This is a genomic window from Rhodococcus sp. 5A-K4 (assembly GCF_046097995.1).
GTDB lineage: Bacteria > Actinomycetota > Actinomycetes > Mycobacteriales > Mycobacteriaceae > Rhodococcus_F > Rhodococcus_F erythropolis.
Genome location: NZ_JBJURM010000003.1, coordinates 1 through 227,190 on the forward strand (window position 1 = coordinate 1; position 227,190 = coordinate 227,190).

215 protein-coding genes (1 of these 215 only partly in view) are annotated in these 227,190 nt (G+C 62.2%); 121 read left to right on the forward strand and 94 right to left on the reverse strand.

The window, feature by feature from the left end; genetic code table 11:
- From ACKAMS_RS04620 to ACKAMS_RS04630, 3 genes are all read right to left on the reverse strand, one after another.
- The coding region (locus ACKAMS_RS04620; protein WP_408988788.1) for an SDR family NAD(P)-dependent oxidoreductase at positions 1–173 on the reverse strand (173 nt) is incomplete at its 3' end.
- Positions 174–227: 54 nt separating this feature from the next.
- A complete protein-coding gene (locus ACKAMS_RS04625; protein ID WP_408988671.1) occupies positions 228–1,358 on the reverse strand; it encodes a thiolase family protein in 1,131 nt (376 codons plus the stop codon).
- A 134-nt stretch (positions 1,359–1,492) separates the two neighbouring features.
- On the reverse strand, positions 1,493–2,956 hold the full coding sequence (locus ACKAMS_RS04630; protein ID WP_176450530.1) for an MFS transporter: 1,464 nt from the start codon (positions 2,954–2,956) through the stop codon (positions 1,493–1,495).
- A 195-nt stretch (positions 2,957–3,151) separates the two neighbouring features.
- Here ACKAMS_RS04630 and ACKAMS_RS04635 point away from each other — a divergent pair, with 195 nt between their 5' ends.
- Positions 3,152–4,309 carry an acyl-CoA dehydrogenase family protein gene (locus ACKAMS_RS04635; protein ID WP_408988672.1) on the forward strand — a complete coding sequence of 386 codons (1,158 nt, stop codon included), beginning with the start codon at positions 3,152–3,154 and terminating at the stop codon, positions 4,307–4,309.
- A gap of 66 nt (positions 4,310–4,375) precedes the next feature.
- On the opposite strand, the gene ACKAMS_RS04640 is transcribed toward ACKAMS_RS04635, so the two are convergent.
- From ACKAMS_RS04640 to ACKAMS_RS04650, 3 genes are read right to left on the reverse strand one after another with little or no spacing between them, the layout of a single operon-like run.
- Positions 4,376–5,596: a CoA transferase gene (locus tag ACKAMS_RS04640; RefSeq protein ID WP_153211554.1), complete on the reverse strand. Its 1,221-nt coding sequence runs from the start codon at positions 5,594–5,596 to the stop codon at positions 4,376–4,378.
- 31 nt (positions 5,597–5,627) lie between these two features.
- Positions 5,628–6,626, reverse strand: coding sequence for a MaoC family dehydratase (locus ACKAMS_RS04645; RefSeq protein WP_153211555.1), 999 nt, complete (start codon positions 6,624–6,626; stop codon positions 5,628–5,630).
- Complete coding sequence (locus ACKAMS_RS04650; RefSeq protein WP_408988673.1) at positions 6,623–7,498, reverse strand: HpcH/HpaI aldolase/citrate lyase family protein; 876 nt, start codon at positions 7,496–7,498, stop codon at positions 6,623–6,625. The genes ACKAMS_RS04645 and ACKAMS_RS04650 overlap by 4 nt, the downstream gene beginning before the upstream one ends.
- 200 nt (positions 7,499–7,698) lie before the next feature.
- On the opposite strand from ACKAMS_RS04650, the gene ACKAMS_RS04655 reads away from it, so the two are divergent.
- The 5 genes from ACKAMS_RS04655 to ACKAMS_RS04675 are packed head-to-tail and all read left to right on the forward strand — an operon-like array spanning position 7,699 to position 11,812.
- Positions 7,699–8,850: an acyl-CoA dehydrogenase family protein gene (locus ACKAMS_RS04655; RefSeq protein ID WP_019745395.1), complete on the forward strand. Its 1,152-nt coding sequence runs from the start codon at positions 7,699–7,701 to the stop codon at positions 8,848–8,850.
- Positions 8,851–8,881: 31 nt separating this feature from the next.
- Positions 8,882–9,628 (forward strand): GntR family transcriptional regulator, encoded by a 747-nt coding sequence (locus ACKAMS_RS04660; protein WP_003940169.1) that lies wholly within the window; start codon positions 8,882–8,884, stop codon positions 9,626–9,628.
- Positions 9,629–9,672: 44 nt separating this feature from the next.
- Positions 9,673–10,125, forward strand: coding sequence for a MaoC family dehydratase (locus tag ACKAMS_RS04665; protein WP_408988674.1), 453 nt, complete (start codon positions 9,673–9,675; stop codon positions 10,123–10,125).
- 40 nt (positions 10,126–10,165) lie between these two features.
- Positions 10,166–11,362: an acetyl-CoA C-acetyltransferase gene (locus tag ACKAMS_RS04670; protein WP_069145568.1), complete on the forward strand. Its 1,197-nt coding sequence runs from the start codon at positions 10,166–10,168 to the stop codon at positions 11,360–11,362.
- 60 nt (positions 11,363–11,422) lie between these two features.
- Positions 11,423–11,812 (forward strand): metalloregulator ArsR/SmtB family transcription factor, encoded by a 390-nt coding sequence (locus tag ACKAMS_RS04675; protein WP_019745393.1) that lies wholly within the window; start codon positions 11,423–11,425, stop codon positions 11,810–11,812.
- 7 nt (positions 11,813–11,819) lie between these two features.
- Here the strand turns inward: ACKAMS_RS04675 and ACKAMS_RS04680 are convergent, their stop codons facing one another.
- From ACKAMS_RS04680 to ACKAMS_RS04690, 3 genes are all read right to left on the reverse strand, one after another.
- Positions 11,820–12,317 (reverse strand): glycine zipper family protein, encoded by a 498-nt coding sequence (locus tag ACKAMS_RS04680; protein ID WP_019745392.1) that lies wholly within the window; start codon positions 12,315–12,317, stop codon positions 11,820–11,822.
- Positions 12,318–12,428: 111 nt separating this feature from the next.
- On the reverse strand, positions 12,429–13,079 hold the full coding sequence (locus ACKAMS_RS04685) for a pyridoxamine 5'-phosphate oxidase family protein (protein ID WP_019745391.1): 651 nt from the start codon (positions 13,077–13,079) through the stop codon (positions 12,429–12,431).
- Between the two features lie 17 nt (positions 13,080–13,096).
- A complete protein-coding gene (locus ACKAMS_RS04690; RefSeq protein WP_019745390.1) occupies positions 13,097–14,050 on the reverse strand; it encodes a DNA-3-methyladenine glycosylase in 954 nt (317 codons plus the stop codon).
- Positions 14,051–14,095: 45 nt separating this feature from the next.
- Between ACKAMS_RS04690 and ACKAMS_RS04695 the strand changes: the two genes are divergently transcribed.
- Complete coding sequence (locus tag ACKAMS_RS04695; RefSeq protein WP_007729467.1) at positions 14,096–14,647, forward strand: ribonuclease H; 552 nt, start codon at positions 14,096–14,098, stop codon at positions 14,645–14,647.
- Positions 14,648–14,652: 5 nt separating this feature from the next.
- Here the strand turns inward: ACKAMS_RS04695 and ACKAMS_RS04700 are convergent, their stop codons facing one another.
- The 3 genes from ACKAMS_RS04700 to ACKAMS_RS04710 all read right to left on the reverse strand — a co-directional run bounded on the left by ACKAMS_RS04700 (position 14,653) and on the right by ACKAMS_RS04710 (position 17,397).
- Positions 14,653–15,651: an MDR family oxidoreductase gene (locus ACKAMS_RS04700; RefSeq protein WP_019745389.1), complete on the reverse strand. Its 999-nt coding sequence runs from the start codon at positions 15,649–15,651 to the stop codon at positions 14,653–14,655.
- Positions 15,652–15,731: 80 nt separating this feature from the next.
- Positions 15,732–16,865, reverse strand: a complete 1,134-nt coding sequence (locus ACKAMS_RS04705) for a 12-oxophytodienoate reductase (protein ID WP_019745388.1) — start codon at positions 16,863–16,865, stop codon at positions 15,732–15,734.
- A 4-nt stretch (positions 16,866–16,869) separates the two neighbouring features.
- On the reverse strand, positions 16,870–17,397 hold the full coding sequence (locus ACKAMS_RS04710) for a nuclear transport factor 2 family protein (protein ID WP_019745387.1): 528 nt from the start codon (positions 17,395–17,397) through the stop codon (positions 16,870–16,872).
- Between the two features lie 125 nt (positions 17,398–17,522).
- Here ACKAMS_RS04710 and ACKAMS_RS04715 point away from each other — a divergent pair, with 125 nt between their 5' ends.
- Entirely contained in the window at positions 17,523–18,428 is a 906-nt protein-coding gene (locus ACKAMS_RS04715) for an amidohydrolase family protein (protein ID WP_003940342.1), read from the forward strand.
- Positions 18,429–18,449: 21 nt separating this feature from the next.
- Here ACKAMS_RS04715 and ACKAMS_RS04720 read toward each other — a convergent pair whose 3' ends face one another.
- Together ACKAMS_RS04720 and ACKAMS_RS04725 are read right to left on the reverse strand one after the other, a co-directional pair.
- Entirely contained in the window at positions 18,450–19,193 is a 744-nt protein-coding gene (locus ACKAMS_RS04720) for an SDR family NAD(P)-dependent oxidoreductase (protein WP_019745385.1), read from the reverse strand.
- Positions 19,194–19,220: 27 nt separating this feature from the next.
- Complete coding sequence (locus ACKAMS_RS04725) at positions 19,221–20,159, reverse strand: 3-oxoacyl-ACP reductase (RefSeq protein ID WP_007729451.1); 939 nt, start codon at positions 20,157–20,159, stop codon at positions 19,221–19,223.
- A gap of 369 nt (positions 20,160–20,528) precedes the next feature.
- Between ACKAMS_RS04725 and ACKAMS_RS04730 the strand changes: the two genes are divergently transcribed.
- A complete protein-coding gene (locus tag ACKAMS_RS04730) occupies positions 20,529–22,124 on the forward strand; it encodes an acyl-CoA synthetase (protein WP_408988675.1) in 1,596 nt (531 codons plus the stop codon).
- 56 nt (positions 22,125–22,180) lie between these two features.
- Here the strand turns inward: ACKAMS_RS04730 and ACKAMS_RS04735 are convergent, their stop codons facing one another.
- The 3 genes from ACKAMS_RS04735 to ACKAMS_RS04745 form a co-directional block, all read right to left on the reverse strand.
- A complete protein-coding gene (locus ACKAMS_RS04735) occupies positions 22,181–23,428 on the reverse strand; it encodes an Nramp family divalent metal transporter (protein WP_283384132.1) in 1,248 nt (415 codons plus the stop codon).
- Between the two features lie 128 nt (positions 23,429–23,556).
- Positions 23,557–24,048: a nuclear transport factor 2 family protein gene (locus ACKAMS_RS04740; protein ID WP_003939809.1), complete on the reverse strand. Its 492-nt coding sequence runs from the start codon at positions 24,046–24,048 to the stop codon at positions 23,557–23,559.
- A gap of 32 nt (positions 24,049–24,080) precedes the next feature.
- Entirely contained in the window at positions 24,081–24,956 is an 876-nt protein-coding gene (locus ACKAMS_RS04745) for a TIGR03619 family F420-dependent LLM class oxidoreductase (RefSeq protein WP_408988676.1), read from the reverse strand.
- A 138-nt stretch (positions 24,957–25,094) separates the two neighbouring features.
- On the opposite strand from ACKAMS_RS04745, the gene ACKAMS_RS04750 reads away from it, so the two are divergent.
- The 4 genes from ACKAMS_RS04750 (at position 25,095) to bphC (ending at position 29,265) form a co-directional block, all read left to right on the forward strand.
- Positions 25,095–26,003 carry an IclR family transcriptional regulator gene (locus tag ACKAMS_RS04750; protein ID WP_020970849.1) on the forward strand — a complete coding sequence of 303 codons (909 nt, stop codon included), beginning with the start codon at positions 25,095–25,097 and terminating at the stop codon, positions 26,001–26,003.
- A 76-nt stretch (positions 26,004–26,079) separates the two neighbouring features.
- The gene (locus ACKAMS_RS04755; RefSeq protein WP_408988677.1) at positions 26,080–26,949 is read left to right on the forward strand and encodes an alpha/beta fold hydrolase; all 870 of its coding nucleotides are present in this window, start codon (positions 26,080–26,082) and stop codon (positions 26,947–26,949) included.
- Between the two features lie 181 nt (positions 26,950–27,130).
- Positions 27,131–28,309 (forward strand): acyl-CoA dehydrogenase family protein, encoded by a 1,179-nt coding sequence (locus tag ACKAMS_RS04760; protein WP_003940250.1) that lies wholly within the window; start codon positions 27,131–27,133, stop codon positions 28,307–28,309.
- A 35-nt stretch (positions 28,310–28,344) separates the two neighbouring features.
- Positions 28,345–29,265 (forward strand): biphenyl-2,3-diol 1,2-dioxygenase, encoded by a 921-nt coding sequence (bphC, locus tag ACKAMS_RS04765; RefSeq protein ID WP_020909199.1) that lies wholly within the window; start codon positions 28,345–28,347, stop codon positions 29,263–29,265.
- Positions 29,266–29,329: 64 nt separating this feature from the next.
- Here bphC and ACKAMS_RS04770 read toward each other — a convergent pair whose 3' ends face one another.
- The 3 genes from ACKAMS_RS04770 to ACKAMS_RS04780 all read right to left on the reverse strand — a co-directional run bounded on the left by ACKAMS_RS04770 (position 29,330) and on the right by ACKAMS_RS04780 (position 32,199).
- Positions 29,330–30,643 carry a bifunctional o-acetylhomoserine/o-acetylserine sulfhydrylase gene (locus tag ACKAMS_RS04770; RefSeq protein WP_019745377.1) on the reverse strand — a complete coding sequence of 438 codons (1,314 nt, stop codon included), beginning with the start codon at positions 30,641–30,643 and terminating at the stop codon, positions 29,330–29,332.
- 37 nt (positions 30,644–30,680) lie between these two features.
- Positions 30,681–31,196 carry an OsmC family protein gene (locus ACKAMS_RS04775; RefSeq protein WP_019745376.1) on the reverse strand — a complete coding sequence of 172 codons (516 nt, stop codon included), beginning with the start codon at positions 31,194–31,196 and terminating at the stop codon, positions 30,681–30,683.
- Positions 31,197–31,437: 241 nt separating this feature from the next.
- Complete coding sequence (locus tag ACKAMS_RS04780) at positions 31,438–32,199, reverse strand: enoyl-CoA hydratase-related protein (protein WP_029537047.1); 762 nt, start codon at positions 32,197–32,199, stop codon at positions 31,438–31,440.
- 116 nt (positions 32,200–32,315) lie between these two features.
- On the opposite strand from ACKAMS_RS04780, the gene ACKAMS_RS04785 reads away from it, so the two are divergent.
- Positions 32,316–32,909, forward strand: coding sequence for a TetR/AcrR family transcriptional regulator (locus ACKAMS_RS04785; protein WP_003940428.1), 594 nt, complete (start codon positions 32,316–32,318; stop codon positions 32,907–32,909).
- Between the two features lie 24 nt (positions 32,910–32,933).
- Here ACKAMS_RS04785 and ACKAMS_RS04790 read toward each other — a convergent pair whose 3' ends face one another.
- A complete protein-coding gene (locus ACKAMS_RS04790) occupies positions 32,934–33,575 on the reverse strand; it encodes a TetR/AcrR family transcriptional regulator (RefSeq protein WP_408988678.1) in 642 nt (213 codons plus the stop codon).
- Between the two features lie 268 nt (positions 33,576–33,843).
- Here ACKAMS_RS04790 and ACKAMS_RS04795 point away from each other — a divergent pair, with 268 nt between their 5' ends.
- The 3 genes from ACKAMS_RS04795 (at position 33,844) to ACKAMS_RS04805 (ending at position 37,420) form a co-directional block, all read left to right on the forward strand.
- Positions 33,844–34,647: an SDR family NAD(P)-dependent oxidoreductase gene (locus tag ACKAMS_RS04795; protein ID WP_019745372.1), complete on the forward strand. Its 804-nt coding sequence runs from the start codon at positions 33,844–33,846 to the stop codon at positions 34,645–34,647.
- Positions 34,648–34,704: 57 nt separating this feature from the next.
- Complete coding sequence (locus tag ACKAMS_RS04800; protein ID WP_019745371.1) at positions 34,705–35,826, forward strand: DUF5938 domain-containing protein; 1,122 nt, start codon at positions 34,705–34,707, stop codon at positions 35,824–35,826.
- 73 nt (positions 35,827–35,899) lie between these two features.
- Positions 35,900–37,420, forward strand: coding sequence for an AMP-binding protein (locus tag ACKAMS_RS04805; protein ID WP_070386354.1), 1,521 nt, complete (start codon positions 35,900–35,902; stop codon positions 37,418–37,420).
- 2 nt (positions 37,421–37,422) lie between these two features.
- Here ACKAMS_RS04805 and ACKAMS_RS04810 read toward each other — a convergent pair whose 3' ends face one another.
- Both ACKAMS_RS04810 and ACKAMS_RS04815 read right to left on the reverse strand, forming a co-directional pair.
- Complete coding sequence (locus ACKAMS_RS04810) at positions 37,423–38,964, reverse strand: alpha/beta hydrolase (RefSeq protein WP_259116649.1); 1,542 nt, start codon at positions 38,962–38,964, stop codon at positions 37,423–37,425.
- A 99-nt stretch (positions 38,965–39,063) separates the two neighbouring features.
- A complete protein-coding gene (locus ACKAMS_RS04815; protein WP_408988679.1) occupies positions 39,064–39,879 on the reverse strand; it encodes a MerR family transcriptional regulator in 816 nt (271 codons plus the stop codon).
- 128 nt (positions 39,880–40,007) lie between these two features.
- Here ACKAMS_RS04815 and ACKAMS_RS04820 point away from each other — a divergent pair, with 128 nt between their 5' ends.
- The 4 genes from ACKAMS_RS04820 to ACKAMS_RS04835 all read left to right on the forward strand — a co-directional run bounded on the left by ACKAMS_RS04820 (position 40,008) and on the right by ACKAMS_RS04835 (position 43,494).
- Positions 40,008–40,958, forward strand: coding sequence for a TauD/TfdA family dioxygenase (locus ACKAMS_RS04820; protein WP_020970840.1), 951 nt, complete (start codon positions 40,008–40,010; stop codon positions 40,956–40,958).
- A gap of 143 nt (positions 40,959–41,101) precedes the next feature.
- A complete protein-coding gene (locus ACKAMS_RS04825) occupies positions 41,102–42,232 on the forward strand; it encodes an ABC transporter permease (RefSeq protein ID WP_408988789.1) in 1,131 nt (376 codons plus the stop codon).
- Positions 42,229–42,915 carry an ABC transporter ATP-binding protein gene (locus ACKAMS_RS04830; protein WP_172932613.1) on the forward strand — a complete coding sequence of 229 codons (687 nt, stop codon included), beginning with the start codon at positions 42,229–42,231 and terminating at the stop codon, positions 42,913–42,915. The genes ACKAMS_RS04825 and ACKAMS_RS04830 overlap by 4 nt, the downstream gene beginning before the upstream one ends.
- A gap of 27 nt (positions 42,916–42,942) precedes the next feature.
- Positions 42,943–43,494, forward strand: a complete 552-nt coding sequence (locus ACKAMS_RS04835; RefSeq protein WP_021331952.1) for a TetR/AcrR family transcriptional regulator — start codon at positions 42,943–42,945, stop codon at positions 43,492–43,494.
- Positions 43,495–43,503: 9 nt separating this feature from the next.
- Here the strand turns inward: ACKAMS_RS04835 and ACKAMS_RS04840 are convergent, their stop codons facing one another.
- On the reverse strand, positions 43,504–43,878 hold the full coding sequence (locus ACKAMS_RS04840) for a nitroreductase family deazaflavin-dependent oxidoreductase (RefSeq protein WP_408988680.1): 375 nt from the start codon (positions 43,876–43,878) through the stop codon (positions 43,504–43,506).
- Positions 43,879–43,988: 110 nt separating this feature from the next.
- On the opposite strand from ACKAMS_RS04840, the gene ACKAMS_RS04845 reads away from it, so the two are divergent.
- On the forward strand, positions 43,989–44,642 hold the full coding sequence (locus tag ACKAMS_RS04845; protein WP_317830442.1) for a TetR/AcrR family transcriptional regulator: 654 nt from the start codon (positions 43,989–43,991) through the stop codon (positions 44,640–44,642).
- On the opposite strand, the gene hutG is transcribed toward ACKAMS_RS04845, so the two are convergent.
- From hutG to ACKAMS_RS04900, 11 genes are all read right to left on the reverse strand, one after another.
- The gene (hutG, locus tag ACKAMS_RS04850; protein ID WP_113682573.1) at positions 44,639–45,607 is read right to left on the reverse strand and encodes a formimidoylglutamase; all 969 of its coding nucleotides are present in this window, start codon (positions 45,605–45,607) and stop codon (positions 44,639–44,641) included. The two genes, ACKAMS_RS04845 and hutG, sit on opposite strands and share 4 nt — an antisense overlap.
- Positions 45,608–45,630: 23 nt before the next feature.
- Complete coding sequence (hutI, locus tag ACKAMS_RS04855; protein WP_029256288.1) at positions 45,631–46,821, reverse strand: imidazolonepropionase; 1,191 nt, start codon at positions 46,819–46,821, stop codon at positions 45,631–45,633.
- 37 nt (positions 46,822–46,858) lie between these two features.
- Positions 46,859–48,532 carry a urocanate hydratase gene (hutU, locus tag ACKAMS_RS04860; protein WP_019745352.1) on the reverse strand — a complete coding sequence of 558 codons (1,674 nt, stop codon included), beginning with the start codon at positions 48,530–48,532 and terminating at the stop codon, positions 46,859–46,861.
- A gap of 43 nt (positions 48,533–48,575) precedes the next feature.
- The gene (locus ACKAMS_RS04865; RefSeq protein ID WP_020909179.1) at positions 48,576–50,012 is read right to left on the reverse strand and encodes a cytosine permease; all 1,437 of its coding nucleotides are present in this window, start codon (positions 50,010–50,012) and stop codon (positions 48,576–48,578) included.
- A gap of 202 nt (positions 50,013–50,214) precedes the next feature.
- A complete protein-coding gene (locus tag ACKAMS_RS04870) occupies positions 50,215–51,579 on the reverse strand; it encodes an FAD-binding oxidoreductase (RefSeq protein ID WP_070795658.1) in 1,365 nt (454 codons plus the stop codon).
- Positions 51,580–51,595: 16 nt separating this feature from the next.
- Complete coding sequence (locus ACKAMS_RS04875) at positions 51,596–52,669, reverse strand: histidinol-phosphate transaminase (RefSeq protein ID WP_408988681.1); 1,074 nt, start codon at positions 52,667–52,669, stop codon at positions 51,596–51,598.
- On the reverse strand, positions 52,666–54,234 hold the full coding sequence (gene hutH / locus ACKAMS_RS04880) for a histidine ammonia-lyase (RefSeq protein ID WP_046379310.1): 1,569 nt from the start codon (positions 54,232–54,234) through the stop codon (positions 52,666–52,668). Before hutH ends, ACKAMS_RS04875 begins: the two co-directional genes overlap by 4 nt.
- A gap of 109 nt (positions 54,235–54,343) precedes the next feature.
- Positions 54,344–55,135: an IclR family transcriptional regulator gene (locus ACKAMS_RS04885; RefSeq protein ID WP_029256284.1), complete on the reverse strand. Its 792-nt coding sequence runs from the start codon at positions 55,133–55,135 to the stop codon at positions 54,344–54,346.
- A 92-nt stretch (positions 55,136–55,227) separates the two neighbouring features.
- On the reverse strand, positions 55,228–55,890 hold the full coding sequence (locus tag ACKAMS_RS04890; RefSeq protein WP_020909174.1) for an IclR family transcriptional regulator: 663 nt from the start codon (positions 55,888–55,890) through the stop codon (positions 55,228–55,230).
- Positions 55,891–55,927: 37 nt separating this feature from the next.
- Complete coding sequence (locus ACKAMS_RS04895; protein ID WP_408988682.1) at positions 55,928–57,070, reverse strand: CaiB/BaiF CoA transferase family protein; 1,143 nt, start codon at positions 57,068–57,070, stop codon at positions 55,928–55,930.
- 11 nt (positions 57,071–57,081) lie between these two features.
- Positions 57,082–58,251 (reverse strand): acyl-CoA dehydrogenase family protein, encoded by a 1,170-nt coding sequence (locus ACKAMS_RS04900; protein ID WP_019745344.1) that lies wholly within the window; start codon positions 58,249–58,251, stop codon positions 57,082–57,084.
- A 235-nt stretch (positions 58,252–58,486) separates the two neighbouring features.
- Here ACKAMS_RS04900 and ACKAMS_RS04905 point away from each other — a divergent pair, with 235 nt between their 5' ends.
- The 6 genes from ACKAMS_RS04905 (at position 58,487) to ACKAMS_RS04930 (ending at position 68,350) form a co-directional block, all read left to right on the forward strand.
- The gene (locus ACKAMS_RS04905) at positions 58,487–63,133 is read left to right on the forward strand and encodes an NAD-glutamate dehydrogenase (protein WP_408988683.1); all 4,647 of its coding nucleotides are present in this window, start codon (positions 58,487–58,489) and stop codon (positions 63,131–63,133) included.
- A 109-nt stretch (positions 63,134–63,242) separates the two neighbouring features.
- Positions 63,243–63,998, forward strand: coding sequence for a histidine utilization repressor (gene hutC, locus ACKAMS_RS04910; RefSeq protein WP_024487384.1), 756 nt, complete (start codon positions 63,243–63,245; stop codon positions 63,996–63,998).
- A 217-nt stretch (positions 63,999–64,215) separates the two neighbouring features.
- Complete coding sequence (locus tag ACKAMS_RS04915) at positions 64,216–65,610, forward strand: serine hydrolase (RefSeq protein ID WP_021331962.1); 1,395 nt, start codon at positions 64,216–64,218, stop codon at positions 65,608–65,610.
- Positions 65,611–65,708: 98 nt separating this feature from the next.
- Positions 65,709–66,788, forward strand: a complete 1,080-nt coding sequence (locus ACKAMS_RS04920) for a dipeptidase (RefSeq protein WP_019745341.1) — start codon at positions 65,709–65,711, stop codon at positions 66,786–66,788.
- Between the two features lie 32 nt (positions 66,789–66,820).
- The gene (locus ACKAMS_RS04925; protein WP_019745340.1) at positions 66,821–67,756 is read left to right on the forward strand and encodes an alpha/beta fold hydrolase; all 936 of its coding nucleotides are present in this window, start codon (positions 66,821–66,823) and stop codon (positions 67,754–67,756) included.
- An 87-nt stretch (positions 67,757–67,843) separates the two neighbouring features.
- Positions 67,844–68,350 carry a ClbS/DfsB family four-helix bundle protein gene (locus ACKAMS_RS04930; protein ID WP_019745339.1) on the forward strand — a complete coding sequence of 169 codons (507 nt, stop codon included), beginning with the start codon at positions 67,844–67,846 and terminating at the stop codon, positions 68,348–68,350.
- Here the strand turns inward: ACKAMS_RS04930 and ACKAMS_RS04935 are convergent.
- Complete coding sequence (locus ACKAMS_RS04935) at positions 68,341–68,919, reverse strand: GNAT family N-acetyltransferase (RefSeq protein WP_408988684.1); 579 nt, start codon at positions 68,917–68,919, stop codon at positions 68,341–68,343. The genes ACKAMS_RS04930 and ACKAMS_RS04935 overlap by 10 nt on opposite strands.
- Positions 68,920–69,133: 214 nt before the next feature.
- Between ACKAMS_RS04935 and ACKAMS_RS04940 the strand changes: the two genes are divergently transcribed.
- Positions 69,134–69,928, forward strand: coding sequence for an SDR family NAD(P)-dependent oxidoreductase (locus ACKAMS_RS04940; RefSeq protein WP_283384122.1), 795 nt, complete (start codon positions 69,134–69,136; stop codon positions 69,926–69,928).
- A gap of 1 nt (position 69,929) precedes the next feature.
- Here the strand turns inward: ACKAMS_RS04940 and ACKAMS_RS04945 are convergent, their stop codons facing one another.
- From ACKAMS_RS04945 to ACKAMS_RS04960, 4 genes are read right to left on the reverse strand one after another with little or no spacing between them, the layout of a single operon-like run.
- Entirely contained in the window at positions 69,930–70,388 is a 459-nt protein-coding gene (locus ACKAMS_RS04945; protein WP_408988685.1) for a nuclear transport factor 2 family protein, read from the reverse strand.
- Between the two features lie 51 nt (positions 70,389–70,439).
- Positions 70,440–71,228, reverse strand: a complete 789-nt coding sequence (locus ACKAMS_RS04950) for an SDR family oxidoreductase (protein ID WP_020970821.1) — start codon at positions 71,226–71,228, stop codon at positions 70,440–70,442.
- Between the two features lie 30 nt (positions 71,229–71,258).
- Positions 71,259–71,555 (reverse strand): hypothetical protein, encoded by a 297-nt coding sequence (locus ACKAMS_RS04955; RefSeq protein ID WP_019745334.1) that lies wholly within the window; start codon positions 71,553–71,555, stop codon positions 71,259–71,261.
- Positions 71,533–72,696 (reverse strand): Rieske 2Fe-2S domain-containing protein, encoded by a 1,164-nt coding sequence (locus ACKAMS_RS04960; protein WP_019745333.1) that lies wholly within the window; start codon positions 72,694–72,696, stop codon positions 71,533–71,535. The genes ACKAMS_RS04955 and ACKAMS_RS04960 overlap by 23 nt, the downstream gene beginning before the upstream one ends.
- A 237-nt stretch (positions 72,697–72,933) precedes the next feature.
- On the opposite strand from ACKAMS_RS04960, the gene hsaA reads away from it, so the two are divergent.
- The 8 genes from hsaA (at position 72,934) to ACKAMS_RS05000 (ending at position 80,949) form a co-directional block, all read left to right on the forward strand.
- Positions 72,934–74,100 carry a 3-hydroxy-9,10-secoandrosta-1,3,5(10)-triene-9,17-dione monooxygenase oxygenase subunit gene (gene hsaA, locus ACKAMS_RS04965; protein WP_020970820.1) on the forward strand — a complete coding sequence of 389 codons (1,167 nt, stop codon included), beginning with the start codon at positions 72,934–72,936 and terminating at the stop codon, positions 74,098–74,100.
- Between the two features lie 38 nt (positions 74,101–74,138).
- Positions 74,139–75,431 carry a glutamine synthetase family protein gene (locus tag ACKAMS_RS04970; RefSeq protein ID WP_269576872.1) on the forward strand — a complete coding sequence of 431 codons (1,293 nt, stop codon included), beginning with the start codon at positions 74,139–74,141 and terminating at the stop codon, positions 75,429–75,431.
- A gap of 65 nt (positions 75,432–75,496) precedes the next feature.
- Entirely contained in the window at positions 75,497–75,856 is a 360-nt protein-coding gene (locus ACKAMS_RS04975; protein ID WP_003940373.1) for a helix-turn-helix transcriptional regulator, read from the forward strand.
- Positions 75,849–76,310: an SRPBCC domain-containing protein gene (locus ACKAMS_RS04980; RefSeq protein WP_021345567.1), complete on the forward strand. Its 462-nt coding sequence runs from the start codon at positions 75,849–75,851 to the stop codon at positions 76,308–76,310. The genes ACKAMS_RS04975 and ACKAMS_RS04980 overlap by 8 nt, the downstream gene beginning before the upstream one ends.
- Before the next feature lie 82 nt (positions 76,311–76,392).
- Complete coding sequence (locus ACKAMS_RS04985) at positions 76,393–77,274, forward strand: SMP-30/gluconolactonase/LRE family protein (RefSeq protein WP_141488368.1); 882 nt, start codon at positions 76,393–76,395, stop codon at positions 77,272–77,274.
- 1 nt (position 77,275) lies between these two features.
- The gene (locus ACKAMS_RS04990; RefSeq protein ID WP_408988686.1) at positions 77,276–78,292 is read left to right on the forward strand and encodes a TIGR03617 family F420-dependent LLM class oxidoreductase; all 1,017 of its coding nucleotides are present in this window, start codon (positions 77,276–77,278) and stop codon (positions 78,290–78,292) included.
- A gap of 30 nt (positions 78,293–78,322) precedes the next feature.
- Positions 78,323–78,874 (forward strand): pyridoxamine 5'-phosphate oxidase family protein, encoded by a 552-nt coding sequence (locus ACKAMS_RS04995; protein ID WP_408988687.1) that lies wholly within the window; start codon positions 78,323–78,325, stop codon positions 78,872–78,874.
- Positions 78,875–79,038: 164 nt separating this feature from the next.
- Entirely contained in the window at positions 79,039–80,949 is a 1,911-nt protein-coding gene (locus tag ACKAMS_RS05000; RefSeq protein ID WP_408988688.1) for an alkyl/aryl-sulfatase, read from the forward strand.
- 73 nt (positions 80,950–81,022) lie between these two features.
- On the opposite strand, the gene ACKAMS_RS05005 is transcribed toward ACKAMS_RS05000, so the two are convergent.
- On the reverse strand, positions 81,023–82,555 hold the full coding sequence (locus ACKAMS_RS05005) for an FAD-dependent oxidoreductase (protein ID WP_020909157.1): 1,533 nt from the start codon (positions 82,553–82,555) through the stop codon (positions 81,023–81,025).
- 153 nt (positions 82,556–82,708) lie between these two features.
- Here ACKAMS_RS05005 and ACKAMS_RS05010 point away from each other — a divergent pair, with 153 nt between their 5' ends.
- From ACKAMS_RS05010 to ACKAMS_RS05040, 7 genes are all read left to right on the forward strand, one after another.
- Positions 82,709–83,335 (forward strand): TetR family transcriptional regulator, encoded by a 627-nt coding sequence (locus ACKAMS_RS05010; protein WP_019745323.1) that lies wholly within the window; start codon positions 82,709–82,711, stop codon positions 83,333–83,335.
- 193 nt (positions 83,336–83,528) lie between these two features.
- A complete protein-coding gene (locus ACKAMS_RS05015; RefSeq protein ID WP_029256270.1) occupies positions 83,529–84,692 on the forward strand; it encodes a steroid 3-ketoacyl-CoA thiolase in 1,164 nt (387 codons plus the stop codon).
- Between the two features lie 34 nt (positions 84,693–84,726).
- Positions 84,727–86,907 carry an acyl-CoA dehydrogenase gene (locus tag ACKAMS_RS05020; RefSeq protein WP_408988689.1) on the forward strand — a complete coding sequence of 727 codons (2,181 nt, stop codon included), beginning with the start codon at positions 84,727–84,729 and terminating at the stop codon, positions 86,905–86,907.
- A gap of 7 nt (positions 86,908–86,914) precedes the next feature.
- The gene (locus ACKAMS_RS05025) at positions 86,915–88,117 is read left to right on the forward strand and encodes a lipid-transfer protein (RefSeq protein ID WP_019745320.1); all 1,203 of its coding nucleotides are present in this window, start codon (positions 86,915–86,917) and stop codon (positions 88,115–88,117) included.
- Complete coding sequence (locus ACKAMS_RS05030; protein WP_408988690.1) at positions 88,117–88,986, forward strand: MaoC/PaaZ C-terminal domain-containing protein; 870 nt, start codon at positions 88,117–88,119, stop codon at positions 88,984–88,986. Before ACKAMS_RS05025 ends, ACKAMS_RS05030 begins: the two co-directional genes overlap by 1 nt.
- Positions 88,986–89,636, forward strand: coding sequence for a PaaI family thioesterase (locus ACKAMS_RS05035; RefSeq protein ID WP_019745318.1), 651 nt, complete (start codon positions 88,986–88,988; stop codon positions 89,634–89,636). The genes ACKAMS_RS05030 and ACKAMS_RS05035 overlap by 1 nt, the downstream gene beginning before the upstream one ends.
- 22 nt (positions 89,637–89,658) lie before the next feature.
- On the forward strand, positions 89,659–90,447 hold the full coding sequence (locus ACKAMS_RS05040; RefSeq protein WP_020909152.1) for an SDR family NAD(P)-dependent oxidoreductase: 789 nt from the start codon (positions 89,659–89,661) through the stop codon (positions 90,445–90,447).
- Between the two features lie 31 nt (positions 90,448–90,478).
- Here ACKAMS_RS05040 and ACKAMS_RS05045 read toward each other — a convergent pair whose 3' ends face one another.
- On the reverse strand, positions 90,479–91,303 hold the full coding sequence (locus ACKAMS_RS05045; protein ID WP_408988691.1) for a mycofactocin-coupled SDR family oxidoreductase: 825 nt from the start codon (positions 91,301–91,303) through the stop codon (positions 90,479–90,481).
- Between the two features lie 135 nt (positions 91,304–91,438).
- Between ACKAMS_RS05045 and ACKAMS_RS05050 the strand changes: the two genes are divergently transcribed.
- Positions 91,439–91,621 (forward strand): hypothetical protein, encoded by a 183-nt coding sequence (locus ACKAMS_RS05050; RefSeq protein WP_084324943.1) that lies wholly within the window; start codon positions 91,439–91,441, stop codon positions 91,619–91,621.
- Positions 91,622–91,682: 61 nt separating this feature from the next.
- Here the strand turns inward: ACKAMS_RS05050 and ACKAMS_RS05055 are convergent, their stop codons facing one another.
- From ACKAMS_RS05055 to ACKAMS_RS05075, 5 genes are all read right to left on the reverse strand, one after another.
- Complete coding sequence (locus ACKAMS_RS05055; protein ID WP_408988692.1) at positions 91,683–93,179, reverse strand: DUF222 domain-containing protein; 1,497 nt, start codon at positions 93,177–93,179, stop codon at positions 91,683–91,685.
- Positions 93,180–93,257: 78 nt separating this feature from the next.
- Positions 93,258–93,773 (reverse strand): nuclear transport factor 2 family protein, encoded by a 516-nt coding sequence (locus ACKAMS_RS05060; RefSeq protein ID WP_042952939.1) that lies wholly within the window; start codon positions 93,771–93,773, stop codon positions 93,258–93,260.
- A gap of 1 nt (position 93,774) precedes the next feature.
- The gene (locus tag ACKAMS_RS05065; protein ID WP_047889695.1) at positions 93,775–94,671 is read right to left on the reverse strand and encodes a TIGR03619 family F420-dependent LLM class oxidoreductase; all 897 of its coding nucleotides are present in this window, start codon (positions 94,669–94,671) and stop codon (positions 93,775–93,777) included.
- A 10-nt stretch (positions 94,672–94,681) separates the two neighbouring features.
- A complete protein-coding gene (locus ACKAMS_RS05070; RefSeq protein WP_047889694.1) occupies positions 94,682–95,152 on the reverse strand; it encodes a nuclear transport factor 2 family protein in 471 nt (156 codons plus the stop codon).
- Positions 95,149–96,810: a class I adenylate-forming enzyme family protein gene (locus ACKAMS_RS05075; RefSeq protein WP_007732670.1), complete on the reverse strand. Its 1,662-nt coding sequence runs from the start codon at positions 96,808–96,810 to the stop codon at positions 95,149–95,151. Before ACKAMS_RS05075 ends, ACKAMS_RS05070 begins: the two co-directional genes overlap by 4 nt.
- A gap of 254 nt (positions 96,811–97,064) precedes the next feature.
- Here ACKAMS_RS05075 and ACKAMS_RS05080 point away from each other — a divergent pair, with 254 nt between their 5' ends.
- From ACKAMS_RS05080 to ACKAMS_RS05090, 3 genes are read left to right on the forward strand one after another with little or no spacing between them, the layout of a single operon-like run.
- Positions 97,065–98,696 (forward strand): AMP-binding protein, encoded by a 1,632-nt coding sequence (locus tag ACKAMS_RS05080; RefSeq protein ID WP_030245657.1) that lies wholly within the window; start codon positions 97,065–97,067, stop codon positions 98,694–98,696.
- Positions 98,697–98,716: 20 nt separating this feature from the next.
- Positions 98,717–99,547 carry an SDR family NAD(P)-dependent oxidoreductase gene (locus tag ACKAMS_RS05085; protein ID WP_408988693.1) on the forward strand — a complete coding sequence of 277 codons (831 nt, stop codon included), beginning with the start codon at positions 98,717–98,719 and terminating at the stop codon, positions 99,545–99,547.
- A complete protein-coding gene (locus tag ACKAMS_RS05090) occupies positions 99,544–100,425 on the forward strand; it encodes an LLM class F420-dependent oxidoreductase (RefSeq protein WP_046379290.1) in 882 nt (293 codons plus the stop codon). The genes ACKAMS_RS05085 and ACKAMS_RS05090 overlap by 4 nt, the downstream gene beginning before the upstream one ends.
- Before the next feature lie 12 nt (positions 100,426–100,437).
- Here ACKAMS_RS05090 and ACKAMS_RS05095 read toward each other — a convergent pair whose 3' ends face one another.
- A complete protein-coding gene (locus ACKAMS_RS05095; RefSeq protein WP_047889692.1) occupies positions 100,438–101,700 on the reverse strand; it encodes a TetR/AcrR family transcriptional regulator in 1,263 nt (420 codons plus the stop codon).
- A gap of 210 nt (positions 101,701–101,910) precedes the next feature.
- Between ACKAMS_RS05095 and ACKAMS_RS05100 the strand changes: the two genes are divergently transcribed.
- Positions 101,911–102,150, forward strand: coding sequence for a LuxR C-terminal-related transcriptional regulator (locus tag ACKAMS_RS05100; protein ID WP_020909141.1), 240 nt, complete (start codon positions 101,911–101,913; stop codon positions 102,148–102,150).
- Between the two features lie 37 nt (positions 102,151–102,187).
- Here the strand turns inward: ACKAMS_RS05100 and ACKAMS_RS05105 are convergent, their stop codons facing one another.
- Together ACKAMS_RS05105 and ACKAMS_RS05110 are read right to left on the reverse strand one after the other, a co-directional pair.
- Positions 102,188–102,751, reverse strand: coding sequence for a GtrA family protein (locus tag ACKAMS_RS05105; RefSeq protein WP_003939753.1), 564 nt, complete (start codon positions 102,749–102,751; stop codon positions 102,188–102,190).
- 65 nt (positions 102,752–102,816) lie between these two features.
- On the reverse strand, positions 102,817–104,022 hold the full coding sequence (locus ACKAMS_RS05110; RefSeq protein WP_029537021.1) for an enhanced intracellular survival protein Eis: 1,206 nt from the start codon (positions 104,020–104,022) through the stop codon (positions 102,817–102,819).
- Positions 104,023–104,155: 133 nt separating this feature from the next.
- Between ACKAMS_RS05110 and ACKAMS_RS05115 the strand changes: the two genes are divergently transcribed.
- Positions 104,156–105,376 carry a fatty acid desaturase gene (locus ACKAMS_RS05115; RefSeq protein WP_003939858.1) on the forward strand — a complete coding sequence of 407 codons (1,221 nt, stop codon included), beginning with the start codon at positions 104,156–104,158 and terminating at the stop codon, positions 105,374–105,376.
- Between the two features lie 4 nt (positions 105,377–105,380).
- Here ACKAMS_RS05115 and ACKAMS_RS05120 read toward each other — a convergent pair whose 3' ends face one another.
- From ACKAMS_RS05120 to ACKAMS_RS05135, 4 genes are all read right to left on the reverse strand, one after another.
- Positions 105,381–106,049 (reverse strand): methionine ABC transporter permease, encoded by a 669-nt coding sequence (locus tag ACKAMS_RS05120; RefSeq protein ID WP_021345548.1) that lies wholly within the window; start codon positions 106,047–106,049, stop codon positions 105,381–105,383.
- Positions 106,046–107,047, reverse strand: coding sequence for a methionine ABC transporter ATP-binding protein (locus ACKAMS_RS05125; protein WP_060937984.1), 1,002 nt, complete (start codon positions 107,045–107,047; stop codon positions 106,046–106,048). The genes ACKAMS_RS05120 and ACKAMS_RS05125 overlap by 4 nt, the downstream gene beginning before the upstream one ends.
- Before the next feature lie 12 nt (positions 107,048–107,059).
- Positions 107,060–107,917 carry a MetQ/NlpA family ABC transporter substrate-binding protein gene (locus ACKAMS_RS05130; protein WP_408988694.1) on the reverse strand — a complete coding sequence of 286 codons (858 nt, stop codon included), beginning with the start codon at positions 107,915–107,917 and terminating at the stop codon, positions 107,060–107,062.
- A gap of 115 nt (positions 107,918–108,032) precedes the next feature.
- A complete protein-coding gene (locus tag ACKAMS_RS05135) occupies positions 108,033–108,491 on the reverse strand; it encodes a nuclear transport factor 2 family protein (protein WP_019745302.1) in 459 nt (152 codons plus the stop codon).
- Between the two features lie 130 nt (positions 108,492–108,621).
- Between ACKAMS_RS05135 and ACKAMS_RS05140 the strand changes: the two genes are divergently transcribed.
- The 6 genes from ACKAMS_RS05140 to ACKAMS_RS05165 are packed head-to-tail and all read left to right on the forward strand — an operon-like array spanning position 108,622 to position 114,286.
- Positions 108,622–109,788, forward strand: a complete 1,167-nt coding sequence (locus tag ACKAMS_RS05140; RefSeq protein WP_020970792.1) for an acyl-CoA dehydrogenase family protein — start codon at positions 108,622–108,624, stop codon at positions 109,786–109,788.
- Complete coding sequence (locus ACKAMS_RS05145; RefSeq protein WP_408988695.1) at positions 109,785–110,732, forward strand: bifunctional MaoC family dehydratase N-terminal/OB-fold nucleic acid binding domain-containing protein; 948 nt, start codon at positions 109,785–109,787, stop codon at positions 110,730–110,732. The genes ACKAMS_RS05140 and ACKAMS_RS05145 overlap by 4 nt, the downstream gene beginning before the upstream one ends.
- Entirely contained in the window at positions 110,732–111,847 is a 1,116-nt protein-coding gene (locus tag ACKAMS_RS05150; RefSeq protein ID WP_021345543.1) for an acyl-CoA dehydrogenase family protein, read from the forward strand. Before ACKAMS_RS05145 ends, ACKAMS_RS05150 begins: the two co-directional genes overlap by 1 nt.
- Entirely contained in the window at positions 111,844–112,272 is a 429-nt protein-coding gene (locus ACKAMS_RS05155; RefSeq protein ID WP_020909133.1) for a MaoC family dehydratase, read from the forward strand. Before ACKAMS_RS05150 ends, ACKAMS_RS05155 begins: the two co-directional genes overlap by 4 nt.
- The gene (locus ACKAMS_RS05160; protein ID WP_020909132.1) at positions 112,272–113,450 is read left to right on the forward strand and encodes a lipid-transfer protein; all 1,179 of its coding nucleotides are present in this window, start codon (positions 112,272–112,274) and stop codon (positions 113,448–113,450) included. The genes ACKAMS_RS05155 and ACKAMS_RS05160 overlap by 1 nt, the downstream gene beginning before the upstream one ends.
- Before the next feature lie 14 nt (positions 113,451–113,464).
- On the forward strand, positions 113,465–114,286 hold the full coding sequence (locus ACKAMS_RS05165) for a MaoC/PaaZ C-terminal domain-containing protein (protein WP_069145788.1): 822 nt from the start codon (positions 113,465–113,467) through the stop codon (positions 114,284–114,286).
- Between the two features lie 110 nt (positions 114,287–114,396).
- Here the strand turns inward: ACKAMS_RS05165 and ACKAMS_RS05170 are convergent, their stop codons facing one another.
- Positions 114,397–115,173 carry an SDR family oxidoreductase gene (locus ACKAMS_RS05170; RefSeq protein WP_003940546.1) on the reverse strand — a complete coding sequence of 259 codons (777 nt, stop codon included), beginning with the start codon at positions 115,171–115,173 and terminating at the stop codon, positions 114,397–114,399.
- A 198-nt stretch (positions 115,174–115,371) separates the two neighbouring features.
- Between ACKAMS_RS05170 and ACKAMS_RS05175 the strand changes: the two genes are divergently transcribed.
- Positions 115,372–116,133: an SDR family NAD(P)-dependent oxidoreductase gene (locus tag ACKAMS_RS05175; protein ID WP_020909130.1), complete on the forward strand. Its 762-nt coding sequence runs from the start codon at positions 115,372–115,374 to the stop codon at positions 116,131–116,133.
- A gap of 15 nt (positions 116,134–116,148) precedes the next feature.
- Here the strand turns inward: ACKAMS_RS05175 and ACKAMS_RS05180 are convergent, their stop codons facing one another.
- Genes ACKAMS_RS05180 through ACKAMS_RS05190 form a run of 3 tightly spaced genes read right to left on the reverse strand, consistent with a single transcriptional unit; the run spans position 116,149 to position 117,309 of the window.
- Entirely contained in the window at positions 116,149–116,505 is a 357-nt protein-coding gene (locus ACKAMS_RS05180) for an SDR family NAD(P)-dependent oxidoreductase (protein ID WP_408988696.1), read from the reverse strand.
- Positions 116,495–116,674 (reverse strand): SDR family NAD(P)-dependent oxidoreductase, encoded by a 180-nt coding sequence (locus ACKAMS_RS05185; RefSeq protein ID WP_020909129.1) that lies wholly within the window; start codon positions 116,672–116,674, stop codon positions 116,495–116,497. The genes ACKAMS_RS05180 and ACKAMS_RS05185 overlap by 11 nt, the downstream gene beginning before the upstream one ends.
- Positions 116,671–117,309, reverse strand: a complete 639-nt coding sequence (locus tag ACKAMS_RS05190; RefSeq protein ID WP_097386875.1) for a hypothetical protein — start codon at positions 117,307–117,309, stop codon at positions 116,671–116,673. Before ACKAMS_RS05190 ends, ACKAMS_RS05185 begins: the two co-directional genes overlap by 4 nt.
- Positions 117,310–117,497: 188 nt before the next feature.
- Here ACKAMS_RS05190 and ACKAMS_RS05195 point away from each other — a divergent pair, with 188 nt between their 5' ends.
- On the forward strand, positions 117,498–118,406 hold the full coding sequence (locus ACKAMS_RS05195; protein ID WP_408988697.1) for a LysR family transcriptional regulator: 909 nt from the start codon (positions 117,498–117,500) through the stop codon (positions 118,404–118,406).
- A 32-nt stretch (positions 118,407–118,438) separates the two neighbouring features.
- On the opposite strand, the gene ACKAMS_RS05200 is transcribed toward ACKAMS_RS05195, so the two are convergent.
- Both ACKAMS_RS05200 and ACKAMS_RS05205 read right to left on the reverse strand, forming a co-directional pair.
- Complete coding sequence (locus ACKAMS_RS05200) at positions 118,439–119,293, reverse strand: AraC family transcriptional regulator (protein ID WP_158510638.1); 855 nt, start codon at positions 119,291–119,293, stop codon at positions 118,439–118,441.
- Positions 119,294–119,312: 19 nt separating this feature from the next.
- Entirely contained in the window at positions 119,313–120,215 is a 903-nt protein-coding gene (locus ACKAMS_RS05205) for a siderophore-interacting protein (protein ID WP_081051142.1), read from the reverse strand.
- Positions 120,216–120,356: 141 nt separating this feature from the next.
- Between ACKAMS_RS05205 and ACKAMS_RS05210 the strand changes: the two genes are divergently transcribed.
- The 4 genes from ACKAMS_RS05210 to ACKAMS_RS05225 are packed head-to-tail and all read left to right on the forward strand — an operon-like array spanning position 120,357 to position 124,326.
- The gene (locus ACKAMS_RS05210; RefSeq protein WP_134999033.1) at positions 120,357–121,388 is read left to right on the forward strand and encodes a hypothetical protein; all 1,032 of its coding nucleotides are present in this window, start codon (positions 120,357–120,359) and stop codon (positions 121,386–121,388) included.
- Positions 121,389–121,393: 5 nt separating this feature from the next.
- Positions 121,394–122,380 (forward strand): hypothetical protein, encoded by a 987-nt coding sequence (locus ACKAMS_RS05215; protein ID WP_020970783.1) that lies wholly within the window; start codon positions 121,394–121,396, stop codon positions 122,378–122,380.
- A gap of 9 nt (positions 122,381–122,389) precedes the next feature.
- Positions 122,390–123,679 carry an adenylosuccinate synthetase gene (locus tag ACKAMS_RS05220; protein ID WP_408988698.1) on the forward strand — a complete coding sequence of 430 codons (1,290 nt, stop codon included), beginning with the start codon at positions 122,390–122,392 and terminating at the stop codon, positions 123,677–123,679.
- A complete protein-coding gene (locus ACKAMS_RS05225) occupies positions 123,676–124,326 on the forward strand; it encodes an NUDIX domain-containing protein (RefSeq protein ID WP_070795673.1) in 651 nt (216 codons plus the stop codon). Before ACKAMS_RS05220 ends, ACKAMS_RS05225 begins: the two co-directional genes overlap by 4 nt.
- Before the next feature lie 6 nt (positions 124,327–124,332).
- Here the strand turns inward: ACKAMS_RS05225 and hppD are convergent, their stop codons facing one another.
- Positions 124,333–125,538, reverse strand: a complete 1,206-nt coding sequence (gene hppD / locus ACKAMS_RS05230) for a 4-hydroxyphenylpyruvate dioxygenase (protein ID WP_058037677.1) — start codon at positions 125,536–125,538, stop codon at positions 124,333–124,335.
- Positions 125,539–125,733: 195 nt separating this feature from the next.
- On the opposite strand from hppD, the gene ACKAMS_RS05235 reads away from it, so the two are divergent.
- Positions 125,734–126,246, forward strand: a complete 513-nt coding sequence (locus ACKAMS_RS05235; protein ID WP_003939810.1) for an Lrp/AsnC family transcriptional regulator — start codon at positions 125,734–125,736, stop codon at positions 126,244–126,246.
- Here ACKAMS_RS05235 and ACKAMS_RS05240 read toward each other — a convergent pair.
- The gene (locus ACKAMS_RS05240) at positions 126,234–127,778 is read right to left on the reverse strand and encodes an MFS transporter (RefSeq protein ID WP_134999034.1); all 1,545 of its coding nucleotides are present in this window, start codon (positions 127,776–127,778) and stop codon (positions 126,234–126,236) included. The genes ACKAMS_RS05235 and ACKAMS_RS05240 overlap by 13 nt on opposite strands.
- A gap of 56 nt (positions 127,779–127,834) precedes the next feature.
- On the opposite strand from ACKAMS_RS05240, the gene ACKAMS_RS05245 reads away from it, so the two are divergent.
- Entirely contained in the window at positions 127,835–128,485 is a 651-nt protein-coding gene (locus ACKAMS_RS05245) for a TetR/AcrR family transcriptional regulator (protein WP_019745284.1), read from the forward strand.
- A 4-nt stretch (positions 128,486–128,489) separates the two neighbouring features.
- Here ACKAMS_RS05245 and ACKAMS_RS05250 read toward each other — a convergent pair whose 3' ends face one another.
- Entirely contained in the window at positions 128,490–129,590 is a 1,101-nt protein-coding gene (locus ACKAMS_RS05250) for an adenylate/guanylate cyclase domain-containing protein (protein ID WP_021345531.1), read from the reverse strand.
- A gap of 206 nt (positions 129,591–129,796) precedes the next feature.
- Here ACKAMS_RS05250 and ACKAMS_RS05255 point away from each other — a divergent pair, with 206 nt between their 5' ends.
- Together ACKAMS_RS05255 and ACKAMS_RS05260 are read left to right on the forward strand one after the other, a co-directional pair.
- The gene (locus ACKAMS_RS05255; protein WP_003940205.1) at positions 129,797–130,516 is read left to right on the forward strand and encodes a DUF6319 family protein; all 720 of its coding nucleotides are present in this window, start codon (positions 129,797–129,799) and stop codon (positions 130,514–130,516) included.
- Positions 130,517–130,590: 74 nt separating this feature from the next.
- The gene (locus ACKAMS_RS05260; protein ID WP_020970777.1) at positions 130,591–131,247 is read left to right on the forward strand and encodes a hypothetical protein; all 657 of its coding nucleotides are present in this window, start codon (positions 130,591–130,593) and stop codon (positions 131,245–131,247) included.
- A 13-nt stretch (positions 131,248–131,260) separates the two neighbouring features.
- Here the strand turns inward: ACKAMS_RS05260 and ilvD are convergent, their stop codons facing one another.
- Positions 131,261–132,955: a dihydroxy-acid dehydratase gene (gene ilvD, locus ACKAMS_RS05265; protein WP_003940201.1), complete on the reverse strand. Its 1,695-nt coding sequence runs from the start codon at positions 132,953–132,955 to the stop codon at positions 131,261–131,263.
- Between the two features lie 142 nt (positions 132,956–133,097).
- Between ilvD and ACKAMS_RS05270 the strand changes: the two genes are divergently transcribed.
- From ACKAMS_RS05270 to ACKAMS_RS05280, 3 genes are all read left to right on the forward strand, one after another.
- On the forward strand, positions 133,098–133,439 hold the full coding sequence (locus ACKAMS_RS05270; RefSeq protein WP_019745280.1) for a hypothetical protein: 342 nt from the start codon (positions 133,098–133,100) through the stop codon (positions 133,437–133,439).
- Between the two features lie 103 nt (positions 133,440–133,542).
- The gene (locus tag ACKAMS_RS05275) at positions 133,543–135,231 is read left to right on the forward strand and encodes an alkaline phosphatase (protein WP_080909613.1); all 1,689 of its coding nucleotides are present in this window, start codon (positions 133,543–133,545) and stop codon (positions 135,229–135,231) included.
- Positions 135,228–136,502 carry an alkaline phosphatase family protein gene (locus ACKAMS_RS05280; RefSeq protein WP_408988699.1) on the forward strand — a complete coding sequence of 425 codons (1,275 nt, stop codon included), beginning with the start codon at positions 135,228–135,230 and terminating at the stop codon, positions 136,500–136,502. The genes ACKAMS_RS05275 and ACKAMS_RS05280 overlap by 4 nt, the downstream gene beginning before the upstream one ends.
- On the opposite strand, the gene ACKAMS_RS05285 is transcribed toward ACKAMS_RS05280, so the two are convergent.
- Complete coding sequence (locus tag ACKAMS_RS05285) at positions 136,499–137,056, reverse strand: TIGR03086 family metal-binding protein (protein ID WP_020970773.1); 558 nt, start codon at positions 137,054–137,056, stop codon at positions 136,499–136,501. The genes ACKAMS_RS05280 and ACKAMS_RS05285 overlap by 4 nt on opposite strands.
- Positions 137,057–137,157: 101 nt before the next feature.
- Here ACKAMS_RS05285 and ACKAMS_RS05290 point away from each other — a divergent pair, with 101 nt between their 5' ends.
- The 6 genes from ACKAMS_RS05290 to ACKAMS_RS05315 all read left to right on the forward strand — a co-directional run bounded on the left by ACKAMS_RS05290 (position 137,158) and on the right by ACKAMS_RS05315 (position 143,559).
- Entirely contained in the window at positions 137,158–138,153 is a 996-nt protein-coding gene (locus ACKAMS_RS05290; protein WP_408988700.1) for an aldo/keto reductase, read from the forward strand.
- Between the two features lie 45 nt (positions 138,154–138,198).
- The gene (locus ACKAMS_RS05295) at positions 138,199–139,470 is read left to right on the forward strand and encodes a nitrate/nitrite transporter (RefSeq protein ID WP_007732605.1); all 1,272 of its coding nucleotides are present in this window, start codon (positions 138,199–138,201) and stop codon (positions 139,468–139,470) included.
- Positions 139,471–139,540: 70 nt separating this feature from the next.
- Positions 139,541–139,969, forward strand: coding sequence for a DUF6325 family protein (locus ACKAMS_RS05300; RefSeq protein ID WP_408988701.1), 429 nt, complete (start codon positions 139,541–139,543; stop codon positions 139,967–139,969).
- A gap of 24 nt (positions 139,970–139,993) precedes the next feature.
- Positions 139,994–140,302 carry an SHOCT domain-containing protein gene (locus ACKAMS_RS05305; protein WP_408988702.1) on the forward strand — a complete coding sequence of 103 codons (309 nt, stop codon included), beginning with the start codon at positions 139,994–139,996 and terminating at the stop codon, positions 140,300–140,302.
- 68 nt (positions 140,303–140,370) lie between these two features.
- Complete coding sequence (locus tag ACKAMS_RS05310) at positions 140,371–142,278, forward strand: alkyl/aryl-sulfatase (protein ID WP_408988703.1); 1,908 nt, start codon at positions 140,371–140,373, stop codon at positions 142,276–142,278.
- A gap of 114 nt (positions 142,279–142,392) precedes the next feature.
- Positions 142,393–143,559 (forward strand): DUF222 domain-containing protein, encoded by a 1,167-nt coding sequence (locus ACKAMS_RS05315; RefSeq protein ID WP_408988704.1) that lies wholly within the window; start codon positions 142,393–142,395, stop codon positions 143,557–143,559.
- Between the two features lie 70 nt (positions 143,560–143,629).
- Here the strand turns inward: ACKAMS_RS05315 and ACKAMS_RS05320 are convergent, their stop codons facing one another.
- Positions 143,630–144,625 (reverse strand): endonuclease/exonuclease/phosphatase family protein, encoded by a 996-nt coding sequence (locus ACKAMS_RS05320; RefSeq protein ID WP_408988705.1) that lies wholly within the window; start codon positions 144,623–144,625, stop codon positions 143,630–143,632.
- Between the two features lie 67 nt (positions 144,626–144,692).
- Positions 144,693–146,114: a short-chain fatty acyl-CoA regulator family protein gene (locus tag ACKAMS_RS05325; protein WP_019745269.1), complete on the reverse strand. Its 1,422-nt coding sequence runs from the start codon at positions 146,112–146,114 to the stop codon at positions 144,693–144,695.
- Between the two features lie 167 nt (positions 146,115–146,281).
- On the opposite strand from ACKAMS_RS05325, the gene prpD reads away from it, so the two are divergent.
- The 6 genes from prpD (at position 146,282) to ACKAMS_RS05355 (ending at position 152,196) form a co-directional block, all read left to right on the forward strand.
- Entirely contained in the window at positions 146,282–147,784 is a 1,503-nt protein-coding gene (prpD, locus tag ACKAMS_RS05330; protein ID WP_408988706.1) for a 2-methylcitrate dehydratase PrpD, read from the forward strand.
- A complete protein-coding gene (prpB, locus tag ACKAMS_RS05335; protein ID WP_408988707.1) occupies positions 147,784–148,701 on the forward strand; it encodes a methylisocitrate lyase in 918 nt (305 codons plus the stop codon). The genes prpD and prpB overlap by 1 nt, the downstream gene beginning before the upstream one ends.
- Positions 148,698–149,819 (forward strand): bifunctional 2-methylcitrate synthase/citrate synthase, encoded by a 1,122-nt coding sequence (locus tag ACKAMS_RS05340; RefSeq protein ID WP_020909098.1) that lies wholly within the window; start codon positions 148,698–148,700, stop codon positions 149,817–149,819. Before prpB ends, ACKAMS_RS05340 begins: the two co-directional genes overlap by 4 nt.
- A gap of 189 nt (positions 149,820–150,008) precedes the next feature.
- Positions 150,009–150,791: an enoyl-CoA hydratase gene (locus tag ACKAMS_RS05345; protein WP_153211595.1), complete on the forward strand. Its 783-nt coding sequence runs from the start codon at positions 150,009–150,011 to the stop codon at positions 150,789–150,791.
- A gap of 60 nt (positions 150,792–150,851) precedes the next feature.
- Positions 150,852–151,712 carry an SDR family NAD(P)-dependent oxidoreductase gene (locus ACKAMS_RS05350; RefSeq protein ID WP_195790456.1) on the forward strand — a complete coding sequence of 287 codons (861 nt, stop codon included), beginning with the start codon at positions 150,852–150,854 and terminating at the stop codon, positions 151,710–151,712.
- 10 nt (positions 151,713–151,722) lie between these two features.
- On the forward strand, positions 151,723–152,196 hold the full coding sequence (locus ACKAMS_RS05355; protein ID WP_042952907.1) for a MerR family transcriptional regulator: 474 nt from the start codon (positions 151,723–151,725) through the stop codon (positions 152,194–152,196).
- 6 nt (positions 152,197–152,202) lie between these two features.
- On the opposite strand, the gene ACKAMS_RS05360 is transcribed toward ACKAMS_RS05355, so the two are convergent.
- A complete protein-coding gene (locus ACKAMS_RS05360) occupies positions 152,203–152,712 on the reverse strand; it encodes a MarR family winged helix-turn-helix transcriptional regulator (RefSeq protein ID WP_060937999.1) in 510 nt (169 codons plus the stop codon).
- Between the two features lie 94 nt (positions 152,713–152,806).
- On the opposite strand from ACKAMS_RS05360, the gene ACKAMS_RS05365 reads away from it, so the two are divergent.
- Positions 152,807–153,775, forward strand: coding sequence for an NAD(P)/FAD-dependent oxidoreductase (locus ACKAMS_RS05365; RefSeq protein ID WP_408988708.1), 969 nt, complete (start codon positions 152,807–152,809; stop codon positions 153,773–153,775).
- Here the strand turns inward: ACKAMS_RS05365 and ACKAMS_RS05370 are convergent.
- A complete protein-coding gene (locus tag ACKAMS_RS05370) occupies positions 153,733–154,653 on the reverse strand; it encodes a TIGR01777 family oxidoreductase (protein WP_408988709.1) in 921 nt (306 codons plus the stop codon). The two genes, ACKAMS_RS05365 and ACKAMS_RS05370, sit on opposite strands and share 43 nt — an antisense overlap.
- Positions 154,650–155,327 (reverse strand): TetR family transcriptional regulator, encoded by a 678-nt coding sequence (locus ACKAMS_RS05375; RefSeq protein ID WP_408988710.1) that lies wholly within the window; start codon positions 155,325–155,327, stop codon positions 154,650–154,652. The genes ACKAMS_RS05370 and ACKAMS_RS05375 overlap by 4 nt, the downstream gene beginning before the upstream one ends.
- Positions 155,328–155,469: 142 nt before the next feature.
- Between ACKAMS_RS05375 and ACKAMS_RS05380 the strand changes: the two genes are divergently transcribed.
- Both ACKAMS_RS05380 and ACKAMS_RS05385 read left to right on the forward strand, forming a co-directional pair.
- Positions 155,470–155,874 (forward strand): EVE domain-containing protein, encoded by a 405-nt coding sequence (locus ACKAMS_RS05380; RefSeq protein WP_408988711.1) that lies wholly within the window; start codon positions 155,470–155,472, stop codon positions 155,872–155,874.
- Between the two features lie 12 nt (positions 155,875–155,886).
- Positions 155,887–156,333, forward strand: a complete 447-nt coding sequence (locus ACKAMS_RS05385; protein WP_408988712.1) for a MarR family winged helix-turn-helix transcriptional regulator — start codon at positions 155,887–155,889, stop codon at positions 156,331–156,333.
- 21 nt (positions 156,334–156,354) lie between these two features.
- Here the strand turns inward: ACKAMS_RS05385 and ACKAMS_RS05390 are convergent, their stop codons facing one another.
- A complete protein-coding gene (locus tag ACKAMS_RS05390; protein ID WP_408988713.1) occupies positions 156,355–156,993 on the reverse strand; it encodes a TetR/AcrR family transcriptional regulator in 639 nt (212 codons plus the stop codon).
- A 93-nt stretch (positions 156,994–157,086) separates the two neighbouring features.
- Here ACKAMS_RS05390 and ACKAMS_RS05395 point away from each other — a divergent pair, with 93 nt between their 5' ends.
- From ACKAMS_RS05395 to ACKAMS_RS05435, 9 genes are all read left to right on the forward strand, one after another.
- Positions 157,087–157,548: a MaoC family dehydratase gene (locus tag ACKAMS_RS05395; RefSeq protein WP_020909091.1), complete on the forward strand. Its 462-nt coding sequence runs from the start codon at positions 157,087–157,089 to the stop codon at positions 157,546–157,548.
- Between the two features lie 28 nt (positions 157,549–157,576).
- Positions 157,577–158,749 carry an acyl-CoA dehydrogenase family protein gene (locus ACKAMS_RS05400; protein ID WP_060938003.1) on the forward strand — a complete coding sequence of 391 codons (1,173 nt, stop codon included), beginning with the start codon at positions 157,577–157,579 and terminating at the stop codon, positions 158,747–158,749.
- 9 nt (positions 158,750–158,758) lie between these two features.
- Complete coding sequence (locus ACKAMS_RS05405) at positions 158,759–159,892, forward strand: acyl-CoA dehydrogenase family protein (protein ID WP_080909600.1); 1,134 nt, start codon at positions 158,759–158,761, stop codon at positions 159,890–159,892.
- Between the two features lie 131 nt (positions 159,893–160,023).
- Positions 160,024–161,952, forward strand: a complete 1,929-nt coding sequence (gene htpG / locus ACKAMS_RS05410) for a molecular chaperone HtpG (protein WP_408988714.1) — start codon at positions 160,024–160,026, stop codon at positions 161,950–161,952.
- A gap of 158 nt (positions 161,953–162,110) precedes the next feature.
- A complete protein-coding gene (locus tag ACKAMS_RS05415) occupies positions 162,111–162,650 on the forward strand; it encodes a DinB family protein (RefSeq protein ID WP_408988715.1) in 540 nt (179 codons plus the stop codon).
- Positions 162,651–162,709: 59 nt separating this feature from the next.
- Positions 162,710–164,323, forward strand: a complete 1,614-nt coding sequence (locus ACKAMS_RS05420) for an FAD-binding oxidoreductase (protein ID WP_408988716.1) — start codon at positions 162,710–162,712, stop codon at positions 164,321–164,323.
- On the forward strand, positions 164,320–165,237 hold the full coding sequence (locus tag ACKAMS_RS05425; protein ID WP_003940547.1) for a diacylglycerol kinase: 918 nt from the start codon (positions 164,320–164,322) through the stop codon (positions 165,235–165,237). Before ACKAMS_RS05420 ends, ACKAMS_RS05425 begins: the two co-directional genes overlap by 4 nt.
- Positions 165,238–165,283: 46 nt before the next feature.
- Positions 165,284–166,111, forward strand: a complete 828-nt coding sequence (locus ACKAMS_RS05430; RefSeq protein WP_197940965.1) for a potassium channel family protein — start codon at positions 165,284–165,286, stop codon at positions 166,109–166,111.
- 47 nt (positions 166,112–166,158) lie between these two features.
- Positions 166,159–166,845 (forward strand): TetR/AcrR family transcriptional regulator, encoded by a 687-nt coding sequence (locus ACKAMS_RS05435; protein ID WP_408988717.1) that lies wholly within the window; start codon positions 166,159–166,161, stop codon positions 166,843–166,845.
- A gap of 6 nt (positions 166,846–166,851) precedes the next feature.
- Here ACKAMS_RS05435 and ACKAMS_RS05440 read toward each other — a convergent pair whose 3' ends face one another.
- A complete protein-coding gene (locus tag ACKAMS_RS05440; protein ID WP_020970747.1) occupies positions 166,852–168,036 on the reverse strand; it encodes a metallophosphoesterase in 1,185 nt (394 codons plus the stop codon).
- Positions 168,037–168,159: 123 nt separating this feature from the next.
- On the opposite strand from ACKAMS_RS05440, the gene ACKAMS_RS05445 reads away from it, so the two are divergent.
- Positions 168,160–168,792: a GyrI-like domain-containing protein gene (locus ACKAMS_RS05445; RefSeq protein WP_408988718.1), complete on the forward strand. Its 633-nt coding sequence runs from the start codon at positions 168,160–168,162 to the stop codon at positions 168,790–168,792.
- A 17-nt stretch (positions 168,793–168,809) separates the two neighbouring features.
- Here ACKAMS_RS05445 and ACKAMS_RS05450 read toward each other — a convergent pair whose 3' ends face one another.
- The 6 genes from ACKAMS_RS05450 to ACKAMS_RS05475 form a co-directional block, all read right to left on the reverse strand.
- Entirely contained in the window at positions 168,810–169,202 is a 393-nt protein-coding gene (locus tag ACKAMS_RS05450; protein ID WP_029256216.1) for an RNA-binding S4 domain-containing protein, read from the reverse strand.
- A gap of 24 nt (positions 169,203–169,226) precedes the next feature.
- Positions 169,227–170,102 (reverse strand): oxygenase MpaB family protein, encoded by an 876-nt coding sequence (locus ACKAMS_RS05455; RefSeq protein WP_408988719.1) that lies wholly within the window; start codon positions 170,100–170,102, stop codon positions 169,227–169,229.
- 165 nt (positions 170,103–170,267) lie between these two features.
- Positions 170,268–171,116: a 3-hydroxybutyryl-CoA dehydrogenase gene (locus ACKAMS_RS05460; RefSeq protein ID WP_020909078.1), complete on the reverse strand. Its 849-nt coding sequence runs from the start codon at positions 171,114–171,116 to the stop codon at positions 170,268–170,270.
- A gap of 92 nt (positions 171,117–171,208) precedes the next feature.
- Positions 171,209–172,366, reverse strand: a complete 1,158-nt coding sequence (locus tag ACKAMS_RS05465; RefSeq protein WP_003939784.1) for an acyl-CoA dehydrogenase — start codon at positions 172,364–172,366, stop codon at positions 171,209–171,211.
- A gap of 159 nt (positions 172,367–172,525) precedes the next feature.
- Positions 172,526–173,218, reverse strand: a complete 693-nt coding sequence (locus ACKAMS_RS05470; protein WP_024487439.1) for a TetR family transcriptional regulator — start codon at positions 173,216–173,218, stop codon at positions 172,526–172,528.
- A 72-nt stretch (positions 173,219–173,290) separates the two neighbouring features.
- Complete coding sequence (locus ACKAMS_RS05475) at positions 173,291–173,911, reverse strand: TetR/AcrR family transcriptional regulator (RefSeq protein ID WP_021345503.1); 621 nt, start codon at positions 173,909–173,911, stop codon at positions 173,291–173,293.
- Positions 173,912–174,002: 91 nt separating this feature from the next.
- On the opposite strand from ACKAMS_RS05475, the gene ACKAMS_RS05480 reads away from it, so the two are divergent.
- Positions 174,003–175,370 carry a cytochrome P450 gene (locus ACKAMS_RS05480; RefSeq protein WP_113682533.1) on the forward strand — a complete coding sequence of 456 codons (1,368 nt, stop codon included), beginning with the start codon at positions 174,003–174,005 and terminating at the stop codon, positions 175,368–175,370.
- A gap of 15 nt (positions 175,371–175,385) precedes the next feature.
- On the opposite strand, the gene ACKAMS_RS05485 is transcribed toward ACKAMS_RS05480, so the two are convergent.
- A complete protein-coding gene (locus ACKAMS_RS05485; protein ID WP_408988720.1) occupies positions 175,386–176,990 on the reverse strand; it encodes an acyl--CoA ligase family protein in 1,605 nt (534 codons plus the stop codon).
- Between the two features lie 131 nt (positions 176,991–177,121).
- Here ACKAMS_RS05485 and ACKAMS_RS05490 point away from each other — a divergent pair, with 131 nt between their 5' ends.
- From ACKAMS_RS05490 to ACKAMS_RS05505, 4 genes are all read left to right on the forward strand, one after another.
- Positions 177,122–177,988, forward strand: coding sequence for a response regulator transcription factor (locus tag ACKAMS_RS05490; protein WP_408988721.1), 867 nt, complete (start codon positions 177,122–177,124; stop codon positions 177,986–177,988).
- A 114-nt stretch (positions 177,989–178,102) separates the two neighbouring features.
- Positions 178,103–179,530 carry an amidase gene (locus ACKAMS_RS05495; RefSeq protein WP_408988722.1) on the forward strand — a complete coding sequence of 476 codons (1,428 nt, stop codon included), beginning with the start codon at positions 178,103–178,105 and terminating at the stop codon, positions 179,528–179,530.
- A gap of 125 nt (positions 179,531–179,655) precedes the next feature.
- On the forward strand, positions 179,656–180,111 hold the full coding sequence (locus tag ACKAMS_RS05500) for a DUF6069 family protein (protein ID WP_020909071.1): 456 nt from the start codon (positions 179,656–179,658) through the stop codon (positions 180,109–180,111).
- Positions 180,112–180,124: 13 nt separating this feature from the next.
- Positions 180,125–181,093: a TIGR00341 family protein gene (locus ACKAMS_RS05505; protein ID WP_020970736.1), complete on the forward strand. Its 969-nt coding sequence runs from the start codon at positions 180,125–180,127 to the stop codon at positions 181,091–181,093.
- 75 nt (positions 181,094–181,168) lie between these two features.
- On the opposite strand, the gene ACKAMS_RS05510 is transcribed toward ACKAMS_RS05505, so the two are convergent.
- Positions 181,169–182,410 carry a DUF1254 domain-containing protein gene (locus ACKAMS_RS05510; RefSeq protein WP_223257983.1) on the reverse strand — a complete coding sequence of 414 codons (1,242 nt, stop codon included), beginning with the start codon at positions 182,408–182,410 and terminating at the stop codon, positions 181,169–181,171.
- Between the two features lie 351 nt (positions 182,411–182,761).
- Between ACKAMS_RS05510 and ACKAMS_RS05515 the strand changes: the two genes are divergently transcribed.
- Genes ACKAMS_RS05515 through ACKAMS_RS05530 form a run of 4 tightly spaced genes read left to right on the forward strand, consistent with a single transcriptional unit; the run spans position 182,762 to position 189,729 of the window.
- On the forward strand, positions 182,762–183,958 hold the full coding sequence (locus ACKAMS_RS05515) for an NAD-dependent epimerase/dehydratase family protein (protein WP_408988723.1): 1,197 nt from the start codon (positions 182,762–182,764) through the stop codon (positions 183,956–183,958).
- The gene (locus ACKAMS_RS05520) at positions 183,955–185,874 is read left to right on the forward strand and encodes a hypothetical protein (protein WP_408988724.1); all 1,920 of its coding nucleotides are present in this window, start codon (positions 183,955–183,957) and stop codon (positions 185,872–185,874) included. The genes ACKAMS_RS05515 and ACKAMS_RS05520 overlap by 4 nt, the downstream gene beginning before the upstream one ends.
- A 13-nt stretch (positions 185,875–185,887) precedes the next feature.
- Positions 185,888–187,792, forward strand: coding sequence for a glycosyltransferase (locus tag ACKAMS_RS05525; protein ID WP_408988725.1), 1,905 nt, complete (start codon positions 185,888–185,890; stop codon positions 187,790–187,792).
- A gap of 41 nt (positions 187,793–187,833) precedes the next feature.
- Positions 187,834–189,729 carry an alkyl/aryl-sulfatase gene (locus ACKAMS_RS05530; RefSeq protein ID WP_408988726.1) on the forward strand — a complete coding sequence of 632 codons (1,896 nt, stop codon included), beginning with the start codon at positions 187,834–187,836 and terminating at the stop codon, positions 189,727–189,729.
- Positions 189,730–189,750: 21 nt separating this feature from the next.
- Here ACKAMS_RS05530 and ACKAMS_RS05535 read toward each other — a convergent pair whose 3' ends face one another.
- The 12 genes from ACKAMS_RS05535 to ACKAMS_RS05590 all read right to left on the reverse strand — a co-directional run bounded on the left by ACKAMS_RS05535 (position 189,751) and on the right by ACKAMS_RS05590 (position 206,883).
- The gene (locus tag ACKAMS_RS05535; protein WP_019745237.1) at positions 189,751–190,431 is read right to left on the reverse strand and encodes a 3'-5' exonuclease; all 681 of its coding nucleotides are present in this window, start codon (positions 190,429–190,431) and stop codon (positions 189,751–189,753) included.
- A 121-nt stretch (positions 190,432–190,552) separates the two neighbouring features.
- Positions 190,553–191,686, reverse strand: coding sequence for an o-succinylbenzoate synthase (menC, locus tag ACKAMS_RS05540; RefSeq protein WP_019745236.1), 1,134 nt, complete (start codon positions 191,684–191,686; stop codon positions 190,553–190,555).
- On the reverse strand, positions 191,676–192,497 hold the full coding sequence (locus ACKAMS_RS05545; RefSeq protein ID WP_029256203.1) for a GNAT family N-acetyltransferase: 822 nt from the start codon (positions 192,495–192,497) through the stop codon (positions 191,676–191,678). The genes menC and ACKAMS_RS05545 overlap by 11 nt, the downstream gene beginning before the upstream one ends.
- A complete protein-coding gene (locus ACKAMS_RS05550) occupies positions 192,475–193,638 on the reverse strand; it encodes a M20/M25/M40 family metallo-hydrolase (RefSeq protein WP_408988727.1) in 1,164 nt (387 codons plus the stop codon). Before ACKAMS_RS05550 ends, ACKAMS_RS05545 begins: the two co-directional genes overlap by 23 nt.
- Complete coding sequence (locus ACKAMS_RS05555; RefSeq protein WP_408988728.1) at positions 193,635–196,994, reverse strand: serine hydrolase; 3,360 nt, start codon at positions 196,992–196,994, stop codon at positions 193,635–193,637. Before ACKAMS_RS05555 ends, ACKAMS_RS05550 begins: the two co-directional genes overlap by 4 nt.
- Positions 196,991–197,782, reverse strand: a complete 792-nt coding sequence (locus ACKAMS_RS05560) for an ABC transporter ATP-binding protein (RefSeq protein WP_408988729.1) — start codon at positions 197,780–197,782, stop codon at positions 196,991–196,993. The genes ACKAMS_RS05555 and ACKAMS_RS05560 overlap by 4 nt, the downstream gene beginning before the upstream one ends.
- Positions 197,779–199,659: a dipeptide/oligopeptide/nickel ABC transporter permease/ATP-binding protein gene (locus ACKAMS_RS05565; protein WP_020909058.1), complete on the reverse strand. Its 1,881-nt coding sequence runs from the start codon at positions 199,657–199,659 to the stop codon at positions 197,779–197,781. Before ACKAMS_RS05565 ends, ACKAMS_RS05560 begins: the two co-directional genes overlap by 4 nt.
- Position 199,660: 1 nt before the next feature.
- Entirely contained in the window at positions 199,661–200,674 is a 1,014-nt protein-coding gene (locus tag ACKAMS_RS05570) for an ABC transporter permease (protein ID WP_019745232.1), read from the reverse strand.
- Between the two features lie 65 nt (positions 200,675–200,739).
- Positions 200,740–202,341 carry an ABC transporter substrate-binding protein gene (locus ACKAMS_RS05575; protein ID WP_019745231.1) on the reverse strand — a complete coding sequence of 534 codons (1,602 nt, stop codon included), beginning with the start codon at positions 202,339–202,341 and terminating at the stop codon, positions 200,740–200,742.
- Positions 202,342–202,568: 227 nt separating this feature from the next.
- A complete protein-coding gene (locus tag ACKAMS_RS05580) occupies positions 202,569–204,173 on the reverse strand; it encodes an ABC transporter substrate-binding protein (RefSeq protein WP_134999050.1) in 1,605 nt (534 codons plus the stop codon).
- A 144-nt stretch (positions 204,174–204,317) separates the two neighbouring features.
- On the reverse strand, positions 204,318–205,919 hold the full coding sequence (locus tag ACKAMS_RS05585; protein WP_037120543.1) for a CdaR family transcriptional regulator: 1,602 nt from the start codon (positions 205,917–205,919) through the stop codon (positions 204,318–204,320).
- A gap of 49 nt (positions 205,920–205,968) precedes the next feature.
- Positions 205,969–206,883: an SDR family NAD(P)-dependent oxidoreductase gene (locus ACKAMS_RS05590; protein WP_019745228.1), complete on the reverse strand. Its 915-nt coding sequence runs from the start codon at positions 206,881–206,883 to the stop codon at positions 205,969–205,971.
- A 100-nt stretch (positions 206,884–206,983) separates the two neighbouring features.
- Here ACKAMS_RS05590 and ACKAMS_RS05595 point away from each other — a divergent pair, with 100 nt between their 5' ends.
- Together ACKAMS_RS05595 and ACKAMS_RS05600 are read left to right on the forward strand one after the other, a co-directional pair.
- Positions 206,984–207,601, forward strand: coding sequence for a TetR/AcrR family transcriptional regulator (locus tag ACKAMS_RS05595; protein ID WP_020970727.1), 618 nt, complete (start codon positions 206,984–206,986; stop codon positions 207,599–207,601).
- A 302-nt stretch (positions 207,602–207,903) separates the two neighbouring features.
- Positions 207,904–209,055, forward strand: coding sequence for a magnesium and cobalt transport protein CorA (locus tag ACKAMS_RS05600; protein ID WP_007731382.1), 1,152 nt, complete (start codon positions 207,904–207,906; stop codon positions 209,053–209,055).
- 88 nt (positions 209,056–209,143) lie between these two features.
- Here ACKAMS_RS05600 and ACKAMS_RS05605 read toward each other — a convergent pair whose 3' ends face one another.
- A complete protein-coding gene (locus ACKAMS_RS05605) occupies positions 209,144–209,761 on the reverse strand; it encodes a hypothetical protein (RefSeq protein WP_019745226.1) in 618 nt (205 codons plus the stop codon).
- 109 nt (positions 209,762–209,870) lie between these two features.
- On the opposite strand from ACKAMS_RS05605, the gene ACKAMS_RS05610 reads away from it, so the two are divergent.
- From ACKAMS_RS05610 to ACKAMS_RS05670, 13 genes are all read left to right on the forward strand, one after another.
- Positions 209,871–210,917 carry an ATP-dependent DNA ligase gene (locus ACKAMS_RS05610; protein ID WP_019745225.1) on the forward strand — a complete coding sequence of 349 codons (1,047 nt, stop codon included), beginning with the start codon at positions 209,871–209,873 and terminating at the stop codon, positions 210,915–210,917.
- The gene (ligD, locus tag ACKAMS_RS05615) at positions 210,917–211,957 is read left to right on the forward strand and encodes a non-homologous end-joining DNA ligase (protein ID WP_003940248.1); all 1,041 of its coding nucleotides are present in this window, start codon (positions 210,917–210,919) and stop codon (positions 211,955–211,957) included. Before ACKAMS_RS05610 ends, ligD begins: the two co-directional genes overlap by 1 nt.
- Positions 211,958–212,035: 78 nt before the next feature.
- Positions 212,036–212,551 (forward strand): DUF6764 family protein, encoded by a 516-nt coding sequence (locus tag ACKAMS_RS05620; protein WP_020970725.1) that lies wholly within the window; start codon positions 212,036–212,038, stop codon positions 212,549–212,551.
- Positions 212,552–212,660: 109 nt separating this feature from the next.
- Positions 212,661–213,872, forward strand: coding sequence for a serine hydrolase domain-containing protein (locus ACKAMS_RS05625; protein WP_041815251.1), 1,212 nt, complete (start codon positions 212,661–212,663; stop codon positions 213,870–213,872).
- A 15-nt stretch (positions 213,873–213,887) separates the two neighbouring features.
- Positions 213,888–214,106, forward strand: coding sequence for a dodecin (locus ACKAMS_RS05630; protein WP_003939815.1), 219 nt, complete (start codon positions 213,888–213,890; stop codon positions 214,104–214,106).
- Positions 214,107–214,116: 10 nt separating this feature from the next.
- Positions 214,117–214,998 carry a hypothetical protein gene (locus tag ACKAMS_RS05635; RefSeq protein WP_408988730.1) on the forward strand — a complete coding sequence of 294 codons (882 nt, stop codon included), beginning with the start codon at positions 214,117–214,119 and terminating at the stop codon, positions 214,996–214,998.
- An 81-nt stretch (positions 214,999–215,079) separates the two neighbouring features.
- Positions 215,080–216,762 (forward strand): FAD-dependent oxidoreductase, encoded by a 1,683-nt coding sequence (locus tag ACKAMS_RS05640; protein ID WP_308371188.1) that lies wholly within the window; start codon positions 215,080–215,082, stop codon positions 216,760–216,762.
- A gap of 216 nt (positions 216,763–216,978) precedes the next feature.
- Positions 216,979–217,902 carry an Ig-like domain-containing protein gene (locus ACKAMS_RS05645; RefSeq protein ID WP_064113418.1) on the forward strand — a complete coding sequence of 308 codons (924 nt, stop codon included), beginning with the start codon at positions 216,979–216,981 and terminating at the stop codon, positions 217,900–217,902.
- A gap of 74 nt (positions 217,903–217,976) precedes the next feature.
- The gene (locus ACKAMS_RS05650; protein ID WP_172827032.1) at positions 217,977–218,951 is read left to right on the forward strand and encodes a carbohydrate ABC transporter permease; all 975 of its coding nucleotides are present in this window, start codon (positions 217,977–217,979) and stop codon (positions 218,949–218,951) included.
- Positions 218,948–219,850, forward strand: a complete 903-nt coding sequence (locus tag ACKAMS_RS05655) for a carbohydrate ABC transporter permease (RefSeq protein ID WP_003939837.1) — start codon at positions 218,948–218,950, stop codon at positions 219,848–219,850. The genes ACKAMS_RS05650 and ACKAMS_RS05655 overlap by 4 nt, the downstream gene beginning before the upstream one ends.
- Before the next feature lie 38 nt (positions 219,851–219,888).
- Positions 219,889–221,220, forward strand: coding sequence for an ABC transporter substrate-binding protein (locus tag ACKAMS_RS05660; RefSeq protein WP_019745217.1), 1,332 nt, complete (start codon positions 219,889–219,891; stop codon positions 221,218–221,220).
- 15 nt (positions 221,221–221,235) lie between these two features.
- Complete coding sequence (locus ACKAMS_RS05665) at positions 221,236–222,321, forward strand: ABC transporter ATP-binding protein (protein WP_019745216.1); 1,086 nt, start codon at positions 221,236–221,238, stop codon at positions 222,319–222,321.
- Positions 222,322–222,337: 16 nt separating this feature from the next.
- Entirely contained in the window at positions 222,338–222,664 is a 327-nt protein-coding gene (locus ACKAMS_RS05670; protein WP_003940244.1) for a YnfA family protein, read from the forward strand.
- A gap of 68 nt (positions 222,665–222,732) precedes the next feature.
- Here the strand turns inward: ACKAMS_RS05670 and ACKAMS_RS05675 are convergent, their stop codons facing one another.
- Entirely contained in the window at positions 222,733–224,691 is a 1,959-nt protein-coding gene (locus ACKAMS_RS05675) for a M13 family metallopeptidase (RefSeq protein WP_019745215.1), read from the reverse strand.
- Between the two features lie 113 nt (positions 224,692–224,804).
- Between ACKAMS_RS05675 and ACKAMS_RS05680 the strand changes: the two genes are divergently transcribed.
- The 3 genes in view from ACKAMS_RS05680 to ACKAMS_RS05690 are tightly spaced (at most 52 nt apart) and all read left to right on the forward strand, a layout consistent with a single transcriptional unit that may run on beyond the window.
- Entirely contained in the window at positions 224,805–225,254 is a 450-nt protein-coding gene (locus ACKAMS_RS05680; RefSeq protein ID WP_019745214.1) for a helix-turn-helix transcriptional regulator, read from the forward strand.
- Positions 225,255–225,259: 5 nt separating this feature from the next.
- Entirely contained in the window at positions 225,260–225,670 is a 411-nt protein-coding gene (locus ACKAMS_RS05685; protein ID WP_020909044.1) for a VOC family protein, read from the forward strand.
- A gap of 52 nt (positions 225,671–225,722) precedes the next feature.
- Positions 225,723–227,190: the 5' portion of an excinuclease ABC subunit UvrA gene (locus tag ACKAMS_RS05690; protein ID WP_019745212.1), read on the forward strand. The gene runs 893 nt beyond the window's last position; 1,468 of the gene's 2,361 nt are visible here — the first part of the coding sequence; its start codon is at positions 225,723–225,725; its stop codon lies beyond the right edge, outside the window.

Consider the following 227,190-nt stretch of genomic DNA (forward strand, 5'->3'; position numbering starts at 1 on the left):
GCCGGGGCGAATTGCGCGGCAGCTCCGAGATCGGCCGCCACCTGCTTACCGTCGGGCGAAGGCAGATCGATCAACGTGACCTGCGCTCCGGCGTCGAGCAGCCGTCGAGCGGTTGCCAGGCCGAGACCTGAAGCGCCGCCGGTGATCGCGGTGGAAAGTCCCTCGAGTTTCATGGATCAATTCTTCTTTCCTGCTGGATGACGTGTCGGCCCGAAAGCGTTGTCGGGTCAGATCAATTCGAGAATGGTCGCATTGGCCATGCCGCCGGCCTCGCACATCGACTGGAGACCGTATCGAATTCCGTTGTCGCGCATGTGATGTGCCAGGCGAGTCATCAAGATCGCACCTGATCCGCCGAGTGGGTGGCCGACCGCGATAGCGCCGCCGAGCGGATTCACACGATCGATGGCTGCGCCGGTTTCAGCCTGCCAGGCAAGCGGGACGGGGGCGAATGCCTCGTTGATCTCGAAGGCGCCGATGTCGTCGATGGACAACCCGGAGCGGTCCAGTGCCTTTGCGGTGGCGGCAATCGGACCGGTGAGCATGATGACCGGGTCGTCGGCTGCGACCACTGCGGTGTGAATACGAACGAGCGGCTTCCAACCGAGTGCCCGGGCGTACTCGCTGGTCGTGACGAGTGTGGCGCCCGCCCCGTCGGAGATCTGAGAAGAGTTGCCGGCGTGGATGACACCGTCGGCGTCGAAGGCCGGGGGCAACTTCGCGAGCGACTCCAGACTTCCGCCTCGCCGAATGCCTTCGTCCTGGGACAACCCGGCGATCGGAGTGATCTGCCCGGTGAATGCTCCAGCATCGGTGGCGCTGGCCGCGAGTTCGTGTGAGCGGAGGGAATATTCGTCCAGAGCCGTTCGTGTGAGCGCCCATTTCCGGGCCATCATCTCGGCGCCGGTCCCCTGGCTGAAACTGTCCACACCGTAGCGTTCGAGTACCGAAGGCGGGAAATGCTCACCGTTCTTGCTGGCGGTTCCCATCGGAACTCGCGACATCGATTCGACGCCTCCGGCTACGACCACGTCGTTCTGACCGGAGATGACGGTGGCGGCAGCAAAGGAAACTGCCTGCTGGCTCGATCCGCAGGCCCGGGTCAGTGTGACGCCGGGAACGCTGTCGGGCCAGCCGGCGGCGAGTGCCGCTGTGCGGGCGATGCTTCCGGCCTGTTCGCCGACCTGACTGACGCATCCCCAGATCACGTCGTCGACCGTGGCCGCGTCGAGTCCGGTCCGTTCAGCGAGTGCACGCAGTACATGTGCGGACAGTTCGGCCGGATGGATCTCCGAGAGGGCGCGTCCTCGACGGCCGATCGGTGTACGTACTGCGTCGACGATGACGGCATCTCGCATGTATCTCTCCTGCTGTTCGTGCCCGGTGTTGCGATTGTGCGGTCGGGGCGTGCCTCGAGTCGATCACGAGCGGGTCGACCCGGCAATGTCTTTCGGTGAATGGCTTTGTTAGCGAATGGCTATACGTGGAGCATTCAGCCGCGGATGAGCTTGCGATCGCGCTCGGGATTGGCGAAGACGAGGACCAGAACCGCGGCGACGACTCCGATGATGCCGATTGCCTGGAAGGACTGGGCGTAACCGTCGGCCGGGGTTGCTGCGTTGTCCACGATGACTCCCGTTGCGTAGGGAGCAATCAGGCCGCCGATCGACATGATGGCGAGGAAGAATCCCATGGTGCCTGCAGTCTGCTGCGGCGGGCACAGTTCGGAGATCGCAGCGTTGATGAGCGGGAAGGTGATTGCCGAGAATCCGTAGCCGATCGAGACCATGGCGACAGCGACGATGGGAGTGGAGATCTGTGGCAGGAACAGGAGAATCGATCCGCAGATCAGAACGCCGACGCAGGGAACGATGACGCGAACCGTGCGAGAGGTGAAGCCGCGGCCGATCAACTTGTCCGTGACGGAACCGGAGGTGATCATGAGGACGAGGCCGACGATCGAGGGCAGTGCGAACATCGAACCGGCTTGCATCGCACTGTATCCGAGGCCGACCTCGAAGTACGACGGCAACCAGGTGAGAACGACGGTGGTCAGTGCGTAGATGGTGGCGATGAGGAAGCAGCAGCTGACGAAGGTGCGGGAGAGCAGGATCTTGCGCCACGGAACGTTGGGCTCGGTGACTGCCTTCGTTGCCGTCCCGGTCGCCTCGGTTGCTTCTGTATCTGCAGTCTTGGTCGCCTTGACGGCCTTGCTCGTGTACGGGCCTTCGGACCAACCGGCCAGCCAGCAACCCATCCACACGAGTCCGAGGACAGAGAGCGAGAGAACCGCTGCGCGCCAGCCGTAGTGAACGGCGATGAAGGTCAGTACGGGCGCGAGGGCGATCTTCGCGACGGAGGCGGATCCGGCGAGCATTGCACCGGGAAGGCCGCGCTTGGCCGGCGGGTGCCACGAGTACGCGGCGGTGTGCATCAGCGCCGAGCTGGGGCCTTCGGCAAATCCGAGGAGCATGCGCGAGACGATCAACATCGCGAGGCTGGCACCGAGAACGAGGGGGAGCATGACCACGGACCAGATTGCGGCCAGGATCAACAGAGCCCAACGTAGGGTCAGGTACTTGTTGAGCGGTCCGGCGAGAAATCCGCCGATGCAGAACATCAGGAAGAACAGCGAGCCGACCATGCCGATTTGCGAAGACTTCAGTCCGAGCTCGCGAGCGAGGGGCTGAGCGATGATTCCGAGGACTGCTTTGTCCGCGTAGTTGACGATGTAGAGGAAGACGACGAGCCCGGTCATCGTCCACGCACGCTTGCGGGTACCGAAGACGGGGACTGCTGACGAATCTGGCGTTGCTGTTGCTTCGGGCTGGACGTCGTTACGCTGTGGCGCGATGGGGGTCACGTGGCGTCCCTTCGAGACTGGTGGGCGGATGCGATCGTGCTCGAAGCGCGGCCTCGAAGCGATCGGTGGTGTTGTGTTTGCCGGCTGACCCATTCAACGTGTTCTGGATCACTTTGAGCAATGTCGCGTCGATGATCGGAACGATAGCGGTTGCCTATGTATCGCAGGTCAGGCCATATTGGTACGCCCTATCGGACGCATAGCCGATGAGTGTTGGATCGAATACGGAACGTTGAGGCAAGGTGAGATCAGGATCACCCTGTTCCCTTGACCGACTGGAGTTCATACATGCAGCGCACCGTGTTCAACGAGGATCACGAGGCATTCCGGGCTACCGTCCGCGATTTCATCGCGAAGGAAGTAACCCCGGTCCACGAGAAGTGGGAAGAGGACGGTCACCCGCCCCGTGACTTCTACCGACGACTCGGAGAGCTTGGCGTACTCGGAATTCAGGTGCCGGAGGAATACGGCGGAGGCGGCGAGAAGTCGCTCAAGTTCAACGTCGTCGTCGCCGAGGAGGTTGCTGCCGCCGGGGCGTCTTTCGGCTCGCAGTCGGTGCATACGAACCTGATCCTGCCCTACCTGCTCGAGTACGCGAACGACGAGCAGAAGAGCCGCTGGTTGCCGGGCTTCGCCTCCGGCGATCTGATGTTCGCGATTGCGATGACCGAACCGGGAACAGGGTCGGATCTGGCGAACATCGCGACGACGGCCAAGCTGTCGGAGGACGGTACGCACTACGTGGTCAATGGTTCCAAGACGTTCATCACCGGCGGGATACTTGCCGATCGCGTCCTGGTAGTGTGCCGCACCGCGCCGAGCACAGCGGAGAACCGACGCACCGGGTTGTCGATCCTGGTGGTCGACACGTCGTCGCCCGGATACTCGGTGGGGCGCAAGATCAACAAGATCGGTCTCAAGACCTCCGACACTGCGGAGCTTTCGTTTGTCGACGTACAGGTGCCCGTCGAGGACCGGCTCGGAGAAGAGGGCGACGGATTCAGCTATCTGACCCACAACCTGGCTCAGGAGCGGTTGACCATCGCTTTCGGAGCGGCCGCCACTGCCAGTGCAGCGCTTCGCTTTGCCATCGACTACGTCAAAGACCGCAAGGTGTTCGGTAAGCCCGTCGCGGCATTCCAGAACACCAAATTCGTTCTGGCCGAATGTGCTACCGAGGTTGATGCCATCCAGCTGGTGTCCGACAACGCACTCGAATGTCATGACCGCGGCACTCTGACGATTCCCGACGCAGCGAAGGCGAAACTGTTCTGCACCGAGGCAGCAGGTCGAGTGATCGACAAGTGCCTCCAATTGCACGGCGGGTACGGCTACATCACCGAGTATCCCATCGCGCGTCTTTACGCAGACACGCGTGTCACACGAATCTACGGTGGCACAAGTGAAGTCATGAAGACCATCATCGCGAAGGATCTTGGTCTCTGACGCACTCTCGACATGTTTTCGGCCTCGGAACATTTGTTCCGAGGCCGAAAACATGTTCCAGGTGGATCAGTTCGCCGGAATGCCGACGATGCCGTCCGCGATCAGTGCCGAAGCGTGATCAGCAGTGGTTCCGAGGACATCCGCGAGCACCGCAATCGAATCGCCGCCGACCTCGGAGGCCGGTCCGGCGCTCAGGTGGGCGCCGTCGAACGAGGCTGGGTTCGCGGCAGCCAGATAACTTCCGATTCGAGGCTGATCGAGTGCGGAGAACATCGGGTTGTTCTCCAGTTCACCGGAATTCACCACTTCCTCGAAACTGCGGTACCTCTCGAACAGAACCGACGATGTGCCCAGCGCTGCAGCGATCTCGGCGCCGCTGTGTTCCCGGAACCAATGTGAGAACAGAGCAGTGAGTACCTCTCGATGACGGTAGCGATCCGCTTCGGTGGAGAAGTCGGCTCCGAGGGCACCTTCGACGGCGTCGACAGCCGCCGTGGTGCCGGTGACCGACGCAAGGTCACGGAAATGGCGAGTAGTGAGTGCAACGACCATGAACCGTTCGTTGTCGCGGGAGACGAAATCGATTCCGTACGTGCCGTAGACGGCGTTTCCGCCGGACTCGCGACTGCGACCGTTCACTTGTACTTCGGTGAGGTAGCCGAGTGTTCCTGCGGTGGCCAATGCGACGTCTTCGAGTGGCAGCGTGATCTGCGTGCCGTGTCCGGTCGAGTCACGTTGGCGCACTGCGGCAGTGATCGACAGGGCGGCATAGAGCCCGCAGGCGACGTCCCAGGCGGGCAGTGCGTGGTTGACAACTCCGGCGTAGTCGGCGGGGCCGGTGATCTGTGGAAATCCCAACGCGGCATTGACCGTGTAGTCGACCCCGGGGCTGCCGTCGCGGCGTCCGAGAACCTCGAGGGTGATGACGTCGCTACGCAACTGGGCCAGGGAGTCGTGGCTCATCCAGGTGCGACCGCCGGCATTGGTGACCAGGATTCCGCCGCCAGGTCCCGGAGCCGTGACCAGTTGGCGAATCAGTTCTTGGCCGCGCTCGGCGCGCATGTCCACTGACAGTGACCGTTTGCCTTTGTTGAGTCCGGTCCAGTAGATGCTTTCACCCTTGTCAGTGACGGGCCAGCGCTTGTAATCGGAGGCACCTCCGATCGGGTCGATCCGGATCACCTCGGCGCCGAGCTGGGAGAGAGTCAGTCCGCACAGGGGCGCGGCGACAAAGCTCGAGACCTCGACGATGCGAAGCCCGGACAGCGGGCCTGAAGTCTGAGTCATCTGTGGTCCTCCGTGATAGAAGAGTGTGCGATCATGCCATCAACACGGTGAAACGCCAGTCGAGAACCGGAGTCTGTGTTGCAGAAGCATTGTGGGAGAACACGAGTGAACGCAGTTGCACTGCGGTTCCGTGTTCGAGGGGCGACGAACTTTCGACGTGCAGTTCGCTCGTGAGGGTATCGCCCTCGTGAACGGGCCCGGTGTGATCGCACGAGTGCCATCCGAGAACCGTCACCACGTTGGGCAGAGCGCGAGTTGCCTGGGCAAGTGCAATTCCGATGGTGTGGCCGCCGTAGACGAGGCGACCGTGGGTGCCGACGCGATCGTCGTGGTGCGTCGCTGCGATGTTCAAGCTCAGCCGGGCAAGTTCGGGTGCACTGGTGACGACGTCGCCGCTGCTACGGAATACCGAGCCCACCATATCCGACTCGAAGTGCCTGCCGGGTACCCGCTCGCGATATATGTCGAGGTCCCAGCCGTCAGGTGATACGTACGGCGCAGGTTCGGACGGACCGATCACGGAGAGGTCGTCGGCGTGGCGAGTTCTCGTCTCGATCGGGTCGGGGCTCAGGGGGAGCATGGCGCAGCGGTAGAAGTCGAGGACCGTGTTGCCATTCTGATCAGCGGACGTCATCCGTAGCGCGGCAAGTCCGGTGGCGCCGCGTCCCGGCTTGGCCGAGTTCTCGCGTAGACCGACAACCTCGGTGCGCGTGTACAGGGTGTCACCGAGTACCGGGAAACGGTGGAATCGCAGTCCGCGGTAGAAGAGGTTTGCCTTGACGTGGTGTGTGACCACGGTTGACTGGCCGATGGCGACGTCGGTGACCAGTCCTGGATTCGCCACTGGTGCAGCGGAACCTGTGACGCTCGACGACAGGTGTGCGTCGAGAGGCAAGCGCATGCGGTCACCGAGGATCGCCTGATGGGAGGCGGCGAGTCCACTGGTCAACGTCACCGCTGGTGCTTCGTCGAAGATCTGACCGTGGGTGAGTTCGTCGAAGTACGGTCCTCCCACGTAGTGCTCGCTCATACGGTGACTCCTTCGGCTCGGGCAAGCGTACGACGCGCTGCCACGGCCACTGCTTCGTCGAGCATTTGGCCGTCGAGCTGGGCGGCGCCGGAACCCAGGGTTTCGGCTTCGTCGAGTGCGGTCAACACCCGTCTGGCGTCATTGACGGCGTCGTCCGAAGGAGTGAATGCGGTAGTGGCCGAGTCGATCTGCGCCGGGTGGATGACCCATTTACCGTCGAACCCGAGAGCGCTGGTCCAGTGCGCGGCGCGGCGGAAGGCGTCGTCGTCGGTGATGCCGAGAAAGGGTCCGTCGATGGCGGCGACGCCGGCTGCGCGGCAGGCGATCAGGATTCTGTCCTGGACGGCAAGCCAGTGTTCCGGCAGTGCCGAGCGTGAGCGACCCAGCGCTGCACCGAGATCTGCGTATCCGATGATCGCGGCTTGCAGACGAGGAGTCGCGCGGGCGATGGAGTCGGCATTCTGGACGCCGAGCGGAGTTTCGATCAGGGCTTGCAGGGTGGTGTGGTGCCCACCGGCAGTGAAGAGGATGCGCTCGGCCTCGAGGAGTTCGTCGGCGGACTCGACCTTAGGGACGATCACGCTCGTCAGCGATTCTCCGAGGGTGCCGCAGGCGATCAGGTCGTCGCGGGCCCATGGCGTGGTGAGGCCGTTGATTCGGACCGAGATGGTGCGCGCCCTACCGAACTCGTGCACCAAGGAACTCACGAGGGTTCGCGCAAGGTCCTTGTTCGCCGAAGTGACGGCATCTTCGAGGTCGAGAATCACCTCGTCTGCGTTCGAAGAGAGTGCCTTGCGGGCCTTGCGCTCGTCTGAACCCGGAGCGACCAGGGACGCACGGCGTCTGGTCGCGCGGTAGTGGTTCTCGTCCATAGTGTGTCGATTACCTCGATCTGGTGATCAAATGTACGGCCAGTTGCGAAATAGATGTGCTGCCGTGAACGGCGTTGATGTGCAGCGAACTGCCTCGATGCTGGCAGTTGCTGCGTATCGATGTCAAGGCGCGGTATTGACATTGCGCGAACAATATCGAAATATGGCCGTACAAACTTATTTCAAGTCGAGGCGGATTCATGCTCAAGCTCAACGACGAAGAGACATTCCTGATCGAAACCGTGCGCCGGTTCGTCGACCGAGAGGTCAAGCCCACCGTCCAGGAGGTGGAGCACGCGAACGAGTATCCCGAGAAGTGGATCGATCAGATGAAGCAGATCGGGATCTACGGCCTCGCGATTCCCGAGGAGTACGGCGGATCGCCGGTGTCCATGCCCTGTTATGCGCAGGTGACGCAGGAACTGTCGCGCGGATGGATGTCCCTGGCAGGAGCGATGGGCGGACACACAGTGGTCGCCAAGCTCATCTCGCTTTTCGGTACCGAAGAGCAGAAGGTGAAGTACCTGCCGCGAATGGCAACCGGCGAGATTCGGGCAACGATGGCCCTCACCGAGCCCGGCGGTGGTTCCGATCTGCAGGCCATGACAACCAACGCCAAGAGTGACGGCACTGATCTGGTCGTCAACGGCGCCAAGACATGGATCACCAATGCCCGCCGATCCGGCGTGATCGCCTTGCTGTGCAAGACCGATCCCAGCGCAAGCCCTCGTCATGCGGGCATCTCGATCGTTCTCGTCGAGCACGGCGAAGGGCTGACCGTGTCCCGCGACCTCCCGAAGCTCGGATACAAGGGCGTCGAGAGCTGTGAACTGTCCTTCGACAATTACCGCATCGCCGAGTCGGCCATTCTGGGCGGTACTCCCGGAAAGGGTTTCGGGCAGATGATGAAGGGGCTCGAGACCGGCCGTATCCAGGTGGCTTGCCGTGCACTGGGCGTCGCCACGGCCGCACTCGAAGATTCACTTGCGTACGCGCAGCAGCGCGAGAGCTTCGGCCAGCCGATCTGGAAGCACCAGTCGATCGGTAACTACCTCGCCGACATGGCAACGAAGCTGACGGCCGCGCGGCAGCTGACGTGGCACGCGGCGCAGATGTACGACAGCGGCGAGCGGTGCGACATGGAGGCAGGCATGGCCAAGCTGTACGCCTCCGAAGTGGCGATGGAAATCGCGTTGTCCGCCGTCCGCATCCACGGCGGTTACGGCTACTCGACGGAGTACGACGTCGAGCGGTATTTCCGTGATGCGCCACTGATGATCGTCGGGGAGGGAACCAACGAAATTCAGCGCAACGTGATCGTTTCGCAGCTGGTTGCCCGCGGCGGTCTGTGACGGACCGGTGAGCAAGTAGGATCATGTCGCTATGAGCGGTAAGGAAAGAGAGACGGAGCCGGCGTACCAACGCCTCTCTCGTGAGCTTCGTCAGCAGATCTCTGCCGGTACCTACCGCGACGGCATTCAACTGCCCACCGAATCCGAACTGGCGCAGCATCACGGCGTGAGTCGGCAGACGGTCCGGCGAGCCTTTCACGATCTTGTTGCCGAGGGCATCGTGTACCGAGTACCCGGGCGCGGGACTTTCGTGACCGAGAACAGCGGCCGCTATCTCCGTCATCTCGGATCCATCGAAGATCTCATGAACCTTTCGCGGGACACGACGATGGAAGTGGTGTCACCGCTGCAACGGCGCGTGGACATCGAGGCGGCCAGTCGGCTTCGGCTCGACACCGACGTCGTGTACACCGTGGTCTTCCGACGGATACACGAGGGAGTTCCGTTCGTGCAGACGACGGCGCATCTGCCGGAGGCGATCGCGCGGCAGATCATCGACCTGCCCGCCATGGCGGCCGGTGCGGTGAGCGCCAATACGGTGATCGGCCTGCTGGAACCGCTGATCGACAGTCCGATTGTCGAAGCAGCACAATCGATCACGGTGTCCCCGGCAACGGCAGACGTTGCCAGGGACGTCGATTGCGAGATCGGCCACGCCATGTTGCGGGTGGACCGTTTGTACTCCAACGCGCAGGGCGTTGCCAACGAGTTGTCGGTGAGCTATTTCTTGCCGGAGCAGTACACGTATCGGGTCACGCTGCGCCGCGGCGCACATTAGCGCTGCACTTTTCTTTGCTGTTCAACACCTTTCAGGAGAGAACTATGCGAATTTTCAACGGAATCGACGAAGTTGAGACGGCTGTCGGTGAGCACTTGGGCTACAGCGCGTGGTTCCCGGTCACACAGGATCGGATCGACAAGTTCGCCGACGCCACCGAGGATCACCAGTGGATTCACTTGGATCCCGAGCGCGCAGCGCAGGGTCCGTACGGCGGCACCATCGCCCACGGCTATCTGACTCTTTCGTTGTTGCCGGTGCTCGGCGCTCAGGTGATGCGTGTCGACGGAATCTCCATGACCGTGAACTACGGCAGTAACAAGGTGCGATTCCCCGAACCGGTCAAGGTCGGTTCTTCGGTGCGGGCAGGTGCGGAGATTCTTTCCTTCGAGCGCACCGCGAAGGGCGCGACGATTGTCGTGCGGTACACGATCGAAATCGAAGGAGCAGGTAAACCTGCGTTGGTGGCGGATACCGTGCGCCTGTTGGTCTCCTGAATCCTTTTCCATTCTTCCAGAACGAGATTCGAGGTCAGTTGTGAAACGAGCAGCATTGGTCGCGCCGGTCAGAACCGCGGTGGGCCGTTTCGGAGGGGCACTTCGTGACGTGCCTGCGGAAAGTTTGGCTGCCACTGTCGTCAAGGAGACCGTGCGTCGTAGCGGAATCGATCCGTCCCGCATCGACGACGTCGCGATGGGGCAGTCGTATGCCAATTCGGAGGCACCGTGCATCGGAAGGTGGGCGGCGCTCGAGGCCGGGTTGCCGATTTCGGTAGCCGGCTTCCAGACGGATCGCCGATGCGGAACGGGTCTGCAGGCCATCGTTACCGCGGCCATGATGGTCCAGACGGGTGCTGCCGACGTGGTTCTCGCGGGCGGCGTCGAATCGATGAGCGGGATCGAGCACTACACCACCGGAGCGCGGTGGGGCACCAAATCCGGTGGGCTGCAACTGTTCGACCGCCTCGATCGTGGTCGAGAGCGCTCGCAACCCGAGTGGCGTTTCGGCCGGATCAGCGGAATGATCGAAACGGCCGAGAACGTCGCGACACGCTGCGGGATCACGCGGGAAGAGTCGGACGCCTTCGCCGTCGAGAGTCACCGAAAAGCTACTCTGGCAAGAGAATCCGGCCGATTCGATGCCGAAATCGTCGCCGTCGAACTGACGGATCGAAAAGGGAACGTCACACAGTTTCGTGCTGACGAGGGGATCCGTCCGGATACCTCACTCGAAACCCTGGCACGGCTGCGTGCGGTGTCCGAGGGAGGCGTCGTGACCGCCGGTAACGCCAGCCAACAGAATGACGCTGCGGCAGCGATGTTGGTGGTCGCCGAGGATCGCCTGGACGAGCTGGGGCTGGAACCCATCGGGTTCCTCGACAGTTGGGCCGCGGCCGGTTGTGAACCGGCGCTGATGGGCCTCGGACCGGTTGCCGCCGTCTCGAAACTGTTTGCTCGCACAGGGGCAGGCTTTGCCGACTTCGATCTGGTCGAGCTGAACGAGGCGTTTGCGTGCCAGGTTCTCGGCGTAGTGAAGGAATGGGGCTTCGAGGACCTCGATCGACTGAACGTCAACGGTTCCGGCATCTCGCTCGGGCACCCCGTGGGAGCGACGGGTGCGCGTATGGCAACAACCGCGCTTCACGAACTCGGCCGTCGCGGCGGCGGAAAAGCGCTGTTGACCATGTGTATCGGCGGTGGCCAGGGCATGGCAGCCGTGGTGGAGTCTGCCTGACGAGGTTCGCTTCTGGGTACACTTGCGGCGGGGGATCGGAAGTTCTACGGAGGCAGTCGGTTGACGAATGCAGGCGCAGCAGACACCAGTGGCGCGCTGAGCGTCGAGGATGTTCGTCGCGCCAGGGCTGCACTCGAGGGTCTCGATGTCACCAGTTGGTCCGGTCGCTTCGAGCTTCTCTCCGACGCCAACCGTCTGCGTCTGTTGCTCTGCCTTCACCACGCACCGGGTATCTGCGTCACGGATCTGTCCGTGGCGCTGGGGATGAGCGGCACAGCCGTCTCACATGCGCTGCGGCTACTGCGTAGCCAGGGGTGGGTGAGCGCGACGCGCGACGGCCGATCGATGCGATACCAACTGGCAGACGACACCGTTCACCAGCTGTTGCATTCGATCGGCGCCACACATTTTCACGACGAGACACCCACCCCAGGGCACACGCACAGCTGAGCGTCTCTCAAGGAGTCGCGAAGAACTTCTCGACGGCCGGCGCAGCGTTCGGGTTTCCGTTGGTGATTCCCGCGCCGACTCCGGCAACCGTGCCGATGACTCCACCGACGATGCAGCCGGCGATGAAGTTCGGGAAGATCGACAGGCAGCCGATTCCGACGCCGAGGTTGGCTCCGATGAGCGTCGACTGCACGCCGCCGTTGTTCCAGCCGATATTGACCTCGTTGGCCATCGTGTCGAACGCGGCTTGCTTCGGATCGTTACCGGGGAAGAGCATCAACGCCGCCTGGCTGTTCGACTCGGCGGTCGGTGTCAGTAGGGGTTGGGACGGATCGAAGCCCGCATTCGGGGGCGCTGCGACCGCGGTGCCGGCTCCGGCGCCGACAGCGGCGACGACGAGTACGGACATGGTGAGAGTTCGGGACAGTTTCATGGGGACGGCCAATCTGTCTGTGTGGAACCAGTCGTGAATGGTGGCGGTGCAGTTCGTTAACCAGAACTCCACCGTCTGGATCGATCGTGCGGACCTCCTCGGGCACAACGGGACCCGTCGTCTCCGCGCGACGGGCCGTGTTTGGTGGCTACCCGACTCAGGGGGCCCTGAAACCGCCCAGTCTCATTCGTTTTTCGACAACCGCGCGCGCAATTCTTCGACCTCGGCAGTAAGCCGATCGACCTCGGCTTGCAGGGGTTGGCGTGCCAGAGCGAGGGATTCGTCCATGCGCTCCTTGTCGAAGCGAGGTGTGATATTTCGACTGCAGTTCCAGTCGAACGCTTCGACCTCGACGACGATGGAGCGCTGCGCTTTTGCTGTCATGGTGCCGCCGGGGACCTGCAAGAGTTGTTGCAGCAGTTCAGGGTCCTCGTCCGCTTCGATCACGTGTGCACGCCCGTAGATCTTCAATCTCGTTCGCGTCGGGTAATCGATGACGAACAGCGAGATGCGATTGTTCTCTTCCAGATTGCCGAGCGTCACGAACTGCTGATTGCCGGGGAGATCGGCGAATCCGATTCGATTCGGGCCCAACACATGCAGGAATCCGCGCGGGCCGCCGCGATGTTGGACGTACGGCCAACCGTCGGGCGTCACAGTGGACATGAAGAAGGAATCCACGGATTTCACGAATCCCTGAGCGCGGAAATCGAATTCCATCGGACCTTCGTCGGGCTGATCGAGCTTTGAACCGTAGACGGTGAAACTCCCGGTCGACCGCTGACGCTCCACCGCAGCGGGGGAGAAGGCGATGTGTGCGTATCGGGTCGACATTCTTTATCTCCTGGTGCTCAGTGCCAGCGGTGGTCGGCAACGGCAGTTCGCGGACCGAACTTGGGTTTGACGGCTTGACCGCTGACCTGCAGAAGCCGCACCGCGCGGTATCGATGCGGTTGGAGGGGAGCGAGGTACTGCACCATCTGGGCGTCGTCGATCGGTTCGCCCAGGAGCGACCAGCCGACGACCGCAGCGAGGTGGTAGTCGCCGACCGAGAGTGCGTCGGAATCGCCGAACGCGCGCTGAGCCACTTCCGCGGCAGTCCAGATCCCGACGCCGGGCACCGCTCGCAATCGTTTGGTCGCTTCGGCCCTGGGGAACGATGACGCCTGCTCGAGGCGGTCGGCGACCCGAGCGCACTGAACGATCGTCTTGGATCTCGCGGGATCGACATTTGCGCGATGAAACTCCCACGACGGCATTCGTCGCCATTGGTCCGCGGTGAGTGGAACTCGCATTCCGTCGGGCGCGGGGCCGGGTGGGCGCTCTCCGAATTTGGTCAGCAGCCGGCGCCATGCGGCAAACGCGTCGATGCCGTGGACGCGTTGCTCGAGGATCGCGGGAACGAGGGCTTCCATGACGCGTCCGGTGCGGCCGATGCGCAGATGAGGGAAGCGTCGATGAGCTTCGGCGAGCTTGGGATGCTCGGGCGCAAAATCTTCGGCCTCGTCGTCGAGACCGAGCAGAGCTTCGGCGCCGGTCAGAAATTCCGTGGCGCCGGGACCCCAGGCCTGTACCCGGACCGTATGGCGATCCGACTGCGTGATGCGGTAGGTCACAGGACCCGAAAGTTGGCGGGAAACTCGCCAGATCGCTCCGTCGGCTGACCGTCGATGTGCGGGGTCGCCGGGTCCGCGCTGATGCGGGCTGAGCGTCAGCGCGGCATCGAGTGGTCGCTGAGAAGTCACCGTGACTTCGTCGACCGGAGATAGCGGCGTCATCGAGGTCAGCGTATCGCCACCGTCCATCCTCCGTTAAGGCGTGTGTCGGTGGCGCAACGTATTGTCCGAGCCATGATCATCGTGAGCACCGACGGATCCTGTCTGCGAAACCCCGGCGGGGCTATCGGCTGGGCGTGGGTCAATCACGAGGGTCCGAGCATGTCCGGCGGAGAAGCGTCCGGCACCAATCAGATTGCCGAGTTGCGTGCGCTCTTCGAGGCCGTCGTCGCCCATCCCGGTGCTGATCCTCTGCTCATCGAATCCGACTCGCAGTACGCCATCAAGTGCGCGTCGGAATGGCTGCCGAGTTGGAAGCGCAAGGGCTGGAAGACCGCGAGCGGCGGGGCGGTCAAGAACCTGGAACTGGTGCAGAGCATCGACCGAGCCATCACCGATCGAGTCGGTCCGGTGCGCTTTCGTTGGGTGCGCGGGCACGTCGGCAACCACTACAACGAAATGGCAGACAAGCTGGCCGGCGAAGCCGCACGCGCCATCGTCTCGGGGGACATCGCATCGGTCCCGCTTGCTGCCCCGGTGAAGAAGGAACCGACCGCCGTGAACTCCCCTTACAAGGAGAAGTCCACGACGGCCGAAGAACCGGCAGATCTGTTCACACTTTTCTGAGCGGTTCAGAAACCGTCGGCAACCTGAACCAGCGCCCGGCCGGTGTACTTGCCTTCGCGTACCTGATCGATCACCGAGACGACGTCGCGGACGGCAACGAGGTTCGTGATCTCCTTCAGATGACGTGGGGCCAAGTCGGAGCCCAGACGGGCCCACAGCGCGCGACGGGGTTCGATCGGCATCAATACCGAGTCCATGCCCAGCAGTGAGACTCCGCGGAGAATGAACGGCAGCACGGTCGTAGGCAGCGCGGCGCCGCCGGTCAAACCGCTGGCGGCCACAACACCGCCGTAGTTGATCGTGCTCAGAACGTGAGCGAGGGTCTTTCCACCGACGCAGTCGACGGCCGCCGCCCACTGAGATTTTCCGAGCGGGCGAGGCTTGGCGTCGGGATCTTCGGGGAGCCGGCCGATCACCGAAGACGCACCGAGTGACGTCAGAAGGTCTGCCGCGCCTGGCTTACCGCTGGAGGCGACCACGTCGAAGCCTGCGCTTGCCAGAAGGTCGACGCTGACGGTGCCGACTCCGCCGCTCGCGCCCGTCACCAGCACGGGACCGTCGGCGGGCTTCACTCCGCTGGCCAGAATGGCTTGGACGCTCATGGCTGCGGTGAATCCTGCCGTGCCGATCGCAGCAGCGTCGGCGGTGGAAATGCCGTCGAGCTTCACGACCCACTCGGCAGGCAAACGGGCGATCTCGGCGTAGCCGCCGTTGCGGGCGGTCCCGATCTCGTAGCCATGTGCGACGACCTTGTCGCCCGGGGCGAATGCGTCGGACTCGGAGGCAATGACCTCGCCGGCGACGTCGATGCCGGGGACGATCGGGTACTCGCGAACCACCCCGCCTTTCGGGGTGACCGCGAGAGCGTCCTTGTAGTTGACGCTCGAATACTCGACGCGAATGGTGACCTCACCTGCCGGGAGGAAGGATTCGTCGACGGTTTCGGGGGCGAAGTCGATGGTGCCGTCGCTTTCGCGGGCGACCCAGGCGTTGAAAGTAGTCATGGGTCGAACATAAAGGCCTTCGGCCCTGTGCGCCTTTTCGGTAGTGCGAACTACCGGAAAGGCGCACAGGGGCGGAGCCCCTAGATCAAGCTGCCCTCATGCACCGCTCGATCGAAGGCCGGCAGCGGACTACCGTCGCGCAGGGTTGTCGCCAATGCCGGATCGGCGAGGTGGAGACGGCCGATCGCGATCAGATCGAACTCACCGCTGCCGATGCGTTCCTCGAGCTGTGGGATGTTGTCGACGACAGGTGCGACGCCTTCGATGCGGCTGTCCCGCAGCGACTTTCCGATACCGACGCTGCCGACGGCCATCGTGACGGCGCCGGTCAATTTTTTCGCCCAGCCGGCCAGCGAGAGATCGCTGCCTTCGAAGGCGGGGACGTCGAAGCGCCTGATGCTGGCATCGAGAACGTCGACTCCGGCGTCGACCAGCGCGCCCAGGATGACGCCCAACTCCTCGGGGGTCTCCGCGATCTTCGCGGTGAAATCCTGCTGCTTGTGCTGCGAGAAACGGTAGATGATCGGCAGATCCGGTCCGATGGCCGCGCGGATCGCAGCGACGACGGCGGCCGGGAACTTGGTTCGACGCTCCAGGTCGCCGCCCCACGCGTCGTCGCGCTGGTTGGTGCCCTCCCAGAAGAAGGAATCGAGGAGGTAGCCGTGACCGCCGTGGATCGCGATACCGTCGAAGCCGAGTTCGACGGCGTGCTTCGCGCTACGGACATACGCGTCGATGACGTCCTGGATGTCCTGCTCGGTCATCGCTTCGGTGCTCGCCTGCGCGCGTTCGACGTAGGCCGCGGAGTACGAGGTGACGCCGAGCGGACCCCACTCGCCCGAGGGACGCATCGGCTTGAGCGAAGGGTCCATCTGCGTCATCGCGCCCCACAGAGGCCCGACGTGCCAGAGCTGAGGCACGATCTTGCCGCCCGCAGCGTGCACGTCGTCGACTACCTTCCGCCATCCGGCCTGAGCAGCGGGAGTGTGGAGGTTGGGGACGTTGGCGTGGTCGACAGCAGTCTCGTGATCGATCGCGACGCCTTCGGTGACGATCAGTCCGGTACCGCCCTCGGCGCGTCGGCGGTAATAGTCGGCGACGTCGCGGCCAGGCACGCCCTCGATGGAGTACGTGCGCGTCATCGGCGACATGACTATGCGGTTGGACAATTCGAGCGAACGGATGCGGAGCGGTTGAAACAGCGGGTTGGTCACTTCGTCACAGCGCTTTCATGAATCGGAAGAATCCGGGGTCCTGGTCGACACGGAGCCGGGTGAGGGTTCGGTAGCTGATCAGCCACTTGCCGTCTTCTTTGCGGTATTCCTCGTGGTAGTGGCCGTAGCCGTGCAGGTGTAGTTCTTTCTCGCCGTCGTTCCACCACAGCATGTCTTCCATCGCCCAGATACCGGTTGCGGTGGTGGGTGAGGTCAGCACGATTTCGGGAGTGTGTGCGTGGTGCGCCGTGGTGAGGGGGATGTCGCCGTCGAGCATGTTCCGAATTGCCGCGGTGAGTTTGTCGATGCCCACTACCTGGTTCGAGGTGTCACCGGTCTTGGGTTGCTTGTCTGTCGGGAGTCCGCCCCACGTCTCGCTGACGACGTCTGCGGTGTGCAGGGTTGGGTAGACGTGCCACTGCTTGGTGTCCATGCAGCGTAGGCGCGCGGCGAAGACACGTTTGATTTCCTCGATTGCGAGCAGTTCCTCGACGGCACTGATCGATCCCACTTCGGACTCGGCCTGAGACATTCAACCTCCAACGGTGATCGGCAAGATGGGTTCACATTCGGGTGCTCAGCGCGGGCCGTCAACGACCTGTCCCGGTGAGCGCGACGGCACTCGGTATGGTCGAGCGAACGAAAGGGGTGTCAGACGTGTGTACCGAAGAGGTCCCATCGACCGGACCGGAGGAGATCGCCGAGGTTCGGGCTTTCTGGCGCGAGTTGGGTGTTCCTGGCGTGATCGACGTCCATACCCATTTCATGCCGAAGAGCGTCATGGACAAGGTGTGGGGCTACTTCGATTCGGCGGGACCGATGATCGGTCGACCATGGCCGATCGCGTACCGACTTGCCGAGGAGGAGCGGGTACACCGTCTCCGCGAGTTCGGTGTCCGGGCTTTCACGTCGATGATCTACCCGCACAAGCACGCGATGGCCGAGTGGCTCAATCAGTGGGCCGTCGAATTTGCCGCGCAAACACCTGATTGCCTGCACACGGCCACGTTCTATCCCGAGGAGTCGGCGGCGTCGTACGTCGGAAAGGCTCTGGAGTCGGGCGCGCGAATCTTCAAGTCCCACATCCAGGTCGGAAACTACGACCCGAACGACCCTCTGCTCGACAAGGTCTGGGGTCAGCTCGAGGACTCCGAGACGCCCATCGTGATTCACTGTGGATCGGGACCGGCGCCGGGGGAGTACACGGGACCCGATCGCATTGCTTCGCTGCTCGCACGGTACCCGCGCCTGTCGTTGATCGTCGCCCACATGGGGATGCCCGAGTACAGCGAATTCCTCGATCTGGCAGAGGCTTACGGCAACGTCCGCCTGGATACGACCATGGCGTTCACCGATTTCACGGAAGAGCAGTGCGCCTTCCCGAAGGCAGACGTTTCACGGCTCGTCGACATGCAGGACCGGATTCTGTTCGGTAGCGACTTCCCGAACATTCCGTACCCGTATCTCACGGCATTGCAAGCGGTTACGCGCTTCGATCTCGGAGACGAATGGTTGCGAGCCGTCGTGCACGACAACGCTGCGAAACTATTCTCGGTGAGCTGAGCCCACCGAGAAGTATTTCGCTCAGCGCAATTTGATGCTGCCGCCGTCGGCCATCAACGTCTGTCCGGTCATGTACTTGGAATCCTCGCTCGCCAGGAATACCACGACGGGAGCGATGTCGGTTTCGGGATCACCGATGCGTCCGAGAGGTACCTTGGCAACCGATGCGGCTGCGCGCTCGGGGAAGGCTTCCTGCCACTTGACGACGCCTTCGGTGGCGGCGAACGGGCAGACCACGTTGACCCGAATGCCTTCCGGCGCCCACTCGTTGGCGACGACGCGCGTCAGGCCTCGCACAGCTTCCTTGGCCGCAGCGTAGGACGTCTGGGTGGGCATTCCGTCCAAACCTGAACCCGATGCGAAGTTGACGACCGAACCCTTGGTCTTCGCGAGTTCGTCGTGGCACGCCTGCATGAGGTGGACAACGGGGTAGAAACCGGTGTTGAAGGACAGGTCGAACATGTCCTGCGTGGTTTCGAGCAACGGAGCCTGACGGGACGCGTGAGCGTTGTTCACCAGGATGTCGAGCTTGCCGAAAGCTTCGAGCGCGGCGTCACGGATCTGCTCGGCCGAACCGGCGGCAGCAAGGTCGACGTTCAGGAACTTGCCGGAGCCGGCCAGTTCTTGTTCGAGGGCCTGGCCCTGCTCGTCGTTGATGTCGACGAACAGGACCTTCGCGCCTTCACGGGCGAAGACTCGGGTGATGGCACGACCGATTCCACCGGCGCCGCCGGTGACGATCGCTACCTTGCCGTTCAACCTCATGAAAACGCTCCTCTTCGTAAGTGCTGCTTAAACTGTTGCGGTCTCGTCGACTGCAAGTGCGATCTTTTCGAGGCCGGCGATGCTGTAGGCAGCGTAGGTCTCGTACGGCCCACGGCCGGAGAAGTAAGACGAGAGCTGGCCACCGAGTTCTTCGACGGTGAACGCGGATCCGGCTGCGTCGAAACGGTTCTCGACCTTGGGTGCTTCCATCAACGCCACCATCTTGCCGTAGACGACGAAGACCTGTCCGTTGATCTCGTCGGAATCGGGGGATGCGAGGTAGCTGACCAGGGTTGCGACGCGCTCGGGTGCAAGCGGATCGAGGCCGACGACGCCGGTGTTGTTCTCGCCGAAGGCTTCTGCCGTCATGGCGGTGCGGGCACGGGGGCAGATCGCGTTCGTGCGGACGCCGTAGCGGGAGAGACCTGCTGCGCTCGAGAGCGTCAGAGCGGTGATGCCGGCCTTGGCTGCCGAGTAGTTGGGCTGTCCGGCGCTGCCGAAGAGGAAGGCCTCGGAAGAGGTGTTGATGATGCGGCCGTAGACCGGTGCGTCGGCTGCCTTGCTGGCTGCGCGCCAGTGGACTGCGGCTGCGTGCGAGGTGGCGGCGTGGCCCTTGAGGTGCACGCGGATGACGTCGTCCCAATCGGATTCGGTCAGGTTGAAGATCATCTTGTCGCGCAGGATGCCTGCATTGTTGACGAGGATGTCGAAGGATCCGAAGTTCTTGACAGCCTCTTCGATGATGCGCCCGCCGAGTGACCAGTCGGAGACGTCGCCGGTGATGGCGAGCGCCTGTCCACCTGCGGCCTTGATCTCGTCGACCACGTCGTTGGCCGCTGCACCCATGTCGTTGACGATGACGGCTGCACCGGCAGCCGCGAGTCCGAGTGCTTCGGCGCGACCCAGGCCGGCGCCGGCGCCGGTGACGGCGGCAACTTTGCCTTCCAAGCTCAGTGATTGCGTCATGTCGTGCTCCTTCGATCCGGTCTGGCGGGTAGGTACAGCAAAATTAGTATTCATTCTAATTTGAAGTCGAGCGTTCGGCAGTCTTTCCGAGAAAATCATTCGAGAGAAATCAGAATTAGTTCTAGTTTTGAGCAGAAGTTTGACCAACTGAGGAGCAGTCTCACTCAGCGGGAGCGGTGATCTGGGTCACGAGCGCTGCATGCCACCTTGGGTCGACGCGGCGATCCCACCGCGTACGCGTTTGCGTCACCACCGATCCGCTCAGTTCTCGGCCGCATTCGTCGGCTCCAGGGTCGGATAGTTCTCACCGAAAACGCAGTACGGTCGGCCCCGAATTCACCGGGCCGGACATCAAGGAAGGCACCAGCAGTGTCACTGAATTTGGCAGATCTGTACGAGGGCATTTCGGATCTGATTCCGGACCGCACGGCGCTCGTGTGCGATGGCCGTCGTCGCACCTACGTCGAACTGGACGAGGGATCGAACCGCATTGCCCGCCACTTGGCGAGTGTCGGTGTCGGGCCGGGCGATCACGTCGCTCTGCACATGCGCAACAGCGTCGAGTTCGTCGAGAGTTTGCTCGGCTGCCTCAAGATTCGTGCGGTCCCGATCAATGTCAACTATCGCTACGTCGACGCCGAACTGACCTATCTGTACAACGATTCGCAGTCGGTGGCACTGATCGTGGACGAGGAGTTCGTTTCCGTAGTGGAGACGGTTCTCCCGGCCGCGCCCGGCATCAAACACGTCGTTGTCGTCGGCGAGTCGGCCGTCCGCGATATCGAAGGCGTCGAGGTCGTTCGATTTGCCGACGCTGCCGCGGAGCAGCCCGCCACTCGTGACTTCGCGCCCCGCAGCAACGACGACCTCTTTGTCATTTACACCGGCGGCACGACGGGGATGCCCAAGGGTGTCATGTGGCGTCATGAAGACTTCTACTTCGCGGCGCTCACCGGCGGAAATCCGTTCGGTCCGCCGCACACGACCGCACAGGCTCTGTTCGCCGCGGTGCCGAACGTTCCCGCGATGAACATGCTCAGTACCGCACCCCTGATGCACGGTGCGGCGTCGTACTCGCTGTTCACCGGATTCTTCATGGGCGCCAACGCAATTCTCATGGCGCGGTTCGACGCGAAGACGACCCTGCAGCTCGCCGGGAGTGAGAAGGCCGTCTCCATCACCGTCGTCGGAGACGCGATGGCCCGTCCGCTCGCAGACGAATTGGCAGCAAACGCAGCAGATTACGACCTCAGTACGGTCGGCATGGTCTCGTCCGGCGGGGCCTTGTTCTCGCTCTCACTGCGGGAGCAGTTCAAGTCGATACTTCCGAACCTGGTGATCCGCGACGGATTCGGCTCCTCGGAGTCGGGCGTCGACGGCAATCTCGAGATCGGCGAAGACGGCCTGATGCGCATCGCCGCTCGCGACGAGACCCGCGTCGTGGACGAAAGGATGCGGCCGCTGGAGCCGGGATCGCCCGAGACCGGTTACATCGCTCGCAGTGGTCACGTGCCGGTCGGTTACTTCAACGATCCGGTCAAGACCGCGGCTACGTTCCCGGTGATCGACGGGGTGCGGATGTCGGTGCTCGGCGACGTCGGGCGCGTGGAAGCCGACGGCTCGATCGTCCTGCTGGGGCGTGGTTCTCAGTGCATCAACACCGGCGGGGAGAAGGTGTACCCCGAAGAGGTCGAGCAGGCACTCAAGAGTCACCCGGCGGTGCTCGACGCTCTGGTCGCGGGAATTCCGGATGCGAAGTTCGGTGAGCGCGTCGCTGCGGTCATCACGACCCGCGAAGGCTTCGACGTCCCGGACGCTGCCGAGATCGGTGAGCATTGCGCGTCGCAGGTCGCTCGGTACAAAGTGCCGCGCACCGTCATGAATGTTCCGTCGATCAGGCGTTCTCCCAGCGGAAAGGCCGACTATCGCTGGGCCAAGGCCACTCTCGCCGAGCAAGTTTCCTAGTCCGGCCGGAGCCATCCAGCGCGTTTGTGAGGGACGCGTTGGGTGGTTCTGGCGCTCTAGCCTGTCACCGTCAGAACCAGCAGAGCGACGTTGAGTGCAACGATCAAGCCGGCCGCAATCCATGCCGCGACGGTCGTGAGCGGGGCATTGCGCGCGTCGCCCATGAGTTCGGAGTCCGAGGTCATTCGCACCAGCGGGATGATCGCGAAGGGGATGCACAGGCTCAAGACCACTTGGCTGAGCACGAGTGCCAGCGTCGGGTCGACGCCGAGCCCGAGCACGATCAGTGCCGGGATGAGAGTGACGATTCGGCGTGTGATCACCGGAATGCGAATGGCCAGAAGACCATGCATGATCTCGGCGCCGGCCGCGCATCCCACGGAGGTCGACGCGAGTCCGGAGGCGAGGAGTCCGATCGCAAACACCACGGCTACACCCGGACCGAGTGAATTCTCGATCGCGGCATGCGCGCCGTCGATGGTGTCGGTGCCGGGTACTCCGCGCAGCGCCGAAGCGGCCAGAAGCAGCATGCCGATGTTCACGCCGCCGGCGATGATCAACGCGACGACGACATCCCAACGGGTGACTTTGAGTAGTCGCTGCAACCGTGGCCCGGGTTTGATGTGGCCGTGGCGATCACGTGCCAATGCGGAGTGAAGGTAGATCGCGTGCGGCATGACCGTTGCTCCGAGCATGCTGGCGGCGAGCAGTACGGTCTCGGTTCCTTCGAAGCGGGGGACCAACCCGGCGACGGCTTCGGTGCCGGAGACGTCGGTGAAGGCGAGCCCGGTCAGGAAGCCGATGGTGATGATGGCCAGCAATCCCATGACCACGAACTCGAAAGTGCGCTGTCCGCGCCGACTTTGGATCGTCAGGATCACCATCGACACGCATCCGGTGATCAGCCCGCCGAGGAAGAGCGGGATGTTGAAGAGCAGGTTGAGTGCGATGGCGCCGCCGATGACCTCGGCCACGTCGGTCGCGATCGCCATCATCTCGGCCTGGAGCCAGAAGGCGCGGCGGTTGTTCTTGCGTAGGCGCTGACCCAGCATCTCGGGCAAGGATCTGCCGGAGACCAACCCGAGTTTCGCGGACAGGTACTGCACCAGGACGGCCATTGCATTGGCGAGTACCAGCACCCAGATGAGGAGATAGCCGTACTTCGCGCCGGCGGTCAGGTTGGCGGCGACGTTGCCAGGATCGACGTACGCGATTGCCGCGACGAACGCCGGACCGAGCAGGGCGATGGATCTCCCCGTAGGTCGTCGGCGCGGAGTCGTCGGCTCTTGCGTACTGGTGCTCATCGGTCTCCTGGTCACACGTACTCGGACCTGTTGGTTCGAATAAGTGAACTATAGAGTTCGGGGAGCCGAACTTTCAACAGCTGTGCGCGGTCAGCGACCGCAGAGGGTCCCTAACCGCGCGCAGGGGGTTAGGCAGTCACCCCGGCAGCCAGGAGAGCGCGGGCCTCGGGTCGGCCGTCGAGGAGGGCGTTGGTACGCAGTTCGACCTTCCACTCGCCGTCGGTCTTGATCAGTTCCCAGCGGTTCGCGGTGATGCGGAGGACCTTGAACCCCGTCGGGTTCTCGGGGTCCTTGATGACCAACTGCGAATGGCAGGTCGCGACGGCCTTGTTGCCGTCGATGCGGATGTGCGCGGGCGTCATCATGTGAGCCGCGCCGTTCATGATCCAGTTCTGGTGAGAGGCGCTGTGAACCATCGCGCGCAGTTCGCCGCGGCCGTGCATCGCGCCGGTGTCGACGTCGTAGACACCGTCCTCGAGCCACAGGTTCGCGACCTCGTCGGCTGATCCACTGTCGACGGCAGGGCTGTACGTGGTCAGCAGTTCGGTGATCGCGAGTTTGTCCTCGAGCAATTCCACTCGGGCGAGCAGAGATTCGATCAGGGCGGTCGAGTCGGTCATCGGTACGTCCTTTGCATTGGATTGTCGGCAAATCAGGAAGTGGTGAAAGAGAAGCCCTCGGCGAGGGCGATTCGGTGAAGTTCTTCGAGTTGTTCGCAGTAGTGCTCGACGCTTCGAGCGCCGACCGAGCAACTGGCGATGGTCGCCCCGGCGTCACGGACGCGAGTCAAGGTGCGAAGGGCGGATTCGCGATTGCCGAGGGGGTCGAGCGGAGCACCGGCGGGAAGCACTACGTCGAATCCGTCGGGGAGCGTCGTGGCGTCGAGCATTTCCTTCAGTTCGGAGAATCGCAGCCCGAACGGCACCCACCCGTCGCCGTGTGTGGTGGCCCGGCGCAACGATCTCTTGGTCCGGCCGCCGATCCAGAGGGGCACACGTTTCTGGACGGCATGGGGTTCGACGACAAATCCGGAGTAGTCGTAGAACTCGCCGTGATACTCCGGAGTCGGAGTCGACAGTGATACTCGAAGTGCGGCGAGAGCGTCGTCGGCACGTGCTCCTCGGTCGACGAACGGAGCATTTATGAGATCGAATTCTTGTTTCAGAGTCCCCACTCCGAGACCGAGTATCAGGCGTCCGTTGCTGACGCGATCAAGCGTTCCGTAGCGCTTGGCGATCTCGAGGGGGTGGTGATAACCCAGTACCAGCACCTGCGTCGCCAGGAGGATCCGCGACGTGCGGGCGGCCAGGTAACCCAGCGTGGCGAGCGGATCCCAATAGGTTCCGCCGCGTTCGGTGGCAATTTCTTCTGGAACGGCCACGTGTTCACTGCAGGTCAGATGATGGAAACCGAGTCGATCCGCCGTGGCAGCCACTGTGGCGATCTCGCCGATGTCAGCACTCGCCTCCCACTCCGAACGCGTGCTCGGGTGCTGAATCAGGACCGGCGTGACGATTCCCAGGTGCATCGGGCGTTTATAGCGCTCCCACCGACGCGGCGGCGGGTGAATTACCGCTGATCGGGATCGAAACGACCGATTCACTTTCCAGAAACTGTGACCTGGGTTATAGTCGGTAGAATCAATTCCAGTTTTCGGGAGGCGTCCATGACCATCGTTGACATGAACGACACACTGTCCACCGTCCAGAACGCCGCCGGGCAACCCAAGAAGGATCTGCCGCCGTCGATGGTCGAGCGGATGACATTGATTCTCGACGCCTTCGACGGCCGCGCCGCGCGGCTGACGCTGGAAGAAGTCGCGTGCCGCACTCAGTTGCCGCGGTCCACCGTCCACCGCATTCTCGATCAGCTCGTCAAGCTGGACTGGGTCGATCACGCATCGTTCGGCTACTGCCTCGGGCGCCGCGCGCTCGGCCTCGGTGGTGGCGACGGCGGCCACAGCCAGATTCGCGAAGCCGCAGCACCGCTTCTGCACGAACTGCACCTGCAGACCGGCATGGTCGTTCACCTGTCGGTGCTCGACGGACGCGAGAGCGTCTACCTCGACAAGGTCGGCGGACGATTCGCCGCGGCGCTGCCATCCCGCGTCGGCGGCAGAGTGCTCGCTCATTCGACGGCCGGCGGCAAGGCGATGCTGGCATGGATCGACCCCGAGCGCGTCGACGCTCTGTTCGGGTCGGCACTTCCCCGCTGCACCGAGAACACCATCACCGACGTCGCCGTGCTCCATCAGGAACTGAACCGCATCCGTCAGCGTCGGGGACTGGCTTTCGAACGCGGGGAGTCGGCGCGTGGAGTCGCATGTGTGGCTTCGGCAATTCGCGGACACGAGGGTCCCGTCGGCAGCATCGCGTTGTGTGGTGACATGCGGACCGCTCAGCTCGAGCGAGTTGCTCCGCTGGTCGTCGATGCGGCTCGCGAGGTCTCGCGGACGTTGTACCCCGAACTGGGTGCTCCTCGACGCGGCCGCAAGACGCCTCCCGTTCCGACCAATACGTTCTCGGCGGAGACGATGGATCGCCTGCTGGCAGCGTCGTCCGACCACTGGATCTGACGTATTTTGATCGACTTGTCTCGCTGATCGGGACGAGTCATAGCAGCTCAGCGGTACTGATGGCACCGTTCGGACCATGACGACTGAACTGAGCTACGAGGGAACCCTGAAGGAACTGCAGACCGATCTCGGTGTGCTCCGGTACCACGAAGCCGGCGACGGCCCGCCGCTCCTGCTGCTGCACGGTTCGGGCCCCGGTGTCACGGGTTGGCGTAATTACCGCGGCGTTCTCGCGGACTTCGCGGAGCACTTCCACTGCTACGTTCTCGAGTTCCCCGGATTCGGCGTCAGCGATCCCGGCCCCGACCACCCGATGATGATGGCGCAGGCATCGGTGGGGATGTTCCTCGACGGCCTCGGCCTCGGACCTGTCCACATGATCGGCAACTCCATGGGCGGCATCGTCGCCACCAAGGTCGCGATCGACGAACCGCACCGGGTGAGCAAGCTCGTCACCATCGGCGGCATGGGAAAGAACACCTTCTCGCCGGGCCCCGGTGAAGGCATCAAACTCCTCATGGAGTTCACCGACAACCCCACTCGCGAAGCTCTCGTCCGCTGGTTGCATTCGATGGTCTTCGACCGCGCCGTCGTCACCGAGCAGCTCATCGAAGAGCGTTGGGCCCTGGCCACCGAGCCGACGACGCTCGAGATCGCCCGACGGATGTACAGCAGCAAGGCCATGGCCGCCATGGGCGCGGCTGCCGCTGCGTCGACCGCCGTGCCGTACTGGGCGCAGCTGAACAAGATCAAGGCGCCGACGCTGTTGACCTGGGGACGCGACGACCGCGTCAGCCCCGTGGACATGGCGATACTGCCGATGCGTGATATCCCCAACGGCGAAGTTCACATCTTCCCCAACTGCGGACACTGGACGATGATCGAAGCCCGTGACGCCTGGGTCGCGTCCGTTCTGGCATTCCTGACGCCTCCAGAAGGCAAGTAAGGGGCTTCGCCCCCGTGCGCCTTTTTGGTAGCTCCCACTACCAAAAAGGCGCACAGGGGGTGCTCCCACTCACCGGGAAGCGTTTCTGCACTTCGGCGGGCTACCTGCCACCGTTTCACCAACAGATTTTCATTCTGCCTAGGCACTCGCCGGGTAGCGAAACCAGAAAGCCGGAAAAATCATGGGTCAGGTTCTGGACAACATCTCACAGTTCGCCGACGAGATCCGCGCCGACGGAGTCGAGGGCGACAAGCTGATGCGCTTGACGGACGGCAGCGCGAAGCGTTTGCGCGACTCCGGCGTCATCCGGATGTTCCAGCCGAAGGAGTTCGGAGGCCTCGAGGCGCATCCGCGTGAATTCGCCGAGACGGCAATGGCTATCGGTGCGATGGACGGTGCCACGGGCTGGGTCAGCGGCATCGTCGGTGTTCATCCGTGGGAGCTTGCGTTCTTCGACCGCAAGGCTCAGGAAGAGGTGTGGGGGACCGATCCCGATACGTGGATGGCGTCGCCGTATGCGCCGATGGGCGTGGCGAGGCCGGTCGAGGGTGGCTACATCCTCAACGGTCGCTGGTCGTTCTCCTCCGGTACCGATCACTGTGACTGGATCATGATCGGCGCGATGGTCGGTGACGAGTCCGGCAAGCCGCTGATGCCGCCGAAGCACCTGCACGTACTGCTGCCGCGCTCCGATTACGACATCGACCAGGACAGCTGGAATGTCGTGGGCCTGCGCGGAACCGGGTCGAAGGACCTGATCGTCAAGGACGCGTTCCTGCCCACCTACCGCACGATCGACGCCGGAAAGGTGTACGACGGGACGGCGTGGAAGGAAGCGGGCCGTACGGAGACGTTGTACAAGTTCCCGTTCTCCTGCATTTTCCCGTTGGGGATCACTTCGTCGTTGATCGGTATCGCTGAGGGTGCGTTGGCGTGCAACATGGCGGCGCAGCGTGAGCGTGTGACGGTCAGTGGTGTTCCGATCAAGGAAGATCCGTACGTGTTGTTCGCGATCGGTGAGGCTGCGGCCGAGATCGCTGCTTCTCGGGCTGCGATCTTGGAGACGGTGGATCGTTTCTGGGACATGACCGAGAAGGGGCAGGAAGTTTCGTTCGAGCTGCGTGCGATCGGTCGGCGTACGCAGACTGCTGCTGCGTGGCGTGCGGTGCGGGCGGTGGACGAGATCTTTGCTCGTTCCGGTGGTGGCGCGTTGCAGTTGAACACGCCGATGCAGCGGTTCTGGCGTGACGCGCATGCCGGTCTCGCGCACGCGATCCACGTACCCGGTTCCATCTTCCACGCGTCGACGCTCTCGCAGCTCGGTGGCGAACCGCAGGGCATCCACCGCTCGATGATCTAGTCCCACAATCACTCTCGAAGCAAGGACGGTTAGGCATGACTGAAATTCGGGGCCTGGGGTATCTCAGGATCCAAACGCAGGACGTGGCTCGCTGGCGCGAGCTCGTGGTCGACGGACTCGGCCTCGCGGTCGGTAGTGGCCCGGAAGCCGACGGCCTCTACTTGCGCCTGGACGAGCGTCGTGCGCGACTGATTGTCCTGCCCGGTGAGACGGACAAGGCCCTCGCAGTGGGCTGGGAAGTGCGAGATCAGTTCGCGCTCCAGCGTGTTCGTGAAGAGGTCGAGAAGGCCGGAGTCGAGGTCGAGGTTCTTTCCGAGGTCGACGCCAGCTACCGCGATGCCGAGCAGGTCATCGCATTCGACGATCCCAACGGCAACCGTGTCGAGGTCTTCTTCGGACCGGTACTCGACCACAGCCCGTTGGTCACCCCGCACGGCGGCCGCTTTGTCACCGGTGATCAGGGACTCGGCCATGTGGTGCTTCCGGTTACGCGTTTCGACGAGGCGTACACCTTCTACACCGAGGTGCTCGGATTCCTCCCGCGCGGTTCCATCCGTCTCGGCGGAATCGATGCGCCGCCGCCGGCTCGCCGCGTTCGCTTCATGGGTGTCAACCAGCGCCACCACAGCCTGGCGCTGTGCCCGGCGCCGCCGGTTGACGAACCCGGTCTCGTGCATCTGATGATGGAAGCCGAGACTCTCGACGCCGTCGGTCAGGCTCTCGATCGTGTTGCCAAGCTCGGCTTCTCGATCTCCTCGACGTTGGGTCGCCACACGAACGACAAGATGGTCTCGTTCTACGTGCGCGCACCCGGTGGCTGGGATCTCGAGTTCGGTTGTGAAGGCACGCTTGTCGACGAAACCTTCTACACCGCTGAGGAAATCACGGCGGACAGCTACTGGGGCCATGACTGGTCCGACAGTGAACCGCTGGCCGCGTTCACTCCCAAGAGCTAGTTCTGACGCAACGAAAAAGCTCGGTCCCGACGCCTGTCGGGACCGAGCTTTTTCGTGTGCTCGATCAGGAAGCTGCTGCTGCCAAACCGGTTTCGAGGTCGGCGAGGATGTCGTCGATTCCTTCGATACCGACCGCGAGGCGGACGAGCCCCGGGGTGACACCCGAAGCGAGCTGCTCCTCGGGGGTGAGCTGCGAGTGCGTCGTCGACGCGGGGTGGATGACGAGTGAGCGAACGTCACCGATGTTGGCGACGTGGCTGTGCAGCGTCAGTGCGTTGACGAACTTCTTGCCTGCGTCGACTCCGCCGGCGAGCTCGAACGCGACGATGGCGCCGGTTCCCTTGGGAGCCAGCTGCTTTCCACGCTCGTGCCAGGGTGAGGATTCCAGTCCGGCGTACGCGACCGACGTGACTTCGGCGCGGCCCTCGAGGAATTTCGCGACCTTCTGGGCGTTGGACACGTGGCGCTCGATGCGCAGGCTCAGTGTCTCGATGCCCTGCGAGATGAGGAAGGCGTTGAACGGTGCGATGGCCGAGCCGAGGTCGCGCAGAAGCTGAACGCGTGCCTTGAGGGCGTAGGCGGGTGCACCGAGGTCTGCGAAGGTGACGCCGTGGTAGCTGGGGTCGGGGGTCGTGAAGTTGGTGTGGCGTCCCTGGGTCCAGTCGAAGGTGCCGCCGTCGACGATGACGCCGGCGATCGCGGTGCCGTGTCCACCAAGGTATTTGGTGGCGGAGTGGACGACGATGTCGGCGCCGTGCTTCAGCGGCTGAATGAGGTACGGAGTTGCAACCGTGTTGTCCACGATCAGTGGGATGCCGTGTTCATGGGCGACTGCGCTGATGCCGGGGATGTCGAACACGTCGTTCTTGGGGTTGGAGATGGTTTCGCCGTAGAACGCCTTGGTGTTCGGACGGATTGCCTCACGCCAGTGATCGAGGTTGTCCGGGTCCTCGACGAAGTCGACGGTGATGCCGAGCTTGGGCAGCGTGTAGTGGAAGAGGTTGTACGTGCCGCCGTACAGGCGGGGGCTGGAGACGATGTGGTCCCCGGCCTCGGCGAGGTTGAGGATCGCGAAGGACTCGGCGGCCTGACCGGACGCAACCAGCAGAGCCGCGACTCCGCCTTCGAGAGCGGCGATGCGCTGCTCGACGGCGTCCTGCGTCGGGTTCATGATGCGGGTGTAGATGTTGCCCGGCTCGGCGAGGCCGAAGAGCGCCGCCGCATGGTCGGTGTTGTCGAAGACGTAGCTGGTGGTCTGGTAGATCGGAAGCGCTCGAGCGTTGGTAGCGCTGTCCGGGCCCTGTCCGGCGTGGACCTGCTTGGTTTCGAACGACCAATCGGCGGTCGGATCGGTGTCGACGGGGGTGTTCTCGCTCATGAATTCATACTCCGTGGTGAAGGTGGGTTGGTGCGGGTCAGGCGGTTTCGACGACTGTATGCACTGGGACGGGATTTCGGGTGAGATCGAGTACGGGGCAGTGGGCGTCGACCGTCTCCTGCAACTCGAGGTATCGCTCGCGAGTTTCCGGACCGGTCAGGGTCACCACGACGCGAACCTCGGAGAATCCCGGGCGGACGGCATCGTCGAATCCGAAGAATCCACGAACGTCGAGGTCGCCTTCTGCCCTGGCCGAGATGTCGTCGAGCGCGATACCGAGCTTGTCCGCCCACACACGGTAGGTGACCACCTGGCAGGAGAGCAGGGATGCGAGGTAGTACTCGACGGGATTGGCTGCGGTGTTCTCGCCGCCGAGGGCCGGCGGCTCGTCGACCTCGACGGTGTACTTACCGAGAGAAATGGTGCTGGCAACGGCGTCGTGCGCCTGAGCGGATGCCTTGAAGACGACGTGCGCTTTGCTTGCGTCCTTGTCGATGGCGTCGGCATTGGCTGCTACGACGGAACTCAGGTGCGAGATCGAAGCGGTGGTCATGACAGAAATGTCCCCTGATCTGGGTGTACATACGAGTATCGACGTGAGCGGCGCTCACGTCGTAGGTCCGATCAGTAGATCGGACACCCGGATGTACAGACGTGCGCAAAATCGACATGGCGTCGCCGCGTCAGCAGCGTGCCCGTCTCGTATGCGCCAATTCCCGTCACGGAAGAGACTGTAACCGGTTCACACCCTTTCCGACCAGCCCTATAGGAAATCCGTCTCGGATCGTGGTCGCTCATGTGGGCGGCAGTCCGCTCCACTGCGGCGTCCGACGGCTCGCAAAAGCGTCGAGTCCTTCGGCGATGTCCGGCGATCGGAGCACCGCGTCCTTGGCGTCGTCGGTGATGGTCCATCCGGCAGTATCGGCCTCGGCGTAGAGAGCGTCGATTGCCTTCAGGCTCAGGCTTACCGAGGTCGGAGAGGACTCGCAGATCTCGGCCGCCATCACCAGAGCCTCGTCGAGCGCCTTACCCGGGGCAGTCACTGCATTGACGACGCCGAGATCTTTGGCCCGATCGGGATCGAGAGTGCGCCCGGTGATCAGGAGTTCGCGAGCGACATTGATCGGAAGGGCGCGTGGCGCCCGAAAGAGCGCACCGGACGTCGCAACCAGACCGCGTTTGGTTTCGGGTAGACCGAATTGTGCTGTGGCGGAAGCGACGATCAGATCGCAGGCCAATGCGATTTCGAAGCCGCCGCCCAGCGCGTATCCCTCCACTGCGGCGATCAGAGGCTTGTTTCGCTGACGCCGAATGACGCCGTACTCACCGCCGCGAGGCATGCGAAGGTCGGCTCGCTCTCGGATATCGGTTCCGGCGCAAAAGATGTTGGGGGTTCCGGTGATGATGCCGACCCACAGAGAAGGGTCGTCGTCGAGAAGGTTCAGTGCGGCTTCGATTCCCTCGGCAGTTTCACGATTGATCGCATTACGACGTTCTTCGCGTTCGATCCTGACGATGAGAACGCGGTCGTGGCGTTCTGTGGAAACAGTCGACATAATTGGACTGTAGTCCATCTATCGAGGGGGTGGTGCGTCAACTGGCGAGACCGACATTGGACACATTCCGGACTGTGGCGAAGACTGTGTTCTGAGGCGGAGAAAGGCAGGTCGACGTGATTTCCAAACGAGAACAGAACAAGCGCGATACCAACGACAGGTTGCTCTCGGCTGCTCGAATTCTGTTCTCGGCGCAGGGTTTCGCCAGCACGACCGTCGACGACATCGCCGAGCGAGCCGAGGTGTCGCGAGCCACCTTCTTCAATTACTTCCAGGGCAAGGACTCGGTTCTCGAGGCGCTGCACAGTGATCATCTCGATCAGCTTGCGGCACTGGTGGATCAGCTCATGGAATCGCCGATGCCGACCTCTGATCGGATCTCCCGGATTTTTCAGGACTTTGCGCAACAAGCGATCATGCATCCGCGCTATCTGCGCATGGTGACTGCAGAACTCGAGCGCGACTTCGCCTCCTCCGGAGCGGGGGCGGCACACGATCATCGGTTCCATGTGGAACTTCTGCGGATCGTCACTGCCGGTATCGAAGCCGGCGAAGTGAGATCGGACTACCCGCCGCTGTTTCTCGCGCAGATGATCGGCGGTACGTACGGAGCGTTGGTCCGCTTCTGGCGGCAAGACGCCGATTACGACGTGGTCGGCGAATTCGATCGCGGTGCCAGGTACGTCGCGGAAGGCATCGCTGCTCGCTGAGCCGACTCAGGACGTGGTGCCGGCTCAGGGTGTGGGCACTACCAGGGGCAGCATCTGCTGGACGCTCTCCGAAAGATAGTTCGCGGCAGTCTGATCACCGGACAGGTGGCGAAGAAGACTCTGCTGGAACAGGCCGTCGAAGATCGCGTACATCGCCGGCGAGGTGACCGAGGGCTCCACGTCGAGAAGCTCGGCATAGCGAGAGACGATGCGCCAGATCATGTTTTCGAGACTCTCGTCGATCGCGGCCACGTCGGTTCGGAACGACTCCTCGAACATCGACTGCGCGCGCAGGTCGTACCAGAGGCGGTGCATCGTCGGCTCGTCGATCATGGTCTCGGCGAGCAGCGCGCCGAAACCCGTTTTCAGTTCCTCCGGCGTCTGAGCGGTGGCGACGATGCCGTCGTAGCGGGTGACGCAGCGTGCCTTGTAGTGGCGCACGCAGTGGGTGATGAGATCGACCTTGTCGCTGAAGTAGTAGTGCAGGACGCCGTGGGAGAACTCCGAATTCTGGGCGATTTCGCGCAGGCTCGTGCGTGCGTAGCCCAGTTCGGCCAGCGTTTGCAGTGCGGCCTCGGCCAGTTGATCACGTCGCTCGGAGAATTTGTCGACCTGACGACGTGACACCTTGTCTGCGTTGGACCGCTTCTCCGAAGAGACAGGCACCGCCTTTTTTCCTGCCCCACTTGGCTTCTCGACTGTCGTGGTCACGATGGCACGTCCTGTTCCCTGCGATTTCCACAGCGGCACGATCGCCGCGTCCGAATCAGTGTAACCCCTGGTCTTTGACGAGCGTGTAACAAAATCTTGACAGTCGTCAAGATTTCTCTTGACACTCGTCCAAAGTTGAATATTCTGTGACTCACACCACTTGGCAGCGTCGCTGTGAACGGTGGCATCGCGAGAGTCGTTTCAGTCATGGAGGCAGTCGAAAATGAGCGTGTTTGATCTCGAGGGACGAAAAGCACTGGTCACAGGTGGTGCCAAGGGGCTCGGAGCCGGAATGGCTGAGGCGTTGGCGAAGGCGGGGGCGTCGGTGATGATCGGCGATGTTCTCGAAGACGAAGGTCGTGCCACCGCAGAGGCCGTTGGTTCGGGCGGAGTCAAAACCGGGTTCGTAAAGCTGGACGTCACCGACGACGCCAACTGGGAAGAGGCAGTCGCCGCCACCGCGGAGACTCTCGGCGGCTTCGACATCCTCGTCAACAACGCAGGCATCGAGATTTCCTCGCTGGTGGTTGACCTCGATCCGGGCGACATCCGCCGTATGTGTGAGGTCAACATCCTCGGAACAGCGCTCGGAACCAAACACGGACTGCGCAGCATGCGTCCGGGTGGCGTAGCCGGAACCGGCGGCTCCATCATCAACATCTCTTCAGTGGCCGCAACCATTCCGTTTCCCGGGATAAGTGGATACTCCGCGACCAAGTCCGCGGTCGATCGCTTCACCAGAGTTGCCGCCGCCGAGTCGGGCAAGCTCGGCTACGGAGTCCGCGTCAACTGCATCTACCCGGGCCTCGTCGCCACGGAGATGGGTCTCGGACTCGCGGCGGACATGGAGAAGCTCGGCCTGTGGCCCAGTGCCGAAGCGGCAGTCGGCGACGTCATCGGTCTCACCCCGCTCGGCCGCCTCGGTGAAGTGAACGACATGGCTGACGCCGTGGTGTTCTTGTCCTCCGACGCCGCGCGATTCATCACCGGAATCGGCCTACCGGTCGACGGTGGCATGGGCATGTAACTCGCCCTCCCCATTCGCACGTACACCCTCCTCACGTCTTCGAAAGGTTCCACGAACATGTCCGAAAAGAAGCCAGTCATCGTCTACGGCGTCTCCGGGTACACCGGCCGTCTGGTGTGTGAATACCTGCGCGAGTTCAACATCCCGTTCATCGCGGCCGGCCGCGATGCCGCTCGCATCCAAGAGGTCCTCGACAAGATCCCCGGTTTGGACACCGTCGATCACGAGGTCGTCGAGGTCGAGCACACCGTCGAGGCGCTCACTGAACTGTTCACCGGCGCACAGGTTGTCAGCAACATGGTCGGGCCGTTCATCAAGCTTGGCGGCACCGTCGTCGAGGCTGCGTTGAATGCCGGTTGCCACTACATGGACACCACCGGTGAGCAGGACTGGGTACTCGACGTCCAGGAGAAATTCGGCGACAAGTACCAGGAGAAGGGTCTGCTTCTCTCGCCCGGTATCGCGCAGATGTACACCACCGGTGAGATCGCGGCCAACATCGCACTGGAAACGCCGGGTCTCGATACGCTCGACATTCTCGTGCTGTGGAAGGGATTTCCCACCTACGCCTCCACTCAGACGATCTTCACCATCCTCAAGGCGAACTGGTACTACCTCGAGCAGAACAAGTACGTGCAGTGGGCGCCCGGCCAGACTTTCGACGTCGTCGTTCCCGGCCAGCACGAAACTGCGCTTGCATTGCCGTGGGGCGGAACTTGCCACCCCGTGTGGTTCAAGAACGATCCGCGAGTTTCCAACGTCAAGGCTGCGGGCGGGGTGTTCGACCGCACCGTGATGGAAGGTGTTGTCGCGACACAGAAGATCGTGGAGGAGCAGATCAAGACCCTGCCCGCCGACGAGCAGGAAGCCGCCTTGGCCGAGATCGCCGGTTCGGTTCAGGCGGGTATGCCCCCTCGTGAAAATCCGCGCATCAACACCTCACTGGACTCGGTCTACGCGTCGGGTCCGCTGGGTCGCTCGCACGTCGTGATCCACGGAAACTGCAACTACAAGCAGACGGGCCTCCTACACGCCTATGCAGCGCATTCCTTGCTTCAGCAGGCACCCAAGAGGACCGGGCTTGCCTCGGCCTGCCAGGCGTTCGGCCATCGCGAACTACTCGGCGCGCTACGTAGTTTCGGGCTGGCTCTGGAGCCGGAAGTAACGATCAACGCCTAGCTCGTCGCCCTCGTCATCATGTTCACGGCTCCCGGCGTGCATCGCGCCGGGAGCCCCGCCCTGGAGGCTCCCCATGCGTTTGACCGACTATCTCGACAAGGGAGCCTCTCTTGGTTCCACCGCACCGTGCTTGACGATGGGGGAGCGCACTCTCTCCTACGGCGAGGTGCAACAGTTCAGCCGACGTTTCGCAGCTTCGCTCGCGGCTTCGGGCATCGCGGCGGGCGAGAAGGTCGCGATTTTGTCCGGCAATGACCCGATCTCGTTCTCCTGCGTATTCGGTATCAGTAGGGCTGGCGCGGTCTGGTGCCCGATCAACCCTCGCAACGAAGCTGCGGAGAACCGAGACCTGTTGGATCTGTTCGATTGTCGCGCTCTGTTCTTCCAGAAGTCCTATGCGCCGCTCGTCGACCAGATCAAGGACGCGCTTCCACAGTTGGTGACGCTCGTCTGTATCGACGGCGAATGGGATTCGGCACAGTCCCTCGAAAGCTGGCTCGGGGAGGAAGAACTCGACGCCGCGGCGCCCGACGACGTCACCATGCTGGTCGGCACCGGTGGTACGACGGGCCGCCCCAAGGGCGTGATGTTGACCGGGCACAACATCGAGACGATGACCGCAATCACTTTGATGAGTTATCCATTCGAGGGGCGCCCGGTGTATCTGGCGTTGGCGCCGTTGACTCACGCCGCCGGCGTTTTGTGCTTCCCGATCATGGCCCTCGGCGGCGAAGTGGTGATCATGCCGAAGCCCGATCTCGGGTACTTCCTCGCGAACGTTCAGAAACACAAGGTGACTCACACCTTCCTGCCGCCGACGCTCATCTACATGTTGCTCGAGCACGAGGACCTCGCGGTAACGGATCGTAGCTCGCTGCAGTGTTTCTGGTACGGCGCGGCACCGATCTCCCCGACCAGGCTCGAGGAGGCGATCGACAAGATCGGACCGGTCATGGCTCAGCTGTTCGGGCAGAGCGAAGCCCCCATGATGATCTCGACGATGTCACCGAAGGAGCACTTCGGCCCGGACGGCACTGTCGCAACGTCGCGACTCTCGTCGGCGGGTCGACCTTCGCCGCTGGTGACCGTGGGGATCATGGATGACAAAGGCGCGCTGCTCGGACGTGGCGAGCGTGGTGAGGTGGTGATTCGCAGTTCGTTGGTGATGGCGGGTTATTACAAGAACCCCGACGCAACCGCGGAAGCGTCGGCCCACGGCTGGCATCACACCGGCGATATCGGGTACCTGGACGAGGACAATTTTCTGTTCATCGTCGATCGTGCGAAGGACATGATCATCACCGGCGGTTTCAACGTCTATTCGGTCGAGGTGGAGCAGGCACTCATGGCGTATCCGGGGATTCAGGACTGCGGAGTGATCGGGTTGCCGGACGACAAGTGGGGCGAACGTGTTGTGGCAGTGGTGCAGCCACACCTCGGCGCAGACATCGACGGCGCCGAGGTGATGGCTTTCGTGAAGTCTCGCATCGGAAGTGTGAAGACTCCGAAGCAAGTCATCGTCTGGGACGATCTACCTCGCTCCAAGGTCGGCAAAGTTCTCAAGAACGAGATCAAGAGCGAGCTGACTGGCTGAGATCACGACTCGCACACCACGTCTTCGGCGGGCAGTGAGCCGTCGAGCAGGTACGAGTTGACGGCGGCGTTTGCGCAAGTATTCGCGTAGCCCGGGAACACCGCATGAGTGCGGCCTGGAACTGTCACGAGCCGTGAGCCTTTCATCGCTTCATGCATGCCGAGGCCTTCGTCGTACGTCGTGCGGGTGTCACCGGTTGCCTGGATCTGCAATGCCGGAACGTTGTTGTCGATGTCGATCCGCTTCGGGGCCTCACTGCGCCAGAACGCGCAGGGCATGATCGTGTTGTGCGTGCCGGCGAAGATCGGCTGATCACCACGGTGCTCCTCCAACTTGTTGCGATACCACGCGGGATCGCTCGGCATCGACACGTCTCCGCAGACAATGGCGATTGTTCCGGCATAGTCCGGGCCGGTCCCCAATTCGGTCTGGAACCACGCCTGCATCAGTCCCGTCAGCTGGGGATGGATGTCCTCGACGGTCTTGCCTGCGGCGAGTTCGCGCAACTGAACCAATACCTGCGCGAATGCCTCGCTTTCCTTTTCGGTGTCCCCGGTTCCGTTGACGTACATCAGGAATGGAAGGACGTGATCGTCGACGGCGTAGTCACCGATCTGAATCGGAGTGGTGGCGGCGTCCGAGATCAGCTTCTCGATGAGGGCGCGAACTTCGGCGGGCGTCGATCCGAGTGCATAGGTGGAGTTGTGGTCTGCTGCCCACTGTGAGAATCCGTTGATCGCTTTCTCATTGGCCGGGCCCATGTCCTGGAACATCTCGTATCCGTATTTCTTCGGGTCCGGTGCGCTGTCGAGAACCACACGGTCGATCCTGTCTGGGAACATTTGAGCATAGGTCGCACCAAGATATGTGCCGTACGACCACCCGAAGTACGACGCCTTCTCCTGGTCGAGGGCGCCACGAATCACGTCGAGGTCGCGGGCGATGTTCTGAGTATTGATGTGCGGCAGATAGTCCGGGTACTTGTCCCAGCATGTGTCAGCGGCCTCGCGTGCGAGCGCAACACTTTCGTTCCACCCTTCCTCTGTGGTACCCGGTGAACGCATCCATGTCATCTGCTCGACGCCGCAGTCGATCGGCGTGCTCTTGCCGAGCCCTCGGGTGTCCATGCCGATGACGTCGTATGCCGCTGCGACTTCCGGTGTCATCCCGGCATTCAGAATCTCGGGCAATCCCAGTCCTCGGCCACCCGGGCCACCAGGGTTGGTGAGCAGGATCCCGCGTCGCTGTGCAGGGTCGGTGGATGCGACCCGCGAGATCGCCACTTCGATCGTCTTGCCGTCAGGGGCGGAATAGTCCAAAGGTACTGTGACCATGGCACAGTCACTTGCCGTCGATGTTCCGGTGTCTGTGGCGCATGGCCCCCATTCGACATCCTGGTCGTAGAACGCGCTGAGATTCGATTGTGGATCTTCCTGCGGAGCAGCAGGATCCGAGCACGCCGCCAGCGCAGGTACTGCGAGTGCGGCAGCGGCGATTGTGGTAGCCAGCCACTTTCGTGGTCGAGGCGTGCGTGATCTGGGCATGATGGATCCAGTCATTGTCGTGTCGTGTCCTTGTTTCGAGCCCATTTTCGGGCAGCGTTGATCACCCCACTTCCGATGTGGGGATTCAGTGGCGGAGTTTCAGGGTCGAGACTGGCGGGCAGCGAACTCGGCCGCTACAGCCTTCGCGAATCTTTCCTGGGTCGGGGTTCTTCGATCTGCTTGGTGCTCGCGCAGCACCGCTACCAACCGGGTGGGTGAAGGGCGTTCCGGTGCGGCCTGTTCAGGAAGCACTCTCTCGGTGAAATCGCAGAACTGAATGGCAAGGGCCGCAATCGTGTCGGCGTCCGCCGGAGCGTCGGTGAGGGCGTACATGCGAGTAATCAATTCGATTGCCTGCTTGCGGTTCGGCTTCGCCAACGCCCGGCGGTGTGCGCTCAGGAGTGAATCGCAGACTTCGGGATCACCCCCGGAGACGGTGAGCGCGAGGATCAGGAGTTCGCGCTCGTTGTCGATCCACGCTGTCGGTGCACCGGCAACGACATACTGTGCGAGCACTTCCGAAAACGCGTCGGGTAGTTCGGGATCGGCGTTGCGGCGTAGCGACTCGATGTGAGCACGTTGAACCGCGATCTGTTCGGCCTTGGTTGCCAGTTCCTTGTCGAGTGCGTCGAGTGCGGACCGGGTGTCGTGAGCGTCGCCGTCGAGCAGTTCGGCGATCTTGGCAACAGGAATCCCCAGATCGCGCAGGCGGCGGATGCGGCTCAGTCGTGCCAGGTCCACCGCCCGGTACATGCGGTAGCCGTTGGGTTGGCGTTGTGGTTCTTCGAGAAGCCCGTTCGAGTGGTAGTAGCGCACGGATCTGACGGTGGTGCCGGCCAGATTCGCCAGCTCGCCGATGGTCATCATCGCCTCGCCCTCCCGTTTGTCGATTCGGATTTCGTCTGTGGAAACCATTCTCCAACCCTGACGCGGCGTCAGGGTCAAGGTGCGCGCCGGACAACGTGACCGTTGACACTTTAAGGAGATAACCTTAATCTGGATTTTGTCCGTTACGACACCGTCGATTCCGAGGAAGTGCCTTGATGGCTACCCTTTTGCCTGCGGCAACGATCTTTCCGATCCCCACCGATCCGCTTGCTGCCTATGGTCCACTTGTTGCTCGCCGGAATCCCGAGTCCGTAGTTCCGGCGCCGTACGAACACTTTGCGGTCAAGGCGGTCACGCCGACGATCGGAGCGGAAATCTCCGGCATTCGACTCGGCGGGGACCTGTCTGATGCCGTGATTGCGGAACTTCGCCGCGCTCTCCTCGAGTGGAAAGTCCTCTTCTTTCGGGATCAGGACCTCGGCCGAGCAGAACATCGAGCTTTTGCCGAGCGTTGGGGCGATCTCGAACAGCATCCGTTCTTCAAGTACACGCAGCCAGGGCAGACGGACGTCGATGTCACGACGCTGGCCAAGGATGCGATGGTCGGCGGCGTCGAGAACAACTGGCACAACGACGTGACGTGGCACGAGTTTCCTTCATTTGCCGCCGTACTTCGTGCAGTCGAGGTGCCAGAGGTGGGTGGTGACACGTTGTGGGCTGACACCGCTGCTGCCTACGATCTGCTTCCGGAAGACGTCAAGAAGCGTATCGACCCGCTTGTTGCAGAACATGATTGGATCAACTCGTTCGGCAGGTCGATGCCGGCGGATGCGGTCGAGATGTTGCGTCCGAAGTTCCCTGCGGTGCAGCATCCGGTGGTTCGGGTCATTCCGGAAAGCGGCAGGCGGGTGTTGTTCGTCAACATGACCTTCACGCAACGGATCTTGGGCGTATCCGAAGAGGAATCGAACGAACTTCTCACGATGCTGTATCGCCACGTCAATCGTCCGGAATTCCAGGTCCGACTGAAGTGGGAGCCGAATACTGTTGCCTTCTGGGACAATCGGACCTGCCAGCATTACGCGGCCAGTGACTACTTCCCGGCTCGTCGTGTGATGGATCGAATCTCAATTGTCGGCGATCGGCCAGTGGGCGTCGGGGACTGATACGACGCTCAGCGCCTCACGATGTCTACTACGACTAGTAGTAACGCACCTCACATAGTTTTTCGACGCCTTGTCGATATGATTTCGACAAGGCGTCGATAAAAGTCGGCGTGACTCGCACCGACGACTTTGGAGCTTCCCGAATGTTCCTCGCCCTGCGCGAACTGTGGTTTGCGCGAAACCGATTCCTCTTGATGGGCGCCGTGGTTGCCCTCATCTCGATCTTGATGGTGATCCTGTCCGGCCTCTCGTCCGGCCTGGTCAATGATGGTGTGTCCGCTTTGCAACGGACACCGATCCAGGCATTCGCCTTCGCGCCGGACACCAAAGCCGACTCGGCGTTTTCGCGCTCGGTCGTCACCGAGGAGCAGGCCCAGGCATGGCGCATGCAACCCGATGTCCAAGACGCCGAACTGTTCGGAAACATGATCGTCAATGCAAAAACTCGCAGTGGCACGCCTGTCGATCTCACGCTCTTCGGTATCGAACCTGGCTCCTTCCTCGAGCCCGTCACCGCCGACGGGAGGGGGCTGCAAGCCGACACGGACATCATCGTCAGCTCTACCTTCCGTGATGATGGTGTTGCGATCGGTGACACGGTGATACTCGATCGACTCGGTACGGAGCTGACAGTTGTCGGATTCACCGAAGACAAGCGCACTTTCGGGCACGTAGACGTCGCCTACCTGCCCCTGCGTACCTGGCAGGAGGTTCACGCCGGTGCCAAGATCGGCGAAACCGCCAACGCCAGTGCGTATTCCGAAGCGAGTGTTGTCGCGATTCGCGGGCTGGACGATACACTGCCGAACCTCGTATCGGGCGATGCGGCGGCGGGAACGTCCGCAAAGACGCTCGAGGAATCTTTCGACTCCTCACCGGGCTTCTCCGCGGAAATGATGACAATGTCGATGATCAAGGCGTTTCTGTACGCGATCTCCGCACTGGTCGTCGGCGCATTCTTCAGTATCTGGACAGTTCAGCGTGGTCGCGAACTCGCAGTGTTGCGTGCGACGGGAGCCTCCACCGGCTTTCTGCTTCGCGACGGCATGGCACAGGCACTGGTAGTGCTGCTTGGTTCCATCGGCATCGGTGTGTTGCTGGGCTTGGGGCTCGGCTCGGGACTCGAAGGCGGTGGGATGCCGTTCGCTCTGGAGTCCGGCCCTGTCGTCAACGGCGCAGTGCTCTTGGCGGTACTCGGGCTGATCGGCGCAGCCGTTTCCATCGTCCGCGTTACTCGTGTCAACCCGCTCACCGCATTGGGAGAAAACCGATGACCACAGTCGAAAAAACCACTACCGGACTGGTATTGACCGCTGTCAGTCTTCACTTCGGTGACGGTGACTCCACCGTGCTCGCCCTCGACGACGTGGACCTCGAGGTCACGGGCGGCGAACTCGTCGCGATCGTCGGGCCGTCAGGCGCTGGAAAGTCGAGCTTGCTCGCTGTGGCCGGCGGACTCGGTCGGCCGTCGAGTGGAACGATTGTCATCGACGGCGTCGACGTGTCGGCGATGCCGGCCCGTGCATTGGCCAAACTGCGACGAGACAAGGTCGGCTTCGTCTTTCAATCGGGCAATCTGATTCCAGCGCTGACGGCGCGCGATCAGCTTCGGCTGATTCCCAAGCTCACGGGGCGGCCTGGTCGCGATCCCGAGGAATTGCTCGACTCGGTCGGTATGAGCCACCGTGCGGATCGTCGACCTGGTCAACTCTCCGGCGGTGAACGACAGCGCGTCGGTATCGCTCGGGCATTGATGAGCAATCCCTCGCTACTGCTCGTCGACGAGCCGACGGCTGCTCTCGACCGAAAACGTAGCCATGAGGTGGTTGAACTGCTCTCGCGCGAAACTCACGAGGCCGGCGTCGCTACGATCATGGTGACCCACGATCACGACGTGCTCGGGCACTGCGACCGCATCCTCGAAATGGTTGACGGTCGATTGCGTCAGAGCGAGTAAGCCCGCAAGGGGACTGGAGGAGATTCGGTGCCGAGGATCGATGCCCCCACTGTGGTCGAGCATCGTGCTGCTCAGCGCCGTGCCCTCCTCGACGCTGCACACGCTCTTCTGTCCGAGACCCCGGACCGGCCGCCAGGGCTCGGTGAGGTGGCAGCGAAGGCCGGGCTCGCCAGGTCGAGTGCCTACCACTACTTCCGGTCCCGAGAAGATCTCCTCAGTGCCGTCGTCGAAGATATGTTCCCGCGCTGGAACGACAAGATCGTCGAGGCGATGGCAGGCGCAGACGATCCGGTATGGGCGTACGTCGAGGCAAACCTCCAACTGGTTGCCGATGGGGAGCATGCGATAGTCGGAGCGCTGGCGACGCTGACCCCGCAAACGTTTCGAGATTCGCGGATCATGGAAATGCACGACAGTCTTGTGCTTCCGCTTGTCGAGGCCCTTCGCCTCCGTGGCGTGTCGGACCCGAAGCTCACCGCCAAGTTGATCAACTCGCTGGTGCATACGGGTACTGAACTGATCGAATCCGGTTGCAGCATGGACGAAGTCAGGTCCGCCGTGCGTGAGGTCCTCGCGTGACGGGCAGCCTCAGGCCGTAATCAGATCCATCCGAAGGTACTCGGTGATGCGGAGCAGCCTCGGGGGTTGGGAGACGTCTGAGGAAAGTGCTTGAAATGCTTCGTCTTTCGCGACGAGGCGCGGGGCGCCGAGGCTCACGTCCGTCTCGTCGGCCGACAGTCGAGCGCTCCCCGCTTTCAAGACGTTCTGCACCCAGTCCGAGCCTGATCCGTACACCAGAATGAAGACGTAGCCACCCTCGACCGGATAGGCGTCGAGAGGTGTCCGGTAGGTCGTGCCGGATGTGCGTCCGACGTGTGTCAGTATCGGCCATTTCCCGCTCGAGATCGCGCGAGGATTGAACACTCGCTTGTTGACGTGTCCCCACCATCTCGGCATCGGCATTGCGGTCTCCCTTCGCGAGCGCCTTACGAACGTAAGGCTGGCTTACACCTGTAAGGGTGACTTACGGATGTAAGGTTGTCAACGTATTCGTTCCTCGGAGGGGAGTCTGTGTGTCACGGCAGCCGCGACAGTCGCTGAACAGGACTCGCGTAATCGAGGGTGCGATCCGCGTTGCCGACGCGGGTGGTGTCGAGGCCGTCACGATGCGACGGGTGGCCCAGGAGTTGGGCATCGAGGCGATGTCGCTCTACCACCACGTGCCCAACAAAGATGCGATTCTCGACGGCCTCGTCGATGCGGTCTTCGAGGCGATCGACCTACCCGACGGCGAGTGTGCGGATTGGCGAGATGCAATCCGTGGACGCGCCTTTTCCGCTCGCACAGTCCTGTCGCAGCACCGTTGGGCTCTCGGTTTGCTGGATTCGCGACGCAACCCTGGCTCGGCGACCCTGCGTCATCTCGACGCTGTGCTCGGAGTCCTCCGGAAGGCCGGGTTCACGCTGCCGATGGCCGCCCACGGAGCCTCGCTGATCGACAGTTACATCGGCGGATATGTTCTCCAGGAGGCGAATCTGCCGATCAGCGGGCCCGTCGACGTCGAAGAAGTTGCGAGTGACATCCTCGAGCACCTTCCGGCTGGAGAGTTGCCCTTCCTTCACGAGATGATCGTCGATCACGGTCTGAGTCCGGCTTACGACCACACGAGTGAGTTCGCCTACGGTCTCGATCTCATCCTCGATGCGCTGGAGGCGCGCCGATCCTAGCGCCGAACCGGCACGTGCTTGGTGACTATCCGGTGGATCAGGCGAGCAGCGGTCCGGGCAGTGCGATTGTCGATGTCGAGGCTCGGGTTCAGTTCGGCGACATCGAGAACCGCGAGTTTTCCGCTGGATGTGACTCGATCACATACGTATTGGATTGTTTCCAGGCTGACGCCGTAGGCCGCGGGTGCGCTGACGCCCGGCGCCACGGCGGCGGGAAGCACGTCGAGGTCGATGGTCAGGTAGACCAGATCGACGTCGTCGAGGAAGTCTGCGAGGAACTGATCCACGACGCCTCGACCGATCACTCCGCATTCTTCGTCGAGCAGATAGCGAACGCCAAGGCGGTGAGCCGTGTCGAACAGAGCAGTGGTGTTGCTCGGTTGGCTGATTCCGATCACGCTGTACTGATGTGAGGTGCCTGCCGCGGCTTCGTCCTCGGCGATCTGACGAAAAGGCGTGCCGGAACTGGGGATCGGGTCGCCACGTAGATCGAAGTGCGCATCCAAGTTGAGGATTCCGAGTTTGGCTCCGGCTGTTCGCAACTCGGAGCCCGCGACGCCGAGGTATGTACCGTAGGCGATTTCGTGTCCTCCCCCGAGAACCACGGGGAAGTGTCCCGAATCGAGCGCGGCACTGACGGCGTTCCCGAGTGCGGACTGACCGGCCTCGAGTTCTTCACCCGACACGGCAACGGTTCCCGCGTCCTGAATCTGCAGTGGTTCGGCCAGCGCCATGGAAGCCAACCCGGCTCGCAATGCGTCCGGGCCATCCGCGGCGCCGCGGCGGCCCTTGTTGCGGCGGACTCCTTCGTCGCTGGAGAATCCGATCAGAACACAGTCGCCGGGAGCTGTTTCGGCTGAATACGGTTGCACGGCATGATGCCACCGCAGATGCTCGGCAATGGTGCCGTCGGAGCGCCCGGTCCACGGCTTGGGTTCGATGTCGACTGCGATCTGATGTGCCACGACGGCCTCTCGGTGAGTGTATTTCAGTAGCTTGTGGCGAGTGCGCCGTTTTTCCAGACCTCGCGCACCAGTGGCACGCCCGGGCGGTAGGCGAGGTGGAGGTACGACGGTGCATCGAGCGCGATGGCGTCGGCACGTGTTCCGAGAGAAAGGGTTCCGACGTCGGTGCGCTGCAGCGCCCGAGCGCCACCTGCAGTGGCTGCCCAGACTGCCTCAGCGGGCGTCATGTGCATGTCTCGCACCGCAATTGCGATGCAGAACGGAAGGCTCGTGGTGTAACAGGTACCGGGATTGCAGTCGGCGCCCAGAGCTACGGTGACTCCGGCGTCGAGCAGTGCGCGGGCGTCGGGGTACTTGTTGCGGGTGGAGAAGTCGGCGCCGGGCAACAGTGTTGCGACGGTGGAACTCTGAGCCAGGGCGTCGATGTCCTCGGCGGTGACGTACGTGACGTGGTCGACGGACGCTGCTCCCATCTCGACGGCGAGCTGAACTCCTGGCCCTTCGCCGAGCTGATTGCCGTGGACGCGGGGGATCAGTCCGGCGGCTACGCCTGCGCTCAGGACTGCATGAGCCTGTTCGCGGTTGAATGCTCCTCGCTCGCAGAAGACATCGATCCACTTCGCGTGTGGCGCACAGGCAGGGATCATCTCGTCGCACGCCATGGCGACGTAATCATCGGCGCGGCCGGCATATTCGGGTGGTGGAACGTGGGCGGCCAGCAGTGTGACCTCGTCGGTGAACTGCCCGGCGATCAGTGCGCTGCGTAGTTCGCTCTCGGTGTTCTGCCCGTACCCGGTCTTGCATTCGACGGTTGTGCTGCCCGAGCGCAGGGATTCGTCGAGTAGGCGTCGAACATTGGCCTGCAATTGCTCGTCGGTGGCCGAGCGCGTCGCTTCGATGGTGTTGCGAATGCCGCCGGCGGCGTACTTCTCGCCCGCCATGCGAGCTGCGAATTCCTCGGCCCGCTCGCCACCGAACACCAGGTGCGAGTGACTCTCCACGAAACCGGGGAGCAGGGCCCGACCGCCGATATCCTGACCGATATCGGCAGCCGGGGCGTCGGCGGAATCGCCGACCCAAGCAACAACGCCGTCGTCGAAAACGATTGCCGCGTCGTGTCGTACGCCGAGCTTGCCCTCACCCAGAGTCGGGTCATTGGTGACGAGGGTTCCGATGTTGGTCAGAACTGTGGTTCGAGAACCATTCGTGGTCAATGTCATTCCTAACTCAGGGTGAGGTGGTGGAGCTGTTTCAGTTCTCGGTCATCGGGATACGGACGCCGCGCGTGGCCGCCGTGTCGATGGCGTGGTCGTATCCTGCATCCGCATGCCGGATGACGCCCATCCCGGGATCGTTGGTGAGAACCGCTTCGAGCTTCTTGGCTGCGAGTTCGGTGCCGTCGGCGATGCACACCTGTCCCGCGTGGATGGAGCGTCCCATACCGACGCCGCCACCTTGGTGAAGTGAAACCCACGACGCGCCGGACGCGGTGTTGACCAGGGCGTTGAGCAGCGGCCAGTCGGCGATCGCGTCGGACCCGTCGATCATCGATTCGGTTTCGCGGTACGGCGAGGCGACCGATCCCGAGTCGAGGTGATCGCGGCCGATGGCGATCGGCGCGGACAGTTCGCCCGAGGCGACCATCTCGTTGAACTTGAGGCCCGCGAGGTGGCGCTCACCGTATCCGAGCCAGCAGATGCGGGCCGGAAGGCCCTCGAAGGCAACCTTTTCGCCTGCCATGGTGATCCAGCGACGCAGGTGCTCGTTCTCGGGAAAGAGCTCGAGGATGGCCTTGTCGGTGGCCTCGATGTCCTTGGGATCACCGGAGAGAGCTGCCCAGCGGAAGGGGCCGAGGCCTTCTTCGAAGAGCGGGCGGATGTAGGCCGGAACGAATCCTGGGAAGTCGAAGGCGCGGTCGTAGCCGGCCTTGCGGGCCTCGTCACGGATGGAGTTGCCGTAGTCGAACACCTCGGCGCCGGCGTCCATGAATCCGACCATGGCCTTGACGTGCGCGGCCATCGCGTTGCGGGAATCTTCGGTGAACTTCTGCGGATCCTTCTCCGACATGATCTTCATGTCGGGGAAGTCGATCCCGATCGGCAGGTAGGCGAGGGGATCGTGCGCCGAGGTCTGGTCGGTCACGATGTCGATGGGGGCCTTCATCTCCAGCAGCGCCGGGAAGATCTCTGCCGCATTGCCTTCGAGGCCGATGGAGAGCGGCTTCTTTGCGTCGCGTGCCGCTGTCGCCAGTTCGAGCGCGTGCTCGATGCTGTCGGCCTTGGTGTCGAGGTACTTGTGGGCGATACGACGGTCGATGCGGGTGATGTCGCAGTCGACGCAGATCGCGACGCCGTCGTTCATGGTGACGGCGAGAGGCTGGGCGCCGCCCATTCCGCCGAGACCTGCAGTGAGCGTGATCGTTCCGGCGAGCGATCCGTTGTAGCGCTTCTTCGCAATGGCGCCGAAGGTCTCGTAGGTGCCCTGCAGGATTCCCTGGGTGCCGATGTAAATCCAGGAGCCTGCGGTCATCTGGCCGTACATGGTCAGGCCGAGGTCTTCGAGACGGCGGAACTCTTCCCAGTTCGCCCAGTCACCGACGAGGTTGGAGTTGGCGATCAGCACTCGCGGTGCCCACTCGTTGGTGCGGAAGACACCGACCGGCTTGCCGGACTGCACGAGCATGGTCTCGTCGTTCTTCAGCGTCTTCAGCGTGGCGACCATGGCGTCGAATGCCGCCCAACTACGTGCTGCGCGACCGGTTCCGCCGTAGACGACGAGGCTGTCCGGGTGCTCGGCAACATCGGGGTCGAGGTTGTTCATGAGCATGCGCAGGGCGCCCTCCTGCTGCCAACCGAGCGTCGTGAGCTCGGGGCCGCGGGGAGCACGGACGGGGCGCGGCTCGTGGCCGGGGGTGCTGATTTCCATGGTGTTCTCCTTGCTTAACTGAAGTTCGAAAGATGTTGGGGGATCAGACGCGAGAGTCGGTCATCGCGGTGTGATCGGGGTAGATCATCGACGAAGGTGGATTGCTGGTGCGTTTGGCGAGCGGGTAGTAGATCAGCCCGGTGAACACGATGCCGACGATCCAGGAGATGTCGGCGCCGCCGAGCATGTCCGTGACGGGGCCGGTGTACATCTTCTGGGCGAGGAACGGGATCTGGGCGAGAACGCCGGCGGCGTAGCAAGCCAATGCGGTGAAGTTCCATGCTCCGTATCGACCGTTGACGTCGTAGAGCGCCGGAATGTCGATGCGCTCCTTGGAGATCAGGTAGTAGTCGATCAGATTGATCGCACTCCACGGCGTGAACACCATCAGCAACACCAGGACGAAGTTCTTGAAGTTGTCCAGGAAGTCGGCGCTGGCGGCGATGGCGATCAACACCGAGACAGCGGTGAAACCGAGAATGTAGAGGGTACGGGCGGTGCTCGAGATTCGCGACTGGCCGTTGAAGGCTGTGACGGTGGTCAGGATCGACATGAATCCGCCGTACGCGTTGAGCACGTTCACCGTCAGCTTGCCGACCAGGATGACGAAGTAGATCAGGAAGGCGATGGCAGCGGGTCCGGCCAGATCTCCCATGAAGCCGACCTGGTTACCCAGGAACGCGTCGCCGGCGCAGGCCGCGACGAGGGCGCCGAAGGTCATGGACCACTGTGATCCGATGACGCTACCGAGGAACGTCGACCAGAAAGTGGTGCTCTCGGAGGTGCTGCGCGGCAGGTAACGCGAGTAGTCGGCGACGTACGGGCCGAACGTGAGCTGCCAACCGGCGCCCAGCGAGATCGCGAGCAGGAAGGTGACGATGTCGAAGCCCTTGATACCGACGTACGAGGCGACGTCGTACTCGAGGAACAGTCGAACGGCCAGGTAGGAGAATCCGACGATGCCCACGACGGTGGCGATCCTGCCGACGATGTGGATCAGCTTGTAGCCGGTGACCGCGACGAATGCGGTGAGGAGACCGAAGACGACGATGCCGACGGTGGGGCTGTCGATGTGCAGGATCTTGTTGACGGCTTGGCCGGCCAACACGGTGCCGGTGGCAGCGAAGCCGAGGTACATCAGGATGACGAGAACTAGCGGTACGACGGCTCCCTTGACGCCGAACTGGGCGCGACTCGAGATCATCTGGGGGAGGCCCATGCGCGGGCCCTGTGCGGAGTGAAGCGCCATGACAGCGCCACCGAAGATGTTGCCGATCAGAAGTCCGACGATTGCCCAGATGGCGTCCGCGCCGAATACGACGGCGAGAGCACCGTCGACGATTGCCGTGATCTGCATGTTGGCGCCGAACCAGAGAGTGAACTGGCTGCGCGGGGTGCCGTGTCGTTCTGCATCCGGGACGACGTCGATAGTGCGTCGTTCCGGAGTGAGGATGACCTCGGCCGGTCCATCGTGAGTCATAGGCCTGTCTTTCTGCTGCGAGCCCGTCGAGCGACGGAATCGACGTCGGGGTATTGCCCACCTTCTTCGTGCTTGGTGCTTTGCGCCTGGTGCTCTGTGCGCTGGGTCACTGTCACTGCGGATAAATGTATATGCCTGTATATACAGGCGTCAATACCTGAAACCCAATTTCGCGTAAATGCTGTGTAACACCGCTCGAGAATCAGAAACCCTTACCAGGGTTGAGGATTCCGAGTGGATCGAACGCGGCCTTGATCGATCGGTGCAGTTGCATGCTGTCCTCACCGAGCTCGAGAGAGAGCCAGCGACGCTTCAGAACGCCGACGCCGTGCTCTCCGGTCAGAGTTCCGCCGAGTTCGAGAGCACGCCGGAAGACCTCGTCCGCGGCGGTCCACACGGCTTCGGGGGCCGAGCCGTCGGCAGTGCGGTCGAAGACGAAGGTCGGATGGACGTTGCCGTCACCCGCGTGCGCGACGGTCATGATCTTGACCGAGTGCTCGGCGGCCGCCCGGTCGATACTTTCGAGCATGTCGGGCAGTTTCGACCGCGGGACCCCGACGTCTTCCACCAGACATTGCCCGAGTCGTTCGGATGCCGGATAGGCGAGTCGGCGAATCTCGAGTAGCTGTGCGGCTTCTGCTGCGTCCTGTGAGACGGCGACAAAATCGGCGCCAGCCCTCTCGAAGTGTTTCTGCATCGCCGCGGCTGCTGCGTCGGCGTCGACCCCATCGGCCTGTGCGATCAGCATCGCGGCGGTGTTGTCTTCCAACCCGATTCGTTTCCAGTCGTCGACTGCGCGAAGGGTTGCTCGATCGATCAGCTCCAGCAGGCTCGGCCCGATTCCGTCGCGAACGACCGCGGCAACCGCGTCCGCTGCGGAGCGGAGAGAATCGAAACTGCCAACGACGGTGACCGGTGCTCTCTTGGGCTTGGGCTGCAACTTGAGCGTGGCACTCGTGACGACTCCGAGTGTTCCTTCCGAACCGACGAGAAGACTGGTCAAGTCGTATCCCGCAACACCTTTGACGGTCCTTCGGCCTGTCCGCACGATCCGACCGTCGGCGAGCACAACCTCGAGACCCAGGACTGAATCGCGGGTGACGCCGTACTTCACGCAACGCAGTCCACCGGCGTTGGTGGCGATGTTTCCGCCGATCGTGGAGATCTCGAAGCTGCTCGGATCGGGGGCGTACATCAGCCCGTACTCGTCTGCTGCTCGGCTGATGTCAGCGTTGATCACCCCGGCTTCCACGACAGCGAGCTGATCGTCCGGATTGACCTCGAGAATCGAGCGCATGCGAGTGGTCGAGATGACCAGGCAGCCCTCGACGGCTGCCCCGCCACCCGCCAAACCGGTTCCCGCACCGCGGGTTACCACCGGGACACGGTGAGCAGTAGCCCATTTCAGAGCCTCGGAAATGTCGGCCGCAGTTTCAGCGAGCATGACGGCTGCCGGATGGCCGGGTTCGGCGAGATGGGCCTCGTCGCGACGGTACGAGTCCATTACCGCCGGGTCGGTGATCAGGCGACTCGAACCGATCGACCGAGCGAGTTCGTGGACGGACATTCGTTTCTCCCGTCAGTCAAAGGTTGTGTGCGAGAGCGTCCACAGCTGAGATCACGGCGTCTTCTGCGTCCCGCTCGCCGACGGTGACCCGCACCCCCTCGCCAGGGAACATCCGGACCGAGACACCCTGGGCGACGCAAGCCGCTTCGAGTGCAGAAGCTCTCTCGCCGAGAGGGATCCAGACGAAGTTCGCTCCGCTGGGGACGGAATCGACGCCGCGCACAGCGAGTTGCTCACGTAGGTGAGCGCGACCCTGCGTCACCGTTTCGACTATCGAATCGGTGTGCGCCGGATCGGTCAACGCTGCGCAGGCCGCGGCCTCGGCAACGGCGCTGAGCCCGAAGGGCGGTGCCGCGCTGGAAAGGTCCGCTGCGATCGCCGGATTGGTGATGGCATAGCCGGCCCGAAGGCCGGCCAATCCGTAAGCCTTGGAGAAGGTTCGGAATACGACTATGTTGGGAAAGGCTCGAAGCAGGTCGACGCCGTCGACATCGCTGGTCGCGAACTCCCGGTAAGCCTCGTCCAGAAGGATGAGGACGTCACCCGGGATCGAGCGTGCGAACGAGACGAACTCGGCGGTCGAGAACTCGCTTCCGGTCGGATTGTTGGGGTTGCAGACGAGTACCGCGCGGGTCTGCGGAGTCACGGCTGCCGCCATTGCACTCAGATCGTGCCGGTGTTCGGAATCGAGTGCGACGGGTACACCGCTCGCCCCGGCGATTCCGATCAGTATCGGGTACGCCTCGTAGCTGCGCCACGGGTAGACGACTTCGGTGCCCGGGCCCGTGTATGCGGTCAGTACCTGCTGGAGCAGTGCCAACGACCCGGCGCCGACCAATACCTGGTCGTCGCCGACACCCAGGCGGTCGCTCAACCGGGCGATCAGCGTGTCGCCGAACAGCGACGGATACAAGTGCGAGTGTGAGGCCGCGAGATTGACGGCCTCGAGAATTGCCGCCGAGGGTGCAACCGTCGACTCGTTGCTCGACGCCCGCCACCGAACCTGCTCGAGGCCGGCGGCTTTGGAATATCGAGGGAGTGCTTCGATTTCGGGTCGGGGGCGAGGCCGCAGCGCTCCGGGCGCGCTCATGCCAGGGCGCCGATCGCGTTCTCCGCGGCCGCAACGAGTGCACCGGATGCCGCCAAGTCCACCGCCGCCTCGATCTCGGGGGACAGGAAGCGATCGGTGCCCGGCCCCTGCACCTTCTCGCGCAGGGTCCGAAGGACGGCTCCGGTGGCTGGTGAGGGTTCGAGTGGGGAGCGCAAATCGATTCCTCGTGCTGCAGTGAGTATCTCGATCGCGAGAACGCGGGTGAGACCGTCGATGGACCGGCGGAGCTTACGTGCACCCGACCATCCCATGGAGACGTGATCTTCCTGCATGGCCGAGGAGGGAATCGAATCGACGCTGGCGGGGCTTGCGAGTCGCTTGAGTTCGGACACGACGGCAGCCTGTGTGTACTGCGCGATCATCAGTCCGCTGTCGACTCCGGGGTCGTCGGCAAGGAAGGGAGTCAGACCGTGGTTGCGTGCTACGTCGAGGAAGCGGTCGGTGCGGCGTTCGCTGATCCCCGCGACATCCGCGGTCACGATGGCGAGGAAGTCCAAGACGTAGGCCACGGGAGCTCCGTGGAAGTTTCCGTTGGATCGAACCCGTCCGTCGAGGGTGACAACGGGATTGTCGACAGCACTGGCTAATTCGCGCCCGGCGACGAGGCGGGCGTGATCGACGGTGTCGCGTGCGCCGCCGGCGACCTGCGGTGCGCACCGCAGTGAGTACGCGTCTTGAACCCTGGTGCAGTCAGGGCCCGCATGGCTGGCGACGATCGGGGAATCGGCAAGCAGACGCACCATGTTCGACGCGGCCGCGCCCTGGCCGGGGTGGGGGCGAAGCGTTTGGAGGTCCGCGGCGAACACCTGATCTGTGCCGAGCAAGCCCTCGACGCTCATGGAGGCAGCGATGTCGGCCAACTTGAGCAGATGATCGAGATCGGTGATCGCAAGGGCCAGTTGGCCGAGCATCCCGTCGGTACCGTTGATCAGTGCGAGGCCTTCTTTCTCGGCCAGAACCACCGGTTCGAGGCCATGGGCAGCCAATGCCGTTGCCGCATCGGTGAGTTCACCGTCGGCGGTGCGGACGGAACCTTCGCCGATGATTGCCATCGCCACATGAGCCAGTGGTGCCAGATCTCCCGAGCATCCGAGGCTGCCGTATTCGTGCACCACCGGGGTGATGCCTGCGGTGAGTAGGTCGGCGTACGCCTGTGCGACCACGGGGCGCACTCCGGTCCTTCCGGTGGCGAGCGTCGACAGGCGCAGAAGCATCAAGGCCCGGATCACTTCGCGTTCGACTTCCGGTCCCGAACCTGCCGCGTGTGAGCGGATCAGGCTGCGCTGCAACTGCGTCCGCAGATGCGCCGGAATGTGCCGGGTGGCAAGTGCGCCGAATCCGGTGGAAACCCCATAGACCGGCGTGGGATCTGCGGCCAGGGCCTCGATGCGTGCACGACTTTCGGCGATCGCGGTCAGTGATTCCGCGGTCAATGCGACGCCGTAACCGTTGCGCGCGACGTCGACGACGTCGGCGATGGTGACAGCCCCGATTCCGACCTCAATGGTTCGGGTGGCTGTATGGGTGGCAGGGGTGGCGTTCATGGGACTCCAATGATGATGCGGTGGTGATCCAGCAAGTCTTGTATACGAGACTCTAGTCTTGAATATGAGACGAAAACAAGGCCCGCAAAGTACGCAGCGGAGAAATTGGCTACATGTCTGCGGTCGGGGTCTCCACCATTCGATCTCCGAGATCGGCAGAGAACTCGGCGCTGACGGCGCGCACTCGGTCGGCGATCAGGGCACTCTCCTCGGCCGATTTGGAGCCGGAGAGGAAGGTGACGCCGAGAGCTGCGACCGGACGACCGTCCCGCGTGATCACGGGGCTGGCGATGCAATTGATTCCGGATGTCGTCGCATTCTCTTCGACCGCATATCCGCTCTCACGTGCTGCGGCGAGCAGTTCTCGCAGTTCGGCGAGCGTCGACGGTCCCGTTCCGGTCCGCGTCGGCCAGGTGTATCCCTCGTAGAGCGCGCTGATCTGTTCCACGTCCAGACGGCTCAGAATCGCGCGCCCGACTGCGGTGAGATGCGCTGGAAGGCGAGTCCCGATTTCGGTCACCAATCGCACGCCCGGCTTCAGTGGTTCACGTTTGTCGAGGTAGATGACGTCAGAGCCCTGTAGTACCGCCAGATGAGACGTCTCATCCGTCGACTGAGTGAGTGCCAGCATGAATCGTTGGCCCTCACGGTGAAGTGGGCCTGAGCGCATGTACGACGCACCGACTTCGAACGCCGAGACACCCAGGGTCCAGGCGCGCTGATCAGCCCAGTACGAGACGAACCGTCGATCCCGCATGACATTGAGGAGATGATGCGTCGTACTCTTCGGCAGCTCGAGGGCGCTCGAGATTTCGGCCGTCGCCAGCGGCACACCCCGGCGGGCCAGGAGATCGAGCACGTCGAGCACGCGCTCAGCAGATTTCACGCGACTCGTCGTCATGTGGGGTGTGTCCTTACGAGTAGGTAGGAAATCCGGAGCGGGGAACCACATTGTCTCGGATACGAGACTGAATCGCCAAGTGCTCGGGGTGGTCAGGGAGCCTGGCTGCCGAGTTCCGCGGACAACCGGGCGCAGTGCTCCACCAAGACGCGACCGTGGCTGGCGCAGACCTCGTCCGTCAGACGGAATGTCGGGCCGACGACGCTGAGCGCTCCGGCTATCTGACCGACTGCGTTGTAGATCGGCGCGGCAACTCCGGTCGAGTGATCCTCGATGGTGTCGTGCGCAATGGCGTACCCGCTCTCACCTACCTTGCCGCTCAACGCTGCGCCGACGGCGGTGCCGTCCAGGGGAACGCTCTGTCCCACCCACCCCATGTGGCGGATCGCGTGCGTGCCCTCGATCTGATCGAGATACAGCGCAGTGTCTTTCGGTCCCATCGTCGACAGGTAGGTCGATTCCCTCGTGGTTTCGGCGATGGCCTTCATCGCGGGCCGGGCTCTCGGCAACAGTTGATTGTCGCCGAGAGCGCGAGCTCCGATTTGCAGTAGCCGCGGGCCGACGCGATAGACGTTGTCCTCGCCGCGAACGACGAACTCGGTTTGTTCGAGGCTTCTGATCAGGCGAAGGGCGGTACTGGTTGCCAGATCGGTTGCCTTGGCGGCGTCGCCGAGCGTCAATCCGCCGTGCTCGACGATCGCACCGAGAAGTTCGAACGTGCGATTCGCGCTGCGGGTCACGTCGCCGGGGGCCATGTCCTACTCCAAGTGCCGAGGGATGTCTGCGCTGAATCTATCGCGAGCCCGGCAGTACCTCACCGTGGTGCTCGTCCAGCAGGGGGCTGCGGCGGACATCGGGGCGTTGGCTCTCACCGAACACGACGGGTTGTCGTACGTAGGAGATCTTTCCTGCTACCGGGTGCTCGAACGATTCGACGACTCCGCGATACTCGGCCTGTGCGGAGGTGAGTGCCTGCTGGACGTCCCAGATCTCCGAGCCGGCGAGGCCCGCGTCGCCGAGAATGCCGACCACGTCGGCGACGGTCTTTCCGGCAGCCCAGTTTTCGATCTCCTTGCGCAGTGCCGGCTCGTTCTCGGTCCGGGCGGTGTCGTCGGCAAATCGAGGATCTGCGATCAGGTCGATGCGATTCATCGTCTGCGCCAATTTCTCGAAGCCGGATTGGCTGGCAACTGCGAGGACAAAGAGACCGTCGTCGGCCTTGTAGGTGTCGAACGGTGTTGACACCGGATGACGGTTACCGACGCGTGGGGGAGTGAGCCCGGTGGATTGCAGTTGGCTGTGTGCTGTCGGCAGCATGGCGAGCATGCTGTCGAACATCGCGACGTCAAGGTGCTGCCCGAGTCCGGTCGCCCGTGCACTCAGCAGGGCGGTACTGATTCCCCAGGCAGCGAACAGCCCGGCGACCAGGTCTCCGAACGACTCACCCAACCGTGTCGGCCCGGATTCTTCCGAACCGGTGATGCTCATGATTCCCGAAAGAGCCTGGACTACAAGGTCGTAGGCGGCGGCGCCGGACATGGGCCCGTCCTGTCCGAAACCGGAGATGGACGCGTACACGATCCGCGGATTGCGAGCCCGCGCAGCCTCGTAGTCGATTCCCAGGCGCTTGGTGACGCCCGGGCGAAAGTTTTCGACGACGACGTCGGCGGTCTCGATGAGCGTCAGCAGCGCCTCACGGTCCTCGTCGTTCTTGAGGTTGAGTGCCACCGAACGCTTGCCACGATTGAGCACGTTGAAGTAGATGCTCTCGCCGTCGCGGAACGGGCCGAGGTGCCTCGAGTCTTCACCGTGTTCGGATTCGATCTTGACGACGTCCGCGCCGGCGTCGGAAAGCATTGCGGTGCAGTAGGGTCCGGCGAGGACGCGCGAGAGGTCGATGACCCGGATGCCGTCGAGTGGTGGAAGTGCAGACATGTCCGTGCCTTTCAGAAATCGGTGGAACGCGGCGACGGAGCGTTGCCGGCAATGGTGAGCAATTGGATCTGTGAGGTGCCCTCGAAGATGCGGAGAATGCGGCAATCGCGGTACAGGCGTTCGATTTCCGATTCGCGCATGAATCCCGCGCCACCGTGGATCTGCACGGTTTGATCGACGATCGAGAAGCAGGCCTCGGTGGCGACGTACTTCGAAATCGATGCGGCGCGGCGGATGTCCTGACCGGCGTCCTTGACGTCGGCGGCCCAGTCTGCGGTGACACGTGATGCGACCAGTTGCGCGTCGCAGCCACCGAGGAGGAGCTGAATTGCCTGGAAGTCGAAGATAGGCGTGCCGAACTGCTTTCGCTCGGTGGCGTACTCACGTCCCAGTTCCCAAGCGCGCAAAGCGATGCCGTTCGCCATTGCCGCCACGTCGATGCGCGCACGGTTCAGTGCGGTCAAGGCGATGTTGCCGCCGCGACCTTCGGTGCCGATCACCGAGTCGAGCGGCAGCACGACATCGTCGAGGTAGACGGTGTATGTCGGAGCCGAACGAATTCCCATCTTGTCCTGCGGCTCCGAGTAACTGATTCCCGGAGTGCCCTTGGGGACGACGAAGGCGGTGATGCCGCGGAATCCTGCGCTCGGGTCCGTCTTGGCGAAGAGCACGACAAGGTCGGCTTCCTTCGCGTTGGAGATGTACGTCTTGGATCCGGAGAGATGCCAGCCGTCGTCCTCGCGTCGAGCGACGGTACGCATCGAGGCGATGTCGGAGCCGGCGTCGGGTTCGGTGAGTGCAAATCCGGCCAGCAGTTCGCCCGACGCGAGCTGGGGCAACCAGCGGTGCTTCTGCTCTTCGGAACCGCCGACGAGAATCGGCTCGAGGCCCAGGTAGTGCGCGGTGTAAATCGATGCCAGTGCGGCGTCGGTGCGTGCAACTTCTTCGATGGCGACAAGTTGGGTTCGTGTCGACAGGCCCAGACCGCCGAATTCCTCCGGCACGGAAATGCCCATGAGGTCCTGCTGTCCGAGGCGCTTGACCAGCTGCGCCGGGAACTCTTTGGATTCGTCGCGTGCGGCTGCTCCGGGTTGGATCTCGGCGTTGGCGAAGGCTCGGACGGTGCTGCGGAACTCAGCGAGATCAACGCTGTCGATGTCGTGCGCGGTCTGGGTGGTCACGGGGGGCTCCTTCGAAGCGAGGTAGTTCACGAATTTCATCTAATGGAATCTAATTGCCACTAGTTGGCACGACTGACTATGGCTGAGGGTGGCGAATTTGTCCAGGGGTGGAGCTGTTGTGTCGCGGCTCACGTTCTGCAATGATCAACTTGTCTAAACCTGTATAGACAAGTTGATCGCGGATCGAACCCACTACAAGTCGGAAGCAGCGTGGCTTTCGGCGGAAGGTGCTGACATGAGCCTCGTTTCAGTCGACACGACACCGGACTCCGAGAATGTGAGGAGGGTGTGCAGTAGGTATTTCGAGGGCTTGTCGGCTGATCGATACGCGGCGCTCGCCGAAGACCGCAAGCTTGCGATGGTCGCCGCGCACATGGATCTTTCGCGCCGACGGGGACACAACTCGTCGATCTCGAGACTCGCGCCGGCCGGGGAGCTGGGGGACGGGCCGGCAATTCAATACGTCGGCGACGACATGCCGCAGCTCGTCGAAGCGGTTCTGGCGACACTTGCCCGCGCGCGCATGGAGCCGGAATTCGTGGTGCACCCAGTGCTTCGCACAGTCGTGCAACCGGCGCACAGCACTGAAGACACCCGGGTCGGGGAGCGTGCCGAATCATGGATCCACATAGGACTACCCGCACATTGTTCGGACGCGCAGGCGCAGGTGATCGCTGATGACGTCGCCGGAATCCTCGACCGTATCGCGCGTGCCTTCCGCGATACCTCGCCCCTGCGGGATCTCGTCGACGAGGCGCGCGGGCAACTGGCCTCGGGCGGTCACGCCGAAGAAGCTGACTTCCTCCAGTGGTGCAGTGCCGGAAACTTCAGTGTCGTCGGCGGTGCGCGAACAATCGACAGGCACGAGCCGTACACCCTCGGCGTGCTCCCCGATCCAACCGGCTTTTCGGATTCGAAGGCGGTGCCCCTCGCGATCGGAGTGGTGTACCTCGGGCAAGGGTTCGGTGGATCCGCATACGCCACAGAGATCGACGTGTCAGTCGGTGACCGTGAATACCGATTCATCGGGTCCTTCACCTCGACCGGACTTGTCGCAGACGTCAGGCGGACCCCCCTCGTGCGAGGGCGCGTCGCAGACATCTTCGACGCCTCCGGATCCACCGTGGATTCGTTTGTCGGACAATCGATGCTGGCGGTGATTCAGTCGATTCCGATCACAGTCCTCTTTGCCGCCGACCCGGCCCGAATTGCGGACGCACTGGACGAACTCACTTCTGTGGACGGCCGCACGTCGTTCCATCTGTTCCTGCAACCCGTGGGATGCTCTCCGACGACGGGGCAAGACCAGGAGCTGTCGGCTTTGCTGTTCGTTCCGCGCGAGAAATTCAGTACGACGATCAGAACAACGGCCGAGTCGGTACTCGCCGAGGCGCTCGGTGCCCGCACCATAGAGTTCTCCAGTCGAGTATCGGAATCTCCCTTGGCCGTCGTGCATTTCACGGCCACAGTCGGCGGCGGCGCGAACTTCGCATCGGCGCGACAAGCGCGGGAGATTCGGGATCTCGTCGTCGACGCGTGCCTGACGTGGGACGAGCGATTCGTTCTGGATGCTTCGCACTACGATGAGCAGCGCAGGCGTGCTCAGTTCGCCGAGCAAGTTCCGGTGGCATACAAGCAGGATTTCGACGCCGTCCGCGCCGCCGAGGACATGGCGGTATTCGACGGCCTCGAACTCGGAGAGGTGAGCCCACGGTTGGCCCGATCTGTCGACGGACCCGGTACTCACCGACTCGGGCTGTACGTATCGGGTGACCCGCTCTCGCTGGGCGAGGTGCTGCCCGTATTGCAGAGCCTGGGGGTCGACGTGGTCGACGAGCGTCCGTACGAGCTCGTCTCGGCAGGCTCGGAACAGTCCTGGATCTACGAGTTCACGCTCGACTATCCGAGTGCGCCGGTCGAAGGCTTCGACAACTTTGCCGCGCGGTTCGCGGCGACGTTTGCCGCGGTTCGAAACGGCTCCGCCGAGCCGGACTCGTTCAACGAACTTGTCGCGATCGCCGGACTCGGTTGGAAACAAGTAGTGGTGCTGCGGGCATACGCGGAGTTCTTGCAGCAAGCAGGATTTCCGTACAGCACCAGTCGCGTCGCCGAGGTACTTGCCGATCATCCCGAGATCGCCGCCGGTCTGTGCGAATTGTTCGAGAGTCGTTTCGATCCCGACGTCGTAGACGGAGATCGAGGTGCGCGTGCAGCAGCGGAGGTGGAAACAGCCGTGGCACAAGTGCAAGGACTCGACGCCGATCGGATCCTGCGCGCGTTGTCCGAGCTGGTCCGTAACACGTTGCGTACCAACTACTTCGTTTATGGCACCGAATCGCTCGGCGCACTCTCGTTGAAGTTCGATTCGGAGAAGCTGTCCGTACTGCCCTTCCCTCGACCGAAGTTCGAGATATTCGTGTACTCACCCGATGTAGCAGGTGTGCACCTTCGCTTCGGTACGGTTGCCCGCGGCGGCTTGCGCTGGTCGGATCGGAAAGAGGACTTCCGCACCGAGGTCCTGGGATTGGTGAAGGCGCAGGCAGTCAAGAACGCGGTCATCGTGCCTGTCGGTGCGAAGGGCGGATTTGTCGTCAAACGCCCGCCGGTTCCAGGACAGGGTGTAGACGCGGACCGAGAAGCCACGTTGGCGGCCGGGATCGAGTGCTACCGATCCTTCATTCGCGGACTACTCGATCTGACCGACAACGTCGACAAACAGAGCGGCGCCGTTGTCGCGGCGCGAAGGGTCGTTCGCCACGACGGGGACGACACTTATCTTGTTGTCGCCGCGGACAAGGGCACTGCAAAGTTCTCCGACATCGCGAACGACGTTGCCGCGCAGTACGGATTCTGGCTCGGCGACGCCTTCGCATCCGGCGGATCGGTCGGCTACGACCACAAAGCCATGGGTATCACGGCGAAGGGTGCCTGGGAGAGTGTCAAGCGGCACTTCCGGGAATTGGGCGTCGATACCCAGCACGACGACTTCACCGCGGTGGGGATCGGAGACATGAGTGGTGACGTCTTCGGCAACGGTATGTTGTGCAGCAAGCACATTCGTCTCATCGCGGCGTTCGATCATCGGCACGTGTTCGTCGACCCGAACCCGTCACCTGAGCGCTCGTACGACGAGCGATCACGTCTCTTCTCGCTCCCACGATCGTCGTGGGCCGACTACGACCCGACCTTGATCAGTGCGGGTGGCGGAGTGTGGGAACGCTCGGCGAAGCGCGTTCCGATCAGTGACGAGATGCGACAGGCACTGGGTCTCGACGCCGACGTCACCGAACTGACTCCACCGCAACTGGTTCGGGCGATTCTGCGGTCCCCGGCAGATCTCTTGTGGAACGGCGGCATCGGAACGTACGTCAAGGCCTCCGGTGAGTCCGACCTCGAAGTCGGCGACAAGAGTAATGACGCGGTTCGGGTGAGCGGCAACGAAGTGCGTGCACGTGTGATCGGTGAAGGAGGCAACCTCGGCCTCACCCAAGCAGGACGAATCGAATACGCGCGTATCGGCGGACGGATCAATACAGACGCCCTCGACAATTCCGCGGGAGTCGATTGCTCCGATCACGAGGTGAACATCAAGATCCTTCTCGACTCCCTGATCAGCTCAGGCGTCGTCGCGGACTCACATCGCGACGCACTGCTCGAATCGTTGACCGATCAGGTCGCCGAACTCGTTCTTGCAGACAACCGTTCACAGAACGAACTGATGGGCACCACGCGTGCGGATGCGGGGGCAATGATCGGCGTGCACGGCAGAGTGATTTCGAACCTCGAATCTCGCGGAATCGTCGACCGCGTCATCGAAGGGTTTCCGACCAAGAAGCAGTTCGCCGCGGCCGAGAAGACGGGAACGGGGCTGACGTCGCCGGAACTCGCCACACTGATGGCCCACGTCAAACTCGATCTGAAATCCACGCTGTTGGCTGGAAGCTCGATCGACAACCAGATCTACCGCAAGGCGCTGGTGAACTACTTTCCGGAGGGCGTTCGAGATGCAGGGGGCGACGCCCTCGACCGGCACCCACTGCGGCGCGAGATCGTCGCGACCGTGCTGACGAACAACGTCATCGATCGGGGCGGCATCACCTATGCGTATCGGCTCGGTGAAGAGGTCGGCGCTGATCCGGAAGACGCGGTACGTGCCTTCACCGTGGTTTCCGAGGTGTTCGGACTGTGGAAGTTGTGGCACGACATCAGCAAAGCCTCGATCTCGACCGCCGTATCCGACGAGTTGATCCTGCTCACCAGGCGACTGCTCGACCGGGCGTCACGGTGGATGCTGACGCGTCGGCCGCAACCGCTGGCCGTCGGGGCCGAGATCAGCAGATTCGGTGATCGCATCGCGGAGGCGTCGACCGAGCTCGATGACTGGCTGGTAGGCGCAGATCAGCGGAACCTGGCTGCGCGAACGGTCCTCATCACGGACAAGGGCGCGCCGGAGAACCTGGTCAGGCGAGTGGAGATATTGCTCGATCAGTTCGGACTGCTCGATGTGGTGGAGATCGCTGACCTCGCCGATCGCGCAATCTCGGAGACCGGTGAACTCTACTTCCGGCTCGGTGAGCATGTTGGGCTCGTCCCGATGCTCAATCGAGTGTCGGCATTGAGCAAGGACGGAAAATGGAACGCATTGGCGAGGTTGTCGCTGCGGGACGAGTTGTACTCGACGGTGCGGGCCTTGACCCTCGACGTCTTGGCCGACGCGGAAGCGGGTGACTCGACAGCGGAAAAACTCTCCAGGTGGGAAGAAAGGAATGCGTCGAGAATCGAGAGGTCGACTCTCGCGCTCGCCGAGATCGAGGCATCGGGGCAACACGATCTTGCTGCGCTTTCGGTTGCGACGAGCCAATTGCGGCGCATGGTGGGCTAGGCCCGGCGCGGACGCCCGCGGATTGATCGGAAAGGTGCGCGAGCCGGATAGACTTCGAAGGCCGAACGGGAGAACCGACTCGGTGGTTTTCGACGAACGGGTGGTGGCGATGGCGATTGCTGAAGTGGACGCAGAACTCGCCGTGCTGTTCAACGAGGCAGGCGGCGAGTCCGCCCCTGCCTACGAACGGGTGAAGAACCTCGTGGTCTCGCAGATCAATTCGGGTCGGTGGACCGAAGGCGATCAGCTGCCTTCGGAAAATCAACTGGTCAGTGCACTTGGGTTGTCACGTATGACGATCAACCGAGCGCTTCGTGAACTCACCAGCGACGGTCTGATCGTGCGGATGATGGGGGTCGGTACTTTTGTCGCCGCCACGAAGACCGCGTCCCCGCTGTTCGAAGTAAAGAACATCGCCGACGAGATTCAGCGCCGCGGCCACCGTCATCGAACCGAGGTCGTCTTCGTTCGTGAGGAAGAAACCGACCACGGGCAGACGTTCCTTCGTGAATCGGTGGGCAAACGGGTGTTCCATTCGCTGATGGTGCACTTCGAGGACGAAACCCCGATTCAGGTGGAAGACCGGTTCGTGAATCCGAACGAGGCGCCCGACTATCTGCGCCAGGACTTCACCGCGATCACCCCCAACAACTACTTGAGTGACGTTGCGCCTCTGGTTCGCGGCGAGCATGTCGTGGAAGCAGTGTTAGGTAGCCCGGACGAATGCGAGCTGCTCCGCATCGATCGAGGGGAACCGTGTCTGCTGATTCGCCGCCGCACCTGGTCGGCCAACGGGTTGGTCAGTGCGGCGCGCTTGATCCACCCCGGTTCACGCAATCGCTTGGAAGGAACCTTCGAGCGCTGATCGTTTCGAGTGGCGAGTCCTGAACGCAGGCTCGTCCGATCGCACCATTTTCGGGGTCGAGTTCGGTGCAATCGACCAGGACGTGACTGCGAGCACACTGAGATCATGGGTGGACGGTTATTGCTTCCGCAACCTCACTTCCCGACGAGTGAGACCTGAGCGGATCGCAGCAACGCTGTCTACGCCACTGGCTTCCATGATCGAAGGAGTTCGACCTGTGACCGACTTGCCCAAGGACCTACTTGTCGCCCCGAAGTGGCAGGAACGCCTCGACGAACTGGCAGCCAAGCATTCGGTACCTGGCGCGCAGGTCGGTGTGATCGCGCTGGGCGAAGACGGTGCAGCGGATATCCGTGTCATCACCACCGGAGTGACGAGCCTGAACACGCGTGTCGACGTCGACGCCGACACCCTGTTCCAGTACGGATCCGCGAGCAAGATCTGGACGACGACTCTGATCATGCAGCTCGTCGACGAGGGCAAGCTGACGCTGGACACCCTGGTGGTGGAGGTGCTTCCGGAGTTCACGATCGCGGATCCTTCCAACACGAAGGAAATCACGATCCGCCAGTTGCTCACGCACACAAGCGGTATCGACGGAGACCTGTTCAACGACACCGGCGACGGCGACGACTGCGTCGAGAAGTACGTCGACGAACTCGCGACCGCGATCAGCGTCACCGAGCCCGGCGGGCATCTGAGTTACAGCAATGCAGGTTTCGCCGTTGCCGGCCGTATCGTCGAGGTTCTTCGTGAGATGACGTGGGACGAGGCGTTGGTCGAATACCTCTGGAAGCCACTCGGATTGACGCACATCATCACCAAGGCCAAGGATGCCCCGCTGTTCCGCACCGCCGTCGGTCATGTGGCGAACCCGGATCGGACGTCGCCGGACAAGGTGGTTCCGACCAAGCAGTGGCTGCTTCCGCGCGGTATCGGTCCGGCCGGGATCATCACCGGATCCGTCAGCTCGCTTCTGACCTTCGGTGCTGCACACATGCGTGACGGCCTCGCGTTGACGGGTGAACGCATCCTGTCCGAAGAATCCGCGCGTCTGATGCGCACCCCACAGTTCGACCTGACCGCGGTTTCGAGCGTCGATCAGGCCTGGGGGCTCGGCTGGATCCTGTCCGACTGGGGCGGTGTGACGTCCGCGCAGCACGGTGGTGCGACGATCGGCCAGATCACTCGTTTTCACACCTTCCCCGAGCTCGGCCTGGCCATGGCAGTTGTCACCAACTCGCGTGGTGGCGGCGCCCTGGCTCACGACATCGAGAAGGAGATCGCTAAGGAACTCGATCTCGTTCTGCCGGAGCCGAAGTCCGAACCGGATGCAGCAGACATCGATCTGTCTCACATTCTCGGGACCTATGAATCGACAACCGTTCGAATCGAACTCACGCGTGGCGACGACGGCGGATTCCAGGTTCAGAACTTCGCCAAGGTCGAGATCGACGGCGAGCCGCCGGCCCCGCCCACCAAGGTCGTGCCTCTGTCTGCTTCCCGGTTCTCGATCAGTAACGAGAGCGCTTCTGGCGAGATGGCTCACCTCACGATCGATGGCGAGGAATATCTGTACATGACACGGCTTTTCAAGAAGATTTCCGGCTAGCCGCGGCGAGATGATTCTCTCCGCTGAATGAAATCTCGGGCAGGTCGAGGGCGATGAGGGCCCTCGACCTGCCCGCACTACTTTCTCGAGGAAAACTCATGTTGAAACCTCTCGCTCCCTTTCCGGACGTGAATCACCCAGCGGCACTGGATGCTTACGGCCTTGCGCCGGTCATCGACGGTCACAACGATCTGGCATGGACGGCTCGCGAAACTGCCGCATACTCGGTGGAAAATCTGGAGAAGGATTCCATATTCCAAACCGACATCGACAAACTCGGTCGCGGTGGCGTCGGTGCGCAGTTCTGGTCGGTTTACACCCCGTGTGACAGGACGGAGGCCGAGGCTGTTCAGTACACACTCGAGCAGATCGACTACGTGTACCGGATGATCGAGCGGTACCCGGATACTTTCGAATTCGCGCGCACCGGTGACGACGTGCGTCGCATCTGGAGCGAGGGCAAGGTCGCGTCATTGTTGGGTGCGGAGGGCGGTCACAGCATCGGCAGTTCGCTCGGCGTCCTGAGAATGATGGCGCGCCTTGGTCTTCGGTACATGACTCTGACGCACAACGACAACACCGGGTGGGCGGACTCCGCGACGGACACGCGCGTACACGGCGGGCTGACCGACTTCGGTCGCGAGATCGTGCGCGAAATGAACCGGCTCGGCGTGCTCGTCGACCTGTCGCACGTCTCGGTGGAAACGATGAGAGATGCCATCGAGACGTCGTCGGCGCCGGTGATCTTCAGCCATTCGTCCTGCACTCAGCTATGCGGTCACCCCCGCAATGTTCCCGACGAGGTCATGAGGCTGCTCGCGGACAACGGCGGGGTCATCATGATCGCCTTTGTGCCCATGTTCCTTTCTTCCGAGTACAACGAGTGGTTCAAAGGCGGGCGGGTCGGCCCACGGCCGGCGATGACGGTGGACCATCTGGCCGATCACGTCGAGCATGCCCGAGACGTCGCGGGCATCGACCACATCGGTTTGGGAAGTGACTACGATGGGTTCGACGACTTTCCGGACGGTATGCAGGACGTATCCGGTTTCGCGGTGTTGATAGACCGTCTGGCGGAACGCGGTTGGTCCGCGGAGGACTTGGCAAAGCTGATGGGCAACAACGTGTTGCGTGTGCTCGACGAGACCAGTGCGGCCTCGATATCGAGCCTTTCCTAGCCGTATCGACGCCCGAGAAGATGAGGATGAGAATGAAGAAGATTCGTACCGTTGCACTGAAGGTGGTTGCTTCGGTGTCCGTAGTTCTGGTTGTGCTGGTAGCGATAGCGCTCGTAATCAACGTCGGCTCCAGCAAGGCGAACGTTCCGACCGCGGAAACGGGCAACCAGTTCGTGTCCGTCGACGGCAAGAACATGAGCTACTCGATTCGCGGCAGCGGTGATCGGACCATCGTGCTGCTGCCCGGGTTCGGAACGTCCGCACCGATCCTCGACTTCAAATCACTCATCGACGAGCTTGCACCTGACTACCGCGTTGTCACGATCGAGCCCTTCGGCTACGGATACAGCGACGCAACCGACAAGGACCGCACGGCTGAGAACATCGTCGAAGAGATACACGAGGCTGTGCAGGCCTTGGGGATTGACGAATACATCCTCATGGGTCACTCCATCACAGGTGTTTATGCCTTGGACTACACCGCGAAGTACGGCGACGAGGTCACCGCTTTCGTGGGCATCGACAGCAGCGTCCCGGGGCAGCCGAACATGGACACCAAGTTCCCGATCGAAGTCTTCCGCGTTGCAAAGAAATTGGGCTTCTCCGACGTTCTGGCGAAACTCGGTGGCAGTGAGGAAACCGATGCCTACCTCGATGAAGCCGAGAAGGCAGAGATGAGCCGACTGGTCGCGAAGAACAACTTCAGCGACACGTATCTCAACGAAATGGATCACCTTTCCAGCAACTTCGCCGCGGCGATCGGCAAGACGTTCCCTGCCGATCTCCCGATTCTGTTGTTTGCTGTACAGAATTCCAAGGTCCAGGGCTGGACAGAGCTGCACGAAGGACAGGCAGCGTCGGTCGATCATGGTGAACTGGTCTTGCTGGACGGAGACCACTACCTACACCACACCAAGTCGAAGGAGATCGCCGAGAACCTCGAAAGGTTCCTGGGCGAGCTGAACTGAAACTCGTAGGACGTTAATGTTGAATGCGGGGCCATCGAGTCGAGATGGTCCCGCTTCTTCTTTCTCTACTGATCGTTCGGAGGCATTGTGGCGCAGACCTTGTCACGTGAGGAACTGGCGAGTGCGCTGGACTCGGCGTATTCGAAACTCGACGCGTTACTCGACGGCGTCGCCGAGGCCGATGCGTTCGACGCCGTTGCCGTCGATGCGTGGACGGTGCACGACGTACTCGCTGTGCGTGTCTGGTGGGCAGAGGCCGTCGTAGAGTGGATAGGTGCCGGACTGCGAGACGAGACACCGCAGACGCCGGCTGCGGGTTACAAGTGGACGCAAACACCCGCGCTGAACCAGTCGGTGGTCGAGGCGAGTGCAGGTACGTCGGTTCGAGAGCTTCGGGATCGTTTGCGCGCGGCTGTCGCAGCGCTGCGTCGATACGTGGGAACTCTCGAAGACGATCAACTGCTGTCGGTCGGGGTTTTCTCGTGGACCCGGACGTGGCCGGTCTCGAGGTGGATCGCCGTCAACACGATCACCCAATACGCGTCGTTGTCGAAAATGATTCGGCGAGTGCTGAAGTCGAACAATCAGCCCTGAAGTCGATGCATCCGCCATACGTCCGGTCCGTTGGGGAGCGAGGTCTGGCCGACGATCGTGAAACCGAACCGTTGGTACAGCGGGAGATTTCGTTCGGTCGACGTGTCGAGCCAGCAAGCCTGTTCGGTTCGATCCAGTTCCGCCAAAGCATGTTTCAGTAGTGCAGAGCCCAATCCACTGCCCTGCGAATGCGGTGTCGTACCGATCGTTGCCAACGACCACGCGTGCTCGAGGGCGGGAAGCGCAGACAGTTGTTCGTCAGCCTGGAGAACGCGCTCGAACCGATCTCCGTGCAGTTCCACGATCTTCTCGACAGTCGCTTCATCAGGCTCCGGGGCGTCGGGCGGCAGGACTGCGATGACGCCGTTGCCTGAATCATCGATGTATGAACGTCCGAACGGTAGTGCCAGGTGTTCGAGGTAGATTCGTTGTAGAGCGGCGACCCGTTCCATGTGAGAGTCTTCGGCGACGCACCAGTTCGTCCAGGGATAGTCGGCAAAAGCCTCGCCGAGAACCTCGGCGGCACGGTCGAGGTCGTCGATGGACAGCGGTCGAACAGAATTCTGCATAGTGCCACTTCAGCACAATGGAGTCTTCCGTCGCCACTCGATTTCGGCGGTGTAGCAGGTGCGCGGGCCGTGGTCACGTACTTGTGAGTTCATTCAAGAAAGTTGGACGCGGCTGTCGATCCTGCGTTCACTGGTAGTGATCGGGTAATCGCCGAGCTGTCAATTTCGGGCACATGAGATCCGGGTACGGCGATTCCCCGCGAAGGGAATGAATATGAACAGGCTCGATGGCAAAAATGTAGTGATCACCGGCGCCGCCAGCGGAATCGGGCGTGCAGCAGCACAACTCATGGCGGCAGAAGGCGCCAAGGTGCTGGTCGCCGACCTCGATCCAGCTCGAGCGGAGGAAGCAGCGGCGGCGATCCGCGAGACCGGCGGCACTGCGCTGGGTTTCGGCGTCGATGTCATGAACGAGGAGTCCCTGGCAGCGATGATCGAAAGGGCGGTCGCCGAATTCGGTGGCATCAACGTCTTGTGCAATCACGTGGGCGGTAGTAATCCGCGCAAGGATCTCGACCTGCTCCGGATGGACCTGGACGAGTGGGATCGCGTGATGTCGCTCAACGTCCGCAGCACTGTCGTCGCTTCACGACTTGCCATTCCGCACATGAACAGTGCCGGTGGAGGATCGATCGTCAACACGGCCTCGGTAGGTGGATTGATCGGGGATTCCCTGCAGTCTGCCTACGGATCCGCCAAAGCGGCAGTTATTCGTCTGACGCAGTACATCGCAGTCCAGTACGGAGCAAACGGTGTTCGGTGCAACGCCGTAGCGCCGGGCGCGATCATGACACCCGCACTCGTGGACAACATCCCTGCTGATGTCATCGACGGCATGAAGCAGGCAAACGCGCTGCCCTACCTCGGTGAGCCCGAAGACATCGCACACGCCATGCTCTACCTGGCCTCGGACGAATCTCGCTACATGACGGGGCAGACCTTGGTGGTCGACGGTGGACTCACCAGCAAGAGTCCACTCGCGACCGGCCGTTCGTCGATGTTGAGCTGAGTCAGCTCCGCCAACCGCTGGGGCCGGCGCCCAGAACCTCGATGGATCCCTGACTGGCATGTGAATGCTTGGTGCGGTGCGTCATTCGCCACCTTCCGTCGATTCGGGTCCAAGAATCGTGGTAGTCGCCGAGGGTGAAGAAGTTCAGGTGAGCTTTGCTCCCGGTGCCCACATGCATGTCGCTGACATAGGAGCGGCTGGTGGCAATATCACCGACCACCTCGACCAGCACGTTGCCGATCAGATGTTGGGTGGGACCGCACTCGTCGAGGAACGAGCGGATGGAAGCCACTACCTCGGCAGGTCCACGAAGAGTTCCGGTTCCCAGTTCTGCCGTAGCGTCCGGAGTCATGATCCGGTGGAGTTCATCCCAGTCCCGCGCGTCCATGGCTCGGGCGAACTCGAAAATGGAGCGGGTGATCTCGCGTTCGGCAAGAAGAGTGGTGATGTCGACGCCCATGCTGTGCGCCTTTCTTAACGTCGGGGGGTTAATAAAGGCGCACAGCAGAAGTCAGCGGTTGAGCAGCTTGCGCATCGCTTCGGCAGCGCCCTTGACCATCTTGTCTCGGGGGAAGCCGCTGCGCTTCTTGGCGCCTTCGTAGTTTCCTGCAGCAACCCAGATCGGGCCGTCGGCAAGGTGTTCGAGACCTTCGCGTGCAACATCCTCGGGCTCTGCGACGTTCATGCCCGGGATGTCGAAGTTCAATCCCGCGCGAATCATGGCCGGCGTGCGAGTGACACCGAGAATGAACTCGACGACGTGAACGCCGTACGGCTGAAGTTCGAGCCACAGGCTTTCGGCGAAGATGCGACCGAAAGCTTTCGAGGCCGCGTAGATGCTCTGGTGCTCGGAGCCCATGAATCCGGCCAGCGAACCGAGCAGCATGATGCCGCCTCGTCCGCGATCCTTCATCAAACCGCCGAAGTGGTGCGAGAGTTCGAGCTGCTTGTTGATGTTCAGCTCGATGACTCCGGCAAATCCCTTCAGATCACCGGTCACGAACTCGTGGCCGTAGCTGTTGGCGCCGGCGTTGAAGATGAGCAGGCCGACCTCGACGTCGTCGGTGACAGCCTTGATCTGGTCGAGCGCGTCGGGAACCAATAGATCCAGTGCGAGAGTGCGTACTTCGACGCCGTTGGCGCGTGCCTTGGCCGCAGTCTCCTCGAGCGGCCCCGGCTTGCGGGCGATGAGAACGAGGTTGATGCCGATCTTGCTGAGCTCGTCGGCGAACCCTGCGCCGACACCTTCGGAACCGCCGGCGATGACTGCCCACGGGCCGTAGTACTGGGGATCGATCATTACTACCTTCTTCGAAAGATGTTGGCTCGGCTAGTGAAACGGAGCGGGTACTGGTTCGCTGTCGTCGACGATCGGCTGAGGCACCGGCTCGTCGTTGAGAATCTCAAGCTTGCCGGCCGTTGCAGCGTTCACGATGGACGCGATCAAGGCGCCGCACTCCTTGCGAGGAGCACCGGGTCGTCCCTCTCGCTGCCCGAATTCACGGTCGTCGGCGATTTCGAGGCACTGGGCGCGGGCCTGGTCACTCCACTGAACTGTGGTGTGTTCCCAACTGTTCTTCTGGACCAGGACCTGCGCCTTGCACTCAGCGCACTGAAGAGGCTGCATCTTCGTCTGCCTTCTTCGCAGCGAGGTTGTCTTCGACTTCCTTCTGCCAGGCGGCGACGGGTCGCGCGGTGTCGAGTTCGAATTCGAAGCGCTCGGTCATCTCGGGAGCAATGTCCGCGACGTCGACGTAGAACTGTTCGTACCAGCGACGGAGCTGGTAGACCGGGCCATCCTCTTCGCACAGGAGCGGATTCTCGATGCGAGTCTTGTTCTTCCAGATCTCGACGTCCTGCTCGAAGCCCTTGGCGATGAACGTGCCGAAGTTCGCGGCCATCGCGTCGGCGGCTTCACCCTGGAAACGATCCGACTTCTTGACGATGATGCCGTACTGGAGCACGAACTTGTCAGCGCTGACCGGGTAGTGGCAGTTGATGAGCACAGAGTCGACGTTGTAGTCCTCGTACTCGTAGGTCAGGTCGTCGACCATGAAGGAAGGGCCGAAGTACGTCGCAACCGAGTTGCTTCCCACCATCTTCGGGGTGCCTGCCGCGTGGGGACGCATATCGGAGCGAGCGACGCCGCGCATGTACTGCGTTGCGGCGTGGCCTTCGAAGACGTTCTTGAAGTACGTCGGGAAGGAGTAGTGCACGTAGAAGAAGTGCGCCATGTCGACGATGTTGTCGACGATTTCACGACAGTTGGTGTCGACGGTCGTGGTGTACCAGACCCAGTCGCTCCACTCGTCGCTGAGCGCGCCTTCGATACGGGGGATGGCTACGTCGTCGGTCGGCGGGTTGCCCTCGGGGTCGTGCCAGACGAAGAGCATGCCGTCCTGGTCGAGGGTCTGCCATGCGCGCGTCTTGGCCAGCGGGGGAACGCGGCGTGCATAGGGAATCTTCTGGCACTTGCCGTTGCCGCCCCAGCGCCAATCGTGGAACGGACAGGCAATGGCGTCGCCCTTGATGGTGCCCTGGCTCAGGTCGCCACCCATGTGACGGCAGTACGCGTCGAGGATCTTGACGTTGCCTTCACTGTCGGCGAAGACGACGAGCTTGGTGCCGAACGCCTCGATGGAGTGCGGCTGGCCGTCCTTGAAGGACTCCGTGAGCCCAATGCAGTGCCATCCACGTGCAAAGCGAGTAGGCGCGGTTCCAGCTTGGATCTCGCGAACTTCGTCGTTGTCGGACTGATTGATCGTCACGATGAGTCCCGTCCTTTCCAGGGTCAGTGTCGACGCCCGACGCTAGGGGAGCGTGAATTACCGCTGGGGCCTCGTCTCACTGGCCGGGACCAGCGGCGAGCGAGAGGATCCGGCGGCTGATCCCGACCTCCGGGACTTCCGATCATCGGAACGCGTGACCGACATATCGTGACGGGGCAGCCGTTATGTCTATCTGCCGATCCGCTCCCTCACGGTTCGGTGCGAGGAGTGTCTTCCATGGTCAACAAGGTTCTGAGCTCAGTCCGTGATCTGCTTCCGAAGATCGCGGCCCGCGCTCAGAAGGTCGACGATTCGCGCAAGATCTCCGAACGGACCATCCGGGAGCTTTCCGAAGCCGGCGTCTTCTCCATGCTGGCGCCCAAGAGATATGGGGGCGCCGAGAGCGACCCGGTCCACTTCTACGAAGTGGTCAGGGCAATCTCCGCTGCCTGTGGTTCGACCGGTTGGGTCGCGTCGGTGGTGGGAGTGCACCCGTGGCATCTGGCGCTTTTCGACGACCAGGCACAGGCCGACGTGTGGGGAGAGGATCAGACGACGCTCATCTCGTCCGCGTACGCTCCGGTCGGTCGACTGACGGCGGTGGACGGTGGTTACGAACTGTCGGGCCAGTGGGGCTTCTCTTCCGGCTGTGATCACGCGAGTTGGGCATTGCTGGGCGCGATGGTGGTCGGGATGGACGGCCGGCCGGTCGATTTCATGACGGTGTTGGTGCCGCGTACGGATTACGAGATCCGAGATGTCTGGGATGTCGTGGGGATGCGCGGCACCGCGAGCAACGAGATCGTGGTCGACAAGGCCTTTGTGCCCGAGCACCGATTGAAGCGCAACTACGAGACCGCACAACTTCGCGGCCCAGGCCAAGCAGTCAATCCTGGTCCGCTGTACAAGCTTCCGTTCGGGAGTATCTTCACCTCGACGGTCGCGGCTCCGTGTGTGGGCATCGTCGCCGGTTGTTACGAGGGGTACCTGGACGTGATGCGTGAGCGGGTCCGTCTGAGCTTGGGTGGTGGGAGGTTCAGTGAGGACCAGTTCGCTCAGGTTGCCGTCGCGCGTGCGTCGTCGGAGATCGATGCCGCGATTCTGCAGATGGATCGCAATATCCGGGAGATGTACGAACTTGCTGTCGCCGGCAAGGAGCTTCCGCTCTCGATGAGGCTGCGCGCGCGTCGTGATCAGGTTCGCGCGACGGAACGTTCGGTGGAGGCGATCGACATGCTGTTCAAGACGGCAGGCGGGAACTCCCTCTCTCGCGGAAACCCGATCGAGCGTGCGTGGCGAGACGTTCATGCGGGCAGCGTTCACGTTGCCAACGAACCCGAGCGCGCGTTGGCGCTGTACGGCCGGGCGGCGTTCGGACTGCCGGTGGAGGACAACCTGATCTGACCGGTTGGCGCGCCGCCGAGTGGGGTATTTGCCTCTGGATGAGGGAAGTTCCGGCGCTGACTATCGGCTCGATCGTGGACATGGCGGGTGTCGCGCGGGCGAAAGTGATGCCGGCAGGCCGAAGCGGTGTCTTCGAGGAAGTCGGTGCGGGGGTCTCGCCGAGTTGGAATGTTTTCTGCAGCGACGATCGGATTGCCTTCACCGATTCCTTTTCCGTCGTGGGTGATCTCCGGTTGCGTATCGACCGTTCCGACCTCCGTGATCTCGGCGAGGGTGTGTCGTGGGCGCCGGCCACTTTGTACGAGCAAGACGGTTCGACGGCTGCCGTGTGCACCCGGTCCGCACTCACTGCCGTCGTGGCGCGGCTTGCTGCCGACGGACTGGAAGCTCGGGTGGGTCACGAGATCGAGTTCACTCTTTTCGGTGATTCGCGCGACGGAGCGTGGTCGGCGTACGGGTTAGGTGCAGTCCTTCGCCGCGAGGACTTCCTCAAGGACCTTCTGCGCAATGCCGAACGCGCACAACTTCATATCGAGCAGGTTCATGCGGAGTACGGACCGGATCAATTCGAGATCTCCATCGCTCCGAGCGCTCCTGTTCAAGCGGCCGATCTTGTGGTGCTGGCCCGGATCTTGATCAGCCGCACTGCCAGAGCCCATGGATTGGCGGCATCGTTTTCACCGATACCTACGATCGGAGGTGCCGGGAACGGTGCACACCAGCACTTTTCGTTGATCTCAGGTGGGCGGCCCGTCTTCTCCTGTGGTGGTCAGGACTACGGGATGACCGACGAAGGATCATCAGCTTTGGGTGGAATCCTTTCTCACCTCACGGAATTCACGGCCGTCTTTGCTTCCTCGCCGCTCTCCGGCCTCAGGCTGCGTCCGGACAATTGGTCGGGGGCCTACGTCTGTTGGGGGCTCGAGAACCGGGAAGCGGCACTGAGGTTCTGCGCGGAGTCACCGTCGAATCCACACGGCGCCAACGCCGAAGTCAAGATCATCGATCCATCGGCCAATCCGTATCTGGCCACCGCTGCGGTACTCGGTCTTTCGCAGATCGGTATCGACAATGCCGCGCCATTGCCGCCTGAAATCGTGGTGAACCCGTCGACTCTCACAGAGGCGGAACGTGATGAGCGCGGGGTGACCCGAGTCCCCACCGATCTCGGCGAGATCGTGCAGAAGTTCAACTCCTCCTCGGTGGCGAGGGAAATCTTCGGGGAGTCGATCATCGAAGCGATGGTGTCCGTGAAGGGAGCTGAGCAGGAGACGTTCTCCCAGATGGACGAGGCGACAACCGTCGAGAGGCTTCGATACACCTGGAGTTGAAGGGGTTGACGCTTAGGATCGTGAGTTCTATGTTTAAGTTATTCCTTAATTAAGGAGTTTCTTACATGGACGAGCGAAGTGGTCGACTCGATGCAGTGTTCAGCGCACTGGCCGACCCGACGAGGCGTGAAATGCTCTCTCGCCTGACGGATGGTTCGATGACCGTCGGTGAGCTGGCCGAGCCGTTCGAGATGAGTCGGCCCGCCATCTCGCAGCATCTGAAGGTGCTCGAGCGAGCCGGTCTCATCGAACGAACCGCCACCGCGCAATGGCGCACCTGCACCCTTCGCGCGGAGGGTCTCGACGACGCCAGCGCATGGGTCGACGAACACCGGCGCGGTTGGAACGAACGCTTCGACCTCCTCGACGAGCGTCTACGTGAGCTGAAGCAACGTCGACCGAAGAAGGAGAAGGACAATGAGTGACCAGAATGCCGATGCCACCGCAGAATTCACCATCACCCGGATCTTCGATGCGCCGCGTGACCTTGTCTGGCAAGCGTGGACCGATCCCGACGAGGCGGCGCGGTGGTGGCACCCCGAGGGTGTCAGCAGCCCTCGGGAGCACGTCACGATCGACCCCAGAGTTGGCGGAACGTACCGCTACCTGATGATCAACGACGAGAATGGTGCCGAGTTTCCCACCGGTGGAACCTATCTCGAGGTCGATGAGCCGAAGAAGCTAGTCTTCACCTGGGGGGATCCGGGAGATTCGGTGGACACCGCCCCTCGAATCACGGTCACGCTCGCAGATCGGGGAGACAAGACCGAGATGACATTTCATCTGGTCGGGATCCCGGGTTTCAAGGGCGACGGCAACGTCTACGACGGGTGGGAATCCGCGTTCGACGTGCTGGACAAGGTATACCGCGGCGAGTAGTCGGGAATCGGACACCGCCACCGGGGCACCGGTGATTGAATGGAGTGAACACACCATTCAATCACCGACGTGGGAGAGCCTGATGGCACCAGAGGTTGCGGTAGTTCTCGAGGGATATACCTACTTCGAATGCCCGCGCTGGCACGAGGACCGAATTTGGGTGTCGGACTTCTATACCTACCAGGTGATTTCAGCCCGTGAGGACGGGACCGACGTACGCGTCGAGGCGGAGATTCCAGGGCAGCCGTCCGGGTTGGGGTGGCTTCCGGACGGCAGATTACTGGTCGTCTCCATGCGGGACCAGAAGATTCTGCGGCGAGAATCCGATGGCGATTTGGTGGTGCACGCAGACTTGTCCGGGTACGTGAGTGCCAACGTCAACGACATGCTGGTCGACGCGCAGGGACGAGCGTACGTGGGCAACTTCGGGTTCGACCTGATGAACCTGGCCCCCGTCGAGACGGCAGATCTCCTCCGCGTCGACCCGGACGGATCGGTGCACGTCGTGGCGCGAGATCTCCACTTCCCCAACGGGATGGCTCTGGCGTCGACCGGAGATCTGCTCGTGGACGAAACGCTGGGAAATCGAATCAGTGCGTTTGCCGTCCAGCCCGACGGCTCTCTGGGCGAACGCCGTGATTGGGCGTCGTTCGGGCCGGTACCTGGTGGACCCGAGATGGAGACCACCCTCGCTGAGATCGTCGTTGCGCCCGACGGATGTTGCATCGACGGAGACGATTCGATGTGGGTGGCCGACGCACTCGGAAGTCGAATTCTCCACGTCGACCCGTCTGGCAAGATAATCGATGAAATTGCCTTCGACAGCGGCGTCTTCGCTTGCGGGCTCGGCGGTTCCGACGGTCGTACGCTGTTCGTCTGTGCCGCCCCGGACTTCAACGAACACGCTCGCAAGGTGGCAACAGAAGGAAAGCTGCTGTCGATTCGTCTGGAGCCTTTGGGCTGACATGGAATTGGTGACCTCGCTACCTGCCGACACTCCGCTGCGGCAGGTGGCTCAGCACGTCGAACGCATCGAGAACCTCGGTTTCGACACGGTGCACATCTCCGAGACCATTCGCGACCCCTTTGCCGTGGCGGCACTGGCCGTCGAGCACAGCAGTACTCTCACTGTCCGGACGTCGATGGTTGTCGCGTTTGCGCGCAGTCCCATGGTGACGGCTTTGGCTGCCTGGGATCTTGCAGGTTTCTCGGGTGGGCGATTTCAACTGGGGCTCGCAACGCAGGTGCGCGGGAACATCGTCGGGCGGTACTCGATGCCGTGGACCAATCCTGTTGCACAACTGCGCGATTACGTCAGTGCTGTACGGGAGATATTTCAAGCGTTCCAGACGGGCGGCGAACTCGACTATGCCGGCTCGCACTACACCTTCAACCGACTGCAGCCCTACTTCAATCCGGGGCCGCTCGACGTTCCAGCTCCCGCGATCTGGACCGGGGGAGTGAACTCCCGCATGTGCTCACTGGCAGGAGCCGTCGCCGACGGCTTTGTTGCTCACCCCACCAGCTCCCATCCGAAGGTGCTCGCGGAGAGGATCATTCCATCATTGACGGCCGGCGGAAGGAAGCCGCGGCTGATTGCCGTTCCGAAGACGATCACCGGCAAAGATCGTGCCGCGATACTTGCTCAACGAGAAGCGGTGCGCAGTGAACTTGCCTTTCTCTACTCCACACCGGCATATCGAATCGCGCTCGAGGTTCTCGGCTTGGCGGGGATCGGCGAGAAGCTGACTGCGATGGCACGAACGGGTGATTGGGCTCGACTACCAGCTGTGCTCACGGACGATGTTCTCGACATCTTGGTCACGCAATGCACCTACGCCGAACTCCCCGGGGTGCTGAGTTCGAAATACGCGAGTCTCTGCGACGGCATTGCACTGGCAGTGCCGGCGGATCCCGCCGACGACCGCGCCTTCGCAGCGATGTGTGAGGAGATTCGAGCCGCCGCAGCGTCTGCCCCGTGACGTCCAGTCGGCGCGAACTACACTCTCGACATGGGGCGCGTCTACGAAGGCATCGATGAAAAGCTCACCATGTGGTTGCAGGCCCAACCGCTGTTCGTCGTTGCTACCGCACCTTTGTCTCCTGACGGGTTGATCAATTGCTCACCCAAAGGGGGAGTCGGATCGTTCGTGGTGCTGACATCCACCCGCGTGGCGTACCTCGATCTCACTGGCAGCGGTGTGGAAACCATCGCGCACGTGCGCGAGAACTCGCGAATAACCCTGATGTTCATGGCATTTGACGGACCACCGAAGATCGTTCGACTGCACGGTCACGGACAAGTTCTGCCCGCAGGGTCGGAACGGTTCAACGAGCTTGTCGGTAGGTTCCCCGAGCACCCGGGACTGCGGTCGATCGTCGTGGTCGATCTGACGCGCATTTCGGATTCGTGCGGATACGCAGTACCGCTGATGGACTACCAATCCGATCGTGACGTGCTCGACCGCGTAGCGGAGAAGAGGGGTCCGGAGCGGCTCATCGCCTATCGCGCCGAGAAGAACGCGAAGAGTGTGGACGGGTTGCCCGGTCTCGACCCGGAGTGACGCTCTGGTCCTGTCCGTTGTTCAGTCGCCGTCTCACCTGCGATGGGTGATGCGCGAATTCCGCGTGGCCACCAGATTGGTTGCAGAGGGTTCCGCGTGAGGTCACGTCCGATGGCATCGCGTTCTTGCGTGGACGAGGACACAAGGACCGGAGGAGAGTGCTCATGGGTGCTGAGACCAAGCCTGCAACACCGTTCACCGTCGAGGTCAATCGCGCGGCAGTCGACGACTATCCCATGTCTGACCGGGAGGATTTCGGCGACGCGGACCGCGGGTTCATCGCCGGGTGGGAGAACGATCAGGTCTTCAACGACGAGGGCGATCTGATTCACGACGGTCAACCTCTCGAGTACATCACCGATGACAAGCAAGCGCCTGACTCTGTGAACCCCAGTCTGTGGCGGCAGTCGCAGTTGGTGAGGCGCTGCGGGCTCTACAAGGTTGTCGACGGGCTGTACCAAGTCAGGTTCGCGGTTAACCTGACCATTGTCGATGCGCCGGACGGACTGGTCATCATCGACACCACCACCAGCGCTGATCTAGCCAAAGCAGGCCTGGAACTCTTCCGCCGTGAACTCGGCAACAACAAGCCGATCGTCGCGATCATCTATACCCACACGCATTTCGACCACTACGCCGGCGTCAAGGGCCTCGTCGACGAAGCAGACGTGGTGTCCGGCAAGATTCCGATCGTCGCGCCTGGAACCATCGAGTCTTTCAACAAGTTTGCGATCGGCGAGAACGTCATCACCGGCAATGCGATGTCGCGGCGAATGGGGTACACCTTCGGTTTGATTCTGCCCCAATGTGATTGTGGTCTGGTGACCGTCGGTCTGGGATCAGGCGCCGACGGGATGAACATCCACATGACCTACATTCCGCCCACTGACGGCATCACCAAGACCGGTGAGGTACGCAATCTCGGCGGGTGGGACTTCGAGTTCCTCTACGCTCCCGACACCGAAGCGCCGGAGGAGATGCATATCTGGATCCCGGCCATCAAAGCGCTCACCTGTGCCGAGAACGCCAATCACTCGATGCACAACATCCAGACGATCCGAGGCGCACGCACCCGAGATGCGCGCAACTTCGCCAGATACCTGGATGAGACTTTGGTGCGGTGGGGCGACGAGGTCGAAGTTCACCACGGTCCGCACACGTGGCCGGTGTGGGGGAACGCCACGGTGGTGGAATTCCTTGAATCACAACGGGATATGTACAAGTTCATTCACGACCAGGCGCTAAGGTTCGCGAACCAGGGCTACACGCCGCTCGAAGCTGCGGAGGTCGTCCGGCTACCGGAAGCCATCGGACAGAAGTGGTACAACCGCTACTACCACGGCGGACTGCACCACAACGTCCGCGCGGTCTTCCACAAGGAGCTGGGATTCTGGGACGGTGACCCGGCGACGATCTTGCCGTTGCTGCCCGAGGATCATGCCAAGCGGCACGTCGACCTGATCGGGCGAGAGAGGATACTTGCCGAGGGGCGCAGTGCTTTTGAAGCGGGCGACTATCGGTGGGCGGTGCAGCTTCTCCATCACCTGGTCTTCGCCGATCCTGACGACGAGGAAGCAAAGAACCTGCAGGCCGACGCCTACGAGCAACTCGGATACCAGCAGGAAGTCCCGCAGTATCGGTCGATCTTCCTCGCCACCGCAATGGAATTGCGCAACGGCGTCACAGGTGCCGGTCAAGTCAACACCGACAGCACGGACACGATTTTGTCGATGCCGATCGATCTGCTCTTCGACTATGCGGGAGTACATCTCATCGCGGAGAAGGCGGACGACGTCGACATTTCGATCAACTTCAGTTTTGCTGACACGAAACAGGATTGGAACATGTGGATTCGACGGGCAGTTCTCAACGCGCGTTCGGGCCGCGCCCCTGACGCGCAACTGACCCTGACCGGTCCCAAGCCGTTGCTTGCCGGCATCCTTCTCCAACCAGGAAAGGCCTCTGCCATCCTCGACACCGGAAAAGTCACGTCCGACGGTGATGTTTCGGCGCTGACTCGCTTCGCCGACATCATGGACACGTTCGATCCGAATTTCAACCTGGCGACGCCCTGAAAGAGGGCAGCCTGAAAGAGGTCGTGGGGCAGGTGATTCTGACATCGCCTGCCCCACGTCCTCGTTGTGCTGGTTACTTCGCCATGTCCTGGGCTGCTCGGTACGAGAAGACCATGGCCGTGCCGAGTGGAACTCCGGGGCCGGGGTAGAAGCGGCCGCTCAGTGACGCGCTCGTGTTGCCTGCGGCGTAAAGGCCGTCGATGGCGCTGCCGTCAGCACGCAGGACTCGGCCGTTGACGTCGGTGACCAATCCGCCCTTGGTGCCGAGGTCACTGAGGACGATGCGGGCCGCGTAGAACGGTCCGTTCTCGATGGCCGTCAGTGCCGCGTTCGCACCGCCGTTGGGTGGGCAGAAGAACGCGTCGTACGGGTCTTCGCCGCGATGGAACTCTTCGTCGACGCCCAGTTTTGCGGCATCGTTGAACTTTTCGACAGTGCTGCGCAATGCGTCGGCCGGTAGTCCGGTCTTGGCAGCGAGTTCTTCGAGAGTGTCGGCACCGACCCACGTTCCGGCTTCGAGGTGCTTGGCGGGCGCCGTGTTCGGGATGCAGATGGCGGGCAGTCCGCCACCCTCGCGCGAGTCGAAGATCATGAACGACGGCACGGCAGAACCGTTGTCGTCGTGAGCATCCATGGCTCGTCCGAACTGGTCGTACGGAAGCGACTCGTTGAGGTAGCGCTCACCGGCGCTGTCGACGACGAGCCCACCGCGAACGCCGACCATGAAGGCGGCGCTGCCGTCGGGCTGCTCGACGCCGGGGCAGAACCACGCCTGATCGAGCAAGGCTGTTGCGCCGCCGACAGCAATTCCGGCGGAGATCGCGTCGCCGGTGTTGGCGCCGAAGGGACCCATACTCCAGATCGCCTTGCCGGGGGTGCCTGCCTGCTCACGCATCTCGGCGTTGCCTTCGATGCCGCCTGCTGCCATCAGGACACCGCGGTTCGCCTTGATTCGCTGGGTTTCGCCGCCGGATTCGACCTCGGCGCCGACAACCCGGCCGTCTTCCACGATCAGGGAGGTGAGGACGGATTCGGTGCGAAGTTCTGCCTTGCCGGTGCTCTGAACTGCGGCCAGCAGACGGCCGATCAGTGCGCGCCCACCGATCATCGGGCCGGGAGCATGATCCTGACCGGTGCGGTCTTGGTCCAGTTCCGGACGCACCTTGCCGGCGAGGTCACCGATGTCGGCGGGATCGAGATCGAGAGGGTTGATGGAGCGTCCCGTGTCCATCCGGCCTTCGGCTTTGTAGTAGTCGGGGAACGCACGGAACTCGAATTCGATGTTCGGGTTCTGCTCGAGTAGAGCGACGACAGCGGGAGCGGTCTCGACGTAGGCGTCCTGGCGCTCGGACTCGGCGTCACCGAGCAACGCGCGCAGATAGGTGCGGGCATTCTCGGTCGAGTCGGGAAGTCCGGCGCGTTCCTGTACCTGGGTACCTGGGAGCCAGATCGAGGCACCCGAGTAGGCGGAGGTCCCGCCGAAACGATCGGTTTTCTCGAGGACGATCGTCGTCAATCCCTGAGCAGCGGCGGTATATGCGCCGGTCAGCGCTCCGCCGCCGGAGCCGACTACCAACACGTCGCACTCGCTGGTCCAGTCCTGCATCATTGCGTCCTTACTCCAAGAGGGTGGGGTGTCCACGGAATACCGCACGGCACTGGAAGGCCATGCCAGGTCCCACTGAGCGGGCAATATGCCGAGATGGGTGGTCCAGGTGAGAGAATTAGCGCGGTCGTTCGCGGCCGGGACACATAATCGATGATGGGGGCGACGTTGCCGAGAATTGCCGAGGTCAGGGACGCTGCTGAGCCCAGTTCGGACGAGCAGCGGGCGCGCCATGTGCGGATGCTGGAAGCGGCCGCCGAATTGGGGACCGAGAAAGAACTCTCGCGGGTTCAGATGCACGAAGTCGCCAAGCGGGCAGGCGTGGCCATCGGCACTCTCTACCGTTATTTCCCTTCGAAGACGCACCTCTTCGTTGCTGTGATGGTCGAGCAGATCGATCAGATCGGCGACAGTTTTGCCAAGCATCAGGTGCAGTCGGCCAATCCGCAGGACGCCGTGTACGAGGTCCTGGTGCGCGCGACTCGCGGGTTACTGCGTCGGCCGGCCCTTTCGACTGCGATGCTGCAGTCGTCCAGTACCGCCAACGTCGCGACGGTGCCGGACGTGGGCAAGATCGATCGCGGCTTCCGGCAGATCATCCTCGATGCGGCCGGGATCGAGAACCCGACCGAGGAAGACAACACCGGGTTGCGTCTGCTGATGCAGCTGTGGTTCGGGGTCATCCAATCGTGCCTCAACGGTCGAATTTCCATCCCGGATGCGGAGTACGACATCCGCAAGGGGTGCGACCTGCTTTTGGTGAATCTCTCACGACACTGACGTGACCTCGCCCCTTCTCGGGGTGGGTTCGTCGTGTCTTCAAAATTGAAATCAATTCTATTATTTGAGTCAGACTTGGTTCAAAGATGACGTTCATTCCGGCATTGCCCTGACATCAACAATAGAATACATTACAGAAAAGTTGACGGTGAGTCAGCTCACCGACCGAAAACTCCACGAAGGAGCGCACATCATGGGTCATGCAGTCATCGTCGAGGCCGCTCGGACACCGATCGGCCGTCGTCGCGGCGCCCTGGCGGGGCTGCACCCCGCCGAGATTCTGGGAGCAGCGCAACTCGGCGTTCTCGAACGAGCAGGCGTCGCACCGGAAGACATCGGGCAGATCATCGGTGGCTGTGTCACCCAGGCAGGTGAGCAGTCCAACAACGTCACGCGGCAAGCGTGGCTGCACGCCGGATTGCCGTACAGCACAGCGGCAACCACCATCGACTGCGCCTGTGGATCTGCCCAGCAGGCAGTGCATTTGATTTCCGGCCTGATTTCCTCGGGTCAGATCTCAGCCGGTATCGGCTGCGGCGTCGAGGCGATGAGCCGTGTGTTCCTGGGCCAGGCAAACGCGCCCGGTACGGGAAACCCGTACCCGGACGACTGGACCATCGACATGGGCGACCAGTTCACCTCTGCGCAGCGTATCGCCGAGAAGCGTGGCATCACACGCGCCGACGTCGACGCCTTCGGCCTGGAATCGCAGCGCCGCGCAGCCCAGGCTTGGGCAGAAGGACGCTTCGACCGTGAGATCGTGCCCGTCAAGGCTCCTGTCGTCACCAAGGAAGGTGTGCCGACCGGTGAGATCGCCACTGTCACGCGCGACGGTGGCCTGCGCGAGACGACAGCCGAGGCGCTGGCCGGACTCAAGCCGGTCATCGAAGGTCATATCCACACCGCCGGCAACTCGTCGCAGATCAGTGACGGCGCGGCTGCGGTACTGCTGATGAGCGAAGAGCGCGCGCAGGAGTTGGGATTGAAGCCCCGCGCGCGGATCGTCGCGTCCGGCATGGTCGGATCCGATCCCTTCTATCACCTGGACGGACCGATCGAGTCCACCCAGATGGTGCTCGACAAGGCCGGAATGACTCTGAACGACATCGATCTCGTCGAAATCAACGAAGCGTTCGCCTCGGTAGTGCTCTCCTGGGCGCAGGTTCACGACGCAGATCTGTCCAAGGTCAACGTCAACGGCGGTGCGATCGCACTCGGGCATCCCGTCGGTTCGACCGGCGCTCGTCTGATCACGACCGCGCTGCACGAACTCGAGCGCTCGAACAAGTCCACGGGGCTGGTCACGATGTGCGCCGGTGGCGCTCTCTCTACCGCCACCATCATCGAACGCATCTGACCCGTACTCACACTGTCGAATTGACGAGGTAGACATGACCATTGGATTGAGTGAAGAAGATCGTGACCTCCGCGACTCCGTACGGGGCTGGGCGGCACGTCACGCAACACCCACCGCTATCCGTGAAGCGGTCGAGGCGAAGGTCGAAACTCGCCCCCAACTCTGGAGCGGGCTTGCCGAGCAGGGACTTCTCGGACTACACGTGGCCGAGGAATTCGGCGGCGCTGGATACGGATTGGTCGAGCTCGCGATCGTCGTCGAGGAACTCGGGCGCTCCATGGTTCCCGGCACGTTCCTGCCGACAGTCGTGGTCAGCGCCGTTCTCAGCGACGCCGGAGTCACCGCTCCGCTGGCCGGACTGGTCGACGGCAGCACACTCGGAGCCGTTGCACTGCAGCCGGGTTCGCTGAAGATCGCCCGCGACGGCGACACCGCCACCCTCAGCGGAACGTCCAGCCAGATTCTCGGTGGCCATGTCGGCGACGTGTTCCTCCTCGCGACGGACAGCGGATTCGTTCTGCTCGGACGTGACCGCCTCGAGGTCACGGACTTGGCCAGCTACGACGTCGTACGTCGTAACTCCGAGATCACCGTCGACGGACTGGTCCTCGCTGATTCCGAGATCCTCACCATCGATACGCAGCGTGTACTCGACATTGCTGCAACACTGTTCGCCGCCGAGGCATCAGGCTTGGCCGACTGGGCCGTCACGACCTCGGCCGACTACGCGAAGGTGCGTCAGCAGTTCGGTCGCCCGATCGGCCAGTTCCAGGGCGTCAAGCACAAGGCCGCTCGGATGCTCGCTCTTGCCGAGCAGGCGCGCGTCTGCGCGTGGGACGCTGCGCGCGCATTGACGCCCGCCAACGGCGTCGGTGCCGAAGAGGCTTCTCTCGCAGCAGCCGTCGCCGGAGCCACGGCCCTCGAAGCAGGCTTCTCCGTCACGCGTGACTGCATCCAGGTGCTCGGCGGAATCGGCTACACGTGGGAGCACGACGCGCACCTGTACCTGCGCCGCGCGCAGTCCCTGCGAATTCTGCTGGGTTCCACGGCATCCTGGCGTCGTCGCGTTGCCGAGCTGACCATTGCCGGCACCCGTCGCGTGCTCAGCATCGAGTTGCCGCCCGAGGCCGAGGCGATCCGCGCCGACGTCCGCGCCGAGCTCGCTCCGGCTCTCGAACTCGAAGGTGCCGCGCAGAAGACGTACCTCGCGGAAAAGGGCTACACCGCACCGCACTTCACGGCTCCGTGGGGCAAATCCGCCGATGTCGTCAGTCAGCTGGTCATCGCCGAAGAACTGCGCGCTGCGAAGATCAAGCCGCACGACATGATCATCGGCAACTGGGTCATCCCGACGCTCATCGCGCACGGCAACGAAGAGCAGCTCGCCAAGTTCGTCCCGCCGTCGCTGCGCGGCGACATCGTCTGGTGTCAGCTCTTCTCCGAGCCCGGCGCAGGTTCCGACCTCGCCGCGCTGAGTACAAAGGCCACCAAGGTCGACGGTGGCTGGAAGTTGCAGGGCCAGAAGGTGTGGACATCGATGGCACGCGACGCGCACTGGGGAATCTGCCTCGCGCGCACCGACGCCGACGCCCCCAAGCACAAGGGCCTGTCCTACTTCCTGATCGACATCAAGAACAGCGGCCTCGACATTCGCCCGCTTCGCGAGATCACCGGCGAAGCACTGTTCAACGAAGTCTTCTTCGACGACGTCTTCGTCCCCGACGAGTGCCTGGTCGGCGAGCCGGGCGACGGCTGGAAGCTCGCTCGCACCACACTGGCCAACGAGCGTGTCTCGCTGTCCAACGACTCGTCTCTCGGATCGGGCGGTGAGGCTCTTCTGAGCCTGGTCGACGGACTACCCGGTGGCATCGACGACGAGCAGCTGACGGTGCTCGGAAAGGTGCTGTGCGACGCGCAATCCGGCGGTCTGCTCGGTCTGCGCACCACGCTGCGCTCGCTCACCGGCGCGCAGCCGGGGGCCGAATCCTCGGTGGCGAAGTTGATCGGTGTCGAGCACATCCAGCAGGTCTGGGATGTGGCAATGGAGTGGGCCGGGCCGAGTTCACTTCTGGGCGACCAGCATCGGATGTCTGCAACCCAGATGTTCTTGAACTCGCAGTGCATGTCCATCGCGGGTGGTACAACCAATGTTCAGCTCAACATCATCGGTGAGCGAATCCTGGGTCTGCCTCGCGACCCCGAACCGGGAAAGTGACCTGCACATGAGCAATCGCACCTTCGTCATCGGCGTGGGCATGACCAAGTTCGAGAAGATCGAGACCCGCGACTGGGAATACCCGGACATGGTGACCGAAGCCGTCTCGAATGCACTCACCGATGCCGGGATCAGCTACGACCAGATCCAGCGTGCTGCAGTCGGTTACGTGTTCAACGCGTCGACAGCAGGCCAGCGTGCCCTGTACGAAACGGGTCTGTCCGGTATCCCGATCTTCAACGTCAACAACAACTGCGCCACCGGCTCGACGGCACTGATGACGGCGCGCGAGTGGGTACAGGCCGGACAAGCGGACTGCGCACTGGCCGTCGGCTTCGAAAAGATGACCAAAACGGCGCTGACCGGAACCGGTGAGATGCCCAAGGTCACCACTTTGGACTCGCAGCTGAAGATCATGGTCGAGGACTACGGCTTCGCCCGATCGCCCATGACCGCTCAGTTGTTCGGTAATGCCGCCGTCGAGCACATGAAGAAGTACGGCACTACGGTCGAGCAGATTGCAGCCGTGGCGGTCAAGAACCACAAGCACTCGGTCAACAATCCGTATGCGCAGTTCCGTGACGAGTACACCCTCGAACAGGTGCTCGGCGACAAGATGATTCACGAGCCGCTGACGCGCTCGCAGTGTTCACCGACTTCGGACGGTGCCGGTGCTGCCGTCGTCGTGAGTGAGAAGTTCGTCCGTGAGCACGGACTCGAGGACCGTGCGATCGAGATCGTCGCTCAGGCCATGACCACCGATACCTCGGCAGCGTTTGCCGAGAAGTCGATGATCGACGTAGTCGGCGCGCCGATGACGGCTGCGGCCGCCGAGCAGGTCTTTGCCGAAGCCGGCATCAGCATCGACGACGTCGATGTCATCGAACTGCACGACTGCTTCGCGATCAACGAGATCATCACCTACGAAGGTCTCGGAATGTGTGGCGCCGGTGAAGGCGGAAAGCTCGTCGAATCCGGTGCCACTACGTACGGCGGCCAGTGGGTCGTCAACCCGTCTGGCGGTCTGATCTCGAAGGGCCACCCGCTGGGTGCCACCGGGCTGGCACAGTGCGCCGAACTGACGTGGCAGCTTCGCGGGACCGCAGACGCTCGTCAGGTCGAAGGCGCACGAATCGGATTGCAGCACAACCTCGGACTGGGCGGCGCGTGCGTCGTGACCGTCTACCGAGCCGGAACTTTGGAGAACTGATGGCTATCGATCTCGAGGTGGCATTGTCCGCCGAACCGACTGTGCGCGAAGCGTCGTGGACGGACCGCGACGTCATGCTCTACCAGTTGGGGCTCGGCGCCGGCGTGGACGCTCTGGATCCCGCCGAGCTCACCTGGGTGTACGAAAAGGGTCTGAAAGTGCTCCCGACCTTTGCAATGGTTGCAGGCCAGGGAGTTTCGGCGGGTGTACTGCCCGCAGCGTCGATGAGTATGCCGGGAATCGACATCGACCTGCGCAAGATTCTGCACGGTGGGCAGTCGCTGACACTTCACGCGCCGATCCCGTCGACGGGTGCTGCTCGTATTTCCACTCGCATCGCTGACGTGTGGGACAAGGGCAAGGCTGCCGTCATCGTGCTCGAGACGGCGGCCGAGGACCTTGACGGGAATCCGTTGTGGACCACCGGAATGCAGATCTGGGCCCGCGGTGAAGGTGGCTTCGGCGGCAGCGCCGGTCCCGAAGTTGTTGCCGGGGTGCCTGACCGGGCGCCCGACAAGGTACTGACGTCGAGCACGAGTCCCTCACAAGCGCTGGTGTACCGACTCAGTGGCGACATGAACCCGCTGCACGCTGATCCATCCTTCGCGAAGATGGCGGGATTCGACGCTCCGATTCTGCACGGTCTGGCGTCGTACGGCATCGTCTGCAAGGCGGTGGTCGACGGAATTCTCGACGGAGATCCGACGCGGGTGAAGAACTACTCGGTGCGGTTCGCCGGTTCGCTGTTCCCCGGTGAATCCATCAACATTTCGGTATGGCAGGACGGCAACACACTGACCTTGGCGGCGACGTGCCCCGAGCGCGAGAACTCTCCGGTTCTCACACACGCAACAATGGAGATCAACTGATGGACCTCGGCACCCACCCCACGGCAGCCACACACCCGGGCGGCACGATTTTGACGTCGCCGCCGCAGGACGCCCCGGTCGACCGGGCCACGGCAGCAGCGCGTCGCGTTGTCGACGCGATGCTGCGCACCGACCGCGGAAACGCCAATCTGGATCGGGTTGCGGAGGAGCTCAACAGCATCGCCGAGCACCTCGAGCAGCACTCGCCCGAGGTCGCCGAGCGCTTGATCGACATGTGGAACGGCGAGGGCGTGACCCGTCACGATCCGGTGACCGGCCCCGAGAATGCCATTGCGCCGCCGCTGGTTCTGGAAGGGCTCGCTGACGGGTCGGTGCAGGGAGTGGTCACGTTGACGCTGCCGTATCAGGGCCCTCCCGGCCATGTACACGGCGGTGTTTCGGCGCTGCTGCTCGATCACGTTCTTGGCGTCGCGAACGCCTGGGGTGGAACTTCCGGCATGACAGCACAATTGAGCACTCGGTACCATCGCCCGACTCCACTGTTCGAGCCCCTCACGATCAGCGGCAAATTCCTTTCCAAGGACGGCCGCAAGATTCACACCGTCGGTGAGATCAAGACTGCGGACGGCGAATTGTGTGTGTCGGTAGAGGGATTGTTCATCGACAAGACCGTGCCGCGCCCCAGGTAGGGGTCTGACGAAGGAGGGCCCAGTGGGCAAGCTCGACGGACGTGTAGCAGTGGTCACCGGTGCCGGTATGGGCATCGGGCGCGGAGTGGCAGGCGCGTTCGCGCGTGAAGGCGCGTCGGTGTTGGTTGCCGAGATCGACGAGCCAGCGGGCCTTGAAACCGCCCAGTGGTTGCGGGACGAATGGGGCGCGGAGGCGGAATTCGTCCGGACCGACGTCACCGACAAAGCTCAGGTTGTTGCCATGGTCGACAAGTCCGTCGAGCGGTTCGGACGCCTCGACATCCTGGTCAACAATGCTTGGCGGACCTTCGGTTTCGCTCGGCTCGAGAAGATGACCGACGAGCAATTGCGCGGCGGTTTCGACATGGCAGTGATGGCCGCTTTCTGGGCCATGCAGGCTGCGTTGCCGGAACTCGAGCGTCACGGCACCGGCCGCGTGATCAACATGTGCAGCCTCAACGGCGTGAATGCTCACATGTACTCGGTGCAGTACAACGCGGCCAAGGAAGCATTGCGAACACTGACTCGCACTGCTGCCCGCGAGTGGGCTCCCAAGCACGTGAACTGCAACGTCATCTGTCCCGGTGCGCAGAGTGCGGCGTACAAGCGTGTCGCCGAAGCCAATCCGGAAAACGCGGCAGTGATGGCCGCACAGAACCCGATGGGGCGGATCGGCGATCCCCTCGACGACATCGGCCCCGTTGCGGCCTTCCTGGCGAGCGACGACAGCCGTTACGTCACCGGCAACACTCTCTTCGTCGACGGTGGTGGGCACATCAACGGTGTGCAGTGGGCGCCGACCGTCGACTGATCGGCAGTAATTCGGCTCGAGAATCCGGCGTCTATTTGGCCGTGAATCCCGCATCGACCGGCAACGCGATACCTGTGACGTATCGAGCCTGATCCGAGACCAACCAGGCTATCGCGTTGCTGACGTCGGAAGCTTCGATCAGCCCGACGTCCAAGAGATTGCCGACATCGGCTCCACTCGATGCGGGGGAGTCTGCGAACAGTTTCGCGACGGCATCGTTGACGACCATCGGTGTATTCGCTCCCGCCGGATGCACGGAGTTGACACGAATGTTGTGGGGAGCAAGCCAGTGCGCCCACGTGCGCCCCAACCCGACGATGGCGTGTTTACTCGCGCAGTAGCCGTCGGATCCGCCGGTTCCATCACCTCCGCGGCCGACAAGTCCCAGTGTTGATCCGGTCAGGACTATTGCGCCGCCTGTCCCTTGCTCGATCATCGCGGGCGCTGCGGCCTGGACGGTATTCCAGACGCCGAAAAGATTGACCTCCATCTGGTCGCGGAAGGCGCGGGCATCGTCGATGTCCGGGGACATCATGCCGATACCGGCGTTGGCCAGGACGATGTCGAGGCTGCCCAACACTGCGATACCTTCGGCCACTGCAGCTCCCAGCGCGGGTAAATCGCGAACGTCGACTTCTCGCGCGACGGCATTTCGCCCGAGAGCCTCGATCATTGCCGCTGTCTGCCTCAAATCCTCGGCGGTACCCATCGGGTAGGCCACCGATTCGATCTGGCGGCAGATGTCGAGTGCGATGATGTCCGCACCCTCCTGCGCCAATCGCACGGCATGGCTTCGGCCCTGACCTCGGGCGGCTCCGGTGATCAGTGCGGTTTTGCCTTCCAACTGTCTGGGCATGGGTGCTCCGTCCGTCGTGAATCATGGGTACTCGGTCATGAGTACTGACTCGAGGGGACGGCGAAACTCGTCGCCGGCGACGTAGTCTGAGTTCAGATACAGCGGGAACTCGCTTCGGAAGAGAAGAGGCTCGGTATGTCCGATTGGGAGAAGAAGTTCGAAGCTGAAGCCAAGGGCCTCCTGGCCGAGGTTGAAGAAGAGCTGACCGTCCTCGAAGGTGTCGACACCATCGATCCGTTTGGTGGAGACGATCCGGACCCGGTTGCTGGAGACGATCCGTCAGCGGGAGATGACGACACCAAGCCGGCCTCGGACTGACCCTGCGACACGTCGACCTGACCCTGCGACACGTCGACGCGCCTCGACGCCGCTCGGTATCTCAGAACGGTGGCGGGTCGTCCCCGTAGTCGGTGGGTTCTCGGTGGGCTCGCGGTGATTTCCGCCGCTTGCATTGAACGTGCTCCTCAGCTCGTTTCTGTATCCGTCGGCGTTGACGATTGCGTTCGGACTGGATACGGGCGGCCTTGTTCTCCGCCTGGGTCCGCCGATCTCGACCGCACTGCGGCGGCATCGGGCCGTGCGGCCCGGCCATCAACCCTGCGGGGCGTGTTCGGTAACAATGCCCGGTCGGCGATGTCAGCGACATGGTCCGATCCTGGTTCGACGCGAATCGCCACCGGTCGGAATGCTTGAGGCGATGGTGGTTGCGGCAGAACGCACTCATATTCGATTCGACTGTTTTGCCGCCGCGTTCGGGGTCGCCATGATGGAACGGTTCATTGTGGTCCAGATCGGAATTCCAGGCCGGGACATCACAATGCAGCCATTGGCAGCTGCCCGCGATGATCCGCAACCAGGTATCGATAACTGAACCCGGCCGGTAGACGTACGCCGAACCGGGCACCGATTCGGTGGCGGTATCAGCGGGTACTCGGACGTTTCGAATTACGGCGTCTTGGGCGATGTCGCGAGCATGCTCAGCGCTGATCACCCCGTACCCGTCGAGGTGAGCGGGCTCGCCGCCTCCGCGCAGAGTGGAATCAGTCATCACGACGTGAACCACGGGCCGACGAACGACAACACCACCGCTACGATCCTGCGGGCAATCAGCTCGGCCACAGTTGCACGGCAAGAACGGTGATCCGTTGGTCAACTCGAAGAGCGCGTCGGCTCGTCGCTGCTCGTATGTTCGAGAGTCGTTTCGGCATACCGACATTGCCAACTCGCGTAGTCGGCCGTCGAATGCCCGAGCCTGCTCTGCCGGAATGCTGCCCAAGATCTTTGCCATCCCGTCCTCGGCAGCGCTGACCCCGACGAACCGATCGGTGAGAGCGCGGCGTCGACGTTCTCGCATACCTTCCGGGTCCACCATCGCCACGATCCGATCGACCGCCGCTGTCAGTCGCCTTCCCGTCAAGCCCGTTCCGCCGGCTACTGGTGGGGCGAGAACCTGCTCGAGCAGTAGTCGTTCCACTTCGTCGATCAATTCGTCTTTCACGTTCGCGGTCGCGGAATCGATCAAACCAACTCGGTACAGATCCAACTCGCCACGCGCCATCGCCGCTCGAGTGCGATGCAAACGAGTCTTCAACGAGAACCCCAACCCGATCAGCTTGCCTGCAGCCGCGCGGCCCATCGTCAGTGACGCACCGACTTCCGATTCAGCCAACTCGTGTGCGGTCGACGACCACGCACCACTGGCGGCATGCTCTGTGCTTCGCCGCGAAAAGAACTCGGCAATCACAGCGAGCTTGCGTTCGACCAGCATCGCCTCACATGCGTGCAGATCTGTCATGAGATCAACCAGCGCACAATCAGTTTCGGTACCGGTCAGCTGCGCTGAGATACCGAAGAGCTCTGTTGTCGGGTTGAACATGCATCCATTCTATTCGAATGTGTGTTCGATATGAACTGAATTCTCAAATCAGTCGGAATAGTCCGAGTTTTCTGATTCTCAGCGAATTTCCAAGGCCTGTCGTAGTGCGCTCAGAGGATCCGAGGCGTCACGACGCCCACGCGGACCAGGCCCTTCGGGGTTGACGAAGCGGCCCTCGTCCGAGCGAGTCCACTCTCGTACGGCCCATCGCTCCTTGATCGCCCAGCGACCGTTGCGACGCTCCATGTGGTCGATGAATCGCGCACCGCTGGTGAAGTTGATCATCCCGATGCCTTCGGGCCCACCCCAGTGTGTGGACATCGAATACGCCTCGCTGATCGCGTGGTCGCCGTGCAGTTCGACCAGATGGTTGCCGATGTGATGCATCGTGCCGCCGATCGCCGAGAGTTTTGGTGTCACCCAGGCGATGTACTCGTCGATGTTGCCGTCGAATCCGGTGTGATGGTCGATCGCATCCGGGTGGTAGGCGCTGCGGACGAGATCGAAGTCGAGGCGGTCGATGCCACGGCAGTACGTCAGAACCACCTCACGGATTGCCTGCTTGTCGATGAGATCTTGCAGTGCCCGGTCCATGTCACGCCTCCTTGATGCTGGTCATCCAGTCGAGTAGTTCTGGTAGTTCTTCGGCAGCGCAATCGAATACGGCGGGTCGGAGAACGACGACGGACGCGCCGCGGGCGAACCAGTCCCGGGCCTTGTCTGCGGTTGCCGAGAGGTCGACGGACCCGTTGTCGCGTCGAACCGGCGCCGCAGACACTTGCACGCGCGCCGACTCCGGGTCACGTTGGTGGGCTTCGAACGTGTTGCGCAACAGTGCAACACTGTCGGTGAACGTTCCCAGATCGGTCGGGTTCACGGTCCAGCCGTCTGCGACGCGTGCGATGCGGTCGAAGTTCCGCCGGCTTGGTCCGAAACCGAAGAGCACCGGTATTCGGGGTTGGATCGGCAGCGGGAGGCTGTGGTAGTTCTCGAAAGCGAAGTCGCGTCCCTGGAAGGTGGCCGGTGCATTGGTCCACAGTTCGCGGCAGGCTGCGACGGTCTCCTCCATGCGCCCGAATCGCGCGTCGAAAGGCATGTTGGTGGCGGTGTATTCAGCTTCTTGCCATCCAACGCCGAAACCCATGACAGTTCGACCTTCGGACAATGAGTCGAGAGTGGCAACCTGTTTTGCGAGCAGGGCCGCCGGGCGAACAGTGGCGATCAGAACCGATACTCCGAGGCGAGCTCGTTCCGTCACCGCGGCGATCGAAGACAGAAATGAAATCGGTTCGTACCAAGGGTGATCCAACGGGAACAGGAAGTTGTGTTCGACTACCCGCTGGGCGTGAGCGTCGGCATTGAACCCGAGGTGGTCGCCGGTGCAGATCAGATCGATCCCGGCACTGTCAGCACCCGCGGCGAAGTCCAAGACCGGGCGGACCTTGCCGTCGAACAGGGCCTCGAGACCCAAAACGTTGACACCGATTTCCACAGTCGTTCCTCTACAGTGCCCGCTTGGCATGAGCGGACATGTCGCCCATGTTGTCCAAACAGAAGAGCCTCGAGCTGAACTGCCAGGACCCGTCGATGCACGAGAAGCGATCGAAGTAGCGTCCCGACAAAATAGGTTGCAGGGCAAGATCTTCGGTACCTTGTATGACCGTGACGTACGAGAGCGCCGTCGCTGATTCACCGTCGACCGAGATTCGCGTGTTGGTCAGCAGATGTTTGGTGCGTGGAACCGGCGGATCTCCGTACATCCGAATGAAGCCGCTGCAGGCTGCGAACACTGCGTCGGCGTCGGACGAAATGAGAGTGGTGGCAACCCCGTCCGGTCCGCACTGCCCGTAGTCGGACTGGGCGAACAATGCAGCGACTTCACCCAATCTGCCCTGATCGATCAGATGCGTGTACTCACAGAGCAGGTCACGGATCGCAGACTCGGCGACGATCCGTGACAGCTCCGCGGTCATACGGTGATCTCGCGCCGAACCATCTTGCCGGTTGCGTTGCGAGGCAACAGATCACTGGTGATGCGCCACTTCGACGGCACCTTGAAGTAGGAAAGTCGCTCGGCGGCGTAGTCGCGCAGCTCCGCCTCCGTGGTGGCAGCCCCGGGACGCAGTACAACCACGGCGGACACTTCCTGGCCGAGGTCGGGGTGCGGCATGCCGATGACAGCGCACTCGATCACGTCGGGGTGTTCGTCGAGCGTCTGCTCGATCTCGGTGGGGTAGACGTTCTCGCCACCACGCAGGATCAGGTCGGAACGACGACCGGTGAGACGGAGACGTCCGTTCTCGATGACGCCGAAATCGCCGGTGCGGAGCCAGCGTCCCGGTGCAATTGCAGACTCGGTCGCCTCGTCGTTCTCCCAGTATCCGAGCATGACGAACGGGCTGCGCACGCACACTTCACCTTCGATGCCGTCCGGCAGCCACTCGCCGAAGGGATCGCGAATCTCCATCGAGACGGTGATGATCGGACGTCCGAGAGTACCTGGGAACTCTTCGAGTTCGGCGCCGACGGCGACCGCAATTGCGGTGCTGCATTCGGTGAGGCCGTAACTGTCGACCAGAGCGTTGCGTGCGAACGGCACCTGCTCCTTGAGGCGTTCCTTGAACGCGGGCGACGACGGCGCGGACGCCAGCGAGAATGCAGTCAACGAAGAGACGTCGTACTTGGCGATGTTGCCGTGTTCGAGTAGCCGCGATGCCATCGTGGGGACAGCACCCCAGTTGGTGACGCGCTCGCGTTCGACCAACCCGAGCACCTTGTCGACGTCGAAGCCGCCCTCGGTCAGGATGACGGCGCTGCCTGTCGCGAGACGGGGGACCACCAGATTGTGCAGGCTGGCGATGTGGAAGAGCGGGGAGGTGAGTAGATAACGCAATGGGCTCGGCTTGGAAGCGTCGTACTCACGGCCGGTGAATGCAGCGCCGATCGCGTCGCTGTATTTGTGGTAGTCGACGACGGCCATCACGTTGCGGTGCGAGTGGAGTGCGCCCTTGGGGCGGCCACTGGTACCGCTGGTGAACAGGATTACGGCGGGGTCGTCCTCGTCGATGTCGGTGCTCGGCACGTCGGAGCCTGCATATTCCGCGATGAGCGCGGGCAGATCCTCTTCCATGGTGAGGACCGTGATGTCTGCCGGCAGTTCGGGGAGGGCGGCGCCGCGCTTGGCGTCCACGACCAGAACCTTCGGGCGTGAGAGCTCGATCCCGTGGGTGACCTCGCGCGGAACCCACCAACCGTTGAGACCGACAGCGATCGCGCCGAGCGCCTGCGTCGCGAAGAACGTCATGACCCATTCGGGAGTGTTGGCAGCGAGGATGCCCACACGGTCGCCCTTGCGGACTCCGTACTTGTCCCGCAGAGCAGTTGCCAGCGCGGCGACGGAATCGGCGTGCTCGGTGAACGAGATTCGACGATCGCTGGTGACGAGATAGTCGCCGTCGCCCCAGGCGCGAGATGCCGAGATGAGTTCACCGATGGCGTGACCACGGTTCTTCATCACGGGCATGACGGTGCCGAGAACCTCTTCTTCGACGATCTCGAATGGCCCACCTGGACCGGTGAGGCGTGAGACCGCCTGGTCCAGAAGCAACTGCGGATCTGCGGGGGCAGTCATGGAATGGCCTTTCGTATTGTGGCGCTTTTCACGTCACAAAATCTCACGAGAAAATCATATCTGTGGCGGCGGTTACCACTGAGCGAGACTGGGACGGTTCCGGCATTGAGGCGTCGATACGTTCGAGTCGTATCGCAGTTGGAGTAATCGACATTCCGATATCGACTAGGACACAGGACACGATGACGAACACCGCCACCGAAGCATCTTCGAATGCAGCTCTTGCAGCTCCTCAGCGCGAGGACGTCGCGCAGATGTTGATCGACCGTCTCGGTGATCAGCACCTGGGTCTGCGGACGCGGACGCAGGACTGGAGCTGGGACGAGGTGGTGCGCGAGAGCGCGGCGCGCGGCTCGCTTGCGAAGTCGCTTCGCGCGCCTGGACCGTTTCACATCGGAGTACTTCTGGAGAACGATCCCGAGTTCCTGTTCTGGCTCGGCGGCGCGGCCCTGACCGGGGCCACGATCGTCGGCATCAATCCGACCAGGCGTGGAGCTGAACTCGAGGCTGAGGTTCGGTACGTCGACTGCCAGCTGATCGTCACCGACAAAGCGGGCTACGAGAAGTTGTCCGGCCTTGACCTCGGACTGACCGAAGATCGTTTTGTTCTGGTCGACGACGCGTCATACCCGGACAAGATTTCCGCTCACCAGGTCGAGTCGCCTCAGATCGACCTCGGCGTCGACGCGTCGACGCTGTTCTTGCTTCTCTTCACCTCGGGCACCACCGGAATGTCCAAGGCGGTGCGGTGCAGCCAGGGGCGTCTGACGCGGTTGGCCTACGCGAACTGCGCCAAGTACGACATCGACCGCGACGACGTCTGCTACTGCTGCATGCCGCTCTTCCACGGCAACGCGTTGATGGCTCTGTGGGCGCCGGCCCTTTCGCAGGGAGCTACGGTCTGCCTCGTTCGTAAGTTCACCGCCTCGGGATTCATGCCGGACGTTCGGTTCTACGGCGCAACATATTTCACCTACGTCGGTAAGGCCTTGGGGTATCTCATGGCGACGCCGGAACTGCCCGACGACATCGAGAACACCCTCACGCACGGCTTCGGGACCGAGGCGTCGCCGGGGGACAAGGCAGAGTTCATCCGCCGTTTCGGTGCGCAGCTTTTCGAGGGATACGGTTCGAGTGAAGGTGCCGGTTCGGTCGTGCTCGATCCGAACCAACCTGCCGGCGCGCTTGGCCGTCCGGCGAGCGAGAACATCGTCATCGTCGATCCCGATACCCGCGAAGAGCGACCCCGCGCAATTCTCGACGAGCACGGTCACGTGCTGAACCCCGACGAATCCATCGGCGAGATGGTCGACAAGGCCGGATCGAAGAAGTTCGAGGGGTACTACAAGAACGAAGACGCCATTGCCGAGAAGATTCGCCACGGTTGGTACTGGACAGGCGATCTCGGCTACGTCGACGAGGCCGGGTTCATCTACTTCGCCGGACGTAAGGGTGACTGGATCCGCGTCGACGGTGAGAACACCTCGGCTTTGATGATCGAGCACATCCTGCGTCGGCACCCCAAAGTGATTGCCACGGGTGTCTTCGCGGTACCGGATCCGCGTTCGGGCGATCAGGTGATGGCAGCTGTCGAGGTCGCCGACTTTGCCGATTTCGATCCGGCCGAGTTCGCCGCCTACCTTGCCGCGCAGGCGGATTTGGGTACCAAGGCAGCGCCGCGATTTGTTCGTGTTTCGACTGATCTGCCCGTCACGGGCTCCAACAAGGTACTCAAACGTGAACTTCAAGCCGACCGCTGGCGGACCGACGAACCAGTGTTCCACTGGGTGGGCCGCGGTACTCCCGAATACACGTTGATGACCGAAGCTGACGTGGTGGACCTGGAGAAGGAGTTCGAGACGCACGGCCGCACGCGGTTCCTATGACACGGCCGCACGCGGTTCCTATGAGTGGTGTTGCGCTGGTTACCGGCGCTTCCCGGGGGATCGGCCGTGAGTGCGCGCTGGCATTCGCGCGCGCCGGATTCGACGTTGCAATCACTGCTCGCACCGTTCGTGAAGGCGAAGGGCGGGCGGCCCCGCGAACGAGGCAGGGGGAGCAGGTCATTCCGGTACCCGGCAGTCTGGAGACGACGGTTGCCGAGATCGAGTCCTTCGGTGTGCGCGCCTTGGCCGTTCCGATGAACCTGCTCGATCTGGCCTCCGTCCGCGGCGCCGGTGAACGGGTGCTGGCGGAGTGGGGACATGTCGACGTGTTGGTGAACAACGCCTACGCACAGACGGTCGGAAACATGGACCGGGTGCTCGACATCGAGATCGACGACGCCCAGGCGATGGCGATCGGCAACTATCTGCACCAGCTTGCGTTGATTCAGGTGATACTGCCGTCGATGATCAAGAGCGGCAACGGGGTGGTCGTCAACCTCGCATCTGGTTCGGCGACCCTGGATCCGCCTGCGCCTCCCGGCGAGGGTGGTTGGGGTTTGTCGTACGCCGCGTCGAAGGCGTCGTTCGGACGTATCGCCGGAGCGATCAACTCGGAGTACCGAGGCGCCGGAATCAAAGCGTTCAACCTGAGTCCGGGATTTGTCATCACGGAATCAGGGAAAGCCCGTGGTGGCGCGGACGCGATAGTGGAAGCCGGATTTGCGGCCACACCGGCATCCGTGCCCGCCGCTGCTGTGGTGTGGCTTGCAACAGATCCGGATGCGGACCGGTTCCTCGGTCGCGTCGTGGACGGTCCGAAATTGATGGCGACACTGGAGGAAACGGTATGAAGCTCGGCGTAGTTGTTCCGGTCGAATTGGGTCGAAGTGGAGATCCCGACTGGATTCTGCAATTCGCCCGTGCGGCTGAATCGTTGGGTTTCGACGAGATCTCGGCCGTGGAGCACTCGGTGGTCATCGCGGATACGGCGAGCGAATACCCGTACTCTCCGACCGGAAAATCTCACCTACCCGATGACTGTGACATCCCGGATCCACTGGAACTACTGTCATTTGTTGCCGGCGCCACAACGACTTTGGGTCTGTCCACCGGAGTTCTGGTGCTTCCCAACCACAATCCGGTAGTGCTTGCCAAGCGCTTGGCGACGCTGGATCGACTTTCGGGTGGGCGATTGCGCATCTGTCTCGGTCTGGGCTGGATGAAAGAAGAGATCGAAGCGTGCGGCGGTGACTTCGAGCGCCGCGGCAAGGTAGCCGATGAGGCCATCGCGGTGATGCGTTCACTCTGGGAGGGCAAGGAAGCAGTCGATTTCGACGGCGATTACTTCTCGTTCAAGGGTGCGTACAGCTGGCCGAAGCCGCACCGCGAATCCGGAGTTCCGCTCTACATCGGTGGACACAGTCTCGCTGCTGCTCGGCGAGCAGGCCGGTTGGGTGATGGTTTCCAGCCGCTGGGACTGGCCGGTGAAGATCTCGACAAGGCCGTAGCAGCGATGAAAGCGGCTGCGGTGAAGGCAGATCGAGATCCTGCCGACGTATCGCTGGTACTCGGTGCGACACTGCCCAGGCTCGACGAAGCGAAACTCGACTGGGCACGCGGGTTGGGAGCCGATCGAATCGTGTTGTCCGCGAGCCGTCGTGGCACGTCGTTGGAATTGATCATCGACGAAATGGCTGAATGCTCGAAGCGGCTGGGGCTCGGCGCGTAGTCCTTTCTCTGATCAGGGATGCGCCAGCCCGTTCAGGACCATCGCGCCGACGAAGGCAGCGTTGTCGGCTGGGCTGTCCGATCGGCGGGTGAAGCACCTCAGTAGGAGGGTGTTGGTGATGCCTGCGGCGATGTCCATCGGAGCACTGATGGTCGACATCGCTCCGTTGTCCTGGCCGCGCTGCACAATCGGCGCGATGATCGAGGGAATGTTGAGTTTCTCTTTGAGCGAGAGCAGGCTCTCGGGCTCGCCGTAGGTGTCGTGGGCAACGGCAACCAGCAGTGCATCCATGAACTCTGTTTCGTCAGAGGCTAGTTGTGCGCAGCGGAGTAGGAAGTTCTCGATGATCGCGACGTCACCGAGACCGATCAGGATGTCGTCGGCAACGGTCTCTCGCAGTGAGTCCACGCGGCTCTGAAGGGCTGCCACCAAGATGTGGGGCTTGGTGGGAAACAGTTTGTTGGCGGCGGCGCGGGGAACTGCCGCCGTGTCGGCGATGTCGTTGATCTGCGTCATGAAGTATCCGCGCTTGCCGAATTCGCTACGCGCAGCGGCGAGAAACGCCGCTCGCGGATCACGCGGCAGCGGACGCGGCTCAGCGGGCTGGTCGATGGGACCGACAACGTCATCGAGGTGTTGGTGAAGGCCGGACGTGTCGACGACGGCGCCCAGTATCGCGAGCAGTGCGTCGGACATGATGTCGGGTGAGACGGAGCGGGAATCGATGCGGCTACGAATGCGGAAGCCGTCGATCACCGCGTTGACCGTGACAGCGAAGGTCTTGGTGGTGAACGGCCTTCGGAGTGTTGCGTCGGTTTTCTCGAAAAGGGCCTCGTAGGCCGCGGATACGAGCTCGTCGCGTCGACGATATTCGTTTTCCAGAGCGGTGGAGGTTCGCCGGTGTGAGCCCGCAAAAATGTGTGAGAGAAGGCTTCTTGCAGTCGACGCGTCGTTGACGATTGCGTCGAATGCCTCTTTGACGAGAGTGGTGACCGTCGGACGAAGCGCGTCGTCGTTTGCGGCCAGCTGTGCGCGCACGGTCTGCTTCACTTTGTCTGCGCTGTGCAAGGTCGATTCGGTGAGGCTGGTGATCACGGCCTCGATGAATTCGGATTTGGTTCGGAACTTGCGAAAGAACGTGGCCTGCGACGCACCGGCTTGGTTGACGACCTGTTCGCTCCGAAGTCCGCGTTCGAGAACGTCCTGAGGAGCATCGACGAGAGACGTCACGCCGGCATCGACGAATTGCATGGTGGAGGCGTCGCGGTCAGTCATCGCCGGTCCTTCGGTCGTTCGACAGTCTCTCCCGCACATAACGGGCAAACAAGACTCTACCGAGGTCAAGGCCTGCTCGAGTGGTGTTCTGAGAGTGTTCACTCTCGCTCGAGAGTTATCCCAGTCAACAAACGGAGTGACCCTGCGACCATGCTCCGTTTCCATGGGAGTTCGACCGCGCGAAAAGCCTGGAAGTTAGGGACACCACCGATGAAGACTGCTGACTCACCCAGCCTCAGTAGACGTGAAGTACAGGTGCTGTTGACCTGGATTCGCTGCGACTCGAAAGCCGAAGTCTCCCGTGAGTTGTACATCGCGGAGGGGACGGTGAATACGCATCTCGCGCGTATTCGAGGGAAGTACGACGAAGTGGGCCGGACAGCCCCGACGAAGATGGCGCTGCTTGCACGGGCCCTTCAGGACGGGCTGATCGGTATCGACGAACTCTGATCGAAGCGCGAGCGATCGGGTGCGTCGATCCGGGACGTCAGTCGAGGGCGGTGGCGTCGGTTGTCGGCGTCTTGGTGCCGGGAGTCGCTTCGATGTCGAGAACGACCTGGCTGTCGGTGGCTTCTTCGGGGAAGACGTACCGACGCATGGCCCACCAGCGGAAGGCCGTCGCCAGCAGGGTCCCGATGATCGATCCGCTGATGAAGTCCGCGAAGTTCTCCATCAACACCGACACCTCGGGTTGACGCAGGTGGAACACGTACCTGGAGGTCCAGAGAGGTACCTGGTTGATGGCCAAACCGATACCCGCGACGATGAAGAACAGAGCGGCCTCGTGATGGCGCTGTCGACCACCGCGCTGAGCAAACGACCATTCGCGGTTGAGGACGTAGGACAGAACCGTCGCGATCAGGACCGCAAGGATGTTGGCCGTCACCGGGTGCTGAGGCAGAACCGTCCACTTGATGCCGAAGAACAGCACCGTGGTGACGATGAAGGCGATGCCGCCGACCACCAGGAACTTGAGCATTTCTGCGTGCGGCAGGACGCGCACGAGAACCCGCTCAGGAAGCCTATTGACCATCTTTTCGACAAACGCCATTGTTCGAGGCTAACCCTGAATACGACCGACGGCACAAATCGTCGATGCCCGTGTCGGCAAGATCATCAGAATCCGTACCCGAGAATTGCGGGCTTCTCTGCGTTGAAAGCGAAGTCGAAATTCCGGATCTCCCGCGGATCGGACGCGTGGAGTCGGTGCGCCGCCGCGAAGGTCTTGGCCTGGTGCTCGCCCAGGTACAAGCTGCTCAGGACATCAGAGGGCATCGTGATCGCGGGCTCCGCGTCAGTGGCCGTACAGGTGGCCTTGCCACCCTTGACCTGAAGTGCAAAAGTTCCGCCGGCCTTCAGGAACGGATCTTCGACCTTGATGACGGTGTCCAGGTCAGCAGCATATTCACGAGCCTCGAGAGCCGCGGGCACGTCCATGATGCGCAGCCACAGTCGATCGGAGCGCGTCGTCGTTCGGGCAAGGCGGTAGTCCGTCAGCATCAGCCGGAGTGGATCGGCAGGATGTTGGCGTGTCTCGATCCGGGTGACGAGGTCGAGGCCGCAGATCGTGCGCCACAGCGCCGCGTGCGCGTCTTCGGTGATCGTCACGAACTCGTCGATCCGGGCGATGCTGTCGCGGCCCTCGCTCGTGTGCCGGTAAGCGATGTATCCGTCCGCGTGTGTCAGAAAGAACAGTCCGGAGGCGCCGTCACGATCCTCGGACGGGTCGGCGAACATATGGTCCCAGAGCGGTTGCGGACGCAATTGAGCGCCGGGTGTCAGCAGTCGCCAGCGATCGTAGATCTCGGGTAGAAGCGTCGAGGCAGCTTTGACGTCGACGATCGACACGCCACCGTTGTCGGGCACCTCGGGGCGGAACCGCGCGAAGCGGCGATCGAGGGTGATGCCCTCGCTGAAGGTGGCCGGGCCGTATCCGAAGCGGTTGTAGATGCCGGCCTCGCTGGCCGTCAGGGCGGCAAGTGGTGCTCCGGTCGACTCGATGTGGGCGTGAAGTGCAGTGAACATCGAGCGTAGGACGCCACGGCGACGGTGAGTCGGTGCGACGGATACCCAGGTGATCCCGCGCGTGGGGAGCTGGCGTCCGCCGGGCACGGTGAATTCCATGTCGATTTCGATGGCCACGCCGACGGGTAGGTCACCGTCGACGGCGAGGATGATGTCCTCGGGCTTGTAGAGCGCCTTCGTCAGTTCGCTGACCGCGGGAGACGGGTGAAAACCGAACCCCACCGAGTCGAGTAGTTGGAGAGCCGGCCAGTCGCTCTCGGTAGCGGTGCGGATGGTGATCTTGTTTTCGGGGCTCACGTATATCGACTTTGGCATAGATTGCGTGAAGACGCACATGAATATCGGGGCTGACGTTTCCGCACCGGCTCCCAGGGGTACCGCCCGACGGACCAGTCCTGCGGCACGGAGAAAACCGATACGGAGAAACACTGTGGCGATCACCGACATCAAGGAATATGCCCATCTCACCGAGGAAGACGTCGAAGCGCTCGGGCGCGAGTTGGACGCCATTCGGCTCGACATCGAGGAGAAGCGCGGCGCGCACGATGCTCGATACATCCAGCGGACGATCGCGTTTCAACGCTCTCTGATGGTGGCCGGCCGCATCGTCTTGTTCGCCAGCAAGAAGAAGCCTGCCTGGATTCTGGGGACTGCGCTGCTTGGGGTCGGCAAGATCATCGAGAACATGGAACTCGGCCACAACATCATCCACGGTCAGTGGGACTGGATGAACGATCCCGAGATTCACTCGAGCAACTGGGAGTGGGACAACACCTGCCCGTCCTCGGGATGGAAGCACTCGCACAACTTCACTCATCACAAGTTCACCAACATCGTCGGCCTCGACAACGATGTCGGCTACGGCATCATGCGCGTCACGCGCGATCAGAAGTGGCACGCCGACTATCTCTTCCAACCGATCACGAATTTCGTGCTGGCGACCCTCTTCGAGTGGGGCGTCGCACTGCATCACCTCGAGACCGACAAGCTTCGCAAGGGCGAGGTGAAGTGGTCCGAGAAATCGGAGATGGCCAAGGACGTCGGAAAGAAGATCGCGCGTCAGGTGGCGAAGGATTACATCCTGTTCCCCGCCCTGACCGGCCCGGCGTGGAAGACCACGTTGACGGCCAACGCCGTTGCAAATCTCATCCGCAACTATTGGAGTTACGCCGTCATCTTCTGCGGGCACTTCCCCGACGGTGCCGAGAAGTTCACGCTCGAGGAATTCGAGAACGAATCCCGCGCTCAGTGGTACTTACGACAGATGCTGGGGTCCGCCAACTTTCATGCCGGTCCCGTCATGGCCTTCATGAGCGGCAACCTCTGCTACCAGATCGAGCATCACTGCTTCCCTGACCTGCCGAGCAATCGGTACTCGGAAATCGCGGTGCCGCTGCGGGACTTGTGTGACAAGTACGACCTCCCGTACACCACCGGACCGCTGTGGAAGCAGTACGGATTGACGTTGCGGACCATCTGGAAGTTGTCACTGCCCAACAGGTTTCTCTCCGCATCCCAGGACGATGCTCCGGAGACGCACTCGGAGTTGAAGTTCCGCATCCGCGGCGGAATCAAGGAAGTCTTCGGCGTCGATCCGCAGACCGGTAAGCGGCGCGGCCTGCGAACTGCGATCGCGATGGTGTCGAGCTGATCGGTTACCGCTTGTGGGCCATCGAACGAACTACGAGATCGCCGGTCGACTGGATTGCTTGAACCAACACGATCAAGATCACGACAGCGACGAACAACACCGGGGTGTTGAATCGTTGGTAGCCGTACTTGATCGCGAAGTCGCCGAGACCGCCGGCGCCGATGGCGCCTGCCATGGCCGAGAAACCGATCAGCATCACCGCCGTCAGGGTCGCTCCGGCTACCAATCCCGGAACTGATTCGGGCAGTAGCACTTTGACGATGATGTCCTTGTCGGTGGCGCCCATGGATCGTGCTGCTTCGACGCGTCCGGAATCGACCTCACGCAGTGCGTTCTCGACGACGCGAGCGAAGAAGGGCACCGAGCCGATGGTCAGCGGGACGATCGCTGCCGTCGCCCCGAGCGCTGTTCCGACGATCGCCCGCGTCGCCGGGATGAGGAGGACCAACAGAATGACGAACGGCAGCGAACGGCCGATGTTCACCACGGTGCCCAGTACCGAATTGAGAACGCGGTTCGGACGGATTCCGTCGGGCGCGCTCGCGTGCAACAGAACGCCGAGGGCGATACCGATGATCACGGTGAGCACGAACGAGACGCCGACCATGTAGAGCGTGTCGAGTAGGGCTTCCCATGCTTCGCCCAGGGAATCCTGCCAGGACGTCTTGTTCATGAGAACGTCACCTTCACTCCGCGCTGCGAAAGATGTTCTTCGACAGACTTTCTTGTCTCTTCGTCGTTGGCGAGTCCGGTGTGCGAGGCGAACTCCACGCGAAGGCGGCCGACCTGATGGGCTCCGATGTCCTCGATACCGCCGGAGATCACGGTGACGTCGACATCGAGATCACGCGAGAGTTGGGAAATCACGGGCGAGGTCGACAGCGAATCGACAAAGGTGAGGAGTGCCGGAATTCCGGTCGGGGACGTTCGCACCGTTCCGGTCGGCAGTAGCGCCTCGCCGAGGGGTGAGTCCGGGTCCGCAACCAGTTCGGTGAGCGTTCCCTCGTCGACGATGCGTCCCTGGTCGATCAGGGCGGCGCGGTGACAGATCCGTCGAACCACGTTGAGCTCGTGGGTGATCAGAACGATGGTCACACCCAGACGTCGATTGAGGTCGGCGAGCAGGTCGAGGATCGAATCGGTCGTATCCGAGTCGAGGGCGCTCGTGGCTTCGTCGCACAGGAGGACATCGGGAGAAGCCGCCAAGGCCCTCGCGATCCCGACCCGTTGTTTCTGTCCGCCGGACAGTTGCGAAGGGAAGGCGTCACGTCGGTCTTCCAGGCCGACCAACTCGATCAGCTCGTCGACGCGGGCACGGCGATCTGCCCGCGAGTACCCCGCCACTTCGAGAGGAAAGGCGATGTTGGCGGCGACCGAGCGGGAGTGCAGCAGGTTGAAATGCTGGAACACGACACCGATCCGCTTGCGTGCATCGCGCAACTGCGCCGGGCTCAACGCGGTCAGATCGGTGTCACCCAACAGAATCCGGCCACTGGTCGGGCGTTCGAGCAGGTTGAGGCAGCGCAGCAGAGTCGATTTACCGGCGCCGCTCTTGCCGATGATGCCGAAGATTTCGCCGTCTTCGATTTTCAGGGACACGGAATCGAGTGCATGCAGAACCTTTGTGCCGCTGCGGTATTCCTTGGAGACCGATTCGATCGAGAAGACCATGACGGGTCTCGATCAGGTGGCGCTGGCCGGAATGACCGAGCCCTGGTAGGTCTGCTCGATGAACGTCGCGACGTCGGTGGACGTCAATGCCTCGGCCAACTTCTGCACTCGCGCATCGTTTTCGAGGGAGGTGCGAACCGTCAGGACGTTGGCGTACGGGTTGCCCTCGGCCTTCTCGAGCACCAGTGCGTCCTTGGCGGGATTGAGGCCGCCTTCGATTGCGTAGTTGCCGTTGATGATTGCGAGATCGACATTTCCGTCGTCGAGAGTGCGCGGAAGCTGCGGGGGATCGACCTGGGTGAACGTGAGTCCCTTGGGGTTGTCGATGATGTTCTTATCGCTGATCTGCGTGATGTCGGTGCCGGGGGCGCCCAACTGCTGATCGAGCTTGATCAAACCGGCCTGCTGCAGCAGGTACAGCCCACGGGCGAAGTTCGTCACGTTGTTGGACAAAGCGACCGTTGCGCCCTGGCGCAGGTCGGCTACGTTGGTGACCTTCTTGGAATATGCACCGAGGGGCTCGACGTGGACCTTCGCCACGGCGACCAGGTCGTCGACACCCTTTTCCTTCGACCACGATTCCTGGTACGGCACGTGCTGGAAGAAGTTGGCGTCGGTGTCGCCCGCTTCGAGCACCTCGTTGGCGTCGAGGTCGCCGGTGATCTCGCTGACCTCGATCTTGGTGTCGCCGAGCAGGCCCTTTTCTTCGACGAACTTCAAGATCTCGGCGTGCGGAACCGAAGAAGCGACGATGCGAAGGGGCGCGTTCTCATCGGAGGAACTGTCGCTCGAGCACGCTGCGACGGTTCCGACTGCGACGGCGGCCACTGCGAAGGCAGCGAGGAATCTTCTGGTGCGCGAGCGTGACATGTGAATCTCCAAGACATAGCCGAACGTCACGCCGAGATGGCGTGACAGTTGCTGAACGCTAGCCCGGTAAACCTCCCGTGAGGAGATACAGAATCACCGCGATTTTTTCCTGTACCTATTGTCCGAGCAGGATGACCGGAACGTCCTCGGCAAAATCGACTACCAATTCGCGACGCGAGAACAGCCAGGTGCCGTCGACCTTTTCGAAGCTGTCCTGATAACGAATCTCGATCCGGTTGTCCCGGTGGCCCTCGCCCCGCGGATAGATGTGGTGAGCGGAGCAGTAGGCCTCACCGTGCGCGGTGGTGGGGCTGTCGAGGTCGAGGATCTGCTGCTCGACGATGTGCCGGGTCGAGTGCAGATGTGAGACGGCATCGACCACCGAACTGCTGACGACGGTGTTCCCACGTATCTCCGTCGGCGCATCCGTTCCGTTCAATGCCGGCGGCAAGACGAATGCCACGTCGTCAGTGAAGAGAGCCGCAAGCGCGGTGGTGTTTCGGCGGTCGACGGCCTGTGCATACCTGGCGGCCAAGTCGGTGAGAGCGACGCGATCCGAGGAGTCCATGCGCATATCTCACCCTATGTGACGCCGCTCATGTTTCGGCTTCCCGCTCAACGAGACATTCACAGCGCCCACCTGGGCATCTGGTTAGCGTCCAGACCAAGAGTTGCCAGCCATGAATGCCATAGGAGAAACAGCGATGGATCTGAGGGAATCGCCCGAGCAGCAGGAGCTCCGCAAGGAGTTGCGCGCGTACTTCGCGGCGCTGCTGCCGGAAGAGAAGCGTCGCGCGGCCGGCGAGCAAGGTGTGGGCGGCGAGTACTTCCGCGAGATCGTGAAGTTGCTGGGTAAGGACGGCTGGCTCGGCATCGGTTGGCCCAAGGAATTCGGTGGACAGGGCCGCTCCATCGAAGAACAGTTCGTGTTCTTCGACGAGGTTCAGCGCGCGGGACTGCCGTTCCCCTTCGTGACGGTCAATACCGTCGGACCGACGTTGATGAAGTACGGCACCGAAGAGCAGAAGGAACGATTCCTGCCCGGCATTCTTGCCGGCGACATCGTCTTCGCCATCGGCTACACCGAGCCCGAGGCCGGCACCGACCTCGCATCACTCAAGACTCGTGCGGTTCTCGACGGTGACGAGTGGATCGTCGACGGCAACAAGATCTTCACCAGTGGCGCAAACACCGCCGACTACGTGTGGCTGGCCTGCCGCACCGACGCGGACGCCCCCAAGCACAAGGGCATCTCGATCCTGATCGTCCCCACGGAGGACGCAGGCTTCGAGTGGTCACCGATCAACACCGTCGGCGGTTTGATGGTGACGTCCACGTACTACTCCGGCATTCGTGTTCCGTCGAAGGACGTTGTCGGCGAGGTCAACGGCGGCTGGCAGCTCATCACCGCTCAGCTCAATCACGAACGAATCGGCTTGGCGGCCATCGGTGGTCGCACGTACGGTCTGTGGAACCTGGTTCTGGACTGGGCCAAGGAAAACGGCGCCATCAACATCCCGTGGGTGCAGCAGGACTTCGCTCGTACACACGCCAAGCTCGAGGCCATGCGACTGCTGAACTGGAAGATGACGGCAGCCGTCGCACAGGACACGCTCTCCGGAGCCGACGCCGGCGCTACCAAGACGTACGGGACCGAGACTCACGTCGACGTCTACCGCACCCTGCTCGGAATTCTCGGCTCCGCCGGACGCATCCGCCCCGAGTCTCCGGGCGCTTTGCTTGCCGGTCAGATCGAGCAGATCTCCCGTCAGGGTGTTGTCAATACCTTCGGCGGCGGCGTCAACGAGGTTCTGCGTGACATGGTCGGCACCATCGGCTTGGGACTCGTTCGCGAAAAGAGGGTCAAGTGAGCGACATTTCGGCGCAACTCGACGCTTTTGTCGGCCAGACGCTTGTTCCCACCACCTGGGGACCCGACGAGGTCAGCATCCCCATGATCCGGCATTGGGCCGAGACCATGGGCGATACCAACCCCGTCTACCTCGACGACGACGCTGCCCGCGCCACCGGCCGTGACGGCGTCGTCGCTCCCGCTCAGATGCTCCAGGTCTGGATCATGCGGACGTTCACCGACAAGATGGCGGGCAACGACCCGTCGCAGGTGTGGACCGATCTGATCGCCACCCTCGACGCAGCGGGCTACAGCTCCGTCGTGGCCACCGATTCCGATCAGGAGTTCTTCGCCGAACTGCGCCCAGGCGATCGCGTGAACTACACCGAGGTCATCGAGTCGATTTCCCCGGAGAAGAAGACCGGCCTCGGCGTCGGACACTTTGTCACGACGCTCAAGACGTACCGCAACGGCGACGACGAAGTTGTCGGCACCCAACGGTGGCGGACACTGCGGTTCAAGCCTCAGGAAGCTGCTGCACCGGAGGCGCCGCGCGCTCTGCGTCCGCGTCCGGCTCTCAACGCGGACAACGCTTTCTGGTTCGAAGCGGCCAAAGAGCATCGTCTGGTGATCCAGCGCTGCACGTCCTGCAAGACGTTGCGTCATCCCACCGGCCCGATGTGCGGGGAGTGCCAGTCACTCGAGTGGGACACGATCGACGCGTCGGGGCGGGGCACGGTGTTCAGCTTCGTGGTCAATCATCACCCCAAGATCGACGCGTTCGACTACCCGCTCATCGTTGCGGTAATCGAACTCGAAGAGGGAACCCGATTGATCGCCAACATGGTGGGTATCGCGCCCGAAGATGTCGTGGTCGACATGCCCGTGGAACTTGACTGGATCGACGCCGACCCGGATCTGACGCTTCCCGCGTTCCGGCCGGCCGTACGCGAGGAGCACTGATGGACTTCAATTTCAGCGAAGAGCAGGACGCGATTCGCTCACTGGCCGACGAGGTCTTCACCAGCAAGGCAACGATCGAGCGCACCAAGGAGATCGAACTCTCCGCCGAGCGCGTCGACCGTGAACTGTGGCGAGAACTCGCGACCACCGGCCTGCTCGGTATCGCCCTGCCCGAGGAGTTCGGCGGCGGCGGACTCGGCTTGTCCGAGCTGTACGCACTGCTGGAGGAGCAGGGCCGTCACGTTGCGGCCGTGCCGATCTGGGAAACGACCCTTGCGGCATTGGCTGTCAATGAATTCGGTTCCGATTCCCTTCGTGCCGAGCTCCTTCCGAGTGTTGCCGACGGCAGTCGATTCCTGACCGTCGGTCTCGAAGAGTTCGGTCCGTACACGGGCGGCGACCCACTGACCACGGCCGAGCAGGACGCCGACGGCAACTGGACCGTGACGGGTGAGAAGGCAGTAGTGCCGATGACTCACGTCGCAAACCTTGCTCTCGTTTCGGCAACCGCTTCCACCGGTACGGCACTGCTGCTTGTGGATCTGAGCGCCGAAGGAGTGACGCTCGAACAGACGCAGTCCACCAACTGGGAGATCTGTGCCAACGTCACCTTTGCCGGTGCCCCCGCGCAGCTGATCGGTGCGGCCGATGGTACGACGGTTCCGTGGCTGATCGACCGAGTTGAACTGGCGTTGGCAGCAATTCAATGGGGTGTCGGCTCGGGTGCAGTCGCACAGGCTGTCACGTACCTGAACGGCCGCAAGCAGTTCGGCCGTCCGCTGGCGACCTTCCAGGCCGTCAATCATCAACTCGCTGACTGCTACATCGATCTCGAAGCGATGAGGGTGACACTGTGGCAGGCCGCCTGGCGTATCTCCGAGGGATTGGATCTCGGCACCTCGGTACTGGTCGCCAAGTGGTGGGCAACCGACGGCGGACAGCGCGTCGTGCATCGCACCACGCATGTTCACGGCGGTATGGGCGTCGACACCGACTACCCGGTTCACCGTCACCTCTTGTGGGGCAAGCAGATTGCTGCCACCCTCGGCGGTTCCAGCTCCGATCTCGCGCGTCTGGGTGCGCAGCTCGCATCCGGTGTGGAGGTGCTCGCATGACCGTTCTTGCCGGTCGTAGCTACGCAGACGTCGTTGTCGGAGAGGCATTGCCCGAGTTGGCGATCCCGTTGACCCGTACGTTGATCGTCGCCACCGCAATCGCCACTCGCGATTTTCAGGACGTGCACCACGATCCGAGCCTGGCCCAGGAGCGCGGATCCAAGGATGTCTTCATGAACATCCTCACGAGCAACGGTCTTGTCGGTCGATACGTCACGGACTGGGCCGGATCTGCATCGACCTTGCGCCGCATCGCCATTCGTCTCGGGGCGCCCAACTACCCGGGTGACACCATGACGATGACCGGTGAGGTCGTGTCCAAGGAAGATGGAGTGGTCGTGGTCAAGGTGCAGGGTGCAAACAGCCTCGGCAACCATGCATCCGGCACCGTCGCAGTCGCTTTCAAGGAAGAGGAGAGGCTCTGATGGCGATCAGCCCACTCTCGGGAGCCGCCGCCATCGTCGGCATCGGATCCACCGAGTTCTCCAAGAACTCCGGCCGCACCGAACTGCAGTTGGCGTGTGAGGCCATCGTCGCGGCACTCGCTGACGCCGGTATCGACCCGTCCGAGGTCGACGGTCTGTCCACCTACACGTCGGAGACGAACGGCGAAGCCATTGTGGCTCGCAACTGTGGCCTCGGCGAGCTGAAGTTCTTCTCGCGCATTCACTACGGCGGCGGCGCCGCGTGTGCCACCGTGCAGCAGGCGGCCATGGCAGTTGCGACGGGTGTTGCCGACGTCGTGGTTTGTTACCGCGCCTTCAACGAGCGCTCCGGTGTGCGCTACGGCCTTGGGCAGCACGATCGACCCATGGACAGCACCGCGGATCGCGCGGCATATGCGTGGATGACTCCGCAGGGATTGTCGACTCCCGCTCAGTGGGTCGCCATGTTCGCCCGCCGTTACATGCACCAGTACGGTGCGACGAGTGAGGACTTCGGACGAGTTGCAGTGGTGGCGCGCAAGCATGCCGCCAACAACCCGGCTGCCTGGTTCTACGAGCGTCCGATCACACTCGAGGACCATCAGAACTCGCGCTGGATCGCCGAGCCTCTGCACCTGCTCGACTGCTGCCAGGAAACCGACGGCGGCCAGGCATTGGTCATCGTCTCTGCCGAGCGCGCAAAGGATCTGGCCAACAAGCCCGTCATCATCAAGGGCGCCGCTCAGGGCAGTAGCAAGGATCAGCACATGATGACCAGCTACTACCGTCCTGACATCTCGGGTATCCCGGAGATGGGCCTGGTTGCTCGTCAGTTGTACGGCCAGAGCGGCCTGACCCCTGATGACATCAACGCCGCGATTCTGTACGACCACTTCACCCCGTTGGTGCTTCCGCAGCTCGAAGAACTGGGCTTCTGCAAGCCAGGCGAAGCCAAGGACTTCATTCGCGAAGGCAACCTCGAGATCGGTGGACGCTTGCCGTCCAACACTCACGGTGGTCAGGTCGGCGAGGCATACCTGCACGGCGTCAACGGAATTGCCGAAGGTGTGCGACTGGTCCGAGGAACGTCGACCAATCAGCCCGACGGCGTCGAAAACGTCTTGGTCACAGCCGGAACGGCAGTGCCCACCAGCGGTCTCGTTCTGGGCGCTGTTTAAGAGAGGAAATGACAGTGACAACTTCGGAAGCTGCGAAGACCGCCGGCGATTGGCGCGGAGCCGATCTCGGTACCCGCACCGTGGCGTACACCGAGCGCGACGCGATCTTGTACGCACTCGCCGTGGGCGCCAAGGCAACCGAGCTGGACCTCGTCTTCGAGGATCAGCTTCGGGTACTGCCGACTTTTGCTCTCACACTGGCACAGTGGGCTCCCGACGCTCTGGGTTCGGCGGGCGCCTTCGACACCTCGACGGCACTGCACGGCTCGCAAGAGTTGAAAGTGCTTGCTCCGCTTCCGCGTAGCGGTGAGGTGACGTTGAAGGCTTCGGTCGGCGAGGTGTGGGACAAGGGTGCTGCGGCCGTTTTCGAAGTGAAGGTGGAGTGCGAATACTTCGTCGCGACCTGGTCACTTTTTGCTCCCGGTGCCGGCGGATTCGGCGGAGAACGTGGACCCTCACGTCCGGCGGAGCCGACCGGTGAGCCTTCGTTGACCGGTGTGCTGACCACAGCGGAGAACCAGACGGCGATGTACCGGCTCCTGGGCGACAAACACCACATCCACATCGATCCCGAGGCTGCGGCGCGGATCAACCAGCCGCGTCCGATCATGCACGGGCTGTGCACGTTGGCCGCCAGCACACTCGAGCTTGCTCGGGTCGCCGGAGTGCATCCGGCTGATCTTGTCAGTCTCGAAGGTCGATTCGCTGCGGCGATCCATCCGGGTGAGTCGCCGTCCATCATTGCGTGGGGAACTCCCGACGACTTGGCTTTCCAGGTCACCAAGGGTGATCAGGTAGCGATTTCCGGTGCACGAGTGAGCTTCTCCGCTCACTAGTCCCTCCAGACTCAACTGCGGGGTGCTTGACCCCTTGTCGCGCCCCGCAGTTGTTTGCACGAAGAAGCAGCCCCTGAGCGATTCGCTCAGGGGCTGCTCTGTGCTTGTGTTCAGTCCTGATGGGTCGCCATGTAGCGAGCCGGGTACTCACCGCCGCCGTGAACGGCGATGTCGGCGCCGTTGACGTACGAGGAGAGTGGGCTCGCCAGGAACAGGCAGGAGTTTGCGATATCGGCCGGGACGGCCATGCGCTCCATCGGAATGGTCCTGGTGACCGCCGCGCCGCCGTCGGCGCCGTAGACCTCGGCGGCAGCCTCGGTACGGATCAGGCCGGTGGTGATGTGGTTGATCCGGACCTTCGGCGCCCATTCGAGGGCCAATGCCTTGGTCAGAACGAGGAGGCCGGCCTTGGCTGCGCTGTACGCCGCGGTTCCGGGCTGCGGATCGATTGCCGAGACACTGCCGATGTTGATGATGGCACCGCCGTCGTCCTGAGTCTGCATCACTGCGTTGGCGGCCTGGGCAACGTTGAAGGGTGCCAACAGGTTCAGGGCCACGATCTTCTCGACGAAGCGGGGTGACACCGTCGCAGCATCGGCATCGGGGGAGCCGCCGGCGTTGTTGACCAGGACGTCCAGACGGCCGAAGCGCTCGACGGCATCCTGGACGAGGGCTGCGGCGTCGGCGGGATCGCGGACGTCCGTGGCGCGAAAGGCTGCGCTACGGCCGTCGGCGGTGGGTAGGTTTTCGGGCTCGTTACGGCCACAGACCAGCACGTTTGCACCCGCGGCGAGGAAGGTTTCGGCGATGACGTAGCCGATGCCTTTGGTGCCGCCGGTGACGATCACCGAGCGTCCGCTGAAATCGACGGGGTTGGGCAGTGTCACGGTGGAGCCTTCCTGGTGCGGTGCCGAGCTGAATTGCCGCCCAATGTGATTGACGTGACGTGGTCGCACACCTTAGGGTCAAGCAAGTGCTTGGTTGTTTTGTAGGTCGAGTGTAGACGACAAACGGCGGCAGTCACCAGAATCGACCGGTCCTTCCCGCAAAGGGACCTCTGCGTCGACAGACATTGGAGTAGTCACATGGGCAAGCTCGAAGGCAAAGTTGCACTCATCACGGGTGCGGGTCAGGGAATCGGGCAGGGGATTGCCCTGGCCTTGGCCAAAGAGGGCGCCGTGATCGCCGTTGCCGGTCGCACCGAATCCAAGTTGCACACCACCTGCGGACTACTCGCTGACATCGGTGCGCGCGGTGAGGCCGTGGTTTGTGACGTCAGCAAGAAGGACGACATCACGGCGGCCGTGGACCGAACCGTCGAACTGTTCGGCGGAATCGACATCCTGGTCAACAACGCCAACGACTGCAAGCCCGGCCCGCTCTTGAGCGTGCTGGACGAAGACTTCGAGCGTTCTTTCGCGACGGGCCCACTCGCCACCCTGCGCATGATGCAGGCGTCGTACCCGCACATGAACAGTCGTGGCGGTGGCGTCATCATCAACATGGTCACCTCGGCAGCCGTGCGCTGGGATGCGAGTAACTACGGCGCTTACGGTTCCATCAAGGAAGGCATGCGCTCGTTGACCCGCGCTGCCGCCTGCGAATGGGGCAAGGACAACATCCGCGTTCTCAACGTCGCCCCGCACGCCAAGACCCCCGCGTTGCAGTGGTGGATGGACAAGAATCCGGAAGAGGCGGCGGCTTTTGTCGCGGGTATCCCGCTGGGACGCGTCGGAGATCCCGAGACCGACATCGGTCGTGCCGTCGTCTTCCTCGTCAGCGAAGACGCCGGTTACCTGACGGGTGCCACGATCCCGCTCGACGGCGGTCAGTCGCGCTGGGGCTGACCGCCATCGACTCGATCAGGTCATCACGGCGCCGCCGTCGACGGCAATCGTCTGCCCGGTGACGTTGCGAGCCTTGTCGCTGAGCAAAAACGCGACCATCTCGGCGATGTCTCCGGGCGTCTGGGCTCGACCCATCGGAACCATTTGGGCAACAAAAGAATCGAAGACATCAGCATCGGAAACGCCCGCTAGTGCAGCATCGCGCCGACGCAGTTCCTTGATGGTTCGCAGCCACATGTCGGTGAGGATCAGCCCGGGCATGACCGTGTTCGAACGGAGCCCTCGAGTCGCGCCGATCCGGGCGACGCTGTGACTCATCTCGATCACGGCGGCCTTCGACGGCCCGTAGTGCGCGAGCGTGTCACCGCCCAAGCGGGCACCGATCGACGCCAAGGCTTTCCAGGCGTGCTGCGGTGTCGGCGAGTGCAGCCTCTTCGATGTCGAGTAGTAGCAGGGTGCCGAAGTCCTCGGCAAGCCGCTCGGCAATAGCGGCGCCCAACCCGGCCGCTGCGCCCGTGACAATGGCTACGGGCGCGCTCACGGCAGGTGCGTTTCGAGCAGTGGGGCAAGCAGTTCGGCTGCGCGCGCTGCCGTGATGACCTCGCTCGGATCCACCTTGGTGACGACTTTCGAAGCAGAATCTTCGTAGACGTGCTCACCGATGAGTCGACCCTGCTCGTCGTACGGCCAGACGAATGCCAAGGTCCGACGCACGAGATACCAACCGTCGGAGTCGATGCCCGACGACTGTTCGGGGGCTGCGGACGTGGATCCGCCCGATTCGTGCACCGCGCCGAACACCCCGTCTCCGAGGATCGAACCGGGGACGAACTGACTGAAGAGGGTCTCGCCGGAGAACCCACTGTCGGATACGGCGAAGTCGGACTTCCCGGTCCACATGACAAGGGTGTCCGTCTCGGCGAGTGACTGGTAGAAGGTGGTGACGGCGTCCATGCCGTCGAGGACAATCGACTGACCGTCTTCGAACAACCGGTAGACGGGTTCTTCGACGGTCATGTCCGGCGAGAGGATTTCCTTGTAGCGACCGGAGACCTCGAGCAAGGCGTGGCGTCGGTAGTTACGGAGGATCTTCTGGTGCCGCGGATTGTCGATGGTTTCCAATTGCTTTTCGACGCCATCCATCATGTGGACGAATTCGTGCTCGTACTTGCTCATCACATCTCCTGGTTTCGCAGATTCGGCGGGCTGTCCGGATCTGCGACAACTGTGACCTGGCGAGGCATTCGCTGTACATGTAGATCTTCGTTCGAGAATTGCCAGTTTGCTTAACTCCGCTGTTCAGATACCGTGATGGTCGTCACTTTAAGTCGAGCGGCGGGCCTAAAACAACCGAATGGACGGTAATGAAGAAGGCGAGAAGAGGCGAAGATCTGAATCTGCGTTTGGTGTCCTCGTTGCTCGTCGTCGTGGCGGAAGGGCACTTCGGGCGAGCGGCAGACCGGCTGTTCGTCACCGCGCCCGCCCTCAGTCAGCAGATTCGACGACTCGAGGAGCAGGTGGGAGTCGAGTTGGTCGATCGCAGTTCGCATCCGGTGGTGCTCACCGCCGCGGGTGAGGTGTTCGTCGCGGATGCGCGGCCCGCTCTCGAGTTTGCCGTTCGCGCGATGAACGGTCTCGACGCACTCGAGCGTCGGCGGGCCAGGCGGTTGCGGATCGGATTCATCAACGGGGCTGCCGGGAGTTTGGGGCGTGCGGTGATCGATTCGTTGCATGCGGAGGTGGAGCTCGTCCAGTTGGATTGGTCCCAACAGGTTTCGGCGGTGGCGAGTGCGACCGTCGACGCGGCATTCGTGCGACCGCCACTGCCGGTGCTCGACGGTGTGGTGCTCGAACGGATAGGCGTCGAACCGCGGGTGGTGGCTCTGCCTCGAGGGCACCAACTGGCGGGTCGCGCGAGCATCGAGATTTCTGAAATAGATGGGACTGTGCAGGTTTCGAGTGACGGCGCACCACCCGAATGGGTGAAATGGTGGTCGGTGGACCCGCGCCCGAGTGGTGTACCCGTCCGGTACGGTCCCTCGGTCCGCACGATGGACGAAGCACTCGAGGTTGTCGCCAACGGTCGGGCGGTGGTGATAACGGCAGCAACCATTGCCGAGTACTACACCCGCTCGGATATCAGTTTCGTGCGCATTTCCGACATCGAGCAGTGTTCGATCGATCTGTGTACCCGCGAGGGCGACAGCAGTCCGACAGTGATCGAGCTACGCAAAGCTGTTGCGGCCCAGGGTGCCGGGAGGACCACAAGCTGACGGGAAGGCTGGGTGCCGGAAAGGCCGGGTGATCAGCGAAACCGTTCGCGGTACTGGACCGGGCTGCACTGCCACCGGGACCGGAACCTGCGCGCTGCGTGGCCGGGGTCATGCCATCCAACGGCGCGTGCGGCCCCAGCAACGCTGAGTTCCGTTGTGCGCAACAGGGATGCGAGACGCTCGACGCGCAAAGTTTGGAGATAGGACATCGGGCTGGAGCCGGTGTCGGCAACGAACACGCGGCTCAATTGTGAAGGCGAGAGCGCTACCTCGGCGGCCAGCGAACTCAGAGTCCACGGATGATCGAGGGAATTGTTCATCAACTCGACAGCCTGCTCGACCGTCGCACGGTAACCGCGTTGTTCACTGTGGCTTACCGTGGCGGAGACGAGAGGCTCGAGCACGGAGAACGCTGCGAATAGAAGGGCATATTGCTCGAAAACCCCAGTCCCGAGATCTCGGGATCGGCCCGTCCCTGCTGCGAGTTCGTCAAAAAGTTCGGCCAGTTGTGGGGTGCGGTCGTCGACATCGAGGGTCAGAACGGGCCGAGGGGCGCGCGGCTCCGGTGACACCGCGGCGCCCCAGCCCGGGACTCTCGTGATCCATGACAACTCGTCGGCGAACAGAGTCGGATCCAGAAACACATTGGTAGTCAGCAGGCGGTTCGATTCGAGGCTGTGGCGCGAGCCGGGAGCGAGGATCAGTAGGTGACCCGAACGTATGTCCGTCACGTCGTCGGCACTGCGCTGGACCGCTCGGCCATCTCGAACGAGAGCCAATTCCACGGCGTCGTGGCTGTGTACATCCACGTCGTGGTCGAGGCGAAGATGCGCGGCGTGTACTCGCGGACCGGCGCACTCCGCGGCGTTCGTCGATTTGACGCGCACCACTGCCTCCCCTCACGCTTCACGGCTTCGTCGGTAGGTACTCCACATCGTCGACTGTCAGTTCGTCGAGTTCCTGAGGCGTCAGGTTCCGTCCGTCGGCGACCGCCGCATGCATGCGGGCGAACACGTCGTCGGCCACCTCGTCGGCGTCGGCTTTGCGTTTCCAGTACCCAACGATATGCGAGTTCATCGGGGAGTAGCCAATGTCCCGGCGGAGCAGGTGCCGGACTCCACGGAGGGCACCAGCCTCTCCTGCCGCCCAGACGTAGTCGGGCTGATGTGCCGACAACGCTTGACGGAGTTCCTCGATCATCGAGTCCTCGTCAGAGCCGCGGATCCACCGGGCGCGCCCGTCTGCGGCGGACTCCAGTGGAATTTCATCGTCCGCGGTATCGGCAGTCAGAAGCGCGATCGCCTCTTGATCGGCGGTCAGAGATTCCAAGATCGTCATAATTGCGGGGAGAGCGGAAGCGTCGCCGAGCAACACCAGAGAATGCGCCAGCTCTGGGAGTGGTTGGTTCCCTCCGGCATTGGTCAGTCCGACGACGTCGCCGGGAACGGTGTTCGTGACCCACCTGCCGGCCGGCCCGTCGCTGTGGACGACGAAATCGATGTCGACCTCGCACAGCTCCGGGCGATGCGCGCGGATCGTGTACGTCCGCACTATCGGCTTGGGTGCGTCGTCGGCGTACTCGAAACCGCGAGCTCCGACGGTCGGAATCGTTAGTTCTCGGGCGGCTGCGGCCTCGTCGGCGTCATCGGGCAGAAAGATCTTCACCTTCGGAGCAATGCCTTGGCAGTCGTAGTCGCCGAGTTCGCCGAACGTCACTCGGACGAAATGAGGTCCTATCTCTCGTTTCCTTGTGACGACAGCGCGATAGGTGGTGAATCGGGTGCGGATTGCCGTTGCCGTGTCTTGCATGAAGTGCTCCTTGAAAGCAATTGAAGTTAGGTATACCTATCTTCAGGCGAACTGGATCTCGGTGGTGAGGACGTAACGCGCATGTACTCGGATGAAATACGCATTCTTGCCGTCTTCGTTTTAGTCAGTTAGACTAAAACCATGAAAACGATCAGCACGGCACTTGAAATCGTCGAGGCAGCACGAGTTTCGGCCGATGTGTTCGGGGGAGACTCCAGCGATCTCGACACCCGTCGCGCTGCGAAGCGTCGTTTTCATCGGCTCGCCTCCGCCATTCATCCGGACCGGGCGAAGCCCGAAGATCGGGTGCGATACTCGGCCGCAACATCTCGGTTGAACGAGCTATACCGCAGTTGGGCAGCGGAGTTCGAGCCGGCAGATTCTCGACCCGTTTATGTAGGCGAGCGGGGCGAGTACACGTTGGGTGGACTGGTAGCGCGCGGCTCGGTCGCTAACCTGTACCGGTCCGATGCCGGTGTCGTACTGAAGATTCCGCGAAACCCTCGGGCGAACTCGATGATCGAGGCCGAACGGAATGTGTTGACGGACATCGAGAATTCGTGCGAAGCCGGTTGGGCAGTCTCGTACTTCCCGCGATTGATCGATCGAATCACCCATGTGGGCAGCGGCACGAGACGTCAGATCGATGTGTTGGACGATCTGACCGAAGGTTTTGTGAGTCTCGCCGACGTCCGTGAGGCGTATCCAGGTGGCCTCGATCCACGGGACTGGGCGTGGATGCACCGACGGCTACTTCGGGCTCTGGCAGCAGCGCATGCGACTGGTTGGGTGCACACCGCGATTACCGCGGAGAACGTGCTGATCGAGCCTGATCGGCACGGGGTGGTGCTGGCCGGCTGGTCCTTTGCCACCCGTACGGGCAGCCGCCCGGTGGCGACGATCGGTTCCGATCGTGATTCGTACCCACCGGAACTCGGCGAAGGAGCGTCTCCGGCCTGGGACGTCTACATGGCTCATCATTTGATGCTCCGAATGCTGGGCGAGCAGACCCACGAACGGATGAAGGCGTTTGCCGACGGCTGCATGCAGGACAACCCGAGATTGCGTCCCGACGCGGTCGACCTACTTGGCGAGTTCGACGAACTCCTCGATCTTCTCTATGGCCAGCGGACATTTCGTCCGTTCGCCGTTCCATCCACGAAAGGACAGTGATTGTCATGGGCTACGGATACTGGGACGACAACACCTATCTGGCGGGCAAGACTTTTCGTGCCGCACGCGGTGTCGACGATTTCGGTTACACCGATTCGCTTCGGTCGCGTCCGCGAAGCAGTTGGAAAGCGGACCCGACCCTCGACCCCTTCGGCGTCGACAAGCGTGAATGCCGAGACTCGGACGGGCACCCCGATTCTCTCCCGATAGCAGTGCTTTTCGATGTCACCGGCTCGATGGGCGCCGTTCCTCGAATCATGCAGGACAAGCTCGGAAAGCTGCACGGGCTGCTGCAACGCAAGGGATATGCGGATGATCCGCAGATTCTGTTCGGTGGTATCGGCGACGCCGATTCCGATCAGGTGCCACTACAAGTCGGCCAGTTCGAGTCGGGTAACGCGATGGACGAGCAGCTTCGGACGATCTTCCTCGAGGGCAACGGTGGTGGTCAGAAGTCGGAAAGCTATGAATTGGCTGCATATTTCATGGCACGTCACACCAGTACGGATGCCTGGGAGAAGCGCGGAAGGAAAGGCTACCTCTTCATCATCGGCGACGAGCTGAACAAGCCGCGGCTCTCGGCTCGTCACATCCGTTCGGTGATCGGGGACAAGGTACGTCAGGACGTGTCGGTGCCGTCGATCTACCGTGAACTCGAAGAAAGATGGAACGTCTACTTCGTTCTGCCGGATCAGTCGTCGTACTTCAACGATCCGGAAATCGCGGATCACTGGAAGACGTTGCTCGGTGAACGCTTCGTCAAACTCGACGATCCCGCCGCGGTGTGCGAACTGATCGCGCTGACGGTCGGAATCGGCGAGGACCGCATCGACCTGCGTGACGGACTGGCGGATCTCCGCGACATCGGTTCAAGAGCTGAAGCCGAGACTGTCGGCAAGGCTCTCGCCCTGATTCCAGGGCGCAGCACCGCGACGGTGGCCGGGTTGCCCCGCGATCTCGGAACCGGCACGGACGATGTCGATTTCGCCTAGAAGGAGAACATGATGGAGCCGTTCGAAGACCGCGATATCGTCGTGGTAGACCTCGGGTTCGGAGATGCAGGGAAGGGAGCAACCGTCGATTGGCTTTGCTCCGATCGAGCCGATCTGGATGTGGCCGCAGTGGTCCGCTTCAACGGTGGGGCACAGGCAGCGCACAACGTGACGGTCGGCGAGCGCCACCACACGTTTTCGCAGTTCGGCTCGGGAACGCTGTCCGGCGTCCCGACGTTTCTCTCGAGATTCGTGTTGGTCGAACCCATCGCGCTCGCACGGGAAGCGCGTGCACTGGAAGCGCTCGGAGTTCGAAATCCGTTCGATCTGATACGGATCGACGCGCGCGCATTGTTGACGACACCGATCCACGTGGCCGCCAACAGGGCCCGCGAGGATGCTCGCGGCGATAACCGACACGGCTCGTGTGGCAACGGGATCGGTGAGACGGCGGCGTATGCGCTCGAAGTTGCGAGTGCGCCTACGGTGGGAGACTGCCGGCGACCTGATTCCTTGCGTCGTAAGTTGTCGGCGTTGGCCACATTCTACGGACCGTTGATCGCGGAGAGTCGCCACGGGTTTCCGCCGATCGACGACATGGTCGACATGTACGCCGAATTCGGTGCCGTCGTGGACATCTCCGACCCGGACGCGCTGGGCGCGTTGGGTGCCGGTGGTCGTCTGGTGTTCGAGGGGGCACAAGGTGTCCTTCTCGACGAGTGGCGGGGGTTTCACCCACACACCACGTGGTCGACGGTCGAGCCGTCCAACGCGCGAGCGATGATCGACGAGTTGGGCCGGGACAGTTACGTACTCGGCGTCACCCGCACCTACATGACACGACACGGAGCTGGGCCGTTCCCGACGGAGGATCCGGAGCTGGCGAATGTGTTGCCCGAGCTGCACAACGGGACGGGTGAGTATCAAGGCGGATTCCGGACGGGCCACTTCGACGAGTTGTTGTTGCACTACGCAATCGAGGTGAGCGGTGGCGTCGACGGCTTAGCGCTTACTCATCTCGACGCGATGGATCGCGCGCGGGCTGCAGGCATCCCGATCCACGGGGTGCACGCGTACGAAGGATTGCCGTTCGTTCCCGTCGGAGAGTGGAAGGATCTCGATCACCAGCAGGCGCTGACAGATTCCCTGAAAGCCGTAGGGGTCGTGCCGAAGGAACTTCCGGCCGACCCGGAGGATTTCGCCCGGTATCTGAGCGAGGAAATGGGTGCGCCGGTAGTGCTGACCGCGAACGGTGCCGACCGGGTCGATCGTCAGGTGCGATGCCCAGTGCCTGCATGATGGACGGTGTGGACCAGTCACTTGTCTCGATCGATGTCATCGCGCTCCGGTTCGGCAATCCGGAACCCGGGATGTTGCGATTTGCCGTCACTCCGCGGCGAGCGGAGCCGTACACCGGGCAGTTGGCGCTGCCCGGTGTACTGCTGGGCGCCGGTGAGCGGCTGCAGGAGGCCGCCAGGCGAGCCGTGACCACCAAGCTCGGAATTCCCGACGAGAAGATCCTCGTCAGCGGTCAATTGACCGTGTTCGACGAACCCAATCGCGACCCCCGCGGTCCGACGCTCTCGGTGACCATGTGGGCAGTGATCTCGTCGGACGAGGTGCCGGGTTCGGCCGAATGGGTGAGCTGGGACAACCCGGGGGACCTTGCGTTCGACCACAATCGGATAGTCGCCGATACCCGCCCGATCCTTGCTGACACCCTGTTGTGGCGAGATCAGGCTTTCACGCGGGCACTACTGGGTCCGTCGTTTCCGGCGTCGTACGCGCTGGCCGTGGCGGAGGAGCTTTCCGGTGTGCGTCCGGACCCGGGCAACTTGAACCGGACGCTCAAAGCGTTGCCAGGGCTGGAACGTACGGACGAACGAGTCCGGGTCAGTGCCACCGGGCGACCCGCGGTGGTCTGGGCGTGGACCGAAAACAGCTGACCTACCTCAGAAGTTGCCCCGCGCGGCCTGCTCACGCTCGATCGCTTCGAACAGGGCTTTGAAGTTTCCCAGTCCGAATCCCAGTGAGCCGTGGCGTTCGATGATCTCGAAGAACACGGTGGGACGATCTCCGATCGGCTTGGTGAAGATCTGAAGAAGATAGCCGTCCTCGTCGCGGTCGACGAGGATGCCTCGCTTCTGCAATTCCTCGATCGGAACTCGAACCTCTCCGATACGCGCGCGCAATTCGGGATCCTCGTAATACGAAGCCGGAGTAGAGAGAAACTCGATTCCTTCGTCGACCAGAGCATCGACTGCTCCGAGGATGTCGTTGGTCGCAAGCGCGAGATGCTGAGCGCCGGGACCTTGATAGAACTCGAGGTACTCGTCGATCTGTGACCGCTTCTTCGCGATGGCAGGTTCGTTGAGTGGGAACTTGACTCGGTGATTGCCGCTCGAGACGACCTTGCTCATCAGCGCGGAGTAGTCGGTGGCTATGTCGCCGCCCACGAACTCGGCCATGTTGGTGAATCCCATGACCCGGTTGTAGAAGTCGACCCACTGGTCCATCTTGCCGAGTTCGACGTTGCCGACGACGTGGTCGAGGGCCTGGAAGATGCGCTCGGGCGCGCCGTCACGCTTGCGGTACGACGACGTCCGTTCGACGTATCCGGGAAGGTAAGGGCCGGTGTAGCGGGAACGGTCGACGAGGGTGTGCCGAGTCTCGCCGTACGTCGCGATGCTGGCCAGGCGAACGGTGCCGTGCTCGTCGGTGACGTCGTGCGGTTCGCTCAACACCGTCGCACCTTGGGTGATGGCGTGCGCGATGCACTTGTCCACGTCAGGGACGCTGAGCGCGATGTCGCGGATGCCGTCGCCATGACGGCTGTGATGCGCGATCAACTCGCTTGTCGGATCCACAGCACCTTTGACGACAAAGCGCACGGCACCGCTCTTGAGTACAAACGCGTGGTGGTCGCGGTTTCCCGTCGACGGGCCTGAATAGGCCACCAATTCCATGCCGAATGCGGACTGGAAGAAATGTGAAGTCTGCGTGGCGTTTCCGACGATCCATTCGAGGCCGTCCCAACCACTCACCGGGAAGGGATCGTGATCGCTGTCGTACTCGACCAGTCCGACCAGCTGGCGTAATTGCTCCAGATCCAGGCCGGCCAACTGTTCGTCGTCGGTGAGAGTCTGTTCGACGGTCATGGTGAGTCCCCTCTGAGTGCGATGTACACAGCGCGGTGCTCGAGTTATGTTCGGCACTGACAGTACAAACAGATAAGTCCTTCAGAGGTTGGGTAGTCAACGGAGGTAGTTGAAAGTAGACACAGCGCCGGAATGCGAAGATGGTGGCACTGTTTTGTAGGCAATTTGCATAGTTGAACGACGAGTGGAGCAGACGTGAATCTCGACGCAGTGGATCTGGCTCTGTTGGACGCGATGAACAAGCACCCGAGAGCCGGCGCGTTGGAGCTTTCGCGTCAGGTCAAGGTTGCGCGGGCGACAGTGCAGGCGAGATTGAAAAGGATGGAAGATGCGGGCGTCATCGCCGGATACGCGCCGCACATCAATTTGGCTGCAGCGGGTTTCGGAGTACAAGCATTCGTGACTTTGCAGATCGCCCAGGGGGCGCTCGACACCGTCACCGCGGAACTCGAGGCAATCCCCGGTGTGCTCGAAGCCTTTGCCACCACAGGCTCCGGCGACGTGCTGTGCCGGATTGCCGCTGCGTCGCACGAGGATTTGCAAGCGACGCTGCTCGAACTGAATCGGTCGGGGATAGCCACCCGGTCGACCAGCGTCATGGTTCTCTCGGTTGTGGTGCCGCTCCGGTCGATGCCCCTCCTGCAGACTCTGCAATCGGAGCAGACGACCAAGGCCCCGGCATACCGACGAGGCGGTCAGTCTCGCTGACGACCCGGAGCCCAGAATCCCAGAACGATCGCGGATACCCACATGATCGCGGCGAGCGTGAGTGCTCCTTGATCCATGCCTTTGATGAAGGCTTCACGGGCGAATTCGGCCAACTGGGCACCCTGCGGTCCGGCTGCTTCGGCGACATGGAGAGCGGCGGCCAGAGAACCGGATACCGGTTCCTTGGCGGGTTCGGGCAGTAAGTCGACCGCGGGCTGGACGTGATTGCCATAGCCGGCGGCGAGGATACTTCCCGCCAGTGCAACGCCGATGGCAGAGCCGATCTCACGGGTTGCGTCGTTGACTGCTGAGGCAACACCCTGTTTGGAGTCTGGTGCGTTGGAGACGATCGCAGCAGTGGCGGGGGTTGTCGACAAGCCCAATCCGATAGCGGCTACTACCAAGGGGACACAGACCTCGGCGTAGGTCGAACTGGCGTCCAAGCGCGTCAAGAGTGCAATTCCGGTTCCGAGGAAGGCAACACCGGTGGCGGTGAGAGCGCGAAGGCCGATACGCGGAATCAGTAGGGGAGCAACCACGGACAGCGCCATCACCGGCACAGCGATCGGCATGAGGGCGAGCGCCGATTGCAGTGGGGAGTAGTCGAGCACCAGTTGGAGATACTGCACGATCAGGAAGAATAAGCCGAAAGTCGCCAGGAATTGCAGGGTCAGTGACGCTGCGCCGCTGCCGAATGCGCGATTGGCGAACAGTCTCACGTCCAGAAGTGGATGGCGAGTACGTAATTCGACCCAGCTGAATACCGCGGCCATGGCAATTCCGCCGACCAGCAACGCGAGAACTACCGGATCGAGCCAACCGCGGGCCGGCGCCTCGATCATCCCCAGGACGAACAGTCCGATCGAGCCGGCGATCAGCGCTGTACCAGGTAGATCGAGTGGAGTTGCCTCCGTGTCCTTCGACGTCACGATCGTGAACGACACCACGAGGATGAGGACCGAGACGACGGCCAGGCTGACGAAAATCGAATGCCAGGACCATTTTTCGAGGAGTAGCCCGGAGACGACGAGTCCGGCGATTGCACCGGACCCTGCGACGCCGGACCAGACTCCGACGGCACGGGCACGCTGCGCCGACGGGAAACCTGCAGTGAGTAGAGACAGCGTCGCCGGCATGACAAACGCGGCGCCGACGCCGGAGATCACGCGGGAGACGATGATCCACGACGGTTCGTCCGCGAAGACCGGAATCGACGAGCCGGCAGCAAAAACGAGTAGTCCGAACATGAGCAGTTCTCGTCGACCGTATCGATCGCCGAGTGCGCCCGCCGGCAACAAGAGACAAGCCAGCGTGAGCGTGTACCCGTCCACGATCCACGTGAGCTGGCTCTGTGTTGCACCGGTATCACGGGCCAAGTCGGGAAGGGCCGTGTTGAGAGCGGCCATCGCTGCGACGACCAGCGCGACGGCGCAGCACGCGACCGTCAGCATCCAGATCTGTCGGATGGTCCACGTGGACTGTTCGAGCGTCGTATCGCTACTCACGAAACCTCCCGATAGAAACAAGACCATCAGTATCGTTACAAGAACAGAAGTTCCACAACCCCCAAGTGGGTATAACTGAGGTTGTGACGGCGGGAATCGACAAGCAGGAAATCGACAAGCAGGTCAGCGACGAGGATCCGCGTAAACAGCGTTCCAGGTCCAGGTTGCTCGACGCGGCGACCAAGCTGCTGGCAGAAGGCGGCGTGGACGCGGTGACGATCGATGCCGTCACCAAATTGGCCAACGTCGCACGTGCGACGTTGTATCGGCATTTCGACAGCGGCACGGAGTTACTCGCCGCGGCATTTGCTCGCCTCTTACCGCCGGTGCCCGAGATGTCCGGGGAAGGTGACCTCCGCGCGCAATTGCTCGAGTTGTTGACCAGTCAGGCCAAGGCCATCGAAAGCGCACCGATCCAGGTGACGGCCATGTGCTGGCTCGGCTTGGGGCCGGAGCTGAAGGGCTACTCGAGCGTCGACGCGCTGTCGACGGACAAGCCCGAATTGCGATCGCTGCGCCAGACGGTCTTCGAGCAGTACCGTCACGCGTTCGATCGGATCCTGCGCTCACCGGATGCGATCGAAGCGTTGGGGGAGTACGACTACGACGTCGCACTTGCTCAGTTGGTCGGACCTTTGGTGCTCACCAAGCTGGCCACGCTGACGCCTCTCGGGGAGGCCGCGTGTGAGCAGATCGTGGACGATTTTCTGGCTGCACGCGGAGTGTCGAGCTGACAGCTCACGGCTCCAGATTGCGTCGTAGCACGTACTGCTCGAGGCGGTCGATGCCGCGCACTCGTCGCGGACGAAGGTGTCGCAGTTTGAAATTGGCGTCCGAGCCGAGCTGGGTGGCCAGCTCGGAGTCGATCAGCACGGTGCCGGGGCGAGCAGAGCTGGTCAGGCGCGCGGCCTTGTTGACCACCGAACCGTAGAGATCTCCGAAGCGAACCAACGTCGGACCCATGGCCAGACCTACCCGAAGCTGTGGATCGTCGTGATCGGCGAGGACCGCCTGCTGGATCTGCAAGGCGATCTCGGCGGCGTGATGAGGACTCTCGGCGGCAAACATGACCTCGTCACCGACGGTCTTGACCACCCAGCCGTAGTTGCGTCCGATGATTTCGGTGGACGCGGACTCGAACCGCTCGAGCAGATCGTTGAGTTCGGCGGAGTCGAGGCCGCGGGTCAGCGAGGTGTACCCGACGATGTCGGCGAAACCCACCACCAGAACACGACTCGCGACTTCTTCGCCCGGGTTTCCCACGTTGCGGCCCGTCGACGACGCGACGTGACGCTTCCATACGTACGTCTGCAGAGATTCGACAGCGGGAATGATCTCGGCGCCGAGGCTCAGAACGACATTTCTGATGGCGTCGGGTTCGTGATCCACCGAGTCCGCAAGCTGATCGATGATGTGTGTGCTGATCAGCGATACCTGCCACTCCGCCAACCTCGACATCGACTGTCCGAGAGAACGGGCAGCTGCCACCTCACTGTTCTGCGAGATGACGCCTCGATTGACCATGTCGGTGATGGTCTTGAGGGCGTCGGCGTCTTGCTGTGTGAACATGACGGCGTCGGGATCCTCGTCGACGGCAAAGCCCATCGCCACCCACAGACGATCGGCGCGCTCGCGTGTCACCCCGGCGAAATCCGCGATCTGCGACTGTGTGAAGCAGCGCGGTCCGCCGAGGAGGGACTCCTCGATGTCGGCTTGAATCCGGCTGAGCAGATGAGCATCGACGTCGATCGGCTCAGCAGCGTGAGATTCAGCAGCGTGAGATTCAGCAGGGGCGGGTTCGGTGACCTCGTCGATCCACTCTGACTCCGAACTGCTCACCGTGCTCCTTCTTGCCGCAACGAATTTCTGTCCACCATCTTCCACGCGGTGCCCCGAGAACAGTACTGAATTGGCCGAACCGCCTACGGATCCTCGGGCCCAGGCGGGCGGTGAGAGTCAACACGTCGGTGGCTTGTGCAAGAGTTGCCCCGAGAAAAGCACTGTCGATACTGAAATGCACGAGATACTTCTGAAAGGACCTGCGCATGCCACCCCGTAGACGTTCCGGCGCTGCCGCATCAACGCCGGATCACCTCACTGCGGACAATCTGGCAGCGCTCGCCACGGCTGTCGCCGAAGGCAAGCGCGCCACCGTCTATCTGCGCGAGGCGACTCCCAGCCTGGGGATCGAAGCCGGTACCTCGGCGAAAGTCGTGTCGGTGGACGGCAACACCGTGATGATCCGCCCCAAGGGCGTGAACGACGAATTACCTTTCGAGGCAGAGGAATTGCGCATCAACCGCGTCTCCGCGGCACCGGCCAAACCGGCGCCACGGCCCAAACCAGTTGTGGAGTCCGAGCCCCTGATGGAGCCACTCGTAGAGCCTGTTCGACCGAAGCCGCGTGCGCAGCCTGCACCCGCTCCGGTACCGACTACCACTGCTGCCCCTGCCGCGACACCTCGTCCGGCCGTCAAGCGTGCGAAGAAACTGCCGGCCGGAATCAGCGTCACCATCCATGCGGGCGCGGACAACGACTGGAGCGTGACGGTCACACAGGGCGCCAAGCGTCCGGGCAAAGCAGTTCCGGTCGCACCCGATGCAGTCGAGCGAGCTGTCCGCGAGTTGGGTGAGCCCACCGCCATCGAAGCTGTCGAGTCCATCATCGTCGCTGCACGGGACATGGCTGCAGCGCGAGTCGACGAGTTGAGTCGTCAACTCGAGGAGGCACGCAAGATGCTCGAAGCGCTCGGAGCTACCGACTAGAAACGCTGCGTAGGTCCGCACTTTCCGGGGTATGCGTTTTTTGCAGCGGGGAGATTACCGGCGGAGAGATTGTGATGTTGCAGCGAATTGTTTCGGCTCTGGCAGCGTTGGTCTTGGCACTCGGACTCGGGTTCATCGTCAGTAGCAACGCGGTTGCTGCACCCACGCCCATGGGTGGTGGTTCGGGCATCATCGTCGACAATCAGCTGGTCTGCACGTTGACCACTATCGGGCACGACAACGGCGGCAGACTCGTGGGTATCACCGCAGGTCACTGCGGTGGTCCTGGATCGTTCGTGATCCCGGAAAGCAACGAGGACGCAGGCGTGGTCGGCACGTTCGTCGAGTCGAACCCGGACCTGGACTACGGGGTCATCCAGTTCGATCCGGGCAAGGTCACGCCAGTTCGAACGGTGGGCGCGGCAACCATCACCTCGATCGGCGCTCCGGCCAGCTTCCCGGCTACAGCCTGTAAGGAAGGCCGTACGACGGGCACCACCTGCGGCGTCGTCTGGGGAGACCTGAGCGCCGACGCATCCACCTGGACTCAGATCTGCGTCGACCACGGTGATTCGGGAGCCCCGGTCACGGTCGGCACGACGCTGGTCGCGATGGTCAACGCCTACCTCTGGGTGCCGTGCCTGGGGCCGGAACTCGGCACCAACATGACCTCCATCGTGGACACGATCAATGCCCACGGAGGCGTCGGCGCCGGGTACCGGCCCATCTAGCTGCGAGCTGGGATCAGCCGCACACTGCTCCACCCGAGGCTGATCCCACGAGCTTGGAGTACTTGGCCAACACACCACGTGTGTAGCGAGGCGGCAACGGCTCCCAGCCCTTCTTGCGGGCTTCCAATTCGGAGTCGTCGACCAACAACTCGAGTTGTCCGGTACCCACGTCGAGCCGGATCTGGTCGCCGTCGCGAACGAACGCGATGGGACCGCCGTCGACGGCCTCGGGCGCAACGTGTCCGACACACAGGCCGGTGGTGCCGCCCGAGAATCGTCCGTCCGTCAGCAGCAGGACGTCCTTGCCGAGACCCGCACCCTTGATCGCGCCCGTGATGGCCAGCATCTCACGCATTCCGGGACCACCCTTCGGGCCCTCGTAGCGGATGACGACGACGTCGCCACCAGTGATGGTTCCGTCTTCGAGCGCGTCCATTGCGGCGCGTTCACGTTCGAAAACCCGTGCAGTGCCGACGAATACATCAGACTCGAATCCTGCCGACTTGACCACCGCGCCGCCGGGAGCTAGCGAGCCCTTCAGGATCGTGATGCCTCCGGTCGGGTGAATGGGCTTGTTCATCGCCCGCAGGACCTTGCCGTCCGGATCGGGCGGGGTGATGTGCGCCAGGTTCTCCGCAACAGTCTTGCCGGTGACGGTCAGGCAATCTCCGTGCATGAGTCCCGCGTCGAGCAATGCCTTCATGATGACGGGGACGCCGCCGATACGGTCGACGTCCGTCATGACGTGCTTTCCGAAGGGCTTGACGTCGGCGAGGTGCGGGACCTTCGCGCCGACGCGAGCGAAGTCGTCGAGCGTCAGCGGGACGTACGCTTCGTGCGCGATCGCGAGGAGATGGAGCACCGCATTGGTGGATCCGCCGAACGCCATGACTACTGCGATGGCGTTCTCGAACGCTTCCTTGGTGAGGATGTCCCTGGCGGTGATGCCCCGACGAAGGAGTTCGACAACGGCTTTGCCGCTCTCGCGGGCGAATCCGTCGCGGCGACGGTCCGGTGCGGGCGGTGAAGCGCTGCCGGGCAGCGACATTCCCATGGCCTCGGCGGCGCTGGCCATCGTGTTTGCGGTGTACATGCCGCCGCACGCGCCTTCGCCCGGGCAGATCGCCCGTTCGATGGTGTCGACGTCGGCGCGGCTCATCAGTCCGCGCGAGCAGGCGCCCACGGCCTCGAACGCGTCGATGACGGTGACTTCCCGCTCGCTGCCGTCGGACAGTTTGGCGACGCCGGGGAGGGTGGAACCGGCGTAGAGGAACACGCTGGCGAGGTCGAGGCGGGCCGCCGCCATCATCATGCCGGGCAACGACTTGTCGCAGCCGGCGAGAAGAACCGATCCGTCGAGGCGCTCGGCCTGCATGACGGTCTCGACGCTGTCCGCGATCACTTCACGGGAGACGAGGGAGAAGTGCATGCCCTCGTGACCCATCGAAATGCCGTCGGAAACGGAGATGGTGCCGAATTCGAGGGGGAATCCACCGGCCTCCCGGACACCTTCCTTGACGGCCTTGGCCAGGCGATCGAGGGACAGGTTGCACGGTGTGATCTCGTTCCAGGACGAGGCGACGCCGATCTGCGACTTGACCCAGTCGTCGTCACCCATTCCTACTGCACGCAACATGCCGCGCGCTGCGGTCTTTTCGAGTCCGTCGGTGACGTCACGACTTCTGGGCTTGATGTCGGGTTCGGTCATTTTCCAAGCATAGGCGTCAGCGGGATGTCTTTCCGGCAGACGAGCGACTCGAGTTGCCAACAGACGTCGTCCGTCGTGAATAGACTCGTCGCATCGCAGTCGGGGCTGAGTGTGCAGGTGATTGACGTACAGGGGGATTCAGGTGGAGTCGGAACTGATTTCAGCTTTCGGGTTTGCAGTTCTGGCGGCCGTCTTGACCGGTAGTGGTGTCTTCCTGGTTGTTCTGACGGTTCTGCACGAGATTGCCCGGTGGAAGGGCCGCTTCGTATCGGTGTGGGTGACTTTCTTTGCCGCACTGCTGATACTGCCTGTGCTGTTCGGTGCGTTGATCGCCGGCTATTCCGCGTTCTCCGAGATCGACGGGTCCGAGGCTCTGATTCCGCCGGCGTTCTGGATCCTGATCGCGGCCGGGGGTGCACTCGGCGGTTACATCGGAGTCAAGGTCGGTGTGGTTCGAGGCTCGGCCCTCGACTACCGGTTGTGATCGGGATCGACTCGGTCAAACTTTCAGAGAATCGCAGGCGAAGCCTGGGTGAACATCCCGAAGCTCTCTTGAACGGCCGTTCAGGTGCGGGTTCACTCCTAGCGTGCACACGAATGCCTTCGACCGAATATCCAGACGTGGCCTACTGCAGGGATCGGCGGCTCTCGCCGGCGCAGTAGGTCTCGGTGTCGCTTCGGCGAGCCACGCCGGTGCCGAGGTTCCGGGTGGCAGCCCGGGATTCGCGCACGGCGTGGCATCCGGTGACCCGTTGCCGGATGCCGTGATCATCTGGACCCGCATCACCCCAACGGCGGACGCAACGCCAGGTTCGGGCGTCGGGGCGGCGGTGACGCTCAACTGGCAGGTCGCGACCGATGAGGGGTTCGCGAGCGTTGTGGCGTCGGGAAGTGTTGCTGCTTCGGCAGAATCCGATCACACCGCGAAGGTCGACGTCACCGGACTCGATTCGTCGACGACGTACTGGTACCGATTCACTGCGGGTTCGGCTGTTTCTCCGGTGGGACGCACCCGCACGGCTCCGTCGAACTCGGCAGATCTCGATCGTCTCCGCTTCGGCGTCGTGTCCTGCTCCAACTGGGAAGCAGGATATTTCGGTGCTTATCGCCACCTCGCATTCCGCGAAGACCTCGACGCGATCATTCATCTCGGTGACTACATCTACGAGTACGGGCAGGGGGAGTACGGCGCGCGGAACGGATCCGTTCGCCTTCACGAGCCGGCCCACGAGATCATTTCGCTGGCCGACTACCGAATTCGGCACGCGCAGTACAAGACAGACCCGGATCTGGCAGCTCTGCACCTGAAACTCCCGTTCATCACTACGTGGGACGATCACGAATCGGCCGACAACGCGTACCGGGACGGCGCCGAAAATCACACTCCCGGTATCGAAGGCGATTGGGCAGATCGAAAGGCGAACTCGGCCAAGGCATATTTCGAGTGGATGCCTGTCCGCCCGTCGGGTAGTGGTTCGAGCGTTCAGCTGTATCGACGGTTCCGCTTCGGGAATCTGGCCGAGATCTCGATGCTCGACCTGCGTACCTACCGCGACGAGCAGCCGACGATGAAGCAGGTCGACGATCCGTCACGCACCATTACCGGACGCGCACAGATGGATTGGTTGACCAGCGGAATCGTCACCTCCCCGACGCAGTGGAAGATCGTCGGCAATCCGGTCATGATCACGCCCTGCGTGTTCCCGCCGCTGGAACCGGCGACCACCGCGGCGTTGACCGAACTGGTGGGAGTGCCGCAGGCCGGTGTCCCGTACAACACGGATCAGTGGGACGGGTACACCGCCGACCGCACCAGGCTTTTCGATGCGATCACCTCGAACGGTGTGGACAACACCGTCTTCATCACCGGTGACATCCACACGTCGTGGGCTTGCGACCTACCGACCAATGCCGCGAATTACCCAGGCGGGCCGACTGTCGGCGCTGAGTTCGTCGTCCCGTCGGTGACGTCGCCCAACATCGACGACATGCTGAAAGTGCCGCCGCGAACGGTAACCGTTGCGGCAGAAGAAGCATTCAAGGCAGTGAACCGACACGTGCGGTACGTCGAACTGGACTCGCACGGCTACGGCGTATTCGAAATCGCCCGCGAAGGTACTCAGATGGATTGGTACTACGTCGACGATCTCACCAATCCACAGAGCAATGCGCACTACGCCGTGAGCTACCGTCTTCCGGCAGGCGCGGGCAGTAGAGTCTCGCCCACTTCGGCCGCCCTCGATCAGGCCTCGTACCGACCAGGAGTCGACCAGTGAGTATCGAAGTTTCGCGTCGTAGCGTTCTGATCGGTGGAAGTGTTGTCGCCGGAACGGCATTGCTCGGAACGCCCGCTCGCGCGAGCGTTCCCACCAGCGCAGGCATCCCAGACCTGGACGTGCATGTCATCGTCGTCGACGGCATGCGTCCGGACGAGTTGCGATCGGAGCTCACCCCGACGCTGACCGGGCTTGCGGCCGGCGGTATTCACTACCCGGACGCCAGCGCCATCACGATCGCGGAGACGCTGCCGAATCACACGGCGATGATGACGGGAGTGCTGCCGGCGCGTTCGGGAGTGCCTGCAAACTCCGTCTACGATCCGACCATCGACAAGAAGCGTGACCTCGATCGGCCTTCCGACCTGCAGGCATCGACGGTTCTGGATCGGGTGCGCGCCGAACTCGGATTGACCACTGCGAGTGTGCTGTCGAAGCGCTACCTTCACGGGTTGTTCGGTGACCGCGCCTCACTGGTGTGGGATCCCCAGCCGCTCGTTCCCGGCACGGAGCACGCGCCGGACAACTTCACGATCGACGCCTTGATCCGTATCGTCGGCGGGAACTCGCCGCGGCTCTCGTTCACCAACCTCGGTGACGTCGATCGGGTTGGGCACCTGGATCTGTCCGGTCCGTCCATCCGGATCGCTCGCACGGCCGCACTTCAGAACACCGACAACCAGGTTCGCCGCTTCGTCGACTTCCTTCATGACACGGGTCGCTGGAATCGGAGCATTCTGATCGTGTTGGCCGACCACTCCATGGACTGGTCGGAGCCCGCGCGGCTCATCGGACTCGATCGACCGCTGAACGCGGACCCGTTGCTGGCAGGCAAGATTCGAATCGCCCAGAACGGTGGCGCAGACCTGATCTACTTCGTCGGACCCGATGGCGAACGGGCGGAAGCCGTCAGCCGGATTCAGCAGATCGTGGATGGTGTGGACGGCGTCGAATCCAGCCACCTCCCCGCCGAATTCGATCTCGGCACCAATGCCGGTGACGTCGTTGCGTTTTGCGCTCAGGGCTGGCGGTTCAGTGATCCGACTCCACTGTCCAACCCGATTCCCGGCAACCACGGCCATTTCGTGACACTGCCCATCCCGTTCTTCCTCAGCGGCGGGCATCCCGCTCTCGACGGTGGACGGAAGATCGACACGCAGGCTCGCACGATCGACGTCGCGCCGACGGTTGCGGCTCTGCTCGGCCTCGGTGCACCTGCCGGCGGCTGGGACGGCGTCGCCCGCACGACGGGCGTGACGCTGAACGTCTAACGAGGATCGCGGCCGGTCAGGGCAATCAGCTTGTCCTGCAACGACGCATCGTCAGGAAGATCGACGGGAGCGGAGAACAGGCCGCTCTCGGCGAGCATGTCGCGCTGCCCGTCGAGGTCGGACCAGACGGCCTCGACGAGGTCTGGATCGAGTCGCTCGTCTGCTCCGACCGCTCGCGCGAGATCCCAGGTGTGGATCGTGACGTCCGAGGTCTGCTGGCGCAGATAGGGTTCCACCTTCACTGTGCCGTACGAGAGGTGAACGTGGGCACTGAGGTCCGTCGATTTCCACGCTTTGATGGCGGCATCGGAGTACTTCTGCCATTCGGTCCACAGGTCGTCCCCGACGGGAACGATGTCCGGTGTCGCCTCGCCGACCGTCAGTCCGGCCAGGAGCGGCGGTACCCACTGCTGCTCCTCGATGACGTGGCGGACGAGGTGTTCGACGTGCCAGTCGGAGTCGGGCGTGGGTGCGTTCCAGTCCTCGACTGCGGCGAGTCGTGAACCGAATTCGCGATGGGCGGTGAGCACGAGTTCGAGCCAATCGAATGCCATCACTCGAGGGTAACCCGATCAGCGTGACGTTAATCGGTGCGTGAGGCTTCGATTCGGTGAAGACTGTCGAGGTTGTCGCTTAGTCGAATCGAGGAGTTTTCATGACCGTCCCCACCGTCACTCTGGCCGAAGGTCTCACTGTCAGCGCCCAGGGATACGGCGCGATGTCCGTCGCCCCTGTCTACGGCCCGGTGGATCCGGCCGAGGCGCTTGCCACATTGCACCATGCGGTGGACATCGGGATCACGTTCATCGACACCGCCAACGTGTACGGCGAGGGCTCGAGCGAGCGTGCGGTGGGAGAGCTTCTCAAAGACCGCCGGGACGAAGTGCAGTTGGCGACGAAGTTCGGTCTGGTCGGCAACATCGCCAACGGTCAGCGCGGGATCAACGGAGACCCGGCCTACGTACCGCAGGCACTCGACGAGTCTCTGGGACGACTCGGCGTCGATCATGTCGACCTCTACTACTTGCACCGGGTCGACCCGAACGTTCCGATCGAAGACACCGTCGGCGCGATCGCAGAGCAGGTGAAGGCGGGCAAGGTCCGCAACATCGGCCTGTCCGAGGCGACCGGCGATGAACTGCGTCGTGCGTACGGGGTGCATCCGATCGCGGCGATCCAGTCCGAATGGAGCATCTGGAGTCGGGACGTCGAGAACCATGTAGTACCCACCGCCGCGGAACTCGGAGTCGGATTCGTGCCCTTCTCACCTGTGGGCCGAGGCTTCCTGGCGGGATCGTTCGATGCGGAGACGCTCGGTGACAACGACCTACGCCGACGCTTCCCACGCTTCTCGGACTCCGCGCTCCCTGCTAATCAGAAGGTTCTCGACGTGGTCCGCGCCGTCGGTGAGGAGCTCGGCGCGACGCCTGCACAGGTTTCCCTGGCATGGCTCGATGCCAAGGGCCGTCAGTACGGGTTGCCTTCCGTTTCGATTCCCGGCACGCGGTTCGCTGCACGAGTCACGGAAAACGCCGGAGCGTTGGACATCGTTCTGAGCGAAGACCAGATCGCTCGCCTCGACTCCCTCGCCGCGATCACCGAAGGCTTCCGTTCGGCTGATTTGAATTGGGTCTCTCAGGGCCGCGAATAATCATGTCCTGAGCCTTGCGAAAGACAGGAGTAACATACAGACCCGATGAAAAAAGTGTGGTTGGTCTGGGGTGTCGGTGTTTTTGCCTACGTGATCGCCGTGCTTCACCGCACTTCGTTCGGTGTCTCGGGTCTGTCTGCTGCTGATCGGTTCTCGATCTCGCCCAGCGTTCTGTCGAGCTTCGTCGTGCTGCAGATCGTCGTGTACGCCGGTATGCAGATTCCGGCGGGAGTTCTCCTCGACCGCTACGGTTCGCGGATCATGATCGCAGTCGGTGCGTTCATCATGATGTCCGCGCAGTTGGCTCTCGCCTTCACCGAATCGCTGCCCGTCGCGATCGGTGCACGTATTGCCGTCGGTGCCGGGGATGCACTCACCTTCATCTCGGTGTTGCGGTTGGTACCGCAGTGGTTCCCGCCCCGGCAGGTGCCGTTGGTCTCGCAGTTCACGGGCATCCTCGGTCAGCTGGGCCAGGTGATGTCTGCGCTTCCGTTCATGTTGCTGTTGTCCGGACCGGGCTGGACTTTTGCCTACGGCAGCGCTGCCGCTGTCGGACTGTTGGCGTTTGCACTGGCGTTGAGTGTCATCCGCGACGCGCCGCCCGGTGCCGACGTGGTCGCCGTGCCGGCCGGCGCCAAGGAGATCGGGCGACAAATCAAGACGGTGTGGATGCGGCCCGGCACCCGCCTCGGGTTCTTCAGCCATATGGGGACTCAGTTCTCGATCACGACGTTCGCGCTGCTGTGGGGTGTGCCGTATCTGAAATCGGCTCAAGGCCTCGACTCCACGACGGTCGGCTCGCTGCTGACGCTGTCGGTCATCTCGGCAATCGTGGCCGGCCCGATCCTCGGCATTCTCACCGGTCGCTATCCCATGCGTCGATCGTGGTTGGTTCTCACCATCATGGTGGCCAGCGCGCTCATGTGGACGATCGTGCTTTCACGAAGCGAGCCGTCTCCGCTCTGGTTGTTGACGATCCTGGTGGTCGTCATCTCGGTGGGTGGACCGGGTTCGGTGATCGGCTTCGACTACGCGCGCACATCCAATCCGAGTTCGGCGATGGGCACCGCACAGGGCATGGTCAACATCGGTGGATTCCTCGCTTCCCTCATCGTGATTCAAGTGATGGGCGTAATCCTCGGACACATGGGCGGGTACACGTTCGACGGATTCCGCGTCGCCTGGATGGTGCAATATCCGGTCTGGATTCTCGGCATCGTCGGTGTGCTCGTCACCCGAGGCAAAGCCCGGCGAGCCCTCGCGGCAGAAGGCGTACACGTACGGCCGATTCGCGAAGTCATTCGTCGCAACAAATAACTCGATCGCATTGGGTAATTCATCCCCTGCGGGTGAGGTTCCCAAGCGTCCGAGCCACCAGGCTTGATGGATGAACGACGCAATGAACATCGGACCGGTCGAGCTCGTGGTGCTGGCATTCCCAGGTTCCACTGTGGATCCTGAAGCCGTCGCCGCGCTGCAAAACGTGGTGGAACGAGGTTTTGTCACCCTGCTCGACCTCGTGTACATCGCCAAGGACGCCGACGGACAGGTGTCACAGATCGACGTCGACGAAGATCTCGCAGAGATCGGACTGGCGATTCTGTCCATCGAAGCCAAGGCATTGATCAGTGACGAGGATCTGGACGTGGTCCGTGAGTCACTCGAACCAGGAACGTCCGCCGCAGTCATCGTCTACGAGCAGACGTGGGCGCGTGAGCTCGCGTCGACGGTTCGCGGTGGCGGCGGCGATGTAGTCCTTCACGTTCAGATACCGCGCGAGGTAGTCGTCGCAGCGGTCGAAGCAGCATTTCAGTAGCGACAATTACCCAAGGAGTTCGGCATGGTTTTTCGAGGTGGACGCAGAGGGCGGCCGGGGTTGCTCGGCACGGTGGCGCGCACTGCGGTAGTGGCTGGAACCGCAAAAGCGACGTCCAACGCAATGGATCGACGGAGTCAACGGAAGGCCAGCGAGCAGCAGCAGGAGTACCAGCAGCAACAGCCGCCGCCGCAGGTCGCCCCCGTGCAGTCCGTTCCCCCTTCTGGCGCGGACGATCTGGTCTCCAAGCTGCAGGAGCTGGGTCAGCTTCATCAGTCCGGCGTGTTGACCGACGCGGAGTTCGCCGCGGCAAAGTCGCAGTTGCTGAGCTAGTGCCTGCTGGCTCTTGAAGCCTTGAACGGGTTTACCACACTGGACAATTGAGCATGAGAGGCTGATCTATGATCGACCCACGCGCAGCATCGGCCGCAATCGAAGCGGCGAACTCCCGAGTCACCGAGACCCTGCCGTTCTCCGACAAGACCGATTTCACCGATGTCGAGCGCGGGTTCATCGGCGCGCTCGATCCCGGCGTGGTAACCGGACCGGGCGGAAAAGTGCTGTGGGACAACGACTCGTACTCATTCCTGGATGAAGAGTGCCCGCCGACCGTCAATCCGAGCTTGTGGCGTCAATCGAGGTTGGTGGCCAAGCAGGGACTATTTGCGGTGACGGATTCGATCTATCAGATACGCGGCCTCGATCTGTCGAATATGACCCTGATCGAGGGGGAGAGCGGGATCATCGTCATCGATCCACTGATTTCTCGGGAAACCGCGGCCGCTGGTCTCGCGTTGTATCGGGAGCATCGTGGTGATCGACCGGTTGTCGCCGTGATCTACACGCATTCGCATATTGACCATTTCGGTGGGGTCAAAGGGGTGACCACCGAAGACGACGTCGCTGCCGGGCGATGCGTGATCTATGCGCCAACCGGATTCGTGGAGCATGCCGTCGAGGAAAACGTCTATGCGGGAACGGCAATGGCTCGACGCGCGGCATACATGTACGGGGCGGCATTGCCTCGAGGGCCTCGAGGTGGTGTCGGTGCAGGATTGGGCCAGACCACCTCCACCGGTACACCGACGCTCATTTCACCGACGGTGTCGATCTCGAAGACTGGTCATACGGAGACGATCGACGGCGTTCGGATCGAGTTCCAGATGACCCCAGGCACCGAGGCGCCGTCCGAGATGAACTTCTACTTCCCGGACTTTCGCGCACTGTGCATGGCGGAGAACGCAACTCATAATCTGCACAATCTGCTCACACTTCGTGGAGCGTTGGTGCGAGATCCGCATGTGTGGTCGGCGTACCTGACCGAATCGATCAATCGCTACGCCTCACGATCCGATGTCGTGTTTGCATCCCACCATTGGCCGACGTGGGGGACCGAACGGCTCACCGAGTTCCTGTCATTGCAGCGCGACCTCTACGGGTACCTTCACGATCAGACACTTCGTCGAATCAATCAGGGGTGGACCGGTCTCGAGATCGCCGAATCCATCGAACTGCCAGCCGCCTTGGCGCAGGCGTGGCACACACACGGGTACTACGGTTCCGTCAGCCACAACGTCAAAGCCATCTATCAGCGCTACATGGGATGGTTCGACGGCAACCCAGCACACCTGTGGGAGCATCCACCCGTCGAATCGGCCAAGCGTCACGTGGAGTTCATGGGCGGATCGGCAGAGGTGCTCCGAAAAGCTCGGGAATCGTACGAGAGCGGAGACTTTCGGTGGGTCGCGCAGGTGGTGAACTACGTCATCTTTGCTGAACCGGACAACGCCGAGGCCAAGACCCTGCAGGCCGATACCTTCGAGCAACTCGGGTACGGCGCAGAGAACGGCACCTGGCGAAACTTCTACCTCACCGGTGCATACGAACTGCGCAACGGTTCGGTGGGTACGCCCACAGTTGCTGCAGCTCCTGACATCACCGCAGCGTTGTCGGTGAAGCAGGTGTTCGACGCTGTGTCGCTCCGCGTGGACGGAGTGAGTGCAGCGAATTCCCACATCGTCATCGATTGGAACATCACCGACGAAAACATCGTGCACCGAACGGAACTGAGCAACGGAGTGCTGATCCATTTCGACGTGGAAGGTGGGTCTGCAGATGCCGGGTCTGTGGATGCGACGTTCAGTTTGAGTCGTCTCGGCTTACTCGGTGTGCTGCTCGGTGGTGCGGACCTGGGCGCCGAGATTGCGAATGGCAGTATCACGGTGGCCGGCGACCCGGCGAAGCTCGCAGAACTTGCGGGGCACCTTGACGAGCCTGACCCGAACTTTGCGATAGTCACGCCGACGTAGCGGTTTGTGGCAGTCGAATAAGGCTGTATTTCAACGAGTCTCGACTTCTGGGCGCTCCTGAAGTTGTCCGTTTTGCCTCTGGTTATCGAAAGTATGTTCGATTAATCTTTCGGCATGGACAGTCGGGAAGCATGGCAACTGGATGGTGAGGACCTCAAGGGTGAGGTTCTCGATCTGGTGCGTGTCCGGCACGAGTTGCAATCGCGGATGGTGTTGCTGATCGTGGAGATGTTTGCCCGTGAGGTTCTCGGGGGGAAGGGTTTTCGGTCGATCGCGCAGTGGTTGCATGGTTCGACGAATTTGGAGATCGGTGAGTGCAGTCTGCTGGTCGGGTTGGCGCGGTTGTTGATGCTCGAACCCATGGTGGGCGACGCGTTTCATCGTGCCGATGTGGACAAGGCTCGCGGGATTCTGCTTGATCTGGCGTCGAAGAACATTGCGGATTGTGATGCGGTGCGGGCGGCGATCCGCCGAATCGAGAAGCAGTACGGAAAACGCGAGGACGGTGTTCCGGTCGGCGAGGATTCGGAGCGCAACGAGTTCTACGCCTCGAAAGGCTTGTACGGGCGGGTCACTGTGAAGGGTGATCTGGATGCTGTGAACGGGGCGCGTCTGATCACGTTGTTGTCGAGTTTGTCTGCTCCGACGCCGGAGAAGGATGGCGTGAAGGACACGCGTACTCCGGCGCTACGGCGGGCGGACGGGTTTTGCGAGTTGTTGCGTCGGTACGAGCGGGCGGGGTTGGGTCCGATCGAAGGCGGCGTGAAACCACACATCACGGTCACCGCGTCCGCGAAAGACATGACGGATCTGCAAGCTTTGAAAGACCTCTTGCCGTCCACCGAGGAGCTGGGATTCGCGTGGACCGATTGGGTGGGCCCGATCAGTATCGATACTGCTCGGATGTTGGCGTGCGACTGCACCGTGACGCGGATCTTGTTGGATGAAAATGGTGTTCCGCTCGACTGCGGTAAGGAAGCGAGAACAGCGACGGTTCCGCAGCGGCGGGCTCTTGCGGTTCGTGATGGTGGGTGCGCGTTTCCGGGGTGTGGGACGCCGTCGGGGTGGTGCGATGCCCATCATATTGTTCACTGGAACGATGGTGGCCCAACAGATCTCGACAATCTGATCTTGTTGTGCGGTCATCACCACCGGACGATGCACCACACGGAGTGGCGGGTGGAGATCGGTCCGGATCGGAAGTCGGTGTTCTATCCACCGATGTCGGTTGACCCGTATCAGCAGCCGATCGGCGGGAACAGCCCGCCCACCGCGGCGTGAATCGCGACAACTGAAGACGCGAGCACCGGGGCACAACAATGCCGCGGTGCTTGCTCGATCCAGGATTTAGTCAAGACAACGTGATGTCGGCAATCAGGCCGTGGTGATCGGATCCCTCGATCTCGATCCGTTCCAAGGATGTCGCCACGGCGCCTTTGGTGATGATGTGGTCGATACCGACCACCGCCGGATACCACTTGTCGGTCGGGTACGTCGGGATCAGGCCGGAACCCAATTGATCGGCGGCGCTGGTGTATCCGTTGCTGAGGAGATTCCGGAACTGTTTGTTCGAGTACGACGCATTGAAATCGCCGCTGACTATCACATTGTCCATCCCGGCGACTTCGTCCATGTAAGACCCAAGCTTCTGCTGCTCGGCCGCCCACGCCGAAGCCGGCGAGATGTATGCCGGTGCCGGATGCACGGCGAACAATGTGGCTGGCTGCGCCAAGCCGACATTCAGCTCTGCGGACAGCGTTTCGGGTGAGAACCCGTCGAAGCTACGTGGATTGGAGAGAGGAAAGCGACTGTAGATTCCGGCACCGCCACCGCCGTCGGCGTAGGGGATCAGGAACTGGTGGCTCAGAACCTCTTCAAGCCCGGCGGCTTCGAGCGCTTCGGCTTCCTGGTACGTCAACTCCTGGACCGTCACCACGTCGACGTTGCGTTCGCGGACCATCGCCACAAGCGACTCCGGATCCGCTGCACCGACCATCAAGTTGGCCTGCATCAACCGAATCGATGGACCGTTCGCAGACGTCGACTCCCCAGTTCCGCCGATGTACAGCGGGCTCACAGACCATCCGAACAGTGCAAGGACGACAAGGGATGCGGCACATACGATCCACTGACCCCCGATACCCGAGACGACGGCACCGATCAGCGGAGCAATCATCAACAAGGGTGCCACTGACGCCAGAACGATCACGATGTTGTGATCGACGTCCAGCTGAGTTGCGATCAAGGCAACCAAACCCGTCACGATTCCGGCCACACCAACTACGGCCGAAAGGCGGCGAAGAACCAGTCGACGAGGGGCCACGGTATCGGGTTGCATGACATCCATCGAAGCAGAAAGGCGCCGTAGCTCCGGGGAAGCGCAGGTGGAGTCGGTGCGCCCTATTGTTTGCGCCTTATTGTTGCGGATACGGCAGATGGCTGCTGCTGTTCTGACTGACGGAGATCGAGCGGCCGAGTTGGGGGAAGGCGCGTTGAGAGCACGCTGGTCTGTCACAGACTTTGCACCCCGCGCCGATCGGCACGATGGTCGCGGGGTCGTCCGTCTGGATTCCGTGGGAGTAGACCATGCGATCGGCGTAGCCGATGTCGCAACCGAGTCCGACGGCGAAGTTCCGCTCGGGGGCGAGGTACCCGAGCCCGCCGCTGTGGGTAGTGCGCGCCACCCAGAGGTATGTCCGGCCGTCGGGCATCTTCGCGACCTGGGTGAGGATGCGTCCAGGGCTCGCGAATGCCTCGTGGATGACCCACAGCGGGCAACTGCCGCCGACTCTGGAGAAGTGAAAAGCGGTAGCAGACTGACGCTTCGAGATGTTTCCGGCGCGATCGGTTCGGACGAAGAAGAAGGGGATGCCGCGTTGGCCATGACGCTGGAGAGTGGACAGCCGGTGACAAACTGTTTCGAAGCCGACCTCGAATTTGAGGCTGAGCAGATCGATGTCGTACCGCAGAGCCTCGGCCGATTCCAGGAATTGGGTGTACGGGAGTAGCAGTGCGCCGGCGAAGTAGTGCGCGAGTCCGATTCGAGCCAGTGCCGCGGACTCGGCACTCAACGATTCGTCCTCGGCGACAAGGGAATCGATCACGTCGGCCTGCGTGAAGAAGGCCAACTGCATCGCGATCTGGAACGCGCGTTGCCCTGCCGACAGACGACGGGCGAGGGTGAGTACCGACTTGTCCGGATCGTAGAAACGCTTGGGGCCGAGCTTGTCTGGTTCGTCGGTACGGATCGTCACGGTGACGCCGTGCTGATCGCGAAGTAGTCGTGCCAGTTGCAAATCCACTGCGCCAACGGACAATCCGTTGTCCACGAACATCTGCTCGGCAGCGTCGTCCAGAACGGCGATGTGATTCTTTCGGTCGTAGAAGAAGTCCCGAACCTCCTCGTAGGGCATGGGTACGAGCGACACATCAGATGCGGCCTCGCCGGACAATTGCGTCGAGAACTGGTCCAACTGCTCGGTTGCGGCGTGCAAACGACGGTGCAACATCACGAGGGTGCGTCCGACCGCGGGCATTCGGGCCACCAATTCGTCTACCTCTGCCAGCGATACGTCCCCGGATTCCGAGGTTTCGGCCAAGGCGTGATGAACGTCAGCCACGAGGCGTGCGTCGGAATCGGAGGCGAAGAATTGCACGTCGAGATCGAACTCGGCGTTGAGCTTGAGAAGGACGGGGACCGTCAGCGGTCGTTGATCGTTCTCTAGTTGATTGACATAGCTGGGGGAGAGTTCGAGTGCCTTCGCCAGTGCGGACTGTGACAGGTTTCGTTCTTCCCGCAGCCGTCGCAGCCGCGCTCCCGCGTACATCTTCTTCATCGAATCTCCTCGGTGCCGATCGCGTTCACCCTACCGAGGAGCCGTTCGCAACATTCGCAACATTGCAGGATCGTTATTGCACAAATAGGCAGTTGCGAGGGCCTATCCCGAGGTGAATGAGCTGCGTAGCGTGCAAATAGATACCGAAGCACGTGAGAAGAGGATCGATGAAGACGCATCTCGTACGCACCCACCGCTCTGCCGAAGAGTTCCCCAAGGAAGACCACCTCGCGTGGAAGATCGCGGAAGTTGCGACGGATTCCGTCGAGGTCACCGACGCCACGTCCGACATGATCGTCAACCGGATCATCGACAACGCGGCAGTTGCCGCAGCTTCCCTGGCCCGTCGACCCGTGGTGAATGCGCGTGCACAGGCGCAGTCACATCCGTACACGCCCGGGTCCACCGTCTTCGGTATCTCGGGTGCTTTCTCGCCCGAGTGGGCCGCCTGGGCGAACGGCGTCGCGGTTCGTGAACTCGACTTCCACGACACGTTCCTGGCCGCCGAGTACTCGCACCCCGGTGACAACATCCCGCCGATCCTTGCCGTCGCTCAGCACACCGGCCGTGACGGTAAGGACCTGATTCGTGGTCTCGCAACCGGCTACGAGATCCAGATCGACCTGGTTCGGGCTATCTGTCTGCACGAGCACAAGATCGACCACGTCGCACACCTCGGCCCCTCGGCTGCGGCTGGTATCGGAACTTTGCTGGGCCTGGGCACCGAGACGGTCTACCAGGCAATCGGCCAGGCGCTGCACCTCACGACGGCTACACGGCAGTCCCGCAAGGGCGAGATCTCCAGCTGGAAGGCCTACGCGCCTGCGCTGGCCGGCAAGGTTGCCGTCGAGGCAGTCGACCGTGCGATGCGCGGTGAAGGTGCACCTTCACCGATCTGGGAAGGCGAAGACGGCGTGATCGCCTGGCTGCTCGGTGGCCCGGACAAGGAGTACCACGTTCCGCTTCCGGGTTCTGGTGAGGCGAAGCGCGCCATCCTCGACTCGTACACGAAGGAACACTCCGCGGAGTACCAGAGCCAGGCGCCGATCGACCTCGCTCGCCGGATGCGTTCTCGCGTCGGCGATCTCGACCAGATCGCCTCGATCGTCTTGCATACCAGTCACCACACCCACGTCGTCATCGGCACCGGTTCCGGCGATCCGCAGAAGTTCGACCCCACCGCATCACGCGAAACTCTCGATCACTCGGTGATGTACATCTTTGCCGTTGCGCTGCAGGACGGTACGTGGCACCACGAGCATTCCTACGCGCCCGAGCGTGCACAGCGCCCCGACACGATCGAGCTGTGGAACAAGATCTCCACGCGCGAAGATCCCGAATGGACACGCCGTTACCACTCGACGGATCCGGACGAGAAGGCTTTCGGTGCTCGCGCCGAGATCACCTTGAAGAGCGGCGAGGTCATCGTCGACGAGCTTGCGGTGGCCGATGCGCACCCGCTCGGCGCACGTCCGTTCGCTCGCGATCAGTACGTCGCGAAGTTCCGCACCCTCGCCGAGGGCGTCATCGAGCCGAGCGAACAGGATCGCTTCCTCGACGCGGCTCAGCGCACCGCCGAATTGAAGGCAGGCGAACTGGATCAGCTGACCTTCACCGTTTCCGAAGACGTTCTCGCTCGGGCACCCAAGGTCGCCAAGGGACTTTTCTGATGTCGGGCCTCATCGCAGCATCGACGTCCGCGGCCGACAAACGCATCGCTTTCCGTGCCGGGCTGACGTCCGGAAAGATTCAACGACTCCCCGGTGCGATCAATCCGTTGACAGCCAAGCTCATTCAGGAAATCGGGTTCGAAGGCGTTTACGTTTCGGGTGGTGCGTATTCGGCCGGATTGGCGCTTCCCGACATCGGGCTGACCACGTTGACCGAGGTCGCCGCCCACAGCAAGCAGATCGCGCGGGTCACCGACCTCCCGACGCTCATCGACGCCGACACCGGTTTCGGTGAACCCATGAGCGCTGCCCGCACGGTCACGATCTTCGAGGACGACGGTATAGCCGGCCTGCACCTCGAGGATCAGATCAACCCCAAGCGCTGTGGGCACCTCGACGGCAAAGCGATCGTGCCCACCGAAGACATGGTTCGCCGAGTTCGTGCTGCAGTCTCGGCACGTCGCGACCCGAACTTCGTCATCTGCGCGCGCACCGATGCTGCCGGAATCGACGGTATCGACGCAGCGATCGAGCGAGCAAAGGCCTACGCAGATGCCGGTGCCGATCTGATCTTCACCGAAGCTCTTGCCACCGAAGGAGACTTCGAGAAGTTCCGCGCAGCAGTCGACACTCCGTTGCTCGCCAACATGACCGAGTTCGGGAAGTCGAATCTCATTTCGGCGAAGACGTTGGAAGAGATCGGTTTCAACGCCGTCATCTACCCCGTGACCACTCTTCGGTTGGCGATGTTCGCCATCGAAAAGGGCCTGCGCGAGATTTTTGCGGAGGGCACGCAAGAAGGGCTGCTCGGTGAGATGCAGCACCGCAGCAGGTTGTACGAGATTCTCGAGTACGAGCGTTACAACGAATTCGACAGTGGCATTTTCAATTTCAGCTTGGAGGGGAGTAGGACATGACCGAACAGATTCCGACGATCTACAAGGGCTTGGCCGGAGTTGTCGTCGACACGACGGCTATCTCCAAGGTAGTGCCCGAGACGAATTCGTTGACGTATCGCGGTTACGCAGTGCAGGACCTCGCCGCGAATTGTAGCTTCGAAGAAGTTGCGCACCTGCTGTGGTACGGCGAACTGCCGACACCCGAGCAGCTCGAATTGCTCTGTCTGCGTGAGCGTGCGGCTCGCCGTGCCGATCGCTCACTGCTCTCGCTCCTGACCAAGATGCCGGACAACTGCCACCCCATGGATGTGGTCCGTACGGCGATCAGCTACCTCGGCGCCGAGGATCCGGCGGAGGACGACAACTCGGAGAAGGCCAATCTGGCCAAGGCACTGCGGATGACGGCTGTGCTTCCGACCATCGTCGCAGCCGATTTCCGCCGCCGGCGCGGCCAGGATCCCATCGCGCCGCAGTCGGACCTGGGTTTCGCCGAAAACTTCTTGAACATGTGCTTCGGTGCTGTTCCGGAGCCGGCGATCGTAAAGGCCTTCGAGGTCTCGCTGATCCTGTATGCGGAGCACTCCTTCAACGCCTCGACGTTTGCCGCTCGTGTTGTGACGTCCACACTTTCGGACATCTACAGCGCAGTGACGGCTGCGATCGGCACGCTCAAGGGCCCGTTGCACGGCGGCGCAAACGAAGCTGTCATGCACGACATGCTCGAGATCGACGACCCCGACCGCGCAGAAGCCTGGATGTCGGAGAAATTGGCTGCCAAAGAGAAGGTCATGGGCTTCGGGCACCGCGTCTACAAGAACGGTGATTCGCGTGTTCCGACCATGAAGCAGGCGCTCCTCGACGTAGCGGCAGCGACGGACGGCGAGAAGTGGGTGCAGATGTACGAGATCCTCGAGAAGACGATGGTCAGTGCCACCGGAATCAAGCCGAATCTCGATTTCCCCACGGGCCCTGCGTATTTCCTTATGGGCTTCGACGTCGAGATGTTCACGCCGATCTTCGTGATGAGCCGCATCACCGGATGGACGGCGCACATCATCGAGCAGGGGCAGTCGAATGCACTGATCAGGCCGCTGAGTCAGTACTCCGGTGTGCCGCAGCGGACCGTTGTGGCATAACGCTTTCAACAATCGTGGCATGACACCCCACTAATGCTGCGTCGGCGAGGTTCGGTTCTGGCATCACCGTCTCCTGGCCTCGTCGACGCTTCTCCGTTCGCACTATCTGCAACTTCGCACCGAATATTCGCAAAGATACTCGAGTGCAATGTGTTTCGTTTGTTCCTTGCCGGTAATAGCGTCAGTGTCATGACTGAAACGCACGAAGACATCTCGATCATTCGTCATGGCGACACGCTTGACGTCGTGTTCAACCGGCCGGAAAAACACAACGCATTGACTCCTCAGATGTACGACGCCATTGCCGGAGCCTGCCGAAGCGCCGACTTCGACCGCGAGATCCGGTTACTCACTCTCCGAGGTGCTGGGGGAGAGGCGTTCTCGGCGGGTTCCGACATACGCCATTTTCAGACCTTCTCGAGTTTTCATGACGGGCTCGACTACGAAAGTCGGTTCGTCGGCGTGCTGACCGAACTCGAGAAAGTGCGGGTTCCCACGCTGGCGGTCATCGACGGTGTGTGCGCGGGAGCCGGGCTGTTGTTAGCGGCAGCGTGCGATGTGCGGATCGCGACGCACGGGTCCCGCTTCTGCCTCCCGATCGCGCGCACGCTCGGAAACTCGTTGTCGGTCCATTCCGTGGCGTTGCTGGCGGACAGGATCGGCAGTTCGCGTCTGATGTCGTTGGTCGCTCGGGCGGGGGTCATGTCGAGCGACGAGGCTCTGCGGAACGGCTTCCTCAGCGACTGTGCAACAGAGACAGAGTTCGCGAGCCTGACTGCCCAGGTATCGCGGGAACTCCTTGCGGCTGCCCCGATGACCGTGTGGACGATTCGAGAGTCCCTGCGCCGCATCAGGACCCGATCGATCACCGACAACGATGATCTGATGCGCATGATCTACAGCAGTGACGACTTCAAAGCCGGTGTCGACGGTTTCCTTCGCGGCGAGCGACCGGTTTGGGCCGGCGCGTAGCTCGGCTGTAGAACCAAAGGCTTGCGTTGGAGCGCGCTCTAACCCCTAGCGTTGCCCACCATGACAACAAAAACCTGGATCATCACTGGAGTTTCTCAGGGTTTCGGCCGCGAACTTGCAGTGTCCGCACTTCGAACCGGGGACGCGGTAGTCGCGGCAGTTCGTAGGCCCGAGTCCGTTGCAGATATCGCGTCGGAGCATCCGGATCGGTTCTCGGCGGTGACGTTCGACGTCCGCGACACCGCGGCGGCACCCAGCGTCGTCGAACATGCGCTCGAGCATTTCGGTCTTGTCGACGTGCTGGTCAACAATGCCGGTCGCGGGATGGTCGGCGCGGCGGAGATGGTGGACGATTCGACCTTGCGGGATCTCATGGAACTGCACCTGATCGGACCCGCCGCGTTGGTGCGCGCCGTCCTCCCTTCGATGCGAGCGCAGGGCAGCGGAACGATCGTGCAGATGAGCAGTCAAGGCGGCCGCATGTCGTTTCCCGGCGTCGGGGCGTATTCGGCGTCCAAATTCGCGATTGAAGGTTGGTCGGAGGCCCTTGCCGGTGAGGTCGGGCAGTTCGGCATCCGGGTCATGATCGTCGAGCCCAGCCGATTCCGTACAGCATTCAACACACCTGGCGTTCTGAGCTTCGCCGAATCATCCTCGGACTACCGTGATTTGCTCGATCCTGTTCTGCGGGACATGGCGGCGGCAGACGGTGTTCAGGAGGGTGATCCGGAGAAGGCAGCAGAGATCATCACCTCGCTGGTGCACAGCGAGAATGTGCCACTGCGTCTGCCGCTGGGAAAGGAAGCCGTGGAGCGGATATCCGCGTCGTATCGGAAGAATCTCGCCGAGGTATCCGTCTGGGCCGACCTCGCTCGCAGCGCCGATTTCGCGGATGCTGCCGGACCTGTCCGCCCGTTCTAGGCTGGGAGTCATGGCTACCGAAGACTTGATGCGCAAGGCACTCGAGGCACTTGGGGAAGTGGACGGGCCTATGTCGATCGAGGTGATCCATCGACTCGTCGATACAGGGGATGTTCAGGACTCGATGTCGATCGCCGAAGTGTCAGACCTTCTGGATGTTTCGGCGCATACCCTGCGCTACTACGAGAAGATCGGCTTGGTTGCGGTGGATCGTGATTCGAGCGGACATCGTGTGTACGGGCCGGAATCTATTCGCAGGCTGGTGTTTCTGACCCGCATGCGTATCTCGGGCATGGCGATTCGCGACCTGCAGCACTACGTTGAACTGGTCGACGCCGGTGAAGGGACAGTTCCGGAGAGGCTCGACATGCTGCTCGAGCACCGGGACACCGTTCGTCGGCAGATCAAGGAGCTCACATTGTCTTTGGCTGCGACGGAGTACAAGATTGCGACGTACGGCGGGCGGACCGGAGAGCAGAAGTAGCGCGAGCTACTTGTCCTGCGTTCGATCCAGCCCGCCTTCCATGGATAGCGCCAACTGCTCGAGTGCCGCGAGAATTTTTCCGCGGCCCCGTCCGAGTTCGGTGAACAATTCACCGTGAGCGGCGAGTTCGCGAGGAAAGACATCATCGACGACAGCGTTTCCCTGGATCGTCATCGTGATCAGTGCAGATCGCCTGTCTTCGGGATTTCTCGTGCGGGAGACAAGGCCTCGCTTCTCCAATCGTGCGAGTGCCTTGCTGACTCCGGCCCGAGACATACCGAGGCGTTCGGCGAGACGAATCGCGGTGACCGGTTCCTCGGCGTATCGAAGCGGCACAAGCAGTTCGACTTCCGAAACGGTGAGGTCCGCGGATCGGTACACCGGTTCGACGGCGAGTTCGAGAAGCGCCGTGATCCGCTTGAGTTGCGCGACAACTTCCATGGGCGACGTGTCGAGGTCAGGATTGTTTTCGGCCCAAAGGTTGCACGTACGGGAGCGGAGTGTTGGTTCGTTCACGATTCCTCAGTTTTGTTAACTGGTAAACAAATTTGCTAGATTGCCAGAATAGCTCACCGTCTGGGTGGGACGAACTGCGGGACTGGGGGAGTGCATGAGGTTCGATGTGGTGATTGTCGGTGGCGGTGCGGCGGGGTTGAGTGCCGCGCTTGTTCTGGCTCGGGCTCGGCGGCGAGTGATGATCGTCGATGCTGGTAACCCGCGCAATGGTGTCTCCGAGCACCTGCACGGGTACCTGACGCGGGACGGGCAGAGTCCGACGCAATTACTTGCGGCCGGACGCAAGGAGGTTCTCGAGTACGGCGGCGAAATGACGACTGGCACCGCAATCGGAATCGAGCAAACGGAGGACGGTGGATTTCTTGTGCAAACCGACGCGACTGCGTCGCTGGAGGCACGGACTGTTCTGGTGGCGACGGGGTTACGTGACGAGCTGCCGAACATCGCTGGGCTGCAGGATCGCTGGGGAGTCGACGTTTTGCATTGTCCCTACTGCCACGGGTACGAGGTTCGTGATACGCCGATCGGTGTACTCGGGGGTGACAACAGGCCGTTCACCATTCATCAGGCGTCGTTGGTGCGCCAATGGTCGGACGATGTTGTCTTCTTTCCGAATCGCATCGAGCTGACCGGCACCGAGCGGGAGCGGCTGACTGTGAGGGGGATTCGCATCGTAGAAGGCGACGTGGCCGGGGTCTCGGTGGCAGACGGTCGATTGGACGGCGTCGAGTTGGCCTCCGGTCAGGTTGTTCCGCGGAGTGTGGTGTTTGTCGGTCCACGGTTTGTTCCACGCGACGCTTTGCTGACTGACCTGGGATGTGAAGCTGACGAAAATGGTTGGGTGGTAACTGATCCTGCGGGAAGTGCCAGCATGCCTGGTGTATGGGCCGCTGGGAACGTGTCGGACTCGCCTGCACAGTTGATCACCGCCGCCGCCGCTGGGTCGAAGGCTGCGATTGCCCTGAATCACTATCTGCTCGAGCAGGATATCGTGCGAGCGGTCGCGACCGCGACCGAACTTCAGCCGAGTGTGACCGGAAGCAGCCCTCGCGGGGTCTCCTGAGCGATCTGTTCCAGCGCAGACTCCAACGTCGGAAATTGATACTGGAAGCCGCTGTCCGCGAGCACCCCTGGTAAAACCCAGCGACTCTTCGTCACCAATTCAGCCTCGGTGCGGATGATTCGTGCGCCGAACTCGAGCATCCAGCCCGGCGTCGGAAACCCGTATTGTCGGCCAAGTTTCGCTCGTACCACCCGCATCATGTCGGTGTTGGTTACCGGATACGGGGATGCGATATTGACCGGGCCTGAGATCTCCGGATGCTCGTAGATGTGGATGACCGAGCGAACGACATCGGCGATATGTATCCAACTGAACATTTGTCGTCCGTCGCCCATTCTTCCGCCGAAACCGATTCGGGCCAGGTTCACGATGGGGTTGATTGCTCCGCCGCCGGCTCCGAGAGCGATCGACATTCGTAGCGCTACTTTTCGAACCGGGGTTGGGGCGGAGAACAATTCGTGCTCCCACGCTCGCGCGACAGCGACGGAGAATCCCTTACCCAGTTCTCCGTTCTTCTCGTCTATCGGTCGATCCCTCGCGTCTCGGTAGATCGTGCCGGTACTGGCATTCGCCCAGAGCGAGGGTGGCTGCGGCGTACGGGCCAGTGCGCGACCCAACAGTGCGGTCGTTTCCACGCGGGAGGAGAAGATTTCGTCGGCATTGCGCTTGTTGTATCGGCAGCTCACAGAGCGTCCGGCGAGGTTGACCAGCAGATCCGCGCCGCTGAGTACGTCGGCAACACCTTGCTCGTCGGACCAGGTGGCATCGCTCGTTCCTCCCCGGCCGATCGTTCGTACGTCCACCCCGTTGGGTTCGAGCGCTCGAACGAGAGATTGCCCTATGTAGCCCGACGCACCGGATACAACGACAGTCTTCATGATTTTGTGTTCCCCTCTGGAGAAACGACTTTGGTCATCAGGGCGGCGACGTCACCGACCAGGCCGCGGGCCACCGGTAGCGGGGCGAGGGCGAGTGTTTTCGCGATGATCGGGACCAGTCCGTCGACCAGGGAACGAGTGCGCGTTTGCCCCGGAGACGAGTCGGTGACCCAATGCAGCGTCACGCCCAGGTAGCTGAGCCACAAGAGTGTGGGGAGCTGGGTCTCCAAGGACGCCGGCGTCTTCTGCTTCGACGCCGCCAGTGCTTCGCGCATCAATTCGACGGCCATCGATCTCGCATCACTCGACTCGGCCGAGAACGGGCTGGACGGCGATTCGGTGGGCAGGGCGACGTGCAGAAACGCGCCACCGAACCCGTGATAGGGCCCCATGACATCGAGTCCGGTGTGCAGAACGATCGCGAGATTTTCCGCGAGTGAGCCACCTTTGCGTAGGAGTGGGAGCGCACGCTCTCGGTGATCACGTTGGATGACGAGATACAGCTCGTGAACCAGTTCGTCTTTGCTGGCGAAGTAGTAGTAGGCATTCCCGAGGGAGACACCTGCCTCAGTCGCGATCTTGCGCATGGTCGTCGCTGCGAAGCCTTCGTCGCGGAAGAGCCGCAAAGCTGTTTCCACCAGCTTTTCCCTGGTTTCGATCCCGCGACTGCCCATGGGCTCCCCTTCTTTGAACGTGTTCAAGTTCAGCGTACCTGAAGTTGAACACGTTCAAGAGTTGATCTGTTGCGAGGAAGATAATAAGCGCGCATGCTAAATTCATGATTGAACTTGCGATCGGTTCGCCAGGTGGTCGGCGATGAACGCCTGGTTAGGGGTTGTCTCGGCCGAACATGTGCGTCGCGCAGTGGATCTTGGGATCGCGCAGATCGGGCACGGGAAGAGGTCCGGATTGGCGCGGATGAAGGCGGGCGATGTGCTTGTCTACTATTCGCCGGTCGAGTCCATTGGTGATCGAGATCCGTTGCGCGAGTTCACAGCCCTCGGTGTGATCGAAGAGGGTGAGATCTGGCAGGCGGACGAGGGGTGCTTCAAGCCGTTTCGGCGTCGAGTGCGATACGAGCAGTTCGCGCCCGTTCCTCTCGACGACGTACGGAGTCGATTGGCATTGACCTCGACACCGAACTGGGGGTATCAGCTCCTCCGAGGCTTGATTCCGTTGGATGGCAACGACGTCGAGATTCTGCGCTCGGCAACGAGCTGACACACTGACGCTGTGGCGAAGAAACTGGAAACCGACTTCGAGGATGCTGGCGACAGTCCGGGTCTGATGTTGTGGCGTGTCACCAATGCTTGGCAGGCTTCGATTCGCGCGGCGCTGCGGCCTTTCGACCTGACTCACGTGCAGTTCGTTCTGCTCGCCGCACTGACCTGGCTGGACGCGGAAACGCCGATAACTCAACGCGATCTTGCCGAGTACGCGCGCACCGATCCGATGATGACGTCACAGGTGATACGGACCCTCGAATCCAAGAAATTGGTCGAACGACGTCCACACCCGACCGATGCTCGGGCTCGTTCAGTGGTAGTGGCCCAGGCGGGTGCGGCCCTGGCCGGCAAGGCAAATCGTGCGGTGGAAGCATCGGATCGGGAATTCTTTGCCGCTCTCGGGGATCGTCAGGCGGCCTTCGTTGCGATGCTCGGCATGCTTGACCGAAAGTAGCAACCCCCAGTTTTCAGGGGATTATTCTGAAGTGATCTGCAGCAGTGCATATTTGGCTTCCAGCCCGTCCAGCAGGGATTCCAGCGCGAGTTCGAAACTGGCACCGTCGATTTCCGTAGCACGCTCGCGCAACAGATGTGCTCGCGTGAGGTGCGGGTAACGCTCGGCGTAGATCGCCGGATCGTCTACGAATCCGCCGGAGAACGTCGCCGTCGCAGCACCCATGACCACGTACTTGACGGAAGCGCCGATCAGCGTTGCCGTGCGCTGCGGCCATCCGGCCCGCACCAGGCCGCCGTGGATGGCGTTGGCGCGGTCAAGGGCGATGGGCCTAACGCTCGGACCGTAGGCCAAGTAGGGAACGATATTGGGATGCTTGCCCAGGGCGGCGTGGTAGGACCGCGCCCACGTGCACAGCGCACCGCGCCAATCGTCAGAGTCGAAGCCGCTCACGTCGACGGACTCCATGATGACGTTCGCGACGTCGTCGAGTAGCTCGTCCTTGTTGGCGTAGTGGCTGTACAGCGATGGTGCCTGCACGCCGAGAACGGTGGCGAGTTTGCGCATCGAGAAGTCGGTCAAACCGTGCTCGTCGACCAATTTCAGGGCGGTGTCCCTGATGATCGGCTTGCTCAGTAGTGGAATCCGCGGTCGCGCCATCGCACACCCTTTCGTGTGAAAGTACTGGACAACCTTACACCGTGAGTTTATTATCCAATTAACCTAACAGTGTTCGGGAACGTGGAGGATCAGATGACGCGGGTGTTCGAGAACAAGGCCGATCTCCTGGGGGCGGTCGGTGAAACGCTGGGCTCGAGCGAGTGGGTCGAGGTCACCCGCGAGATGGTCCATCAATTTGCCGACGCGACCGGTGACCATCAGTGGATTCACGTCGACGACGAAAGGGCAAAGCGTGAATCACCTTTCGGCGGTCCGATTGCCCACGGGTATCTGACTCTCTCGCTCCTGCCGCTTCTGTCGAAGTCCGTGTACCGCATCGACGGGGCGAAGATGGTCATCAACTACGGGTCCGACAAGGTTCGATTCCCGAGTCCGGTGCCGGTCGGAGCCAAGGTTCGAAACACTGCAGTGCTCTCCGCGATTGAAGAGTTGCCGAACGGTTCGCTGCAGAGTCAGATCACCAACACCGTCGAGATCGAAGGCGTGGACAAGCCAGCCGTTGTTGCGCAGACCGTCGCACGAATCTTGTTCTGAAATCCTGCCAGAAGAAAGCAGACTCCATATGAATCTCGAATTGACCGGTGAGGAAGTTGCGTTCCGCGAGGAGATGCGAAAGTTCTTCACCACCGAATTCTCGCCCGAACTTCGTGCACGTGCAGCGGGATTCGGAAAGCTGACGCGTGAAGACATCGTTGCGGGCCAACAGATTCTGAACGCACACGGACTGGCGGTTCCGCACTGGCCGGTCGAATGGGGTGGCAAGGACTGGACTCCGGTTCAGCGCCACATCTATTCCGAGGAAATGCAGTTGGCGTCGGTACCCAACCCGTTGCCGTTCAACGTGAGCATGGTTGGGCCCGTTATCGCGGCCTTCGGCTCGCAGGAGCAGAAGGAGAAGTTTCTCCCGGCGACGGCTAACGCCGATATCTGGTGGTGCCAAGGTTTTTCGGAACCAGAAGCCGGTTCGGATCTCGCTTCACTCAAGACGGCTGCTGTCCGTGACGGCGCGGATTACATCGTCAACGGTCAGAAGACGTGGACTACTCTCGCGCAGCACGCCGAGTGGATCTTCTGTCTGGTTCGGACAGATGCCAGTGCCCAGAAGCGTCAGGCAGGAATTTCGTTCCTGCTCATCGATTTGGCGACTCCCGGCATCACGATTCGTCCCATCAAACTGATCGACGGCAGCGTCGAGGTCAACGAGGTGTTCTTCGACAACGTCCGTGTTCCTGCGGAAAATCTTGTCGGCGAGGAGAACAAGGGCTGGGACTACGCCAAGTTCCTGCTCGGTAACGAACGCACGGGGGTCACACGGGTCGGGTTCTCCAAAACCCTTGTCGCCACGGCAAAAGAGAAGGCGCGGGAGGTTCGCGTCGGAACCGGCACCCTCCTCGAGGATCCGTTGTTCGCGGCTCGGTTGGCCGAGTTGGAAAACGAATTGCTTGCACTGGATCTGACTCAACTGCGAGTTGTGGCGAGTTCGGCAGACGGAAAGCCGAATCCGGCATCCTCGCTGCTCAAGCTCCGTGGCTCCGAATTGCAGCAGGCGGCAACGGAATTGCTGATGGATGTCGCCGGACCGGACTCTCTGCCGGTAGATATCGCCGACATCGACTCGCCGGAGTGGGCGCAGCAGGCGGCGCCGCGCTACTTGAACTACCGGAAGGTTTCCATCTACAGCGGATCAAGTGAGGTGCAGCGCTCCATCATTGCCTCCTCGATCCTCGGATTGTGAGCATCTGACATGAATTTCGAACTCGACGACGAACAGACGATGCTTCGCGACACAACGCGCGAATTACTCAGCCGCAGCTACGACGCGGAGAAGCGCAACGCCACCTCGGCCACTGACGAGGGATGGAATGCCTCGGTGTGGAAGCAGTTCGCCGAGCTCGGGCTGCTCGGCCTGCCATTCGCGGAGGCCGATGGCGGGATGGGCGCTGGGCCGGTCGAGACCATGGTGGTGATGACCGAACTGGGCCGCGCGCTTGCACCCGAGCCGTATTTGGGTGGTGTTCTGATCCCCGGTGGGTTGATTGCTGCGATCGGTTCGGCAGATCAGCGGGCGCGACTCCTGCCGGCGCTCAGCGACGGGACCACTTTGTCGGCCTTTGCCCATACGGAACCTGGCACGCGCTGGCCGGTCGCCACTGTCACGACCACTGCATCGCAGGAGGGATCGGGGTGGACGATCACCGGCGTCAAGAACCCGGTTCTGCAGGGCGACAGCGCGCACGTCGTGATCGTCAGTGCCACACTTCCAGGCGGCGGCACCGGGCTCTTCCTGGTGGATGCGGAAGGCTCGGGTGTCACACGGAGCACGTACGCCACCCACGACGGCCGTCGCGGCGCGCAGTTCACGTTCACCGATGCCGCGGCCGAACAACTTGGTGAGGGCGGCGATGTCACGGCGGCGATCGTTGACGCAGAGGTCCGGGCGCAGGCAGCTCTGTGCGCCGAGGCGATCGGCATCATGACCGAGGCGCTGCGACTGACGACGGATTACCTGAAGCAGCGCAAGCAGTTCGGTGTTCCGCTCGCGAAGTTCCAGACGCTGACTCATCGTGCGGCCGACATGTACGTGGCGCTCGAACTGGCGAGCAGCATGAGTCTGTACGCGACCATGGCCATCGCCGACGGAGTGATCGATCCGACCATCGCGTCGCGAGCGAAGCTGGCTGTCGGTCGTGCCGCGCATCAGATCGGTCAGGAAGCAATTCAAATGCACGGTGGTATCGGTATGACAGCCGAGTATCCGGTCGGGCACTACGTCTCGCGGCTGGTGGCCATCGAACACACTTTGGGCGCATCGGACGATCACCTCAGGGTGCTGGCCGGCGGCGTCTCGAACTATTCGATGGTTGACGTCACCGAGTAGATCGGTGGGTGAAGATAACGGGAGGTCATGCGCAGGTCGCGTGGCCTCCCTTGTCTGTGCGGGGGCCGGCCCGCGGTATTCGAGGTCGAGTAAAATCCCTGTGATCAGTCCGAGAAGAGAAAGGGATCGAAGTGACCGCGCATACCGAGCAGCTCGAGTTCCAAGCAGAAACACGTCAGCTGCTGGATCTGATGGTTCATTCAATCTATACGAACAAGGACAGCTTCCTTCGTGAGTTGATCTCCAACGCTTCGGACGCGCTGGACAAACTCCGCCTCGAGTCGTACCAGGACAAAGACCTCAACGTCGACGTCTCCGATCTGCATATCGAGATCGACATCGACAAGGCGGCACGCACCCTGACCATCCGCGACAACGGCATCGGAATGTCGCGTGACGAGGTCGTCGACCTGATCGGCACGCTCGCCAAGTCCGGCACCGCCGAGGTGCGTCGTAAGCTCAAGGAAGCCAAGGATGCAGCGGCATCCGAAGAACTGATCGGTCAGTTCGGCATCGGCTTCTACTCCACGTTCATGGTGGCGGACAAGGTCACGTTGCTGACCCGCCGCGCCGGTGAAGACCACGCGACGCGCTGGGAGTCGACCGGCGAAGGCACGTACACGCTCGAGCATGTGAACGAGGCGCCGCAGGGCAGCTCCGTGACCCTGCACCTGATGCCCGAGGATTCCGAGAACGGCCTGCACGACTACACGTCGGAATGGAAGATCAAGGAACTGGTCAAGAAGTACTCCGACTTCATCGCGTGGCCCATCCGCATGGATGTCGCTCGGACGTCGACGCCAGCCGAGGGCGAAGAGCCCGAGGTCGCCATCGAGACCGAGACGATCAACTCGATGAAGGCACTGTGGACTCGCTCCAAGGACGAGGTGTCCGAGGACGAGTACAAGGAGTTCTACAAGCACGTCAGCCACGCCTGGGACGAGCCTCTCGAGGTCATCCCGATGAAGGCCGAAGGTACTTTCGAATACCAAGCGCTGCTGTTCATTCCGTCGACGGCGCCGTTCGATCTGTTCATGCGTGAGCGCAAGGCCGGCATCCACCTCTACGTCAAGCGCGTCTTCATCATGGACGACTGCGAAGAGTTGGTGCCCGATTACCTGCGCTTCGTCAAGGGCGTGGTCGACGCACAAGACCTCTCGCTCAACGTCTCTCGTGAAATTCTGCAGCAGGACCGGCAGATCGCTGCCATCCGTCGTCGTCTGACCAAGAAGGTCCTCTCGACCATCAAGGACATGAAGGCGAACGAGCCCGAGAAGTACTCGACCTTCTGGACCGAGTTCGGACGCGCGCTCAAGGAAGGCCTGATGGCCGATGCCGACAACCGCAAGACGCTGCTCGACATCTCTTCGTTTGCCTCGACCAACAGCGAAGAGGGCGTGACCACTCTCGCCGAGTACGTGGAGCGCATGAAGGACGGCCAGGAACAGATCTACTTCATGACGGGCGAATCCCGTCACCTCATCGAAAGCTCCCCGCACATGGAGGCTTTCAAGGCCAAGGGCCTCGAGGTTCTGGTTCTCACCGACCCGGTGGACGAGATGTGGGTCGACGCTGTCTCGGACTTCGACGGCAAGACCTTCCAGTCGATCGCCAAGGGCGAGGTCGACCTCGACACCGAGGACGAGAAGAAGGCGGCCGAGGCCGAGCGCGAAGAGAAAGAGAAGGAATTCGGCGAGCTGCTGACGTGGCTGACCGAAACCCTGTCCGACGACATCAAGGAAACGCGTCTCTCGACGCGCCTGACCACGTCGGCTGCCTGCATCGTCGGCGACGCGTTCAGCATGTCTCCGACGCTCGAGAAGATGTACAAGGCTTCGGGTCAGCCTGTTCCGCACAGCAAGCGCATCCTCGAGCTCAACCCGGAGCACCCGCTTGTCTCGGGTCTTCGGGAGGCGCAGGCCGCCAACGACAATGCGGAGAACCTGACTGAGACGGCTCAGTTGCTCTACGGCATGGCGTTGCTTGCCGAGGGCGGCGAGCTGAGCGACCCGGCGCACTTCACGCGCCTGCTGGCCGATCGTTTGGCCCGCACAGTCTGATCTCGTTCTAGCTCGCTCGAACTCCCGGCACTCACCCTCATTGGTGAGTGCCGGGAGTTTTCTTCTTTGATCGTTTTCTAATGAGGACCGTTTCTGTCCGCAATGACTTCTAACGTAGTTCTCACAGGGCACGAACCCACGAGCGAAGGAAAAACATCATGAACGCACCGACCACCACCGTCACCGGCGAGCGCGCGGATCTCCTCCAGAGCCTGCGTCAACATCGTGAATTCCTGCTCTTCACCGTCAAGAACCTCACCGACGACCAGGCTGCTTCGAGGCCGACCGTGAGCGAACTGTGCCTCGGCGGATTGATCAAGCACGTGGGTCAGGCGGAGAAGGGTTGGGTCGACTTCATTCTGGAAGGGCCGGCCGGACTTGGCGGGGACTTCGACCCGACCCAGGGGTCGGAAGAGATGCAACAGGAACGGGCGAACGAATTTGCCATGGTCGAGGGTGAAACCTTGGCAAGCATCGTTTCCGAGTACGAAGGGATCGCGGCCAGGACCGACCAGTTGGTGGCCTCGCTGGACAGCCTCGACATCTCTCATCCACTTCCGAGCGCTCCGTGGTTCGAAGCCGGCGCTCGCTGGTCAGCGCGGCGCGCATTGCTGCACATCATCGCCGAGACGGCCCAGCATGCGGGCCACGCAGACATGCTTCGTGAAGCCATCGACGGCTCGAAGACGATGGGTTGATCGACAGCTCGATCAACCGGGATGTTTACACATCACACAAATATGTAACACTAGTGTCTATGAGCACCGAAAAGTCTGCCTTGCAACCGCCGATGCAGTGGGACGCCTGGGGCGATCCGGCCAAGAAGCGTGAACTGTCGGACGCAGTCACATCATTGTTGACCGGATTTCTCGGTGTGTCCGCACCGACTCGCTCGCGCCTCGCCATCGAAGACGTTCAGGTGACTCCGTCCGCCCTGGCTCAGTCGCACGTCGAGGCGCTGGATGGGCTGGTCGGGGCCGAGTACGTCAGCACCGAGGATTCGGATCGAATCCTTCGGGCCGGTGGCAAGAGCACCCCGGATCTGCTTCGTCGTCGTAGCGCCGAGCCGCAGGACGCACCGGACGCAGTCGTCACTCCAGGGACAGGCGCAGAGGTCGAGCAGGTTCTCCGATACTGCTCTGCCAACCGGATCGCAGTGGTCCCGTTCGGTGGTGGCACCAGCGTCGTCGGCGGGCTCGATCCCATTCGTGACGGGTTCGACGCAGTTCTATCTCTCGATCTGCACAGGTTCGATCAGCTCGTCGGGTTGGACGAGGAATCGGGCATCGCGACGTTCGGCGGCGGAACCACCGGCCCACGGGCCGAGGAGCTTCTGCGTGAGCACGGTTTCTCGGTCGGGCACTTCCCGCAGAGCTTCCTGTTCGCCACTCTGGGCGGGTTTGCCGCCACCCGGTCTTCGGGGCAGGCGTCGGCTGGATACGGACGTTTCGAGGACATGGTCCAGGGCCTCACCGTTGTCACCCCGAGCGGTGTGGTCGAGACCGGGCGTGCGCCGGCCTCTGCCGCAGGCCCCGATCTGGGTGAGCTTTTTGTCGGCTCCGAGGGGACATTCGGCGTCATCACGCACGTGCGTGTCCGGGTTCACCGCCTGCCCGAGACCACCGTGCGCGAAGGGTGGAGCTTCCCCGACTTCGCCACCGGCGCAGCAGCATTGCGTGAGCTGGTCCAGGAAGGATCGGCTCCGACCGTACTGCGATTGTCCGACGAGGCCGAGAGCGGCGTGAATCTGGCGACCACCGACAAGATCGGCGAGAACGCCTTCACCGGTGGTTGCCTCGGCATCACCACCTACGAGGGCACCGCTTCGCACACCGCTGAACGGGTGGCGGAGGCCCGAGCAATTCTCACCGCTCACGGTGGGACTTCGCTCGGTGAGGAGCCCGGAAACAGTTGGGAACACGGGCGATTCGATGCGCCGTATCTGCGTGACGCTCTTCTCGACGTCGGCGCACTGTGTGAAACCCTCGAGACAGCAACCACCTGGGGTAACCTCGCGAACCTGCGCTCCTCGGTCACCGAAGCGCTGACCAAGGCTCTCGTCGAGCAGGGGACTCAGCCGCTCGTGATGTGCCACATTTCGCACACCTACAAGACCGGTGCTTCGCTGTACTTCACAGTAGTCAGCGCGCAGACCGAGGATCCGATCGCTCAGTGGCACAAGGCGAAAACTGCCGCTGGCGATGCGATCATCGCCGCCGGTGGCACGATCACCCATCATCACGCAGTCGGAGCTGACCATCGCCCGTGGATGAAGGACGAGATCGGCGAATTGGGCGCGAATATCCTTCGCGCAGTGAAGAATGCAGTGGACCCTGCCGGCATCCTCAATCCTGGAAAGCTGATTCCGTGACCGAAACCCGCAGTCAGATCGAGAAGGTTACCGTCCTGATCAATCCGATGGCGGGACATGGTCACGCGCCTGCAGCCGGACGCAAAGGTGTTGCGCGACTGCGTGCTCGGGGAGTTGCCGTCACCGAGATCATCGGAACCGATGCCGACGACGCCAAGAAGTTGGCGCGTCGTGCGATCGAGGAGGGTACCGACGCGCTGGTGGTGGTCGGCGGTGACGGTGCCATCAGCATCGGATTGCAGGCTGCCGCGTTGACCGATACTCCTATCGGGCTCATCCCGGCGGGCACCGGTAACGATCACGCCCGTGAGTTCGGCATTCCCACAGGCGATCCCGAGGCAGCCGCCGATGTGATCGCCGACGGCGTCGTGCAGCAGTCCGACCTGGCGAAGATCACGCTTGCCGACGGTTCCGTCGTCTGGTCGGGAACGATCATCGCGAGCGGATTCGATTCGCTGGTCAGTGAACGGGCTAATCGGATGTCGTGGCCCAAGGGACCGATGCGCTACAACTTGGCGATGCTCGCCGAGTTGGCGAAGATGAAGCCGCTGCCGTACCGGATCGAACTCGACGACGAGGTCATCACGGTGGACGCGACGCTCGTGGCTGTCGGCAACGGGCGCTCGTACGGTGGCGGCATGCTCATCACGCCAGGAGCGTCGAAGTCGGACGGGTTGCTGGATCTGACCGTCGTCGGGCACGGTTCGAGGTTGCGTCTGGTGCGCCTGTTTCCGCGGGTGTACAAGGGAACTCACGTCTCCTTGGATGCGGTACAGACGTATCGGTCGAAGAAGGTCCGGTTGGTCTCCGAGGGCATCATCGCCTACGCGGACGGCGATCGGGTGGGGCCGTTGCCCATCACGATCGAGGCAGTTCCCATGGCGCTCAACATCTTGACGCACACTCGGATCTGAGTTGGTTCTGCCGGTCACGCGGTAGCAGTGGTGTAAGACTTCTCGGATGAACGAATCAAGGAGGTCGGTGCACCACCGCACTGCGTGGACGTCGAAGCGGTGGCAGCTCACCACCGACATCCCCTTGACCGCTGCGGCCTGCCTGTTCTTGGTGGCGTACGCGTACCAAGTCCTGGCGCAACCGACTGGCTTCCCGCATCGCCTGACCGAATGGATCATGTGGGCCGCGTGGTTCGTATTTGCCGTCGACTACGCAGTTCGCCTGTGGTTGGCTCCTGCACGCGGTCGCTGGTTCGTCAGGCATCTCTTGGATTTGGCGATGGTGGTGCTACCCATGCTGCGTCCCTTGCGCCTCCTTCGATTGGTCACCCTGCTTGCAATAGTCCACCGCTCGAGCGGGCAAAGCTTGCGTGGACGAGTGGTTGTTTACGCCACCGGGGCTACGGCCTTGCTGATCGGTGTCGCGGCACTGGCCATGCTCGACGCCGAGCGGCACGCTGAGGGCGCCGCCATCACGTCGTACGGGACGGCGTTGTGGTGGGCGATGGAGACGGTTACGACCGTCGGTTACGGAGACATGGCTCCTGTCACTACAACCGGGCGCCTGATCGCCGGAGCGTTGATGATCGGCGGAATTGCATTGCTGGGCATCGTGACTGCCACACTCGCTTCCTGGTTGGTCGAGCGAGTGGCGGAACAGGACGAGGCAGGGCAGGCCGCGACGCGTAAGCAGGTGGCAGATCTGTCCGTGGAGGTCCGAGCTTTGGCCACCCGCACGCACCGAGTCGATCTCGCGTCCGTCGATACCGATTCGCTGCGTCGCGAACTGGCGTCGAGGGGAGTCGTGGCGCAGCATGCACCTTCGGACAATTGACCCGCAGTACAGCAAACAATAGAACGATGGTCTGATAATCTTGCGTGATGGTGGCGACCCATGGATTCCAGCGCGCGCGCAGGCCCGAGCAGATCGAAGCACGTCGGTGCGCGATTCTCGACGCAGCTCGCGCGATGCTCGGGTCCAAGCCAGTCGCCGACATCAGTCTGCGTGAGCTCAGTGAGAGCGTCGGCCTCGCGAAGTCGAACGTGCTCCGGTACTTCGACAGTCGCGAGGCCATCTTTCTCGAAGTGCTCGACGAGAACTGGGTAGCGTGGCTGGACGGGTTGTCCGAGTCGTTGACTTCGACCGGTGGCGACTCACCGTTTGCCGCTGAAATTCATGTGGCATCCGCGGTTGCGGAATCGCTTGTCGGACAGCGATTGCTGTGCGAGTTGATGAGTGTCATGGCCGGTGTCCTCGAAAGAAACATCTCCGTCGACTTCGCCCGTGACTTCAAGAGGCGGGCGACGGTCAACTCGGGAAGGTTTGCGTCGCTGGTTCATTCGCAACTGCCCCATCTCTCGGAGGGCGACGCCGCTCAATTCGCCAAGGTAACCCTGGTGATCGTTGCCGGCTTGTGGCCGACTGCCGAGCCGACTGAATCCATGGTCGTCGTACTGAACGAGATGCAGGCGCCCCCGGCCTCCGACATGTTCGCAGTCGGCCTGCGTGAAGGTCTGATCAACCAGCTCGTCGGGTTGTCGGCGCGAGCGGCAACCCGAACGAGCTGAGAACGATCAGGCGCTGTGCAGCGTCAGAACGGTTATCTCGCTCGGTGCGAACACCCTGAAGGGCGGACCCCAGAATCCGGTTCCCCGGCTGGTGTACAGCTGCGTACGTTCTCCGTGCCTGGTAAGCCCGTGTACCGACGGTTGATCGAGTTTCACCAGAAAGTTGAAGGGCCAGATCTGTCCGCCGTGGGTATGACCGGCGAGCTGCAGATCCACTCCCGCAGAAGCGGACTGAGTAACCTGCTTCGGTTGGTGGGCGAGCATCAGGATCGGCAATTCGGGGTCGGAGCCGGCCAGGGCCATGTCGAAGTTCGCGCCGTGCCCGTCGAGCTTCGATCCCAACGCTGTCGCATCGTCGACTCCGGCGATGACCAGTCTGTCTCCGCCCTTGGTGACGACGAGGTGGCGGTTGTGCAGCGCGTCCCAGCCGATCGAGGTCATGTAGTCGAGCCACTCCTGAGCCTCGTGGAAGTACTCGTGATTGCCGGTCACGTAGACGCGAGCGAGCCCGGCTTCGACCGATGCGAGGGGGGTCGCTTGGCCGAGGCGCTGCTCTACCGTTCCGTCGGCGATGTCACCGACGTGGGCCACGATGTCGGCGTCGAGATCGTTGACTGCCGCGATCACGCGCTCGGACCACTTCTCGCGATTGATCGGCCCGAAGTGAGTGTCGGTGATCGCGACTACCCGAAGTTTGTCCATCCCCGCACCAAGGCGGGGGATGGTGACGTCGACCTGCTTGATCCGTGGCAGTCTCATGGCTTCCCGGTAGCCCCAGATCAGCAGAAGGGCCGAGATGATCAGTGCGGCAACGGCGACGATTCTCGATCGAAGCGGGTCATCCACGCCGCCGACGAGCAGTCCGAGCCTCAGAACTTCGCCGAGCAGGGTCCACACGAACACGACCCAGATGATTCCGAGGAGTGCGTCGCCGATCAGGCGAACTGGATCGCGGTCGGTGTGTCCGTGGCTGAGCACCATGCTCGCAGGCAGGGCGATCAAGAGGGCGGCAAACAGAACGGTGCCGAAAACTGCCACCGCCGTCGGCCAGTCCGGCCGGATGAACAAGCTCCACCATGGGTACACGAACAACAGAGCCAAGATCGACGCGACAATCGCGGATATGGCAACGATCCGCAACGGTCTGCGGCGCGGAACTCGAGCGACGTCGGTCGCCTGGGGTGTAGTCACCCCGTCCAGAGTAAAGGTCCACTGGTCTATTAACAAGGGGACAGTGGTCCGCTATCGGGATGTCGGTGTTCTCGGATAGGTTTCCGAACGTTGAAACTCGGCCAGTGATCAAGTGGGTGGCGCATGGAGAAGTACGACGTCAAGAAGGCATACAAGGATCTCTACTCGCCTGGGCGCCGCGATTTTGCCCTCGTGACCGTTCCCCGCTTCGGCTACTTCGCCGTCGACGGTCACGGCGACCCCAACACTGCCACCGAGTACTCCGAGGCGCTCGAAGCGCTGTATTCGGTGTCCTACTCGGCAAAATTCGCTAGCAAGAAGGAATTGGATCGCGACTTCGTCGTTGGCCCGCTGGAAGGGTTGTGGCGGGCAGATGATCCCGAGGTGTTCGTGACACGGGACAAGGCGTCGTGGGATTGGACGATGATGATCTCGCAACCGGAGTGGATCACGGAGACCGAACTGTCTGCGTCGATTGACGCAGTCCGGGCCAAGGCAGGGCGGGCCAAGAAGGAGATTGCCGCTCTGGACAAGGTCAGGTTTCTCGAGTTGGAGGAAGGTCTGTCCGTCCAGATTCTTCACGTCGGCTCGTACGACGACGAAGCTCCCACCCTGGACCGGCTGCACAACACGTTCATCCCGTCGAACGGCCTGAGCTTCAACGGCGATCATCACGAGATCTACCTCAGTGATGCGCGCCGGACGCCGCCCGAGAAACTGAAGACGGTTCTGCGTCAGCCTGTTTCGAGGTCGTGACGCGTTCGAGGCGGTGGTTACGGCTCGAGGCCGCGCAACTTCTCGAGGTCACGTCGCTCGCGCTTGGTCGGTCTGCCGGCGCCGCGATCACGTCGCGGAATGGACGCAATCAGTTCGGGCGGTGGTGGGGGTGGCGAATTGTCCTGCAGGCAATCGGCGGCCAGCACCGCGCTGACTCGCTTCGTGATCGGCTTGACCACGACGACAATGCGTTCGATGCCGGATACACGCACCCGCACCTCGTCGCCGGCTTTCACCTGCTGAGCCGCCTTTGCCGACGTTCCATTGACCCGAACGTGTCCCGATCGGCAGGCGGTCGCCGCCTGCGAGCGTGTCTTGAACAGCCGAACCGCCCACGTCCAGCTGTCCACGCGGACACTGATCGCGTCGGAGGGGAGTTGGGCTGGCACGCACTCCAGCCTACCGACGAGTGCTCACAGACCCTGCGCGCGGATGCCCGAGTAGGCGCGCGGTGCATACCGCAGTCGTAGCGGCAGCAGATGCCAGAACCGATCTGTCAATGTCAGGAAGCGGGCGAACCAGAAGTACATCCGTTCGTCGCGCGGAGTCCATTCCCATTCAAGGGTCTTGCGTGCCTTCTCCGGCATCAGTGCCTTGCCGATCCAGTTCGCCACGGCCATCGTGGGGCGAGAGCTAAGACGCCACAGCCATGTCGGAACCTTCGGAGCCGGTGCGATGTCGTGCTCGGCGATGTGTGTCGACCACTTCGTGGTGTGGGTGTTGATCAACTGGTTGTCGAGCATGTCTTCCCAGTACATGCGGAAGCTGGCGTAGTCGTCGAAAGCCGGCCGATCGGTGAGTCCGTAACAGCGCCACCAGGTTACGGCCTCACGGACAAGTTGGTCCTTCTGCTCCTGCGTGAACTTCTTGTACGCGAATCGCTCGTTGAAATCGAGAATCACCTCGAAGAACGTGACGTGTGTCCACCAGAAAGTGTCAGGAGTGAGGGCGTGGTAGCGCCCGCCGGTTTCGTCGATTCCTTTGAGATCGGTGTGGAAGTTGCGAACGAGCGTGCCTGTGCCCTCTTCGGTCCGGTCGTACACGACGCCGTAGATGGGCGGCAGTGAGCGGAACAGGCGGTCGAGCGGGTTGTCGAAGAAATTCGAATGATCTTGCAGTGCTCCGCTTACCGCGGGGTGCATGTTCTGCAGGGTGCCTGCGCGTCCGAGGTACAGCAGGCCGCGAACGTCGCCGAAGTGTGTCCATGTCAGGGAGCCGGGGCCGATCGGATCGGCTCGTAGTTCTCGAGGCTTGGGTCGACGAGTGCCGGTGTCCGCATCGCTGCTCATCTGGGTGCCCCTCCGCCTGCCATCATGTGACAACGGTTGTTGTCACATGATGACTTTTGCCGCGCTACACGAATTTGTCAATCGATTCGACAAGATCTGTCCGAAAAACAACTCCGGCCCCTCACCTGCAACAGGTGAGGGGCCGGAAGAGTGAAGCGGTCGGACTCAGGCGTATTCGTAGAACCCGCGACCGGTCTTCTTGCCGAGACGACCGGCGTCGACCATGCGGCGAAGCAGCGCCGGCGGAGCGTAGTGCGGTTCTGCGAATTCCGCGTACAGGGACTCTGCCGCTGCGAGGGCAATGTCGAGACCGACGGTGTCGAGCAGCGTCAGCGGACCCATCGGGTAGCCGCAGCCGCCCTTCATGGCCTCGTCGATGTCTTCTGCTGTGGCGTAGCCGGATTCGAGCATCCGGACTGCCTGGCACAGGTAAGGGATGAGCAGAGCGTTGACGATGAAGCCCGAGCGGTCGCCCGCGCGAACCGTCTTCTTGCGCAAGGTGTTCTTGGCGTAGTCGGTGACGGCGAGGACGGTCTCTTCGGACGTCGTGAGGCTGACCACGATCTCCACGAGCGGCATGACCGGCACGGGGTTGAAGAAGTGAACGCCGACAACCTGGCCGGGGCGCGAGGTGGCCTTGGCGATCTTGATGACGGGGATCGACGAGGTGTTGGTCGCCAGAATGCCTGCAGGCTTGACGATCTTGTCGAGCTTGCCGAAGATCTCGTACTTGAGAGCTTCGATCTCGGGAGCCGCCTCGATCACCAGGTCGCGATCGGCGAACTCTTCCATGTCCAGGGTGACGCGAACGCGTGCGATGGCGGCGTCGGCGTCTTCCTGCGTGATCTTGCCCTTGGCTACGCCGCGGTTGATCGACTTGGCGATCCGTTCGCGAGCAGCGGCGGCAAATTCTTCCTTGGTTTCGAGCACCAGTACCGAGCTACCGGCTTTTGCACAAACTTCGGCAATGCCGGCACCCATGGTGCCGCCGCCGATTACGCCTACGAGTTCCACGATTCTCCTCAAGATTCTTCAGACAGGGGTCAAGCCCCCGTGCGCGGTTAAGGAGTCTATGGACTGCCTGACCGCGCACAGGGCCGGAGGCCCTACTTCAGTAGCGCACGCGACATCACGACGCGCTGAATCTGGTTGGTGCCTTCGTAGATCTGCGTGATCTTGGCGTCGCGCATCATGCGCTCGACCGGGAAGTCGGTGGTGTAGCCGGCGCCACCGAACAGCTGCACGGCGTCGGTGGTGACCTCCATGGCAACGTCCGAAGCGAAGCACTTCGCCGCAGCGGAGATGAAACCGAGGTTCTTCTCGCCGCGCTCGGCGCGAGCAGCGGAGGTGTAGACCATCAGACGTGCGGCTTCGACCTTCATTGCCATGTCCGCGAGCATGAACTGAACAGCCTGGAAGTCGCTGATGGACTTGCCGAACTGCTTGCGATCCTTGGTGTATGCCAGAGCCGCGTCGAGTGCGCCCTGGGCCAGGCCGACAGCCTGAGCGCCGATGGTGGGACGCGTGTGGTCGAGGGTCTCGAGTGCCGTCTTGAAGCCGGTGCCCGGTTCGCCGATGATGCGGTCACCGGGGATGCGGCAGTTCTCGAAGTACAGCTCAGCGGTGGGGGAGCCCTTGATGCCGAGCTTCTTTTCCTTCGGTCCGACGACAAAGCCCTCGTCGTCCTTGTGGACCATGAAGGAGGAGATGCCGTTTGCGCCCTTGTCGGGATCGGTGACAGCCATGACGGTGTACCAGGTCGACTTGCCGCCGTTGGTGATCCAGCACTTGGAGCCGTTGAGGATCCAGTCGTCGCCGTCAGCCTTCGCGCGGGTACGCATCGAAGCGGCGTCGGATCCGGCTTCACGCTCGGACAGTGCGTACGACGCCATTCCGCCGTTCACGAGGTCCGGGAGCACCTTGGACTTGAGCTCTTCGGAACCCTTGAGGATCAGGCCCATGGTGCCGAGCTTGTTCACGGCGGGGATCAGCGAGGAGGAGCCACAGACGCGGGCGACTTCCTCGATGACGATGCAGGTGGCGACGGAGTCGGCGCCCTGGCCGTCGTAAGCCTCGGGAACGTGGATTGCGTTGAAGCCAGACGCGTTGAGGGCGGTGAGCGCTTCCTCGGGGAAACGTGCGTTCTCGTCGACGTCCTTGGCGTACGGCGCGATTTCCTTCTCGGAGAGTCCGCGGATAGCAGCCCGCAGTTCGTCGTGCTCTTCGTTCAGTGCGAAGAGATTGAAATCCGGGTTTCCTGCCATGGGAACGCTCCTTGGTGAAGGTTGCTTGAAGGCGGTCGGTGCGGCTCCGGCGTTACCAACGAGAGTCGCGGACAGGCCGGTGCCAATGACCCCAGTCAAACACGGCACTGAGTGCCAGGTCAAGGGATGGGAGTGTGAAGTTCCGGTGCACGAGCGGTGTCAGCCGAGTTGTTCGTGGATTTTTCTGCTGATCTCCTCGGCGGACGTGCCCGGGGGAAATGCTACTACCAGCACAGACTTCGATTCTGGCGTGCTGGTCTTGGACCCGGGTGCCACGCCGTACGTCCGCCGAACGTCGAGCAATGCCTGGCTCAGCGCTTCGGCTGTGGCGTCTTCGTCGCCTTTGATCATGCTTCGCAAGAGGTAGTTGTGGCACGCGGTGACAGCTGCGGCAAAACCGACAACCTCGAGGACCGGTTCGCGGGGAACAGCGCTGCGCAGGTAGTCGACGAAGAGGCGCTCATAGCGGAATCCGGTGACGAGTTCGCGGTCGCGAAGAGCCGGAACATGCTGTACGACGCGGTATCGCCGCATCGACAGGTCACGGTTCCGGCGGAAGAAATCGAAGACCAGTCCCGCTGCCTCGCACACGGACGCCCAGGGGTCGGCGGAATCGGACGCGAGGAACTCGGCCACGTGTTCGAGGAGGGACTCGTGATCGGCGAAGATCACGTCTTCCTTGGAGCGGAACTGCCGGAAGAACGTCCGGCGCGACACACCGGCGGCAGCGGCGATCTGCTCGACGGTGGTGGCTTCGTACCCGTTCTCCGAGAACAACCGGATCGCTTGAGACGCGACGTGTACCCGAAACTGTGCGGGGTCAGTTCCGGGCAGGTCTGCGCGTTCACTCATGGGGACAAGTATTGCGCCTGTTCGCGCCATCCCGGTGTGGCGGGCAGCAACCGCATGCCGATCGGTTCCATCTCAACGGTGTGCGGTGGACGTGAATTGGTAGGTTGCCGCCTCGACGATCTCGTCAGGGGTAATAGCGATCTCCTCGTTCAGCCACGCGGTGACCAATTCGGCAAGGCCCCCGACGAAGAGCAGTCCGTTGATCTGACCTTGATGAGATGGCCAAGCTCGGTCGCCGTACATTCGCGAGGCTTCGTCCGCGACCATTTGCGCGAAGCCGTGCAGTACCGCGCGCCGGTGTGCGCGAAGGGGCTCGTATGCAGCGGATTCGATCATTGCCACACGCCCCTTGCGGGGATCGTCGGTGAGGAGGGTGACGAACGACGTGATGGCATCTCGTACGCGCTGCTCGAGCGTTCCGTCGCTCGCTCGTAGTGCGGTCAGGCCGGCGTCGCGAACCTCGTCGGCAATTCCGTCCAGGATTGTTTTCAGCAGTTCGTCTCTGCTGGAAAAACTTTCGTAAAAGTAGCGTTCCGTCAACTTGGCTCGCGCACAGATCGCGGTCATCGTGGCGCCTCGACTGCCTGCGACAGCGAATAGTTCCAGCCCTGCCTCTAGCAAGCTCTCGCGCCGCAATGCTGAGCGCTGGTCGCCGCTGAGGCCGGCATACCGCCGCGGCGTCGGAGAAGTCATAGGTCGATATTGACAGACGCAACCACTGTGACGCAGACTACAGTCCATCTGACAGGATGCACTGTCAGATTGAGCGAGAGTAGAGGTCGCAGTGTCCAAGATCCTGGCTCGTCCCCCCGTGAACTCGCAGTTGCACCCGATTTCGGGCCGTTCCGGGCTGCCTCTCGTCGGGCACGCTCTTGCATACATCCGCGATCCACTCGCATTGATGCAAGAGAACTGGGATCGATACGGCGAGGTCTCTTGGTTCTCGATGGTCGGTCGGCAGTGGATCGCTGTTCTCGGACCCGACGCGTGCCAGGAAGTGCTGCAGAACAAAGATCGGGCATTTGTGAACAGCGACGGCTGGTCGGTGCTTATCGGCCCCTTTTTTCACGGTGGGCTGATGCTTCTCGATTCGGAAGAACATCTACGGCATCGTCGAATCATGCAGCAGGCGTTCACTCGGACCCGGATCGAGAAGTCTGTCGACGTTCTCAATCCGGCAATCGACTCGGCGCTCGACACATGGACCCCCACTGACGGATTTCGTGCATACACAGCGCTGAAGACACTCACCCTCGATCTCGCCACCGACATCTTCATGGGCGGTGCGGAAGGAAGCACCGAAAGCGAAATATCTTCGGTGAAAAAGGCTTTCGTGGATTGTGTGCAGGCGGCTACTTCTCTGGTCCGCTACCGCGTGCCGGGGACCAGATGGAAGCGAGGACTCGACGGCCGCCGGGTCCTGGAAGACTTCTTTCGTCGCTACCTGCCGGCGCGTCGAGCTCGCGCAACCGATGATCTGTTCTCCGTGCTCTGTCACATCGAATCCGAAGCAGGACAACGCTTCAGTGACGACGAAGTGATCGACCATATGATCTTCCTCCTGATGGCCGCACACGACACTTCGACGATCACCCTTTCCACGATGATGCAATATCTAGGTCAACATCCGAAGTGGCAGGACAGGTGCCGTGCCGAGTCGCTCGCTCTGGGGACCTCGACGCCCAGCTATGCAGATCTCGACGGCCTGAGCAGCCTTGACCTGGTGATGAAGGAATGCCTCCGACTCGTCTCTCCCGTACCGGTCATGGCGCGGCGAGCGGTCCGCGACACTCAAGTACGGGGTCACTTCGTGCCTGCGGGAACGTATGTTTCTGTCGCCCCTCACTTCACGCACCACATGGCGCAGTACTGGCCTGATCCAGAGCGTTTCGATCCCGAGCGTTTCGCTGAGAATCGACGCGAAGACAAGGTTCATCGGTACGCGTGGGAACCGTTCGGCGGTGGAGTGCACAAATGTCTGGGAATGCACTTTGCCGGCGCCGAGATCAAGGCAATCATGCACCACCTCCTCATGCGCTTCGACTGGAACGTCGACGCAGATTACGTCGCTCCGCTCGACTTCACGTCCTTGCCGTTCCCTTCGGACGGGCAACCTGTCGATCTGCGCCGGCGTCACACTTCGGTGCGCTGAGACCCTACGGCCGAATTACTTCGACGCACGCAATTGGAACTTGAGAACCTTGCCGGTCGGGGTGCGAGGAAGGTCGAGTGGAAAGACGATGTCGCGGGGAACCTTGTACCCGGCCAGCAATGCACGGGTGTGCTCGACGATGTCTTCGGCGGAAGCCTGTAATCCCTTGCCCAGCACCACGAATGCCTTCGGGCGCTCGCCCCACTTCTCGTCGGGAACGCCGACGACTGCCACGTCGATCACGGCAGGGTGACTCATGATCGCCTGCTCCACCTCGACGGTGGAGATGTTCTCACCGCCCGAGATGATGATGTCTTTCGCGCGGTCCTTGAGCTGGATGTAACCGTCGGGATGCATGACGCCGAGGTCGCCGGAATGGAACCAACCACCGGCAAATGCTTCGGCGGTCGCGGCCTCGTCACGGTAGTAACCGAGCATCACGTTGTTGCCGCGGAGCACGATCTCACCCATGGTCTGGCCGTCGGCGGGAACGTCGTTCATCTCGGCATCGACAACGCGAGCATTTTCGGCCTGCACCATGCCGACTCCCTGACGGGAGAGAAGTGCGGCGCGCTCGGACTGCGGCTTGTCGTCCCAGGCTTCCTGGTACTCGCAGATCGTGTAAGGGCCGTATACCTCGGTGAGGCCGTAGACGTGGACGACGGTGACACCGATGTCTTCGAGTTTTCCGATGATCGTCGGTGACGGGGGAGCGCCGGCGGTGGTGATGTGCAGGGCTTCGACCTTGTGGGCCTGGTCCGCGTCGGCGATGGTGGAGCAGACGGTAGGAGCGCCGCACAGATGCGTCACGCCCAGATTGTCGATGGCGTCCCAGATCGCGTCGGCGCGGACCGCGCGCAGGCAGATGTGTGTGCCTGCGGCCTGAGTGACGGCCCACGGCGTGCACCACCCGTTGCAGTGGAACATCGGCAGTGTCCACAGATACTTCGTCGCTCCGTCGAAGCCGTTGTGGAATGTCTCGCCGAGCGAGTTCAGGTATGCCCCGCGGTGGGAGTACATGACGCCCTTGGGTTTTCCGGTGGTGCCAGAGGTGTAGTTGATGGCGATGCACTGCTGCTCGTCGTCGACGCCCCAGTGCAGTGGCTGATCGGTGAGAGCCTGACCTTCGGCAATCAGATCGGCGTACTGCCCGGTGACGATTCCGGTGGGAACCTCCGGGGACGGGACGGTGGAGTCCGGGATCTCGATGATCTCGCGCAGGCTCGTCACGTTCGCCTTGGACGAGGTGACCGAGCCGACGAATTCGGAGTCGACGAACAGGATCGTGGTTCCCGAGTGATCGAGGATGTACTCGAGTTCGGGACCGGCGAGGCGTGAGTTCAGGGCGATCAGGACTCCGCCGGCGAGTGGGACGGCAAAATGCGCGAACAGCATCTCGGGAACGTTCGGCGCCAGGTACGCAACGCGGTCACCGGGCTGAATGCGTTGACGCAGGACGCGGGCCAGCGCTGCGACCTCGTCACCGAACTCTCGGTACGTGTAGGTCCGGTCGCCGTGAATGACGGCGGTGCGATCGGGGAACACCGCAGCGCTGCGCTCGAGAAAGCGCAGCGGACTGAGCGGGGTGTTGTTGGCTGCGAAAGCTGTCGAGACAGACACGGTTCCTCCGAAGGCGACGTGACACGGTTGGTGTCACGGTAGTTGTGATCGGCACTACAAATGGCCTGGATGCACGCTATTGCCCAGTCAAAGGTGCCGCTACCCTCTGAATTGGGTATGTGGAGGTGAGAGTGAGCAGGGTACTGAGACCGAGCGACGACGACGCGTTGCGCGCCGAACTGCGTCGACTGCACCCCCGAACCGAGTTGCCGGTTCTGTTCGGCGGTTGTGTCGACGACCGGTCGCTGACCATCACCGGCTACGTCGGGACTCGTAGCAACATCCTGCGAAATTTGAAGATCGACGCCGAATGCGGACTCGGTGGTCGTGCGATCGCAGAACAACGACCGGGCGCGGTGCAGGACTACGCGAACTCGTCGCACATCACCCATGACTACGACTACGAAGTGGGCACCGAAGCCATCGAATCCTTGATGGCAGTCCCGATCGTCGTACGCGGGGTTACTCGCGGAGCGATCTACGCAGGACTGCGCGCCAACCTGCCGATCGGCGACGTGATCGCCGAGACGATGATGCGATCGTCGTACGCGTTGGCCCGCGAATTCGAGATTCGCGACGAGGTGGATCGTCGGGTGGCGATGCTCGATACCGCTGCGGTGGAACATGGTTCGAATCGCGATGCCCAGATATCCGAAGGGTTGACCGAGAGCGTCCTGGCGCTCGGCGAGATCGCGGCGAACCTCGAGGACATGGCTCTCAGCGCGCAGGTCCTCGCCGTCGAGGCAAAGTTGCGGGCGTTGGCGTCGCCGAAACCTTCCGCGAACACTCCAGTCGCGAACACCGTTGTCCTGTCGCCCCGCGAGCGGGAGGTGATGGGCTACGTAGCTCTGGGACTGCGCAATGCCGAGATAGCCGAGAGGTTGTCCCTGAGCGTCGAAACGATCAAGACGTACATGCGGAATCTGATGGGAAAACTCGACGTCCGCAGTCGGCACGAAGCAGTTGTGGAAGCGCGGCGGCAGGGCTTGATTCTGTAAGGCTGAATCGGTGGGCCGGTCCCGCCAAGCGGAATTTCAAAGCTACGCCTTCGCCATGGTTGATATGACGGACCTCACTATCGGCAGAGTTCGACACGAGTGATGAGGGCATCGATGCAGGATTTGTTCGACAACAACGACATGACCGGCCTGGCCGAGGCGATCAAGAGCGGCGACGTCTCCGCCAAGGAAGTTCTCGAGTTCAGCCTGGACCGGCTCGACGAGCGCAACCCGGCAGTCAACGCGGTGATCAGTGAGCGTCGCGAGGAGGCACGCAACGAGGTATCAGGCGGCTTGCCGGAAGGTCCACTGCACGGCGTCCCGTTCGTGGTCAAAGACCTGGGCATGGACGTCGCAGGATTGCCGAGCACCAACGGATCTCGATTGTTCGCCGATGCTGTGGCAGAAAAAGATTCGACGCTCGTGGAGCGGTACCGTGAGGCCGGTCTGGTTGTCATCGGCAAGACGAACACCCCGGAGTTCGGTAAGAATGCGAGTACCGAACCTGCGCTGTTCGGGCCTACCCGCAACCCTTATGCCCTTGATCGTTCACCCGGCGGATCTTCGGGTGGCACGGCTGTAGCTGTTGCCGTCGGGATCGTGCCCGGCGGCCATGCCAGTGACGGCGGTGGATCGATCCGTATTCCCGCATCGGCCTGTGGCTTGGTAGGCCTCAAGCCCAGCCGTGGACGTACTCCGACGGCACCGGCGCGCACGCTGTTCTCGTCGCCGATGAGTGTTCATCACGCACTCACCCGAAGTGTCCGCGACACTGCACTGCTTCTCGATCTCTCCGCCGGGCCGACTGTCGGTGATCCTTACGTGATCCTGGCGCCGAAGCGGCCGTACATCGAGGACGTGGGTGCGGATCCCGGACGGTTGCGGATCGGTCTGAGTAACACTCTTCCTGATGGCACCCCGGTGGACCCGGAGTGCTCGGCCGTCACAACCAGTGTTGCCGGCCTGCTCGAAGAACTCGGTCACGATGTGACCGAGGGTGCCCCAAACTTTCCGCTCGATGCGCTCACCGCCGGGCTTTCCGTGTTGATGGGCATTCCGATGACGATCGAGGTCGACGAACGACTCGAGGCCCTGAACCGCGCAATCCGCGACGACGACCTCGAGCCGATGGCTCGGATGATCTACGACCGCGCGAAGTCCGAAAGTGCGACGAACGTCGTCAAGGCATTGCAGGAACTCGAGCGGGCGGCCCAGGTGATCGGTGCGTTCTTTGTCGATCACGACCTGTTGCTGACGCCGACGATGGCTCGACCGGCAGCTCCGCTCGGTCTGCTCGATACGGCAAATCCCATGTCGATCTGGGAGCATTCGGCCGGGTACAGCGGTTTGACCAGTCCGTTCAACAGTTCGGGTCAGCCTGCGATTTCCTTGCCGATGGGTCATGACTCGGCCGGCGTCCCTATCGGCGTGCAGTTGGTCGGTGCGTTCGGGCGTGAAGATTTGCTGATCCGGGTTGCGTCGCAGCTCGAGGTGGCGCGCCCGTGGAGCATTGCCCCGGTGTGGCCACCCGTCCCGGCGTAGCCCCGGCACCGTCGAAGAGACGAGAGCACCGTACTTTTCACCCGTCGAGGGTGAATGTGGGCCGTCCCGAAACGCATACAGTTCGGAAGGACAGCCCTACCCGATATCGGTGAAGGAGTCTCTCGATGAGCCAGTTCCAACCAGACAGTCCGGCGACTCCCGCCGTCAATGCACAACGACTGTGGGCGGGCGGGGCCGCAACTGCGCTCGTCGCGGCCCTGGCCGCAGTCGTCGGACTACTGATCGTGCGGGGAATCCTCGACACTCCGGTCATCACACCGGAGCGGATGCCGGGGAATTCACAAGCCGGCTCGCTTGCTCTCAGCGCCGCGATCGCAGCGCTGGTCGCTACCGCACTTCTGCATGCGTTGATGGTGTCGACACCACGTGCGTCGAACTTCTTCGCGTGGATCGGAATCCTCGCAACGATCGCCACCGCGCTGTGGCCGTTCACGATCGCAGCGACCACCGCATCGCGAGTCGCCAGCGCCGCAATCTACTTCGTCGTCGGAATCGCGATCGTCTCGTTGCTCACCGGGGTCGCAGGGTCCGCGCAGACCACTCGCCGTATCGGCGTGTGACGGAGTATCGACCGTGAACGGAGTGGTTCCGCAAGCACAACGGCGCACATTGGCGGAGCTCGACGAAAAGCTCAATTTTTCGGTGGGGGACCGAGATTCGAAGCGATCCGCCTTCTGGGTGATGCTGACGCTGTCTGCCGTGATCGCCGTGGCCGGTGTCGTGGGCGATTCCACGGCAACCGTCATCGGGGCGATGATCGTCGCTCCCTTGTCGACGCCGATTCTCGGGGTCGGGCTGGGTATCACAACTGGCCAAGGCGCTTTGGTCGGGCGGAGCCTGGTCTATGTCGTCGGTGGTATCTGCCTCGTCGTCGTATTGGGTGTCGCGTTCGCTCAGGTATTACCGAATCCCTCCAACGTGCTGACCAATTCCCAAGTGCTTGGGCGTACTTCGCCGACGTTGATGGACTTGACGGCAGCACTTGCGACCGGTTTGGTCGGGGCCATCGCGATCGCGCGCAAGGATGTCGGCGACGTACTTCCCGGTGTCGCCATTGCAATTTCGCTTGTCCCACCGTTGGCGGTGGTAGGTGTCTGTCTCGGCTCGGGGTCGCCGAGTTTGGCGGTGGGCGCGTTTGTACTGTTTGCATCGAACGTTGTTGCCATGATCATCACTGCGACAGGCGTGTTCGTCGCAGCTGGGTACGCGCGCGACGCCGGGATCTTGAAGACGTCGCGGCGGCGGGCATACCTCGTGCTTGCCGCTCTGTTGATCGTCGTCGCGATTCCGATGGTCGGCAACTCCCTGTCGTCGTTGTGGGCGAGGCAGATCGGGAGCGCGGCGCAACAGTGGCTCGCAGACACTCCGGGAGCCGAGGTCACCGATGTCACCTGGCAGGGCAGCACCGCCACCATCGACGTGCTCGGCCCGGAAACCCTTCCCCCACTGGATGAACTGGAGGCATCGATCGACGCACTGATTCCGTGGAACCCGGACGTGCAGATCGTCCATACCGTCGGGACGAGGATCGCGGCGGGGTAACCGTTTTCAATCGGTGGCCATCACGCGTCGAATGTCGGTCGGCAATTCATCGGTGACTTCAGTCGAGGCGCTCGATCACGTGACGTCGAAGGACGGTGTCAGGTATTCGCCGTCCTGAACGGCCTTGCTCGGGCCGTACATTCGCATGATGAGGTAGGCGTCTTTCTCCGGAATGGGGAGGAAGTTCGGATTCTCTGCGTTGGCGTCGACGTCCGCGCTCAGCACGATCGTAAAGTAACCGTCGTCGTCCATGATCAGCGTGCGATCGCCGCGACTGTGACGATTGATCGCATTGTGCGCCATCAAGCGATCGTCGGAACCATAGACGGTGAACGACCAGAATTCGCTCACCTCCGGAGGGAGAAGGCGCGCACGGTACGTCTTGCCATGCGCGCCGTTGATCGGTTGCCCGTCGGAGCCTGTCTCGACCTTGACGTACACCGACTCGACCGGTGGCAGCCCCCACTGGCCGAGGTACGTTCCCTCGGCGAAGAAATCGCGCGGCCCGTCCTGAAGGTCGGCCCGCGTGCCCAGGAGCTTTCCCGCGTTCGTCATCTCAGGCGCGAGATCACGGATATGTGCCATCCCAAGCTGCTCTCCGCGCTCGGCGGCATCCAGTTGCTCAGGTGTGAATTCAGTTTTCCCCGGTTCCAGACCGATGTCGTGGTACTTCGTCAGCCATTCCGCATCGGCTCGGGCCATTGAACCGGCAGCCAGGACGAAGTTGGTGCGCGCGAGCCAGTTCGTCGATTTCGGATCGGGATAGTCGCGGATTGGTTGCCCCGGGCCGCACGCCCCCAGGAACACCGACAGCGTTTCCAACTTCCACTGGTCCTGGAGGTTTCGGGCCGCCTCTAGGTCGTCGCCGCCGGTAGTCATGATGCGGGCCATGACCTTGATCAGATCGGACTCGGAGCGCACAACCTCGTCGACCCCGTCCGGAATGTCACCGTCCCACACACCACTGGCGAACAGGAAGCGTCCTCCTCGCGCACCCCGTGTTCGAGATCCGATCATGGCGTTGGTGTAATGACCGAGGTCCATCGTGTGCAGGATCCAGTACCGCCCCTCGTCGAAGTCCGGGACGGTCACAACCACAGGTTCGGCACCGACATCGAACCATCCCTGCAGGTGCAGCGTGTCGTTGTTGATCGAGGGGTGGGCTGTATAGGTGTCATCTGCCAGGTCTCGCAACAGTTGGAACTCGTTTACAGCGCGCCCAGGCTCGATGGTCGTCTCGAACAGGAACTTGTACGCCTCGTCGATCGAATAGGCGTACAGATACGCATCCCTGGCCAGGTTCTCGGAAATCGTCACTCCAACCACATCCTCAGCTTCGTCATCGAACTCCACACGATCCTCGAACCATGTCTCGGTATAGAGTTGCGGCACAACAACAGTCGTCAAATAAGGCCGTTCCTGAACTTGCCTCGTGTTGTGCTTGGGAATACGAGATGACCATACCCTCGAGATCCGTGCCTACTGCCGCATGGACGCTCCTGCACTTGATGTTCACCCGTAGTAGGTGAAGTGCATGCGATCTTGGCACTACAGACTGACGATGTGGTCATGGCATCGAATTCGGCATCGGGATCCGGGCTACAGGTGAAGCATGCGAGAACCGCCTGCATGAGTGACACCTGTCCTCCACGGAAGTAAGGGAGAACCATGCGCATACTGATACTCGGTGGTGACGGATTCTGCGGTTGGCCGAGCGCTCTGCATCTTTCGGCGCACGAGCATCAGGTGACCATCGTCGACAGTTTTGTTCGTCGTCGAATCGACGATGAACTGCGGGTGCAGTCGCTTACCCCGATTTCGACTCTCTCCGAGCGTGTGCGGGCCTGGTCGGAAGTGACCGGCCGAAGAATCGACGTCGTCGAATTCGATCTGGCCCACGAGTACGACGTCTTACTCGATGTCCTCAGCAAGGTTCGTCCGGAGGTGATCGTGCACTTCGCGGAACAGCGCGCTGCTCCGTACTCGATGAAATCGCCGGAACTCAAGCGCTACACCGTCGACAACAATCTCAACGCAACTCACAACCTGCTTGCCGCGGTGGTTCAGACCGGCCTCGACGCCCATGTAGTTCATCTCGGGACGATGGGCGTCTACGGATACGAGTCGGTGCCGGTAGATCTGCCCGAAGGCTATCTGACCGTGAGTTACCCGGACCGAGACGGACATCTTCATTCACGCGAAATTCTGTACCCGACGGCGCCCGGTAGCGTTTACCACCTCACCAAGTCCTTGGACCAGTTGCTGTTCCAGTTCTACGCGCGCAACGACGGCGTGCGGATCACCGACCTCCACCAGGGCATCGTCTGGGGCACACAGACGGACGAGACTGCGCTCGATTCCCGTTTGGTCAACCGCTTCGACTACGACGGTGATTTCGGAACGGTGCTGAACCGCTTTCTGGTTCAAGCGGCGCTCGGTCATCCCTTGACCGTGCACGGGACCGGAGGGCAGACTCGGGCCTTCATCAACATTCGTGACACCGTGCGGTGCATACGATTAGCCGCAGAATCCGGGGACGCCGTCGACGGACGGGTACGCGTGATGAATCAGGTGACCGAGACTCACCGCGTCTCCGATCTGGCACGCCTGGTCGCCGAGTCGATCGGCGCGCGCATCAGTGAGGTCCCGAACCCCCGTGCCGAGGCTGATGAAAATCTGCTCAGTGCACGCAATGATCACTTGCTCGGCCTCGGTCTGGAGCCGACTCGGCTGGACGCCGGACTGCTGCAGGAGTCGGTGGAAATCGCACAGAAGTATGCAGATCGGGTCGACGTGAGCCGAATCCCGTCCACCTCGTACTGGAACAGCGCAAGGAGATCATCTGCCGCAGGAGCCGATGCATGAACGACGACACAGATGGCCCGGCCGTAGATCCGCCTGATGGCACTCCGGGCTCGGGAGCGAAAGATTCCGAGCCCGAATACTTTCCGGGGGAACGTGGGCGTTCGGTTCCACGATCTGCATGGTGGGTACTTGCGGCTGCCGTCGTACTCTTGCTGGTTTTCGTGTTCGTGCGGCCGTTGTGGTTCACGCGCGATGTCGACGACAACAGCCTCGATGTTCCGGCGGATCGTCACTACACGAAGTCGCTGTCGGGAGCGGGATTCGACGACGGCGTCTGGCTCACCGACGATTCGCCGTCGACGAGTTTCGACGTCACCTTCCCGGTCGATTCGGCGCGGGAACAGACCCGACTGCGATTGACCGGGACGTCGCAGGTGGCCCGGGACAGTGTCGTGTTCCTGATCGTGAGGATGGACGGTCAGCAGGTCTACAAGAGTGAGTTGAACACGGGGGAAACCGGATTGGACGTCATGGTCGATGTTCCGGGGCAGTTGTCGAGCGACGGACAGGTGCGCGTACAGGTGCAGGTACAAGGGACCCTCGACAATCGGACCTGCACACCCGACCATGCGGCCGGAATGCAGGTGCACCTGGATCCCACCAGCGTCGTAGAAGCGGCCTTGTCGGAACCTGTACACACAGTTCGCGACGCCGTCGTCTCCTGGGATCGTCGTCTCACCGTGGTCCTGGTCGATCAGAGTGACCAGTGGCGAACAGCCGCAGCACAAATGGGAATCGCGTTGACCCGAGCAGGGTACGAGGTGACGTACTCGGACCGGTTGCCAGGCGAAGGCGATGAAAACGTAGTGATGGTGGGCCCGACGGACGCACTCGTCGATCAGGGCTGGTCTGCCACGGAAGGGCAAGCTGGGTCCATCACGCTCGGAAAGGCCCAGGGCACAGCGGTGGTGGCGATGACCCAACCGAACGGTGACTTGATTTCGAGATTCCTCACGACTCCGATTGTGTCCACGGCTGATTCGGAACGGAGCGATCCGCAAGCGCTCGTGACAAAACCGTTGAGCGGCAACGACGTGGCTCTCGATGCACTCGGCGGTGACACGTCCGTCGTGCAGGTCACCGAAAACCATCGGTGGCGCATCGGGTACTCACTCGCCGATCTACCCGGCGGGCGTCTACCGCAATCAGTTCGGGTCGGGATGCAACTCCCGGCGTCGCCCGACGACCTCACCTGGATTCTCAACGTTCAACTCAACGATCAGTTGGTCGACAGTCGCCGCCTCGATCGCGCGACCTCGGTGGAGACTGTCATCGCTTTGCCGACGTCGTCGCAGCTACTGGAAAACACTCTGACCCTCAGCATCCAGCGTGACCGTGATCTGGGTGGCTGCGATGTGCGAGTGACCACGTACCCGATGCAACTCGAGACATCTTCTGCTCTCGTGCTCGGTGATGACCCCGGGATCGGATTCACGGCCGTACCCCGGACGCTTGCGCCAGGATTCGCCGTTTATCGACCCGACGCTTCGAGCGTGAGCGCAGTGGACGAACTCAACGCAGTCGTCCCGGTGCTGACGAAGTTCATTCCGAATGGGTACGACCCGGAGTTTCTCTGGAATTCCCAACCGGCACCGGGTCAGCCATTCGTGCTGATCGGGCAAAGCCCGGAAGTGAATCCACCGGTGCGCATCGACAATGGACGAATTCTGGCAGGCGCTGAGCAATCCACCCTCGACATTTCCTCGTTCGACGACGGAATGGTGGTCGAAACTGCCACCAGTACAACAGGTGCCGGGGGACTCGCCATTCAATTTGTCGGGGAACCCGGTAAAATTCCGGTACCGCCGTTCGGGACGGAATCCGCTCGACTGATGACGGCTCAGGGCAGCGTCATCGTGAACGCCGACGGCACAACGGGTCCCGGCGCTCCGGCACGTGCGAACGGACCCCGGTGAGTGGGGGAATGCGATGACTGACGCATTGCGTGCTCCTGACGAGGACCGTGCGCTGGTCGATCATTTCCGGTCTGTCGACAGCGCGCCGGCCGACTACGCCGTCGATCGGCCGTCGAGCGGGACCAACGGATTTCTGATCACCTTTGCCGGGCTGTCGATCATCGCCATGTGCATCCGAACATTCCTCGTGCATTCAGGATTGACCGACATGCCGCGAGACCTGGTCATCTTTTCAGAGGGACGAGGGAAGGTCGTCTTCCCTCTGCGGCTGTTTCTGATCATGTTCTTCTTCACCTACGCACTCTGCGCCTACTCGAACATCTGGCGCAGAGTATTCCTCGCCTTCTCCTTGCTGGGTAAGTACGCGTTGTTCTGCGTCGCGGTCGACACTGCGGCGTGGTTGCTCCACGACGCCGGGATCATCTCCATCTCCGTCTTCGGTGCTCAGATGATCTCCGGGCTGATCGCCCTCGCGATTTTCCCGCACACCATCCTCCGTCAAGCACAACTTCCCCCGCAGGGGCCGCTGCCACTCGACCCGCGAATACCGCTGAGCGCGTTCCTGAAACTGTCAGGATGCCTGGTACTGGCGATCGCTGGAGCCGCGATCGCATTGCACGTCCTGTACGACCTCGTCGATCTCCTCAAGAGTTGGGCGATTCTAGGAGGTATCGGTGCCGGAGTTTTCCTCATGCAGCAACTCCTGGCGATCTCGACGGCACTGCTCGGAGTACGTGCGCTTGGGAAGTCGCGCGGTCACGAGTTCTCGCCGCCTACGGCAATTCTTGTTCCGGCTCACAACGAGGCGCACGATATCGGCGCTACCATCGCTGCCGTCGACACCGCAGCGCGAACATACCCGGGACGGATCCACCTCTACGTCGTAGACAATGCCTCCACCGACGACACACACGAAGTCGCAGAACAGATCATTGCCGAATGCAGCTTCATCACCGGTACCGTCCTCGACTGCCCGACACCGGGCAAGGCAATCGCACTCAATATGGGAATCGACCACATCACCGAAGAGTTCGTAGCCAGGATCGACGCTGACACTGTCATCGGCCCGGGTTGCCTCGAGACAGCGATGCGACATTTCGCGAACCCGCGCGTCGGCTGCGTCGGTGGGATCCCCATGCCGCGCGAGGAAAAGACCTGGATCGACAAGTGTCGCCTGATCGAGGTGTACATGCGCCACGGCTTCTTCCAGGTCTCGCTCGACGGGTATCAGGGCGTCATGGGCATTCCCGGGATGTTCGCGGTCTATCGGCGGAGCCAGTTGATCAAGGTAGGCGGCATGGTGCAGGGGATGAACGGCGAAGACACCGACATTTGCATGCGGCTGACCGCCGCCGGCTACCACAGTGTGGCGGATCCGAAAGCTGTGTACTACAGCGAGACTCCGGCGTCCTACGCGCACCTACTCGAGCAGCGAACCCGGTGGTTTCGCAGTATCTACCACCTCGCTGCGCGCAACCGGGCGCTGCTCCTGGACCGGCAGACGATGATCGGAACGTTCGTGTTGCCGTTCAACCTGGTCAACGCCGCACGCCGAGCGATGCTGGCGCCACTGCTCATTTTCGCCTGTATCGCCGGAATCGCATTCCAATCGACATTCACGACTCTGCAATGGCAACCCATCGTCGCGACATTGTTGGGTATGTCGATGATCATGACGGTCGTCGTGTGCCTGGTCTGGCGGCCGAGTTCGGTCAAGTACGTTCCCGCGTATCTTGTCTTCCGTCTGCTTCGCAGCTACTTCACGCTCGGATCGACACTGAGCTTGATCTATCCGCCGATACACCCGCGATTGCAACACCCCCGCCTGCGTCGATCACGAGGCCGTCGCAGATCGAAGGAAGCGCGTTTCTCCGCTCGCAGGTCAGACACATTGGTCACGAACATCATTCACCCGTAGAAGGTGAGGTGAGGACGATCTCAGCACGCCAGAATGTCGGTATGGCTACGACATCGAACGCGGCATCCGAGACCATCATTCGTCAGCAGAAGGCGCTTCTCGAAAGTCTGCCTTTTGCCGACACCCAGGATTTTGACGACGCCACTCGCGGGCTTGTTGCTCGCCGTCAACCGAACGCGGTGGCCGCCGAAGACGGAACAGTTCTCTGGGACAACGACACCTACTCGTTCCTGGAAGGAGATGCACCTGAGACTGTGAATCCCAGTCTGTGGCGGCAGTCGAAACTCGCCGCGATCGACGGATTGTTCGAAGTAGTCCCGGGCATCTATCAGGTCCGCGGAATGGACTTGTCGAACACGTCTTTCATCGAAGGCGACGAGGGGGTAGTTGTCATCGACACCCTCCTGTCTGCCGAAACGGGTAAGGCGGCGCTCGAACTCTATCGACAACATCGGGGAGATCGGCCGATCAAGGCGATCGTCTACACCCACTCACACGTCGATCACTTCGGTGGTGTGAAGGGATTCGTCACGCAGGAGGAAGTCGACGGCGGGAGCGTGAAAATCTTTGCACCGGAGGGGTTCGTCGAGCACGCGGTCTCCGAAAACGTGTATGCGGGTACCGCGATGGGACGACGTGCGGGTTACATGTACGGTGCCGCGCTGGCCAGGGGTCCGCAGGGACAAGTCGGTGGAGGTCTGGGACAGACGGTGTCGGTCGGAACCGTCACTCTCATCGCGCCGACCGATACCGTCACCACCACCCGACACGAAGAGACCGTCGACGGTGTCCGCATGATCTTCCAGATGGCACCCGATACCGAAGCGCCGTCGGAAATGTTGATTTACCTCCCCGGCTTCAAAGCTCTGTGTGCCGCCGAAGACGCCACCCACAACTTCCACAATCTCTTGACCTTACGCGGCGCTGTTGTGCGTGATCCTCACGGTTGGGCGCAGTACCTCACCGAAACCATCGACATGTTCGGTGACGACGTCGAAGTTGTCTTCGCCTCGCACCACTGGCCGACTTGGGACAACGACCGCGTCGTCGAATTCCTTGCCACGCAGCGTGATCTGTACGCCTACGTCCACGATCAGACTCTGCGCATGATCAACAAAGGTCTCACCGGACCTGAAATCGCCGAAGAGATCCAGTTGCCACCGTCGCTCGAGAATGCCTGGAGCGCAAAAGGTTACTACGGTTCGATCAGCCACAATGTGAAGGCGATCTATCAACGCTATCTCGGTTGGTTCGACGGCAACCCGGCCAGTCTGTGGGAACACACTCCGGTTGAGCAATCCATTAGGTACGTCGAATTCATGGGTGGCGCCGACGCAGTGGTCACCAAAGCGCGTGATTCGTTCGACGCCGGCGACTACCGTTGGGTCGCACAGGTACTCAATCACGTCGTGTTCTCGGAGCCTGGTCACGCAGGAGCCAAAGCGCTGTTGGCCGACACCTACGAACAGCTCGGTTACGGTGCGGAGAACGGCACCTGGCGCAACTGGTATCTCTCCGGTACCACAGAACTGCGTGATGGCCAGTTCGGCACCCCCACCGAAACCACCGCCCCGGATGTCATCGCGCAGCTGACACCTGCAATGTTGTTCGACGCCATCGCGATTCAAGTTGACGGTCCGAGTGCCTGGAATGAACGACTGTCCATCGACGTCGTGCTGACCGATGTCGACGAACGCTACCGATTGCGGCTCGCCAACGGAGTCCTGACCTACAGTGCGCACAGTCAAAAGGATCCTGCGGACGCGATCCTGTCCACGACCAAACGATCGCTGCCTGCCTTGGCTCTCGGCGGATTGTCCGCCGAAGGGCTTGCCGATGCCGGCATCGCGCTCACCGGGGACGAGTCGGTTCTGGCGCGACTTGCCGCGGTGTTGGATCCCGGCGACAAGAACTTCGCGATCGTGACTCCCGACTGACGGCGTACTCGATTGCCCGGATCAGGCGATAACGCGAATCGGCCACTGACCGTTGACGTCTCCCACATCCCGGCCCTGGCTGAGTAGGTACTCGGCGAAATCACGCTGGCGCTCGGCGTGCCAATCGGCTTGATCGACCATGAGATCGAGCCCCAGGAGGTCGGGGAACCGCACGGCCAACTCGCGGGCCAACGCCGCCGCCGCTTTGGCATCGGCCTCGGCTTCGTGCGCCGACTCCAATGAAATTCCGTAGTGCTCGCACACAGCCGCAAGCGTTCGCTTGCCCTTGCGGAACGTATCCATCGCCCGATCGATCACGTACGGATCAATCACCAACCCGGGAACGAATGCGGGCTTGCCGATGCGCAGACCCTCGGCATGCATGACCGTCAGATCATAGGAGGCATTGAACGCCACGACGGCGTGATCGCGCGCCCAGGAATTGTGCAGAGCATCGCGAATCTCTTCGTAGCCCTCGGCGTAGTTCTGGCCGTGCCGCGCCGCGTACTCGGTGCTGATTCCGTGAATAGCCGAAGCGTCGGCGGGGATATCGACGCCGGGATCGAGTAACCACGTGCGTGTTTCGACATTCGAACCGTCGATGACCGCGACGCAGGCACTGACGATGCGAGCGGTCGACGGATCCCGCCCCGTGGTCTCGAGGTCGAACGCGCAGATCGGGCGATCGGACCAGCTACTCATCGGGGGCCTTTCGGTGCAGAACGTCATGTCCGAATCACTATGCACCTCCCTACCGACAGAAACGACGAACAGCCACCTCCGCCGGGTGAAGTGGAGGTGGCTGCTGCGTGACTGTGTGGACCTACAGAGTCTCGGTTCCGACCGTGAAGCGATCCATGACGTCTTCACGTGGAGTCACACCGAAGCCCGGTCCCTGCGGCACGGCGATGTGGCCGTCCTCGATGACAAACGGTTCGGTGATGTCTTCCTTGTAGAAGCGATCGGACGCCGAGATGTCGCCGGGCAGCGTGAACCCGTCCAGCGCCGCGAGGGCCGCGTTGGCGGCGCGGCCGATTCCGGTCTCGAGCATTCCGCCGCACCACACCGCGATACCGTGTGCCGAGGCGAGATCGTGGATGCGCTTGGCTTCCAGATATCCACCGACACGGCTCGGCTTGATGTTGATGACCGAAGCGGCACCGAGCGTGATGGCATCCGCCGCATCCTTGGCCGACTCGACCGACTCGTCGAGGCAGATCGGAGTCGAGAGGGACTGGGCGAGCTTGGCGTGCTGCACCAAATCGTCCTCGGCCAGCGGCTGTTCGATGAGAAGCAGTGCGAATTCGTCCAGGCGACGGAGCAACTGCGCGTCGACGAGGGTGTACGCGGCATTCGCGTCGACCTGTAGAGGAACGTCGTAGCCGAACTCCTTGCGCACCGCAGCCACGGGAGCGATGTCCCAGCCCGGCTTGATCTTCAGCTTGATTCGCACGTACCCCTGCGACAGATAGTTGCCGACGGTCTCGAGCAGCTGAGGGATGCTGTCCTGGATGCCGACGGACACTCCCGAGGGAACTCGCGTGCGAGTGGCACCGAGGTACCGAGCGAAAGACTGTCCGCGAGCGCGCAATTCAGCATCGAGAATTGCCATTTCGATAGCCGACTTGGACATCTGGTGACCCACGATGTGGTGAAGTACGCTGCCGACAGTCTCGGCGGTGAGCGGTTGATCCGACTGCGACTTACGTAGCGTCGGAACGAGATACTCGCGAAGCATCGCCCGCGCACCAGCTGTGTATTCGGAGTTGTAGTACGGATCGCTGAGCGAGCCGCACTCGCCCCAGCCGACCGTCTCCACCGGGCCGTTAGGGCCGTCGGTGGTACCGCTCACCTTCAGGACGAGGGTGTTGCGCTCGAGCTGGGTGCTGAATGACGTGGTGAAGGGGGAGACGAGAGGGATGCGCAGTTCGCGCAATTCGACGGACTCAATGTGCATGGACTTGCTCTTCTCCGGTTGTCTCGCAGATTTTCGTGAACGTGTAATAGCCGCTGGGGTCGAAGCCGGTCGATTGCCATTCCTTCGAGGCGATCAGTGGTTCGAGGTACTCGCGAAGCGCGTGTCGCCAGGCAAAGGCAGAGGCGCGGTCGACTGTTCTCAGATGCTCGATGTCTCGGGGTATTCCGACTGCGATATCGATGCAGTCGGGTGGGATCGGGAGCATTCGAGGCGTACCGTCCTCGGTGGGTTGAAGCACCTTGAATGTATCATTCACGGCCACAGCAGAACTCGGAGATCCATCGACGTCGAGATCCCAACTGACGAGCATACGATCGCTGGCGTCGCCTGCGTTGATGCCGTCTGCCATCGAACCGTAGAAATCCGGGTTGTATTCGGTCGGTGCGGCACCGAGACGCTGAATGTTGAAATAAGCATTTCGTGCGACCAGTGGATCGAAGGTCCACCGGATCGTCCTGACACCGCGCTCGATGCACCAGTCTCGCTGATGATGCTTGAGGGCGCGGCCGATTCCCTTGCCTGCGTGTCCCGGTAGTACTCCGGCGATGTGTGAGTGCAGAACCTCGCCGAGAGGCTCGACGAAGAATCCGACACAACCACCGATCATTTCGCCTTCGGAAAAGGCTCCCACCACGTAGTGACCACCGTGATGAAGCGCAACCAACATCGCCGTGCCGAAATGAGCCGGTCCGGGACTGGTAGCCCAGATCTCATCGAAAACCGCGGATAGATCGGCTATTTCGCGATTGTCGACCAGCTCTCGAAACTCAACCGCTTTGCTTTTCGACACGAGGGCCCCCTTCAAACGTGATCGAACGAATAAGGCCCGCAACCAACGCCGTCCTCGGGGCGATAGCGGACACGAGCGCATGCTCGGTCTCGGCGTGTGCACCGCCGCCGACGCCACCGAGGCCGTCGAGGGTGGGGATACCGATACCGGCAGTGAAGTTTCCGTCCGAGGCTCCGCCTACGGCGAGCCCGACGGGAGGAGTCAGATCATGCTCGAGCGCAACACGTTCCGCCAACGCCAGCAACGGTGCGGACATCGTCGCTTCGAGAGGTGGACGGTTGACGCCACCCGAGACCGTGACTACGGCTTCGGGGTGGATTGCCTGCAGGGCTCGGATATTCGCATCGACCCGTTCCTGCTCGGCAGCGCTGGTTGCGCGCACGTCCACATCGACAAAGGCTTCTGCCGGAACGGTGTTGGTGGTGGTTCCGGCCGAAATGACGGTCGGGGTGACGGTGGTTGCCTGCGCAGGCGAGGACAAGTCGTTGATCGCGATCACGAGACGAGCCAGTTCTACTGCAGCGTTGATGCCCTTTTCCGGCTCCAGCCCGGCGTGCGCGGCGCGACCGGCAACATGGATCCGATACAGCGACACTCCCTTGCGGACAGTCTTCAGTTCGCCGCCGTCACCGCCGGCCTCGAGAACCAGTACCGCGCCCGCCGCGAGTTTCTCGATCAGTGACCGCGACGTGGGCGAACCGATTTCTTCGTCACCGGTGACCAGGAGTGTGATTCCGTCGAGTGCATCGTCGCCGTGCAACTCTCGGACGATGGCGAGGGCGTGGATTGCCTGAACGACACCAAGTTTCATGTCGAGGCCACCCGGACCTCGAAGTACGCCCTCGGTGACCGCTGCGGCTAGGCGCGTCAGGGTTCCGATCGGCCACACGGTGTCGTGGTGACCGAGCAGCATCAGCCGCGTCGGTGAGCTGCCGAAACGGGTCACCAGATGGGTTCGGCCTTCCGTCACTATCGACTCCGGTGTCACTCCGAGTCGTTCGTGGACAAGGTCTGACGTCCACTTCGCGCTGCGGGCAACAGCTTCGAGATCGTGCGACGGCGACTCGACTTCGATGAGCGCGATGGCGTCCTCGAGGATCTGAGGAAGTTGGCGCTCGGCCAGATCGCGGAGAATGGTCATCGGTTGTTCACTCGCGGATACGCGCGGCTTCCGACGTGTAGCAATTGTGTACTCCCGGTGTCGGAGAAAGTGATCCGGATCCAACCCGCTGATTGAGGTAGTTGGGTCGCGAATACTCCAGGGTGAACTTCGATCAGGCTGAGAGAGACGGACTCTGCGCTTTCGGCGTTGACCGAAGGGTCGATGTGATCGGTGCGGCGGGCGGTCAGGGAACTCTCGGTTCTTTCCAGGACGAAATCGGCAGCAGCATCGCGGTACAGACCGCACAGCGCATCGAGTTCCTCAGGTGAGGACGTGGTGCGGGTGGCGGGGTCTCCAGGGGAAAATGCCGGTGTCACGGCGACGCCGCCGATGGAACCGATCACTTCGGTGAGAAGGTCGCCCGAGAGAGCGTCCATCGCACCGCCGTTGGCCATCAGGACTACCGCAATGCCGCAGGACGGGACCACCCGCAAGAAGGACTGCTGTCCGAGGGTTCCACCGTTGTGACCATGCGCCAGCACCCCGTCCCAATTGTGCAGCAGCCACGTGGTTCCCATGATGTCTGCAGACGACACGTCTCCGATCTGGCGGCGCTCCTCGAGCATCGCCAGATGGGTGGACCGCTGAAGCAGAATCGGATCCTCGCGCATCGAATCCTGCGCGAACAGGAGAAGGTCCTCGGCGGTGCTGTTGATGAGACCGGCGGGGCCCATCGAGCGAGGGATGAGGAATTGTGGTGTCTGCGCGAGATTGTCGGCACCGCCGACATGCCCGACCGCAGCGCGGTGCAGTGCCGTCTCCTCGGGCAAGGTCGTGGTCTTGGTCAGGCCGAGCGGCTCGATGATCCGCTCACGCAGAACCGCGTCCCAACTCTTGCCTCGGAGAACCTCGATGATTCGTCCGGCGATGACGAAGCCGGTGTTGCAGTACGACCAATCGGTACCTGGTGCGAAGAGCTGCACCGTCGATGTCAGGGCTGCGACGTATCGCTCGACGCAGTCGTCGCCGCGTCCGCCGTCGATGAAGACGTCACCGTCGATGCCACTGGTGTGAGTCAACAGGTGGCGAGTGGTGACCGTTTCAGTGGCTACCGCGTCGGCAACTGCGAAGTCGGGCAGAATGTTCCGGACAGGCGAGTCGAGGTCCAGTAATCCTTCTTCGACGAGTTGCATGATCAGGGTGGCCGTCCAGACCTTGCTGATCGAACCCATCTGGAACAACGTGTCGGGAGTGGCCGCGACACCGGTGCGGGTACTGACGACACCGGACGTCACCACGGTGCGGTCGAAACCGCTGCGGGTAGTGGTCAGAATTCCGAGCGAGGCACCGGGTACCCCGTACTTCGCGCTCAGGGTGTCGAGTCGGTACTGCCAGTAGTCGGGATCGACCGTGGTCAGTGCCGGCGTAGGCGAGAGATGACGTTCGATCCAGTCGACGAGACGGGTGCTGTAATCCAGACGGTGGGAGGGCCGACCCGTCAGCACAAAGGCATGCGACGCGTCCGGGAAGACCACCAGTTCGGTCGGGGTGCCGGCCAAACGCAGTCCACCGAACCACTGTTCTGCCTGGTTGACCGGGCAGCGGACGTCGCTACCGCCGTGAAGTATCAGTGTCGGTGTCGTCACCTGGGAGACTCGCCCCAGCGGCGAAAGTTCCTGTACCCGAGATGACTGCGGGTCGAATTCGACCGTCTGCAGCAAGATGCCTTCGTCCGAGGGGCCCGCCGTGTTCGCGATGTCGCAGACAAGGCCGCCAGCGACTGCGACGGCAAACCGATCGGTGACGGACGTCAGGGCGCACGTCATGAATCCGCCGTAGCTGTAGCCCGTGAGCACCAGTTGCTTCGGATCGGCCATCCCTTCGGCGACAAGGGTTTCGACCGGCTCGAGCAGGTCGGCGCGATCCGCCTCACCCCAACCGTCACGCACACCGTCGAAGAACTTGTTGCCGTAGCCGTCGCTTCCCCGCGGATTGATCATCAAGACCGTGTATCCGAGCGCGACCAGTTCCGCGTGGTACGCGTGCATCGGGGTGGGTGTACCGGTCCAGGCATTGTGTGGTCCGCCGTGGACGTCCAGAACCAGCGGACCGGCGCCCGTGACGTTCGGGTCGCGCAGGATCCAACCCTGAACACGGGTGCCGTCGCTGATGTCGAACCAACGCTCGGAGGCGACTGGAAACGCGACGGAAGTTGTCAGTTCCGTGTTCAATTCGGTGACGGTTTCGACTGCACGAGTCTCGAGGTCGATGACGGCGACCTCACCGAAGGACGTCGCCGTTGCCAGCGCGACGACGGCCTTCCCAGAGGTCAGGGCAAGACCGGAGACCACTGTCTGTTCTCCGGTGAGAAGTGGTGAGACGGAGCCTGATCCGAAATCGACCTTGTGCAGTTCGGTGGAGCCGTGGTTGCGGATGCAGAAGACGATGTCGCCGTCGGCGGTGAAACGCGGTGCGCCACCGGGATAACCGGTCCCGCCAGGCATGACGTTTCGGTCGAGTGCGGATGTCAGACTGCGGTCTTCCACTCGCTGGTCGCGGTGCAGGACAAGAAGTTCGTTGTTGTGAATGATCGGCGTGTGCCAACCGACTGCTACGACGGCGTCGCCGACAGGTGTCCACGTCAGTGGTCCGGCGATGCCGCGTGCGTGCCCCAGCATCCGCGGAGCCGAGGCGAGATCAGTCAGCGATACGGTCCACGCGGAGCTCGCCCGTGTCAGATCGGCATGGCCGTCCATCGCCGCGGTGAAAGCAAGTTCGGTGCCGTCGGGACTGTACGCGAGATGCGAAGCGTCCCAATCGCCGTCCGTCAGTTGCCGAAGCGAGCCGGCGGCCAGATCGAACTCGAACAAGTGCGCCCGAACGCTGCCCCGGACACCGGATCCGTCGACCTTGTAGTTGAGGCGTTTCGCCACCAAGAGGTGTGACGATCCGGCGGCAGTGCGGTCGACCGGGGCGCTGAAGGCGATTCGAGCACCGTCGGGAGAGAACACTGGTGCCCCAGCGCCGAGCGGGAGCTGCGCCGTGGTGGTCATCTGAACGGCGGGCCCGCCGGTGGCGTCGACCTTCCACAGTTGCGGTGTGCCCGAGGAATCCGGCCGAACGAAGACCAACAGCGTGGAAACGGGATGCCATGCCGGCGAGGTGTCGGCAGGTCCCGCGGTGAGCTGTAGTTGCGGGGAAGCCAACCAGATCGAGTGCTCGTTGGTATCCGCGGCCGGATTCGCTTCGGTACGTACGTATGCAATGCGTCCCGACGCCGAGACGGCGATGCTGGTCGGTGTAACCACGGACGCGTAATCCTGGATTCTCGCCGAACGACGTTCTTCGGCACGGGCTACGGCAGCGGGGGAGTCGAGAGTGGTCGGCGTTGTCATTGGAACATCGGCTCCCCGAAGGTCGGGATCGCGGACAACAGCTTTGCCGTGTACGGCTCCTTGGGCGAATCGATCACGTCGAGAACCGGCCCGTGTTCGACGATCTCGCCGCCGAGCATGACTGCGACGTGGTCACAGACATAGCGGATCACCGCCAGGTTGTGACTGACGAACAGAACCGTCAGACCTAGCTGCTTCTGCAGATCCACCAACAGATTCAGAACCGCGCCCTGCACGGACACGTCCAGAGCGGAGGTGATTTCGTCTGCAAGCAGAACTGCCGGTGCGGCTGCCAAAGCCCGCGCGAGGGCAACGCGTTGGCGCTGACCACCAGACAACGACGACGGGTATTCGTGCGCCTTCTCCACCGGCAGTTGGACGGTGGTGAGGAGTCGAGCCACCTCGGCAGCGCGGTCGCCGCGGCTGCGGCGAGCTTTGTCACGACGCTCGGTGGACCGCAGCGCCTCGGCGAGTGACTGGCCGATGGTCATTCGCGGGTCGAGGCACGAGTACGGATCTTGGAAGACCATCTGGATCCGGTGGCGCAGACGAGCCGTCGCGCCGCGGGCGTGAGCGACGTCCACACCGTCGAGAAGGATCTGGCCGGAACTGGGCTCGGCCAACCCGACAGTTGCTCGCGCCAGTGTCGACTTTCCGGAACCCGATTCACCGACGAGACCGACCACCGATCCGGAGGGGATGTCGAGATTGATGTTCTTGACGGCGTGGAATTCTTTCGAACCGCTACCGAGGTGGACGTTGACGTCACGGAATTCGAGCCTGCTCATCGGATCTCCTCTGCAACAGCCAACAGTTCTTCCAACTCGATGTCGGCGGTGCTCTCCTCGGCGTCGAGGCTCTCCACCTGCCAGGCTTCGTCGACGGTGGCAAGCGGCTTGTCGCGATCGGTGCTCATGGTGGGGACCGCGGCGATCAGCGCGCGGGTGTACGGATGCTTTGCACGACCGGCGATCAGATCGTCGACTGCGATGTCTTCGACGATTTCGCCGGCAAACATGACCAGGACACGGGTGCACATGCCGGTGATGACGGCCATATCGTGCGAGATGAGAAGGATTGCGGCGCCGGTTTCTTCGCGAACCTCGTGGAGCAGCCCGAGAACCTCACGCTGAACGGTCACATCGAGCGCAGTGGTGGGTTCGTCCGCGATGATCAGAGCGGGCTTGCCCATCAGACCCATGGCGATCATCGCGCGCTGACGCATACCGCCGGAGAACTCGTGGGGGTACTGCTTCGCACGCCTGGGCGCGTCGGGGATCTTGACGGCGTTCAGTCGCTCGACTGCCGCCTTCTTCGCGTCGACCTTGCTCATACCTTCGTGGAGCCAACCGATCTCGGCGACCTGGTATCCGACCTTGAGAGACGGATTCATGGACGACATCGGATCCTGGAACACCATCGCCATACGTGTGCCGAGTTGGCGGGCAACCTTGCGCGAAGCCGCGTTGTCCGGCCGCTTCCCGTCCTTCATCAGCACGGTGCCGTCGAACTCGATGAGCCCGGCGTCGACCACGGTGGGGTGGTCGGTCAGCTGCGCGATTGCCATGCAACTCAGTGACTTTCCGGAGCCGGATTCACCGACGATGCCCACGGTTTCGCCGCGATGAACTGTAAAACTGATGTTGTCGACGGGGCGACGCCAGTCGTCACCCGCGGGGACTGCGACGGACATGTTGCGGACGGTGAGAACTGCGTCCTCGTCACTGGGCGCCGAATCGGCCTGGGCAGTTTTCCGGTTGATCGGCTTCCACTTCGGCAGGCGACTGCTGATCGGGCTGCGAACTCCCGCGCCGCGAGCAATGGCCTCGCCGAGCAGCGTGAAGGTCAAGCCGGCGAGCACGACGGCGATGCCGGGGGCAAGTGCGGTGGCCGGGTTGACGAAGATCTTCGACAGACCTTCGTTGAGCATCCGGCCCCAGTCGAATGCAGGCGGCTGAATGCCCAAGCCGAGGAACGAGAGTCCGGCGAAGACCACCAGGCCGCTGCCGACAGCGATGCTGGCATTGACGATGAGTGGTTCACGGATATTGGGGAGAATGTGGCGGAACAGCAGCCCCGGCTTGGTGACCCCGAGGATGCGTGCTGCGTCGATGAAGTCGCGTCCGTTGACCGACGAAGCCAGTGCGTACGTCAACCTCGCGAACGGCGAGGCCAGGGCGAGACCGATGGCGATCACCGCGCTGCCCGCACCCTGTCCGAGAACGACCAACAGGAAGATCGCGAGGAGCAGTCCGGGGAATGCGATGGCGAAGTTGAGGAATGCCACGACCATTCGTCCGACCCAGCGGGGAGCGAGCGTCGGGAGCGTACCGAGTATCAGGCCAATTGTGACACCGAGTGCGACGGCTCCGAGAGCCATGAGCACCGACAGTCTCGCGGCGGTCATCGTGCGGGCGAAGACGTCACGCCCGCCGGCGTCGGTGCCGAAGATGTGCTCGGAACTCGGTCCCTGAGAGAGTGCCTTCGGGTTGGCTGCGACAGCGGCGTCACCCCAGATCATCGGTCCGAAGATGACGAGGGCGATCAGAGCGGTCAGGAAGGTGAGGGCCAGGATTCCCAATGGGGTGCGGAACGTTCCGACGATCCAGTGTCGTCGCGGGGGCGTCTTGGGGGCCGCAGTGGGGGCCGTAGGTGAGGTGCTCAACTCAGTTCTCCCGAATTGTGGATCGTGGGTCGATGAGAGCGAGCACCACGTCGACGATGAAATTGATGAGAAGGACGATGGCGCCGTAGATCACGACCAGTGTCTGGGCGAGCGGGTAGTCCTTCTCGGTGATGGATTTGACCAGCGCCATGCCCATACCGGGCCAGGCGAAGATGCTCTCGATGAGCACGGTGCCGGCAATCAGACCACCCAGGAGGAGTCCGGCGAGCGTCAGCGTCGACGTCATGAGGTTGGGCATTGCATGACGGAAGTAGATTCGTGCCACGGGCATTCGCTTGGCGCGCGCCGTACGGATGTAGTCCATGTCCAACACTCCGAGTGCCTCTGCACGGACGATGCGCGACATCGAGGCGATGGCACCGATCGACATGGCCGCGACCGGGAGGATGTAGCTTTCCGGTCCACCTCGGCCGGCGACGGGCAGAACAGGGAACGTGACGGCAAAGAGGTAGACCAGCGCCGTACCGAACATGAACTCGGGGATCACGGCGATGGTGCCCGACGTTGCGGTGTAACCGATCTCGACTCCGCGTCGTCGACCGTTGCGGGTCAGTGCAGCGAAGATGAGGCCGATCGGAATGCCCAGTAGCAGCACCGTGACCACTGTGAGTACAGCCAGTTCGAGTGTTGCCGGTAGGCGGGACGCGATCACCTCGAAGACCGGAGTCCTCAAGGTGATCGAGTCACCGGGATTCCCGCTCAGCAACCCGCCGACGAATCGGAAGTACTGCTGCCACAAGGGAAGGTCGTAACCGAGCTGAGACCTCGTTGTCTCGACCAGTTCGACCGGTGCGTTCATTCCCAGAGCCAACCGAACCGGGTCGCCCGGAATCAGTTGGAGCATCAGGAACGCCGCAGTCACCAGCGCCCAGAGTGAAATCACGAAGGTGCCGAAACGACGCAGAAGATATGCGGGCCAGCTGTCGGACTCGAGCCACTTTGCTCGAGCCTGAGGCGCCGCTTCTGGTTTCGCGGCTTCAATAGTTTGACTCATGGGCTGTCTTTCCGGAGGGCGGGAACAGATGCAGGGCGGGAAGAGATGCTGAGCGGGAAAACGACTTACTGGTAGAGACGCAACGCAGAACCGGTGAGCGTCTTACCGAATGAGAGTCCGGCCTTGTTGAAGTACACGTTCATGACGGAATCTGCGAAGGGCACGGCCGCGATCGTCTTGGTGAGCTCCGACTCGGCGTCGGCCCAAGCGTCACAAGCGTCGCTACCGGTCAGACCGGAAGCCTTGGTGGCTGCTGCTTCGTAGGCGGGGTTGCTGACCGATCCGAAATTCTTGCCTGCTGCGGGAACCGGCCCGGCAAAGTATGCGGTGAACGTGCTGGGCAGCGAGGAGTTGATCTGGACCCAGGCGATGTCCCAGGCAGAGTTGTCCTTGCCGCTCAGAATGACGTCGATGATCTTGTTCGAGTCACCCCCGGTCACCTCGACGTTTGCGCCGAGTTCGGACCACGCCGACTGAGCAAGTTCTGCCGCCGCGTTGCGGGGATCGTCGGTGCCGTCGTACACGAGGCGGAGATTGAGCGGCTTGCCATCCTTGCTTCGCTTGCCGTCAGCGCCGGCAGTCCAACCAGCGCCGTCCAGTGTTGCCTTTGCAGCTGTGAGGTCGAAGTCCGGAATGTTGCCTGCGACAGAGTCGTAGACACAGGCGCGCGGTTCGACGGCGACGAGACTGGTTGCCCGGACCCCGTTTCCGGCGGTGATGACCTGAGTGAGGTCGTCGAGATTGACCGCTTGGATCAGCGCCTTGCGCACTGCCGGATCACTGGTGGGGTTGCTGGCGATCTGGTTGAAGTACATCTGGCCTGCGGGTACCGGCCGGCCAACCGAGTCCAGATTGGCTGCCGCGACGCGGTCCTTGTCCGGCCCGGCGATCGGAGCTGCATTGAGTTCACCCGAGAGAAGCTGATTTGCGGCGGTGCTCACGTTCGGTGCCATGGCGGCGATGACCGTCTTGGGGACGCCGGGGGTATCGGAAGCGGTGCCGTCGGGGCCCCAGTTGTAGCCATCACGTCGCTGGAACGTGTAGTGGTCGTTGGCGGCGACTTCGGTGACTTCGAACATGCCGGTGCCGAGCGACTTCTTGTTCGATGCTGTCGGATCTTTCAGCCCAGCCTCGCACAGGATCGGCAGTCGACCGACGTTGAGAAGCAGGAACGGGCTCGGCGCCGCAGTGGTCACCGTGACGGTGCGCGCTGCCGGATCGGCGGTTGCTGTGGCACCGGTCGGAACGGAGGACCCGCGCAACTGTGAACCGTTGTCCGGATTGGCCACGAAGTTGATGTTGTCCGCGACGGTCTGGGAAGTCAGCGTCGATCCGTCGGTACAGGTCACCCCGTCACGGATGGTGAAGGACGCCGAGGTCGGGGTCTCTTCCCACTTCTCCGCCAACCACGGTCCGACTTCGCTGGTATCGGGATCCTGGTAGATCAGGTAGTCGTAGGCCAAACGAGACAACTCGGCGGTTGCCTGAGAGGCCGACATGATCGGGTTGAGTGCGCCCGGATCGGCCTGCAGGGCGAAACGGAAGGTCCCGTCCGTGGCCGGTTCACCGCCACTGGCGCCCGAGGACGTGCCTCCCGAGCCACAAGCAGACAACACAAGCGTGAGCCCTGCGGCTGCCGCAAGTGTTGGATAGGAGCGGTGTTTCATGGTGCCTCCGGGATGGAGCTGGGGCCCGAGCGAAAAACGTGAGGGCGCGATTGAGTGTTGACTGCTAAATCTTGGCGCATGACGTGACGCGCATCTCTGTCGATCCTCACGAAAATCGGGTCGATTTTCGTCCGCTCCCACGAAAACCGCCTGGATCGGTGAATACCTGTCCGTATACCGACAGCGACCGGCGAAACACGACGATTTCCCCGGTCGCTACCGGCGGTCTACTGGTACAGGCGCAGGGCCGAACCGATGAAATTGCGGCCGAATGCAAGACCCGCATTGTTGAAGTAGAGAGTCGTGATCTTGTCGGCAAAAGGTACCGCCGAGTTTGCTTTGATGATCTCGGACTCAGCGTCTGCCCAAGCGGCACAAGCGTCCTCGCCCGTCAGCCCGGAAGCCTTGGTGACGGCTGCGTCGTAGGCCGGGTTGGAGATCGACGCAAAATTCATTCCCGCAGCGGGCACAGGACCGGAGAGGAAGGGGACCAGCATGCTGGGCAGCGCGACGTTGATCGGCTCCCAGACAACATCCCACGCCGTGTTGTCCTTGCCGCTGAGTGCTACATCGAGAATCTTGTTCGAGTCGCCGCTGGTGAGTTCAACGGTGGCGCCCAGGTCGTTCCACGCGTTGACCGCGACGTCGGCGGCAGCATCGGTCGCGTCACCGAACGTCTCGTACACCATCCGAATTCGGAGCGGTGTGCCGTCCTTGCTGCGCTTACCGTCCGCGCCGACCTTCCAGCCCGCAGACTCGAGAGTTGCTGCGGCTGCACTGGTATCGAAGTCCGGCAGGTTTCCGGCGACAGAGTCGTAGATGCAGGCCCGCGGTTCGATGGACACCATCGTGGTCGATCTGGTTCCGCGACCGGCCGTGAAGATCTCGGCGAGGTCGTCGAGATTGAGAGCCTGGATCAGAGCCTTGCGGACGGCAGGATCGCTCGTCGGATTGCCGGGACTGTGGTTGAAGAACATCTCGCCCGCCGGAGCGGGCTGCTTGACGGTATCCAGGTTCGCGGCGTTCATGCGATCCTGGTCGGGGCCCGAAACTGCTGCGGCATTCAGATCACCGGACAACACCTGGTTGGCCGCTGTGCTGTTGTTCGTGATGATGGACGCGACGACATTCTTGGGTACTCCAGCCGTATCCGAGGTGGTGCCGTCCGGTCCCCAGTTGTAGCCGTCGCGCCGGACGTAGGAGTAATGATCGTTCGCGACTGCCTCTGTCATCTGGAACATGCCCGACCCGAAGGTCGTCTTGTTTGCCGCCGTCGGGTCCTTCAACCCGGCCTCGCACATGATCGGTATTCGCGCCAGGTTGAGAAGCAGGAACGGAGAGGGCTCCGGAGTCGTGACCGTCACTGTCCGCGTCGCCGGGTCGGCGGTGGCGCTCGCAGTTGCCGGTGCGTACACCCCGCGGAGAGCAGATTTGTTTGCTGCGTTGGTGATGAAATTGACGTTGTCGGCGACAGTCTGGGCAGTCAGAGCGGATCCGTCGGTACAGGTGACGCCGTCGCGAATGGTGAAGGACGCGGAAGTGGTTGTCTCTTCCCATTTCTCGGCGAGCCAGGGCTTGGTGACACCGGTATCGGGATCCGGGTGGAGCAGATAGTCGTAGCTCAGACGCGCCAGCTGGTGCGCCGGCGATGCGGCCGTCATCAGCGGATTCAGAGCGCCGGGGTCGGCCACGAGAGCCAATTTGAAGGTGCCGTCCGTGACGGGTTCACCCGAACCCGAACCCGAACCCGACGAGCCACCCGATGAGCACGCGGTCAGGGCAAGAACGGTGCCAGTTGCCGCAGCCAGCAGTGCGTAGGACCGTTGTTTCATGGTGCCTCCGGAAGGTGTAGTCCCGCCCGAGTGACGCGAGGTCTGTCGGGTCAGGAGCAATAAACGATTGCTTGAATCCTCACCCAACAAAAGGAGGAGAACATCGTCCGGATTTACGAATGTTTCGTGAGACTTGGTAGATCGCTACAACGCTGTCGGATAGAAGAGACGAAGCTGGAGCATCAGGCTGAATCGAGTTTCCGGATCATCGAGATCGATTCCGGCAATCCCGGCAAGCTTCTTGAGGCGGTATCGAAACGTGTTGACGTGGATGTGAACCAACGACGCGGCCGCCGGAATGTCGCCGAACGTGTCGAGCCAGGCTCGAAGGGTGTCCACGAGGTTGATGTCGTGAGTGCGGTCGTACTCACGCAGTACCGCGAGCGGACCCGACGCGGTCTCGTTCTCGTCCGCCAGGGCGTCGGAGAGGCGCAGAAGTAGGGAATTGATCTGCACGTCGTCGGCGCGCGCGACGGTCCGGCCCGAGGAATTCCACGTCGACCTCAGAACGCGAAGCGCTCGGTCGGCTTCGTCGCGTGACTTCTCCAGCGTCATCACGTCGGCCACTGTCGCACCGATTCCGATGACCACCGACTTTTCCGAACGGGAACGGTCTGCAAACTCCGACGCGATCCGACGCACGTAGTCGTCGTCGGTCTGGTGCCGGGTGTGTGGGATGACGGCGTAGACGGTGCCACCGATCGCTGCCGCCACCGACAACGGAAATACTTGGTCGAGATAGGTATTGAGTGTCAGGGCCAGTTGATCGACGTCGGCTTCGGCCTCCAACGATGCGCCGGCGCCGCTACGGAAGCCGGCCGCAAGTACGTTTGCTTTCGAGCGGCCGTAGCCCAGTCGCTCGGCCGCTTCCTTGGCCGAAGTGCCGCCACTCAGTAGCGTGATCACCTCGCCCAACCTCAGCCGTCGTGCGGAATCGGCGGCCAGCTTGGCGCGAAGCAAACTCATCGCGGCTACCCCCGCCGCCTCGACGAGCGTTTTCACCTGCAATTCGTTCGGCTCCTCGTCCAAGATCACCCAGATCGAACCGAGGATCTGGGATGCCGCATGTATTCGCATGCCGACCCGGGGCCTGATGCCCGGCCCGATACCCGGTAGAAATACCGGCAGGGTAGAGCCGTAGATCTTGTTGAAGTACCCCATTGACCTGAGCCGGTCGGAATAGTGCTGCGGCACTTGATGTCCGAGGACGCTCTGCTTACGTGCCTCGTCGCCGAAGGCTTGATCCGCCGAAAACGCGAGGATCCGGCTCGACTGATTCTCGATGGTGACCGGGCCGTTCAATACCTGAGCGATCGAGTTGGCAAGATCGAACAGGTCGGCGTCGGCGGCGGACGTGCGGTCCCCGTTGTTGCCGGATTCGAGGATCTCGTTGATCAGCGACGCACTTTGCAGCCAGCTTGCATCCTTGACCATTCCAAGTAGTGCGATATCGGCTTCGGCGACCGCCCGTGCGACGCTTTCGTCGACGGCCAATGGCTCCCTGACGATCAGCGCGACGGCTCCGGCCGAACCGTATTCTTTTACTGCAGTGGCAATGTCGGCCGACTCGGCCAGTCCTGCGCCGAGCACGACGGCGCCCGCACTGCCTTGCGTGACTCCGGACCCTTCGTGCAGGGTCACTCGGCTGACAGTGCGGGCGTCGTCGACGGTGTCGCCTCCGCTGAGGAACGTCATTCCCAGTCTGTCGACGATGTCGACGATCGAAACTCCCGTTGGTGTGGTCACCACCACACCTTAGGGGGAGCAGGATCGATCAGTCGGCTGGTTGCCCAGCTCAGTTGGCCGGCTGCTCGGCTACAGCTTTCTCGACGAACCGGCGGGTCTGATCGAACGCCGCGGGCACCTGGACGGAATTGGTCATGTCACTGATCTCGGACCACCGTTCGGCGACGACCTCAGGGGAGAGTGCGCCTTCGGGGATGTACACGCCCTGCGACTCTTCCATGCGAGCGATCGCGAAGACACCGGCACCAGCGCTGAGGATGGTCTTGGTCGGTGCGTCATCGGAGACCATGAACAGTGCGCCGGGTGAAATCGATTCGGGTGCAAGCAGAGCGAGAGTCTTCTCGTCGAGGAGGTCTTCGGTCATGCGGGTCGCGGCGGTCGGGGCCAGCGAGTTGACGCGGATGCCCTTGCGTTCGCCCTCGATAGCGAGAACGTTCATCAGGCCGACGACGCCGGACTTCGCGGCGCCGTAGTTTGCCTGGCCGAAGTTGCCGTAAATTCCCGACGCCGACGTGGTCATGAGGATGCGTCCGTAGTTCTGTTCGACCATGTGCGGCCAGACTGCCTTGGAACAGATGACGGAACCCATCAGATGCACGTCGATGACTTTGCGGAAGTCGTCGAGCTCGGCCTTGATGAACGACTTGTCGCGCAGGATTCCGGCGTTGTTGATCAGGATGTCCACGCGGCCCCACTTGTCCACGGCCGTCGCGACCATGGCGGCAACGGCGTCGACGTCGGTGATGTCGCAGTGGTCCGCGATCGCCTCGCCACCCAACTCGACGATTTCCGCCACTACCTTGGCTGCTGCGGTATCAGCGCCGCCACTGCCGTTGACCGAGCCACCCATGTCGTTGACGACGACGCGTGCGCCGCGTGCGGCGAGGGCCAATGCATGCGAACGGCCGAGTCCGCCGCCTGCGCCTGTGATGATCGCTACCTTGCCGGAAAAATCCAACGACATTGGAAAACCTCTCTGATCTGGGATACTACTCAGTATTACTATGCGATAGCGTGGAAACAGTCAAGGGCCGGCAGGCAGTGCGAATGGGAGTGGAAGTCGAATGAGTAGTGATCTTCCGGACGTGCGATCCGCGATCATCACCAGCGCCGCCGACGCCTTTGCCGAAGACGGTTACGCGGCCACGACCATGGATTTGCTGGCCGATCGAATCGGGGCCACCAAAGGTCTTGTCTACTACCACTTTCGTTCGAAGTTCGACATCTACCTGGCAATCTACGAGCGCGGGATGAGCCTGCTCCGCGCGGAGGTCGAGTCTCGGATCGACGGGGCAGACAGCGGCCTCGCGCGTCTCGAAGCGATGTCGCACGCCCACCTGGTCAATCTCATGACACATCTCGGGTACCACCACACGATCCACCAAGGTGTCCGGGGCCAGATGAACTCCGCGCTCAAGCCGAGGCAACAGCAAGTCCTCGTGGAACTGAATTCGCTGCGACTCGACTACGAGAATCTGTTCGTCGACGTGATGACCGAAGGTGTCGCGGATGGTTCCATTCGTGCGAGCTCGCCGCGAATGGCGGCAAAAGTACTCCTCAGCAGTCTCAACGGCATCGACCTCTGGTACCGAAGGCGTGAAGGGCAGACTTTGGCGGAGACGGAGTCGTTGGCGGACCAGATCGTCGAACTCTTGATCGGCGGATTGCGCGCTGCGAACTGACTGAAAGCTGCATTCGTCGAGCGGGTTTCCTCCGACCGGTTCGTGCTGTCCTGCGGCTTGTCGTTCGGTTTGTCCCGCTCTGACAGTCGGGGTAGCATGTTGGCGTCGTGCGCGGACTTGCGTAGGAATTCAGGGAAGAGGAGGTGTGGCTGTAATGCGTGGCCAACCTCCGAGTACCAACTGAAGCTGTAGCCGCCCGGGTTGTTCCGGTATTTTGCTGCAGCTTCATCGTGTGTTCATCGGCTTCGGCTTTGCTGTGAAGCAAGCGTCGTCGTTCACTCTTCCCTCGAAAGCTGTTCAGCATGCGCGAATTTCGTCGTTCACGTTCGGTACTGCCACGTCGTTCCGCGGGTCTCGGTGACTCACATCCCGGGCACTCGCGTGCCGCACGCACCGTCGTCAAGGCTGCCCCGCCCGAGGCGGTGGCGCCCGTCGAATCGACCGTCGTCAACAGTGGCGTGTACCGCGACGGCGAGCGGATAGCGTCGCCGTCCACGCTGGCGGAAGCACTGTCATGCCTTCCGGATTCGCAGTCGATGGCGTGGATCGGCATGTACCGGCCCGACGACGCCCAGTTGTATGCCGCTGCACAACATTTCGACCTCCACGAACTGGCGGTCGAGGATGCGATTGTCGCGCACCAGCGCCCCAAGCTCGAGCGCTACGGCAAGACACTGTTCGTGGTCCTGCGTGCTGCGCGGTACCGCGACGAGACCGAGCGGGTCGAATTCGGCGAGTTGCATATCTTCTGTGGTCCGAACTTCATTCTGACCGTCCGTCACAGTGAATCGCCGGATCTCTCGGCGGTGCGGACTCGCATGGAGAACGATCCTGACCTGTTGCGGTTGGGTACCGAGGCCGTTCTCTACGCCATTCTCGACGCAGTCGTCGACGGGTACGCCCCGGTGGTGGCCGGCCTGCAGAACGACATCGACGAGATCGAAACCGAAGTGTTCAGTGGCGATCCCGGAGTTTCGCGTCGCATCTACGAACTGACCCGTGAGGTGATCGAATTCCAGCGGGCGACCCGTCCGCTGCTGGGAATGCTGCGTGGGTTGTCGGCGGGGTTCGACAAGTACCACACGGACGAGGAACTCCAGCGTTACCTCCGCGACGTCACCGACCATGCGACGACTGTGGTGGAGCGGGCCGACGGCTTTCGTCAGTTGCTCGGAAACATCCTCACGGTGAACGCAACTCTGGTGTCGCAGAACCAGAACGAGGAGATGCGCAATCTGACGCAGGCGAGCTACGCGCAGAACGAGGAGATCAAGAAGGTCTCGGCGTGGGCGGCAATTCTCTTCGCGCCGACGCTTATCGGAACCGTGTACGGAATGAACTTCGACGACATGCCGGAACTGCACTGGCACTTGGGCTATCCGTTTGCGCTCTCGATGATGTTCTTGACGTGTGGAAGTCTCTACACGATCTTCAAACGTCGGGGCTGGTTGTAGAAAGCGCCGGCTGTAGAAAGCGCTGTGCGCCTTGCCAACCGAGATCGGTTGACAAGGCGCACAGGTGTTTTTCGGGAGGGCGCTCGAATCAGAGCGTTGCGACGCAGACCGTGAACTTACGTTCCGGGTGCTCGAATCCCGAGTCTGCCCCCGAACCGCATTCGTCGATCGACGTGGAGTTCTGCAGGATTTCGACGACCTCGACTACATTGGTGCCGCTGGTATCCGAGCATTCGATGCGGGCGGGCTCATCCATTCCGCTGCCGAGGTCCATGCATCCGCCGACTACCCAGTCGACGTCGAGACAGACAGCGCCCTGCTCGTCACCCGCGAGGGTCTCGTAGTAGTACGAGTCGACATCGGAGGCACACTGATCAGAGGTGGGAACCTTGGCGACCACCTTGTAGTTGGAATCCTTGCTACCGCAGTCCGCGTTGTCGATTTCCGCGGCCGTCGTGGTACCGCCGAGCTTGACGCAATCACCGATCGACACGTCGATGTCGACGTCGCCGCCGTCGTCCGAACCCTCCTGGCCGGTGATCTTCGAGGTGGTCGGGGCTGCGGAGGTAGTGGTCGAATCGGCAACCGAGGAAGATGATTCCGCAATGGCTTTCGGCTCGATGTCGGAACCGCAACCGACGGTGAAGGCGGCGATTGCAGAAGTTGCGATCACCGCAGTGCAAAGTCGCCGGACGATTCCGGACATAAGGACCCCTTTGTTGATTCTTGGATAATTCTGTTGGTTCGTAGATTGTTCGGGACCTATTCCAATACATCGGTAGTCGAATTGCCAACCGGACTGTCAGTATGGGTAGGTGGAGCTACCCCTGATGCCGCCGCTTGCCCCGATGCTCGCGAAGGCTGCGGCCACTGTGCCGCCTCAACCCGAGTCCGGTGACCCGACGTGGTCGTACGAGCCGAAATGGGACGGATTTCGAGCAATCATCTTTCGTGACGGTGACGAAGTGGTGCTCGGATCGCGAGGAGGAAAGGACTTGGCGCGGTACTTTCCCGAGGCGGTGGAAGCCGTCAAGTCTGAATTGCCCGAAAAATGTGTGGTGGACGGAGAACTGGTGGTTCCCCGTGAGATCGACGGTGTGACGCGCCTGAGTTGGGAAGCGCTCTCCGAGCGGATTCACCCCGCCGCGAGCCGCGTCGCATTGTTGTCGGAACAGACGCCCGCGCAATTTGTCGGGTTCGATTTGCTGGCGCTCGGGGATCGCGACGTCTCGATCGAGGACTTCGGTGTGCGACGTGCGTTGCTCCTCGATTGTGTCGGTGGCGGGCCGAGTTGCCACGTCACGGCAGCGACGGCCGACAGCGCCGAAGCAATGGCCTGGTTCGAAACCTTCGAAGGCGCGGGTCTCGACGGGGTTGTCGCCAAGAAGCTGGCGGGACCGTACCTGCCGAACAAGCGCGAGATGATCAAGGTGAAACACGCCAGGACCGCGGATGTCGTACTGCTGGGCTACCGTCCGCACAAGAGCCAGCCGGGTATCGGGTCGATGCTTCTGGGTCTGTTCGACGGTTCCGAATTGAAGATGATCGGTGGCGCTTCGGCTTTCACCGCGGCGCGGCGGATCGAGTTGTTGGCCGAACTCGAACCTTTGCGCCTCGGGGACGACGTTGTGGCCGAGGGAGAGGCCAGCCGGTGGAGATCGGCCGCAGACCGCTCCTGGATTCCGCTTCGTCCTGAGCGGGTGCTGGAAGTGGCGTACGACCAGATGGAAGGGGAACGCTTTCGGCACGCCGCGCGGTTCCTGCGCTGGCGTCCGGACAGGGTGCCCGACGAATGCACTTTCGATCAGTTGGAGGTTCCGGTGCGATACGACTTCGCGGATGTTCTTGCAGGTGGTAAGTGATGGCGAGTCCCGCAGAGGAACTGGACGTCGACGGGATCGCGGTCCGGTTGTCGAGCCCGGACAAGATCTACTATCCGCAGTTGGGTGAGGACGGCGGAACCAAACGGCATCTTGTCGAGTACTACCGAACGGTGGCGCTGCAGGGTGCAGCGTTGCGGGCGCTCCAAGATCGGCCAACGCATCTTCAGCGATTCCCCGACGGCATCGAGGGCGAAGAGGTTTACCAGAAGCGGCTGCCGGCAAAGCGGCCCGAGCACGTCGAATCCTGCGAGGTCACGTTCCCGTCGGGTCGCAAGGCTGACGTCCTTCGAGTGCGAAGTGCTGCGAACATCGTGTGGGCCGCCAATCTCGGGACTGTCACGTTTCATCCCTGGGCCGTGCGGTGCCCGGACACCGACCACCCGGACGAACTCCGCATCGATCTCGATCCGCAACCGGGGACCGGGTTCGACGAGGCCGTTGCCATCGCGGACGAGGTCCTTCGCCCTCTGCTCGCCGAGTTGGGATTGGAAGGATTTCCCAAGACGTCCGGTGGCCGAGGCCTTCACGTCTACATCCCGCTCGAGGCGCGCTGGGATTTTGTCGAGGTCCGCCACGCGGGTATCGCCCTCGCCCGTGAAGTCGAACGTCGTAGTGCCGATCGCGCCACAACCGCGTGGTGGAAGGAAGAGCGGGGTGAACGGATCTTCATCGACTTCAATCAGAATGCCCGTGACCGGACGATCGCGGCGGCGTATTCCGCTCGTAAGACGCCGATCGCAACTGTGTCCACGCCGGTGACCTGGGACGAACTGCGCGACGTGCATCCAGACGACTGCACCATCGCCACGGTTCCCGGCTTGCTCGCCGATCGTGGTGATCCGATGGAAGCGATGCACGACAAGGCCTTTGCCCTCGACGTTCTGTTGGAGATGTGGGAGAAGGATCTGGCGGCGGGACTTGGCGATCTGCCGTACCCGCCGAACTATCCCAAAATGCCCGGTGAACCCAAACGTGTTCAACCGAGCAAGGACCGCGATCGGAAGAACAAAGACGGGTAGCGTCAGAGGCGGACATATCGGGTAATTCGATTAGACGTCGAATGTACGGTCACGTCGAATGCACTGTGGGGGTTGGATATGGATCGCCGGAAAATGCGAGCAGCAGGCTTAGCGGCGGGTGGCGTGATTCTTGCCGCCTTCGGATTGTCACTCGGTAGCGGAACAGCGTCGGCCGCGACGTTGGATTGTTCGGCGCGCGGCCAAGATCAGACGATCGTCGACGGGTCATCCGCATGCCGAGCGGTGGCAGATCCCTCCAGTTACGCGATTTCACACGTGGAGGGCGACGGCGTCGGCGTCGCCGATTCGCGAGACGGTGGCCGGTCGGCGGGCGTCGGACTCTTCGGCGGCGTTGCTGCAGCGGAGTCGCGCGGTGGGCTGCTTGCCGCCGTTGCGTACGGCCCGGGTTCGCTCGCACTCGGTCGCACAGACTCCTCACCCTTTGCCGTGGTGCTCAGCGGACCTGGCGGCAGAGCGGCGGTGGGTGACGCGGACGTCGGGGCGATCTGCTCGGGTGGTCCCACCCTTGTTTTCAACCTTGCCACAGGTCAGGGATGTGTCAGCGACGGCACTTCGACGTGGGTCACCCCGTGAGTGCACCCCGGTCCTGAGCCTCTTGCGTGACAGTGGTCACAATGGTGTCAAGCTCCTGCCACCGATCCGGTGACCGGACAACTTGAATCAGCGGGGATCGGAGGACGCGATGGCTCCCAATGCACGACGGGGTTCGCTCGCCCGGGTGGAGGTGCCTTCGCGCACCGAGCTGTATGTGGACCGGCGATTCCTTCCCTTGGCCGACCGCTTCTTCGCGATGTATCGCCAACCGCAACAAGGCGGCGGCGCGCTGGTCGTGTACCTGGGCGGTGAGAAAGTTCTCGACATCTGGGCCGGCAATGCCGACCGCGACAGGCGCTGGGACCACGACACGGTGTCGCTTTCCTTCTCGACCGGCAAGGGCGTGGCCAGCACCGTCGTTCATCGACTCGCCGAACGCGGGCTGATCGACTACGACTCTCCGGTTGCTCAGTACTGGCCCGAATTCGCAGCGGCCGGCAAGGACAAGATCACCGTCCGGGAACTGATGTCACATCGCGCGGGCCTTCACCGCGTTCGCGGCCTGATGCCGCATCCCCTCGACCTGATGGACTACGACGCGGTCGTTGCCGCCCTGGCTGCCGAGAAGCCGGATCCGCGTCGGCTTCGAGGCCCCGGCTATCACGCTGTGACCTACGGCTGGTTGGTAGCCGAACTTGTGGCCAGGGTGTCCGGTCAGCCGTTCATCGATGTCGTACAAGCGGAGATAGCGAAGCCCCTCGGAGTCGACGAATTCTGGTACCGCGTACCCGAAACCGAGCGTCCACGGATCGCGAAGCTGTTCCCACATATCAACCCTGCCGGCTTGAACTGGGCCTTCGCGTCTACCGTGCTCTCACACGTCGGTCCGACTCGCGGACTCGCGGAGGCCGCGATGCCGGACGGTTTCGACGTCATGGTGCGCAACCCGGCTGTCCACGACGCCGTCATGCCGGGCTGGAACGGAGTGTTCAGCGCGCGTGCTCTCGCGAAGATGTACGGCGCCATCGCGAACGGCGGCGTGATCGACGGGAAGCGGTTCCTGAAGGAATCGACCATCGACCAGATGTCGACCATCCAGACTCGCGATCGGGATTACGTGCTGGCGGTGCGGCCCAACTGGACTCTCGGTTACCACCCGCCGATCATTGCCGCGCGGCGGCAGCCGCGGAATGCGATAGGCCACTACGGAGTCGGCGGTTCAGGCGCGTATGCGGACCTGTCCAGCGGACTCTCGCTCGGTTTCACCACCAACAGGTTGGGTAGTGCTGTGACAGCTCTCGGTGATCTTCGCCTTGCGAGGCTCGGCGCCGAGGCGCAGGAGTTGGTTCGTCGAATCTGACACGAAGGGAATGCCATGAGCAGCAACGTGTACCGGGTGACCGAGATCGTCGGCTCGTCCACCGAGAGCAGTGACGCGGCAATTCGCACCGCCATCGCCCGGGCGAACGAGACGGTGCGCAACCTCGAATGGTTCGAGGTGGTGGAAACTCGCGGCCACATCGAGAACGGCGCCGTGGCGCATTTCCAGGTCACGTTGAAGGTCGGCTTCCGGCTCGACGGCGACGAATCCTGAACCGTTCTTCATGAGTGTTGATCTCACGGCAGCCGTCGGGTTCATGGCGGGACATGCCAGGACTCTCGATCGGCATCGGCTGAATTTGATTCTCGGACAGGGTGACCGGGCCGCGGCTTGTGCGGCCGTGGACGGTTATCGCAACCCGGACGGTGGGTACGGCTGGGGACTCGAACCGGATCTTCGCTCGGCAACCAGCCAACCTGGCGGAGCGCTGCATGCCTTCGAAGCCTTTGCCGACATCGGAACGCCGACGCCCAGATCGGTCGAACTGTGCGACTGGTTGCAGACCAATTCGCTGGCAGGCGGCGGTTTGCCCTTCGCCTTCCCGATTGCCGACCCAGCCGGGTGTGCGCCCTTCTGGGTGAGCGCGGACCCGTCGGCGCCGTCGTTGCAGATCACCAGCATCGTGTGTGCTGCAGCGGCTCGCGTTGCCGAATTCGACGAGGCCGTCGCCGGACATCCGTGGTTCGCCTCTGCCGTTCGATATTGCCTCGACGCGATCGACGGGGCGGATTCTCTGCATGCCCTCGAGCTCGCCTTTGCCTTGCAGTTTCTCGACGCGGTTCACCGGAACAGTCCCGAAGCGTCGTCGTTGGTGAGCACTCTTGGTTCGCGTATCCCGGCTGACGGCTTGGTTCACGTGGACGGGGGAGCCGAGGGCGAATTCATGCGGCCCCTCGATTTCTCACCGCTTCCTGGCGGTCCGACCCGCGCGTTGTTCGATGCAGCGGTGATCGACTCCGAACTGTCCGCGCTCGCTGCACGGCAACACGACGACGGCGGTTGGGCGGTGGATTTCGACAGCTATTCGCCCGCCGCGGCGTTGGAATGGCGAGGTCACGCCACCGTGCAGGCGGTATGGCTGCTGAAGCGCAATGGGGTGATCTGAAAACGATTCTCGCGCCAAATTGGAACACGTTATAGTCTGGGAATCAGTTCGTGCTTCGTGTTTCAGGGATAGGGGAATGTCATGGCGTATGTGATCACGCAGCCGTGCTGCAACGACGCCTCGTGTGTTGACGTGTGTCCGGTCAATTGCATTCACCCGACACCGGACGAAGCTCCGTTCGCGACCACCGAAATGCTCTACATCGATCCCGACACCTGCATCGATTGTGGTGCGTGTGTGGACGAGTGCCCGGTCGAGGCGATCTTCCCGGACAACGAACTCGACGAGGACGACGCGCCGTACCTGCAGATGAACGCGTCGTACTTCGAGAAGCATCCGATGGGCCCGGATTGGCCCGAGCCGATCACGATGGCCAAGATCGATCCCGAACTGGGAACGCTGAAAGTGGCGATCATCGGCTCCGGCCCCGCAGCCTGCTATGCGGCGATGGAACTGACCGGCAAGCCTCGCGTGGAGGTCGACATGTTCGATCGGCTTCCCACTCCCTACGGATTGGTGCGCGCCGGCGTGGCGCCGGATCATCCCGGAACCAAAGGCGTCACCGACCAGTTCCGCGCCGTGGTCGCGAAAAAGACCGTGCGCTGCCACTTCAACGTCGAGGTGGGTACCCACATCTCGCATTCGGAACTCTTGGACCATCACCACGCAGTGATCTACGCGGTCGGCGCTGCCGGGGATCGCAAGCTCGAGATCCCGGGCGAGGAACTGCCGGGAAGTCACGCTGCCACCGAGTTCGTCGCCTGGTACAACGGCCACCCGGGATATGCCGATCGGACTTTCGATCTGTCCGGCGAGCGAGCGGTGATCGTCGGAAACGGCAACGTCGCACTCGACGTCGCACGCATCCTGGTGACCGACCCTGACCAGCTGGCGAAGACGGACCTCGCCGAGCACGCATTGGAAGCGCTGCGTAACAGCAAGATTCGTGAGGTCGTCATTCTCGGCCGTCGCGGGCCGGCGCAGGCCGCGTACACCAATCCCGAACTGTTGGCCCTCGGACAGATGGCGAACGTGGACGTAGTCGTCGACCCGATCGAAGCCGAACTCGACGAGGCCAGTCAGGCGTTCGTGGACAGCGATGCCGCGGAGCCGTCCGTGCTGCTCAAGGTCAAGCAGGCGCAGGAATTTGCTTCCCGTACCGCAGATCCTTCCCGCAAGCGGATCGTTCTCCGGTTCCTCACCTCGCCCGTCGAGATCCTCGGTGACGACGCAGTCGCACAGGTGCGGATCGTGAAAAACGAGTTGGTGGCAACGCCGACCGGTCAGCTCTCCGCCCGGCCTACCGAAACCGAGGAGACGATCGACACCTCCCTGGTGCTTCGGTCGGTCGGATACCGCGGCACACCGATGGCCGACTTGCCCTTCGACGACGCTCGCGGCGTGATCCCCAACGAGAACGGCCGCGTGATCGACACCGACACCGGCACGCCGATCCCGGGTGTCTACGTCGCGGGTTGGATCAAGCGCGGACCGACCGGCGTAATCGGCACCAACAAGTACTGCTCCGCCGAGACTGTGTCGATGATCTTCGACGACTTCGCTGGTGGGCGCCTCGCCACGCCGACCGAGGACGCTGACAAGTTGCAGGTTCTGCTGGCAGATCGGTCGCCGGATCAGGTGGACTACCAAGGTTGGCAGCGGATCGACAAGGCAGAACGCGCATCCGGTGCCGCAACCGGACGGCCGCGAACCAAACTCATCTCCATCGAATCCATGTTGGCGGCTGCCCGCAGCGAGGGATAGCAACGTTTGGGCGAACATCCGAATTGCTCGATTGCCGCATTTGTGTGTTAATGACTATGGAAATGTGCGGTTTGCTCTCTTCGGCGTGCTCGGGTGTGTAGGTGTGCTCCGAGCGGGTGCGTCCGAATGGTGCATCGGCATCGGTACCAGGCGGGTATCGATGCCGGCCGCGCAAACTCCACGTGAGTACGTGGTCATTCGAGCGAAGGTAGTGACATGGGCAGCAAACAGGGTCGTCGGACGTCACGGGTTGCCGTGGCAATCGTCGGAGCGGTGGCTGCCGGCCTGGCTCTCGCCGGACCTTCCGCGGCCGTTCCTCTCTTCCCCGGTGGACCGGACATTCCGTTGCCCGTCATTCCCGGCGTTCCGTACCTCGATCCGGCGATTCCGGTTCCGGGCATCCCGGGTACGCCGATCCAGGCGCCCATCGGCGCTCCCAACTTCTCCGCGCCGTCGCTCAATCCGTCCGCGGGCGAGACCGTCGGTATCGCGCAACCGATCATCATTCGATTCAACGAGGCCGTCGGCGACCGTGCTACGGCCGAACGCGCGATTCGCGTGACCACCGATCCGCCGGTCGAGGGCAGCTTCTACTGGATCAACGACAGCCAGGTCCGTTGGAAGCCGACACAGTTCTGGCCGGCGAACATCTCCGTGACCGTCGACGCCGGTGATTCGCACTCCACGTTCAACATCGGTGACGCACTCGTCACCGTCGCGGACGACAACACCAAGCAGGTCACCGTCACCCGCAACGGTGAGGTCGTGCGCACCATGCCGACGTCGTTCGGCAAGCCGGGTCACGAAACACCGAACGGCACGTACATCGTCGGCGAGCAGTTGCGCGACATGTACATGGATTCGTCCACGTACGGCGTCCCGATCGATTCTCCCGAGGGTTACCGCACCTACGTCGAGTACGCGACACGAATTTCCTACAGTGGCATCTTCGTCCATGCCGCTCCGTGGTCGGTTGCGCAACAAGGTTTCACCAACGTCAGCCACGGCTGCCTCAATGTCAGCACCGAGGACGCCAAGTGGTTCTTCGAGAACGCAGGCAAGGGTGACCCGGTGATCGTGCAGAACACCGCAGGTGGAGTCCTCAGCGGCGCCGACGGATTGGGCGACTGGAACCGCTAGACATCGACGAGGAAGGCCCTGCGCGAGAAGTATTCGCGCAGGGCCTTTTTCGTGTCGCGTTCAGCTCGAGTGTCTTGTACGTTCACCATTCATTCGTTGCGGGCGGTCAGACTGCCTCAGTGAGATCGAGTCCGGAAAGAACGCTGCCCACTTCAGGCAAGCCAGGTCTGTGGGGCAGACCATGGCGTGATTACGCGCTCTTCGCGCTCTTGGTCGGCCCCAATCTCGCGTTGCTGATCTTGTTCACCTATCGCCCGCTGGTGGACAACATCCGACTTTCGTTCTTCGACTGGAACATTGCGGACCCGAAGGCGACGTTCATCGGGCTGAGCAACTACCGCGAGTGGTTCGGACGAAGCGACACCTGGCAGATCGTCACCAACACAGTGATATTCACGTTGGTTACAGTGGTGGGTTCGATGGTCATCGGTTTGGCGTTGGCCATGCTGCTCGATCGCAAGCTCGTCGGGCGAAACCTGGTTCGGTCGGCGATCTTCGCGCCGTTCGTGATCTCCGGTGCAGCGATCGGTGTCGCGTTTCAGTTCGTCTTCGACCCCAACTTCGGCCTGATCCAGGATCTCCTGCACCGTGTCGGACTCCAATCGCCCGACTTCTATCAGGATCCCCACTGGGCGCTGTTCATGGTGACGGTGACATACATGTGGAAGAACCTCGGGTACACGTTTGTCATCTATCTCGCTGCACTGCAAGGAGTTCGGCAGGAGCTGAACGAAGCTGCCGAAATCGACGGCGCCAAGCCGTGGACCAAGTTCCGCCGGGTTCTCCTACCTCAGTTGCGCCCGACGACGTTCTTCCTCTCCATCACCGTCATGCTCAACTCGCTCCAGGTCTTCGACATCATCAACGTCATGACCCGTGGTGGCCCGCTGGGTACGGGGACGACGACGATGGTCTACCAGGTGTACAACGAGACGTTCCGAAACTTCCGGGCGGGCTACGGTGCGACGGTTGCCACCATCATGTTCCTGATCCTGCTGATCATCACCGTCTACCAGGTTCGTGCCATGGATCGGGGAGAAGAGAAATGACAGCGGTAGAGGAAAAGAAAAGCGCTGCTCCGACTTCCGTCGTTAGGCCCGGCCCGGACCGCAAGAACGTGGACCGGCGTGAGGTCGGCGTGAAGATCCTCGGCTATGCGGCAATGGTGATCGCGTTGGTCATCATCGTCCTGCCGCTCTACTGGATCGTGATGACCTCGTTCAAGGAGCGTCCGGAGATCTACACGCAGCCTGCAACGTGGTGGCCGTCATCGCTGCATCCCGAAAACTATTCCGAAGCAACGACATCGGTTCCGTTCTGGATGTTTCTGCGGAACTCGATAGTGATCACGACGATACTGTCCGCGGCGAAGTTCGTTCTGGGGACTCTCAGCGCCTATGGGCTGGTGTTCCTGCGCTTCCCGGGGAAGAACTTCGTCTTTCTCGGAATCATCGCCGCATTGATGGTTCCGAACCAGATCACCGTGATCTCGAATTACGCACTCGTGGCAGAGTGGGGCTGGCGTAACACGTTCCAGGGCATCATAGTTCCGCTCGCGGGTGTAGCCTTCGGTACGTTCCTCATGCGCAACCATTTTCTCTCGATCCCTTCGGAGATCGTCGAGGCAGCGCGGATGGACGGCGCCGGCCACTGGCGGCTTCTCTGGCGCGTGGTGCTCCCCGTTTCCGGGCCCACGATGGTGGCGTTCGGCATCATCACGGTGGTCAACGAATGGAACGAGTACCTGTGGCCGTTCCTCATGTCCGACGATTCCTCGGTGGCGCCGCTGCCGATCGGATTGACCCAACTGCAGAACAACGACGGACTCACCAACTGGGGTCCCGTCATGGCAGGAACGGTACTGACGATGCTACCGATCCTGGTGATTTTCCTTCTGCTGCAACGACACATGATCAAAGGCCTCACCTCCGGTGCGGTCAAGGGCTGACAGCTTTTCCCGTCACATTTCTTCCTCGAGGAGCAGTAATGGCAAACATGAACAGGCGCGGATTTCTGAGCCTCGGCGGTGCAATCGCCGCCGGCGCAGCACTGACCGCGTGCGCGGGATCCGGTGGTTCCAGCGCTGATGCTGCGGGAACATCCGGTGCGTCGGGTGAGTCCAACACCATCACCTTCTGGTCGAACCACCCGGGTAAGTCCACCGACGTGGAGAAGGAATTGATCAACCGCTTCCAGACCAAGTACCCGGACTTGAAGGTCAACTTGGTGGACGGCGGCAAGAACTACGAAGAGGTGGCGCAGAAGTTCAACGCTGCTCTCTCCGGCGGAGATGTTCCCGATGTGGTTGTGCTGTCGGATGTCTGGTGGTTCAACTACGCACTTGCCGGGGCAATCGAGCCGCTCGACGGACTCTTCTCCGAGGTGGGCGTCGACTCGGCCGACTACGTCGACTCGTTGCTCGCCGACTACCTGTTCCAGGGCAAGCACTACGCACTTCCCTATGCGCGGTCGACGCCGTTGTTCTACTACAACAAGGCGGTCTGGTCGCAGGCCGGACTTCCCGACCGTGGGCCTGCAACGTGGCAGGAGTTCGACGAGTGGGGACCTGAGCTGCAGAAGGTCGTGGGCAACGGCAAGTTGGCACACGGGTGGGGCAACGCGAAGGATTACCTCGGCTGGACCTACGAAGGCCCCATCTGGACGTTCGGCGGATCGTACTCCGACCAGTGGAATCTGCAGCTCGACAACGAGAAGACCATTGCCGCAGGGCAGTTCCTCTCCAGCATGATTCACGACAAGAAGTACGCCGCGGTCTCCACTGACATCGCAAACGAATTCGGTACGGGCATCCTGGCGTCGACCATCGCGTCGACGGGTGACCTGTCCGGCATCAAGAAGACTGCCAACTTCGACTTCGGCACCGCGTTCCTCCCGGCAGTGGACGGAACTCCCGGTTGCCCCACCGGCGGCGCCGGGCTTGCCATCCCGTCCAAGATCTCCGATCAGCGTAAGAAGAACGCGCTCAAGTTCATCGACTTCATCACCAATGGTGAGAACACGGCGTACTTCTCGCAGAACGTCGGCTACATGCCGGTCCGCAAGTCGGCAACGTCGGAGCCGAGCATGAAGGCATTCCTCGACGCGAATCCGAACTCCCGTACCGCTGTGGATCAGCTTTCGCGTACGCGCTCGCAGGACTACGCACGCGTGTTCGTCCCGGGTGGCGATCAGATCATCGGCACCGGACTCGAGCAGATCGCTCTCCAGAAAGCCGACGTCGCATCGACATTCGCCGGCGTTGCCACCCAGTTGCAGCAGATCATCGACCGGCAGATCACCCCAAAGCTGCCGAAGTAGTAGGAGAGAACACTCATGGCCAACGTGCAATTCGCGGGAGTCACGCACCGCTACGAAGGAACCGATCGACCGGCAGTCGACCGTCTCGACCTCGACATCGCCGACGGTGAGTTCCTGGTACTCGTAGGGCCTTCCGGTTGCGGTAAGTCCACCAGCCTGCGAATGCTCGCCGGTCTCGAATCCGCGTCGGACGGCCGGATCGAGATCGGCGGCACGGACGTCACGCATCTCGCGCCGCGAGCACGTGACGTCGCCATGGTGTTTCAGAGTTACGCGCTGTACCCGAACATGACCGTCGAGCAGAACATGGGTTTTGCGCTCCAGAACGCGGGAGTGGGAAAGTCCGAACGGCGTGAGCGGGTACTCGAGGCAGCACGGATGCTTGAACTCGAACCGCTGCTCGGACGTAAACCGGCAAAGTTGTCCGGTGGGCAACGTCAGCGAGTTGCCATGGGTAGGGCCATCGTTCGCCATCCCAAGGTGTTCTGCATGGATGAGCCGCTCAGCAATCTGGACGCCAAACTACGCGTGAGCACGCGGTCGCAGATCGCTGCCTTACAGCGTCGACTCGGCACCACGACGGTCTACGTCACCCACGATCAGGTCGAGGCGATGACGATGGGGGACCGGGTGGCGGTGATGCTGGACGGTCGTTTGCAGCAGGTGGCGAAGCCGCGGGAACTTTACGACAACCCCGTCAACACCTTTGTGGCCGCCTTCATCGGATCGCCCGGCATGAACCTGATCGAAGCGCCGGTCGAGGGTACCGTCGCAGTGCTCGGTGACCTGCGGATTCCGCTGCCCACCGGGGCGTCCGAGCGGGAGCGGGTCGTCGTGGGAGTGCGCCCCGAGTCGTGGGATCTGGTGGGAGCGTGGCGAAAGGGCTCGCTGGCCGTGGATGCCGACCTGCTTGAAGAGCTGGGCGCCGAATCGTTCGTCTATGCAAAGGGTGCCCCGGATTCGCAGTGGCAGAGCCGATCCGGCCGAATTGTCATTCGCGTCGATCGGAAGATGTCGGTGGCACCGGGGGAGTCGCTTCATCTGCTGCCCAAGGCCGGCGAGGTGTACTTCTTTTCCGCGGAGACCGGGGTACGTCTGTAGCGATACTGTGTGCGGCATGACCGTCGCACGTTCGCTCTTGCTGTTCGTACTCGCCGCGCTGCTCGAGATCGGGGGCGCGTGGTTGGTGTGGCAGGGAATTCGCGAGCACAAGGGCTGGATCTGGGTAGGGCTCGGCGTCATCTCGCTCGGTCTCTACGGTCTGGTCGCGACCATGCAACCCGATGCGAACTTCGGGCGCATCCTCGCCGCGTACGGCGGGATCTTCGTAGCGGGTTCACTGCTGTGGGCGGTGGTGATGGACGGATTCCGCCCGGATCGTTTCGACATCGCCGGTGCGCTGATCTGTCTGGTCGGCGTCGGGGTGATCATGTACGCCCGGTAGGGCCTTCGGCCCCGTGCGCGCTCAGGGAGTCCAGGGGGTCCTTAAGCGCGCACAGGGGCTTGCCCTTGCTACCAGATCTTCACACGCTTCTCCGGCTCCAAATACAGTGCGTCACCGGGCTTGACGTCGAACTCCTCGTGGAACGTGTCGAGGTTGCGGACGACGCCGTTGCACCGGAACTCCGGCGGCGAGTGCGGGTCGACGGCCAGACGGCGAAGCGCTTCGGCCTCACGGGCCTTCGTGCGCCATACCTGCGCCCACCCGAAGAACACGCGCTGCAGACCGGTGAGTCCGTCGATGACCGGAGGTTCGGTACCTTCGGTCGCGATCTTGTACGCCGCGATCGCGATCGACAGCCCGCCGAGATCGCCGATGTTCTCGCCGATCGTGAATTCACCGTTGACGTGGTGGCCCGGCAGTTCCTTGGGCTCGAACTCGTTGTACTGCTCGATGAGAGCCTTTGTGCGCTTGCCGAATTCGCTACGATCCTCGTCGGTCCACCAGTCGACCATGTTGCCGTCGCCGTCGTACTTGGCGCCCTGATCGTCGAAGCCGTGCCCGATCTCGTGGCCGATGACGGCACCGATGCCGCCGTAGTTGGCGGCGTCGTCGGCTGCGGCGTCGAAGAACGGCGGCTGGAGAATGGCTGCGGGGAACACGATTTCGTTCATGCCCGGGTTGTAGTAGGCGTTGACGGTCTGCGGCGTCATGAACCACTCGTCACGGTCCACGGGGCCACCCAGCTTGGCCAGGTCACGGTCGTACTCGGCGGCGTATCCACGACGGTAGTTGCCCACCAGGTCGGTAGCCGAGATATCGAGACCGGCGTAGTCACGCCACTTGTCGGGGTAACCGATCTTCGGCGTGAACTTCTCGAGCTTGGCCAATGCGGCCTCACGAGTCTGCGGGCTCATCCACTCGAGGTCGGAGATGTTGCGGCGGTACGCCTCCTGCAGGTTGGCGACCAGTTCCAGCATGCGGGTCTTCGCCTCAGCGGGGAAGTGACGGTCGACGTAGAGCTTGCCGACGGCCTCGCCGAGCAGATCCTGAACCAGGCTGACCCCGCGCTTCCAGCGCTCACGGTTCTCTTCGGTACCCGAGAGCGTGGTGCCGTAGAAAGCGAAGGTCTCGTCGACCAGCGCGGAATGCAGGTAGGGGGAGCGAGCGTGCAGCACCTTCCACGCCGCCCATGCCTTCCAGTCGTCGAGTGACTCCGACGCCCAGAGTGCGGTGAAGGTGTGCAGGAAATCGGGCTGACGGACCACGATCTCGGCGAACTTCTCCGAATCGGCGCCGAGACCGGACAGCCATGCCGCCCAGTCCAAACCGGGGTTCTGCTCGGTCAGTTCCTCGAAGCCCACGAGGTTGTAACTCAGATCTGCGTCACGACGCTTGACGACGTCCCAATGCCCGGCCGCGATCTTCTTCTCGAGTTCGAACACACGCTGGGCGTCGTAGCCGACGCCGGCGAGGGTGAACATCTTGTCGATGTGCGCGACGTACTTCTCGCGGATCTCCGCGTAGTTGTCCTCGCGGTAATACGACTCGTCGGGCAGGCTGATTCCCGACTGGCTGAAGTGGATCAGGTACCGCTCCGAATTCTTGGCATCGGTGTCGACGTAATGCGAGATGGCACCGCCGACGCCGACGCGCTGGTGGCGTCCGATCACGGTGGCCAACGACGACCGGTCCGGCGCATCGGCGACGGCGTCCAGCTCGTCGTCGATGGGGCTGAGGCCCGCGGCCTCCACGGCGTCGGCGTCCATGAAGCTCGAGTACAGGTCGCCGATGCGCTGTGCATCGGTACCGGCGGCAGAGTTGGACTCCGCGGCTTCGGTGATGATGGTCTGTACGTCTTCTTCGGCCTTGTCGTAGAGCGTCCGGAAGGCCCCGTCGACTGCGCGGTCTGCCGGAATCTCGTATTCGGCGAGCCATTTTCCGTTGACGTGGACGAACAGATCGTCCTGCGCCCGTGTGTCGCCGTCGAGGTGGGTGAGGTCGATGCCTGAGCGATGAGCCGTGGTCATTTCTCCATCCTTACACGATCATGACGAACTGCTCGGTGTGTGCGTGATCGCTCCACACCCCAGTTCATCTCTTGTGCTGGGCAACGTCGGTACCGCATGGCACGATCGAATACGTGACCAGCAGACCTGCCGCAGATCCGCACCTGCAGGACCTCGCGCGACTACGACGCGTGCGTGACCGTATCGACCGGGAGTACGCGCGGCCTCTGGACGTGGAGGCGCTCGCGCGGGGAGTGAACATGTCTGCGGGGCATCTCAGTCGCCAATTCCGTCAGGCGTACGGCGAACCGCCGTACGCCTACCTGATGACCAGGCGAATCGAGCGCGCAATGGCGTTACTGCGCCGCGGGGACCTCAGTGTCACGGACGTCTGCTTCGAAGTCGGCTGCAGCTCTCTCGGCACTTTCAGCAGTAAGTTCACCGAATTGGTAGGGGTCCCGCCCAGCGTCTATCGGCGCGAGGCCGAGCAGTCGACGGCCGGAATGCCGTCCTGTGTGTCCAAACAAGTCACCAGACCGATCAGGAATCGAGAAGCGCAGAACCCACAACCGCAATTAACGTGATCGCCATGGACATCACCATTCACTCGAGTTTCCTTCCGCAGGACGACCCTGACGCCGCCCTGAACTTCTACCGCGACACCCTTGGGTTCGAGGTGCGCAACGACGTCGGATACGACGGGATGCGATGGATCACGGTGGGGCCGCCCGGCCAGCCCGGCACCTCCATCGTGTTGCATCCGCCGGCCGTCGATCCCGGAATCACCGACGACGAGCGCCGCACCATCATCGAGATGATGGCCAAGGGCACGTACGGCGGACTTCTTCTGGCCACCAAAGATCTGGACGATACGTTCGAGCGGCTTCAGGCCGGCGACATCGACGTCGTCCAGGAACCGACCGAGCAGCCGTACGGCGTTCGCGATTGCGCCGTCCGCGACCCAGCGGGAAACCTGATCCGTATTCAAGAACTGCGCTGAGACCGTCAACTGCGCTGAGACCGTCGGCGATCGACTGACAGATGGAGACACGATGACTGCCCTGCACACTGCAGACAGCCACGATTTGATCCGCGTGCAAGGCGCGCGGGTGAACAATCTCGAAGACATCAGCGTCGAGATCCCGAAGCGGAGGCTGACGGTATTCACCGGCGTCTCCGGTTCGGGAAAGAGCTCGCTGGTGTTCAGTACGATCGCCGCGGAATCGCAGCGGATGATCAACGAGACCTACAGCGCTTTCGTTCAAGGATTCATGCCGACGCTCGCGCGGCCGGACGTCGATGTTCTCGACGGCCTGACCACCGCGATCATCGTCGATCAACAGCGGATGGGCGTCGACCCGCGCTCGACAGTCGGAACCGCCACCGACGCCAACGCGATGCTCCGCATCTTGTTCAGCCGTCTCGGAAAGCCTCACATCGGTTCACCTCAGGCGTTTTCGTTCAACGTGGCCTCGATCTCCGGAGCAGGCGCGGTCACGATGGAACGCGGCGGACGTCAGACGAAAGAGCGTCGTAGCTTCAAGATCACCGGCGGCATGTGTCCGCGATGTGAGGGACGAGGGGCGGTCAACGATTTCGATCTGACCGCGTTGTACGACGACACCAAGTCGCTCAACGAGAGTGCGATCACGGTCCCCGGCTACAGCATGGAGGGTTGGTACGGCCGGATCTACCGCGGCTGCGGTTTCTTCGATCCCGACAAGCCGATCAAGAAGTACACCAAGAAGGAACTGAACGATCTGCTCTACAAAGAGCCGACCAAGATCAAGGTCGAAGGCATCAACCTGACGTACACGGGTCTGATTCCGCAGATTCAGAAGTCGTTCCTCGCCAAGGACGTCGACGCGATGCAGCCCCACATCCGGGCATTCGTCGAGCGGGCGATCACGTTCACCACCTGCCCTGAATGTGACGGGACGCGTTTGAGCGAGGGCGCGCGGTCGTCGAAGATCAAGGGCGTCAACATCGCCGACGCCTGCTCGATGCAGATCAGCGATCTCGCGGAATGGGTCAGCGGTCTGAAGGAACCATCGGTCGCGCCTTTGCTCACGACGCTCGGCGAAACGCTCGACTCCTTCGTGGAGATCGGACTCGGCTACCTCAGTCTCGACCGTCCGTCGGGAACGCTGTCCGGTGGTGAAGCTCAGCGCACCAAGATGATTCGGCACCTGGGTTCCTCGCTCACCGACATCACGTATGTATTCGACGAGCCCACTACCGGCCTGCATCCGCACGACATCGCGAGGATGAACGATCTTCTGCTGCGCCTGCGGGACAAGGGCAACACCGTGCTCGTTGTCGAGCACAAGCCGGAGACGATCGTGATCGCCGATCACATCGTCGACCTCGGGCCAGGCGCGGGTAGCGCCGGTGGAAACGTCTGCTTCGAGGGCACAGTCGATGGCTTGCGAGCCAGCGATACGGTCACCGGGCGTCACTTCGACGACCGGGCCGCCCTCAAGGAGACCGTGCGGGAGTCCACCGGAGCAATCGAGATTC

Bases quoted from the DNA above. Each gene is read 5' to 3' on its own strand.
- ACKAMS_RS05635 (WP_408988730.1), top strand. From the start codon at position 214,117: ATGAGTGTTGATCTCACGGCAGCCGTCGGGTTCATGGCGGGACATGCC.
- ACKAMS_RS05260 (WP_020970777.1), top strand. From the start codon at position 130,591: ATGTTGCAGCGAATTGTTTCGGCTCTGGCAGCGTTGGTCTTGGCACTC.
- ACKAMS_RS04970 (WP_269576872.1), top strand. From the start codon at position 74,139: ATGAGGGAAGTTCCGGCGCTGACTATCGGCTCGATCGTGGACATGGCG.
- ACKAMS_RS04660 (WP_003940169.1), top strand. From the start codon at position 8,882: ATGAGCGGTAAGGAAAGAGAGACGGAGCCGGCGTACCAACGCCTCTCT.
- ACKAMS_RS05395 (WP_020909091.1), top strand. From the start codon at position 157,087: ATGACGCGGGTGTTCGAGAACAAGGCCGATCTCCTGGGGGCGGTCGGT.
- ACKAMS_RS05415 (WP_408988715.1), top strand. From the start codon at position 162,111: ATGAACGCACCGACCACCACCGTCACCGGCGAGCGCGCGGATCTCCTC.
- ACKAMS_RS05300 (WP_408988701.1), top strand. From the start codon at position 139,541: ATGAACGACGCAATGAACATCGGACCGGTCGAGCTCGTGGTGCTGGCA.
- ACKAMS_RS04735 (WP_283384132.1), bottom strand. From the start codon at position 23,428: ATGAGCACCAGTACGCAAGAGCCGACGACTCCGCGCCGACGACCTACG.
- ACKAMS_RS05575 (WP_019745231.1), bottom strand. From the start codon at position 202,341: ATGAAACACCGCTCCTATCCAACACTTGCGGCAGCCGCAGGGCTCACG.
- ACKAMS_RS05130 (WP_408988694.1), bottom strand. From the start codon at position 107,917: ATGTCACGCTCGCGCACCAGAAGATTCCTCGCTGCCTTCGCAGTGGCC.
- ACKAMS_RS04925 (WP_019745340.1), top strand. From the start codon at position 66,821: ATGAAGAAGATTCGTACCGTTGCACTGAAGGTGGTTGCTTCGGTGTCC.
- ilvD (WP_003940201.1), bottom strand. From the start codon at position 132,955: ATGACCGAACCCGACATCAAGCCCAGAAGTCGTGACGTCACCGACGGA.
- ACKAMS_RS04745 (WP_408988676.1), bottom strand. From the start codon at position 24,956: ATGCACCTGGGAATCGTCACGCCGGTCCTGATTCAGCACCCGAGCACG.
- hppD (WP_058037677.1), bottom strand. From the start codon at position 125,538: ATGACCGTCGAACAGACTCTCACCGACGACGAACAGTTGGCCGGCCTG.
- ACKAMS_RS04870 (WP_070795658.1), bottom strand. From the start codon at position 51,579: ATGTCCGTCCACGAACTCGCTCGGTCGATCGGTTCGAGTCGCCTGATC.
- hutH (WP_046379310.1), bottom strand. From the start codon at position 54,234: ATGAACGCCACCCCTGCCACCCATACAGCCACCCGAACCATTGAGGTC.
- ACKAMS_RS05630 (WP_003939815.1), top strand. From the start codon at position 213,888: ATGAGCAGCAACGTGTACCGGGTGACCGAGATCGTCGGCTCGTCCACC.
- ACKAMS_RS05090 (WP_046379290.1), top strand. From the start codon at position 99,544: ATGAAGCTCGGCGTAGTTGTTCCGGTCGAATTGGGTCGAAGTGGAGAT.
- ACKAMS_RS04690 (WP_019745390.1), bottom strand. From the start codon at position 14,050: ATGGACGGTGGCGATACGCTGACCTCGATGACGCCGCTATCTCCGGTC.
- ACKAMS_RS05640 (WP_308371188.1), top strand. From the start codon at position 215,080: ATGGCGTATGTGATCACGCAGCCGTGCTGCAACGACGCCTCGTGTGTT.
- ACKAMS_RS05375 (WP_408988710.1), bottom strand. From the start codon at position 155,327: ATGGGCAGTCGCGGGATCGAAACCAGGGAAAAGCTGGTGGAAACAGCT.
- ACKAMS_RS05125 (WP_060937984.1), bottom strand. From the start codon at position 107,047: ATGGTCTTCTCGATCGAATCGGTCTCCAAGGAATACCGCAGCGGCACA.
- ACKAMS_RS05515 (WP_408988723.1), top strand. From the start codon at position 182,762: ATGCGCATACTGATACTCGGTGGTGACGGATTCTGCGGTTGGCCGAGC.
- ACKAMS_RS04700 (WP_019745389.1), bottom strand. From the start codon at position 15,651: ATGACTACTTTCAACGCCTGGGTCGCCCGCGAAAGCGACGGCACCATC.
- ACKAMS_RS05320 (WP_408988705.1), bottom strand. From the start codon at position 144,625: ATGGATGTCATGCAACCCGATACCGTGGCCCCTCGTCGACTGGTTCTT.
- hutC (WP_024487384.1), top strand. From the start codon at position 63,243: ATGGCGATTGCTGAAGTGGACGCAGAACTCGCCGTGCTGTTCAACGAG.
- ACKAMS_RS04810 (WP_259116649.1), bottom strand. From the start codon at position 38,964: ATGCCCAGATCACGCACGCCTCGACCACGAAAGTGGCTGGCTACCACA.
- ACKAMS_RS04640 (WP_153211554.1), bottom strand. From the start codon at position 5,596: ATGACTCAGACTTCAGGCCCGCTGTCCGGGCTTCGCATCGTCGAGGTC.
- ACKAMS_RS04780 (WP_029537047.1), bottom strand. From the start codon at position 32,199: ATGTCGACTGTTTCCACAGAACGCCACGACCGCGTTCTCATCGTCAGG.
- ACKAMS_RS04830 (WP_172932613.1), top strand. From the start codon at position 42,229: ATGACCACAGTCGAAAAAACCACTACCGGACTGGTATTGACCGCTGTC.
- ACKAMS_RS04985 (WP_141488368.1), top strand. From the start codon at position 76,393: ATGGCACCAGAGGTTGCGGTAGTTCTCGAGGGATATACCTACTTCGAA.
- ACKAMS_RS05525 (WP_408988725.1), top strand. From the start codon at position 185,888: ATGACTGACGCATTGCGTGCTCCTGACGAGGACCGTGCGCTGGTCGAT.
- ACKAMS_RS04950 (WP_020970821.1), bottom strand. From the start codon at position 71,228: ATGATCGATCCCCAGTACTACGGCCCGTGGGCAGTCATCGCCGGCGGT.
- ACKAMS_RS05390 (WP_408988713.1), bottom strand. From the start codon at position 156,993: ATGGCGCGACCGCGGATTCCACTACTGAGCAAGCCGATCATCAGGGAC.
- ACKAMS_RS05060 (WP_042952939.1), bottom strand. From the start codon at position 93,773: ATGGACCGGGCACTGCAAGATCTCATCGACAAGCAGGCAATCCGTGAG.
- ACKAMS_RS05435 (WP_408988717.1), top strand. From the start codon at position 166,159: ATGGTGGCGACCCATGGATTCCAGCGCGCGCGCAGGCCCGAGCAGATC.
- ACKAMS_RS05310 (WP_408988703.1), top strand. From the start codon at position 140,371: ATGATCGACCCACGCGCAGCATCGGCCGCAATCGAAGCGGCGAACTCC.
- ACKAMS_RS05030 (WP_408988690.1), top strand. From the start codon at position 88,117: ATGGCTATCGATCTCGAGGTGGCATTGTCCGCCGAACCGACTGTGCGC.
- ACKAMS_RS04885 (WP_029256284.1), bottom strand. From the start codon at position 55,135: ATGACGACGAGTCGCGTGAAATCTGCTGAGCGCGTGCTCGACGTGCTC.
- ACKAMS_RS05000 (WP_408988688.1), top strand. From the start codon at position 79,039: ATGGGTGCTGAGACCAAGCCTGCAACACCGTTCACCGTCGAGGTCAAT.
- ACKAMS_RS05325 (WP_019745269.1), bottom strand. From the start codon at position 146,114: ATGAAGAAGATGTACGCGGGAGCGCGGCTGCGACGGCTGCGGGAAGAA.
- ACKAMS_RS05665 (WP_019745216.1), top strand. From the start codon at position 221,236: ATGGCCAACGTGCAATTCGCGGGAGTCACGCACCGCTACGAAGGAACC.
- ACKAMS_RS05605 (WP_019745226.1), bottom strand. From the start codon at position 209,761: ATGTCCGGAATCGTCCGGCGACTTTGCACTGCGGTGATCGCAACTTCT.
- ACKAMS_RS05620 (WP_020970725.1), top strand. From the start codon at position 212,036: ATGGATCGCCGGAAAATGCGAGCAGCAGGCTTAGCGGCGGGTGGCGTG.
- ACKAMS_RS04805 (WP_070386354.1), top strand. From the start codon at position 35,900: ATGCGTTTGACCGACTATCTCGACAAGGGAGCCTCTCTTGGTTCCACC.
- ACKAMS_RS05495 (WP_408988722.1), top strand. From the start codon at position 178,103: ATGCAGGATTTGTTCGACAACAACGACATGACCGGCCTGGCCGAGGCG.
- ACKAMS_RS05080 (WP_030245657.1), top strand. From the start codon at position 97,065: ATGTTGATCGACCGTCTCGGTGATCAGCACCTGGGTCTGCGGACGCGG.
- ACKAMS_RS04820 (WP_020970840.1), top strand. From the start codon at position 40,008: ATGGCTACCCTTTTGCCTGCGGCAACGATCTTTCCGATCCCCACCGAT.
- ACKAMS_RS04905 (WP_408988683.1), top strand. From the start codon at position 58,487: ATGAGCCTCGTTTCAGTCGACACGACACCGGACTCCGAGAATGTGAGG.
- ACKAMS_RS04825 (WP_408988789.1), top strand. From the start codon at position 41,102: ATGTTCCTCGCCCTGCGCGAACTGTGGTTTGCGCGAAACCGATTCCTC.
- ACKAMS_RS05600 (WP_007731382.1), top strand. From the start codon at position 207,904: ATGCGCGAATTTCGTCGTTCACGTTCGGTACTGCCACGTCGTTCCGCG.
- ACKAMS_RS04710 (WP_019745387.1), bottom strand. From the start codon at position 17,397: ATGTCTCAGGCCGAGTCCGAAGTGGGATCGATCAGTGCCGTCGAGGAA.
- ACKAMS_RS05350 (WP_195790456.1), top strand. From the start codon at position 150,852: ATGACAACAAAAACCTGGATCATCACTGGAGTTTCTCAGGGTTTCGGC.
- ACKAMS_RS05550 (WP_408988727.1), bottom strand. From the start codon at position 193,638: ATGACCATTCTCCGCGATCTGGCCGAGCGCCAACTTCCTCAGATCCTC.
- ACKAMS_RS04775 (WP_019745376.1), bottom strand. From the start codon at position 31,196: ATGACCACCGCTTCGATCTCGCACCTGAGTTCCGTCGTAGCAGCCAAT.
- ACKAMS_RS04665 (WP_408988674.1), top strand. From the start codon at position 9,673: ATGCGAATTTTCAACGGAATCGACGAAGTTGAGACGGCTGTCGGTGAG.
- ACKAMS_RS05380 (WP_408988711.1), top strand. From the start codon at position 155,470: ATGAACGCCTGGTTAGGGGTTGTCTCGGCCGAACATGTGCGTCGCGCA.
- ACKAMS_RS04650 (WP_408988673.1), bottom strand. From the start codon at position 7,498: ATGGACGAGAACCACTACCGCGCGACCAGACGCCGTGCGTCCCTGGTC.
- ACKAMS_RS04720 (WP_019745385.1), bottom strand. From the start codon at position 19,193: ATGAGGTTGAACGGCAAGGTAGCGATCGTCACCGGCGGCGCCGGTGGA.
- ACKAMS_RS05160 (WP_020909132.1), top strand. From the start codon at position 112,272: ATGGCGATCAGCCCACTCTCGGGAGCCGCCGCCATCGTCGGCATCGGA.
- ACKAMS_RS05365 (WP_408988708.1), top strand. From the start codon at position 152,807: ATGAGGTTCGATGTGGTGATTGTCGGTGGCGGTGCGGCGGGGTTGAGT.
- ACKAMS_RS05570 (WP_019745232.1), bottom strand. From the start codon at position 200,674: ATGAGTCAAACTATTGAAGCCGCGAAACCAGAAGCGGCGCCTCAGGCT.
- ACKAMS_RS04840 (WP_408988680.1), bottom strand. From the start codon at position 43,878: ATGCCGATGCCGAGATGGTGGGGACACGTCAACAAGCGAGTGTTCAAT.
- ACKAMS_RS05555 (WP_408988728.1), bottom strand. From the start codon at position 196,994: ATGACAACGCCGACCACTCTCGACTCCCCCGCTGCCGTAGCCCGTGCC.
- ACKAMS_RS05530 (WP_408988726.1), top strand. From the start codon at position 187,834: ATGGCTACGACATCGAACGCGGCATCCGAGACCATCATTCGTCAGCAG.
- ACKAMS_RS05195 (WP_408988697.1), top strand. From the start codon at position 117,498: ATGAAGAAGGCGAGAAGAGGCGAAGATCTGAATCTGCGTTTGGTGTCC.
- ACKAMS_RS05285 (WP_020970773.1), bottom strand. From the start codon at position 137,056: ATGGCATTCGATTGGCTCGAACTCGTGCTCACCGCCCATCGCGAATTC.
- ACKAMS_RS05305 (WP_408988702.1), top strand. From the start codon at position 139,994: ATGGTTTTTCGAGGTGGACGCAGAGGGCGGCCGGGGTTGCTCGGCACG.
- ACKAMS_RS05120 (WP_021345548.1), bottom strand. From the start codon at position 106,049: ATGAACAAGACGTCCTGGCAGGATTCCCTGGGCGAAGCATGGGAAGCC.
- ACKAMS_RS04920 (WP_019745341.1), top strand. From the start codon at position 65,709: ATGTTGAAACCTCTCGCTCCCTTTCCGGACGTGAATCACCCAGCGGCA.
- ACKAMS_RS04755 (WP_408988677.1), top strand. From the start codon at position 26,080: ATGACGACTGAACTGAGCTACGAGGGAACCCTGAAGGAACTGCAGACC.
- ACKAMS_RS05140 (WP_020970792.1), top strand. From the start codon at position 108,622: ATGGATCTGAGGGAATCGCCCGAGCAGCAGGAGCTCCGCAAGGAGTTG.
- ACKAMS_RS04975 (WP_003940373.1), top strand. From the start codon at position 75,497: ATGGACGAGCGAAGTGGTCGACTCGATGCAGTGTTCAGCGCACTGGCC.
- ACKAMS_RS05625 (WP_041815251.1), top strand. From the start codon at position 212,661: ATGGCTCCCAATGCACGACGGGGTTCGCTCGCCCGGGTGGAGGTGCCT.
- ACKAMS_RS04740 (WP_003939809.1), bottom strand. From the start codon at position 24,048: ATGACCGACTCGACCGCCCTGATCGAATCTCTGCTCGCCCGAGTGGAA.
- ACKAMS_RS04875 (WP_408988681.1), bottom strand. From the start codon at position 52,669: ATGAGCGCGCCCGGAGCGCTGCGGCCTCGCCCCCGACCCGAAATCGAA.
- ACKAMS_RS04695 (WP_007729467.1), top strand. From the start codon at position 14,096: ATGATCATCGTGAGCACCGACGGATCCTGTCTGCGAAACCCCGGCGGG.
- ACKAMS_RS05455 (WP_408988719.1), bottom strand. From the start codon at position 170,102: ATGAGCAGCGATGCGGACACCGGCACTCGTCGACCCAAGCCTCGAGAA.
- ACKAMS_RS05560 (WP_408988729.1), bottom strand. From the start codon at position 197,782: ATGAGCAGGCTCGAATTCCGTGACGTCAACGTCCACCTCGGTAGCGGT.
- ACKAMS_RS04750 (WP_020970849.1), top strand. From the start codon at position 25,095: ATGACCATCGTTGACATGAACGACACACTGTCCACCGTCCAGAACGCC.
- ACKAMS_RS05370 (WP_408988709.1), bottom strand. From the start codon at position 154,653: ATGAAGACTGTCGTTGTATCCGGTGCGTCGGGCTACATAGGGCAATCT.
- ACKAMS_RS05150 (WP_021345543.1), top strand. From the start codon at position 110,732: ATGGACTTCAATTTCAGCGAAGAGCAGGACGCGATTCGCTCACTGGCC.
- ACKAMS_RS04795 (WP_019745372.1), top strand. From the start codon at position 33,844: ATGAGCGTGTTTGATCTCGAGGGACGAAAAGCACTGGTCACAGGTGGT.
- ACKAMS_RS04955 (WP_019745334.1), bottom strand. From the start codon at position 71,555: ATGCAGCCTCTTCAGTGCGCTGAGTGCAAGGCGCAGGTCCTGGTCCAG.
- ACKAMS_RS04625 (WP_408988671.1), bottom strand. From the start codon at position 1,358: ATGCGAGATGCCGTCATCGTCGACGCAGTACGTACACCGATCGGCCGT.
- bphC (WP_020909199.1), top strand. From the start codon at position 28,345: ATGACTGAAATTCGGGGCCTGGGGTATCTCAGGATCCAAACGCAGGAC.
- ACKAMS_RS05685 (WP_020909044.1), top strand. From the start codon at position 225,260: ATGGACATCACCATTCACTCGAGTTTCCTTCCGCAGGACGACCCTGAC.
- ACKAMS_RS05010 (WP_019745323.1), top strand. From the start codon at position 82,709: ATGATGGGGGCGACGTTGCCGAGAATTGCCGAGGTCAGGGACGCTGCT.
- ACKAMS_RS05135 (WP_019745302.1), bottom strand. From the start codon at position 108,491: ATGCGCATGGACTCCTCGGATCGCGTCGCTCTCACCGACTTGGCCGCC.
- ACKAMS_RS05210 (WP_134999033.1), top strand. From the start codon at position 120,357: ATGAAAACGATCAGCACGGCACTTGAAATCGTCGAGGCAGCACGAGTT.
- ACKAMS_RS04990 (WP_408988686.1), top strand. From the start codon at position 77,276: ATGGAATTGGTGACCTCGCTACCTGCCGACACTCCGCTGCGGCAGGTG.
- ACKAMS_RS05020 (WP_408988689.1), top strand. From the start codon at position 84,727: ATGACCATTGGATTGAGTGAAGAAGATCGTGACCTCCGCGACTCCGTA.
- ACKAMS_RS05580 (WP_134999050.1), bottom strand. From the start codon at position 204,173: ATGAAACAACGGTCCTACGCACTGCTGGCTGCGGCAACTGGCACCGTT.
- ACKAMS_RS05055 (WP_408988692.1), bottom strand. From the start codon at position 93,179: ATGTTCAACCCGACAACAGAGCTCTTCGGTATCTCAGCGCAGCTGACC.
- ACKAMS_RS05070 (WP_047889694.1), bottom strand. From the start codon at position 95,152: ATGACCGCGGAGCTGTCACGGATCGTCGCCGAGTCTGCGATCCGTGAC.
- ACKAMS_RS05355 (WP_042952907.1), top strand. From the start codon at position 151,723: ATGGCTACCGAAGACTTGATGCGCAAGGCACTCGAGGCACTTGGGGAA.
- ACKAMS_RS05095 (WP_047889692.1), bottom strand. From the start codon at position 101,700: ATGACTGACCGCGACGCCTCCACCATGCAATTCGTCGATGCCGGCGTG.
- menC (WP_019745236.1), bottom strand. From the start codon at position 191,686: ATGCACATTGAGTCCGTCGAATTGCGCGAACTGCGCATCCCTCTCGTC.
- ACKAMS_RS05035 (WP_019745318.1), top strand. From the start codon at position 88,986: ATGGACCTCGGCACCCACCCCACGGCAGCCACACACCCGGGCGGCACG.
- ACKAMS_RS05240 (WP_134999034.1), bottom strand. From the start codon at position 127,778: ATGGTCTTGTTTCTATCGGGAGGTTTCGTGAGTAGCGATACGACGCTC.
- ACKAMS_RS05430 (WP_197940965.1), top strand. From the start codon at position 165,284: ATGAACGAATCAAGGAGGTCGGTGCACCACCGCACTGCGTGGACGTCG.
- ACKAMS_RS05655 (WP_003939837.1), top strand. From the start codon at position 218,948: ATGACAGCGGTAGAGGAAAAGAAAAGCGCTGCTCCGACTTCCGTCGTT.
- ACKAMS_RS05025 (WP_019745320.1), top strand. From the start codon at position 86,915: ATGAGCAATCGCACCTTCGTCATCGGCGTGGGCATGACCAAGTTCGAG.
- ACKAMS_RS05085 (WP_408988693.1), top strand. From the start codon at position 98,717: ATGAGTGGTGTTGCGCTGGTTACCGGCGCTTCCCGGGGGATCGGCCGT.
- ACKAMS_RS05295 (WP_007732605.1), top strand. From the start codon at position 138,199: ATGAAAAAAGTGTGGTTGGTCTGGGGTGTCGGTGTTTTTGCCTACGTG.
- ligD (WP_003940248.1), top strand. From the start codon at position 210,917: ATGGCGAGTCCCGCAGAGGAACTGGACGTCGACGGGATCGCGGTCCGG.
- ACKAMS_RS04645 (WP_153211555.1), bottom strand. From the start codon at position 6,626: ATGAGCGAGCACTACGTGGGAGGACCGTACTTCGACGAACTCACCCAC.
- ACKAMS_RS05340 (WP_020909098.1), top strand. From the start codon at position 148,698: ATGACCGAACAGATTCCGACGATCTACAAGGGCTTGGCCGGAGTTGTC.
- ACKAMS_RS04800 (WP_019745371.1), top strand. From the start codon at position 34,705: ATGTCCGAAAAGAAGCCAGTCATCGTCTACGGCGTCTCCGGGTACACC.
- ACKAMS_RS04655 (WP_019745395.1), top strand. From the start codon at position 7,699: ATGCTCAAGCTCAACGACGAAGAGACATTCCTGATCGAAACCGTGCGC.
- ACKAMS_RS04725 (WP_007729451.1), bottom strand. From the start codon at position 20,159: ATGACGCAATCACTGAGCTTGGAAGGCAAAGTTGCCGCCGTCACCGGC.
- ACKAMS_RS05205 (WP_081051142.1), bottom strand. From the start codon at position 120,215: ATGCAAGACACGGCAACGGCAATCCGCACCCGATTCACCACCTATCGC.
- ACKAMS_RS05015 (WP_029256270.1), top strand. From the start codon at position 83,529: ATGGGTCATGCAGTCATCGTCGAGGCCGCTCGGACACCGATCGGCCGT.
- ACKAMS_RS05225 (WP_070795673.1), top strand. From the start codon at position 123,676: ATGATGGACGGTGTGGACCAGTCACTTGTCTCGATCGATGTCATCGCG.
- ACKAMS_RS05190 (WP_097386875.1), bottom strand. From the start codon at position 117,309: ATGAGCAAGTACGAGCACGAATTCGTCCACATGATGGATGGCGTCGAA.
- ACKAMS_RS05255 (WP_003940205.1), top strand. From the start codon at position 129,797: ATGCCACCCCGTAGACGTTCCGGCGCTGCCGCATCAACGCCGGATCAC.
- ACKAMS_RS04630 (WP_176450530.1), bottom strand. From the start codon at position 2,956: ATGGGTCAGCCGGCAAACACAACACCACCGATCGCTTCGAGGCCGCGC.
- ACKAMS_RS04815 (WP_408988679.1), bottom strand. From the start codon at position 39,879: ATGGTTTCCACAGACGAAATCCGAATCGACAAACGGGAGGGCGAGGCG.
- hutU (WP_019745352.1), bottom strand. From the start codon at position 48,532: ATGGAAATCAGCACCCCCGGCCACGAGCCGCGCCCCGTCCGTGCTCCC.
- ACKAMS_RS05420 (WP_408988716.1), top strand. From the start codon at position 162,710: ATGAGCACCGAAAAGTCTGCCTTGCAACCGCCGATGCAGTGGGACGCC.
- ACKAMS_RS05520 (WP_408988724.1), top strand. From the start codon at position 183,955: ATGAACGACGACACAGATGGCCCGGCCGTAGATCCGCCTGATGGCACT.
- ACKAMS_RS05100 (WP_020909141.1), top strand. From the start codon at position 101,911: ATGAAGACTGCTGACTCACCCAGCCTCAGTAGACGTGAAGTACAGGTG.
- ACKAMS_RS05315 (WP_408988704.1), top strand. From the start codon at position 142,393: ATGGACAGTCGGGAAGCATGGCAACTGGATGGTGAGGACCTCAAGGGT.
- ACKAMS_RS05175 (WP_020909130.1), top strand. From the start codon at position 115,372: ATGGGCAAGCTCGAAGGCAAAGTTGCACTCATCACGGGTGCGGGTCAG.
- ACKAMS_RS05670 (WP_003940244.1), top strand. From the start codon at position 222,338: ATGACCGTCGCACGTTCGCTCTTGCTGTTCGTACTCGCCGCGCTGCTC.
- ACKAMS_RS04935 (WP_408988684.1), bottom strand. From the start codon at position 68,919: ATGCAGAATTCTGTTCGACCGCTGTCCATCGACGACCTCGACCGTGCC.
- ACKAMS_RS05290 (WP_408988700.1), top strand. From the start codon at position 137,158: ATGACCGTCCCCACCGTCACTCTGGCCGAAGGTCTCACTGTCAGCGCC.
- ACKAMS_RS05215 (WP_020970783.1), top strand. From the start codon at position 121,394: ATGGGCTACGGATACTGGGACGACAACACCTATCTGGCGGGCAAGACT.
- ACKAMS_RS05445 (WP_408988718.1), top strand. From the start codon at position 168,160: ATGGAGAAGTACGACGTCAAGAAGGCATACAAGGATCTCTACTCGCCT.
- ACKAMS_RS05050 (WP_084324943.1), top strand. From the start codon at position 91,439: ATGTCCGATTGGGAGAAGAAGTTCGAAGCTGAAGCCAAGGGCCTCCTG.
- ACKAMS_RS05405 (WP_080909600.1), top strand. From the start codon at position 158,759: ATGAATTTCGAACTCGACGACGAACAGACGATGCTTCGCGACACAACG.
- ACKAMS_RS05590 (WP_019745228.1), bottom strand. From the start codon at position 206,883: ATGTCGTTGGATTTTTCCGGCAAGGTAGCGATCATCACAGGCGCAGGC.
- ACKAMS_RS04995 (WP_408988687.1), top strand. From the start codon at position 78,323: ATGGGGCGCGTCTACGAAGGCATCGATGAAAAGCTCACCATGTGGTTG.
- ACKAMS_RS05470 (WP_024487439.1), bottom strand. From the start codon at position 173,218: ATGAGTGAACGCGCAGACCTGCCCGGAACTGACCCCGCACAGTTTCGG.
- ACKAMS_RS04895 (WP_408988682.1), bottom strand. From the start codon at position 57,070: ATGTCTGCACTTCCACCACTCGACGGCATCCGGGTCATCGACCTCTCG.
- ACKAMS_RS05500 (WP_020909071.1), top strand. From the start codon at position 179,656: ATGAGCCAGTTCCAACCAGACAGTCCGGCGACTCCCGCCGTCAATGCA.
- ACKAMS_RS04685 (WP_019745391.1), bottom strand. From the start codon at position 13,079: ATGTCGACCCGATACGCACACATCGCCTTCTCCCCCGCTGCGGTGGAG.
- ACKAMS_RS05535 (WP_019745237.1), bottom strand. From the start codon at position 190,431: ATGAGTAGCTGGTCCGATCGCCCGATCTGCGCGTTCGACCTCGAGACC.
- ACKAMS_RS05045 (WP_408988691.1), bottom strand. From the start codon at position 91,303: ATGCCCAGACAGTTGGAAGGCAAAACCGCACTGATCACCGGAGCCGCC.
- ACKAMS_RS05660 (WP_019745217.1), top strand. From the start codon at position 219,889: ATGGCAAACATGAACAGGCGCGGATTTCTGAGCCTCGGCGGTGCAATC.
- ACKAMS_RS05475 (WP_021345503.1), bottom strand. From the start codon at position 173,911: ATGACTTCTCCGACGCCGCGGCGGTATGCCGGCCTCAGCGGCGACCAG.
- ACKAMS_RS04635 (WP_408988672.1), top strand. From the start codon at position 3,152: ATGCAGCGCACCGTGTTCAACGAGGATCACGAGGCATTCCGGGCTACC.
- hsaA (WP_020970820.1), top strand. From the start codon at position 72,934: ATGGTCAACAAGGTTCTGAGCTCAGTCCGTGATCTGCTTCCGAAGATC.
- ACKAMS_RS05220 (WP_408988698.1), top strand. From the start codon at position 122,390: ATGATGGAGCCGTTCGAAGACCGCGATATCGTCGTGGTAGACCTCGGG.
- ACKAMS_RS04940 (WP_283384122.1), top strand. From the start codon at position 69,134: ATGAACAGGCTCGATGGCAAAAATGTAGTGATCACCGGCGCCGCCAGC.
- ACKAMS_RS05075 (WP_007732670.1), bottom strand. From the start codon at position 96,810: ATGACTGCCCCCGCAGATCCGCAGTTGCTTCTGGACCAGGCGGTCTCA.
- ACKAMS_RS05465 (WP_003939784.1), bottom strand. From the start codon at position 172,366: ATGGCAGGAAACCCGGATTTCAATCTCTTCGCACTGAACGAAGAGCAC.
- ACKAMS_RS05675 (WP_019745215.1), bottom strand. From the start codon at position 224,691: ATGACCACGGCTCATCGCTCAGGCATCGACCTCACCCACCTCGACGGC.
- ACKAMS_RS04890 (WP_020909174.1), bottom strand. From the start codon at position 55,890: ATGGCCCCCGGCGACGTGACCCGCAGCGCGAATCGCACGTTCGAACTT.
- ACKAMS_RS04980 (WP_021345567.1), top strand. From the start codon at position 75,849: ATGAGTGACCAGAATGCCGATGCCACCGCAGAATTCACCATCACCCGG.
- prpB (WP_408988707.1), top strand. From the start codon at position 147,784: ATGTCGGGCCTCATCGCAGCATCGACGTCCGCGGCCGACAAACGCATC.
- ACKAMS_RS04770 (WP_019745377.1), bottom strand. From the start codon at position 30,643: ATGAGCGAGAACACCCCCGTCGACACCGATCCGACCGCCGATTGGTCG.
- ACKAMS_RS04945 (WP_408988685.1), bottom strand. From the start codon at position 70,388: ATGGGCGTCGACATCACCACTCTTCTTGCCGAACGCGAGATCACCCGC.
- prpD (WP_408988706.1), top strand. From the start codon at position 146,282: ATGAAGACGCATCTCGTACGCACCCACCGCTCTGCCGAAGAGTTCCCC.
- ACKAMS_RS05400 (WP_060938003.1), top strand. From the start codon at position 157,577: ATGAATCTCGAATTGACCGGTGAGGAAGTTGCGTTCCGCGAGGAGATG.
- ACKAMS_RS05105 (WP_003939753.1), bottom strand. From the start codon at position 102,751: ATGGCGTTTGTCGAAAAGATGGTCAATAGGCTTCCTGAGCGGGTTCTC.
- ACKAMS_RS05595 (WP_020970727.1), top strand. From the start codon at position 206,984: ATGAGTAGTGATCTTCCGGACGTGCGATCCGCGATCATCACCAGCGCC.
- ACKAMS_RS04865 (WP_020909179.1), bottom strand. From the start codon at position 50,012: ATGACTCACGATGGACCGGCCGAGGTCATCCTCACTCCGGAACGACGC.
- ACKAMS_RS05345 (WP_153211595.1), top strand. From the start codon at position 150,009: ATGACTGAAACGCACGAAGACATCTCGATCATTCGTCATGGCGACACG.
- ACKAMS_RS05155 (WP_020909133.1), top strand. From the start codon at position 111,844: ATGACCGTTCTTGCCGGTCGTAGCTACGCAGACGTCGTTGTCGGAGAG.
- ACKAMS_RS05645 (WP_064113418.1), top strand. From the start codon at position 216,979: ATGGGCAGCAAACAGGGTCGTCGGACGTCACGGGTTGCCGTGGCAATC.
- ACKAMS_RS04760 (WP_003940250.1), top strand. From the start codon at position 27,131: ATGGGTCAGGTTCTGGACAACATCTCACAGTTCGCCGACGAGATCCGC.
- ACKAMS_RS05005 (WP_020909157.1), bottom strand. From the start codon at position 82,555: ATGCAGGACTGGACCAGCGAGTGCGACGTGTTGGTAGTCGGCTCCGGC.